At 30.5% G+C, this 230,686-nt stretch carries 222 protein-coding genes, 7 tRNA genes, 3 rRNA genes, 2 pseudogenes, 1 riboswitch and 3 other annotated features (2 of these 238 only partly in view); of the genes and pseudogenes, 78 read left to right on the top strand and 156 right to left on the bottom strand.

Going from position 1 to position 230,686, the window contains the following annotated elements; translation table 11 throughout:
* From C820_RS05340 to C820_RS05245, 20 genes are all read right to left on the bottom strand, one after another.
* A protein-coding gene (locus tag C820_RS05340; protein ID WP_083863933.1) for an Rpn family recombination-promoting nuclease/putative transposase crosses the window boundary here: on the bottom strand, positions 1 to 353 show its 5' portion. 253 nt of this gene lie to the left of the window's left edge; the window shows 353 of its 606 coding nt (coding positions 1-353); the start codon lies at positions 351 to 353; its stop codon lies off the left edge, out of view.
* Positions 354 to 365: 12 nt separating this feature from the next.
* A complete protein-coding gene (locus C820_RS05335; protein ID WP_035296776.1) occupies positions 366 to 740 on the bottom strand; it encodes a hypothetical protein in 375 nt (124 codons plus the stop codon).
* A gap of 408 nt (positions 741 to 1,148) precedes the next feature.
* The gene (locus C820_RS05330) at positions 1,149 to 1,343 is read right to left on the bottom strand and encodes a hypothetical protein (protein ID WP_004037477.1); all 195 of its coding nucleotides are present in this window, start codon (positions 1,341 to 1,343) and stop codon (positions 1,149 to 1,151) included.
* 490 nt (positions 1,344 to 1,833) lie between these two features.
* Positions 1,834 to 3,057, bottom strand: a complete 1,224-nt coding sequence (gene sstT, locus C820_RS05325) for a serine/threonine transporter SstT (RefSeq protein WP_004037479.1) — start codon at positions 3,055 to 3,057, stop codon at positions 1,834 to 1,836.
* A 596-nt stretch (positions 3,058 to 3,653) separates the two neighbouring features.
* Entirely contained in the window at positions 3,654 to 4,514 is an 861-nt protein-coding gene (locus C820_RS05320) for a stalk domain-containing protein (protein WP_162213087.1), read from the bottom strand.
* A gap of 100 nt (positions 4,515 to 4,614) precedes the next feature.
* Positions 4,615 to 5,511 (bottom strand): copper amine oxidase N-terminal domain-containing protein, encoded by an 897-nt coding sequence (locus C820_RS05315; protein ID WP_004037483.1) that lies wholly within the window; start codon positions 5,509 to 5,511, stop codon positions 4,615 to 4,617.
* 85 nt (positions 5,512 to 5,596) lie between these two features.
* Positions 5,597 to 6,121, bottom strand: a complete 525-nt coding sequence (locus C820_RS05310; RefSeq protein ID WP_004037485.1) for a dihydrofolate reductase — start codon at positions 6,119 to 6,121, stop codon at positions 5,597 to 5,599.
* A 15-nt stretch (positions 6,122 to 6,136) separates the two neighbouring features.
* Positions 6,137 to 6,967, bottom strand: a complete 831-nt coding sequence (gene thyA / locus C820_RS05305; protein ID WP_004037487.1) for a thymidylate synthase — start codon at positions 6,965 to 6,967, stop codon at positions 6,137 to 6,139.
* Between the two features lie 140 nt (positions 6,968 to 7,107).
* Positions 7,108 to 7,827: a ComF family protein gene (locus tag C820_RS05300; protein ID WP_004037489.1), complete on the bottom strand. Its 720-nt coding sequence runs from the start codon at positions 7,825 to 7,827 to the stop codon at positions 7,108 to 7,110.
* Between the two features lie 19 nt (positions 7,828 to 7,846).
* Positions 7,847 to 10,084 carry an SF1B family DNA helicase RecD2 gene (recD2, locus tag C820_RS05295; protein WP_004037491.1) on the bottom strand — a complete coding sequence of 746 codons (2,238 nt, stop codon included), beginning with the start codon at positions 10,082 to 10,084 and terminating at the stop codon, positions 7,847 to 7,849.
* Between the two features lie 103 nt (positions 10,085 to 10,187).
* Positions 10,188 to 10,583: a hypothetical protein gene (locus C820_RS05290; protein WP_004037493.1), complete on the bottom strand. Its 396-nt coding sequence runs from the start codon at positions 10,581 to 10,583 to the stop codon at positions 10,188 to 10,190.
* Positions 10,584 to 10,647: 64 nt separating this feature from the next.
* Positions 10,648 to 11,829 (bottom strand): methionine adenosyltransferase, encoded by a 1,182-nt coding sequence (gene metK / locus C820_RS05285; RefSeq protein ID WP_004037495.1) that lies wholly within the window; start codon positions 11,827 to 11,829, stop codon positions 10,648 to 10,650.
* Between the two features lie 110 nt (positions 11,830 to 11,939).
* A riboswitch (SAM riboswitch) is annotated at positions 11,940 to 12,041 on the bottom strand.
* A gap of 57 nt (positions 12,042 to 12,098) precedes the next feature.
* Positions 12,099 to 12,638: a hypothetical protein gene (locus C820_RS05280; protein ID WP_004037497.1), complete on the bottom strand. Its 540-nt coding sequence runs from the start codon at positions 12,636 to 12,638 to the stop codon at positions 12,099 to 12,101.
* Positions 12,639 to 12,719: 81 nt separating this feature from the next.
* Complete coding sequence (locus C820_RS05275) at positions 12,720 to 15,038, bottom strand: sensor domain-containing diguanylate cyclase (RefSeq protein ID WP_004037499.1); 2,319 nt, start codon at positions 15,036 to 15,038, stop codon at positions 12,720 to 12,722.
* Between the two features lie 370 nt (positions 15,039 to 15,408).
* Positions 15,409 to 16,728 carry an ABC transporter substrate-binding protein gene (locus C820_RS05270; protein WP_004037501.1) on the bottom strand — a complete coding sequence of 440 codons (1,320 nt, stop codon included), beginning with the start codon at positions 16,726 to 16,728 and terminating at the stop codon, positions 15,409 to 15,411.
* Between the two features lie 3 nt (positions 16,729 to 16,731).
* Positions 16,732 to 19,317: an ATP-binding response regulator gene (locus C820_RS05265; RefSeq protein ID WP_004037503.1), complete on the bottom strand. Its 2,586-nt coding sequence runs from the start codon at positions 19,315 to 19,317 to the stop codon at positions 16,732 to 16,734.
* 259 nt (positions 19,318 to 19,576) lie between these two features.
* A tRNA-Leu gene (locus C820_RS05260) sits at positions 19,577 to 19,661 on the bottom strand.
* 496 nt (positions 19,662 to 20,157) lie between these two features.
* The gene (locus C820_RS05255; RefSeq protein ID WP_004037504.1) at positions 20,158 to 20,748 is read right to left on the bottom strand and encodes a LysO family transporter; all 591 of its coding nucleotides are present in this window, start codon (positions 20,746 to 20,748) and stop codon (positions 20,158 to 20,160) included.
* Entirely contained in the window at positions 20,749 to 21,027 is a 279-nt protein-coding gene (locus tag C820_RS05250; RefSeq protein WP_004037506.1) for a LysO family transporter, read from the bottom strand.
* Positions 21,024 to 22,937, bottom strand: a complete 1,914-nt coding sequence (locus C820_RS05245; RefSeq protein WP_004037507.1) for an ABC-F family ATP-binding cassette domain-containing protein — start codon at positions 22,935 to 22,937, stop codon at positions 21,024 to 21,026. The genes C820_RS05250 and C820_RS05245 overlap by 4 nt, the downstream gene beginning before the upstream one ends.
* 138 nt (positions 22,938 to 23,075) lie before the next feature.
* Here C820_RS05245 and C820_RS05240 point away from each other — a divergent pair, with 138 nt between their 5' ends.
* Entirely contained in the window at positions 23,076 to 23,795 is a 720-nt protein-coding gene (locus C820_RS05240; RefSeq protein WP_004037509.1) for a redox-sensing transcriptional repressor Rex, read from the top strand.
* 101 nt (positions 23,796 to 23,896) lie between these two features.
* Here the strand turns inward: C820_RS05240 and C820_RS05235 are convergent, their stop codons facing one another.
* The 6 genes from C820_RS05235 to pdxR all read right to left on the bottom strand — a co-directional run bounded on the left by C820_RS05235 (position 23,897) and on the right by pdxR (position 31,277).
* Positions 23,897 to 24,796 (bottom strand): TraX family protein, encoded by a 900-nt coding sequence (locus C820_RS05235; protein ID WP_004037511.1) that lies wholly within the window; start codon positions 24,794 to 24,796, stop codon positions 23,897 to 23,899.
* A 34-nt stretch (positions 24,797 to 24,830) separates the two neighbouring features.
* Complete coding sequence (locus tag C820_RS05230) at positions 24,831 to 25,361, bottom strand: hypothetical protein (protein ID WP_004037513.1); 531 nt, start codon at positions 25,359 to 25,361, stop codon at positions 24,831 to 24,833.
* 88 nt (positions 25,362 to 25,449) lie between these two features.
* Positions 25,450 to 26,019 (bottom strand): hypothetical protein, encoded by a 570-nt coding sequence (locus C820_RS05225; protein ID WP_004037515.1) that lies wholly within the window; start codon positions 26,017 to 26,019, stop codon positions 25,450 to 25,452.
* A gap of 83 nt (positions 26,020 to 26,102) precedes the next feature.
* Positions 26,103 to 26,642 (bottom strand): hypothetical protein, encoded by a 540-nt coding sequence (locus tag C820_RS05220; protein WP_004037517.1) that lies wholly within the window; start codon positions 26,640 to 26,642, stop codon positions 26,103 to 26,105.
* A gap of 239 nt (positions 26,643 to 26,881) precedes the next feature.
* Positions 26,882 to 29,521 (bottom strand): alanine--tRNA ligase, encoded by a 2,640-nt coding sequence (gene alaS, locus C820_RS05215; protein WP_004037519.1) that lies wholly within the window; start codon positions 29,519 to 29,521, stop codon positions 26,882 to 26,884.
* A 48-nt stretch (positions 29,522 to 29,569) separates the two neighbouring features.
* Positions 29,570 to 29,798: a binding site (T-box leader), on the bottom strand.
* Positions 29,799 to 29,846: 48 nt separating this feature from the next.
* On the bottom strand, positions 29,847 to 31,277 hold the full coding sequence (pdxR, locus tag C820_RS05210; protein ID WP_004037522.1) for a MocR-like pyridoxine biosynthesis transcription factor PdxR: 1,431 nt from the start codon (positions 31,275 to 31,277) through the stop codon (positions 29,847 to 29,849).
* A gap of 672 nt (positions 31,278 to 31,949) precedes the next feature.
* On the opposite strand from pdxR, the gene rsxC reads away from it, so the two are divergent.
* The 18 genes from rsxC (at position 31,950) to C820_RS05120 (ending at position 49,937) form a co-directional block, all read left to right on the top strand.
* A complete protein-coding gene (gene rsxC, locus C820_RS05205) occupies positions 31,950 to 33,329 on the top strand; it encodes an electron transport complex subunit RsxC (protein WP_004037524.1) in 1,380 nt (459 codons plus the stop codon).
* A 16-nt stretch (positions 33,330 to 33,345) separates the two neighbouring features.
* Entirely contained in the window at positions 33,346 to 34,311 is a 966-nt protein-coding gene (locus tag C820_RS05200; RefSeq protein ID WP_035296788.1) for an RnfABCDGE type electron transport complex subunit D, read from the top strand.
* Complete coding sequence (locus C820_RS05195) at positions 34,308 to 34,868, top strand: RnfABCDGE type electron transport complex subunit G (protein WP_004037528.1); 561 nt, start codon at positions 34,308 to 34,310, stop codon at positions 34,866 to 34,868. The genes C820_RS05200 and C820_RS05195 overlap by 4 nt, the downstream gene beginning before the upstream one ends.
* Positions 34,868 to 35,467, top strand: coding sequence for an electron transport complex subunit RsxE (rsxE, locus tag C820_RS05190; RefSeq protein ID WP_004037530.1), 600 nt, complete (start codon positions 34,868 to 34,870; stop codon positions 35,465 to 35,467). The genes C820_RS05195 and rsxE overlap by 1 nt, the downstream gene beginning before the upstream one ends.
* A gap of 15 nt (positions 35,468 to 35,482) precedes the next feature.
* Positions 35,483 to 36,061 (top strand): electron transport complex subunit RsxA, encoded by a 579-nt coding sequence (gene rsxA, locus C820_RS05185; protein ID WP_004037532.1) that lies wholly within the window; start codon positions 35,483 to 35,485, stop codon positions 36,059 to 36,061.
* 18 nt (positions 36,062 to 36,079) lie between these two features.
* Entirely contained in the window at positions 36,080 to 36,928 is an 849-nt protein-coding gene (locus C820_RS05180) for an RnfABCDGE type electron transport complex subunit B (protein ID WP_004037534.1), read from the top strand.
* Positions 36,929 to 37,089: 161 nt separating this feature from the next.
* Complete coding sequence (locus C820_RS05175) at positions 37,090 to 39,099, top strand: methyl-accepting chemotaxis protein (RefSeq protein ID WP_004037536.1); 2,010 nt, start codon at positions 37,090 to 37,092, stop codon at positions 39,097 to 39,099.
* Between the two features lie 175 nt (positions 39,100 to 39,274).
* Entirely contained in the window at positions 39,275 to 39,895 is a 621-nt protein-coding gene (locus tag C820_RS05170) for a nucleoside triphosphate pyrophosphatase (RefSeq protein WP_004037538.1), read from the top strand.
* Between the two features lie 217 nt (positions 39,896 to 40,112).
* Positions 40,113 to 41,141 carry a rod shape-determining protein gene (locus C820_RS05165; RefSeq protein WP_004037540.1) on the top strand — a complete coding sequence of 343 codons (1,029 nt, stop codon included), beginning with the start codon at positions 40,113 to 40,115 and terminating at the stop codon, positions 41,139 to 41,141.
* A 23-nt stretch (positions 41,142 to 41,164) separates the two neighbouring features.
* Positions 41,165 to 42,019 (top strand): rod shape-determining protein MreC, encoded by an 855-nt coding sequence (mreC, locus tag C820_RS05160; RefSeq protein WP_004037542.1) that lies wholly within the window; start codon positions 41,165 to 41,167, stop codon positions 42,017 to 42,019.
* Entirely contained in the window at positions 42,016 to 42,528 is a 513-nt protein-coding gene (mreD, locus tag C820_RS05155; RefSeq protein ID WP_004037544.1) for a rod shape-determining protein MreD, read from the top strand. The genes mreC and mreD overlap by 4 nt, the downstream gene beginning before the upstream one ends.
* 28 nt (positions 42,529 to 42,556) lie before the next feature.
* Positions 42,557 to 45,406, top strand: coding sequence for a penicillin-binding transpeptidase domain-containing protein (locus tag C820_RS05150; protein ID WP_004037546.1), 2,850 nt, complete (start codon positions 42,557 to 42,559; stop codon positions 45,404 to 45,406).
* 15 nt (positions 45,407 to 45,421) lie between these two features.
* Positions 45,422 to 46,066: a septum site-determining protein MinC gene (minC, locus tag C820_RS05145; RefSeq protein ID WP_004037548.1), complete on the top strand. Its 645-nt coding sequence runs from the start codon at positions 45,422 to 45,424 to the stop codon at positions 46,064 to 46,066.
* 390 nt (positions 46,067 to 46,456) lie between these two features.
* A complete protein-coding gene (gene minD, locus C820_RS05140) occupies positions 46,457 to 47,254 on the top strand; it encodes a septum site-determining protein MinD (protein WP_004037550.1) in 798 nt (265 codons plus the stop codon).
* A 21-nt stretch (positions 47,255 to 47,275) separates the two neighbouring features.
* Positions 47,276 to 47,563: a cell division topological specificity factor MinE gene (minE, locus tag C820_RS05135; protein WP_004037552.1), complete on the top strand. Its 288-nt coding sequence runs from the start codon at positions 47,276 to 47,278 to the stop codon at positions 47,561 to 47,563.
* A 191-nt stretch (positions 47,564 to 47,754) separates the two neighbouring features.
* Positions 47,755 to 48,897: a rod shape-determining protein RodA gene (rodA, locus tag C820_RS05130; protein WP_004037555.1), complete on the top strand. Its 1,143-nt coding sequence runs from the start codon at positions 47,755 to 47,757 to the stop codon at positions 48,895 to 48,897.
* Positions 48,898 to 49,207: 310 nt separating this feature from the next.
* The gene (locus C820_RS05125; protein ID WP_004037557.1) at positions 49,208 to 49,603 is read left to right on the top strand and encodes a methylglyoxal synthase; all 396 of its coding nucleotides are present in this window, start codon (positions 49,208 to 49,210) and stop codon (positions 49,601 to 49,603) included.
* Between the two features lies 1 nt (position 49,604).
* On the top strand, positions 49,605 to 49,937 hold the full coding sequence (locus C820_RS05120; protein WP_004037559.1) for a DUF1294 domain-containing protein: 333 nt from the start codon (positions 49,605 to 49,607) through the stop codon (positions 49,935 to 49,937).
* 49 nt (positions 49,938 to 49,986) lie between these two features.
* Here C820_RS05120 and sleB read toward each other — a convergent pair whose 3' ends face one another.
* The 9 genes from sleB to C820_RS05075 all read right to left on the bottom strand — a co-directional run bounded on the left by sleB (position 49,987) and on the right by C820_RS05075 (position 62,691).
* A complete protein-coding gene (gene sleB, locus C820_RS05115) occupies positions 49,987 to 50,694 on the bottom strand; it encodes a spore cortex-lytic enzyme (protein WP_004037561.1) in 708 nt (235 codons plus the stop codon).
* 29 nt (positions 50,695 to 50,723) lie between these two features.
* Positions 50,724 to 51,404 carry a stage II sporulation protein R gene (spoIIR, locus tag C820_RS05110; protein ID WP_004037563.1) on the bottom strand — a complete coding sequence of 227 codons (681 nt, stop codon included), beginning with the start codon at positions 51,402 to 51,404 and terminating at the stop codon, positions 50,724 to 50,726.
* Positions 51,405 to 51,485: 81 nt separating this feature from the next.
* Positions 51,486 to 52,613: a Ger(x)C family spore germination protein gene (locus C820_RS05105; protein ID WP_004037565.1), complete on the bottom strand. Its 1,128-nt coding sequence runs from the start codon at positions 52,611 to 52,613 to the stop codon at positions 51,486 to 51,488.
* Positions 52,610 to 53,716, bottom strand: coding sequence for a GerAB/ArcD/ProY family transporter (locus C820_RS05100; RefSeq protein ID WP_004037567.1), 1,107 nt, complete (start codon positions 53,714 to 53,716; stop codon positions 52,610 to 52,612). The genes C820_RS05105 and C820_RS05100 overlap by 4 nt, the downstream gene beginning before the upstream one ends.
* Positions 53,716 to 55,203: a spore germination protein gene (locus tag C820_RS05095; RefSeq protein WP_004037569.1), complete on the bottom strand. Its 1,488-nt coding sequence runs from the start codon at positions 55,201 to 55,203 to the stop codon at positions 53,716 to 53,718. The genes C820_RS05100 and C820_RS05095 overlap by 1 nt, the downstream gene beginning before the upstream one ends.
* Positions 55,204 to 55,390: 187 nt before the next feature.
* On the bottom strand, positions 55,391 to 56,728 hold the full coding sequence (locus tag C820_RS05090; RefSeq protein WP_004037572.1) for an aminotransferase class III-fold pyridoxal phosphate-dependent enzyme: 1,338 nt from the start codon (positions 56,726 to 56,728) through the stop codon (positions 55,391 to 55,393).
* A gap of 206 nt (positions 56,729 to 56,934) precedes the next feature.
* Positions 56,935 to 58,065 carry a TolC family protein gene (locus tag C820_RS05085; protein ID WP_004037574.1) on the bottom strand — a complete coding sequence of 377 codons (1,131 nt, stop codon included), beginning with the start codon at positions 58,063 to 58,065 and terminating at the stop codon, positions 56,935 to 56,937.
* A gap of 13 nt (positions 58,066 to 58,078) precedes the next feature.
* A complete protein-coding gene (locus C820_RS05080) occupies positions 58,079 to 58,825 on the bottom strand; it encodes a stalk domain-containing protein (protein ID WP_004037576.1) in 747 nt (248 codons plus the stop codon).
* A gap of 401 nt (positions 58,826 to 59,226) precedes the next feature.
* Positions 59,227 to 62,691, bottom strand: coding sequence for a stalk domain-containing protein (locus tag C820_RS05075; protein ID WP_004037578.1), 3,465 nt, complete (start codon positions 62,689 to 62,691; stop codon positions 59,227 to 59,229).
* A 968-nt stretch (positions 62,692 to 63,659) separates the two neighbouring features.
* On the opposite strand from C820_RS05075, the gene C820_RS05070 reads away from it, so the two are divergent.
* Positions 63,660 to 63,773: a putative holin-like toxin gene (locus tag C820_RS05070; RefSeq protein WP_242824499.1), complete on the top strand. Its 114-nt coding sequence runs from the start codon at positions 63,660 to 63,662 to the stop codon at positions 63,771 to 63,773.
* A 640-nt stretch (positions 63,774 to 64,413) separates the two neighbouring features.
* On the opposite strand, the gene C820_RS05065 is transcribed toward C820_RS05070, so the two are convergent.
* Positions 64,414 to 64,509, bottom strand: coding sequence for a putative holin-like toxin (locus C820_RS05065; protein WP_207635784.1), 96 nt, complete (start codon positions 64,507 to 64,509; stop codon positions 64,414 to 64,416).
* 264 nt (positions 64,510 to 64,773) lie between these two features.
* Between C820_RS05065 and spoVT the strand changes: the two genes are divergently transcribed.
* The 12 genes and pseudogenes from spoVT to C820_RS05005 all read left to right on the top strand — a co-directional run bounded on the left by spoVT (position 64,774) and on the right by C820_RS05005 (position 78,085).
* The gene (gene spoVT / locus C820_RS05060; RefSeq protein ID WP_004037580.1) at positions 64,774 to 65,319 is read left to right on the top strand and encodes a stage V sporulation protein T; all 546 of its coding nucleotides are present in this window, start codon (positions 64,774 to 64,776) and stop codon (positions 65,317 to 65,319) included.
* Positions 65,320 to 65,535: 216 nt separating this feature from the next.
* Positions 65,536 to 67,026, top strand: coding sequence for a 4Fe-4S dicluster domain-containing protein (locus C820_RS05055; protein WP_004037582.1), 1,491 nt, complete (start codon positions 65,536 to 65,538; stop codon positions 67,024 to 67,026).
* Positions 67,027 to 67,194: 168 nt separating this feature from the next.
* Positions 67,195 to 68,211, top strand: coding sequence for an ABC transporter substrate-binding protein (locus C820_RS05050; protein ID WP_004037584.1), 1,017 nt, complete (start codon positions 67,195 to 67,197; stop codon positions 68,209 to 68,211).
* The gene (locus tag C820_RS05045) at positions 68,186 to 68,980 is read left to right on the top strand and encodes an ABC transporter permease (RefSeq protein ID WP_004037586.1); all 795 of its coding nucleotides are present in this window, start codon (positions 68,186 to 68,188) and stop codon (positions 68,978 to 68,980) included. Before C820_RS05050 ends, C820_RS05045 begins: the two co-directional genes overlap by 26 nt.
* Positions 68,952 to 69,575, top strand: a complete 624-nt coding sequence (locus C820_RS05040) for an ATP-binding cassette domain-containing protein (protein ID WP_004037588.1) — start codon at positions 68,952 to 68,954, stop codon at positions 69,573 to 69,575. The genes C820_RS05045 and C820_RS05040 overlap by 29 nt, the downstream gene beginning before the upstream one ends.
* A gap of 250 nt (positions 69,576 to 69,825) precedes the next feature.
* Positions 69,826 to 69,948 (top strand): annotated as a pseudogene (locus C820_RS05035) (IS607 family transposase); the annotation flags it as partial.
* Positions 69,926 to 71,101: an RNA-guided endonuclease InsQ/TnpB family protein gene (locus C820_RS05030; RefSeq protein WP_004037590.1), complete on the top strand. Its 1,176-nt coding sequence runs from the start codon at positions 69,926 to 69,928 to the stop codon at positions 71,099 to 71,101. The pseudogene C820_RS05035 and the gene C820_RS05030, both read left to right, overlap by 23 nt.
* Positions 71,102 to 71,331: 230 nt before the next feature.
* On the top strand, positions 71,332 to 71,949 hold the full coding sequence (gene pth, locus C820_RS05025; RefSeq protein ID WP_004037592.1) for an aminoacyl-tRNA hydrolase: 618 nt from the start codon (positions 71,332 to 71,334) through the stop codon (positions 71,947 to 71,949).
* Positions 71,946 to 75,452, top strand: a complete 3,507-nt coding sequence (gene mfd, locus C820_RS05020; protein WP_004037594.1) for a transcription-repair coupling factor — start codon at positions 71,946 to 71,948, stop codon at positions 75,450 to 75,452. The genes pth and mfd overlap by 4 nt, the downstream gene beginning before the upstream one ends.
* Before the next feature lie 141 nt (positions 75,453 to 75,593).
* A complete protein-coding gene (locus C820_RS05015) occupies positions 75,594 to 76,565 on the top strand; it encodes a SurA N-terminal domain-containing protein (RefSeq protein WP_004037596.1) in 972 nt (323 codons plus the stop codon).
* An 85-nt stretch (positions 76,566 to 76,650) separates the two neighbouring features.
* Positions 76,651 to 77,418, top strand: a complete 768-nt coding sequence (locus C820_RS05010) for an alpha/beta hydrolase (RefSeq protein ID WP_004037598.1) — start codon at positions 76,651 to 76,653, stop codon at positions 77,416 to 77,418.
* A gap of 136 nt (positions 77,419 to 77,554) precedes the next feature.
* Positions 77,555 to 78,085: a hypothetical protein gene (locus tag C820_RS05005; RefSeq protein ID WP_004037599.1), complete on the top strand. Its 531-nt coding sequence runs from the start codon at positions 77,555 to 77,557 to the stop codon at positions 78,083 to 78,085.
* A gap of 61 nt (positions 78,086 to 78,146) precedes the next feature.
* Here the strand turns inward: C820_RS05005 and galE are convergent, their stop codons facing one another.
* Complete coding sequence (gene galE / locus C820_RS05000) at positions 78,147 to 79,139, bottom strand: UDP-glucose 4-epimerase GalE (protein WP_004037601.1); 993 nt, start codon at positions 79,137 to 79,139, stop codon at positions 78,147 to 78,149.
* Positions 79,140 to 79,155: 16 nt separating this feature from the next.
* The gene (gene murG, locus C820_RS04995) at positions 79,156 to 80,214 is read right to left on the bottom strand and encodes an undecaprenyldiphospho-muramoylpentapeptide beta-N-acetylglucosaminyltransferase (RefSeq protein WP_004037603.1); all 1,059 of its coding nucleotides are present in this window, start codon (positions 80,212 to 80,214) and stop codon (positions 79,156 to 79,158) included.
* Between the two features lie 215 nt (positions 80,215 to 80,429).
* On the opposite strand from murG, the gene C820_RS04990 reads away from it, so the two are divergent.
* From C820_RS04990 to asnB, 10 genes are all read left to right on the top strand, one after another.
* Positions 80,430 to 80,945: a ferritin-like domain-containing protein gene (locus C820_RS04990; protein ID WP_004037605.1), complete on the top strand. Its 516-nt coding sequence runs from the start codon at positions 80,430 to 80,432 to the stop codon at positions 80,943 to 80,945.
* A gap of 61 nt (positions 80,946 to 81,006) precedes the next feature.
* Positions 81,007 to 81,420 (top strand): HIT family protein, encoded by a 414-nt coding sequence (locus tag C820_RS04985; RefSeq protein ID WP_004037607.1) that lies wholly within the window; start codon positions 81,007 to 81,009, stop codon positions 81,418 to 81,420.
* A gap of 216 nt (positions 81,421 to 81,636) precedes the next feature.
* Complete coding sequence (locus tag C820_RS04980) at positions 81,637 to 82,824, top strand: stalk domain-containing protein (protein WP_004037610.1); 1,188 nt, start codon at positions 81,637 to 81,639, stop codon at positions 82,822 to 82,824.
* A 58-nt stretch (positions 82,825 to 82,882) separates the two neighbouring features.
* Positions 82,883 to 84,064, top strand: a complete 1,182-nt coding sequence (locus C820_RS04975) for a glycine C-acetyltransferase (RefSeq protein WP_004037612.1) — start codon at positions 82,883 to 82,885, stop codon at positions 84,062 to 84,064.
* A gap of 85 nt (positions 84,065 to 84,149) precedes the next feature.
* Positions 84,150 to 84,914 (top strand): hypothetical protein, encoded by a 765-nt coding sequence (locus C820_RS04970; RefSeq protein WP_004037614.1) that lies wholly within the window; start codon positions 84,150 to 84,152, stop codon positions 84,912 to 84,914.
* 203 nt (positions 84,915 to 85,117) lie between these two features.
* Positions 85,118 to 85,501, top strand: a complete 384-nt coding sequence (locus C820_RS04965; protein WP_004037616.1) for a VOC family protein — start codon at positions 85,118 to 85,120, stop codon at positions 85,499 to 85,501.
* A gap of 18 nt (positions 85,502 to 85,519) precedes the next feature.
* Complete coding sequence (locus C820_RS04960) at positions 85,520 to 86,173, top strand: chloramphenicol acetyltransferase (RefSeq protein ID WP_004037618.1); 654 nt, start codon at positions 85,520 to 85,522, stop codon at positions 86,171 to 86,173.
* 147 nt (positions 86,174 to 86,320) lie between these two features.
* Positions 86,321 to 87,217, top strand: a complete 897-nt coding sequence (locus C820_RS04955) for a DegV family protein (RefSeq protein WP_004037620.1) — start codon at positions 86,321 to 86,323, stop codon at positions 87,215 to 87,217.
* A 13-nt stretch (positions 87,218 to 87,230) separates the two neighbouring features.
* On the top strand, positions 87,231 to 87,869 hold the full coding sequence (locus tag C820_RS04950; RefSeq protein ID WP_004037622.1) for an HAD family hydrolase: 639 nt from the start codon (positions 87,231 to 87,233) through the stop codon (positions 87,867 to 87,869).
* A 164-nt stretch (positions 87,870 to 88,033) separates the two neighbouring features.
* The gene (gene asnB / locus C820_RS04945) at positions 88,034 to 89,866 is read left to right on the top strand and encodes an asparagine synthase (glutamine-hydrolyzing) (protein WP_004037624.1); all 1,833 of its coding nucleotides are present in this window, start codon (positions 88,034 to 88,036) and stop codon (positions 89,864 to 89,866) included.
* Positions 89,867 to 89,919: 53 nt separating this feature from the next.
* On the opposite strand, the gene C820_RS04940 is transcribed toward asnB, so the two are convergent.
* The 9 genes from C820_RS04940 to malQ all read right to left on the bottom strand — a co-directional run bounded on the left by C820_RS04940 (position 89,920) and on the right by malQ (position 98,508).
* Entirely contained in the window at positions 89,920 to 90,279 is a 360-nt protein-coding gene (locus C820_RS04940; protein WP_004037626.1) for a YlbF/YmcA family competence regulator, read from the bottom strand.
* A gap of 3 nt (positions 90,280 to 90,282) precedes the next feature.
* Positions 90,283 to 91,953: a ribonuclease J gene (locus tag C820_RS04935; RefSeq protein ID WP_004037628.1), complete on the bottom strand. Its 1,671-nt coding sequence runs from the start codon at positions 91,951 to 91,953 to the stop codon at positions 90,283 to 90,285.
* Between the two features lie 806 nt (positions 91,954 to 92,759).
* Positions 92,760 to 93,062 carry a DUF1292 domain-containing protein gene (locus C820_RS04930; protein WP_004037632.1) on the bottom strand — a complete coding sequence of 101 codons (303 nt, stop codon included), beginning with the start codon at positions 93,060 to 93,062 and terminating at the stop codon, positions 92,760 to 92,762.
* A gap of 8 nt (positions 93,063 to 93,070) precedes the next feature.
* Complete coding sequence (gene ruvX / locus C820_RS04925) at positions 93,071 to 93,505, bottom strand: Holliday junction resolvase RuvX (RefSeq protein ID WP_004037634.1); 435 nt, start codon at positions 93,503 to 93,505, stop codon at positions 93,071 to 93,073.
* Positions 93,502 to 93,765, bottom strand: coding sequence for an IreB family regulatory phosphoprotein (locus tag C820_RS04920; protein ID WP_004037635.1), 264 nt, complete (start codon positions 93,763 to 93,765; stop codon positions 93,502 to 93,504). Before C820_RS04920 ends, ruvX begins: the two co-directional genes overlap by 4 nt.
* A gap of 214 nt (positions 93,766 to 93,979) precedes the next feature.
* Entirely contained in the window at positions 93,980 to 95,281 is a 1,302-nt protein-coding gene (mtaB, locus tag C820_RS04915) for a tRNA (N(6)-L-threonylcarbamoyladenosine(37)-C(2))-methylthiotransferase MtaB (protein ID WP_004037636.1), read from the bottom strand.
* A gap of 10 nt (positions 95,282 to 95,291) precedes the next feature.
* On the bottom strand, positions 95,292 to 96,080 hold the full coding sequence (locus tag C820_RS04910) for a Cof-type HAD-IIB family hydrolase (RefSeq protein WP_004037637.1): 789 nt from the start codon (positions 96,078 to 96,080) through the stop codon (positions 95,292 to 95,294).
* Between the two features lie 24 nt (positions 96,081 to 96,104).
* The gene (locus C820_RS04905) at positions 96,105 to 96,659 is read right to left on the bottom strand and encodes a hypothetical protein (RefSeq protein WP_004037638.1); all 555 of its coding nucleotides are present in this window, start codon (positions 96,657 to 96,659) and stop codon (positions 96,105 to 96,107) included.
* A 148-nt stretch (positions 96,660 to 96,807) separates the two neighbouring features.
* Positions 96,808 to 98,508 carry a 4-alpha-glucanotransferase gene (gene malQ / locus C820_RS04900; protein ID WP_004037639.1) on the bottom strand — a complete coding sequence of 567 codons (1,701 nt, stop codon included), beginning with the start codon at positions 98,506 to 98,508 and terminating at the stop codon, positions 96,808 to 96,810.
* A 225-nt stretch (positions 98,509 to 98,733) separates the two neighbouring features.
* On the opposite strand from malQ, the gene C820_RS04895 reads away from it, so the two are divergent.
* Positions 98,734 to 99,123, top strand: coding sequence for a hypothetical protein (locus C820_RS04895; RefSeq protein ID WP_004037640.1), 390 nt, complete (start codon positions 98,734 to 98,736; stop codon positions 99,121 to 99,123).
* 33 nt (positions 99,124 to 99,156) lie between these two features.
* Here the strand turns inward: C820_RS04895 and C820_RS04890 are convergent, their stop codons facing one another.
* Positions 99,157 to 99,624 (bottom strand): methylated-DNA--[protein]-cysteine S-methyltransferase, encoded by a 468-nt coding sequence (locus C820_RS04890; protein ID WP_004037641.1) that lies wholly within the window; start codon positions 99,622 to 99,624, stop codon positions 99,157 to 99,159.
* 111 nt (positions 99,625 to 99,735) lie between these two features.
* Between C820_RS04890 and C820_RS04885 the strand changes: the two genes are divergently transcribed.
* Both C820_RS04885 and C820_RS04880 read left to right on the top strand, forming a co-directional pair.
* Entirely contained in the window at positions 99,736 to 100,416 is a 681-nt protein-coding gene (locus C820_RS04885; RefSeq protein WP_004037642.1) for a DUF554 domain-containing protein, read from the top strand.
* 154 nt (positions 100,417 to 100,570) lie between these two features.
* Entirely contained in the window at positions 100,571 to 101,020 is a 450-nt protein-coding gene (locus C820_RS04880; RefSeq protein ID WP_004037643.1) for a hypothetical protein, read from the top strand.
* A 34-nt stretch (positions 101,021 to 101,054) separates the two neighbouring features.
* Here C820_RS04880 and C820_RS04875 read toward each other — a convergent pair whose 3' ends face one another.
* Positions 101,055 to 101,501: a hypothetical protein gene (locus C820_RS04875; RefSeq protein WP_004037644.1), complete on the bottom strand. Its 447-nt coding sequence runs from the start codon at positions 101,499 to 101,501 to the stop codon at positions 101,055 to 101,057.
* 202 nt (positions 101,502 to 101,703) lie between these two features.
* Here C820_RS04875 and cls point away from each other — a divergent pair, with 202 nt between their 5' ends.
* Positions 101,704 to 103,170 (top strand): cardiolipin synthase, encoded by a 1,467-nt coding sequence (gene cls / locus C820_RS04870; protein WP_004037645.1) that lies wholly within the window; start codon positions 101,704 to 101,706, stop codon positions 103,168 to 103,170.
* A 20-nt stretch (positions 103,171 to 103,190) separates the two neighbouring features.
* A complete protein-coding gene (locus tag C820_RS04865) occupies positions 103,191 to 103,961 on the top strand; it encodes an acyl-[acyl-carrier-protein] thioesterase (protein WP_004037646.1) in 771 nt (256 codons plus the stop codon).
* Positions 103,962 to 104,615: 654 nt separating this feature from the next.
* Here C820_RS04865 and C820_RS04860 read toward each other — a convergent pair.
* From C820_RS04860 to C820_RS04835, 6 genes are all read right to left on the bottom strand, one after another.
* Entirely contained in the window at positions 104,616 to 107,078 is a 2,463-nt protein-coding gene (locus C820_RS04860; RefSeq protein WP_004037649.1) for a diguanylate cyclase domain-containing protein, read from the bottom strand.
* Between the two features lie 485 nt (positions 107,079 to 107,563).
* A complete protein-coding gene (locus C820_RS04855; protein WP_004037651.1) occupies positions 107,564 to 107,758 on the bottom strand; it encodes a hypothetical protein in 195 nt (64 codons plus the stop codon).
* Between the two features lie 134 nt (positions 107,759 to 107,892).
* Positions 107,893 to 109,143 carry a DUF1015 domain-containing protein gene (locus C820_RS04850; RefSeq protein WP_004037653.1) on the bottom strand — a complete coding sequence of 417 codons (1,251 nt, stop codon included), beginning with the start codon at positions 109,141 to 109,143 and terminating at the stop codon, positions 107,893 to 107,895.
* Positions 109,144 to 109,156: 13 nt separating this feature from the next.
* Positions 109,157 to 110,326, bottom strand: coding sequence for a 3-phosphoglycerate dehydrogenase family protein (locus C820_RS04845; RefSeq protein WP_004037655.1), 1,170 nt, complete (start codon positions 110,324 to 110,326; stop codon positions 109,157 to 109,159).
* Between the two features lie 14 nt (positions 110,327 to 110,340).
* On the bottom strand, positions 110,341 to 111,423 hold the full coding sequence (serC, locus tag C820_RS04840; protein ID WP_004037658.1) for a 3-phosphoserine/phosphohydroxythreonine transaminase: 1,083 nt from the start codon (positions 111,421 to 111,423) through the stop codon (positions 110,341 to 110,343).
* 285 nt (positions 111,424 to 111,708) lie between these two features.
* Entirely contained in the window at positions 111,709 to 112,515 is an 807-nt protein-coding gene (locus C820_RS04835) for an N-acetylmuramoyl-L-alanine amidase family protein (protein WP_004037660.1), read from the bottom strand.
* A gap of 447 nt (positions 112,516 to 112,962) precedes the next feature.
* Positions 112,963 to 113,211: a binding site (T-box leader), on the top strand.
* 73 nt (positions 113,212 to 113,284) lie between these two features.
* On the opposite strand from C820_RS04835, the gene C820_RS04830 reads away from it, so the two are divergent.
* On the top strand, positions 113,285 to 114,664 hold the full coding sequence (locus tag C820_RS04830; RefSeq protein ID WP_004037662.1) for a TrpB-like pyridoxal phosphate-dependent enzyme: 1,380 nt from the start codon (positions 113,285 to 113,287) through the stop codon (positions 114,662 to 114,664).
* A gap of 42 nt (positions 114,665 to 114,706) precedes the next feature.
* Here the strand turns inward: C820_RS04830 and C820_RS04825 are convergent, their stop codons facing one another.
* Complete coding sequence (locus C820_RS04825) at positions 114,707 to 115,114, bottom strand: hypothetical protein (RefSeq protein ID WP_004037664.1); 408 nt, start codon at positions 115,112 to 115,114, stop codon at positions 114,707 to 114,709.
* A gap of 169 nt (positions 115,115 to 115,283) precedes the next feature.
* Here C820_RS04825 and rpsF point away from each other — a divergent pair, with 169 nt between their 5' ends.
* From rpsF to C820_RS04800, 5 genes are all read left to right on the top strand, one after another.
* Positions 115,284 to 115,571 carry a 30S ribosomal protein S6 gene (gene rpsF, locus C820_RS04820; protein WP_004037666.1) on the top strand — a complete coding sequence of 96 codons (288 nt, stop codon included), beginning with the start codon at positions 115,284 to 115,286 and terminating at the stop codon, positions 115,569 to 115,571.
* A 59-nt stretch (positions 115,572 to 115,630) separates the two neighbouring features.
* Positions 115,631 to 116,107 carry a single-stranded DNA-binding protein gene (locus C820_RS04815; protein WP_004037668.1) on the top strand — a complete coding sequence of 159 codons (477 nt, stop codon included), beginning with the start codon at positions 115,631 to 115,633 and terminating at the stop codon, positions 116,105 to 116,107.
* A gap of 24 nt (positions 116,108 to 116,131) precedes the next feature.
* Positions 116,132 to 116,362, top strand: a complete 231-nt coding sequence (gene rpsR / locus C820_RS04810) for a 30S ribosomal protein S18 (RefSeq protein WP_004037670.1) — start codon at positions 116,132 to 116,134, stop codon at positions 116,360 to 116,362.
* 152 nt (positions 116,363 to 116,514) lie between these two features.
* The gene (locus C820_RS04805) at positions 116,515 to 117,075 is read left to right on the top strand and encodes an ECF transporter S component (RefSeq protein WP_004037672.1); all 561 of its coding nucleotides are present in this window, start codon (positions 116,515 to 116,517) and stop codon (positions 117,073 to 117,075) included.
* A 3-nt stretch (positions 117,076 to 117,078) separates the two neighbouring features.
* The gene (locus tag C820_RS04800) at positions 117,079 to 117,639 is read left to right on the top strand and encodes a uridine kinase family protein (RefSeq protein ID WP_004037674.1); all 561 of its coding nucleotides are present in this window, start codon (positions 117,079 to 117,081) and stop codon (positions 117,637 to 117,639) included.
* 63 nt (positions 117,640 to 117,702) lie between these two features.
* Here the strand turns inward: C820_RS04800 and glmM are convergent, their stop codons facing one another.
* From glmM to cdaA, 3 genes are read right to left on the bottom strand one after another with little or no spacing between them, the layout of a single operon-like run.
* Positions 117,703 to 119,052: a phosphoglucosamine mutase gene (gene glmM, locus C820_RS04795; protein ID WP_004037676.1), complete on the bottom strand. Its 1,350-nt coding sequence runs from the start codon at positions 119,050 to 119,052 to the stop codon at positions 117,703 to 117,705.
* A gap of 21 nt (positions 119,053 to 119,073) precedes the next feature.
* On the bottom strand, positions 119,074 to 120,459 hold the full coding sequence (locus tag C820_RS04790; protein ID WP_004037678.1) for a CdaR family protein: 1,386 nt from the start codon (positions 120,457 to 120,459) through the stop codon (positions 119,074 to 119,076).
* Positions 120,456 to 121,322 (bottom strand): diadenylate cyclase CdaA, encoded by an 867-nt coding sequence (gene cdaA / locus C820_RS04785; RefSeq protein WP_004037689.1) that lies wholly within the window; start codon positions 121,320 to 121,322, stop codon positions 120,456 to 120,458. The genes C820_RS04790 and cdaA overlap by 4 nt, the downstream gene beginning before the upstream one ends.
* A gap of 211 nt (positions 121,323 to 121,533) precedes the next feature.
* On the opposite strand from cdaA, the gene C820_RS04780 reads away from it, so the two are divergent.
* The 3 genes from C820_RS04780 to rd are packed head-to-tail and all read left to right on the top strand — an operon-like array spanning position 121,534 to position 123,444.
* Complete coding sequence (locus tag C820_RS04780; RefSeq protein WP_004037691.1) at positions 121,534 to 122,355, top strand: nitroreductase family protein; 822 nt, start codon at positions 121,534 to 121,536, stop codon at positions 122,353 to 122,355.
* A 49-nt stretch (positions 122,356 to 122,404) separates the two neighbouring features.
* Positions 122,405 to 123,229 (top strand): nitroreductase family protein, encoded by an 825-nt coding sequence (locus C820_RS04775; protein WP_004037693.1) that lies wholly within the window; start codon positions 122,405 to 122,407, stop codon positions 123,227 to 123,229.
* 53 nt (positions 123,230 to 123,282) lie between these two features.
* Positions 123,283 to 123,444: a rubredoxin gene (gene rd / locus C820_RS04770; RefSeq protein WP_004037695.1), complete on the top strand. Its 162-nt coding sequence runs from the start codon at positions 123,283 to 123,285 to the stop codon at positions 123,442 to 123,444.
* A gap of 48 nt (positions 123,445 to 123,492) precedes the next feature.
* Here the strand turns inward: rd and C820_RS04765 are convergent, their stop codons facing one another.
* From C820_RS04765 to C820_RS04690, 16 genes are all read right to left on the bottom strand, one after another.
* Positions 123,493 to 127,803: a 2-hydroxyacyl-CoA dehydratase gene (locus C820_RS04765; protein ID WP_004037698.1), complete on the bottom strand. Its 4,311-nt coding sequence runs from the start codon at positions 127,801 to 127,803 to the stop codon at positions 123,493 to 123,495.
* Complete coding sequence (locus C820_RS04760) at positions 127,784 to 128,434, bottom strand: TetR/AcrR family transcriptional regulator (protein WP_004037700.1); 651 nt, start codon at positions 128,432 to 128,434, stop codon at positions 127,784 to 127,786. The genes C820_RS04765 and C820_RS04760 overlap by 20 nt, the downstream gene beginning before the upstream one ends.
* Positions 128,435 to 128,796: 362 nt before the next feature.
* Positions 128,797 to 129,342 carry a hypothetical protein gene (locus tag C820_RS04755; protein WP_004037702.1) on the bottom strand — a complete coding sequence of 182 codons (546 nt, stop codon included), beginning with the start codon at positions 129,340 to 129,342 and terminating at the stop codon, positions 128,797 to 128,799.
* Between the two features lie 17 nt (positions 129,343 to 129,359).
* On the bottom strand, positions 129,360 to 129,758 hold the full coding sequence (locus C820_RS04750; protein WP_004037704.1) for a DUF2500 domain-containing protein: 399 nt from the start codon (positions 129,756 to 129,758) through the stop codon (positions 129,360 to 129,362).
* Positions 129,759 to 129,796: 38 nt separating this feature from the next.
* Positions 129,797 to 129,869, bottom strand: a tRNA-Val gene (locus C820_RS04745).
* Between the two features lie 7 nt (positions 129,870 to 129,876).
* A tRNA-Asp gene (locus tag C820_RS04740) sits at positions 129,877 to 129,950 on the bottom strand.
* An 18-nt stretch (positions 129,951 to 129,968) separates the two neighbouring features.
* Positions 129,969 to 130,041, bottom strand: a tRNA-Trp gene (locus tag C820_RS04735).
* Between the two features lie 21 nt (positions 130,042 to 130,062).
* A tRNA-Asn gene (locus tag C820_RS04730) sits at positions 130,063 to 130,137 on the bottom strand.
* Between the two features lie 85 nt (positions 130,138 to 130,222).
* A 23S ribosomal RNA gene (locus C820_RS04725) occupies positions 130,223 to 133,122 on the bottom strand.
* 136 nt (positions 133,123 to 133,258) lie between these two features.
* Positions 133,259 to 133,331, bottom strand: a tRNA-Ala gene (locus C820_RS04720).
* A gap of 40 nt (positions 133,332 to 133,371) precedes the next feature.
* Positions 133,372 to 133,445: transfer RNA gene (locus tag C820_RS04715), tRNA-Ile, on the bottom strand.
* 5 nt (positions 133,446 to 133,450) lie between these two features.
* Positions 133,451 to 133,568, bottom strand: a 5S ribosomal RNA gene (rrf, locus tag C820_RS04710).
* Positions 133,569 to 133,649: 81 nt separating this feature from the next.
* A 16S ribosomal RNA gene (locus tag C820_RS04705) occupies positions 133,650 to 135,173 on the bottom strand.
* The 16S, 23S and 5S rRNA genes sit together here with 6 tRNA genes alongside, the layout of an rRNA operon.
* Before the next feature lie 314 nt (positions 135,174 to 135,487).
* Complete coding sequence (locus C820_RS04700; RefSeq protein ID WP_004037806.1) at positions 135,488 to 136,324, bottom strand: hypothetical protein; 837 nt, start codon at positions 136,322 to 136,324, stop codon at positions 135,488 to 135,490.
* A 182-nt stretch (positions 136,325 to 136,506) separates the two neighbouring features.
* Positions 136,507 to 139,137: a pyruvate, phosphate dikinase gene (gene ppdK / locus C820_RS04695; RefSeq protein WP_004037808.1), complete on the bottom strand. Its 2,631-nt coding sequence runs from the start codon at positions 139,135 to 139,137 to the stop codon at positions 136,507 to 136,509.
* 320 nt (positions 139,138 to 139,457) lie between these two features.
* On the bottom strand, positions 139,458 to 140,843 hold the full coding sequence (locus C820_RS04690; protein ID WP_004037810.1) for a glycine--tRNA ligase: 1,386 nt from the start codon (positions 140,841 to 140,843) through the stop codon (positions 139,458 to 139,460).
* Positions 140,844 to 140,891: 48 nt separating this feature from the next.
* Positions 140,892 to 141,071, bottom strand: a binding site (T-box leader).
* A gap of 256 nt (positions 141,072 to 141,327) precedes the next feature.
* On the opposite strand from C820_RS04690, the gene C820_RS04685 reads away from it, so the two are divergent.
* Together C820_RS04685 and C820_RS04680 are read left to right on the top strand one after the other, a co-directional pair.
* Positions 141,328 to 141,753 carry an RNHCP domain-containing protein gene (locus C820_RS04685; RefSeq protein WP_004037812.1) on the top strand — a complete coding sequence of 142 codons (426 nt, stop codon included), beginning with the start codon at positions 141,328 to 141,330 and terminating at the stop codon, positions 141,751 to 141,753.
* Positions 141,754 to 141,791: 38 nt separating this feature from the next.
* A complete protein-coding gene (locus C820_RS04680; RefSeq protein WP_004037814.1) occupies positions 141,792 to 142,043 on the top strand; it encodes a hypothetical protein in 252 nt (83 codons plus the stop codon).
* A 39-nt stretch (positions 142,044 to 142,082) separates the two neighbouring features.
* Here C820_RS04680 and recO read toward each other — a convergent pair whose 3' ends face one another.
* The 33 genes from recO to C820_RS04515 all read right to left on the bottom strand — a co-directional run bounded on the left by recO (position 142,083) and on the right by C820_RS04515 (position 165,428).
* Positions 142,083 to 142,817 (bottom strand): DNA repair protein RecO, encoded by a 735-nt coding sequence (gene recO, locus C820_RS04675; protein ID WP_004037815.1) that lies wholly within the window; start codon positions 142,815 to 142,817, stop codon positions 142,083 to 142,085.
* An 8-nt stretch (positions 142,818 to 142,825) separates the two neighbouring features.
* On the bottom strand, positions 142,826 to 142,963 hold the full coding sequence (locus tag C820_RS04670) for a hypothetical protein (RefSeq protein WP_156801458.1): 138 nt from the start codon (positions 142,961 to 142,963) through the stop codon (positions 142,826 to 142,828).
* Positions 142,964 to 143,050: 87 nt separating this feature from the next.
* Positions 143,051 to 143,959 (bottom strand): GTPase Era, encoded by a 909-nt coding sequence (gene era, locus C820_RS04665; RefSeq protein ID WP_004037818.1) that lies wholly within the window; start codon positions 143,957 to 143,959, stop codon positions 143,051 to 143,053.
* Between the two features lie 18 nt (positions 143,960 to 143,977).
* Positions 143,978 to 144,550: a uracil-DNA glycosylase gene (locus tag C820_RS04660; RefSeq protein WP_004037820.1), complete on the bottom strand. Its 573-nt coding sequence runs from the start codon at positions 144,548 to 144,550 to the stop codon at positions 143,978 to 143,980.
* A 4-nt stretch (positions 144,551 to 144,554) separates the two neighbouring features.
* On the bottom strand, positions 144,555 to 144,920 hold the full coding sequence (locus C820_RS04655) for a DUF6054 family protein (protein ID WP_004037822.1): 366 nt from the start codon (positions 144,918 to 144,920) through the stop codon (positions 144,555 to 144,557).
* A gap of 25 nt (positions 144,921 to 144,945) precedes the next feature.
* Positions 144,946 to 145,101 carry a hypothetical protein gene (locus C820_RS04650; protein WP_251855623.1) on the bottom strand — a complete coding sequence of 52 codons (156 nt, stop codon included), beginning with the start codon at positions 145,099 to 145,101 and terminating at the stop codon, positions 144,946 to 144,948.
* A gap of 65 nt (positions 145,102 to 145,166) precedes the next feature.
* Positions 145,167 to 145,529, bottom strand: a complete 363-nt coding sequence (locus C820_RS04645; protein ID WP_004037832.1) for a hypothetical protein — start codon at positions 145,527 to 145,529, stop codon at positions 145,167 to 145,169.
* A gap of 16 nt (positions 145,530 to 145,545) precedes the next feature.
* Positions 145,546 to 145,926 (bottom strand): cytidine deaminase, encoded by a 381-nt coding sequence (cdd, locus tag C820_RS04640; RefSeq protein WP_004037833.1) that lies wholly within the window; start codon positions 145,924 to 145,926, stop codon positions 145,546 to 145,548.
* A gap of 48 nt (positions 145,927 to 145,974) precedes the next feature.
* On the bottom strand, positions 145,975 to 146,454 hold the full coding sequence (gene ybeY / locus C820_RS04635; protein WP_004037834.1) for an rRNA maturation RNase YbeY: 480 nt from the start codon (positions 146,452 to 146,454) through the stop codon (positions 145,975 to 145,977).
* Positions 146,451 to 148,562 carry an HD family phosphohydrolase gene (locus C820_RS04630; protein WP_004037835.1) on the bottom strand — a complete coding sequence of 704 codons (2,112 nt, stop codon included), beginning with the start codon at positions 148,560 to 148,562 and terminating at the stop codon, positions 146,451 to 146,453. Before C820_RS04630 ends, ybeY begins: the two co-directional genes overlap by 4 nt.
* 5 nt (positions 148,563 to 148,567) lie before the next feature.
* Complete coding sequence (locus C820_RS04625; protein ID WP_004037837.1) at positions 148,568 to 149,533, bottom strand: PhoH family protein; 966 nt, start codon at positions 149,531 to 149,533, stop codon at positions 148,568 to 148,570.
* On the bottom strand, positions 149,530 to 150,747 hold the full coding sequence (gene yqfD, locus C820_RS04620; RefSeq protein ID WP_004037838.1) for a sporulation protein YqfD: 1,218 nt from the start codon (positions 150,745 to 150,747) through the stop codon (positions 149,530 to 149,532). Before yqfD ends, C820_RS04625 begins: the two co-directional genes overlap by 4 nt.
* A gap of 19 nt (positions 150,748 to 150,766) precedes the next feature.
* The gene (gene yqfC, locus C820_RS04615) at positions 150,767 to 151,039 is read right to left on the bottom strand and encodes a sporulation protein YqfC (protein WP_004037839.1); all 273 of its coding nucleotides are present in this window, start codon (positions 151,037 to 151,039) and stop codon (positions 150,767 to 150,769) included.
* A gap of 354 nt (positions 151,040 to 151,393) precedes the next feature.
* Complete coding sequence (locus C820_RS04610) at positions 151,394 to 151,714, bottom strand: hypothetical protein (RefSeq protein WP_004037840.1); 321 nt, start codon at positions 151,712 to 151,714, stop codon at positions 151,394 to 151,396.
* 59 nt (positions 151,715 to 151,773) lie between these two features.
* Positions 151,774 to 152,220, bottom strand: a complete 447-nt coding sequence (locus tag C820_RS04605; RefSeq protein ID WP_004037841.1) for a GatB/YqeY domain-containing protein — start codon at positions 152,218 to 152,220, stop codon at positions 151,774 to 151,776.
* A 25-nt stretch (positions 152,221 to 152,245) separates the two neighbouring features.
* Positions 152,246 to 152,422: a 30S ribosomal protein S21 gene (rpsU, locus tag C820_RS04600; RefSeq protein ID WP_004037848.1), complete on the bottom strand. Its 177-nt coding sequence runs from the start codon at positions 152,420 to 152,422 to the stop codon at positions 152,246 to 152,248.
* A 166-nt stretch (positions 152,423 to 152,588) separates the two neighbouring features.
* Positions 152,589 to 154,814: a 1,4-alpha-glucan branching protein GlgB gene (gene glgB, locus C820_RS04595; protein ID WP_004037857.1), complete on the bottom strand. Its 2,226-nt coding sequence runs from the start codon at positions 154,812 to 154,814 to the stop codon at positions 152,589 to 152,591.
* Positions 154,815 to 155,366: 552 nt separating this feature from the next.
* The gene (locus C820_RS04590; protein ID WP_004037858.1) at positions 155,367 to 155,789 is read right to left on the bottom strand and encodes a flavodoxin; all 423 of its coding nucleotides are present in this window, start codon (positions 155,787 to 155,789) and stop codon (positions 155,367 to 155,369) included.
* A 25-nt stretch (positions 155,790 to 155,814) separates the two neighbouring features.
* Positions 155,815 to 156,378 (bottom strand): DUF3793 family protein, encoded by a 564-nt coding sequence (locus C820_RS04585; RefSeq protein WP_004037859.1) that lies wholly within the window; start codon positions 156,376 to 156,378, stop codon positions 155,815 to 155,817.
* Between the two features lie 191 nt (positions 156,379 to 156,569).
* Positions 156,570 to 156,746: a hypothetical protein gene (locus C820_RS04580; RefSeq protein WP_004037864.1), complete on the bottom strand. Its 177-nt coding sequence runs from the start codon at positions 156,744 to 156,746 to the stop codon at positions 156,570 to 156,572.
* 4 nt (positions 156,747 to 156,750) lie between these two features.
* Positions 156,751 to 157,944, bottom strand: coding sequence for a PDDEXK family nuclease (locus C820_RS04575; RefSeq protein WP_004037866.1), 1,194 nt, complete (start codon positions 157,942 to 157,944; stop codon positions 156,751 to 156,753).
* 10 nt (positions 157,945 to 157,954) lie between these two features.
* Positions 157,955 to 158,359 carry a GerW family sporulation protein gene (locus C820_RS04570; RefSeq protein ID WP_004037868.1) on the bottom strand — a complete coding sequence of 135 codons (405 nt, stop codon included), beginning with the start codon at positions 158,357 to 158,359 and terminating at the stop codon, positions 157,955 to 157,957.
* A gap of 5 nt (positions 158,360 to 158,364) precedes the next feature.
* Complete coding sequence (locus C820_RS04565; protein ID WP_004037869.1) at positions 158,365 to 159,288, bottom strand: hypothetical protein; 924 nt, start codon at positions 159,286 to 159,288, stop codon at positions 158,365 to 158,367.
* A gap of 1 nt (position 159,289) precedes the next feature.
* Positions 159,290 to 159,979, bottom strand: coding sequence for a TIGR01906 family membrane protein (locus C820_RS04560; protein ID WP_004037871.1), 690 nt, complete (start codon positions 159,977 to 159,979; stop codon positions 159,290 to 159,292).
* Complete coding sequence (locus tag C820_RS04555) at positions 159,976 to 160,284, bottom strand: hypothetical protein (RefSeq protein ID WP_004037875.1); 309 nt, start codon at positions 160,282 to 160,284, stop codon at positions 159,976 to 159,978. Before C820_RS04555 ends, C820_RS04560 begins: the two co-directional genes overlap by 4 nt.
* A 161-nt stretch (positions 160,285 to 160,445) precedes the next feature.
* Entirely contained in the window at positions 160,446 to 161,003 is a 558-nt protein-coding gene (locus C820_RS14565) for a sulfite exporter TauE/SafE family protein (protein ID WP_004037877.1), read from the bottom strand.
* Complete coding sequence (locus C820_RS04545; RefSeq protein ID WP_242824504.1) at positions 161,000 to 161,425, bottom strand: sulfite exporter TauE/SafE family protein; 426 nt, start codon at positions 161,423 to 161,425, stop codon at positions 161,000 to 161,002. Before C820_RS04545 ends, C820_RS14565 begins: the two co-directional genes overlap by 4 nt.
* 23 nt (positions 161,426 to 161,448) lie before the next feature.
* A complete protein-coding gene (locus C820_RS04540; RefSeq protein WP_035296973.1) occupies positions 161,449 to 161,658 on the bottom strand; it encodes a hypothetical protein in 210 nt (69 codons plus the stop codon).
* A gap of 41 nt (positions 161,659 to 161,699) precedes the next feature.
* Positions 161,700 to 162,074, bottom strand: coding sequence for an MmcQ/YjbR family DNA-binding protein (locus tag C820_RS04535; protein WP_004037886.1), 375 nt, complete (start codon positions 162,072 to 162,074; stop codon positions 161,700 to 161,702).
* Positions 162,075 to 162,129: 55 nt separating this feature from the next.
* The gene (locus C820_RS04530) at positions 162,130 to 162,414 is read right to left on the bottom strand and encodes a hypothetical protein (protein ID WP_156801459.1); all 285 of its coding nucleotides are present in this window, start codon (positions 162,412 to 162,414) and stop codon (positions 162,130 to 162,132) included.
* Between the two features lie 80 nt (positions 162,415 to 162,494).
* Positions 162,495 to 163,289: an ABC transporter ATP-binding protein gene (locus C820_RS04525; RefSeq protein WP_004037891.1), complete on the bottom strand. Its 795-nt coding sequence runs from the start codon at positions 163,287 to 163,289 to the stop codon at positions 162,495 to 162,497.
* Between the two features lie 2 nt (positions 163,290 to 163,291).
* Positions 163,292 to 164,233, bottom strand: a complete 942-nt coding sequence (locus C820_RS04520) for an ABC transporter permease (RefSeq protein WP_004037893.1) — start codon at positions 164,231 to 164,233, stop codon at positions 163,292 to 163,294.
* Positions 164,234 to 164,384: 151 nt separating this feature from the next.
* Positions 164,385 to 165,428: an ABC transporter substrate-binding protein gene (locus C820_RS04515; protein WP_004037895.1), complete on the bottom strand. Its 1,044-nt coding sequence runs from the start codon at positions 165,426 to 165,428 to the stop codon at positions 164,385 to 164,387.
* Between the two features lie 481 nt (positions 165,429 to 165,909).
* Here C820_RS04515 and C820_RS04510 point away from each other — a divergent pair, with 481 nt between their 5' ends.
* Positions 165,910 to 166,428: an O-acetyl-ADP-ribose deacetylase gene (locus C820_RS04510; RefSeq protein WP_004037897.1), complete on the top strand. Its 519-nt coding sequence runs from the start codon at positions 165,910 to 165,912 to the stop codon at positions 166,426 to 166,428.
* A 79-nt stretch (positions 166,429 to 166,507) separates the two neighbouring features.
* Here C820_RS04510 and C820_RS04505 read toward each other — a convergent pair whose 3' ends face one another.
* On the bottom strand, positions 166,508 to 166,768 hold the full coding sequence (locus C820_RS04505) for a hypothetical protein (protein WP_004037900.1): 261 nt from the start codon (positions 166,766 to 166,768) through the stop codon (positions 166,508 to 166,510).
* Positions 166,769 to 166,891: 123 nt separating this feature from the next.
* Here C820_RS04505 and C820_RS04500 point away from each other — a divergent pair, with 123 nt between their 5' ends.
* Entirely contained in the window at positions 166,892 to 167,812 is a 921-nt protein-coding gene (locus C820_RS04500) for an AraC family transcriptional regulator (protein WP_004037902.1), read from the top strand.
* Between the two features lie 57 nt (positions 167,813 to 167,869).
* On the opposite strand, the gene hpf is transcribed toward C820_RS04500, so the two are convergent.
* From hpf to ychF, 3 genes are all read right to left on the bottom strand, one after another.
* Complete coding sequence (gene hpf, locus C820_RS04495) at positions 167,870 to 168,412, bottom strand: ribosome hibernation-promoting factor, HPF/YfiA family (RefSeq protein ID WP_004037903.1); 543 nt, start codon at positions 168,410 to 168,412, stop codon at positions 167,870 to 167,872.
* 123 nt (positions 168,413 to 168,535) lie between these two features.
* Positions 168,536 to 169,063: a metallophosphoesterase gene (locus tag C820_RS04490; protein WP_004037904.1), complete on the bottom strand. Its 528-nt coding sequence runs from the start codon at positions 169,061 to 169,063 to the stop codon at positions 168,536 to 168,538.
* Between the two features lie 17 nt (positions 169,064 to 169,080).
* Positions 169,081 to 170,178: a redox-regulated ATPase YchF gene (gene ychF, locus C820_RS04485; RefSeq protein WP_004037905.1), complete on the bottom strand. Its 1,098-nt coding sequence runs from the start codon at positions 170,176 to 170,178 to the stop codon at positions 169,081 to 169,083.
* A gap of 186 nt (positions 170,179 to 170,364) precedes the next feature.
* On the opposite strand from ychF, the gene C820_RS04480 reads away from it, so the two are divergent.
* Positions 170,365 to 170,754, top strand: a complete 390-nt coding sequence (locus tag C820_RS04480) for a GNAT family N-acetyltransferase (RefSeq protein WP_004037906.1) — start codon at positions 170,365 to 170,367, stop codon at positions 170,752 to 170,754.
* 28 nt (positions 170,755 to 170,782) lie between these two features.
* Here C820_RS04480 and C820_RS04475 read toward each other — a convergent pair whose 3' ends face one another.
* From C820_RS04475 to C820_RS04460, 4 genes are all read right to left on the bottom strand, one after another.
* A complete protein-coding gene (locus tag C820_RS04475) occupies positions 170,783 to 170,962 on the bottom strand; it encodes a hypothetical protein (protein ID WP_004037907.1) in 180 nt (59 codons plus the stop codon).
* A gap of 52 nt (positions 170,963 to 171,014) precedes the next feature.
* The gene (locus C820_RS04470) at positions 171,015 to 171,845 is read right to left on the bottom strand and encodes a hypothetical protein (RefSeq protein WP_004037908.1); all 831 of its coding nucleotides are present in this window, start codon (positions 171,843 to 171,845) and stop codon (positions 171,015 to 171,017) included.
* Positions 171,846 to 171,931: 86 nt separating this feature from the next.
* On the bottom strand, positions 171,932 to 172,354 hold the full coding sequence (locus C820_RS04465; protein WP_004037909.1) for a hypothetical protein: 423 nt from the start codon (positions 172,352 to 172,354) through the stop codon (positions 171,932 to 171,934).
* A 344-nt stretch (positions 172,355 to 172,698) separates the two neighbouring features.
* The gene (locus C820_RS04460; protein WP_004037910.1) at positions 172,699 to 173,100 is read right to left on the bottom strand and encodes a hypothetical protein; all 402 of its coding nucleotides are present in this window, start codon (positions 173,098 to 173,100) and stop codon (positions 172,699 to 172,701) included.
* 104 nt (positions 173,101 to 173,204) lie between these two features.
* Here C820_RS04460 and C820_RS04455 point away from each other — a divergent pair, with 104 nt between their 5' ends.
* The gene (locus C820_RS04455) at positions 173,205 to 173,753 is read left to right on the top strand and encodes a hypothetical protein (protein WP_004037911.1); all 549 of its coding nucleotides are present in this window, start codon (positions 173,205 to 173,207) and stop codon (positions 173,751 to 173,753) included.
* 69 nt (positions 173,754 to 173,822) lie between these two features.
* Here C820_RS04455 and C820_RS04450 read toward each other — a convergent pair whose 3' ends face one another.
* The 15 genes from C820_RS04450 to C820_RS04380 all read right to left on the bottom strand — a co-directional run bounded on the left by C820_RS04450 (position 173,823) and on the right by C820_RS04380 (position 191,069).
* Positions 173,823 to 174,695, bottom strand: coding sequence for a radical SAM protein (locus C820_RS04450; RefSeq protein ID WP_004037918.1), 873 nt, complete (start codon positions 174,693 to 174,695; stop codon positions 173,823 to 173,825).
* A gap of 181 nt (positions 174,696 to 174,876) precedes the next feature.
* Positions 174,877 to 177,348, bottom strand: coding sequence for an S-layer homology domain-containing protein (locus C820_RS04445; protein WP_004037919.1), 2,472 nt, complete (start codon positions 177,346 to 177,348; stop codon positions 174,877 to 174,879).
* A 260-nt stretch (positions 177,349 to 177,608) separates the two neighbouring features.
* Positions 177,609 to 178,049 (bottom strand): GyrI-like domain-containing protein, encoded by a 441-nt coding sequence (locus C820_RS04440; RefSeq protein ID WP_004037920.1) that lies wholly within the window; start codon positions 178,047 to 178,049, stop codon positions 177,609 to 177,611.
* 63 nt (positions 178,050 to 178,112) lie between these two features.
* A complete protein-coding gene (locus C820_RS04435) occupies positions 178,113 to 179,009 on the bottom strand; it encodes a helix-turn-helix transcriptional regulator (protein WP_004037921.1) in 897 nt (298 codons plus the stop codon).
* 64 nt (positions 179,010 to 179,073) lie between these two features.
* The gene (gene thiI, locus C820_RS04430; protein ID WP_004037922.1) at positions 179,074 to 180,249 is read right to left on the bottom strand and encodes a tRNA uracil 4-sulfurtransferase ThiI; all 1,176 of its coding nucleotides are present in this window, start codon (positions 180,247 to 180,249) and stop codon (positions 179,074 to 179,076) included.
* Between the two features lie 12 nt (positions 180,250 to 180,261).
* Positions 180,262 to 181,413, bottom strand: a complete 1,152-nt coding sequence (locus tag C820_RS04425; RefSeq protein WP_004037924.1) for a cysteine desulfurase family protein — start codon at positions 181,411 to 181,413, stop codon at positions 180,262 to 180,264.
* Positions 181,410 to 182,147, bottom strand: coding sequence for a 16S rRNA (uracil(1498)-N(3))-methyltransferase (locus tag C820_RS04420; RefSeq protein ID WP_004037926.1), 738 nt, complete (start codon positions 182,145 to 182,147; stop codon positions 181,410 to 181,412). The genes C820_RS04425 and C820_RS04420 overlap by 4 nt, the downstream gene beginning before the upstream one ends.
* Positions 182,148 to 182,159: 12 nt before the next feature.
* Positions 182,160 to 183,137 carry a 50S ribosomal protein L11 methyltransferase gene (gene prmA, locus C820_RS04415; protein ID WP_004037927.1) on the bottom strand — a complete coding sequence of 326 codons (978 nt, stop codon included), beginning with the start codon at positions 183,135 to 183,137 and terminating at the stop codon, positions 182,160 to 182,162.
* A gap of 77 nt (positions 183,138 to 183,214) precedes the next feature.
* On the bottom strand, positions 183,215 to 183,949 hold the full coding sequence (locus tag C820_RS04410) for a nucleotidyltransferase family protein (RefSeq protein ID WP_004037928.1): 735 nt from the start codon (positions 183,947 to 183,949) through the stop codon (positions 183,215 to 183,217).
* A 36-nt stretch (positions 183,950 to 183,985) separates the two neighbouring features.
* Entirely contained in the window at positions 183,986 to 184,957 is a 972-nt protein-coding gene (locus C820_RS04405; protein WP_004037930.1) for an RluA family pseudouridine synthase, read from the bottom strand.
* A 15-nt stretch (positions 184,958 to 184,972) separates the two neighbouring features.
* Positions 184,973 to 186,077, bottom strand: a protein-coding gene (gene prfB / locus C820_RS04400; protein WP_156801461.1) for a peptide chain release factor 2 whose coding sequence is annotated in 2 segments (ribosomal slippage) — positions 184,973 to 186,001 and positions 186,003 to 186,077 — 1,104 coding nt in all. Because the reading frame shifts where the segments join, the coding sequence is not laid out codon by codon here.
* 82 nt (positions 186,078 to 186,159) lie between these two features.
* Positions 186,160 to 188,733 (bottom strand): preprotein translocase subunit SecA, encoded by a 2,574-nt coding sequence (secA, locus tag C820_RS04395; protein WP_004037934.1) that lies wholly within the window; start codon positions 188,731 to 188,733, stop codon positions 186,160 to 186,162.
* A 173-nt stretch (positions 188,734 to 188,906) separates the two neighbouring features.
* The gene (locus C820_RS04390) at positions 188,907 to 189,872 is read right to left on the bottom strand and encodes a DUF8743 domain-containing protein (protein WP_004037935.1); all 966 of its coding nucleotides are present in this window, start codon (positions 189,870 to 189,872) and stop codon (positions 188,907 to 188,909) included.
* 95 nt (positions 189,873 to 189,967) lie between these two features.
* Positions 189,968 to 190,534, bottom strand: a complete 567-nt coding sequence (locus C820_RS04385; RefSeq protein ID WP_004037937.1) for an HD domain-containing protein — start codon at positions 190,532 to 190,534, stop codon at positions 189,968 to 189,970.
* An 85-nt stretch (positions 190,535 to 190,619) separates the two neighbouring features.
* On the bottom strand, positions 190,620 to 191,069 hold the full coding sequence (locus C820_RS04380) for an Hsp20/alpha crystallin family protein (RefSeq protein ID WP_004037940.1): 450 nt from the start codon (positions 191,067 to 191,069) through the stop codon (positions 190,620 to 190,622).
* A 451-nt stretch (positions 191,070 to 191,520) separates the two neighbouring features.
* Here C820_RS04380 and C820_RS04375 point away from each other — a divergent pair, with 451 nt between their 5' ends.
* On the top strand, positions 191,521 to 192,693 hold the full coding sequence (locus C820_RS04375) for an SAM-dependent methyltransferase (protein WP_004037942.1): 1,173 nt from the start codon (positions 191,521 to 191,523) through the stop codon (positions 192,691 to 192,693).
* A 47-nt stretch (positions 192,694 to 192,740) separates the two neighbouring features.
* Here C820_RS04375 and C820_RS04370 read toward each other — a convergent pair whose 3' ends face one another.
* The 13 genes from C820_RS04370 to C820_RS04310 form a co-directional block, all read right to left on the bottom strand.
* Positions 192,741 to 193,064: a helix-turn-helix domain-containing protein gene (locus C820_RS04370; protein WP_004037944.1), complete on the bottom strand. Its 324-nt coding sequence runs from the start codon at positions 193,062 to 193,064 to the stop codon at positions 192,741 to 192,743.
* Between the two features lie 330 nt (positions 193,065 to 193,394).
* Positions 193,395 to 193,997 (bottom strand): recombination mediator RecR, encoded by a 603-nt coding sequence (gene recR, locus C820_RS04365; protein ID WP_004037946.1) that lies wholly within the window; start codon positions 193,995 to 193,997, stop codon positions 193,395 to 193,397.
* 14 nt (positions 193,998 to 194,011) lie between these two features.
* Positions 194,012 to 194,485 (bottom strand): hypothetical protein, encoded by a 474-nt coding sequence (locus C820_RS04360; protein ID WP_004037948.1) that lies wholly within the window; start codon positions 194,483 to 194,485, stop codon positions 194,012 to 194,014.
* A gap of 3 nt (positions 194,486 to 194,488) precedes the next feature.
* Entirely contained in the window at positions 194,489 to 194,857 is a 369-nt protein-coding gene (locus C820_RS04355) for a DUF4180 domain-containing protein (RefSeq protein WP_004037950.1), read from the bottom strand.
* A 23-nt stretch (positions 194,858 to 194,880) separates the two neighbouring features.
* Entirely contained in the window at positions 194,881 to 195,360 is a 480-nt protein-coding gene (rlmH, locus tag C820_RS04350) for a 23S rRNA (pseudouridine(1915)-N(3))-methyltransferase RlmH (RefSeq protein ID WP_004037952.1), read from the bottom strand.
* 9 nt (positions 195,361 to 195,369) lie between these two features.
* Positions 195,370 to 196,164 carry an MBL fold metallo-hydrolase gene (locus C820_RS04345; protein ID WP_004037953.1) on the bottom strand — a complete coding sequence of 265 codons (795 nt, stop codon included), beginning with the start codon at positions 196,162 to 196,164 and terminating at the stop codon, positions 195,370 to 195,372.
* 46 nt (positions 196,165 to 196,210) lie between these two features.
* The gene (gene murA / locus C820_RS04340; protein ID WP_004037968.1) at positions 196,211 to 197,467 is read right to left on the bottom strand and encodes a UDP-N-acetylglucosamine 1-carboxyvinyltransferase; all 1,257 of its coding nucleotides are present in this window, start codon (positions 197,465 to 197,467) and stop codon (positions 196,211 to 196,213) included.
* A gap of 369 nt (positions 197,468 to 197,836) precedes the next feature.
* Positions 197,837 to 198,718, bottom strand: coding sequence for a two-component system regulatory protein YycI (locus C820_RS04335; protein ID WP_004037970.1), 882 nt, complete (start codon positions 198,716 to 198,718; stop codon positions 197,837 to 197,839).
* 20 nt (positions 198,719 to 198,738) lie between these two features.
* A complete protein-coding gene (locus C820_RS04330) occupies positions 198,739 to 200,112 on the bottom strand; it encodes an RNA polymerase beta'' subunit family protein (RefSeq protein WP_004037971.1) in 1,374 nt (457 codons plus the stop codon).
* A 37-nt stretch (positions 200,113 to 200,149) separates the two neighbouring features.
* Positions 200,150 to 200,623 (bottom strand): hypothetical protein, encoded by a 474-nt coding sequence (locus C820_RS04325; RefSeq protein WP_004037973.1) that lies wholly within the window; start codon positions 200,621 to 200,623, stop codon positions 200,150 to 200,152.
* Between the two features lie 139 nt (positions 200,624 to 200,762).
* Positions 200,763 to 202,544: an ATP-binding protein gene (locus tag C820_RS04320; protein WP_083863959.1), complete on the bottom strand. Its 1,782-nt coding sequence runs from the start codon at positions 202,542 to 202,544 to the stop codon at positions 200,763 to 200,765.
* Between the two features lie 17 nt (positions 202,545 to 202,561).
* Positions 202,562 to 203,257 carry a response regulator gene (locus tag C820_RS04315; protein WP_004037977.1) on the bottom strand — a complete coding sequence of 232 codons (696 nt, stop codon included), beginning with the start codon at positions 203,255 to 203,257 and terminating at the stop codon, positions 202,562 to 202,564.
* 130 nt (positions 203,258 to 203,387) lie between these two features.
* Positions 203,388 to 204,119 (bottom strand): peptidase MA family metallohydrolase, encoded by a 732-nt coding sequence (locus C820_RS04310; protein WP_004037979.1) that lies wholly within the window; start codon positions 204,117 to 204,119, stop codon positions 203,388 to 203,390.
* A gap of 113 nt (positions 204,120 to 204,232) precedes the next feature.
* On the opposite strand from C820_RS04310, the gene dnaX reads away from it, so the two are divergent.
* Together dnaX and C820_RS04300 are read left to right on the top strand one after the other, a co-directional pair.
* Entirely contained in the window at positions 204,233 to 205,834 is a 1,602-nt protein-coding gene (gene dnaX / locus C820_RS04305) for a DNA polymerase III subunit gamma/tau (protein ID WP_004037980.1), read from the top strand.
* Positions 205,835 to 205,933: 99 nt separating this feature from the next.
* Positions 205,934 to 206,278, top strand: coding sequence for a YbaB/EbfC family nucleoid-associated protein (locus C820_RS04300; protein WP_004037982.1), 345 nt, complete (start codon positions 205,934 to 205,936; stop codon positions 206,276 to 206,278).
* A gap of 238 nt (positions 206,279 to 206,516) precedes the next feature.
* Here C820_RS04300 and C820_RS04295 read toward each other — a convergent pair whose 3' ends face one another.
* Positions 206,517 to 207,293: an N-acetylmuramoyl-L-alanine amidase family protein gene (locus C820_RS04295; protein WP_004037983.1), complete on the bottom strand. Its 777-nt coding sequence runs from the start codon at positions 207,291 to 207,293 to the stop codon at positions 206,517 to 206,519.
* A gap of 159 nt (positions 207,294 to 207,452) precedes the next feature.
* Between C820_RS04295 and C820_RS04290 the strand changes: the two genes are divergently transcribed.
* Entirely contained in the window at positions 207,453 to 207,857 is a 405-nt protein-coding gene (locus C820_RS04290) for a hypothetical protein (RefSeq protein WP_004037985.1), read from the top strand.
* A gap of 54 nt (positions 207,858 to 207,911) precedes the next feature.
* Here the strand turns inward: C820_RS04290 and C820_RS04285 are convergent, their stop codons facing one another.
* Positions 207,912 to 208,457 (bottom strand): DJ-1 family glyoxalase III, encoded by a 546-nt coding sequence (locus C820_RS04285; RefSeq protein WP_004037987.1) that lies wholly within the window; start codon positions 208,455 to 208,457, stop codon positions 207,912 to 207,914.
* 132 nt (positions 208,458 to 208,589) lie between these two features.
* On the opposite strand from C820_RS04285, the gene C820_RS04280 reads away from it, so the two are divergent.
* The 7 genes from C820_RS04280 to C820_RS04250 all read left to right on the top strand — a co-directional run bounded on the left by C820_RS04280 (position 208,590) and on the right by C820_RS04250 (position 215,951).
* Positions 208,590 to 209,051, top strand: a complete 462-nt coding sequence (locus tag C820_RS04280; protein ID WP_004037989.1) for a CYTH domain-containing protein — start codon at positions 208,590 to 208,592, stop codon at positions 209,049 to 209,051.
* Between the two features lie 305 nt (positions 209,052 to 209,356).
* Positions 209,357 to 210,160: a sporulation transcription factor Spo0A gene (gene spo0A / locus C820_RS04275; RefSeq protein WP_004037991.1), complete on the top strand. Its 804-nt coding sequence runs from the start codon at positions 209,357 to 209,359 to the stop codon at positions 210,158 to 210,160.
* A 210-nt stretch (positions 210,161 to 210,370) separates the two neighbouring features.
* Positions 210,371 to 211,633, top strand: coding sequence for a branched-chain amino acid transport system II carrier protein (brnQ, locus tag C820_RS04270; RefSeq protein ID WP_004037993.1), 1,263 nt, complete (start codon positions 210,371 to 210,373; stop codon positions 211,631 to 211,633).
* Positions 211,634 to 211,660: 27 nt separating this feature from the next.
* Positions 211,661 to 212,956 carry an acetyl-CoA hydrolase/transferase family protein gene (locus tag C820_RS04265; RefSeq protein WP_004037995.1) on the top strand — a complete coding sequence of 432 codons (1,296 nt, stop codon included), beginning with the start codon at positions 211,661 to 211,663 and terminating at the stop codon, positions 212,954 to 212,956.
* A gap of 299 nt (positions 212,957 to 213,255) precedes the next feature.
* The gene (locus C820_RS04260) at positions 213,256 to 214,479 is read left to right on the top strand and encodes an FkbM family methyltransferase (protein ID WP_251855622.1); all 1,224 of its coding nucleotides are present in this window, start codon (positions 213,256 to 213,258) and stop codon (positions 214,477 to 214,479) included.
* A 95-nt stretch (positions 214,480 to 214,574) separates the two neighbouring features.
* Positions 214,575 to 215,213: a GntR family transcriptional regulator gene (locus C820_RS04255; protein ID WP_004037999.1), complete on the top strand. Its 639-nt coding sequence runs from the start codon at positions 214,575 to 214,577 to the stop codon at positions 215,211 to 215,213.
* A gap of 102 nt (positions 215,214 to 215,315) precedes the next feature.
* Positions 215,316 to 215,951: a hypothetical protein gene (locus C820_RS04250; protein ID WP_004038001.1), complete on the top strand. Its 636-nt coding sequence runs from the start codon at positions 215,316 to 215,318 to the stop codon at positions 215,949 to 215,951.
* Between the two features lie 67 nt (positions 215,952 to 216,018).
* On the opposite strand, the gene C820_RS04245 is transcribed toward C820_RS04250, so the two are convergent.
* From C820_RS04245 to C820_RS04210, 8 genes are all read right to left on the bottom strand, one after another.
* Positions 216,019 to 216,294: a Nif11-like leader peptide family natural product precursor gene (locus C820_RS04245; RefSeq protein WP_004038003.1), complete on the bottom strand. Its 276-nt coding sequence runs from the start codon at positions 216,292 to 216,294 to the stop codon at positions 216,019 to 216,021.
* Between the two features lie 26 nt (positions 216,295 to 216,320).
* Entirely contained in the window at positions 216,321 to 217,181 is an 861-nt protein-coding gene (locus C820_RS04240) for an NAD(P)-dependent oxidoreductase (protein ID WP_004038005.1), read from the bottom strand.
* Between the two features lie 65 nt (positions 217,182 to 217,246).
* Positions 217,247 to 218,860: a glycosyltransferase family 2 protein gene (locus C820_RS04235; protein WP_004038007.1), complete on the bottom strand. Its 1,614-nt coding sequence runs from the start codon at positions 218,858 to 218,860 to the stop codon at positions 217,247 to 217,249.
* A gap of 245 nt (positions 218,861 to 219,105) precedes the next feature.
* Positions 219,106 to 219,366, bottom strand: a complete 261-nt coding sequence (locus tag C820_RS04230; RefSeq protein WP_004038009.1) for a metal-sensing transcriptional repressor — start codon at positions 219,364 to 219,366, stop codon at positions 219,106 to 219,108.
* A gap of 11 nt (positions 219,367 to 219,377) precedes the next feature.
* Entirely contained in the window at positions 219,378 to 221,918 is a 2,541-nt protein-coding gene (locus C820_RS04225) for a heavy metal translocating P-type ATPase (protein WP_004038011.1), read from the bottom strand.
* 153 nt (positions 221,919 to 222,071) lie between these two features.
* Positions 222,072 to 222,710 (bottom strand): nucleoside recognition domain-containing protein, encoded by a 639-nt coding sequence (locus C820_RS04220; RefSeq protein ID WP_162213088.1) that lies wholly within the window; start codon positions 222,708 to 222,710, stop codon positions 222,072 to 222,074.
* 107 nt (positions 222,711 to 222,817) lie between these two features.
* Positions 222,818 to 223,366 carry a PsbP-related protein gene (locus C820_RS04215; RefSeq protein ID WP_004038015.1) on the bottom strand — a complete coding sequence of 183 codons (549 nt, stop codon included), beginning with the start codon at positions 223,364 to 223,366 and terminating at the stop codon, positions 222,818 to 222,820.
* A gap of 69 nt (positions 223,367 to 223,435) precedes the next feature.
* Positions 223,436 to 224,989 carry a recombinase family protein gene (locus tag C820_RS04210; protein ID WP_004038017.1) on the bottom strand — a complete coding sequence of 518 codons (1,554 nt, stop codon included), beginning with the start codon at positions 224,987 to 224,989 and terminating at the stop codon, positions 223,436 to 223,438.
* Between the two features lie 147 nt (positions 224,990 to 225,136).
* Between C820_RS04210 and C820_RS04205 the strand changes: the two genes are divergently transcribed.
* The 4 genes from C820_RS04205 to C820_RS04190 are packed head-to-tail and all read left to right on the top strand — an operon-like array spanning position 225,137 to position 228,029.
* The gene (locus C820_RS04205) at positions 225,137 to 225,955 is read left to right on the top strand and encodes an AAA family ATPase (protein ID WP_004038019.1); all 819 of its coding nucleotides are present in this window, start codon (positions 225,137 to 225,139) and stop codon (positions 225,953 to 225,955) included.
* Positions 225,956 to 225,969: 14 nt separating this feature from the next.
* Entirely contained in the window at positions 225,970 to 227,166 is a 1,197-nt protein-coding gene (locus C820_RS04200; RefSeq protein ID WP_004038021.1) for a vWA domain-containing protein, read from the top strand.
* Positions 227,167 to 227,183: 17 nt separating this feature from the next.
* Complete coding sequence (locus C820_RS04195; RefSeq protein WP_004038023.1) at positions 227,184 to 227,825, top strand: HAD family hydrolase; 642 nt, start codon at positions 227,184 to 227,186, stop codon at positions 227,823 to 227,825.
* A 36-nt stretch (positions 227,826 to 227,861) separates the two neighbouring features.
* The gene (locus C820_RS04190; protein ID WP_004038025.1) at positions 227,862 to 228,029 is read left to right on the top strand and encodes a hypothetical protein; all 168 of its coding nucleotides are present in this window, start codon (positions 227,862 to 227,864) and stop codon (positions 228,027 to 228,029) included.
* 65 nt (positions 228,030 to 228,094) lie between these two features.
* Here C820_RS04190 and feoB read toward each other — a convergent pair.
* A pseudogene (gene feoB / locus C820_RS04185) lies at positions 228,095 to 229,447 on the bottom strand (ferrous iron transport protein B); the annotation flags it as partial.
* Positions 229,431 to 229,682, bottom strand: a complete 252-nt coding sequence (locus C820_RS04180; RefSeq protein ID WP_004038028.1) for a FeoA family protein — start codon at positions 229,680 to 229,682, stop codon at positions 229,431 to 229,433. The gene C820_RS04180 and the pseudogene feoB, both read right to left, overlap by 17 nt.
* A 160-nt stretch (positions 229,683 to 229,842) precedes the next feature.
* Between C820_RS04180 and C820_RS04175 the strand changes: the two genes are divergently transcribed.
* On the top strand, positions 229,843 to 230,686 hold the 5' portion of the coding sequence (locus C820_RS04175; RefSeq protein WP_035296947.1) for a DnaD domain protein. It continues 200 nt past the right edge of the window; 844 of the gene's 1,044 nt are visible here — the first part of the coding sequence; it begins with the start codon at positions 229,843 to 229,845; the stop codon falls past the right edge of the window.

Raw genomic sequence — 230,686 nt, 5'->3', positions numbered from 1 at the left:
TCATATTCTTGTAAAAGTAATGCTCCTAATGTTGTTTGTTCATATGATGAAACAAATTTTTGATAATTTTCCTCTGTTTCAATTTCAAAAAAACATCTTAATATTTGCAATTCCTGACTATTCTGTTCTGAAATATGTTTGATATTCACTTCATGTATCGTCATTAAATCACTATAAACTTCATGTGTTGCTTCATCTATCAGTTTGATTTTTCTGTTCGTCACTGTATGCTTGAGCGGAGCTTCTGTCAATATAAAAGTAACTATAACACTTTCTAAATCTTCATATTTGCTTTTTTCTACTTTTTGAGAAGCAATCTCTCTACAAGCATAGTATATTGTCCTTTTTCGTATACGCTCTTTACTTTATACTCTTTGTAAATCCAGTGTAATAATACGATTATCAACAGACCTTGTTTGAATATCAAAGTATACAGAATTTAATGCTGCCTTATGCAAATCATTTTTATATTCTGCTACAATATCTATAAGCTCTATATGTTCTCCTAGTATTACTTCTAATACTTTTTCGCAAAGCTCTTTATTTAAAAACATCACTGTAAAAACAACATCTGCTTTTGGTAAATATTCTATATGAAAACTCATTTTTCTATAACACCTTCCTATTATGATGTTTCTATTATACCATAGTTTTTTAATCGAAAATAGTCTTTCTTTATCACTAGAAAAACTATTTTTTATCCACAATAAAAGTACTGCAATTTGTACTGCAATTATCATAAAAAGTATCTACGATATGGATTTTATGGAAATCAAAAAATATCGAAAATGCTGTATTTTAAGCATTTTATAAATTTGCAAATATAGGAGAAGAAAACTCTTAATCAGTGGGTCTAGGGTTCGAGCCCCTAAAGGTGCATTTAAAAAGCGGAGTTTTGTGACATTTGTCATGGGGTTCCGTTTTTTATGTTCAAAAAATGGTAAAATACTAAGTTTTTTATTTTATAACAAAAGAAAAAACAAAACTTAAATTTTATGTAATAAAAATTATTAATTAATTTCTATCATGACACAAGTTTTATTTTTTATACACTATATTTTTTTAACTCTTAATAAAACTAAATATTTTATTAGAATAAGGCACCAATAAAAAGCTTTCTATTATTTCTAACAGAAAGCTTTTTTTATTTATGTATATTCTTTTATTAATTTCTCTAACTGAAATTGAAAATAAGAAAGTGTATATTCTTCTACTTTTTCCCATTTTTCATAGGGAATTTTTACAATCTTATTTTGATAACTTAATATAACGCCTTCTTCTTCATCAATAGAAAGAATATTACAATTTTGTTCTAAATAAAGAGAATAGAGTGGATGTAACATAACAGGTGCCCTTTCTAATATCATATTAATAGATATACTATTTTATAATAAACTTTCAACATTTTAATACAAATAAAAATATTTTCTATTTTCATAAAAAGTTAATTTTTTAAAACTAACAAATTTATAGACAAAATAGTATTTATTGTACTAACCATTATAGCTATCATAACATATACAAAACTCAAAATCAAGAGTAATGCTTTAATATAACACATTAATAAACATAAAAACATCATATTTCACAAAATAATTATAGCTAAATATATTTGTATTGTAAATATAAAAACTTATTTTATACTGATATTAAAGTCTTTATTATTTAATGTATTATAAATATTTTATACATAACATAAAGAACTTAACATTTATTATATTCTATCACTATCCCACAATAACTCTTTTATTATATTTTTACAAAAATAATAAAAATACCCTTATCATTTTTATGATAAGGGTTCGCACAACCAATATTAATATCAAAATATAATTACCATTTAATTGGTTTTCCTTGTTTTTTCCATTGTCTAAATTCAGATGCTGCTGTAAACAATGCGTCTGTAGAGGAGTTCAAGCCTGTTTCACAAGAGTCTTGTATAACACCAATAATAAAACCAACACCTACTACTTGCATTGCTATATCTCCAGAAATACCAAATAAAGAACAAGCCAAAGGAATTAAAAGCAATGAACCGCCTGCAACACCAGATGCACCACAAGCAGAAACTGCTGCTACAACACTCAATATAATTGCTGTTGGAATATCTACTGTAATACCCAATGTATGTACTGTTGCTAATGTCATAACAGTAATAGTGATTGCTGCACCACCCATGTTAATCGTTGCTCCCAAAGGAATGGATACAGAATAATTATCTTCATCTAATCCTAATGACTCACAAAGTGCCATATTAACAGGGATATTTGCTGCGGAGCTTCTTGTGAAGAATGCAGTAATAAAACTTTCTTTTAAACATTTAAATACTAATGGATATGGATTAGTACCCATTGTTAAAAATACAATAATAGGATTTACAATAAATGCAACAACTGCCATAGAACCTACCAATACAATTAACAATTTTCCATATGTTGTAAAAGTACCAAGTCCATTTTCAGAAACAGTTGTAAATACTAAGCCAAGTATACCAAATGGTGCACAACTAATTACCCATCTAACTGCTTGTGAAACTGCTTCAGAAAAGTCCAATATGCCTTTCTTTGTTGTTTCAGAAGCTGGTTTTAATGCTAAACCAAATATAACTGCCCATGCTAATATACCAATATAATTTGCATTTACAATAGAACCAATAGGGTTTGCAACGATATTTAAAAGCAATGTTTTCAAAACTTCACCAATACCACCAGGTGCTGCATTACCTGATGCAGCTTCTGGTAATGTTAATGTTACTGGAAACAAAAAGCTTGCAATAACTGCAACAACTGCTGCTGCAAAAGTACCTACCAAATACAGTATAATAACTGTACCCATATTACTTGCTCCGCCTTCTTTATGTTGTGCTAATGCACTCATAACTAAGAAAAATACCAATACAGGAGCAACTGCTTTTAAAGCATTTACAAAAATATCTCCTAATATACCAATAACGGATAAACTAGGAACTGCCATACCTAGTATTGCACCAATTATCATACCACCAATGATACGCTTTACTAAACTAATATTATTCCATTTTACAAGTATATCTTTCATATTACCCTCCTATTTTATTATTTAAAAGGTTGTACGATGTTTTTATTATGTAACAAAACTTGCTGCTATTTTTACATTTCACTCCAAAATAATTTTTAAAGCAAAACACAGTTTTACTCTAAAATATTATAATTATAATTGCGTTAAAAAACTGCATTTTACCATATTATTTCTTTTGTTACACTATCAACATAAAAACAGAAGTTATTATATAAATTCCCCCCTCTGATACAGCAAAATATTTCATTACACAAATACAAAACAACAAATTTTAATATTATTATTAAAATTCGTTCCTTTAATTATATATGATGTTTTTCTACAAAGTCAATAGAAAAAGCAAAAATAAAAATACAATTTTTTCCCTTTTTCATATAAATGTCTATCTATAAAAAATATATTAAAAAAATTGCATAAAAAATAATAATTTTACTATTTTTATTTTGATTTTAGCGTCAAAAAAACATTTTTTCGTTATAAAACAAAACTTCTCTTGTTTAACAACAATATAATATAGAAAAAGAAGTAACTTCATATAAAATATATTTCATTACTTCTTTATTTCATTATTGATTTGTCAAATTATGTATTACTGCTTATTCAGATTTTGTTTCATCATCTTTTACTGTTTCATCTTCTGCTTTTGTTTCGTCATCTTTTACTGTTTCATCTTTTGCTTTTGTTTCATCATCTTTTGCTTTTGTTTCATCATCTTTTGCTGTTTCATCTTCTGCTTCTGTTTTATCATCTTTTACTGTTTCATCTTCTGCTTTTGTTTCGTCATCTTTTGCTGTTTCATCTTCTGCTTCTGTTTTATCATCTTTTACTGTTTCATCTTCTGCTTTTGTTTCATCTTCTGTTTTTGTTTCATTTTCTGTTTTTGTTTCATCTTCTGCTTCTGTTTTATCATCTTTTACTGTTTCATCTTCTGCTTTTGTTTCGTCATCTTTTGCTGTTTCATCTTCTGCTTTTGTTTCATCATCTTTTGCTGTATCTTTTGTTGGTGTTGTTACTTCTTCTTCTGGAGCTGGTTCTGTTACAATTTGTGTCAAAGAAACAACGTTGTTTTGTTCATTCCACTCTACATTTAAACCAAACTGTTCTCCAATGAATTTTACTGGTAAAAATGTTCTATTTCCAACAATTTTTGCTGCTACTTCTAATTCTACAGCTTGTCCATTTACCATTGCTACTTTGCTGTCAATTGTCAAAACAACTGTTTTGTCATCTTTTGTTGCTGTTACAGTTTTTGTTTGTGCATTCCATTGTACTGTTGCACCTAAATTATCCATAATTGCACGCATTGGTACTAATGTAACACCTTGTTCAGCAAATGGTTGTGCATCAAATGTAACTGCTGCCCCATTTACTGTTACAGATAAATCTGCTGCTTGTACAGAAACTGCTCCTACTACCAATGTCATACCTAATGTCATTGCTGCTAAAAATCTTTTCATTTTTATACTTCCTCCTCACACATCATTACTATTCTTTAAAATGTTCTAAAACATTATACCCTCTTTTTTTAACAAAGTCCACAAATATATTATTGATTTTTTATTTAATTGTTTGCAATGCCTTTTGAAGCTCTGCAATATGTGCATCATATAATTCTTCTTTTCCCGTAATAGCACAAACATAATAATACTGTTCTGTTTGTGCATATACAAAAAATGCCTTTGATACAACGCCATATTCCTCTACTCTAATTTCATCTGCTCCCATTACATTCATATTATTTAATGTAATATTTTTTGGTGTTACACTTCCCATAGCATATACTGCATAATAAGCACTATCTTGATTAAATTTTACAAATTCTTCTGCTGTTTGTATGCCTGACGCTGCAACATCTTGTTTTCTGAAATTAGAAATTAAAATAGTCAGTTCTCCTTCTGTACTATCTACTATAATTGTATTTTCTAATTCAGAATATTCTTCTTTCCAGTTTTCTCCCGGTAATGTAATACTATAGCTTTTATCTTTACTCGTATATTGTGTTGTAAATATTTTTTTAGGTGCTTGTGCCTTTTCTGTTAAAGCAATTGTTTTTGTTTGTTTATCCCAAACTACATTTAATCCTAATTGTTCTCCTACAAAACGTAATGGTACAAAAACACGTCCATCAACTACTTTTGCTGGCATATCTAATAATATATCTTGTTCATTTTTTTTTGCAACATTTCCTCCTGCAGGAATTTCTAAAATGTCATGCTCTCTTTTTACAGTAGCAATTTTTGCTGAAGCTGACCAAGACACTTCTGCACCTATTTTTTCTGCAATTGCTCTCATAGGTACCATTGTAATACCATTTTCCAAAAAGGGTGGTGTATCAAAAGAAATAGCATTTCCTTCATAATTTACTGTAATGCCATCTTCCGCCCATACAGATGTTATACCTATAGCCGTTGTTAATGTAAAGCATAAAGCTATTGTGGCTAAAAATTTTTTCATAATCGCAATAAACCTCCTTTTTATTAAATTACACCCCTTTTTGTTTCCCCAATGCCAAATTAGTCAAACCTCTCTTTATTTTTTACTATACAATTTTTTTCTTTACTGCATTTTGTTGATACTGTTGATTTTCATATGTTAAATAAGCATACTTTATGCCTTCTTCTTCCTGCATAGGAAGTTGTTCTATTAGCTTCCAATGATAGTCTTTATCCAAATTTTTAAAATAAGTATCTGCCACAAATGTTTGATATATTTTTGTCACATAAGCTCTTTCGCAGTAAGGCAAAAACTGCTGATAAATACTTTCACCTCCTATTATAAATACATACTTTTTTGTTTCTTTTGATATTGTCTTTAATACTTCCTGTATATTATGACACACTTTTACCCCCTCACAAGTATACTCCTGACTATGTGTCATTACAATATTTATTCTATTTGGTAATGGTTTTCCTTCTGGAAAAGACTCCAATGTTTTCCTTCCCATAATAATAATATTGTTTGTTGTCATTTTACGAAAACGTTTTAAATCCGCTGAAATTTTTGTCAAAAGCTGTCCATTGTTGCCTATGCCCCAATTTTCATCTACTGATACAATAATATCCATTTTTTCACCTCTTCATTATATTGCAACAGGTATTTTACCTAATGATACACCATATTCATAATTTTCTACTATAAAGTCATTTACTGTAAAATCATAAAAATTTTTAATTTCTGTATTTAATGTTACTTTTGGTGCTTTTTTAGTTTCTCTTTTTAAAAGTTCTTTTACCATTGCAATATGTCTATCATATATGTGCATATCTGAAATTACATGTACTAATTCTCCAGCTTCTAACCCGCTTACTTGTGCAAACATCATAAGCAATGCAGAATATTGTACTACATTCCAATTATTTGCTGTTAATGTATCTTGAGAACGCTGATTTAATATTGCATTTAGTTTTTTTCCTGTCACATTAAATGTCATACTATATGCACAAGGATACAAATTCATTTCATTCAAATCACTAAAATTATAGATATTAGTCATAATTCTTCTGCTATAAGGGTTTTGTTTTAAATCATAAAGCACTCTATCTACTTGGTCAAACATTCCTTCTTTATACTGATGTTTGATACCTAATTGATAACCATAAGCTTTGCCAATAGAACCATTTTTATCTGCCCAAGCATCCCAAATATGGCTGTTTAAATCATTTACATTATTTGATTTTTTTTGCCATATCCAAAGCACTTCATCAATGGCTGCCTTCCAATTTGTATAGCGAAGTGTCAACAAAGGAAATTCTTCTGATAAATCATAGCGATTTACTACACCAAAACGCTTCATTGTATAAGCAGGTGTTCCATCTTCCCAATGAGGTCGTACTTTCTCATTTTCAGAAGAATAACCATTTTCTAATATATCTTTACAGTTTGCTATAAATATTTCATCTGCCTTGCTCATATAGACACCCTTTCTTTTTTTAATGTACATTCATTCTACCATGACAACAATAAAAAAAAAAGAAGTGTTTTTAACACACTCCTTAAATTTTTGTGACAAGTGACATCATTTTTTGTCATACTATACATTATATGACAAAATTATGTACTTTCTGCTACAGCTAAACTAAAAAACAATACTCTCTTTGCCCCACTTTCATAAAGCACTTTAGAACATTCATTTATAGTTGTTCCTGTTGTAAATACATCATCTATTAATAATACTGTTTTTCCATTTATTTCTTCTACATTTTCTACAATAAATGCTCCTTTTATATTTTGTTTTCTTTGCTCTGCATTTAAAAGACTTTGAGGCTGTGTATTTCTTATTCTTTTTAAATTATTTACACTGCATGGTTTTTCAATTCTTTCTGAAATTGCTTTTGCCAAAAGTTCTGACTGATTAAATCCTCTTATTTTTTGCTTTTTTTCATACATAGGAACAGGAATGAGCAGTTCTGTTTGTTCTGCCAATTTTGGATAATGTGTTAACAAATAATCTCCCATCAATTTTGCTAAAGGAACAGCATCTCTTTTCCAATAGTGAAATTTAAAATGTGCAATAGCGTCTTTTACATCACTATAAGAAAATACTGCTATTCCTTTTTCAAATACAAAATTTGCTTTTTGGCATCTCTCACAATATTCTTCACTTGTATAAATACTTCTACCACATTTTTGGCACACTGCTCCTTCTTTCCATTGTACAGTATTTTGACATTCATTACACAATATCTCTTGTTTTCCTATAGGTAATAATTTACCACACAATATACAACGTGGCGGATAAAACCACTGCAATATTATATCACAAAAACGCATTTTTTGCACCCTCTATATACTACCATTTCATAAAATCATACAAACTTTCCAAGCGATAGGCTAAACTAGAATAACGGTTGATTTCTCTATTATTTGCTACCATAGCAGAAATTTTATCCTCCAATCCTACCAATACTACAAGCTGTTTTGCTCTTGTGACAGCAGTATAAAGCAGATTTCTCGTCATAAGCATAGGAGGCCCATTGTGTACTGGTATAATGACAACAGGATATTCACTTCCTTGTGATTTGTGTATTGTAATGGCATAGGCAAGTTCCAATTCCTCTAGCTGTGTAAAATCATATTCTACACGTTTATCTTCTTCAAATGTAACTTCTAATGTTTCATTCACTTCATCAATATTTGTTATAGTGCCTTCATCTCCATTAAATACACCAACACCTTCATCTATCACTTTTCCCCAGTCATTATATACTTTCCAAACAATATTATAATTATTTTTTATTTGCATTACTTTATCGCCTTCACGAAAAATTATATTTCTAAATACTTTTTCTTTTTTATTTTCATCAGGTGGATTTAATGCTTGCTGTAATATCTCATTCAAATGATACACTCCTATAGGACTTTTCCTTACTGGTGTTAACACTTGTATATCTTTCATACTGTCACAATTTAAAAAATTTGGCAATCGTTTTATAGTCAATTCTACAATCGTTTTTACAATATCTTCACTATACGCTCTCTTTACAAAAAAGAAATCTTTTTCTTTTTCATTTAATATTAATTTTTCTCCTTGATTTATTCTATGTGCATTCATAATAATAGCACTTTCTTGTGCTTGCCTAAAAATTTGATTTAATATTACAACAGGTAATTTTTGGCAAGTAATCAAATCTTTTAATACATTTCCTGCTCCTACTGAAGGCAACTGGTCCACATCTCCTACAAGAACTAGTCTTGTTCCTGCACTTACCGCTCTTAAAAAACTATACATCAATGAAATATCTATCATAGAAGACTCATCAATAATTACAACATCTGCATCAATAGGATTTTCTTCATTTTTGTCAAATGTCTGTTTTCTTTTATCTTCATTTATAAAATTAATACCTAACATTCTGTGTATTGTTTGTGCTTCCATTCCTGTGGCTTCTGTCATTCTTTTAGCTGCTCTGCCTGTTGGTGCTGCTAAAACAACTTCGTTATCTTCTTCTTTTAATATTTGTATAATGGTATTGATTGTGGTGGTTTTTCCTGTACCTGGCCCTCCTGTTATAATCAATACGCCATTTGTCATAGCATCTATTACAGCTTGTTTTTGCTGCTCTGCTAATAATATTTTTGTTTCTTCTTCTACTCTTTTTATCGCTTTTTCTACATTAATACTATTTTCAGCTTCATATTCTTGTGATAACTCTAATAATTTTTTTGCTACTGCAATTTCTGCATAATAAAAAGGTGCTAAATAAACATGACATTCCTGTTCCATTTTTTCCAGCCATATTTGATTGTCAATTTGCATTTCTTTACAATACTGTTCTATATCAATATTATAAAGCTGAAGTAATTCTTCTGTTTGCTGTTTTAACAATGTCATAGGCAAAAAAACGTGTCCATTTCCTACTGCTTTATTTAATACAAATTTAATACCTGCACATATTCTATAAGGGCTATCAAATGGAATACCCGCTGCTGATGCCATTTTATCCGCCATTTTAAAGCCAATACCAAAAATATCATCTGCAATACGATAAGGATTATTTTTTACAATATCAAATGTTCTTTCTTTATATTTTTTATATATTTTCATAGCATAGGTTGGTGTTACACCAAAACCTTGCAAAAACAGCATTACATTTCTCAATTCGTGCTGTTCTTGAAATAAAGCACCTATTTTTTGTGCTTTTTCTAATGTAATTCCTCTAATTTCTGCTAAACGTTCTGATTGTTCTTCTATAATTTGAAAACTATTTTCTCCAAATCTTTCTACAATTTTTTTTGCTGTTTTTGCTCCAATTCCTTTTATAATACCAGAAGCTAAATATCGTTCAATTCCTTCTTCTGTTGTAGGAATTTTCTTTTCATAAGACTGTACCTGAAATTGTTTTCCATATGTTGCGTGTACTGTCCAATGTCCTAATATTTCAACATCTTCTCCTTCATGAAGGTGGGGAACAATTCCAACACAAGTAGTTTCTGTTTCACTTTCTGAAACAGTAAAAACAGTATAGCCTGTTTCTATATTTTGAAATATAATATCTTCTACTGTGCCTTGTAATGTTTGTTGTTCCATAAATTCCTCCTCCTTCCAGCAAATATAATACATATGTTCTTATTGTATCACCTTTTATTACTACAAGCAATGAAACATAAAAAAAAGTAATCATAAAAAATATTTATGATACTTCAATATCAAAAAGTGCAGAAATATTATACATTTTTTCTAAATCTTTTAAGAATGTTCTTTCATTTCCAAATACATTTACTACTTCTTTTTTATGGTCTTCATTATATTCTTCTTCTATTTCATCGCATATGTTAAATAATATTTTTTGTATTTCATTTTCATAGATTGTATTACACCTAATGATGACTAAATATAAAAGACTAGCTTCATGAGCTAAAAATAATATATAATTATTTTTTGTAGCTTTTCTAATAATAAGTGTTTCATTTTTGAAATCTTTTTTAATCATATCATTCATAGGAATATGCAATAATTTTGATATTTCATTTTCTATTGTTTTCATAAATTCATCTTCAAACTGAAATTCATATTGACAAATTGCCACAATACTATCCTCCTCAACATAAATAAAGAGGGAATTTTTTTAAAATTCCCTCTCATCAGTTAAATTATTTTAAAGCATTTTGAAATACATCTATTCTGTCTGTTTTTTCCCATGGCAAATCAATATCTGTTCTGCCAAAATGGCCATAAGCTGCTGTTTGTTTGTATATTGGACGACGCAAGTCAAAACTTTCTATAATAGCTGCAGGTCTTAAATCAAAATTATCTTGAATAATTTCCGTAATTTTTTCATCAGAAATTTTTCCTGTACCATATGTATTTACTAATATAGAAACTGGTTTTGCTACACCTATAGCATATGCTAATTGTACTTCACATTTTTTTGCAATACCACTCGCTACAACATTTTTTGCGACATATCTAGCAGCATAGCAAGCAGAACGGTCTACTTTTGTAGGGTCTTTTCCAGAAAAAGCACCACCACCATGTGCTGCATAACCACCATAAGTATCTACAATAATTTTTCTTCCTGTTAATCCACTGTCACCTTGAGGGCCTCCAATAACAAAACGACCTGTAGGATTGATATAATATTTTGTTTTTTCATCTAATAATTCTGCTGGTATTACTTTTTTAATAATATGTTCTAACACATCATTATAAATTGTTTGTTGGTCTACATCTGGACTATGTTGTGTAGATATTACAACGGTATCTACTCTAACAGGTTTATCATCTTCATATTCCACTGTTACCTGTGATTTTCCATCAGGACGCAAATAAGTTAATGTATTACTTTTTCTTGCTTCTGTCAATGCTCTTGTTAATTTATGAGCAAGAGAAATAGGCATTGGCATTAACTCTTCTGTTTCATCGCAAGCAAAGCCAAACATCATACCTTGGTCACCAGCACCTGTATCAAAACGGCTATCATCTTCCCCTTTTTTTGCTTCATATGCTTTATCTACTCCTAGTGCAATATCTGGTGACTGTCCATGTATAGAAGTAACAACAGAACAAGTTTCACTGTCAAATCCAAATTTTGCCCTATTATATCCAATTTCACGTAATGTATCTCTTACAACCGCCTCAATATCTACATACGCACTTGTAGTAATTTCCCCCATAACAAATACAATACCTGTTGTTGTTGCCGTTTCACAAGCGACTCTCGCTTGTGGGTCTTTTGCTAATATGGCATCTAATACACCATCTGAAACTTGGTCACAAATTTTATCAGGATGTCCCTCTGTTACAGACTCTGATGTAAATAATCTTCTACTCATTATAATTACTCCTTCCTTAAAACCATTTATTTAAAATAAGTAATACAAAGTAAATATTTTATAAGAAAGAGATTGGCAACAAAAAAAAGCCATAAGGGCTTTTTTTAACTATCTCATCTTCCGCAATACTGCGGGGGAATTAGCACCGATACAAAAATATGCCGGTTGCTGGGTTTCACAGGGCCCTTTCCCTCAACCACTCTTGATAAGCTCTATTTACTTTATTGTTATAAGTATACCAAATTAGTATACATTTGTCAATAATAATATTATAAATCTCTTTTATTCAAACCTTTTTGCTGTACACAATGCTCAAATGCTTGCCATTCTTTACAAGGGAAATAATTCCAATTTTCTTCATATTTGTCATATAATAAGCGATTGTTTGCATATTTGTAAAATGTTTTATAAACAGATTGTATGAATACTTTTATATCAATTTCTGCTTGCAGTAATATTTCATTCACAACAATTAAATTAGAAATTTCATTAAATGTCATATTGCCACATAAAGTAATATTTATCTTTTTCTGATCCATTTCTATACAGTCATATTTTGAATAGGCAACTATCAACATTCCTTTTTCTAATGACACAATATATGTACCTGGTTCTTCATCAAAAAGTATATACATAGTATCACTTTTTTCTAATAATAACTCTGTCAGCATTACAAGTAATGCTTTTGGTGAGTCATTTCCCCACAAATCAGAGGCAGAAATTTTTACTTTTTCTTTTTCTATTTCGAAACTTATATCAAACCAACCAGCATCAATATCAGAAATAGAAAATATACATTTTTGTTTCATACTATTTCCTCCTTTACAATAAACTCCCATTATGTAAGCCGTTGCTTAAATATGGGAGTCTATCACATAGCAAATATTTATTTAATCTTTATTATAATTTTCTTCTTCCTCAAATATAGCAAAGCCATTTCTACCATTTTCTTTTACTCTATATAATGCTTCATCTGCTTTTTTGTACAATGTTGAAAAATCGCTTCCTTGTAATGGTGAAAGAGAAATTCCTATAGAAACTGTTATTCTAACCTTTTTTTCTTCTTCTCCATATGTTTGGTCAAATTCTTTTACCAATCTACTTACCGTATTTTTAATAGAAGAAAAAGAATTGATATTTTGCATTAATACAATAAATTCATCTCCTCCTAATCTTCCTATAATATCTGTTTTTCGAAAATGATGCTTCAATATATTAGCTGCATCTACAAGTACCTTATCCCCTATTTGATGTCCTAATGTATCATTTACTGTTTTAAAATTGTCTAAATCACATATCAAAAAGGCATGAACTGCCTTATCAATTACTTTTTGTGCTACTATTTCTGTAATCAATTTTTCCGATGTAGCTCTATTATAAACTTCTGTTAAAAAATCCATATCTGCTTGTTTTTTAAGTTCTATTTCTTTTCCTTTTTTGTCATTAATATCTTTTATTACCATTAAACCTTTTATATCACCACTTTCTGGTTCTTTCAAAAAGTGAATAATACATTCTACCCAAATATAACTATCTTCTTCTGTTTTTCTGCGGTATTCCAAATGTAATACTCTTTTTCCTGTAAAAAATACATAATATAAATTTTCTCTTGAAAATGTTGTTAATGTAGATAATCTATCATCTTCATAAATAATAGATTGTATTGTTTCATATAAATATTTTGAATAAGGATATCTTTTTTTAGAAGTATCATTCTCTTCCATTTTATCAAAATTTTGTTCTTCAATATAATCTTTTGTTACATTGACTTCATAAGACTTTATTGCATTAGATGAAATTACTTTACGTAATTCTATTTCTTCTGCAATTTTTATTTCGCTTTCTTTTAGTAATGTTGCATCTTCTAAAATACCTACTGTTTGTATAATACTACTTTTTTCTTTATCAAATATATTTGTAACAATAATTTTACTCCATACAAAATTTCCATTTGGTTGCCCTATTTTTATAATAGCACTTGCCGTTTGTTGTCCTTCTTCAATTTTTTCAAAAACAGTACGAACATCTTCTACAGAACTAGAAACAACCCAATTTTGTTGTATTAAGCTCTCTGGAATATTTTCTAGTTGCCTTGAAAAACCATATTTTTCATTTCCCCTATAGCGAAATGTCAATTGCTTTGTTTCAATATCATAGTCAAAAATCACTTGTGTTCCTTGTGATACTGCAATCGCAAGGCTAGTTTCGTTTTGTTTTAATATCTGGTTCATTTGCATCATTTCATCTCTACTTTTTTTAGATAAATAAAATATCCATGCAAATGTTAATATAAATATTGTTAAAACTTCTACTAAAAGTTTCCATACCATTGTATTAATTTTATGAAGTTTAGCATTCATTATTTCTGGATTCATAATAGAAATAGTATACCATTTATTTTCTTCATAAGGCATATAATGCAAATATCTCTGTTCTCCACCTAAAATATAATCTGTAATTTTATCTTCATTTTGTACCATATTACTTTTAATTTGGTCAATATCATTTTCTACTAAATTCGTTTTTAACATATCTTCCCAAAAATTTTCCTCTAAAGAAGCATTTTCTATTTTAGGATTTAACACAAAATTTCCACTTTGTTCTACAATACCAAAGTAAAATTGTTTACTTACATTCAAATTTTTCATAATTTCAGAAAAATTTTCTACATCAATCGCTCCATAAAGTACTCCTACAACAAAACCATTTTTATAAATTGGTACAGCATTGACAAATTCATATTCTGATTGTAACGGATGTTTTATTAAAGTTGATGTATTACTTATTCCCATAATAGCCTTTTTAAAGAATTTCTCTTCACTTACATCAACTGTTGTTTTTCCTTTCTCTGTTGTTTGTGCTAAGCCTGTTACATCAGCAATACCAATATAACTAAATTGAACGCTTACCATTTCTTTTTTTAATCTTTTTTCTATTTCTTCAATATCTTTTTCTTCTGTTAATGTTATAATTTCTGTTATATTCTCTGCGTGTCTTAAAGAGTTATCTAGTATTGATTTTACTTTTTTACTACTTTGTTGTGAAAATTCTTGTAATTCAATATAACTACGCTCTAATTCTTCTTGTCGCAATATGTCATGAAAATGTAAAAAAAGCCATGACGCTACTATACAAAATAATACAAATGCTATGATTAATTGTATATATAATCTTTTTTTCTCTTTTTTTAATATCCTTATTTCTTTCATATTTATATTCTTCCCCCTGCGAAAAAAATAGTGTTATTGTCATTTGCTTATACAATATTAAAAAGTTTTCTATAAAACTATTCCAAACAGCATCTGTTTTATTGTTTTATTTTTGTATATTTCATTTTTTATATGTTAATGTATTAACATTAAATGTATCATATTAAATTATGATATGCAATAGAGAATATAACTCTTTTCTATCATTTTTTTCAAATTCACAATATATTTATTTTTTTTGTAAAACTATTTATTAAAGCCATACCATTTTATGATATACTATTAACTATTTATTTTTAATGCTTTTATAACTACTATTCAAAAATAAAAAACCACATCTTTAAGACATGGTTTTTTATTTATTATTATTCTATTTTTTCAATGCTTGTTGCTGCAATTTATCAAATTCTTCCATACATTCCTCTACAGTAGCACCATTTAATAAATTTCGTACAATAATGCAAGTATTTCCCCATTGTTCTACATTCATCGCTGCATTAGAACCAAGCACATAAGTATTTTGTTCTATTTTATCATTAAGCGGTTTTAATGCAGTAACACAATCTACTTCTACATTTTTAGAAGGAGAAATGACTTTATTTGTTTCAGTATAAATTTTAAGTGCTTCATCAGATAATATAATATCCAAAACATTCATAGTATCTTCTAAATGTTCTGCATCTACATTTATACCATAACCTGTCATAGATACAACTGGCATTTGTCCTCGTTTACTTGGAAATCCTATTACTTGTAATTCAAAATCTGTATTTCCATAAGCAGTTTCTGTATTTGCTGCTCCCCAATATGCCATTACAATAGGTGTTTTTTGTGCTAAAAAATCTGCCCCTTCTCCTTCAATTGCTTCAGAAATATAAGCTTTTTTCGCATCAATATAACCATTATCAATCAATTCTTTCAAAAATTCAAAGCCTGTACGCATATAATCACTATATTTACTTTCGCCACTATTTAATGCTTGTATTTCTGCCTCTGTATTATCTCCATTATATAAATCTGCATATGCTTGAGCAAATACAAAATTCTCTAACCACCAGCGATTTGCTCCAATAGGTGTTTCAATACCATTTTGTTGAAATACTTTACAACATTCTAAAAATTCTTCTGGTGTATTTGGTAATTGTAAGCCATATTCATCAAACATATCTTTATTAACAAATAATCCATGTGCTACAACCTCTTGCGGAATTGCTACTAATTTTCCATCTACTACATTTGCTATTTTTACAACTTCTCTTAAATTTTTTGCACTGTCTAGTACAGATAAATCAACAAGTTTTCCTTCAGAACCCAATATTTGTATGGTATCTGGATTGAGTAAATACCAATCGTCCATATTGTTTCTTGCTCTATCTAATGCTACATCATCATATGTTTTTTCTTGATAATTCTCTGCGGTATAAGTTCTATATTCTACAATCAAATTTAATTTTTGTTCTGCCATTGCTACCGTCATATCAAATGCAGTTCTTGCAACATTATCAGCATCAGGATTTGTTTTTTCCATAGGTCCAAATAAATTAACAACTTTTTCATTTTCTTGTTCAAATGAAATTAAATTTTTGCTATCACTTTCATTATTTTTACAAGCATTTATTCCAAACATAATAACAACCATCATTAATATTACAATCACTTTTTTGGTATTATTTTTTAGATTTTTCTTCATATATTACTCCTTTCTTTTTACATATTGTTTTGCAATTTTCTTTAACAAATCTATTTCAATCGGTTTTGCCATGTGTACATTCATACCTGCATCTAGTGCCTCTTTTTCATCTTCTGCAAAAGCATTTGCTGTCATAGCAATAATTGGTATATTTTTTGCATCTTCTCTCTCTAATGCTCTAATTTTCATAGTTGCTTCATAACCATTCATTATAGGCATTTGAACGTCCATTAATATAGCATCAAATTCATTTTCTCTTGCATTACTAAAACGTTCTACTGCTAATTGACCATTTCTTACAATTTCACAGTTTGCTCCTTCTATTTCTAAAAGTTCTACTAATATTTCTGCATTAATTTCATTATCTTCTGCAGCAAGAAAATGTAATCCCTCTAATGTAGAAATTTTTGTAAATTCTAATACTTCTATTTCATTTTGTTTTAATTGCATTTCAAGTATCTTTTCTTTTAATGCAGATACAAAAAATGGTTTTATAAGAATGCCTATATTTTTCATAGAAAGAACTTTTTCTACTTCTTTTATGGTATTTTCATCATAATCTATTAAAAACAATATTGGTATATTATCTAGTATAACATTTCTTATCTCTTTTGTTATCTGTATAATATCTATGTCTGATATGTTCCAATCAATTAAAATAATATCATATTGTTGTTGTATATCATGACATTTTTGTATATTATAAAACATTTCTTGTTTATTGTGAGCTGTATCTACTAGTATTTCAGTATTTTCCATAAGTATTTGAATATCTTCACAATCTTGCTCACACTCTACCGTTAATATACGAGAAATTCCACTATTTTTCCAAAATTGTTTATCTGCTTGTTCTTCTGGTATACGAAATTCTAATTCTACTCTAAAAAGGCTTCCTTTATCTACTTCACTAAAAACTTCTATAGTTCCCCCCATAAGTTCTACAATACTTTTTGTAATTGCCATACCTAGTCCTGTTCCTTGAACTTTATTTGTTGTACTATTTTCTGCCCTAGTAAAAGCATCAAATATTGTTTCAAGATATTCAGCTGTCATACCATATCCATTATCTTCTACTTCAATTCTAATTCTCTCATATTGATTAGAACGCTGTTTTAATCCAATTATACGAAACCAAATATCTCCTTTTTCTTGTGTATATTTTACAGCATTAGAAAGAAGATTAATCAGTATCTGATTTATTCTTGTTTCATCTCCCATTAAATATTCATGTTTAATTGCAGTTACTTCTAAATGAAAATTTTGATTTTTTGCTTTTGCCATAGGACGAATAATAGCATCTATAGAAGACACCAAATCATTTAATGTAAATTCCTCAATATTAAGTATTACTTTTCCACTTTCAATTTTAGAAACATCTAATATATCATTTATCAAATTTAATAAATGTTGACCAGATGCCATAATCTTTTTTGTATATTCTCTTACTTTAGCAGGATTTTCTGCATCCATAGCAAGCAATGTTGTAAACCCAAGTACAGCATTCATTGGGGTACGAATATCATGAGACATATTCGAAAGAAATGTCGTTTTTGAATTACTTGCAATTTGTGCAGCTTGTAATGCTTCAGCAAGTCTTTTATTATGTATTTCTCTTTCTTCTTCTCTTTCTTTTCTAATTTTATTTTGTTGTTTTTGATTGAAATAATATAGTATACAACATAGGAAAAAAGCAATCAGCATTACTACTACTACAAAAAAAATATTTTGATTTACTGTTTTGCCTTCCTGTTGTATTGCTTCTATAGGAACATATCCTATTAAATAGATATATCCATCATTTACTGACCACATATAATTTAAAGCACTTTTTTGACGAATATTATGATAAAATAATATATTTTTTCCATTTTTAATACATTCAAAAACTTCCGCACGAAGACTTTGTTCTGTAATATCATTTGCACGGAAAAAGTCCTCTAAATTCAAATGACCTGCACTTCTTTCTCCCATACCTTTAGGTTTTAATACAAGTCTTTCACTTTCAGCGTCCATAATATAAAGCATTGCTTTTCCATTATAAAATCCATTTGGAAGTGATTTCTCAAAAGAGTCATAAACATATTCTGCATACAACGTTGCAATTACTTGATTATCTTTTATAACAGGACATTTCATAGTATATGCCCATGTTCCCATATAATTTACATAAGACTCGGAAACAGCTAAATTATCCACTGTTTTTCCAGAAGAAAAATTCAATCCTTCTTCTGAAAATAATTCCCCTGTATTAGAAATACCTTCTGTTTTTCCTGACAATATTATAGATAGTTTTACCATTGTTTGACTTTTATGATAAGAGCGAACAAATCCTTCTGGATTTTTTATATTTGCAATTTCTTGTGCAATAAGCTTTTGAAATTCTGCTTCTTTCACTAATATTGCTTCTATAGTGCCTTTCATTAAATCCAGACTTTCGCTTAGATTTTGAATTGCTGAATTAGACATTTCTGTAGATATTTTTCGTGATATAGAAAATACTACAGTCGCTAAAATACAAAAAACAAGTATAATAGAAAGAAGCAAAGCAATTCCTTTATTTGTTTTAATATTGCTTTGTTTTTTTTTCATTTATTAATCTCCATTCTATTTTAATTGATAATAATAATTTTTCTTCTATTAACAACAAATACAAAACTTTTTTCATCTACTTACTTTAATACAAAATATATTAATTTGTTTTATTGCATTATTACAATGATAAAGCCATTATACCCTTTCTATTATTTTTATGTCAATATGATTATAACGTTACTATATTTACTAATATCTCTAAGCAATATTTTTTTATTGCAAAAAAATAACCCTTGAAAACTCAAGGGCCTTACCATGCGGATAACAGGACTTGAACCTGCACCGCCAGTAATGGGACAAGAATCTGAATCTTGCGCGTCTGCCAATTCCGCCATATCCGCATATCTATATCTTAGTTAGTATACTATAAAGCTAAAATATTGTCAATATTTTTTTATAGATTTGCAGCAATTGTATTGATATTGTCAAACATGGAAAAAGCACAGAATTATCTGTGCTTCAAAACTGTAAACCGCCTATTCTGAACAAGGCAAAAATAAAGGAGTCGACTCTGTTCGTAATATAATAAACAAACAGTGCCTGTGTATCAAATTGTAATCCTCAAAAGGTAATAACAGACTTTCCCCAAAATCTGTCTATTTACAACTGATTTCTAACACTTATTATGTATGAAAAAACCATAAAATACAAGTGGGAATAGTTCCTAAAAAAATACAATAAAATCATTGTAAAGCTAAAAAAATACTAATTTTCTACTGTTGTTGTCATACAAATTATTTGTTACTTTTTTTATTTTGTTTAACTTATACAAAATTATTTTTATTCTCTTTTTATTTTATACACCATTTAATACTTTTTTTGTTTTATATACTACTGTTACAAAAAAATAGGTACTAATATAGGTACTATCATGGTTAAACAAACGCCACTCACAAATGCCATTACTGCAACAGTTGCATTTGTATTTCTTGAAATAATAGCAAGTGTAGTATCCATTGCTGTTGCTCCTCCTGGCGCAATAGCACAATAATAATTGATATGCTTTGCAATAAAAGGTACACTTACAAATGTTAACAATTCTCTCATAACATTTGCTAAAAATGAAATTGTACCTCCTGTAGCATTTCCTGCTTTTGTTAGTAATATCCCTGAAAGACTATACCAACCCATACCAGAAGAAATTGCCAGACATTCCTTCAATGATTGAGGAAAAAACAAGCTAACTACACTTCCTCCTAAAAGAGAACCTATTGCTACTCCTATTGGTATCAATAGTATTTTAAATCCCTGTTTTTTAATTTGGCTAAATACTTGTTTATTTAATCCCATATCAATTCCTACTGAAAAAAGCAAAAGTAATAACAATAAAGAGGACATTTTTTCCATAATAGCAGCATCTACAGCACTCCCTAAAAATACGCCTGCACCTATACCACAAAGCAATGTTATAAATATTACTATACTCATTTATTTTTTCTCTCCTTTAAAAAATATACGAGAAATCACATACACTACTGCAATACTACCCAAACACACTGCAACAGCAAACACAAATGCTGTTCCTCCTAACACAGGCAATTGTGTCAATATTTCTCTATCTACACCTATACTCATACCCATAACAAATATCAATAACAATAATATGACTGTTTGAAATTTGCCATTTAATAATATCATTTTTTCACTTAGTAATTTTTTATATCCTATTAAAAAACCCAATGCTAAACTTAACAATATATTTATCATTGCATTTCCTCCCATTTTTCATATAGTTGTTCTAAATGTTTTTCTAGTTTTGTCTTTTGCTCAAATAATTCTTGTGCTTTACTAAAATCAGAACTAATTTCTTCTTGAAAAAGCATCTTATCTAATTCTGCTATGTCCTTTTCTGTCTGTTCAATTTCTTTTTCTACTTTATTTACTTTTGCTTCTGCCTTTCTTTGTTCTGATTGTTGTTGTTTTTGTTTGAGCCAATCTGCTTTTCCTTCTGAAACAATATCAGTTACTATTTGTTGCTGTTTCATTTCATTTTCTTGTAACTGTATTTTTTGTTGTTGTTTTTTCTCTAAATAATATTGATAATCTCCTAAATATTCCTTAACGCCATTTGATGTCAATTCTAATATCTTTTGTGCTGTTCTATTTATAAAATATCTATCATGTGAAATATATATCACTGTTCCTTCATACTGATTGATTGCGTCCTCCAATATTTCTTTGGAATACATATCTAAATGGTTTGTAGGTTCATCTAGCAAAAGCACATTGGCATTTGAAAGCATTATTTTAGCAAGAGAAATTCTTCCTTTTTCTCCTCCACTCAATGTGGAAATTGTTTTATAAATATCATCTCCTGTAAAAACAAATGCTGCCAACACTGTCCTTATTCTTCCATTATCCATAGTAGGGTAAGTATCCGCTATTTCTTGAAATATTGTTTTTGTTTCGTCCAGTTCTTGCTGTTCTTGGTCATAATAGCCTATATGCACATTTGTACCTATTCTAATTTCTCCATCATCTTGTATTACTTTTCCTAGTAATATTTTAAAAAGTGTACTTTTTCCTACTCCATTTGCTCCTATAATTGCTACTTTTTCTCCTCTTTTAATATCAAAATTTACTTCTTCAAAAAGTGGTGTATTATCAAATGATTTTTTTAATTTTTCTACTTTTAATACATCATTTCCACTTATAATTTTAGGAGTCAAATGCAATCTCATTTTTGTGGGCAAATTTTCTGGCTTTTCCAACTTTTCCATACGTTGTAATGCTTTTTCTCTACTTTCTGCTCTTTTGATAGATTTTTCTCTATTAAATGCCCTCAATGTTTTGATAACATCTTGTTGATGTTTAATTTCTTTTTGCTGTACTTCATAAGCTTTTTGCTGTATCTGTCTATTGATATTTTTTTGTTTGCTATAAAAGCTATAATTGCCTTCATATACACTAGATTTTTTATTTTCTACTTCTACTATCTTTGTTACAATTTTATCTAAAAAATACCTATCATGTGAAATTAAAAGTATTGTTCCCTGATACCCTTTTAAAAAGTCCTCTAGCCATTGTATTGATGAAATATCTAAATGGTTTGTAGGCTCATCTAAAAGGAGTATATCTGGTTTAGATAACAAAAGTTTGCTCAAATATACTCTTGTTTTTTGTCCTCCTGAAAGCTGACAAATAGGCAAATTATAATCTTCTTCCAAAAATCCTAGTCCTTTTAACACTCCTTTGATGCGGCTTTCATAACCATAACTTTCACTATGCTCGAAATTTTGTTGTGCTTGTGCATATTTTTCAATGTGGTCTGACAACTCTTTGCCTTCTAACATAGACATTTTGTTTTCCATTTCACGAAGATTTCGTTCTTCACAACGTATTTTTTCAAACACTGTCATCATTTCTTCCAATATAGTTCTATCTGTATCAATTTGCTGATTTTGAGCCAAATAACCTATAGATGTTTCTTTTTTTAAATAGATTTCTCCTTCATCTGCATTAATCTCTCCTGTTAAAATTTTAAACAATGTTGTCTTTCCTGCACCATTTACTCCTACAATAGCTGCTTTTTCTCCTTGCTCTATATGGAATGTAATATTATCTAATATGGTATTTATACCAAACATTTTTTTAATTTCTTTACACGCTAATATCATTATAAAATCCTCCTATAAAAACACAGTTACTTTAGTATCATATCAGAAAATATTATAAAATAAAAGAGTTATCGTTGACAATAAAATAACAATAGTGCTATACTAAAATTACGTCAAAGCGGAGAGGATTTGGTTATTATGGATAGTGAAAAGAAGGTTTCTATGGCAGTTATCAATAGATTGCCTAGATATTTCCGCTATTTAGGAGATTTATTAGAAAGCGATATTACAAGAATTTCTTCTAAAGAGCTTAGTGTAAAAATGAATATCACAGCTTCCCAAATCCGTCAGGACTTAAATAACTTTGGTGGATTTGGACAACAAGGCTATGGCTACAATGTAGAATATCTCTACAATGAAATTAAAAAAATATTAGGCTTAGACCGTATCTATCATTTAATTGTTGTAGGTGGTGGCAACATAGGACAGGCTCTTGTTAATTATGCCAGCTTTGAAAAACGTGGTTTTGTCATAAAGGCAGTTTTTGATGTCAACCCTCGTTTAATTGGTATGACCATTAGAGGCGTAGAAGTTTATGACATCGACAAAATGGAGGAATTTGTAAAAAATAATGACATTGATGTAGCAATACTTACTCTACCTCGCTCACAGGCTGCAAAAGTTGCTAACGATTTAGCAAAATGGGGCATCAAAGGTATGTGGAATTTTAGTCATGTGGATTTACAAGTTCCCGATGATATTATTGTAGAAAACGTTCATCTTACTGACAGTTTGATGACATTACTGTATAAAATCAATGAAATGTATGCAGAAGAGTCAGACTTTCAGCAGATGCACCAGGGTTTGCCTATCAAACCTATAAAGTTAGAAGATATAGAAGATGATGGCGAACTTTAAAATAGTATTATAAATATAAAATAAAAGGCATGATAAACTACTTCATGCCTTTTATGCTCTTTTTTTTAATATATTAAAAAACTTTTTATTATAATTATCTTTTAAGTTATTTTAATTATTATATTCACTATACCAATCAGCAAAATATGAAAAGGATACCATATATAAAAGAAATTTTTCAAACGAGGTAATTTGCGTTCGTTATATAACAGTACAAATACTATAGACAACATAGCAAATAGTGCATTTTTTAAATTAGCACAGACAACTGCATAAAGCACAAAAGCCCATATTATAATTACTATACTACTCATTAGTTTTTTATGATAAGTAAAATACAGCAGCAAAACAAGTGCAATTCCTGCAAAATAATCTCCATAATCTGCCCTATAAAAACAAAGCAGTACAAACATCATAGAATTTATTACAGAATAAACACACTTTTTATCTATACTATTTTTTTTGATATATTCATAATGATGTAATATCAATAGTCCACATAAAAATGTATTCAGTACATTCAATTCATCATATAGTATCCATATTCCATTTATTTTTATCTCAACACTATAAAACAAAAGCAGTAAAAACAACATTATATGATATTTTTCTAAAGCAATATTGTTTTTTTTCATAAAACAATAATTTAACAATATAATTACTACAAAAAACAACAACACATACCATTTATAACTCAAACCAATATAATAAAGCTTTTCTCCTGCTTCTAAAGGTATTGTATTAGTAGTTCTAAAAGCCAAAGAATAAGGTATTTGAGAAATTGCAGCAAACAGTGCTATTTTACTAAAATACTTACATTTGTCTTTGGTATGATACCAGCCATTTACTACAGCAAAAGCAAACAAAGGAAATGCTATTCTGCCTATATTTCTCAACATTTCACCATCAAAAAACCACCAGCCTGCCATACCAAACACTTCAGCAATGTGGTCTAACAGCATTGTAAATGCTGCAACTAATTTTATTATAGTAATGTTCATATAAAACTACTCCTTCTTTATAATACCCTATTGTTTAGCCACCAAGTACAAATTCACCTGGTAGCAGAATAGTATCATCTTTTTTTTCTTCTTCTAGCATTTTTTGTAAATCTTCGTACTTTTCTAATATATCATCTGGTACATTATGTACTCCAAGTGCAATAAACCATTTGTTATATTGTTTTATTGTAAAAATGTCATATACATTATTTTCAAAATTTTTTCCATCATAACTTTCATTCATAGATATTTTAAACGCATAAATATCACTTTCTAATTTTTTCTTATACAATATATCATAATTTTCTATGATTAAATGTTTATATCCATCTTTTCTATTTTCATCAAGCTGTGGAGAATGTACTTTAAAATAAATCATATCAAATATACCATCAACATCTCTTTGTTGTTGTATATTACTTTTAAAACTGTTCAAAAATGTATTTACCCTATAAGTAGGAGAATTTTTATAATAATTAAAATAGTATGTAATACCAAAAACTATAATCACTATAAAAATAATAATATAAAATATTTTAGATTTTTTCAGATTTTCTATTTTCATAATTTGTAATCCTTTCTTTTTTATTATTTTTGCAATACTATAGTAATGATATACATTATTTTGTATGTTTAAAAAGTAATATTTTTTATCAATACAAATCAGCATGATTTCTTTTTGCATCTTCTCTAAGTGCAATTAATCTTTTATATAAAATTTCATGCTCCTGTAGTTTACTGTCTGGAAGTTCATGTACTCCCCAAGCTAATTTCCATTCTCCATTTATTCTAATCATAAAAAATTTAAGCATATTATCGTCTCTATTTATATTTGTGACACTAATTATTTTGGGTTCTGTAAATACAGTAAATTCATACAGATCATTATCTATTTTTGTTTTACTTTTTAACTTATATTTGTTCAAAGCCAAATCTTTATAATAAACTTTTATCATTTCTTCAAAATCAATAATATTAGAGCCCATAGAAAGGCTTTTTTCATAATATGTCATCTGATATATTTCTTCTCCATTTCTTTCTCCTGGTTTGCTATTTTTAATTTTACTAAAAAATATATTTGCAGCATATTCTGGGGAATTTTTATCAGCATATTCTGGGGAATTTCTATAATATCCAAAATAATAAACTAAACTGCATAATATTACTAAAGTAATAATAATAGTATAAAACATTTTAAATTTTTTCAAATTTTCTATTTTCATAATTTGTAATCCTCTCTTTTTTCATGATATAAAAAAGAACAATATTACAAAAATAGAATATTGTTCTTTTTTTAATTATTATTTTACCAGTCTACATATGCATCAAATTGAACAGAACCATACGCTGACCCTTGTCTACTAGCATTTCTTACAAAACCATATTGTCTTTGTGTATAATCTATATGCTTTTCATCAACAGCTAAGTCAGAACTACCACCATAATAAGAACTCATTGTAACATAGTTATTTTCTATAAATCCGCCACCAACTGGATAACCCACGCCTACCTTTAAGCTACAAGTATCTGTACTTTTATTTGTATCAGGTGTAACAGTAATATGAAGTGCTTTTGTTTTTATATCTTTAGGATCAAAACTATAAGCAGAACCCTTTAATACAGTAGTAACTCTCTCATTTTTAAGCAAATTTTTATACTCCATAGTAAACAAACGCTTTAAACTATCCATTCTAGGGGCAATTCCTTCACCATCATAAACAGTAAGCTTTTCATCACTCACATCAACAGCTTCTATAATTTCATCAGACAAATCCTCGTCAGGTTCTGCTGCATGAGCCATAGACATACTTCCTGTTACCATCATAGCAGATAATAACATCATCATAAGCTTTTTAAGTAATTAGATTTATAAATCTGTAGTTATTATACAACTAGTTTATTATTAAAACTATATTCATAATAAATAAAAATTCTGTTATTTTACATCGCAATTTGTTAGTCTTTGGAAGTATTTGTCACTTTATACAAATTATTATCATTGTCGTTAAAAAAATTGTAATATTCTATCGTCATTTTATTTTTACAAAAAAAGCCCTCTCTCCAGCAAGGAAAGAGGGGTTTTTATTATAATTGTTGTTGTATTACTTCTTTTGCTTTTTCTAAAGCCTGTTCCATTTTAGAAGCGTCTTTTCCTCCTGCCTGTGCCATATTAGGGCGACCACCGCCACCACCGCCACAACAAGCTGCTGCTGCTTTTATAATATTTCCTGCGTGTACTCCTTTTTTCACTACATCATCTGTTGCCATAGCTAATAAGTTGACTTTATCACCTTTGCCACTTGCCAGCACTACAACACCAGAAACTAATTTTACTTTTAACTGGTCACCTATTGTTTTGAGTGCATTGCCATCAGCATCTTGCACTTTTGCACAAACTACTGAAACACCACTAATTTCTTGTTTTTGTGACAATATTTCCTCTACAGCACTACCTGCTAATTTTGATTTTAATTTTTCTATTTCTTTTGACATTTCTTTTTGCTCAGCAACAATTTGCTCTACTCTATTGACTACATTTTCTGTATTTGTCTTTACTACTTTGCATATATTTTTGATTTGTTCTTCTTGTGATTGATAATATTTTAATGCTTCTGTGCCTGTTAATGCTTCAATTCTTCTAACACCTGCTGCAATACCATTTTCAGATATTATTTTGAAAGAACCTACTTGTGCTGTATTACTTAAATGTGCACCACCACAAAGTTCTATACTGAAATCTCCCATTGTTACTACTCTAACAACATCACCATATTTTTCACCAAACAGTGCCATTGCTCCCATTTGTCTTGCTTCTTCAATAGACTTTTCACAAGTATTTATAGGCAGACTTTCAAATATTTTTTCATTTACTATATTTTCTACTTCTTTTAATTCCTGTTCTGTCAATGCTGCAAAATGCGTAAAGTCAAAACGTAATCTCTCAGCACTAACATAAGAACCAGCTTGCTCTACATGAGTGCCCAAAACTGTTCTCAATGCTTTTTGCAAAAGATGTGTTGCACTATGGTTTCTAGAAGTTGCCATTCTCAATATCATATCAATTTCTGCACAAGCACTATCTCCTACAGAAATACTTCCCTCTTTTACTTTACCAATATGTGCAATTTTTCCTCCTACTACTTTAATACAGTCTGTAATTTCTACAACACCTGTTTCTGTTTTGATAATACCATTGTCCCCTACTTGTCCACCGCTTTCTGCATAAAATGGTGTATTATTCAAAAATACACAAACACTATCTCCTGCACTAGCATTTTCTGCTACAGCATCATTTGTTATCAATGCAATGACTTTTGCATCTGTTAACTGTTTTATATCATATCCTGCAAATTTTGTTTCCATATTGACATCTAATTGATTATAAACATTTTCATCAGCACCCATAAATGTGCTTTCTCCTCTTGCTGCTCTTGCTCTATCTTTTTGTTGTGTCATTTCTTTTTCAAAAGCACTTTCATCTAATCCGAAGCCTTCTTCTTCCAATATCTCTTTTGTTAAATCAATAGGAAAACCATAGGTGTCATAAAGGCGGAATGATTTTTCTCCAGACATTACTGTTTGTCCTTCTTTTTTCATTTCTGCAATATCTGCTTTTAATATTTCCATACCTTTATCTATTGTTTTATAAAAACTATTTTCTTCTATTGTCAATATTTTTAATATATAATCTTTTTTATCCACTAATTCAGGGTAAGCATCGCCAGAATTTGCTATGACTGTTTTACTTAATTCTGCTAAAAATTCTCCTTTAATGCCCAATAATTTTCCATGACGTGCTGCACGTCTTAACAAACGGCGTAATACATAACCCCTTCCTTCATTAGAAGGCAATACACCATCTGCTGTCATAACGGTTACAGAACGAATGTGGTCTGTAATGACTCTTATTGAAACATCTATTTTTTTATCTTTGCCATATGTTACATTGGCAATTTCACACACTTTTTTAATAATATTTTGTACGGTATCTACATCAAATATAGAGTCTACTCTTTGCATAATGGTTGCCATTCTTTCTAGCCCCATACCAGTATCTACATTTTTTTGTTCCAACAATTCATAAGTACCATCTTCTTTTTTGTCAAACTGTGTTAATACTAAATTCCAAAATTCCATATATCTATCACAGTCGCAACCTACGCCACAAGTAGGGCTATTACAGCCATATTCTTCTCCTCTATCATAATAAATTTCTGTACAAGGACCACAAGGACCTAATCCATGCTCCCAAAAATTATCTTCTTTTCCTAATCTTGTAATACGTTCTTCAGGCAATCCTACGACATTATGCCAAATATCATAAGACTCATCATCTTCTAAATATACTGTAACATGAAGTTTATCTTCTGGTATTTCAAGCACTTTTGTGACAAATTCCCATGACCAAGGTATAATTTCATTTTTAAAATAATCTCCAAATGAAAAATCTCCCAGCATTTCAAAAAATGTACCATGTCTTGCTGTTTTCCCTACATTTTCAATATCTCCTGTTCTAATACATTTTTGACAAGTGGTAACTCTTTTTCTTGGTGGTGTTTCTTGTCCTGTAAAGTACGCCTTCATAGGTGCCATACCTGAATTGATTAAAAGCAAACTATTGTCATTTTTTGGTACTACAGAAAAACTTTGTAAACGTAAATGGTCTTTGCTTTCAAAAAATGAAAGAAATTTTTCTCTGATTTCATTAACCCCTAATTTTTGCATATATATTCCTCCTTAATTCTCATAAAAAAACGCCCCTTGACCATATTGGTCAGGGACGGGAATTTCTCGTGGTACCACCCTTATTATGCAAAAGCATCTCTCTATCCCTTTAACGCAGGTGTTACGTCAGGACATACTACAATTTTCCGCCCTGCTGTTTACAACTTTTATTGCAAAAAAGACTGCTTCCACAAATCATACTTAAAACGCTTCCACCTTTTTCGTTTCTCTCTGAAAAGCTGTATTTTTGTGTACTACTTCTTTTTATACCATTTTTCTCTTTTATTTATTGTATAAAAAATTATAACGACACTCTAATATATTGTCAAGGGGCATTTTTTAATATTTTATCAATGGTATTGCCTATTTTTTTCATACCTTGCTCTAATTCTCTCTGTTTTACATTACTAAAACAAACTCTAATACTTTCCTGTTCTTTTTGTCCCATATAATACTGACTACTTGGTGCTACAACAACTTTTTCTTCTATAAGCATAGTACACAATTTTTCTGCTTCAACTTCTGGAGGCAAATTTAGCCACAAACTTATTCCTCCCTCTGGAAGTAAAAACGTTACTTTTCCTTCTAAATGTTTTTTAACTGCACTGATTGCCATACGATACTGTTCTCCTCCATATTTTCTCATAATAGAACTATGATATTGCCAGCCGTATTTTCTCAAATAATATTCTACTCCTTTTTGTAAAAATCCCGATGTAGATATATCTGTTGTATATTTTGCTGACTGAACACTTTCCAACAATTTTTTAGGCAAAAGCATAAATCCCATACGCAGTCCAGGCATTAATATTTTCGAAAAACTTTTAATATAAATTACTTTATTTTTATAATCTAATGCTTTTAAAGGTATTATTCTTTCTGTTCCATAATAAAAATCATAAAGGTTATCATCTTCTATAATATAAAAACGATATTTTTCTGCTAATTCCAATAGTTTTCTTTTTTTTTCCATACTATAAGAAATTCCTGTTGGTGTTTGAAAATATGCCATAATATATAAAAATTTAGGGTGATATACTTTTAATAAATTTTCAAGTTCTGACATATTAATACCATCCTGTTCCATAGTTACAGTAATGACATTTCCTCCTCTTGACAAAAATGCTCCACACGCTCCATAAAATGTAGGTTTTTCTGTAAATATAGTATCTCCATAATTTACAAGTGCTTTTGATATAATATCAATACCCTGCTGTGCTCCAGATATAATTTGTATATTTTCCGCTGAGGCATAGATACCATATTCCTGCAAATACTGACATAGCATTTGTCTTAAAGGCATATATCCCATACTATCCAAATATTCAAATGCTTTCCCTTTTTCTCTACTCAAAACAGTATCAAATGCTTCTTTAAATTCTTCTACAGGAAATAAATGTTGTGGCATAGAAGTATCTACAAAATTAATAGCATTTTCTATACTGCTTTGTTTTTCAAATTTTTTTGTCTGCTCTAATACAAGAGGTTTTTCTATTTGTTCTATGGGTAAAGGAGATACATATGTACCACTTCCTACTAATGAATATACTACTTTTTTCTGCTCTAAATATTTATATGCTGTTACTACTGTAACTGCATTGACATGAAGTTTTGATGCCATTCTCCTAATAGGAGGCAATTTACTATTCGCTGGAAGTATCCCTTGCTCAATCATATGACAAAGTCCTTCTGCTAATTGTTGATACAATGGTGTTTCTATTTTTTTATCTATCACGATAGAATGAAATGAGTTCATATCTATTCTCCTTTATTTCACTTTTGTTTTTATTACTTTAAATTGTTTATATAAAATAATTACTTATTTTAGTTAAATATATTTGAAAAAGTCAAAAGTTATTCTATTATAAAAAACTTACCAAAATTAGATTGCTAGTTATTATTCTACAACTAACTTTTTTATCATACTATTTTGAATATATATTATCAAATTCTTTTGTAGTATAGCAATCATATCATTAAAAAATCTACTATTACACTATTATTACTAGTAATTATGGTATACTTTTTTACATTGTTCTATTTTTTGTACAAAAATAAAAAAAAATTTTTTTATTTACAAAAAATTATCAATTTGTAATAAATTATCATTTACTTTTTGTAATAATAATAGTAAACTGTTACTAGAACATACAATTTGCATACAAAATATTTTGATAGAGTATTTTCTTCTCTTATAGCAATTATAGTTATGACAAAAAAGTATTTTCGTTGTTTGTATATTATACTACACGGAAATGCTATGTTTTTATGAAAAAAGAAATTTTTCTGAAAAAGTGGTTGAGAAGTATTTCATTTTGTATTAAAATAATTTTTGTTCATTTTATGCACTTGTATGATTTATAGTAAAATTGCATTACTCTAACAGTCAAAATTGACCAAAAAAATTTATTGAACAGAGGGGGATACTATGCAAGCTTTAACGTTCAAACGTGGAGTTCACCCACCAGATGGCAAAGCACTTTCTGCAGAACAGCCTATCAAAGTGATACTCCCAAAAGAAAATTCAGAATTGTTTTTCCCTATGTCCCAGCACATAGGTGCACCTTGTGAACCATTAGTTGCTGTAGGCGACTATGTAAAGGTAGGACAAAAAATAGCAGAATCACCTGCTTTTATGTCTTCTCCTATTTTCTCCAGTGTTTCTGGTGAAGTGGTAGATATTCGTCCTATGCTTGTTCCAGGTGGCAACATGGTAAAAGCTATTGTTGTAAAAAATGATGCCAAAATGGTAGAAGTAGAAGGACTCAATGAAGCTCATGATTATACTACTATGAGCAATGAAGAAATTCTTAACTGCATCAAAAATGCTGGTGTGGTTGGTTTAGGTGGTGCTGGTTTTCCAACACACGTAAAACTAAACCCTCCTAAAGACCAGCCTATTGACTACATACTTATCAATGCAGCAGAATGTGAACCTTATTTAACTTGTGACTACCGCATTATGCTTGAGGAGTCTGAAAAAGTAGTAAGAGGATTACAAATAATGCTGAAATTACACCCTAATGCAAAAGGTGTAATAGGCATTGAAATGAACAAACCAAAAGCAATTGAAGCAATGACAAAAGCCTGTGAAGGTATTTCAAACATTACTGTACAACCTCTTGTGACAAAATTCCCACAAGGTTCAGAAAAACACCTTATTTATTCTATTACAAAAAGAGAAGTAAAATCAGGTGCTTTACCTGCTAGTGCTGGTTGTATTGTTGACAACGTAGATACTGTTGTTGCTATTGAAAGAGCTTTATTCAGGGGCAGACCTCTTATGAGAAGAATTATGACAATAACTGGTGGTGCTGTAAAAAATCCAGGCAACTACAAAATCAGAATTGGTATGACTATGAGAGATATTGTTGAAGCAATAGGCGGTTTTAAAGAAGATAATCCACCTGCAAAACTGATTGCTGGAGGTCCTATGATGGGTCCAACTCTTTTCACACTTGACGTAGCTACAGTAAAAACATCTTCTGGTCTTTTATGCTTTACAGCAGAAGAAGCTTTTATTCCAGAAGAAAGAAACTGTATTCGTTGTGCAAAATGTGTTGACCATTGTCCAATGGGCTTAATGCCTTTTATGCTTAATCAATTTGCAATTCGTGGCGATGGAGAAAACTTTGTAAAACATCATGGCTTAGATTGTATTGAATGCGGAAGTTGTTCTTTTGAATGTCCCGCAAAACGTCAGTTAGCACAGTCTATCCGTGCAACAAAGAAAATTGAAGCTGGTAAAAAAGCCGCTGCTGCTGCAAAAGCAAGAGCAGAAGCAGAAGCTGCAAAAGCAAAAAGTTAATTATAAAGGGGGATAAATGAAAATGGATAAATTTATAGTATCAGGTACCCCTCATGTCCGTTCTAAGGACTCTATTCAGGGCATTATGCGTGATGTGTTAATCGGACTAACTCCCGCAGCATTGATGGGTATTTATGTATTTGGTATTAACGCTTTGGTAATTATGGTGCTTTCCATAGCCTCAGCAATGTTATTTGAATATTTATATCAAAAATTGATGAAAAAACCTATTACCATTACAGATTTAAGTGCAGCCGTAACAGGTTTACTTTTAGCAATGAATATGCCAGCATCTTCTCCTTATTGGATGCCTATTGTTGGTAGTGCTTTCGCTATTATTATTGCAAAACAACTTTTTGGTGGTTTAGGTCAAAACTTTATTAACCCTGCATTAGCAGCAAGAGCATTTTTATTAGCTTCTTATCCAACTGCTATGACAACATGGCCTGCTCCTGCTGGTCAGGCAGTAGATGCTGTATCTGTAGCAACTCCTCTCGCTTTATTAAAAGCTGGAGAAATTACATCAGCTACAAATGGCGATATGGTAAACGCTCTTGTTGGTACAGTTGGTGGTTGTATTGGTGAAACAAGTGCTATTGCTTTAATTATCGGTGGTGTTTATTTAATCGTAAGACATGTAATCAGCTGGAGAATTCCTGTTGTTTATATTGCAACAGTATTTATATTAACAGCATTGATTGGTAGAAACGGTGTCAGAATTCCTCAATATGAAATTCTTGTAGGTGGTTTAATGTTAGGTGCTTTCTTTATGGCAACTGACTATGCTTCTTCTCCTGTTACACCTGTTGGTCAGATTATTATGGCTTTAGGCTGTGGTTTACTTACCACTTTAATTCGTATATTTGGCGGTTATCCAGAAGGCGTTTCTTACTCTATATTAATTATGAACCTTTGTGTTCCTTTGATTGACCGCTTCACAGAACCTAAGATATTTGGTGCTTTGGAGGTGAAAAAATCATGAAAGATATTGCAAGACCAGCATTCGTATTATTGATTATTACAGCTGTTGCAGCAATGCTTTTAGGTATCGTTTCCGAAACAACAAAAGCAGCTATTGAAGAACAGTCTGCAAAAACAGAAGCAGAAGCTATGGCAGCAGTTATGCCTGATGAAGGTGTTGAATTTGAAACACTTTATGATACTGCAAATGGCGATACAATAGAAGGTACTATTAAAAAAGTTGCTATAGCAACAAAAGGCGGAGAAACAATAGGTTATGTTTTAACAACTGCTCCAAGTGGTTTTGGTGGCGAAGTATCTACTATGGTTGGTGTTGACATGAGTGGTACTGTAACTGGTTTAAGAGTATTATCTCATGCTGAAACACCTGGACTTGGTGCATTGGCTACATCACCTGATTTTTATGAACAATTCGCTGGAAAATCTGGTAACATTCAAGTAACAAAAGATGGTGGCGAAATTATTCCTATTACAAGTGCTACAATTACTTCTAGAGCTGTTTCTGATGGTGCAAACGAAGCAGTACAATGGGTAAATGCAAACGGAGGTGCTAATTAATGGGCAATCCAGTTAAAATAATTAAAAATGGTATTATAGACGAAAACCCAACATTTTCACAGGTTATTGGTATGTGTCCTACACTGGCTGTTACCAGTTCTGCTATAAACGGTATTGGTATGGGACTTTCTACAGCAGCCGTTTTAATTTGTTCTAACTTGTTTATTTCTCTTTTAAGAAAAGTTATTCCAGACAAAGTTAGAATACCTTGTTTCATTGTTGTTATTGCAACATTCGTTACTATCATACAGTTTTTATTACAGGCATATTTGCCTTCTTTGAACGCATCATTAGGTCTTTACATTCCTTTGATTGTTGTTAACTGTTTGATATTGGCAAGGGCAGAAGCATTTGCTTCTAAAAATTCCCCTATTGATGCTATATTTGATGGTATTGGTATGGGTCTTGGCTTTACAGTAGCACTTGGTTTCTTAGGTCTTGTACGTGAATTTATTGGTGCAGGTACATTATTCAATGTTACTGTATTACCAGATGCTTTCCCAAAAACATTATTATTTGTTATGGCACCTGGTGCTTTCTTTACACTTGGTTGCTTAATGGGATTGTTAAATTACTTCAAAAATAAGAAAAAAGCGTAAGGAGGGGGAAAATAAATGAATTTGATATTATTAGTATTAGCTGGTATTTTTGTAAACAACTACGTTTTATCACAGTTCTTAGGTATCTGCCCTTTCCTTGGTGTTTCCAAAAAGGTAGAAACAGCGACTGGTATGGGTGTTGCCGTAATATTCGTTATTACAATTGCCTGTGCAGCTGCTTATATGGTTTATAACTTTATATTAGTACCATTAAATATTACATATCTCTATAACATCGCTTTCATATTGGTTATTGCTGCATTAGTGCAGTTTGTAGAGATGTTTTTGAAAAAATCTTCACCTTCTTTATATCAAGCACTTGGTGTTTTCTTACCTTTGATTACAACAAACTGTGCTGTATTAGGTGTTGCTGTTGTAAATATGCAAAAAGGTTATAACTTTATTGAAGCAATATTAAATGGTATAGGTGGTGCAGCAGGTTTTGCACTTGCTATTATACTATTTGCTGGTATTCGTGAAAGAATAGAATTTAATGATACACCAAAAGCATTTGATGGTTTCCCTTTGGCACTTGTTACAGCTGGTATTATGTCAATCGCCTTTTTGGGTTTCCAGGGCTTAATCAAAATTTAAACAAGGAGTGTGCAAATAATGGATATTATGAATATTATTAACCCAATCATAAGCATTGGCGGCTTGGGTGTTGTTCTTGGTGCAGGCCTTGGTTATGCAGGCAAATTATTTGCTGTAGAAGAAGACCCAAAACTTGGAGAAGTGCTTGAAGCATTGCCTGGTGCAAACTGTGGTGGCTGTGGTTTTCCTGGCTGTGGTGGTTGTGCAGCTGCTATTGTTGCTGGTACAGCTCCAGTAAATGCTTGTCCTGTTGGTGGTGCAGCTGTTGCAGCAAAAATAGGCTCTATTATGGGTATAGAAGCTGGTTCAGCAGAGCCAACAGCAGCATTTGTAAAATGTCAAGGTACTTGCGATATAGCAAAAGAAAAATATACATATTTTGGTCTAGATGATTGTACTATGGCTATGCAATTAGCTGGTGGCGGTGCAAAAAGTTGTACTTATGGTTGTCTTGGTTTAGGAAGCTGTAAAAAAGCTTGTGCTTTTGATGCAATTGAAATTGTAAATGGCATTGCTGTAATTGATAAAGATAAATGTGTTTCTTGTGGTAAATGTGTTTCTACTTGTCCAAAACACATTATTGAATTACTTCCTGTCAAAAAGAAAGTAAAAGTACAATGTTCTTCTAAAGACATGGGTAAAAATGTAAATGCTGTATGTTCTGCAGGTTGTATTGCGTGTAAAATTTGCGAAAAAAATTGTCCTTTTGATGCAATACACGTTGTGGATAATTTAGCAGTAATTGATTATGACAAATGTAAAGCGTGTGGCATTTGTGCAAATAAATGTCCAAAAGGTGTCTTGACAGGCAAAAAGCCTGCTGCTCCAAAAGCAGACACCCCAGTAGCAGAAGCAAAAAGTGAATAAATTCTTTAAAAGGCCTGCTTTATAAAGCAGGCCTTTTTTATTTCTTTGATGTCTATTTTTATATCTTACATAGCAAACAATAAAATGTCAGTAGATAATTAAAATGGAATTGTAAAGAAGTATAAACAAATGTTTTAAAGTCAAGAAAGGAGAGTTTTCTTGTGCATCAAAATCATACTACTCAAAAATATCATTCTTTGGTTACAAGTATTGCTTATTTTATCAGTATTATAATGATTTTTTCTATTTCATTGATATTTTTATCTAATTATTTTACTACAAAACAATTAATTACAAATTCTATGCAGAAAACAATAGAATATACTTTAAACTACTATGAAAAATCTATTAATGATTGGCTTTCCCTTAGAATTGCTCAAATTGATAGTGTAGGAAATTCTATACTTTCTACTCCCTTAGAATTACGCAGCGAAGAACAACTTTTTCAGCTTGTAGAACAATCTACAAATTTTGGTGCTGATTTTGGTGTAGTATCAGATTACGTTGTTTTAACTACAGGAAAAATGATTTCTGGTGATGGTTGGATACCTGATGAAGATTTTAATGCACTAGAAAGAGATTATTATATCAATACTATCAAAAAAGATGGTCTTTATATTTCTACTCCTTATATAGATGCTACAGATGGCACTTCTATTGTTATCACTATAGCAATGCCTCTAAAAGAGAAAAATGGTGAGCTTTACGGCATTATTGCTCGTGATTTATCTATTAATGCTGTAAAAGATATTGTAAATGAATATTCTGCCTCAGATGGTTCTTATTTTTATTTATTGGACAATGAAAATAATATTTTATTTCACTATAACTCTAACTATCAAACAACAGATATGAAAACAACAAATATACAAGATTTTTCTGAATTAGACTTTCTTAATGATATTACAAATAATTCCAGCATACAATTATATAAAGATTATGATGGAAAAGAAAAATATTTTGTTGCAGTAAAAGAAGAAAATTCCAATTGGACAATTGGCTTTGTTTTTCCTAAAAATATAATATCACAGCAATTGTTACATCAAATATTTATCAATTTATTTGTATTTATTATAGCATTAGTTATTTCTATATTGTTATCTATTAAAATGCTTTTTAATAGATTACACCCACTAAAAGAAATTATAAATATTGCAAAACAAATTGAAAAAGGAAATTTACGCACTTCCATTATACCAAAATATCATGACGAAATTGGTATACTCGCACAAACTTTTTCAAATACAGCAAAATATTTAAATGACATAATAAAAGAAATTTCTTTTATATTAACACAAATTTCAAATAGTAATTTAAATATACATACCAAACAAAATTATTATGGAGAATTTTCTGAAATTGAAACGGCTTTTTATTATATTACAGAAAATATGAACAATATAATACAGCAAATTACCCATTCTTCTTTACAAGTTTCTAATGGCTCTTTTGAACTTTCTAACAATGCACAATTATTAAGTCAAGGAGCAACAGAACAGTCTGTGCAGATTGATGCTCTTGTGAGTCATATCAATCAAATTACAGAAAATATAAAACAATCTGCTCAACAATGTAAATTGGCAAGTGAATTAACACAATCTGTAAGCAAAAAATTAAATCAAGACAACACTCAAATGAAACAAATGATTTCAGCTATGTCTGATATATATACTTCTTCACAAGAAATTGAAAATATTGTTGGAACAATTGAAGATATTGCTTTTCAAACAAATATATTAGCTCTAAATGCTTCTATTGAAGCAGTAAAAGCTGGCTCTTATGGAAAAAGTTTTGCTGTAGTAGCAGAAGAAGTGCGAAATTTAGCTAAAAAAAGTGCAGAAGCTGCAAAAAATACAAGAATACTTATTGAAAACTCTATAGCTGCTGTTAATAATGGCGTTTCTACAGCAGATATTACAGCACAATCTTTAAATGAAACTTTAAAAGATACACATACTGTTGCAAATACTATTGAATTTGTTTCGAAATCTTACTCTGCACAATATACTGATATGCAGGAAGTAACAAACAACATACAGCAAATATCAAACATTATACAAACAAATTCTGAAGCTGCACAACAATGTGCTCAAACAAGCAAAGAACTTTCTCATGAAGCAGAAAATATGAAAACACTTGTCAATCAATTTCATTTAATTGATAAACAATAGTATTCAAAAACATTGTTTTATACTAACTACAATATTATAATAAAATAAATTATTTTTTATCATTATTTTTTTATTTTATACATATTTTTTAATAAAATATCTTGCATTTCAAAAAAATATGATATAATGTTATAGTATTGTTAAATTGATTTATAAATCCTAAAGAGGTGCGACCATGTTACAGAAATTAATATTAGCAACAAATCTTTTTTCTAGAGCAAATTTATTAAAACAATTAGATGTCCCTTTTGAAGAACTACATTGCAAAATTGAAGAAAAAGAAATTGAGATTGATAACGAATATTCTCCTTATGAATGGGTAAAATCTATCTCAACACAAAAAGCAATGTCTGTTTTAGACAGAGTAGAAGGAGAGGCTATTATACTTGGTATAGATACCGTTGTAACAGATTTTGGAAAAATATTACATCGTCCCAAAAATAAACAAGATGCTGTTATTATGCTCAAAAAATTACAAGGACGAAAACATACAACTTATACAGGTTTAACTGTAATATATCATCATGCTGATGGTTCTTATGAAACAGACAGTTATGTAGATGGTGTAGATGTTTATATGCACCATCTTTCTGATAAAATGATTGATGCCTATACAGAAACAGACGAACCTTATGATAGGCCTGGTGGTTATTCCATTACGGGAAAAGGTGCTCTTTTAATTGAACATATTTATGGCGATTACTATACACTTGCTGGTTTACCCCTTCGTCTTTTAAATAAATCTTTATTAAAACATAATATTGATATGATAGATTTTTGGATTAAACCACAATAAACTTTATTTTAGGCGGTTCGTATTGATTTACAGCCGTCTTTTTTTATTTCTTTGTGTACAAAAAAAATGTTATTATTGAAATACAGTCAAAAAAGCGGTATGATTACAAGTAAGCTGTTTATCATTATATATATCTATTTATAAAAAATATTTTGCTTAGTTTTAATAAAATTGAAAATACTAAATTTATATAACACAAATGAGAGGAGAAAATTTTATGTTTTCAAAAGACATGGGAATTGATTTAGGGACTGCTAACACCCTTGTATATATGCCGGGAAAAGGAATTGTTGTAAATGAGCCTTCTGTTGTTGCAATCAACTTACAAACAAAAGAAGTTCTTGCTGTTGGCAATGAAGCAAAAGACATGATAGGTAGAACACCTGGCAATATTGTAGCAATACGCCCTATGAAAGATGGTGTGATTGCAGATTTTGATACAACACAGGCTATGTTAAGATATTTTATAAACAAAGCTTGCCCTCGCTCTATGTTTGGCCCAAAACCTAGAGTAGTTGTTTGTGTACCTTCTGGTGTAACAGAAGTAGAAAAAAGAGCTGTATTAGAAGCAGCTATTTCTGCTGGCGCAAAAGACAAAGATACCTATTTAATTGAGGAGCCAATGGCTGCTTCTATTGGTGCTGGTCTACCTGTAGAAGAACCTACTGGTAGTATGATTGTAGATATTGGCGGAGGCACAAGTGAAGTTGCTGTAATATCATTAGGTGGTATTGTTACAAGCACTTCCCTTCGTATTGCAGGTGATGAATTAGACAACTATATTGTAAATTACATCAAAAAAGAATTTAATCTTGCTATTGGCGACAGAACAGCAGAAGAAATTAAAATTGGCATTGGTTGTGTATATCCTACTGATGAAGTACGTGAAATGAATGTAAGAGGGCGTGACCTTCTTTCTGGTTTACCAAAAACAGTAGTTGTAACATCTACTGAAATTATGGAAGCTTTACATGAACCTGTTTACTCTATTATTGATACTATAAAACAAACATTAGAAGCAACTCCTCCAGAGTTAGCTGCTGATGTTATGGAAAGTGGTATTACATTAACAGGAGGAGGTGCTTTATTACGTGGACTTGATTATTTAATTTCTGATGAAACAGGTATGCCTGTACACATAGGGAATGAACCTCTAAATTGTGTTGCTACAGGTACTGGTTTAGTTTTAGAACATATTGACACGTTAAAAGCAGTATTGATTTCACCAAGAAAAATAAGATTTTAATTAAAGTATAGGGAGTATGTATTGTGGAATTTTTTGAAGAACACAAAAAACAAATTATGTTAGCCACCATTGCAATACTCATTGTTGTAATATTTGTCACTTATGGCAGAAAAACAAAAGCGACTTTTGTAGAAAGTGCTCTTGGTTTTGTAATTACTCCTGTACAGGAATTAACAACAAATGTAGGAAATTGGTTTGGCAGTAAAATTGACTGGATACAAAACAAAGACAATTTAGCAGCAGAAAATGAACAGTTAAAAAGACAAATTGCTTTATTAGAAACGGAAAATAAAAGATTACGAAGATATGGCACTGAAAATCAAAGATTATCTGAATTATTAAAAATTTCTCAAAAATATGCAGATTATCAAACAACTGGCACACAAATTATTGCAAAAGACCCTGGTAACTGGTATGATGTTTTTTTGATAAATAAAGGCAAAAATGATGGTTTAGAAGCAAATATGGTTTTAACTTCTCCTAATGGTTTAGTAGGCAAAATTATAGAGAGTGGTGATACTTATTCTAAAGCTTTATCTATATTAGATAGTAGAAGCTCTGTACCTGCCATGAGCCAAAGAACAGAAGATTTAGGTGTTGTAAAAGGAGAATATTCTCTTATGAACAATGGTCTTTGCCGTATGGAATATATTGACTCTGAGGCTGAAATTATGGAAGGTGACGAAATTGTCACCTCTCACCTCAGCGATGTATACCCTCCTGGTATTACAATAGGCAAAGTAAAAGAAATTAGAACAGAAGCAAACGGTTTAACTAAATATGCCATTATTGAACCTTATGTTGATTTTAAACATCTAGATACCCTTTTAGTCATTGGTGATGTATTACAGCAAAATACACAGGAGGAAGCACAATGAGGGTTTTTATTACGGCCATATTTATTATCATAAATTTTTTAATACAGTCTACTGTATTACATTATATTGAAATACGTGGTGTGATACCAAACACCACAATTATATTAATTGTTTCTTATGCTCTTTTAAGAGGTAGTACAGAAGGTGCTATTGTTGGTTTTTTTACGGGATTATTGCAGGATATATTTTTTGGTACATCAATAGGTTGTTTTACACTTCTTAACATTGTTACAGGGTATTTATTTGGTAGAGGCAATCACGATTTTTACAGAGAAAATTATATTCTTCCTATGATGTTATGTGCTATTGCCGTTTTTTTATATGAAACTATTATATATATCATTAGTTTTCTACTTCGAGGACAATTAAACTTTTTATATATATTAAGCAACACATTATTACCAGAAACCGTTTATTCCTGTATATTTACTATTCCTTTATATCGTATTTTATTTGGTACAAATGAATGGTTAGAACTAAAAGAAAAATACAAATACAGATTATTTTAAAGGCTTCCCCTTTTACTGGAGGACGTTTATGAACAGATTTCAAGAACGAATACAAGAATTTTCAAAAAACAGAATTTTTATGTTACTTTGTAGTATTATTGTTCTTTTTACAATATTAATTTCTCGCTTGTTTTTATTACAAATAATACATGGAGAAGAATATGAACAAAAATTAACAACAAGTATACTCAGACAAGTAAATTTACCTGCTTCACGTGGTGCAATTTATGACCGTTATGGTCGTCCTTTAGCTGTCAATCATGTGGCTTATTCTATACAAATTGATGATAGCATTACATTAGATTTATCAAGCTATAAATCAAAATTAGTTATGGATTTTGTAAATTATATGAAACAAAAAAATCTGCCCTTAACAGATACATTACCTATTTCAAAATCAAAACCTTATTCTTTTCAATTTAAAACGGTAAAAGAAGAACAAGATTGGAAAGAAGATATTGGTATTCCTAAAAGCATGATGGATAGTTCTGCAGAAGAAATACTTACTTATTTTGAAAGTAAACTGAATATTCCTTCTCAATTTTCTGAGGAAGAAAAAAGAAGTATGATTTCATTTTATATTTCTGTCAATGACAGAAATCTTATGGTACTCTCTTTATTGAAAATACTAGAAGAAAATAATGAAACATTAGTAGACGATTTGCCCATTACACAACAACAACCTTATAGCTTTTTATTTGATGACAACAAAGGAAAAGAACTTTCTTGGAAAAATACAGTACAAATGACAACAACAGAAGAACAGTCTTATGATGCTACACAAACTGTTACTTATTTACAAGATTATTTTGGTATTCCTAAAGAGTTACCTATAGATATTGTAAGAAAAGCAATCGGTATTCGTTATGCTATGTATTTACAGCGTTTTTATCGTTATCAACCTGTTACTATAGCACTAGATGTTTCTACAAAAACACTTGCAAATGTAGAAGAAATGAATGACATATTTCCTTGTATTATCATAGGAACAAATTCTTTAAGAGATTATCCTATGGGAAAATATTTTGCTCACATTGTAGGGTATACCAGAAAAATGACAGATGCTAACTATAAAATTTATAAAGATGATGTAGACGAAGAAGGCAACAAAATATATACTATGAATGATATTGTAGGACAATCTGGTATTGAGTCACTTTATGAAAGAGAACTGAATGGTAAAGATGGAGAAATGATAGTAGAAGTAGACAGTATGGGGCGTCGTATGAATACTATAGAGTCTAAAAATCCAGTTTCTGGTCAAGATGTTTTTTTAACATTAGATGCTCGCCTTCAAAAATCCGCTTATGATATACTAGAAAATACATTGAGAGATGTTATAAAAACAAAACTTAATGGTGGTGGTACTACATTGCAAGAATTATTTAGTCGTATGCTTGCTGATAACACTATTTCTATTGATAAGATATGTAATTCTGTGGAAGGAGAACAATATATTTTATATCAAAAAATACTAGAGCAAGACCCTACATTTGAATTGAGAGAACTTACAGAAGAAGAAAAAAAACAAGGAAAGGCAAATCCGAGAGATTTTGCACTACAAACATTAACTTCAGCTATTGACAGAGGAGAAATTTCTCAAAAACAACTGATACTAGTATTGATTGAACAAGGAAAATTTACAGCAGACGAACAATATTTATTTAATATTCAAAATGGTATTATTTCTCCTTTGCAAGTTATCAATGATAAATTAGACTCTGGAGAACTAACACCTGGTGATACCAATTTAGACCCTTGTACTGGTTCTGTTGTAATTTCTCGTGTAGACTCTGGAGAACTTTTAGCAAGTGTCACTTATCCATCTTATGATACAAATGAGTTTTCTAACAATTTTAATAACAGCTACTATATTGATTTAATTCATAGAGCAAGCACAACACCACTTGTAAACAGACCTATGTCAGAAAGAAAAGCTCCTGGTTCTACATTCAAAATGATACCAGCTTTAGCAGGATTAGAAACAGGTGTTATTGCACCTAACACTACCATAAGAGATTTAGGTTATTTTACAAAAGCTGCAAAGCCTTATCCAAAATGTTGGATTTATGGCAGCAGTGGTGGCACACATGGTGCCATTAATGTAGCTCATGCTTTGGAAGTATCTTGTAATTATTTCTTTTATGAACTTGCCTATCGTTTAGGAAATGCTTCAGAAGGCACTACATTACAAGGTATTTCTACATTAAATGAATATATGGCAGCATTTGGATTAAATGATAAAACAGGTATAGAAATAGGAGAAAGTTCTCCTATGATGGCTACACCAGCACACAAAGAACGTTCTATACGCACTATCAATCCTAACGCCTCACAATCTCAAGTACAATGGACAGATGCCGACTCCATACGTACTTATATTGGGCAATCTGTAAACAATTATGCTCCTATTCATATGACAAAATATATTGCAACATTAGCAAACGGTGGCACAAGATACAAAATGCACTTAGTATCTAAATTAGTAAATGCTGAGGGTAATACTACACAAAAAGTAGAAGAAGTTGTAGAAAATATATTAGAATTACAACCGCAAAATTTAGATATTGTACATCAAGGTATGCTTCTTGTTACATCTGGACAAAGAGGAACATTACGTGCAATATTTAGAGATTTTCCTATACAAGTTGCAGCAAAATCTGGTACAGCTGAAGAAGATAAATCCAGAAGCTCTCACAGTTGGTTTGTTTGCTTTGCACCTTATGATGACCCACAAATTGCTATTACAGTATTACTGCCTTATGGTGAAATTTCTGGCTCGCCAGCAGCAGTTATTGCAAGAGAAATTATAAGGGATTATATGGGTTTAAATTATCAGCCTGAAAATCATTATATGGAAAATATACTCACACAATAATGGGGGGAAATCATTATGAAACAAGAAAATTTTGTTATGTTTAAAGGTACAAAAGATGGTATCAATATTTTATTGCAGCAAGATATTTCTTTTTCAGAACTAAAAGAACTTTTTGAAAAAAAAGTAATAGAGTCTGCTAAATTTTTTGAAGGCGTCAAAACTTCTATTGCTTTTCAAGGAAGAACACTTTCTCAAGAAGAAGAAACTGCTCTTTTAGATATTATTACAGAACACACTACTATGAACATCACATTTATTAGAGATGGAAAAAAAGAAGATACTACCCAAACAATACCTGAAGGTGTTACTTTACCTGATGATATGCAGCAATATTATATTACAAAATATCACAAAGGTTCTATACGCTCTGGACAATGTCTTACATTTGATGGTAGTGTTGTAGTAATAGGAGATGTAAATCCTGGTGGAGAAGTCAAAGCTTCCGGAAATATTATAATATTAGGACAGCTAAAAGGAATTGCACATGCTGGTTGCAACGGTATGACGGACGCTTTTGTTTCTGCATTATATATGATACCTGTACAGTTGCGTATTGCAGACATTATTACACGCTTTCCAGAAGAAAACAAAAAAGGGCCTAAACCGCCAGAATTTGCCTATATAGAGGAGGGGCAAATATATGTTATGCCTCTTGCTTGAAGAGCACAGCCTCACAAACAAAATCAAAAGCGTCGTCATATGCTGCTTCAAAAAGCAATTTCTCTCCAGTATTTTTCAGGCTTGCAGCATATCAAAAATGTATGGAAAAAATAATGATTTTCTGTGAGGCTTGGGGACCTCTCCATAGTAAAAATAATGTGTTTTTTGTATCTTCTGTCGTTTTTTAATACAGTAAATCATAATTTGCTAAAAAAAAAGAGTGCAAAATGGTAATACTTTTGTTAATATATAAATATACAAGCTATTTTTATATTAAATGGAAAACAGTTTGAAAAATTATTCATTTTCGGCTTACATTGTCGAAATGCTAAAAATATGATGAACCGCAGTAGCGGAAAAAGTCAATTCCAGAACTAGGGGGAACAATACATGAGTGAAGTTATCGTTATAACAAGTGGAAAAGGCGGTGTTGGTAAAACAACCACCAGTGCAAATATTGGTTGTGGTCTTGCACTCACTGGTAAAAAAGTTGCACTTGTAGATGCAGATATTGGACTAAGAAATCTAGATGTCGTTATGGGACTGGAAAATCGCATTGTTTACGATTTAGTAGATGTTGTAGAAGGTAATTGTAGACTAAAGCAAGCATTGATTAAAGATAAACGTTACAATAGTTTATTTTTATTACCTGCTGCACAAACTAGAGATAAAGATGCTGTTTCACCTGAACAAATGCAAAAACTTTGTGAAAATTTAAAAGAAGAAGAATTTGATTATATTATTATAGACTGCCCTGCTGGTATTGAACAAGGTTTTAAAAATGCCATTGCTGGTGCAGACAGAGCAATCGTAATTACAACACCAGAAGTATCTGCTGTAAGAGATGCTGACAGAATTATAGGCCTTTTGGAAGCAAGCGGTTTAAATGACCCTACACTAATTTTAAACAGGCTTCGTGTAGATATGGTAAAACGTGGTGATATGATGAGCATAGACGATGTTACAGAAATACTTGCTATTGAAATATTAGGCGTTGTACCAGATGATGAAAGTATTGTTGTGGCAACAAACAAAGGAGAACCTGCTGTTACAGATGAAGAGTCTTTTGCCGGACAAGCTTATCGCAATATTGTTAAAAGGATACAAGGAGAAGATGTCCCTATTATGCGTTTTGAAAGAGATGCAGGTCTTTTTAATAAAATTTTTAAAAAATTTCGTCGTAGTTAAAGATAAAGGAAGTGTTTTTTAATGGATTTTCTTAATTTCTTTAAAAAGAAAGATAGTACTGCATCAAAAAATGTAGCAAAAGATAGATTAAAATTAGTATTAGTACATGACCGTGTAAACTGTTCTTCTCAAATACTAGAAATGTTAAAAACAGATATTATAAAAGTAATATCTAATTATATGGAAATTGATGAAGAAGAATTAGATATTCAAATTACACAAACACAATCTGATGATAATACAGGTACTGTTCCTGTGCTTTATGCCAATATTCCTATCAAAAGTATGCGTAAAGTAAGTCAAGATTAAAATAATACATATTTTATTTTTTGCTTATTACAGACCGAATTTTTTTCGGTCTGTCATTATTTTATCTGATTTTGCAAAACATTGTTCTTTTTATGTGGTGGATACTTTATTGATGTTATTCATTATAAATCAATTTATAAAACAAATTTACAACATTATCGTATACATTTTTATATAGGAGGTTTTCTTTTATGAATGTAAAAAAGCAGCTTTCTAATTTAGACTTTTGGCTAATTGGTGCTATCTGTATACTATCTATATTTGGTATTATATGTATTGGTAGTGCTACACATATTAATTTAGGTGCAGACCCTGATAATTTTTATAAGCAGATGATTTGGTTTGTTATAGGTCTTGCTCTTATGATAATTGCTTCTCTTGTAGATTATGAAGCTTTATCTCAATTTTATATACTTTTTTATTTATTAAATATATTGTTATTAGTTGCTGTATTATTTTTAGGCTCAAATGTAAATGGTGCTACTCGCTGGATTGCCATAGGCCCTATTAATGTACAACCCTCTGAATTTGCGAAATTAATTATGATATTTTTTTTGGCTAAACTTTTAACAAAAAAGCAGGAACAAATTAATCAACTTCCTACTCTTTTATTGGTTTGTATTAGTGTTGTTATTCCTGTTGCTTTGATACAAGAACAACCTTCTCTTTCTGCTAGCCTCGTACTTCTTGCAATATTATGTATTACATTGTTTGTAGCTGGCATTGATTTTAAAATTATAAGGCTTGTGCTTTACATTGTAGTACCAGCAATTGCTTTTGTATTATGGGACGTTAGCCTTGAAAAACCATTTATTATGGACAAAATATTAAAACCTCATCAATTTACAAGAATATTAACATTTGTTGACCCTAGCCGTGATATGGACTCTTATTATCAAACAGAAAAAGCAATAAATGCTATTGGTTCTGGTCAGCTTAATGGAAAAGGACTTTATCAAGGTACTCTTAATCAATTAAGTTATTTGCCTGAACCTCATAATGATTTTATTTTTTCTGTTATTGGAGAAGAATTTGGATTTATTGGTTGTGCTATTGTATTGTTGTTGTTGCTTTTTATCATATTTCGTTGTATATTAATAGCAGTATCTATTCGTGATTTGTTTAGCCAGCTCATTGTAGTAGGCGTTGCTGGTATGATTGCTTTCCAAACATTTATTAATGTTGGTGTTGCAACAGGCATTATGCCAAATACAGGTATGTCTTTGCCATTTGTTAGCTATGGCGGTAGTTCCATGTGGACAAATATGACTGCAATTGGTTTAGTATTAAATATCGGTATGAAACGTTCCAAATCGCTTTTTGAGGGGGTTTAAAATTTACTTCCATACTCTTTTAAAATTGATTGAACTATGTGCAAATGTGATGAAAACAATACGAGCATTTTGTTCGTTTTGATAATAACTATACTTTAGATAAATGAAACACCAATTATCTAATGACAAGTTAAAAATTCTCACAAAAGAAAACGCAGGTTGCAGCGTTATATATCACAAAAGATATAAAAAATAAAGAAAGGAGAAATTACGACAAAACTTGCAGCATTATAATAAAATAGAAATAAACTTTTTAATAATATTATAAAAGTTTATCATTTATTATAATTTTTTCGTAATAGTTTGAATTATGAATATAGCTTTAATTGCACACGACAACAAAAAAAAATTGATGGAAAATCTTTGTATTGCGTACCGTCATATACTTTGTAAACATGAATTATATGCTACTGGTACAACAGGTCGTCTTGTAGAAGAAACTGCAAATCTTATTGTTCATAAATATCTAGCAGGCCCTTTAGGTGGGGAACAGCAGCTTGGTGCACAAGTTGCCAGCAATGATATTGATTTAGTAATTTTTTTAAGAGACCCTGTAACACAAAAAAATTATGAACCTGATATTAATTCTATATTGCGTCTTTGCGATATGCACAACATTCCTCTTGCAAGCAATTTAGCTACAGCAGAAATATTGCTTCTTGCTTTAGACAGGGGTGATTTAGATTGGAGAAACGTGGTGAAATGATATGTCTTTGTATATAAAAATATTATTAATCTATACACTCATTATAAATATAGCATTATTTTTTACAATGGGTTTTGACAAACATTGTGCTGTAAAAGAAAAGCGACGTATTCCTGAAGCTACTCTTTTTATACTAGCATTATTGGGTGGCAGTATAGGTGGTTTTTTATCTATGAAGTTATTTCATCATAAAACAAAAAAGTGGTATTTTTATGTAATTTTTGTGTTAGCTTTGTTTTTTCAAATTATATTATGGATATTACTTTTTTCTAAGTCAAAAACATTTTTGTTACTTCCAGAAGCGACAAGCAGCTATATCATGACATGGATATGATACAAAATAAAAGCCATTGGAAGTATTTTCCCAATGGCTTTTATGGCGACTATTTTACACCAAATACATGTCTTCCTATTGATGTTGTAATAGGTACAGACCATATCCACCTACTTGTTGCTGTGGCTGGGTTCCAATAATATAATGCACCATTTGTAGGATCCCAACCATTTAAAGCATCTTGTGCTGCACGAAATGCTGTATCATTTGGTGTTAATGTAATTTGACCATCTCTTACAGCATCAAATGCTCCTCTTTGATATACTACCTCTGCAATAGAATTAGGAAAGTCTTCACTAGATACTCTATTTAATATTACTGCACCTACTGCTACCTGTCCTTCATAAGGTTCTCCTCTTGCTTCTCCATGTATTGCTGAAGCCAACAAATATAAATCTTCGTCAATATTGCTTTGTCCTGTTTGTCCTATGCCACTGCTTCCTGTTCCAGAAGAAATTCCTAATGCTCTCAACGTTGCCTCTCCTGCAATACCATCTGCTGTCAATCCATTATCTCTTTGGAATGATACAATTGCGTTATATGTGCCTGTACCATAAATACCATCTACATTTCTTGTATAATATCCTCTATTTTTCAGTGCCTGTTGCACATCTCTTACAAGCTGTCCTCTTGTACCCCAAGAAACATAAGAAATTGTTGTAACTGTTTCATTTTTATTTTTATAATATAATGCTGCTGATGCTGTCAAAAATACACAACATAGTAAAAAAATAATTTTACACATTTTATTTTTCATAGTATCACTCCAAAACAACTTTTTCAATGTTACTTTCTTTCCTGCCACCATTCTACTATTTTAAATTTTACATTAGTACTTATTTCTTGTTCTGCATTATCTACTATGCAAAACTCTTCTTCTGTTAAACTTCCTTGTAAGCGGATTTTACTTTCTTCTGTTACTTCTGAACAAGCAACATCTACATAACACAAAGGAGGATATACCACACACCACCAATTTTTTCCTTTTGCTTCTCCTATTTCTACACGCAATGCCTCATACATTCCAGCAGGAAATGATAATTCTCCATATTTTTTTAATGGAAATACAGTATTTTCTAAACTTACCTTTACATCATAGTCATATCCTTGCCTAGTAATTTCCTGTAATGCTATATTTTTTATTCTATCCATATTATTTTTTAAATATTTCTTTGTTTCTTCTTTGTCATGATATTTTTCTAATTCTTCTCCTAATTGTTGTAATATTGCATCTCTTACAGCTAATTTTAAATTTTGGTCATTTTCTGCATCACTATTTGCTAATACATGGAAACGTATTACTTTTTGTGCTATACCACTTTGTATATGTTCTGAATATACTTTTGTAGCATAAACAGTACAACACAGCAAAAATATCAGTGTAAAAATGCAACACCACACAATATTTTTTTTCTCCATTTTTAATATATATTTCGTTCTATAATATGTATATGCCAATCCTTTCATATTTTCACCTGCTTTTTTATTTGATGAAAAAAGGATTGACCACAATATCAAATTTTATACCTCTTTATTTAAAAAAATAAATTAGTCTACAACACCTATTGTTCTAATTTTTACAGAAACATTTACATCAAATACTACATTTTGTATTATTTCATCTGCATCATTTCCATATTTTTGATAAAGTTGTATACTTTGTTTTTTTAATTCAGAAACTATATCAAATATATCTTTTTTATATTTTTTTTGTGCTAATGCTATTGTATTTTCTATTTCTGATTTTATGATGATTTCAAACATATTTTCTATTTCATTTAATGAACTGCTTTGAAATATATTTCTACTTTCCAAACTGCTTCCTTCTGCACTGCCTTCTATAAAAAGTTTTACATGACAAATAAGCTGATTATTTTCTTCTGTAAAATATAATTTACTTTTGTTTTTATAAACCCACATAGGAATGGTGTTATTTTGCCAAATTCCTTCTATTACAGCCCCTTTTCCTTCTTCTTGCAATAATAATACCCCTTGTTCTTGTTTATCTGTTAAATCGCCAATAAAAGCGTAATCACTTAGTGCAATGCCTCCTCCTATTTTAATGCCCTGTTCTGTTGCTGTAATTTTAGGTAATATACTACTACCTTGACTTTGTCTTAGTTCTCTTAAAAATGTTTCTAAATCTAATTTTTTTGTTACAGCAACATCTTGTGCTGTATTTTTATAAAAATCCCATATAAAAAGTCCTGTAGAGGCGTCTTCTTTTAATATAGCATTGACACATTCTCCTGCACTACCTTCTGTACCTAGTAATATAATTTTTCCTGAAATATCTTGATTTCTTTCTAATTCGTCTAATATAGATTGTAAATATTGTTTTTGTTGAAGTAGTTCTTTTCCTAACACCACTGTTTTTAATTGTCCTAAATAGACTTGTCTACTGCTATAAGTATCTGCTTGTCTTATAGCTGCTGCGATACTATCTCCTTTTACTGTAATGCCTTTTTCTGGTGCTTCACTATTACTACTTTCTTCTCCGCTATTCATTGCAGAAAGTTGTGCAGGTGCTAATGTTAGCAAATATTTGTTATCATCATCACTTTTATCTATACCCATTGTAATAATATAACTTCTATCTTCCATTTCTTTATTGTCCCAACAGCCAGTAAGGAAACAAACTACTAATATTACAAATACTTTTTTGATATATTTCATATTTGTTTCCCCCTTTTTATATTATCTATTATCAAAAGTAAAACAGGTAATACCAAAATATAAAATGTACCTCCATATTTTTTTAATATTTCCATATACTCGTTTGTACTTGCTACATCTTGAGGAAGAACTGTCACTAAAAATACAATTACCATAACAAAAAACATCCATTTTCTTGCAGGTATTTTTTTATTTTTATTTTGCTGCATTCTTTCAAACAGTATTGTAACAAAAAACAATGCTGCACTTACAGAGGCAAATATGGAAACTACCCAAAACCACAACATAAATATATCTTGTCTATCTAAAAAAGAACCTGGCAATTGTAACGAGTCCATCATTTGAAGCACTGGAAACAATTTATTTACTACAGAATACTGTCCAAAAACTGCAATGGTTAAAAGCGTAATAAGTGTCATAAAAAATGCAATAATGAAACCTGCTTCTAACATACCCTTTTTTGCTTTTTTAGGGCGTTGCAAATAAGGAAATACCAAAAATAAAAATTCTAATCCTTGAAAAGAAAGTATTGTATACCATGCCCCTTTTGCAATATCAGAATTACTATGGCTTAGTATAGGACGCAAATTACTATAATCTGCTGTAAAAACTGCCAAAAGCATTAATATTAAAAATGGCACAAACACAAATATAAACAATATTTCTCCTGTTCTGGCACGACATTCATACCCTATTGCAGATACATAGCCACAAATCAGAAGCATAGCAAGTGCTGTTACAAATATAGGTGTACGAAAGAGCATAGACTGTCCTATCATTTCACAAAATATACGCAATTCCAATCCTGCCCCTATCATTATTTTTATAGCTAGTCCTAATGACAAAAGCAATCCTATAGGGCGACTAAGCAATATTTGAGAAATTTCTACTACTGTTTTATTGGTATGTCTTTGTCCCAATGTCGTAAACACAAGTGTAAAAATTGCCATAATTATACTGCCTAAAAGTACTGCAATATAAGCATCATTTCCTGCTACATTTACTGTTTGTCTTGGAAGTGTTACAACACCTGTACCAAACAAATCTAATATCAATAATGCTTGTAACTGTCTTATTGAAATTTTGTCATTTTCGGAAAACATTATATTTTGCCTCCCTTTTCTCTTTGTCTATGTTTGTCATTAGAAAAAATAGGTCTTTTTTTCATAAACCATAATGGTAAACGGAATATACTATCCTCTAAATCATTATAATTGTTTACTGATGCGGAACAAAAAGGATATAAAAATGGTATATGAAAGCTCTTCAAACTTGCCATATGAATTAGCATTAATATTAGTGCTAACCAAAAACCATATAATCCTAATATTGCAGAAAACAATAATACAATATATTTCGTCAAACGTAATCCTGAAACCAAAGCAATATTGGGAATAACAAAAGTACATATTCCTGTCAATGCAGAAACAATTACAACACTTGGACTAACAATACCTGCTTCTACGGCTGCCTGTCCTATAATAATGCCTCCTACAATGCCTATTGTGGAACTGACAGGAGAAGGCAATCGAATACCTGCTTCCCTCAAAAGTTCAAAAGCTAATTCCATTATTAATATTTCTCCTACTGCCGGAAAAGGAATATTCTGTCTTGTTTCTGCTATTTTAAGTGCCAAATTAGTAGGTATCATAGATGGGTGAAATACTGTCAATGCAATATACAATCCAGGTAATGCCACCGCTAAAAATCCTGCACAATATCGTATTAATCTTATAAAACTCATAATTTCCCATCTGTCATAGTAGTCTTCTGCTGCTTGAAAAAATACATTTAATGTTGCAGGTGCTATTACAACAAATGGAGTATTATCTATTACAATTACAACACGTCCCTCTAATAATGCAGAGCTTGCTTTATCTGGGCGTTCTGTCATTTGCAATTGTGGAAAAGGCGAAAGCCATCTATTTTCTAAAAGCTGGTCAATATATCCACTGTCTAATATTACGTCAATATCAATTTGATTAATTCTATTTTCTACTTCTTGTAATATTTCTTTTCTTACTATATCCTCTATATACAATATTGCAACATCTGTTTTACTTCTTTTTCCCACTTTTGTCCTTTTTACTTTTAATTTGGTATCTCTTATTCTTCTCCTTATCAGTACAATATTGGTTGCTCCTATTTCTGTAAAAGCATCTTTAGGTCCTTGCACAACTACTTCTGTTTTTGCTTCACTTACTCCTCTAGAAGGAAATCCTTTTGTAGAAGCCTGTAATGCAATGTCATTTCCGTCCATGAGCAATATAGTATCTCCCAAAAGTACCGCATCAAATATTTCTTGAAATGTTTTAACTTCTGTCATTTCTCCTATAGCAATGACCTCTTCATTTAATCTTTTAAGCATACCCTCCTTTTTGCCGTCAATGCGACAGCGGTTCATAATATTTGTTAGTATGCTTTCCTCTATAGCACTACCATTTACAATATTGTCTGTATATACCATATATACAGCAATTTCTTTTTTCTCTCCTACAAAAAAACGCCTTTTTACAATATCACCGCAATATTGAAAAGCATTTTCTATTACAGCAATATTTTTTTCTAAATTTTTTGAAATCTGTTCCAACAGACATCACCTACTTTAATATACTTTATTATTAGCCTTTGCCAAATCATAAAAAATATGTACTTTTTTATAAAAATTGCTGTTTTAACATATTATAGTGCACTAAAAAACTAAGTCATAAAAGAGAAAAAAATAAATAAAAAACATAAAAAATCGGTAACATAAAAATGTTACCGATTTTTTATCATTACCAGCCTTGTTTAAAATTTAATACATCATCTGGAATATCACCTTGTTTATATTCCTGCATTGCTTCATCTATTATAACAAATGCTTTTTTGAATAAATTTTCATCAATATTCAAAGGTGGCTGTATTCTTAATATATTATCTGCTACAGAAATCATAAGCAAGCCTTTTTCATAAGCTCTATATAATATTTTAAATGTACCATTAGGGTCAGCCACTTTTTTTCCGTTTTGTTCTTTTACAATACCAATACCATAAGACAAGCCTAATCCATTCATTGTACTAATAATATCGCTATGTTTTTGCTTTAACATAGTAAATCCTTGTTGTAATATATTACAGTTTCTTTTTAATATATTTTGAAATTCTTCTGATTGCATATAATCAAAAGCTGCATTTCCTGCGGCACAAGCTATGGCATTTCCTCCTAATGTAAATAAATGTGCTGGTGCTTTTAAACAATCCATAATTTCCTCTTTTGCTATAAAAGCACCTAATGTCAAACTTGCTCCAATAAATTTACCCATAACAATACCATCTGGTATAATTCCATAATGTTCTATACTAAAAAATTTTCCTGTTCTATAAAATGCTTGTTGTACTTCTTCAGAAATAAATAAAATATTATATTTTTTACAAATTTCATACAATTTTTTTATAAATATAGGGTGTGCCGGCATTAACCCGCCATCTCCTTGTAGGGGTTCTATGATAACTGCTGCTACTTCTTCTGCTGGCAAATAAGTTGCAAAAGCCCTTTCCATCTCTTTTAAACATTCTCTTTCACATTCTTTATCATCTACATTTACATTAAAAAATGGAAAATGATAAATTTCTGGTAAAAAAGGCCCCATTTTAGCGTGCATACGTGGTGTACAAGTTGTCAAAGAAGAAGAACCATAGGTATTACCATAATAACCATTTAAAAATGTAATGATTTTAGTACGTCCTGTATATGCTCTTGCAAATTTTATTGCAGCATCATTTGCATCAGAACCACAATTACCAAATAATATTTTTGCCTTTACTCCTCCTGGATAAACAGAAGTAAGTTTTTCTGCATATTCAATCATAGTAGTACTATAAGTATATGCTACTGTATATTGTGTGCATTTTTTTAATTGCTGCTGTATTGCTTCTGTGACTTTTTCATTACTACTCCCCAAATTTAAAGATGATGCACTACTGAGAAAATCAATATATTCATTTCCATCTTCATCATAAATTATAGCATCTTTTGCACTTTCTACTACTAATGGAAAATAAGAAAGATGTTGTGTAGGTGCTACTACTTTTTTATCTCTTTCTACCCATTGCATACACTTCTGTGTTTTCATTTGTATTCACTCCTTATAAATAAATATACACTTACTCTTTTTTATATTCGTTTATTCTAGCACTATTTTTTTATTTTTGCAATAAAAAGCTATTTTTTGTCAAAAAAATACCATTTCTATCCATAAAATCAACTGCATTTTATATCAAAATAAAATAAAAAAGACAAGAATAAAATATTCTTGTCTGACATTTTTATCTATTTTTTTCAGCCTGCACTGCCTAATACACAAGTATTATCAAATGTAAACATTAATAAATCATGATTTAATGTGTTTTCTAGAAAACTATTTTCAACACTATCTAACGCTAGTGCTGCTTGGTCTAATGTTAATTGTGTAATATTTCCTACTTTAAAATTAACTTCTGCTTTTTCCAAATCTGATTTTGCTTTTTCTAAATCTGTTTGTAAATTTTTTCTTGCAGACTCTAATTGTTGTAATTGTATATAGGCCTGTCTAATACTTTTTTCTTTATCTTCTTTTGCATTTTTATAATCTCTTGCTGCATTTGTTGCTTCTAATTCTGTTGTTCTATATTGAGAACCTGTTGTATTAAGTGATATTGTTTTTGCAGAAAACTCTGCATTTTCTACTGCTATCTGCTGCATTTGCAAAGACTGGTCTGTAGAAAGTTTTCTATTGACATACATTTCTAAACTCATAGTCATTTCAAGAGGTGTATATTCCACTTCATTTACAATTTCATATCTGTCTTCTGGATTTGCACCAATCAAATCATTTAATGCAATATAAGCATTATCTATATTCATTTGTAATTGTTTTATTTGCTCAGCCATTTGTTGCGTTTGTCTGTTCAAATCTTCTAAATCTTTTTTACTCATTACACCAACCTGATTTTTAACATTTGCTTGAGTAAGAAGTTGTTTTTGCAAATTATAATTTTTTTGAAGTAAATCTAAATTACTCTGATTTAACAATATTGTAGTAAAAGAATTTTTAACTGCTGCCTGTATACCAATTTTAGTAACATCTTCTGTAATTTTAGAAATACGATAACTTGCATCTAATGAATAAATATTACTCAAATAAGCCAATCTTTGAGCACTTACTACAACTAATTGAGTATTATCACCAGGACGCACACCACCATCAAACAAATCTTCTTTAGTATCTAATGTTACATCAATTTGGTCAGCAATTTTTTTCAATGACGAAGCATTTTGAATTGCCATATCCACAGCTGTTTGATAATCTAATGACTGAATATCTAATGTAGTATCCTTTTTTTCTGCTGCAAACACCATACTGCTCATTAAAATGCTAACACAAAGCACAACAGAAATGATTTTTGTAACAGATAAAAAACTTTTTTTCATTTTTCATCACACCTCATTTTTTAAAATCAAATCGTATATCATCAATGACATCACCAGAGCCATCATTTACTCTTACTTGGAACTCCAGAGAACCTTTTGTATAATCATACTCTACGCCATCAAACAAAATATATCCTTCTTTTTTTTCATCTTCTCTTATATTTTCACTCCAAGCATCGTCCCATCTACCGCCAGCAAGAGATACATCAAACTCTTTATCATCTAATGTCAATTTAGCTTCATAAGGCATAATACTAATTTTATCTACATCAGTATTTTCTACTTTTAAATAGGTTCTAGTTCTTCTCATACCAGCATTTTCTTTATCATCCATCATAACCGTTTTGAGAGTAATTTCATACCCATCTTTATACACTGTTACAGGCAATTTATTATACACCACATAATCAGGGTCATCACTTCTATCCACATAAACAATTTTTTCGACTTCTTTTTCGACAACAGTTTCAATAACTTCAGGTTCAGGTGACACAACAGCAACTCTTTTCATAACAGGGTCAAAAGAAACCTGACATTCCAAAGTTTCCGCAGTAAATCGTAGTGGCACATAAATATACCCATTATAATTCAGCACAGGCTGATTAGAGGGAGAGGCAACAGTTTTGTCATCAACTTGGAACATCACATCAGCCATAATTTGAGCCTGCACTGTTTTATACACACTAGCAAATACAGTACTAGCCCCCATCACCATACTACCAGCAACAAATCCTAACACACCTATTTTCCAACTTTTCATAATAATCCTCCTTTCCTACTCATTATACGATATTTCTGCAATATAGTCTTCATAAAACACAAAAAAACACCTGTAAAATTCTGTAAAAACTATATTTTTAAATAGAGGTGGTAACTCATGCCACCACCCCAATATACTTAACAAACTGCTTTGACTTTAAAAGGCAAGATGTTTGGGGAGTGCAACTTCCCATTTTAATCCGCAAGGGGGGCTTTGCCCACCTGAGTAAAACAGCGAGTTTCAATGCTATTAAGCTTATGGAACAAGCTGTTTATACCTCTGTTACATCAAGTCGAAAACCTGTTTGCGACTTAGCGTTTCGATAAAATCGAAACGCAGAAAGGTGGTGACATAAGTCACCACCCCCACTTTATTTCAATTTACAATTTTCAAACATCAAATTAGTTTAATCTAGCTGTTTGAGTTGTAGCATCCCAAGAGATTTGGCTTTCAGATAATCCTAAAGCATATCCTAAATCTCTAAGAGGTAAGAATACACGACCATCTCTAATTTCAGGAGCTGCATTCAATGCTGTAGATACACCATTCATGTTAAGCACTTTGCTTCCAACTGTCATAGAGAATACTCTTTGACCGAAACCGATTGTACATGTCTTTGTAGCGTCATCCCATCTAACTGCTGCGATGTTGTTCAAAGATTCTGTTACGGCTCTAACTGGTAACATTGTGTAACCATCATTGTTGATGTATGCTGGAGGGCAAGCGCCGCCTTCCATTTCGCTCAATTTGATTTCTCTAGTACCTGCTGTGATTACATCAGAACCAACTGGTACTACGATACTTGTTGTAAATGTAGCATCGTCTTTGTCACGACCTGCTGTTACAACTTTTACGAAATCGTTCATTACTGTTACTTTAGCTGTTTCGAAGCTGTTAGCGTAATCATCGCCATCTTTATGGTAGTTGTTCATGAAGAATTCGTTGTCTGGTTCACCATATACTTTCAATTTGTAATCACCAGCTGCAAGACTTCTGTTCATGTACAAGCTCAATCCGGAAATTTTGATTTCTGCTGGAGTTTTGGAGCTTCTGCTATCAACTTTTACATAAAGAACGCCGTTTTTGTCATCTCCGCTGTCTTCTGTATCAACATAATCTCCGCCCAATTTAGCAAGTTTCATGTCGCCATTAACAACTTCAGCTTTTGCGCCACCTTCAAAACTCATTCTTTCGCCTTCAAGTTTGATTACGTCATCTTTAGCCCATAATCCTGCTTCTGGCTCAACGATTGTAATGTCAGCAACATCTGTGTTTCTGTAGTCAATTTTCAATTCATTTACTGTTGTTCTAACTTCGATAGGAGCTTTTACTGTAGCGATTGTAGCACTTACGCTTTGGTTAGCTACTGCTGGGCCACTCAATGTCATTACAACATCGCCTGTGAAGTCAGCTTCTGCGGATACATGTACACTGAATTCGAATTTTCTCTTTCTGTCTTTGTTGCTTCCGCTGCTTTCGAATATACCTTCTGGAAGGTCTTTGCTTGTAATTGTGATTTTTCCACCGTCAGCATCAACTGTGAAAGCATCTTTTACTTGGTTCAATGTACCTTGGAAGTTGTAAGCTTTGAAATCTTCTGTGATATCGTCAATGCTTCCGATTTTTTGTTCAGCATCGCCATTATCCATAACGAATTCTACACCTTCAGGTAATGTCAATTCCATTTTTCTATTGTCAATGAAAGAGTTAGCTACTGTTTCTTCGATAACTACTTTCAATGTTTGGTTGTCATATTTGCTGCTTGCTTTTGTACCTGCGTAAATAACTGGAAGTTCTTTATCTTCAGCTGTCATTTTTACGCCGTAATCTTCATAAGTACCAATTGTTACTGTTTGTTTGCTTGTTCCGCCACCGCTTACTGTGATTGTAGCTTCATCACCAAAGTCAGCACCGTCTTCAACGATTAACAAACCTGTAATTCTGTATTGAACAGCTTGTGTAGACTGTGTTCCACCTAATTGGATATAGATTTCATCACTGTCATCGCCTTTTGTGAATTTGTCTTCACATTTAGGGTCTGTGTATACGCTTTCTGTTAACTCTACATCTAAGTTGTTACCTGTAATTCTCTTAATAGAGAAGTTATTTCCTCTTTTCAATTTGAAGTCGCCGTTAACTCTCAATGATACAAGTCCGTCATCTTCTAATGTTCCAGGTACTAATTCTTCAATGTAGATGTTTTTCACTTCATCGCCATCATAGAAGCTTTGTGTTTTTTCGATTGTCAAGTTTGTATCTCCGTCAGCTGTTTTAGCAAATGTTTTGCCTTCGCTTGTAAACTCAGAGTTCAATGAGTCAATAGATACGCTTGCAACACCGCCTGTTGTTCTTACGAACAGAGGAATTCTCAATACATCGCCATCTTTGAATTTGTAACCATCTGTTGTTACGATAATTCTTGTGTCGGATTTTTTGTCAATAGTTACTTTTAATTCAGTACCGTTTACTGTTGTTGTGTATACACCAGCTACTGCTGTTGCACCATATTCAATTGCTTCAATTCCGCTATATTTATATACAACGTTATCAACACCATTTCCTGAAGTAACAAGTCCTGCTTTTCCATCTAATGCTATAATAGTATCTTCATAAGAAATACCACCAGCATTCAATAATGCTACACCAGCATTCCATCTAGCTTTAATTGCTGCATCAAAATCTGCTTTTGTTGTATTGCCTGCTGATACCTCATCTAATTCTTTTTGTTTTTGAGCTACAAGAGCTTCTTTTTCTTTTACAAGTTTTTCTGCATCTTCTACTGCTTTAGCTGCATCTTTTCTATTTTGTATCATAGCTGTTGCAGATGCTGTATTTCCAATAACTGGAATACCCATTTCGTCTACTTTCTTTTTAGCTGCTGCTATAGTATCATCATGTGATTTTACTACTCGTTGACCATTTTCCCAATCTTCATGTGCACTTGCTGCCTCAACACCAGCAGTTATCATATCTGTTGCTGCATCTACTGCTGCCTTAATAACTTCTTCTGTAGGATCTGTACTTTCATCTACTCCACTTACTGTTAAAGCATCTCCATTTTCACCTGCATAATAGTCTGATGTAAATACATGCTCAGTAATACTACCTTTATATTTACCACTAGCTTTAAAATCTCCACTTGTAGTTGCAACAGTTGGATCGTCTGGTTCAGTTGCACTAGCTCCACCAGTTGTATAAGCTTGATATATACTATCATTACCTGCTGCCTCTACTGCATCATTATATGCTTTTGCTGCTGCTTCCAATTCTGCATCAGTATATTTTTGCAATGCTTCATTTGCTTTTTTAGCCTCTTCTAATGTTTCTTGTGCATCAGCCAAACTCAATTGTGCACTGTTTAATGCTTCTTGTGCATCAGCTACACTTTGGTTATCAGCTGCACTAATATAATCTTGGTAAGCTTTAGCTTTCTTTGCTAAATCTTGTGCTGCTGCTAAGTAGTCTTGTTGTAATTTAGCAACATCACCACTTGGTGTAGAACCAGATGTACTACCACTTGTAGCATCTCCGCTTGCTGGTGCAAACTGTAAATATTCTTTCATTGTAGCGTCGTCTTCAACATATAATGTATCTCCGTCGTCGCCGTCCATTTCTAACCATTCAGCATTTTCAAGTGCTAATTCGAATGTTTGTTTTGTATCAATAAAGTCGTTGCTTGCTTCTAATAAAATGTATGGTACATCTCTGTAATCGCTACCTGCATCTTTTTTAGGTTTGAATTCTGTGTTTGCTGTTACTCTGATATTAGAGTGAGATGTTGTCAAATCACTGCTTGCAAATGCTGTTGCAGGTATCATGCTCAATGCCATGCTTGCTGCTAACGCAAATGATATAAACTTTTTCATTTTTTAATTTCCTCCTTTAATTTAAAAACCAATTTAGTGAGAATATTTGACGTTTATGAGAGTTCGACCTAGCCGTTACGCAGTAACGCAGAAGTAACTCGAATGTCAAATATTCGAACGGTTTTTCACGCTTGCGTGAAAAAAAATTCCTTTTTCAAATATTTGACGTTTATGAGAGTTCGACCTAGTCGTCATAAAATAACTCTCTCTGTCAAAATTCCTCTTTTAATAGTTGTCCTTTTGTGTGTAGAGTATTGCTTTTGCCCTAAGCGATTTGTTGCTTAGTATCCTTTTCAAAGGGTACCCCCTTGATACAAGTTGAATTATAACATCGCTTTTTTACTTCGTCAATAATTCTCCTTCAAGTGTAACAGTACTGTAATATTTATTCCCTCTCTCTAACGCTTTCTGGCGTTCCTCAGTTTACAGTCTGTTCTGTTTGGGCTTCTCTCCCTTTGCTGAACACATTATAACTTATCCTTTTTTTTTACGCAAGCCCTTTGCCTATCTTGTAACATAACTGTAAACTCTCTTAAATATCCCTGTAACTTTTCCCTATTTCCCTCCCCCTTTCTTCCTTATTAATGTCCCGTTTTTATGTCTTATTTTCTTTTTCTTTTTTCTGCCCTTTCCCCTTTCTAAATCGTAAAACGAATTTTTCTATAAAAGTTTTTTACATCGCCTTTTTTCAAAAATTGAGTAGCTTTGTACAAAGCCCAATGTCTTAACTTTTCCATCAAAATAGCACTTGCAGGAGTAAGTGCTACTCTGCCTATAAACTTCCTTTTGCATATCTTCCTTGTAAAAAACTCTATGTGCTTCCCCTAATAAAACATAAAAAAAGTTGAAAAAAAGAATTGAAAATGATATATTGTTAACATGGCGAAAGCCATAGAAAAGTACCCATGACAGGGTGGCCGCCTCCTTCCCTTACATTCTAATATTACATAGGAAAGGAGGTGACGCACATGACTGCTTTTGAAATCATTACGATTTTTATAGGTATATTAACTTTGTTATTTACCTTTGGCGGTTTTGTTATTGCGTTGCTTGCTTTTCTCAATAAGAGAAACAAGCATTAAAAAAGCCCATCCTGTCTCGACCACAGGATAGGCGGTGTCCCTAAGGGCACTTCACATTCTGGAGGCATCCACTTTTGGAGTGGGTGCTTTTCTTTTTTTCATTGTATCACATATATTTTCTGAATGCAATAAAAATTTTTATATAGTTTTCTACGCTCGCCCTTCGCAAGTGCTTTACAATTTACATAATTTTATGTTATACTTTTTTTATAAAAGAGGAGCAGTCACCATAAAGTGGTCGCCCTGCTTAGGATAGAAAACTACCCTAGCTTTACAGGAGCTTTTATGGGTAGTTTTTTAGTTACTTCTTTTTCATAAAAATAGCACTTACCCCTTCACAAGTGCTTTACAATTTTCATATTTTATGTTATACTTTTTTTATAAAAGAGGAGCAGTCACCACTTTGTGGTCGCTCTCAGTAGAGTAAAAAACTACCCTAGCTTTGCGAGAGCTTTTATGGGTAGTTTTTTGTTACTTCTTCTTCATCAAAAAAACACTTGCTCTCAACAACTGCTTTACAATTTACCTATTTTATGTTATACTTTTTTTATAAAAGAGGAGCAGTCACCACTTTGTGGTCGCCCTGCTTAGGATAGAAAACTACCCTAGCTTTACAGGAGCTATGATGGGTAGTTTTTTGTTACTTCTTCTTCGTCAAAAGAACGATGAGAGAAAGTAATGCTACAATAAAAGTACCAAAAGCAAGCATTAAATATATTGCTTCAAATACTGTCATTCGCATCGCCCCCTTTCCTCTTTTATGTAATAATAATACACACTAAGAGGGCGACCACCCGTCATGACTGCTATTTTTATAATAGCAATTTTTTTCCCTTTTTTCAACAAAAAATTCTTTTCTTTTTCTTATTGCTTTCTTTTTTCCAAAAAAACCTATTTTATAAATTTGTATAAATTTTGCAGTTTTACAAATACTATTGTCAAAAAATATAATACAAAAAAGCGGTGATTTTCTGCCGCTATGAAATAGGAGGAAATTATCATGAAAGCAACTGGTATAGTTAGAAGAATTGACGACTTAGGTAGAGTTGTTATTCCTAAAGAAATTAGAAGAACATTAAGAATACGAGAGGGCGACCCTTTAGAAATATTTACAGATAGAGAAGGCGAAATTATATTGAAAAAATATTCCCCTATAGGAGAATTAGGTGCTTTTGCTCGAGAATATGCTGAGTCACTCGCTCAAACTGCTGGGCATCTTACCTGCATTGTTGACAAAGACCAAATTATTGCTGTTTCTGGTGGCAGCAAAAAAGAATTTTTTGAAAAACACATCAGCGGAGAATTAGAACAATGTATTAATCAAAGAACAACTGTTATAGCTGATAGAAAAGAAAATACTTTTATTCCTATGTTAGAAGATAACGAAACTGAAAATTACAATTATCAGCTCATTACCCCTATTATTTCTGAAGGCGACGCTATGGGTGCTGTTATATTTCTTTCCCAAGATAAAAAAATGGGAGAATTAGAAGGCAAATTAGCACAATCTGCTGCCGGTTTTTTAGGCAAGCAAATGGAACAATAACATTATCTCTTTTAAGAGCCATTCGTGGCTCTTTTATTATTATAGTAAAATTATATAAAAATATTTTTTGTGCTATGTTTTCTTTGACATAACTTGACACATATCTTATAATACACCTATACAACACTTTTATTATTATTATTGTTGTTTTCTATGTATTAATTAAATCTATATCTATCTCTACACAAGTATATTTAAAAAAGGAGTGTGTCATTAATGAAGCATTTTGACAGTAACGTTGAGTATATCAAATATCTTGTAAACAAAGAAATTGCATCTCGCTTTTTTCAGGGTACTCTCACAGAAAGCGAAGACTCTTATCAAGAAATTGCAAAATCAATTATCCCTGGTCCAAAAGCACAATTTCGTTGTTGCATCTACAAAGAACGTCATATTATACAAGACCGTGTTGGTCTTGTTTTAAAACCTACCAAAGATGACAGAGTAATCAATGTTTTAGACTCAGCCTGTGACGAATGTCCTATTGACCGTTTTGTTGTTACAGAAGCTTGTCGTGGTTGCATTAGTCACAAATGTAAAGAAGTTTGTCCAAAACACGCTATCACAATTGTTAATCATCGTTCTTACATCAATCAAGAAATTTGTATTGAATGTGGCAAATGTAAAGAAGTTTGTCCTTTTAATGCTATCAGTGAAGTAAAACGTCCTTGTGTTCGTGCTTGTCCTGTAAATGCTGTTTCTATGGACGACAATCGTAAATCTAAAATTGACCATAACAAATGCGTTTCTTGTGGCTCTTGTGTTTATCAATGTCCTTTTGGTGCTATTGTTGACAAAACATACATAAAAGAAGTTCTTAGTCTTATCAAAGAGTCTTGGAACAACACAAACTACAAAGTATTTGCTGTAATAGCACCTGCTATTGCCAGCCAATTCCCAGAATATAAACTTGGTCAAGTTTTTACTGCTATTAAAAATTTAGGTTTTTACGACATTGCAGAAGCATCACTTGGTGCTGACATGGTTTCTCTTTATGAAGCAAAAGAGTTTGCAGAAACTGTAGAAGAAAAAGGTTGGAAAACTTCTTCTTGTTGTCCTGCTTTTGTTGATTTTGTAAAAAGACATTATCCACAATTAATGCCTCATGTATCTACTGCAGTTTCTCCTATGATTGCGGTTTCCAGAATGATTAAATATCAGCATCCAGATGCAAAAATTGTATTTATAGGGCCCTGTACAGCAAAAAAAGTAGAAATAAAACAACATGATATAAAAGACGCTATTGATATTGTACTAACATTTGAAGAATTACAATCTGTATTAGATGCTAAAAATATCAATATCGCAGAATTAGAAGAAATGTCACTTCAAAACACACAATACTGTACTTCTTCTTATTATGGTAGAGTATTTGGTAGAACTGGTGGTGTAACAGAAGGTGTTGTTCAAGCAAAAGAAATACAAAATATAGATGTAGAAATAAAACCTGTTCGTTGTAATGGTTTAGATGAATGTGCAAAAGCATTACGTCTTGCTGCTGTTGGCAAATTAAACGGCAACTTTATTGAAGGTATGGCCTGCAAAAATGGTTGTACTGGTGGTGCTGCTTCTATGTGTCATGCTGTAAAAGGCATCAATGATGTTACACAATACGGAAAATCTGCTACTTCTGCAAACAGTTTAGAAGCACTAAACGGTTTTGACCTTTCTCTTATCAATATGGAAAGAGATTACGATAAAGCATAATAGCATAGCAAATCTGTTCACTTCATTACTATGAAAAACAGTAATAACTTTTTATGAAGGAACTGTAACAGTTCCTTCCTTTTTTATCACATAAATTTTATCAAATGAAAGGAGAAGCTGCTTTATAAAATCATTTTATTTTTTAACATTATGAGCAGCAACACTATTATGAAAAACAAATTAAAACCTATTTTTAGTATTTTACTATTGATTACTTTACTCTTTAATATGGTAGCTTGTTCTGATAATTCTAGTACAGCAGCAGAACAGCCAGATGTCATTGAAAATGCAGACAAAACGCCTGTTTCTGTTGCTGTTTTAAAAGGGCCTACAGGAATTGGTGCTGTACAATTATTAGATGCTACTGATTTATCAAACGATTATACATTTGAAATTTCTTCTGCACCAGATGAAGTAATGGCAGAACTTATAAATGGAGGAGTAGATATTGCAGCACTACCTACAAACATCGCTGCTGCTGTTTATAACAAATCAGAACACGAAATTTCTATTGCTGCTATAAACACATTAGGTGTATTGCACATTTTAGAACGTGGTGACACAATACAATCTATTTCAGATTTAGAAGGCAAAACAATTTATGCTACAGGACAAGGCTCTACTCCAGAATATGTACTAAACTATATTTTACAAAAAAATAATATTGAAAATGTAACAGTAGAATATATGACAGAACATGCTGAACTTGCTGCTGCTTTATTAGCAGGTGATGTCAACATTGCACTTTTACCAGAACCTAATGTTACAGCTGTTTTATTAAAAGATGATACTATACGTCAAGCACTTGATTTAACACAGCAATGGGACAATACGCAAAAACTTAATTCTTTACAGACATCACAGCTTGCTATGGGTTGTATTGTAGCAAGAAAAGAATTTATTGAAAACAATAAGCAAGCATTTGAAAACTTTTTAAAAGAATATGAAAACTCTGTAAATTATGTTAATGCCAATATTGCAGAAGCTGCTACTTTAGTACAGCAATATGGTATTATGGAAAATGCTGCTGCTGCAGAAAAAGCAATACCTAACTGTAATATTGTTTTTATTTCTGGAGAAGAAATGAAAAATGCTTTACAAGGTTTTTATCAAGTTTTATTTGATGCAAATCCAAAATCTATAGGAGGCGTATTGCCTGATGAAGATTTTTATTATACAAAATAAAAAACTGATTTCTAAAACAGTCATACTATTTGTATGGCTGTTATTTTGGCAATTTTTATTTGTTATCATAAATAAAGAAATACTTATTGCTTCTCCTATTAGTGTTTTAAAAACTTTTTTTTCACTTAGTTTAGAATTTTCTTTTTGGTATACTATATTCTGTTCTATGATACGTATATTGACAGGTTATTTATTTTCTGTTTTTTTAGGCATATTATTTGCTATACTTTGTTATCGCAGTAAAATATTACATGACTTTTTCTCCCCTGCTATACATACCATGAAAGCAACTCCTGTTGCCTCTTTTAGCATATTAGTACTTTTATGGATAAAAACAGACTTTGTACCCATTGTTATATCGTTTTTGATGGTATTTCCTTTAATATGGACAAATATCAGCATTGGTATAGAACAAACACAAAAACAATATTTAGAAATGGCAAAAGTATATCGTTTTTCTTATTTTAAAACTTATCGTTATATATACATTCCTTCTATACTTCCTTATTTTATATCTGCTTGTCATGCAGGTATAGGTATGGCTTGGAAAGCAGGTATTGCAGCAGAAGTAATATGCACTCCTAATGCTTCTATAGGCAGAAAAATTTATGAAACAAAAATTTATTTAGAAACATCAGAGTTATTTGTATGGACAATTTGTGCTATACTATTTAGTATACTTTTAGAAAAATGCTTTTTATATTTACTTTATTATATTAGTAGAAAGATGGGTATTTCATATGAAAACAAAAACAATGCTACAATTTGAAAATGTAACATTTCGCTACGATACTACTATATTACAGCAATTTTGTTGTTGTTTTGACAAGCAAGGTATTTATTGCATATTAGGAAAAAGCGGCTGTGGCAAAACAACATTTTTTAAATTAATAAGCGGTTTACTTCTTCCTCAAAAAGGATTTATTTATCACAATGCTTCAAAAATTTCGTTTCTTTTTCAAGAAAACAGACTACTACCTTGGTTCACTATTTTAGACAATATGACTATTGTCAATACTGACAAAAAATACTGCATCTCTATATTAGAACAATTAGATTTATTTGGTATAGAAAATAAATTACCTTCTGAATTAAGCGGAGGTATGCTCAGGCGTGTTGCTTTAGCAAAAGCGATTGTTTATGATGGTGATATATTCCTTTTAGATGAACCTTTTACTGGTATAGATTTAGAAAGAAAACAACAAATCATACCATTTTTACAGCAAAAAATGCAAAATAAAATTTGCCTTATTATTACACACAACATAGAAGAAGCGACTGCTCTTTCTCCTCATTTATTTATACTTCAAAAACATACTTTAAAAGCAGTTACTTCAAATAATTTTGTCGAATTCATACATTGAAAATACCTTGCTTTTTATACTGCAACAGCTATAATTAAATCATATTACACACATTATATAACACTATCATTTATAATAACCCTCGTCTTTTTTAGACAGAGGGTAATTACTAATGTTATTAAATATTGTTTGTTATAGGTAAATTTATAAAATAAATTTACTTAATACATTTAATTTCGTACTACTTTTCATGCAAAAAAGAGGTATATAACTGTTAATAAAAACTTATAAAAAACTATATAAAGTGTTGAGTTTGCAGGAAGAATTAATAAAGGATTTCATTCAAATAATAACGTTTTTTAGTTGTAAATTACAATGTAAGAGAGCCAATATTAAGGAGTTGATAGAAGATGATAAAAACATTCAAAGTTAAGCTACTCCCTAATAACAAGCAACAGACTAGGCTTTTTCAATTCTGTGGCACAAAAAGATTTGCTTATAACTGGGCATTAAAAAAACAACAAGAAAACTATAAAAACGGTGGAAACTTTATCAGTGATAGCGAACTTAGGAAACAGTTTACTATATTAAAACAAGAAGAAGAATATAAATGGCTAAATACTATTAGCAATAATGTTACCAAACAAGCTATTAAAGATTGTTGTATAGCTTATAAAAATTTCTTTCATCACAGAGCTGATTTTCCTAAGTTCAAAAGCAAGAAAAAAGATACACCAAGTTTTTACGTTGATACTGATAAAATTAAGTTTACAGATACTCATGTTAAGCTAGAAAAGATTTCTTTATCAACAAAAAAGAACAAGGCTAAAATGAATTTTATCAAACTAGCTGAAAAAGATAAGATACCAACAGATTGTAAATATATCAATCCTCATGTAGTATATGACGGAGTTAATTGGTATATATGTATAGGTATTGAAACAGAAAAAGAATTAAAACCAATATCACTTAATGAAGGTGTCGGAATTGATTTAGGCATCAAATATTTAGCTATTTGTTCTGATGGGAACAAATACAAAAATGTAAATAATACTAGCAGAGTTAAAAAATTAGAAAAGAAAAAACGTAGGTTGCAACGTAGTATATCAATAAAATACGAAAGGAATAAGGAGGGAGAGAGTTACAAGAAAACAAGCAACATTATAAAAAGTGAAAGAGAATTGCGAAAGATTTGTAATAGACTATCAAACATCAGAAATGACTATTTACACAAAACAACTACTGAAATGATAAAACGAGAACCAAGCTATATCGTTTTAGAGGACTTAAATGTAAGTGGTATGATGAAAAATAAGCATTTATCAAAAGCAGTTCAAGAACAAAAATTCTATGAGTTTAGAAAACAAATTGAGTACAAAGCTAGTTGGAGCAATATAGAAGTAATATTTGCCGATAGATTTTATCCAAGTAGTAAAAGATGTTACTGCTGTGGTAATATTAAAAAAAACTTAAAGCTAAGTGATAGAGTGTATGTATGTGATAAATGTGGTATAAAGATAGATAGAGATTTTAATGCAAGTCTTAATCTAAAAAACTATTATTGTAATCTACAAAATAACACCTAAAAGTTAATGTAGATATGTACGGCGAGTTACGTCGGAATTTACGTCTGTGGAGTGTACAAGAACTTGTGAGTAGCCTAGGCAAAAGCATACACAATGAAGCAGAAATGAAACAGAAGAGTTTTATAAAATAGCAATATTTTTGTTAACTTTTTATAAGTTTTCAGTAACGGTAGCTTATGAATTTATTATACTTACTACCATTTTTAAAAAAAAACAGAGGTGATAAAAATATGATTATAATTGTAGGTCTAGGAAATCCTGGCAAAGAATATGATAAAACAAAACACAATGTAGGTTTTTGGGTGATTGACCAACTTGCAAAACAATATCATATTGATGTAACAAAATTTAAACACAAAGCTCTTATAGGTGATGGCATAATATTAGGTAAAAAAGTGCTTCTTGTAAAACCTCAAACCTATATGAATTTAAGCGGAGAAAGCATAAGAGAAATATTAAAATTTTATAAAATACCATTAGAACAATTTTATGTAATATACGATGATACCAGTTTACCTCTTAGTACTGTACGCATTAGAGAAAAAGGAAGTGCAGGCGGTCATAATGGTATCAAAAACATTATTGCTCATTTAGGTACAGAAGATTTTGTTCGTATTAAAGTAGGTATTGGCGAAAAACCAAACGGTTGGGATTTAGCAGATTATGTGCTTGCTAAATTTTCAAAAGATGAACAACCACTTATACTTAGTGGTATAGACAAAGCCTGTCATGCTATAGAAATTATTTTGACAAAAGACATAAAAGAAGCTATGAACCAAACAAATCAAAAACTAAAAAAAGAAAATAAAAAAGCAAAACCTTCTCATCAAAATGAGGTGATTTCTTGAATACTCTTTTTGAACCTTTATTAGAATTACAACAATATCAACAAATGTTACAAAATATTGCACAAAACAATACCCCTATATTAGCTTCTGGTATTATTGATATACAATTAACACATATGATAGCAGCAATTTGTCATCATAGCAATCGCCCTGCTATCATATTGACATACAGTGAATTAAAAGCACGTGAAATCTATGAAAATTTTCGTTTTTTTCACAAAGATACCTGTTTTTATCCAGCAAAGGATTTACTTTTTTATAGTGCTGATGTACGCAGTCAAGCTATCACTTGTCAACGTTTTTCCGTAATACATCGTTACATTGCAGGAGAAAAACCTATACTTGTGCTTTCTATAGAAGCACTTCTTGACAAAATGCCTCCTAAAGAAATTTTTTCTTCTTTTATACTACAATTAAAAGAAGGTGATGTAATTGATACTCAAAAATTATTACAAAAACTGATACAAATGGGATACGAACGTACAGAATTAGTAGAAGCAGCAGGACAATTTGCTGTAAGAGGAGGTATTATAGATATTTATTCCCCAACGGCAGAACAAACATTTCGTATTGAACTTTGGGATAATGAAATTGACTCTATTCGTCTTGTTAATACAAACACACAACGCTCTACTGAAAAAGTAAATCATATCTCTATTTTCCCTATGAGAGAATTAGTATATGACAGTGAAACTGCTTCTATTGCTATAGAAAAAATAGAAAAAGAATATCAATATACCATACAGCAATTTGAAAAACAAGAACTTTATGATTATGCTCAACGTTTAAAAGAAATAACACTTCCTATATTAGAAGCATTGAAATTAGGACAAAATCATAGCAACATTAACAACTATATGCCTTATTTTTATGAAAATACAGTATCTCTTTTAAGTTATATTTCAAAAGATACTCTTTTATTTTTTGACGAACCAGACAAACTACAACAGCATATCAATACCATATTAGCAGAATACAGCGAAAGCATGAAACAACGTATTGAAAAAGGATATATACTTCCTACACAGAGTAATCTTCTTTTTGACTATACTCATATTTTAAAAGAGGCTTGTTCTTTTTCTCAAATTCTTCTCACAACAATATCCCAAAAAGCCCCTTGTTTTACTGTAAAAGATACTTTTTTCTTTTCTGTAAAATCTGCTCCTGCTTTTCAAAAAAGAATTGACTTATTTTGTGATGAAATTGATATGCTTAAAAAATCAAATTATCGCATTGTGATACTAGCTGGAGGTCGTACTTATTGTGAAAGAGTTGTAAAAGAATTGGCAGAAAGAAATATTAATTCTTTTTATAGCGAAACATTTGACAAAACAATACCTAAAGGCACCGTTATGGTGGCGTCTGGTAAATTAAATCAAAGTTTTTATTATCAAGATATTGCTTTTGCTATTTTTTCCGACAAAGAATTCTATGGGGAAGCAAATCGTAAAAAAAGACGCAATAAATCCAAAAAAGGGACACCTATAGAAAGTTTTACAGATTTAAAAACAGGTGATTACGTTGTACACGATAATCATGGTATTGGTGTTTTTCAAGGTCTTGAAAAAATTACTGTAGATGGTATCAACAAAGACTATATGAAAATATCTTATGCTAATGGTGGAAATTTATTTGTTCCTGTCAATCAAATGAATTTAATACAGAAATATATTGGTAATCATGGCGTTACTCCAAAACTGAATAAATTAGGAGGACAAGAATGGAAAAAGGCAAAAACAAAAGCTCGTTCTGCTATCAAAATATTAGCACAAGATTTAGTAGCTCTTTATGCCAAAAGAGCAAATACAAAAGGTTTTTTATATTCTCCAGATACTTTATGGCAAAAAGAATTTGAAGAAGGATTTTCTTTTGAAGAAACAGAAGACCAATTATATGCTATAGAAGATATAAAAAGAGATATGCAAAGTGGCAAAGTAATGGACAGACTAATATGCGGTGATGTTGGTTATGGCAAAACAGAAGTTGCTATTAGAGCAGCTTTTAAAACAGTACAAGATAGTAAACAAGTAGCTTATTTAGTGCCAACTACTATACTTGCTCAACAACATTACAACACCTTTTTACAAAGAATGTCTGGTTATCCTATCAAAATAGGTTTGCTTTCTCGTTTTCGTACTCCAAAGCAACAAAAAGAAACATTGGAGGGTTTAAAAAACGGTATTGTAGATATTGTAATAGGTACTCATCGCATTTTATCAAAAGATGTCATTTTTAAAGATTTAGGTCTTGTGATTGTGGACGAAGAACAACGTTTTGGTGTTGGACACAAAGAAAAATTAAAATCTTTTCGTGAAAATGTAAATGTACTGACACTTACAGCAACACCTATTCCTCGTACGCTTCACATGAGCCTTTCTGGTATTCGTGACATGAGTATATTAGAAGAGCCTCCTCAAGAACGTTATCCTATACAAACTTATGTTTTAGAAAGTAATCCTGCTTTTGTAAGAGAGGCAATTCATAGGGAATTGGCAAGAGGAGGTCAAGTATATTATCTATTTAATCGTGTACAAAATATTGTAGAAGAAACACTTCATTTACAAAAATTAGTTCCTGAGGCAAAAATTAATTATGCTCATGGTCAAATGACAGAAAGAGAACTTGAAAATATTATGTCTGACTTTATAGAAGGAGAAATTGACGTTCTTGTTTGTACTACTATTATTGAAACAGGACTAGATATTTCAAATACAAATACTATCATAATACAAGATGCTGACCGCATGGGACTTTCTCAACTATATCAATTAAGAGGGCGTGTTGGTCGTTCCAATAGAATGGCATATGCTTATTTAATGTATCATAAAGACAAAGTATTACAAGAAACAGCAGAAAAAAGATTACAAACAATACGTGAATTTACAGAATTTGGTTCAGGTTTTAAAATTGCTATGAGAGATTTAGAAATCAGAGGTGCTGGTAATCTTTTAGGGGCAGAACAACATGGTCATATGGAAGCAATAGGATATGATATGTACTGTCGTCTTTTAGAAGAAGAAATACAAAATATAAAAGGAGAACCTAAACAAGAACATTTTGAAACTACTATTGATTTAAATATTAATGCTTATATCCCTGATTTTTATATCAAAAATCAAGAGCAACGTATGGAAATGTACAAAAAAATCGCTACTGTTTCCAATCAGTATGATTATTACAATATACAGGAAGAATTAGAAGACCGTTTTGGAAATTTACCCAAAAGTGTTCAAACACTTTTAGATGTTGTACTTTTAAAAGCAGATGCACATCATTTAGGTATATTATCTATTGTACAAAAAATAAACAGCATATTATTACAATTAAAATCAGAAGCAAATATAAAACCAGAAAATATTACTGCACTGATTGCAAACGGAAAAGGAAAATACTTTTTTACTGCTGGTGCTTCTCCTTATATTACTATGAAATTTACTCAAAAAGAAAAAGAAAGTGTCATATTAGACAATATTAAAATATTATTACAAGCATTGAAATGCTAGGATTTTTTATTTTTCTAGTGTATAATGAAAAATATACAGTAGAAATAGAATAAATATTAAAAATTTCTGTTTTTCAGGTATGTATAAACAATATTTGTAACTATTAAACAATATATTATATTTGATGAAGCAGGTGTATACATGAAAAAATTAAAATCAATACTCGCCATGCTTCTTTGTTTCTTACTGTTTGCAGTAACAGGCTGCTCTAAACAAATTGATAGCGAAAATATTATTGCAACAGTAGATGGCAAGGCGATTTCTAAATCAGAATATATGTTATATTTATACGAAGCAACAAAAGATTTTAATGAAATTGGTGGTAATGATATATGGGAAACCGATTTTGATGGACAATCTGCTGAAAATGTAGTAAAAGAAAGAGCATTCACTACAATGCTTCATGTAAAAGTAACAGCAGAAAAAGCAGGCAAATATAAAGTTTCTCTTTCTGAACAAGACAAATCTGCAGCAAAACAAGAAGGAGATACAGAACTTGCTTCTATGACAGAACAACAAAAAAATATTATTTCGATTTCTCAACAAGATATTTACCGCATTATGGAAGATACTTCACTTTATCGAAAAGTAGTAGAAGCTGTTACAAAAGATTATCAACTTTCTGAAGCAGATTTTAATGCTTATTTTGAACAAAATAAAGAAGCTCAAAGAACAGCTTATACACAATATACTATAAATACAATATTGCTACCAGACCAACAAACAGCTCAAGAAGTATCGCAACGTTTAAATCAAGGAGAAGATTTTCAAACAGTATCTCAAATATATGAAACAAATTCTACTCAAAAGGAAAAGGAATTTGCTGGAACTATTGAAGTATATAAAAACAAATTAGATACTATTCTTAATATGGATTTCTATTTTGAGCAGGGACAAATTACAGATCCTATTTCTACAGAAGAAGGATATTATATTATTCGTATTGAACAAAAATCTGTTCCTGATGATGCCCAATTAAAAGAAATGATAAAAGCAGAATATACAGCATCTATGAAACAGCAAGTATTTACAGACGAGCTTAATCAATGGCTTTCTGATGCTGAAGTTGAAAGAAATGATAGTGTATGGAACAGCATTGAAATGATACCATAAAAAAGAGGTGATAGCTATGAGGCTGTGCATTGTATTTACTGAAATAGTTAATCTATAGCTATTTCAGTAAAGGAGCGTATTTATAATGAGATTAAGTGGTACAATATTTTCTAATATACTTCAAAAAGACACAGGTATTACCATTATTACACCAAATGATTTATCACAACAAAAAAAATATAAAATAGCTTATGTACTTCATGGGCTTTGCGGAAATAACAAAACTTGGTTAGATTATTCTATGTTATCTGTTTATGCTATGCAAGGAAATACTATTTTTATACTGCCTGATGCAGAAAGAAGTTTTTATTGTAATATGAAATATGGTTTTGATTATTTTAATTACATCACAGAGGAATTGCCTCTAATTTGTAAAAATCTTTTTTCTATATCTTCTCTTAGAGAAGATACCATTATACTAGGTGGTTCTATGGGTGGTTATGGTGCTTTATTATGTGCCTTATCCAAACCAGAGCAATATGGCATTTGTGGAGCTTTCTCTTCCTGCTGTTTATTACTAAAACAAGGACTTTATGATATGAAACAATATAACATCAAATACCAGCAGCAATTTGGAAAGCAACTTATAAATGACTTTACTGCAATATTTGGAGAAGCACTAGAGTGGAAAGCAGAATTTGACTTAATAGAATTAGTTAAAAAAGCAAAACTTTTTCCTCAAATTTATTTAACTTGTGGCACAAACGATTTCTTTTATAAAGACCATTTACAATTTTGTGAGCAATTAAAAAGTAGAAATGTGTCATATCACTTTGAGCAATGGAATGCTCAGCATGATTTTATTTATTTTGATGAAGCTATCAAAAAGATGATTTCAAAATATTTTTTATAAAGCTATATTGCAAAAGCCTTCAATGTTATTTTGAAGGCTTTTTTTATGATATTATGATGATATACAAATTTATTTGTAAACATTTTTTATTTTAAACAAAATGATAACAAAGTTACACAAGGGAGGATATTTTTATATGAAGCAAAAAAATCTATTTATATTATTTATCATTTCTATTTTTGTATCATTATACACTACCATAAATATTTTTGCATATCCTATTGAAGTTTATAATTTATTACCACTATTGCAACAAACAATAGAACAAAATACGCATACTATGACATTACAATTTACAGAACCATCAAAACTAGGAGATAAATATTCTTGGCTTATTACATCTGAAGCAGGTCAGTTAGCCCCTAGCCTTTGCTTATTCACTTCACAGCCACCAAATTCAAAAATATATGGAGAAGATACTGAAATTATTCTTGTACAAAATGCTATAGATTTAAATAAAATTTGTGAAACATTTCATTTAAACTATCAAACTTATAATAATCCTTTAACAGTTACTGAACCTATTACAGTAAATTACTATTACCAAAGCAATGTAAAAAATGCTTATCCTGTAATACTTTTTCCTTATCATACTATATTATTAGAACAAAGTCCTATCAAAAAAGCACTAGATATGATAAAAATATATATAGAAACACAAAAATAAATACGATACATAAAATTAGCCTATCAAAATAACATTTGACAGGCTAACTTTTTTTACTTTATTATCTATCCTCAAATCCATTTGGGTGGTTTTTATGCCACTCCCATGCAGAAGCAATTATTTTTTCTAATGTATTATATTTTGGTTGCCAATTCAATTCTTTTATTATTTTTTCAGAAGATGCTATCAATACAGAAGGGTCCCCTGCTCTTCTTGGCTCTATTTTTTCTGGAATTTCTTTTCCTGTTACTTTCCTTGTCATTTCCACTACTTCTTTTACAGAAAACCCTTTTCCATTTCCTAAATTATAGGTACGGCTTTTATTTTCTTGCATTGTTTTTTCCAATGAAAGAATATGTGCATCTGCCAAATCTGTTACGTGTATATAATCTCTAATACAAGTACCATCTTCTGTTGGATAGTCATCTCCAAACACACCTATAAATTCTCTTTTTCCCAATGCTACCTGCAATATAATAGGAATTAAATGACTTTCAGGAAAATGGTCTTCTCCTATTGTTCCACTTTTATGAGCACCTGCTGCATTAAAATAACGCAATACAGAATATTTAATACCATACGCTTCATCAAACCAACGAAGTATTTTTTCTACACAAAGTTTAGACTCGCCATATGGATTTGTTGGCAATGTTCTATCACTTTCTAATATAGGAATATTTTCAGGTTCTCCATAAGTTGCCGCTGTAGAAGAAAATACAATATATTTTACATTGTGTTCTCTCATTTTCTTTAATAAACTAAGTGTACCTCCAATATTATTTTCAAAATATTTTGCTGGCTCTGTTACACTCTCTCCTACAAGAGAATAAGCAGCAAAGTCAATTACAGCATCTATACTATGTTGTGTAAATACGCCTTCCAAAAAATCACTATCTGAAATATTTCCTATGCAAAGTGCTGCTCTTTCATCTACTGCTTTTTTATGTCCTGTTTCTAAACTATCTACTACTACAACTTCATAATTTTTATCCAGTAATTCCTTTACTGTATGACTACCAATATAACCTGCACCACCACAAACTAAAATTTTCATGTTACATTCCTCCTCTTTATTGTTTTGTAATTAATTTTATTACTTCATTTACTCCATCTGAAAGATGGCTATTTTCCATATTTTTAATAAATTTTTGTCTGTTTTCATATAACGAACGTACTGCTTTTTCCAGAGAAATATATGTCATATCTTCTTCTTGTAGTACCATAGAAAACCCTTGTTTTTCAAAAGATTGTGCATTTAATATTTGGTCACCTCTACTTGCTTTTGCAGAAAGTGGTATTAAAAGATTTGGCTTTTTTAATGCCAAAAATTCTGATATAGAATTGCTACCTGCCCTAGAAATAATAACATCTGCTGCTGCAATTACATGAGGCAATTCTTCAGACAAATATTCAAATTGTTTATAACCTTTTTTATTTTCTAATTTTTTATCAATATTTCCTTTTCCACAAATATGCACTAATTGAAAGTCTTTTAAAAGTGTTGGTAATGCTCCTCTCAACTGTACATTGATTTTTACAGAACCAAGACTTCCTCCCATCATCATAATAACAGGTTTTTGCTCTGTAAAGCCACACAATTCTAACCCTTTTTGTTTTTCTCCTTCAAAAAGTTCTTTTCGTATAGGTGTTCCTGTATTTACACCTTTTTGCTTTGGAATATACTGTAATGTTTCTGGAAATGTAGTACAAACCTTTTTTGCAAAAGGCATTGCAATACGATTTGCTAATCCTGGTGTCATATCTGACTCATGTACTATAACAGGTACTTTATTAAATTTTGCTCCTAATACTACTGGTACAGCAACAAAACCTCCCTTAGAAAAAATAATATCTGGTTTTATTTTTTTTATTAATGTTGTTGCTTCTTTAATACCAGAAATTACACGAAATATATCTGTAATATTTTTAAAAGACAAATATCTTCTTAATTTTCCTGTTGGTATACCATAATAAGTAATATTTACTTTTTCAATCAGTTTTTTTTCCATTCCTTGCTCAGAACCAATATATATTATTTCATATCCTTGTGCTTTTAGTGCAGGAATTAACGCCAAATTTGGTGTTACATGACCTGCTGTTCCCCCACCTGTCAATACTATTTTTTTCACCTATAGCTCACTCCTATTACACTATTGTTATATGATACTATATTATTTTTACACATATTCTTTTTTTATTATATCAAAAAAAATATAGAATATCCATACAAATTTGATATTTATTACATAAAAAATTCCATACAAAAATCACTTTTTTTTATCATTTTTTATTTTTTGCTGCATATCATAGCATTAAAAACATATTGTAAAGGAGTAGTCTATCTATGTATCCATATCGTTCTAACACAAATATTTATCAAAAAAATACTTCTATCAATACAAGAGAAGCATCTCTTTCTGTTACAAAGCAGGATTTAAAACAAGATAAACGTCTTTTAGAATTATTAGAAATTGCACAGCAAGAAACAATAGAGTCATTATCTGCTTTTGAAGCACTTATTAAAAATGAAGCATTGCAACCAGATATTGAAACATTACGCAATGCTTATTTAGATGAAATAAAACACCTAAAACTGTTACAAGAAATTTTATATAACATTACTGGAAAGCCTTCTTCTATGCAACAACCAACACAATCTACTGCTACTGAAACAACTCATCAAAATGTTTCTTCAGAAATTGAAAAAACATTACATCAAGAAATGGAACAAACAGATTTTTTTAGAGAATTACTTATTGCCATACCTGAAACAGATTTAAGAGATATTCTTTTTGAAATTATAACAGACAAACAAGACCATTGTATCCGTCTATGTTTTCTTTTTTCAAAATATAAATAGTAAAAATTACTTTTCCATGTTATACTTAAAATAAAAAGTATTTGGAAAAGGAGCGTTTCTTATGAGTGATTGTATATTTTGTAATATTGTATCTGGAGCTTTTGGCTCTGCCACACTGTACGAAAATGATGAATTTAAAGTAATACTTGACCGCTTTCCTGCAAATGAGGGACATGTGTTAATTCTTTTAAAGCAACACATTGCTACTATTTTTGAATTAGACCCAGAAGTAGGAGGACGTTTATTTTCATTAGCTATTAAAATCGCTCAAGTGATGAAAAAAACATTAAATTTAGAATATATGAATGTCATGCAAAATAATGGTTCTATCGCTGGTCAAACAGTACATCATTTCCATATGCACTTAATTCCTCGTTATGAAAACGATGGTATTCAAATTGCTTATAAACCTCTTGATTTAACAGACGAACAAATTGAAGCTATGCGTCAAAAAATTTCTTCTGGTATACAATAATAAAAAGCTCCTCTTTATTTTTAAGAGGAGCTTTTTATTATACTTGAATGTTTTTTACAAAAAATGTAATATAAACTTTATACAATAATACTAAAAAATTAAAGCATTTTTTCTTAAAATAGTGTAAAATAGAATTCAGAAAGAAATGTTATTTTAAAATTTTTGAAAAAATAACACATTCTTTTTTCATTATATTATCACAAAGGAGTTTTTATTATGAAGAAAAAATTATTAACTTGTATATTATGTACATTTGTTTTTACTTGTTCCCCTTTTATTACATATCATAACAGCACTGGAAAAGTTTTTGCAGTAAATTCTGCATTTTCTTCTATTCTTTTAGAAACAACTTCTATAAAAGAAGTAACAGGTCCTACTAATCTTGCTGTTTTTCGTATTAAAGACAAAAGTGGTGCAGCAATACCAAAGGATACTATTTATTCTTTAAAATTGGACAATGGCTTTATATTCCAAAATAAACCAGAAATATTATCTTCTGGTAAATACAGAGATAAAGTCTTTTTTGAAATTGATTATCAAAATCCTTCTATTGCTTACATTACAATACAGAAAAAAACAGATGCTAGTGATGGTGTAATAGAATTTCAAAATTTAGATATTACTCCTACAAGAAATTCAGAAATCAACAAAGATATTACATTATATTTAAGTGGAAATAACACATACGATACCATCAAAGTAGGTACATATAAAGAAGCTCCTGCTACTCAAAGAACACCTATTACTATTAAAACATTAGAAAACAGTAAAAAGCCTTACGCAACAGGCACATCTGCTGCTAACAGAAAATTACAAATACTCATTGATGGCGAAGAATATGGTACTGTTACAGCAGGAGAAGATGGTTTATGGAATTACACATTCCCTTATAAATATTCTCCTTTAGAGACAGGAACACACACTTTTACTATAGGTTATTATCAAGGAACAACTACATTAATTGGTTCTGTTTCAAAAGAATTTGAAATTGCACCAGAAGTAGCTAAAACAACAAAAACAGTTATTTTTACTGTGGGAGAAAAAACATATACTTATGATGGAAGAACAGGGTATTTAGAAGCTGCTCCCTTTATAGACAACAATGGTAATGTACTATTACCTTTGAGAGCAGTTGCAGGTACACTAAATATTGATGCACAAAATATTATATGGAATACAGAGTCACAAACAATTACTATAAAACAATCAGCAAAAACTATTTGTTACACTATAGGTTCTAATATTATGACAATTAATGGTGTTGCTTCTGAAATGAATACTGCACCTATTGTACAAAATGGTGTCACATTTTTACCTTTGCGTTCTTTATTAAATTCTCTTGGTATTACAGATAATAATATACAATGGGATAACAATACACAAATTATTTCTTATGAAGTATAATAAAATGTCAAAATAATATAGTAAACTGTTTATTTTTAATGAAGGAGGTTTTTTTAAAATGAAAAAAGCACTACAATATTTTAAAGATGATTTAAACACTATTCAAAACGCAGGTACTGCAAAAGAGGAACGTATTATTACAACACCTCAAAAATCACGCATTGATACTACAACAAAAAAACAAGTTGTAAATATGTGTGCAAACAATTATTTAGGTCTTTCTGATAACAGTGCATTAATTGATGCTGCAAAAGAAAGCTACAATAAATGGGGATTTGGTTTAAGTTCTGTTCGATTTATATGTGGTACACAACAAATTCATAAAATATTAGAAAATCGTATCAGCAATTTTTTAGGTATGGAGGATACCATATTATACTCTTCTTGTTTTGATGCAAACGGAGGTTTATTTGAAGCATTGCTCAATGAACAAGATGTTATTATTTCTGATGAACTAAACCATGCAAGTATTATTGATGGTGTTCGTCTTTGTAAAGCAAAAAAAATGCGTTACAAAAATAACGATATGGAAGATTTAAAAAATTGTTTAGAGCAATCAAAAAATGCTCGTATTCGTTTAATCGCTACAGATGGTGTTTTTTCTATGGACGGTTTTATTGCAAACTTAAAAGGTATTTGCGACTTAGCTGAACAATATGATGCTTTGGTTATGGTAGATGACAGTCATGCAGTTGGTTTTATGGGAGAGCATGGCAAAGGAACACCAGAATATTGTGACGTTATGGGCAGAGTAGATATTTTAACAGGTACTTTTGGTAAAGCATTAGGTGGTGCTTCAGGTGGTTACACTAGTGCCAAAAAAGAAATTGTTGACTTGCTTCGTCAGCGTTCTCGTCCTTATCTTTTTTCAAACACAGTAGCTCCTGCTATTTGTGCTGCTACTATCAAAACAATTGATTTATTAGAACAGTCTACTGCATTACGTGATAAAGTACATGAAAATACCACTTATTTTCGTCAAAAAATGAGTAGCTTAGGATTTGATATTCCTGAAGGTTCTCACCCTATTGTACCTGTTATGCTTTATGATGCAAAAATAGCAAAAGAATTTGCAACACGTATGTTAGAATTAGGCGTTTATGTTATTGGTTTTTCTTATCCTGTTGTACCAATGGGAAAGGCAAGAGTACGTACACAAATTTCCGCTGGACATACCAAACAAGATTTAGATTTTGCAGTAGAATGTTTTGCAAAAGTAAAAAAAGAAATGGGATTGTAATGTTTTTTCTCTATAATAATATCATACAAAAGAATGTAAAATTATAGTATAATTACTTTTTTACATTGGTACAAGGGGGACTGTTATGAGTAGGCCTCTAAAATGGCTATTAGCAGTTATAGGTATTTTTTTATCATCCTTTTCACTTTACACCATTTATATAAGTGGAAAACCTGCATTTGACTCCTATAATATAGTTGGTTGGGTAGGTTTTGCTATAGGATTTTTTATTTTAATGTTACTTTTATATTACTTAAATGTTAAAGTGGGTATTACTTATACATTAATATTGCTTTTACTTCTATTTCTTATGATAGGCCTAGAAAAATTAAAACATAATAATGAAAAAACAGCAAAAGAAATTTCTGGTGAAATGCAACAATTAGATGAAAATGGCAACATTATAATTACTCACCCTTATGATAATTTGATTAGTTTAGAATGGGGTACTCACAACAATGTAGATTTAGATTTAATGCTAATTGACAAAACAAACAATATTTTTGTCAATTTTGGTACTCCAAAATATGCTACAGATGAAAATAATAGTATTTGGTTAGATTATGACTATCAAAGACAAAAATCTGTCGCTATGAAAGAAATTATTTCTATACTTGGTATGAAAGACAAAATGTTTTCTATTATAGTAATGAATTATAACGGTGAAAAATTAAATCAAGATGCTGTTGTTACTATTATATTGTCGGACAGAAATACTACAACATATACATTACCTGCAAAGCAATTTAATGATGCTACAAATTCTATTCATGTTTGTGATATTGCTATGCAAACAAATACTATAACAAAAGTTATGAAAGATTTTCATAATAATATAACACAACGTTAATCAATTATATACCATCAATAAATCCTCTACCTAAAAAGGTGGAGGATACTTATTAATATTTTAACTGATTTATGTAAAATGGAGATAACTATGTGGAAATATGATAATGATAAAATAATAGACATTCTAATATCTAAAACAACAAAGTTTACTAATTATTTACAGTTCAAAAAATAAAATTAAGAATAAAGGGGGAATTTTATATGAAAATTGACCATATTGCAATTTATACCAAAAAGTTAGACAGACTAAAATCATTTTATGAATATTATTTTGGTGGTATTTCAAACACAAAATATACAAATAAAACAACTGGTTTAGAAACCTATTTTATTTCATTTCAAGACGGCACTCGTTTAGAAATTATGACACGTCCAGTATTAGACAATAACAGTAATGAATTGTTTCACACAGGTTATATTCATGTTGCTTTTTCTGTTGGTTCTATTGAAAATGTAAATATGCTAACGCAAAAACTAGAAGAAGATGGCTACCCTATTATCAGTTATCCTCGCACAACAGGCGATGGCTATTATGAAAGCTGTGTACTCGACCCTGATGGTAATCAAATAGAAATTACAGCATAAATAAAAAGAGGTGATTTTATGACATTTACTACTATTGATATGCAACACTGGGAAAGAAAAGAACATTATCAATATTATATTAATTTAGTAAAAGCAAAATATACCATTACAAAAGAAATAGATGTTACAAAACTTGTTTCTGAAATAAAACAAAAACAATTCAAATTTTATCCTTCTTTTTTATATGCCATTATACACAATATCAATCAAAATAAAGAATTTCGTATGGGTTATAACGAGCAAGGACAATTAGGTTATTGGGATATTTGTCACCCATCTTACACCATTTTTCACAATGACGACAAAACATTTTCTGATATTTGGTCAGAATACAATACTTCTTTTACAACTTTTTACAACAATGTAATACAAGATATGCAACAATATAAACACAAAAAAGGTATTAAAACAAAGCCTAGAACTGGGCAAAATTACTGCCCTATTTCTTGTGTGCCTTGGTTATCTTTTACAAATATCAGTTATGACACATTCACAGAAAATAAAATGCTTTTACCAATTATTTGTTTTGGAAAATATCACAGCCATCACAACAAAATTACTTTACCTTTTTCTATATTTGTAAATCATGCTGTTGCAGATGGCTATCATACCTGTAAACTAATACAAGACATACAACACTTTGTAAATGATTTAGATTGGCTTTCTCATTAAAAATATACTCTATTTTTATATTATATAGTTTTTTATACTACTTCTTGTAATATTTATAATTGAAAATAGCTATTATATTTGTTATGATAAAGCAAATACTAACATTATTCATATTTATATCAATAGAATTTTAAGGAGGAGTTTTTAATGTCTTTATTTCAAATTTTTAGTGATGGTGCTGCGGATATACCAAACCACATTGCAAAGCAATATGATATTTGTGTCATTCCTTTTTATATTTCATTAGACCAAAAAATTTATCAAAAGGAATTGGTAGAACTCTCCCTTAGTATATTCTATCAAAAAATGATAGAACAAAATGTATTTCCCAAAACATCTTTACCCCCTATACAGGACTATATAGAGGCCTTTACTCCCGCATTAGAGTCTGGTAAAGACATTATTTGTTTTACTATTACAGATACTTTAAGTGGTTCTTTTCAATCTGCTATGACAGCAAAACAAATGTTAGAAGAAAGCTACCCTCAAAGAAAAATATATATTGAAAATTCTTGGGCTGCTACAGGTTCTCAATATCTTATTGTCAGAGAAGCAGCACGTATGCAGCAAGCTGGATATGATATTGATGCAGTACATGATTATATACAAAAAGCAAAAGCAGACAGTCGTATTTTCTTTTTAGTAGGAACATTAACACATTTAGAAAAAGGTGGAAGAATTGGAAAAGTTGCTGCTCTTTCTGGTAGTATATTAAATATAAAACCTCTTATTGTATTGGCTAATGGCGAAATCAATAAAGCAGGTATTGCTCGCAGTCGTAAAAAAGCAATGATAAAACTATCAGAATTAACAAAAGAATATATACAAAAAAACCATTTTTCTGTTTCAGATTTTACTTTTACAATAGGTACTACAAACACACCAGAAGAAGCAATTTCTTTTTCAGAAATATTAAAATCAGATTTACCTGACATGGAATTTATAGAGCCTTTTCAAATCGGTGCAACTATTGCTACACACACTGGTCCTATGACAATAGGTATTTGTATGAACAAAAAATTTGAAGCTTATTTATCACAATAAGGAGGGAAAGCTTATGCAAAAATATATAATATTTGATTTAGATGGTACATTGATTAATTCTATGCCTCTTTGGAAAAATATTGGTAAAGATTATTTAAATAGATATGGCTTTTTACCCCCTGCCGATTTAGATGACAGAGTAAAAAAGCAAACTTTATTTGAAACAGCTGGCTATTTTAAAGAATTATTTGATATTCCTAAAACAATTAATGAAATGGTATCAGAAATTATTGCTATGGTGGCACAACAATATGCTAACACTGTACCACTAAAACCTTTTGCAAAGCAATATTTACAAAAGCAAAAACAATGTGGTACAAAAATGTGTGTGTTAACAGCATCTGAACCAGATTATATTTTAGCAGCAATGAAACGACTTGATATATTACAATATTTTGATTTTATTGCTACTTGTACAGAAATGGGTTTAACAAAAAAAACAGCTAAGCCATTTGAACAAGCAATGAAACGTTTAGGAGGAAACAAACAAAATACTATAGTATTTGAAGATGCCCTCTATGCTATACGTTCTGCTAAAGAAGGTGGTTTTTATGTCATTGCTGTTGCAGAAGATACTCGTCCTAATGATACAGAAGAAATACAAAATTTGGCTGACAAATACATATGCTCTTATAAAGATTTATTATTGTAAATCAACAGTATTTTATATATAAATAAGCAGTTACTTTTATCTATATTGTAACTGCTTATTTATTATAGTATTTCCTTTTTCATTTTTCTTAATTTTATTGCTTTTACTGCATAACTATGATAAAGTTTTACATTATGAAGTATAACAAATAGGAGGAAATAAATATGTGTGGTATTTGTGGTTTTACAGGTACATTAGCAAATGCAGATGACGTTTTAGATAATATGATGAACAAAATAATACATCGTGGGCCTGACAGTGGAGGAAAACATATTGATAATAAAGTAGCATTAGGATTTCGCCGTTTAAGCATTATAGATTTAGATAACGGTTCTCAACCTATGTACAACGAAACAGATGATATTATTGTAACATTTAATGGTGAAATTTATAATTATCAATCATTGAGAGAAGATTTAATTGCAAAAGGTCATATATTTAAAAATGACTCTGATACAGAAGTATTAGTTCATGCCTATGAGCAATACGGGGAAGATATGCTCAATAAATTAAGAGGTATGTTTGCTTTTGTTATATGGGACAGCAAAAAAGAATTATTGTTTGGTGCAAGAGATTTTTTTGGTATCAAGCCTTTTTATTATACTATTATTGATGGTAATATTATATACGGTTCTGAAATCAAAAGTATATTAGAATATCCTCTTTTTAAAAAAGAAGTGAACACAGAAGCATTAGAAAATTATTTAACATTTCAGTATTCTGTATTACCAGAAACGTTTTTTAAAGGCGTTTATAAATTAATGCCTTCTCATTGTTTTACATTTCAAAATGGTACTATGAACATTAAAAGATATTGGGAACCAACATTTGAAGCAGACAACAGCAAAACATTAGAACAATTTGTAAATGAAATTGATACTGTTATGCAGGACTCTATCAAAAAACACAAAATTAGTGATGTAGAAGTAGGTTCTTTTCTTTCCAGTGGTGTAGACTCCAGTTACGTCGCTGCCTCTTTTCATGGTGACAAAACATTTACTGTAGGATTTGATTATGCAAAATATAATGAAATTGACTATGCAAAATCTTTATCCAAAAAAATTAACATTGATAATTACAGTAAATTGATTACAACAGAAGAATATTGGAATACTATTCCAAAAGTACAATACCATATGGACGAGCCTCTAGCTGACCCTTCTGCTATTGCATTATATTTTGTAAGCCAAACCGCTTCAAAATATGTCAAAGTTGCTCTTTCTGGAGAAGGTGCTGATGAATTTTTTGGTGGGTACAATATTTATAGAGAACCTCACGATTTACTTCCTATTACACGCCTTCCAAAACCTGTCAGAAAATTATTGGGAGCTATAGCAAAATCAATCCCTTTTAAAATAAAAGGAAAAAATTATATTATTAGAGGTAGCAAAGACTTACAGCAGCGTTTTATAGGAAATGCTTTTATGTTTAACGAACAAGAAAGAGAAAAATTATTAAAACATTCTACAGGACATTATCATCATACAGAAATTACAAAACCTCTTTATGATAAAGTAAAGCACTTAGACGATGTTACTAAAATGCAATATATTGACATCAATCTCTGGTTAATAGGTGACATTTTATTAAAAGCGGATAAAATGAGCTGTGCTCACTCTCTTGAAGTCAGAGTTCCATTTTTAGACAAAGAAGTATTCAAAGTAGCAAGAACATTGCCTACAAAATTTAAAGTAAACAAAGAAAATACAAAATATGCTATGCGTTGTGCCTCTCACCGTTATTTACCTAATATGGTAGCAGAAAAGAAAAAATTAGGTTTCCCTGTACCTATTCGTGTTTGGCTAAAAGAAGACAAGTATTACAATATTGTGAAAGAAGCTTTTACAAGCAAAACAGCACAGACTTATTTTAAAACAAATGAAATTGTAAAATTCTTAGAAGAACATAAAGCAGGCAAAGCAGACAACAGCCGTAAAATATGGACAATCTATATGTTTTTAGTATGGCACAAACAATTTTTTGAAACAGCGGCTTAATTGTATATCAAAAAGCAGTATAGATATAAATATCTATACTGCTTTTTATTTTTTTAATCTTTAATATCTTCTACATAACCAAAGTCAATTGGTGCTTGTGCAGCAACAATTTCTAAAACTTCTGCTATAAATGACATCAATTTCTTTTCACTTTCCCAAAATCCCATACCATCAGGGTCTAAAGCAACTTCACTATATGCTTTACTTAAATCTTCTTCTTCTTTTAAAGCTACAAATTCACCTTGTCTTCTTCTAAGTCCTTGACTAAGCTGTAGCCTCTTTAATTCATCAATTTGTTGTTTTAATGCTGGTTTATTTTCTACTCTTTTTTTATAATATAAATAGGATTGGTATAAATCAGATTGATATACTTTCTCCCCCAAATTCATTGCCATTTCTTTTATACTATCCAATTCCTATACCTCCATAATAATAGGCAAAATCATAGGACTGCGTTTTGTTCTCTGCCATAAATAATTTTTTAGTGTATCTTTAATCAGTCCTTTTATATAGCTCCAACCAGTAATATGTTCTTTTTCACATCTCATCAGTGCTTCCATAACAACAGCTTTTGCTTCTTCCATTAAATCCTCTGCTTCTCTTACATAAACAAAACCTCTTGAAATAATATCTGGTCCTGCTACTACCATGCCACTTTCTTTTTCCATTGTTACTACTACCACCATAAGACCATCTTGTGACAAATGTTTTCTATCTCTTAATACAATATTTCCTACATCCCCTACTCCAAGACCATCTACCATAACTTGTCCTACTGGTATTACACCATTGATTTTCGCATCATTTTTAGAAATTTCAAGTATATCCCCTGTTTTCATCAAAAATATATTTTTTTTGTCCATACCCATTGATATTGCTAAATCTCTATGACTTGTTAAGTGCATAAATTCTCCATGTACTGGCATGAAATATTGTGGTTTTGTTAATGTTAGCATAAGTTTTAATTCTTCTTGTCGAGCATGTCCTGAAACATGAATATCTGCCATACCTTCATATACCACATTAGCACTTTTCTTCAAAAGTTCATTGATAACACGAGAAATATTTTTTTCATTTCCAGGTATAGAAGAGGCACTAATAATAATTTTATCACCAGGTTTTACAGAAACTTGTCTATGCTCTGATGATGCAATTCTAGACAATGCAGACATTGTTTCCCCTTGACTCCCTGTTGTAATAATTACAAGCTGTTCATCTTTAAAATTACGGATTTCTGAAATATCTATTAAAATACCTGCAGGTATATTCAAATATCCTAGTTCAGAAGATGTTTTTACTGCATTTATCATACTTCTTCCTATAATTGTTACTTTTCTTCCAAATGTTTTTGCAGAATTGATAATTTGTTGTATTCTATGAATATTAGAAGAAAATGTTGCTACCATAATACGGTTTTTAGGTGTTTCTTCAAATATTCTATCAAATACTGCACCTACTGATTTTTCAGACATTGTAAATCCTTTTCTTTCTGCATTGGTGCTATCACTCATAAGCAGAAGTACCCCCTGCTTTCCCAATTCCGCAAATCTATGAATATCCATAATATCCCCATCAATAGGTGTATAATCAACTTTAAAATCTCCTGTGTGTATTACAACACCTAATGGAGTTGTAATTGCTAATGCAACTGCATCTGCTATAGAATGATTTGTGTGTATAAACTCTACTTTCATCTGTCCTAGTTTTACCGTTTCTCCTGGTACTACTGTATGACAAGTTACTTGATTTATCAATTCATGTTCTTTAAGCTTATTTTCTAAAAGTCCTAGCGTCAATAACGTACCAAATACAGGAACATTCAAATCTTTTAGCACATATGGTAAGGCACCAATATGGTCTTCATGACCATGTGTTAATACAATTCCCCTTACTTTTTCTACATTTTTAATTAAATAAGAAATGTCTGGTATTACTAGGTCTATTCCCAACATATCATCTTCTGGAAAAGCTAATCCACAATCAATTACAATAATATCATTATTATATTCCAGTATGGTCATATTTTTTCCGATTTCTTCTAATCCGCCTAATGCCATTACTTTTAACTTCTGTTTTTTTGTTGCCAAAAAACACACCTCCTTTTTTATTTTTACTTTCTGATTTCAAAAGGAGCTGATATAAAAATTTTTTGTCTACAAAATCAAAGAACTTCTTTTCAAAAAAGTTTGTTAGAAAGCAGAATATTCACAAAAATAAATTACATTTTTTATCTTTTGCCTTTTTAGGCAATAAATAATTACTACAATAACAAAGAATAAATTACTGCTTTCACAAAAAACAAGTTAAATATTTATTTTTATATTAGTTTGCCCTATTTTCGACATACCACTAAAATTTTTTCTCTTTTCTCTCAAAGAAAACGCCGCCAAAAAACAATATTGACTTTTTATCAAATTGTTTTTCTCTTTCATTTTATCAGACATTTAAAACACCTTATTCTTTTAATATAGGTATTTATCAATATCATTCAGCAAATATATAAAATATTACTAAATAACAGCTTGTCTGCAATAGAAGCAAATTTTTTATTATTATGATTTACTTCTATATCTGACTCCTTTTTACATCCGCTCACTTTTACCGTTATTTTGTTATAAAAATAGTATGCCATACAAATGCTTTTTCTAAACTCATCAAACAAAAAAACTTTTTTAGATTTTTTAGAAAATGCAACAGAAAAAGAGCAGTTTTTTATTTTTATAAAAATGACATACTGCTTTTTATATTATGTCTTACAAAAACAATATTGCTCTACTGAAGCAAAAAATGTAAAATAAACTTTTATATTTACATTAATCAAATTTTTGTACTGCATATTTATTATATTCATAATAATAAAAAACAAATTTCTTTGTTTTATTAAGAACGTTTTTTAATCTATTTTAACATCATATTCCCCTTCATTTTTGGCAAATAAAGCAGAAACTCTTTCAAATTCTGCATCTTCTTCTACCAATTCATAGGTAACATCATCTGCATTAATAGCAATCTCTTTTAATATAATAGCATCTGCTTCTTCTTCGTCCATTAGACTACTCTCCATTACCAAAAGATACCTGTTTCTTCCACTTGTTACATTATCTATTATAACAAATTCTATTTCTGTTCCATTTTCATCTTCCATAGAAACAACTTCAAATTCATTTTCCAAATCTTCCTCAAACTGATTTGACATAATACACCTCAACACTTTTCATTTTGCTTTTTATCTAAATAGCCCTGCAATATATGCACCGCTGCCATTTTATCAATTATACTTTTTCTTTTTTTTCGGCTCATATCTGCCTCCAAAAGACTTCTTTCTGCTGCTATGGTACTCATTCTTTCATCCCAAAGCACAACTATAACATCAGGAAACGCTTTTTGTAACTGTTTTTGAAATACTTTCGTTTTTTGACAACGTTCTCCTTCTGTATTATCCATATTTTTAGGATAGCCCAACACAATCGTATCTACTTCATATTCTTTTATCCACTGTGCAATGCGTAAAATGCTTTTTTTATATTCTGTGCTATTTTCTCTTTTAATGACTTCTAATCCTTGAGCAGTCCAGCCAAATCCATCACTCACTGCTACCCCAATCGTTTTTTCTCCATAGTCTAATCCAATTACTCTCATAAGCCATTCTTCTCTAAATAATTATTTATAACTTCTTCTAATAACTCATCTCTTTCTAACTTTCGAATTAAAGAACGAGCATTTTTATGACTTGTAATATAAGTAGGGTCACCAGAAAGAATATACCCCACAATTTGGTTTACTGGATTATAGCCTTTTTCTTTTAATGCTTCACTTACTTTTAATAATATATTTCTTGCTTCATTTTGTTCTTCTTTTTCTACACTATCAAAAAATTGTGTTTCATTCAAATTTTCCACGTTTTCTCACACTCCTATCATTTACTAAACATCAGTATACTATCTATAAAAAAGCGATTACTAATATTATTCACTAGAAAATACAAGTCTTTACTAAATCATAAGATATTACTAATATCATTTCATTTATCAATTTCACTCCGCACTACAAGCTCTCTTGTTTCATAATAATATAAATTTACAAATTATGCAAATAAAATTTCTATAATAAAACTTACAGTTTTGTTACAATGCCTTTTGCTATTTCTCCTTTTTTATCTTTTATAGTTGTTTTTATAATTTTGTTTGTTATATTTTGGTCACATATGGTATGTACCTTAATATAATTTGTAGTATGTCCTTCATATATATTTTGTGCTATTTGTTTTTCATATAATACATTCCTATTTTTTCCTACAAACTGACACAAAAATGCTTCTGCCATTTCTTCACTTAATGTAATTAGCTTTTGGCTTCTTTCAGTTTTTATACTATTTGAAACTTGATTTGACATAACTGCTGCTGGTGTTCCTTTTTTAGGAGAATAAGGAAAAACATGAATTTTAGAAAAACCTATTTCTTTTGCAAATTCATAACTTTCTAAAAAATCTTGTTCTGTTTCTTCAGGAAAACCTACAATAATATCTGTTGTAATAGCCACAGAAGGCATATAATCTCTTAATAATTCTACTGCTTGACGATATTTTTGTGTAGTATATTTTCTGTTCATTGTTTGTAATGTTTTATTACAGCCACTTTGTAGTGATAAATGAAAGTGGTCACAAACTTTATTCAGTTTTGATAATCTCTCTACAAATTCATTTGTTACAATATTAGGTTCAATAGAACTCAATCGTATTCTTTTAATACCTTCTACAGCATGCACTTTTTCAATCATTTCAATCAATGTAATGCCTTTTAAATCTTTTCCATAAGATGCTACATGTATTCCTGTTAATACTACTTCTTGAAATCCATTTTCCTCTAATCGTTTTACCTCCAGCATTACATCTTCTGGTTTTCTACTTCTAATAGGCCCTCTTGCATAAGGTATAATACAATAAGAACAAAATTGGCTACAACCATCTTGTATTTTTAAATAGGCTCTTGTTCTATTTTCTAATTTTTGTATGGATAACGGTTCAAATTCCCTTTCTTTCATAATTTCACTAACACAATTTTGAGGCTGTTTTTCTTTTTTATAATTTTCTACTAATTCTACAATTTGAATTCTATTTTTTGTACCTACTACAATATTAACACCCTCTATTTCCATAATTTCCTCTGGAGCAGTTTGTGCATAACAGCCTGCCACAACTACAATACTATCTGGATTTTGTCTTTTTACTTTACGAATAAGTTGTCTTGATTTTTTATCTCCAAAATTAGTAACTGTACACGTATTAATAATATATACATCTGCTGGCTGTTCTATGTTTACTATATGATATCCTTTTTGCTGAAATAACTCTGCTATAGCTTCACTCTCATATTGATTTACTTTACAGCCCAATGCGTGGCTTGCTACTGTTTTCATTTTCTCCACCTCAAATATTGACAAATTTTTTAATTTGTGCTACAACTGCTCCTTTATTATTATCTCCTGCTACATAGTTAGCATATTTCTTAACACCTTCTTCTGAATGTTGCATAGCAAAACTATATTTCGCACATTGCAGCATTTCTACATCATTATAGTTATCTCCAAAAGTCATTGTTTCATTTGATGTAATATTCCACATTTTTTGCAATATTTCAATGGCATTTCCTTTTGACACACCTTTATTTACAATATCTACACAATCAAATCCAGAAACTGCAATTTCTACTTTTCCCTTCAATATTTTCTCTAATATAGGAAAACTATATCCACTTGCCCCTTGTGGGTCCACTAAAGAAATTTTAATAATTTCTTCTTTAATTTCATCAAAATTATTTATTAATTTTATGTTATAATGAAACTTAGGAGAGGCTAATATTTCATAACATTGCATATCTGGTGTATAGCAGCAATGTCTTCCACAATATAATATTCCTACATTATCTAATTTCCTGATTTCTGTTGTTATAAAGTCAATCAATTCTCTTGTCATTACACTAGCATATATCTCTTCTCCATTATGCACTATATATGCTCCATTTTCTGCTAATATTGTAACGTCATTTAAATATCCTTCAAATAATTTTTCTAAACTAGGACGTTGTCTACCACTCGCTGCTACAAAATGTATATTTTCTTTTTTCATTTTAGGCAGCAATTGATATATTTCTTTATCAATTTCTTTATCATCTTTTAAAAGTGTACCATCCATATCTGTTGCAATTAATTTAATCATATTGAAAATTTCTTCTCCTTTTTATTATATTTTTAAAAACAAAGGCAACAATTTTATAGCGATTTTTACATCTTTTCCTGAAATCCACACCACATATTGTCTTAATTTATCCCATTTTCTTTTTCTTGTTAATGGTAAACTACAAATTTCTTCTATTTCTCCTAGTTTTTGCATTATCTCCTCTTTTTCTATAGAAGAAATTTCCTCCATCATTCCTATACTCAAACGAACTGTTGTAAAATCCATTTCTGTTATAACTACATCTTTTTCCTTCTCTTGTCTTAAATACAAATCAAATAATCCATCATTTGTATAATTATTTTGTTGAAATAATTTCATTCTTTCTATTAGCAATGAAATATTTTTACGACAAATTTCTACCTGCTTTTCCACTGTTTGATAAGCACTTAAAACTTCAATTCCCTCTGCAAAGCCATTAATTTTATCAATATAATGGTTAATTAACATCAAAAAAAGGGCCTCCATTGCTTCTTTATCATTATAAAATTGTGTCCAAACAGTTTCATATTGTGTAAAATCATCTTCTATCATTTGTTGCACTTCTTTTTCCTCTGTCATAAAAACGCTCCCTTTCAATATTACCTATCATATCAAATGCTTTTTATGATGTCAATTTTAACTAAATAGTATATATTTTAACATACTATAATACTTAAATAGAAAAGCTCTGGTTTTTCCAGAGCCTTTTATTATTACTTAATTTATATTATCTTCTTCTTTTTGGTCTTTTTATACTTTTTTCTTTTTTGTCTGAAGAAACTGTTTTTTGCTCTACCTCTTCAGAAACAATTTTTTGTTCTATTGTTTCTTCTATTTCAGGTATTCTATTAAACAATTCAGCAAGATAATACAATCCATTTGCATCATCATCATTCAATTGTGATAACTCAAAACGGAATTGCCAATTACCGCTTGATGTACTTGGTATATTCATACGATGACTACCATCTAAGCGTAACACATCTTGTATTGGAAATATTGCAAACTCTGCTGAAGAGCTCATAGCAAGGCGTATCATATCCCATGCAATATTATCTCCACTAATATTCATATAACGACGTACATGGTCTTTTTCATGTTCTGTACCATTTGTATACCAACCTATTGTAGTATCATTATCATGAGTACCTGTATATACTACTGTATTTGGCTCATAATTATGAGGTAAATACTCATTTTTACCATCGTCGTTAAAAGCAAAATGAAGTATTCTCATACCAGGAAATCCCAATTTTTTTCTTAGTTCTCTTACATCATCTGTAATGATACCTAAATCTTCTGCAATAATAGGCAAATTTCCTAATTCTTTTTCAACAGCTTTAAATAATTTTTCTGCTGGACCCTTTCTCCATTCTCCTTTTGTAGCATCTTTATCTCCAAAAGGTACTGCCCAATAACTTTCAAATCCTCTAAAATGGTCAATACGAAGAATATCCACCATATCTAATGTACAACGTATTCTATTAATCCACCATTTATAACTTGTTTTTTCGTGTTCTTCCCAACAATAAAGAGGATTTCCCCAAAGCTGTCCTGTTGCACTAAAATAGTCTGGTGGCACACCTGCTACTACTGTTGGAAAACCTTTTTCATCTATATAATAATTTTTAGGGTTTGCCCATGTGTCTGCACTGTCATAAGCTACAAATATAGGCACATCTCCTATAATTTTTATATTTTTTTCATTTGCATATTGTTTTAATGCTTTCCATTGACTGAAAAATTCAAATTGTAAAAATTTATATCTATCTATTGCCGTTGTTAATTTTCTTTTCCATTTTTCTAATGCACCATATTCTCTATTTACTAATTCCTCAGGCCATGTACTCCAAACTGCACCAAAATAATAATCTTTTTGTAAATTTTTTGATAATTTTTTCGCAGTCTTTTCCTCAAAAGCAAAAAATTCATTTGAAAAACCTGCTTCTTGTCTTTCTGCAATAAAATAATCTTTTAAAGAAGCAAATAAGGCATAATCATCTAGCCAAAAACTATTTTTTTCACAAAACTTTTGAAATTCAACTTGGTCAGCTGTAAATGCTTTTTTTTGAAAACGACGATGAGCTTTTTCAAATAAACCTCTTTTAAAAGGAATAGCATTACCATAATCTGCTTTTTTACAAGAAAAAATTGGTGCTAATTCCACATCCGTTTCTTCTAAATACCCTTTTTTACATAATACTTCAGGACTAATAAATAATGTGTTTCCAGCAAATGTAGAAAAGCTTTGATAAGGAGAATCACCAAAACTTGTTGGACCTAATGGTAATATTTGCCAAAGATGTTGCCCTGATTTTTCTAAAAAATCTACAAATTTATAAGCATTTGGTCCGAAATCTCCTATACCAAATTTACTAGGCAAACTGGAAGGATGAAGTAAAATACCACTGCTTCGTTGAAAATTCATAATACCACCCTTTTTCTTTTGGATTTGTTTGACAATTTATATTTCTATTATAACGAAAAATTCAACATTTTACTACCCCTTTATTTGACAAAATCAAAATCATTTGGTTCTTTTTTGTCATAATGGCAAATTTATTGTTGTATGAAAAAACTTTTCATGCAAAAAATAAATTTGTACTCAAATTCATTCATTCTTTATAATTATTATATTGAGGAGGATTTTTATATGAAAAGACTTTCTATAGTCACCATTAGTACAATATCTATATTGATGTTTGGTATTACTGCCTGTGGTGAAAAAGTTTCTAATAACTTAGGCGGCGCCACAAGAGGAAATGGTGCATACGATTACAATTATGATTTTAGTGGCACAGATAGCAATAGAAATAATATGCTTAATCGTTTTGGCTTTACTAATTCAGGAGGTGCTGGTTATTGGGATTATTATGGCATTACAAACGGAAGTGCCAATGATAGTATGAGAAATGATTTAACAAATAATTATAACACTTCTACCACCACCAATCGTACCATACCATACAATACCGCTAATACTATGGTAGGCACAACAAACACTGCTAACACCATGTTAGATAGTGCTACAGTAACAAATTAAACTGAAAGCATTATAAAATAGCCTAAAACTATTTTATAATGCTTTTTCCAATTTTAAAAGAAATTCCTTTTTTTCTAATCCACCATTATACCCTGTTAGTTTTCCATTTGCTCCTATTACTCTATGACAAGGTACCACAATCGCAATAGGATTATTGTGGTTTGCACCGCCTACTGCTCTTACTGCTTTATCACAACCTATTTCTTTTGCAATTTGTCCATAACTTTTTGTTTCCCCATAAGGAATAGTTTGCAATGCTTGCCATACCTTTTTTTGAAATATTGTTCCCTCTAGCAACAGAGGCAATGAAAAGCTTTTTCTTGTTCCTTCAAAATATTCTAAAATTTGTATTTCTGTCAATTCTAATAGTGGTGTTTTTTGTATCATAATTTTTAAAAAATCCTTTTTTATTCCATAATAAATATGACTTATTTTATGTGACATTTCAACCAATGTTATTATACCTAATGGTGTTTTTATTTCATAGCGATATTTCATCATTACATTCTTCTTTCTTTTTCTATATCACATCAAAAAATTATTAATAGCATAACACCATTAGTATATGATAAAATAATTGAAAAAACAATACTACTTAAGGAGGAAATTAAAATGATTGGAACAATCACAAATTGTTGTACCATATTAGCTGGTAGCGTTATTGGTGCTACATTACACAAAGGAATTAAAGAACAATATCAACAAACTATGATGAATGGACTAGGTTTAGCTGCATTAGCATTAGGAATTAACAATTTCGCAAAAGCTATGCCAAACAGTCAATATCCTGTTCTATTTATATTTAGTATGGCATTTGGTGGATTAATTGGTTCTATAATTGATTTAGACGGAAAATTTCAAAGTTTAGCAAAAAAAGTATCCAAAGGAAATTTAGCACAAGGCTTAACTACAGCAGTACTTTTATTTTGTATAGGTACTATGTCCATACTAGGCCCTATTGAAAGTGCTTTAAACGGAAACAACACACTTTTATTTACAAATGCTATGTTAGATGGTGTTACTTCTATGATATTAGCTTCCAATTTCGGCATTGGTATTGCTCTTTCTGCTGTAATACTTTTTTTATGGCAAGGCAGCATTTATTTTTTAGCACAATTTATAGGGGGATTTATGACAGAAAATTTAATGACAGAAATTTCTATTATAGGAGGTATTTTAATTATGAGTTCAGCTCTTGGCATATTAAAAATAAAAGAAATTAAAACATTAAATTTACTTCCTTCGCTTATTGTACCAGCACTTTATATAGCAATTACTTCTTTATTGTCTTAATTTGTTAAATATTCCTTATTTTATTAATGTGTATTTTTTTATGCAATGTTGTTTCTCTATTGCAGTATTTCATTCTTTCTTGTATAATTTATATAGAAAAGCAATATCACAACAAGTCACTATTTATTGTCAAAGTAGTAAGGAGAGAAGCACTATGACAGCAAAAACGCATGGTTATATTACAAAAGAAATCGAATTAGAGCAAATTTATCAATTTATACTAAAATGGTTTGACCCCGCTGCTAAAGTTAATCGTTATGAAAACAAAAATGGCGAAAACAACGAAATGGCTGTTTATTTTACATATAAAGGGGAAGAACGTCGTTTATTTGCTATTGTTTATAAAAGTACAAAATTTTCTAAAACTGGACAAAAAGAAAGACAGATATTTTTAGATTTAGGCTATTGGGGCTCTAGTGTAGAAATTATGAAGTCTATTATTTCTAATTTTTCTGGTTATTTAGATGAAAATGACTGTGATGATGAAGACCCTTATTTTATTGCAGAACACCCAGAAGGTATCATGCCAAATATCATTAAAATCACACGTTCAGAATTGAATAAAAGAATGGGTGGCACTGTAGTAATTATTGATGAAGAATAATAATAAAAAACCTTAGCATAAGCTAAGGTTTTTTTTATTTCTTTTCTTGCATTTCTTTCATTTTTAAACTCATTTTTTCTCCAAATGTTTTCTTTTTCTTATTTGCTAAATTTGTTCCTTTTACCTTTACAATGTATATTCCTGCTAATTCTACTTTTATATTTTTCTTTACAGGTAGAATTTCAAAAACAGATTTATCACACATTAAATTAACAATTTGTGGTCCTACTTTTGCTTTGACTAAAGGCATTTTCCTCATTCTTGCCATTTTAGGCATTTGCTCATACACAGCCTTTGTCATATTTGTAGGAGATGGTTTTTCTATTTTTTTGTCTATTACAAAAATTTGTGTTAAAACTTTATTCTGCTCAATAAAGTCTTGTGCCTGTATCATTTTTCCCATATTTTTACGATTGAAATAATACAATATTCCAAGTGCAATAATAACAATAATCAGTACTATAATTAATATATCTAGCACAATCTTTCCTCCTCATTTATATTATTTTTGAACATAATAGCAGTTGTATCTATTTTAGCATTATTTTTTGTTTTAGGAAATAGAAAAATAAATTTTTTATGCTAATTTTAAAAATGTTATCAAAATAAAGAGGAAAAAACTCAAAAAATACGTTATAATAATAAAATATAATTAATCAATTAATTTTATTAGAGGTGACAAAATGGCATTTATAGATTTTTTACCATTTTTATCAACAGGTATTTTTATACTAAATGTTGTTTTTGCAGGTCTTGTTGTATTTTTTGAAAGACGAAAACCTGCCAGCAGTTGGGCATGGCTTCTTGTACTGTTTTTTATTCCTTTTTTTGGATTTATTATATATATGGTATTTGGAAGAAACAGCAAAAGAGAAAAAATGTTTATACAAAAAGAAAAATATGACACAGAAGTATATTACCGTTATTTATTATTTAATGATACTTCATTAGATGCTTTTCGTTCTCAAAAAAAATTGATAGAAGACAAAGACAATTTTATTGTATGTCAAAATTTAGATGATTTAATTTATCTTCATCTTAATACAGGAAATTGGGTAACAACAAACAATACATTAAAACATTTTATAGATGGTAACAGCAAATTTAATGCCCTTATAGAAGATATTCGTCAAGCTAAAAAATTCATACACATGGAATACTATATTATAAGAGGAGATGATTTAGGCAAAAAAATAGTACATGAACTTGCATTAAAAGCAAAAGAAGGAGTAGAAATTCGTTTACTTTATGATGGTATGGGATGTACTAGTCTTCCCCGCAATTTTTTTCAAGAGTTAGAACAAAACGGTGGATATGCTGTTGCTTTTTTACCTCGTTTTATTATTCGCTTAAATTATCGTGACCATAGAAAACTTTGTATTATAGATGGTGAAATTGGTTATATAGGTGGTTTCAACATTGGTAATGAATATTTAGGTACAGTAAAACGATATGGTGCTTGGAGAGATACTCATTTAAGAATACAAGGCGATGCTATAGACCAGTTACAAATGAGATTTATTATGGACTGGAATTTTACTACTACACATGCTCCTATATCATTAAAAAAGTCTTATTTTCCTGATAGAAAACAAATAGATGGTATTAAAATGCAAATTATATCCAGTGGTCCTGATACTGTTTGGAAAAATATATGGAATGGTTATTTTAAAATGATGAATGAAGCAGAAAAACACATCTATATTGAAACACCTTATTTTGTTCCAGATGACGGCATTCTAGAAGCACTTCGTGTTGCAGCTCTTTCTGGTATTGATGTCCGCATTATTATTCCAGGAAATCCTGACCACTTTTTTGTTTATTGGGCAAGTATGTCTTATTTAGGTGAACTTTTAGAAGCAGGTGTTCGTTGCTATCAATACGAAAAAGGATTTATTCACACAAAAGCAGTATTTATTGATGGTGAAATTTGTTCTATTGGTACTGCAAATATGGATATACGCAGTTTTGATTTGAATTTTGAAATCAACGCTTTTTTATATGATAAAGAAACTACTACATTACTAGAACAAGATTTTTTAAATGATTTAGAAAATTGTGTAGAAATTACAAAAGAATGGTATGTCAAACGAAAATGGTGGTTCCGTGTAAAAGAATCTGTTTCTCGTTTGATTTCCCCTATGTTATAATACTTTTAAGGAGTAAAATTATGGATAAAAAATATACAGAACAACAACAAATAGGCTATTTTGAAGTAGATAGTAATTTATTTCTTACACCCTCTGCACTTGTATTTCACTTACAAGATACTGCAATACGTCATTCTGACAGTTTAGGTTATACATTAGATTATATGACAGAACATCATAGAGGCTGGGCTGTAGTAAATTGGCATATTATTATAGACCATATGCCAAAATGTGGTGAAACCATAAAAATAGTAACATGGAGCAGTAAATGTCGTCGTATGCAAGCAGAACGTTGTTATTTACTTTATGACCAATGTGGCAATATTGCTGCTCACATTGCTTCTCGTTGGATATTTATGGACTTAGAAGAAAGAAAACCAACCACTATTAGCAATGAAATGGAGCAAAAATATGGAAATACTGAAATTACTGCAATAGCAAATGAAAAATATAAATTGCCAAAATTACAAAAAGACGATACCATTATGGAAAGAACTTTTGTTGTTACAAGACGAGATACAGACAATAATGGACATACTAATAATGTTAAATACATCGAATGGGCTATTGATGATATACCTGATGATATTTATAACACTATGACTATTTCAGATATTCGTGTTGTTTATCGTAAAGAATGCTATAAGGGAGATACTATACTATCAAAATGTTGTGTTCATACATTGGAAAATGGCATCAAAGAGGTTATCTCTTTTTTTGAAGACGGAGCTGGTGAGGGTATTTTATTTGCAGAAGTGGTAACACAGTGGAAAAATAATGCTGCTTTGTAATTGTCAATAAAATCTGTGATGGTAAATATAATATCCATATACATCTTCCTACTATAATATTTTTTGTTAAAAAAGAAATTGCTGTGCAACAATCACATAATACAAAAAGAATAAGGCCTATTTTATATAAATTACTACATTTTTGAGCATATGATGAAATAATATGCAATAGAAATACCATACTATAGCAAATAACTATACTATACAATGGTAAAAAACTTAACAAAATTCCAAAAGGCAGCAACATTATCATACATTCTTGCTGTCTTTTTTCGTATTCTAAAAATGGCTGCATTTGACATAAATACAATATATGCACTATTGTAAAAAATGCTACACCCAAGCAATACCATGATGTAAATAATAATAAAAAATCACAAAATATAGTATAACTCAATATCATCTTTTTAAAACGATTTGCAGTAAAAAACAATAATATCATTGCTAAAAATTTAAAATTGCTACTTGTTATTCCTTTAAAAGTATATATTTTAAAATCTATTATTATAAACAGTATCATACAAACTACAATACAAAAAAATAAGCATTTCTTTCTCAAAATTATCACCTCATATAAAACAATACCCTAAAAAATACTGTTTCATACTATATAACTTTTATGAAAAAATACTTATTTTTTAATTTTAGCTTGTACTATATATTATTTTTATCACAATCACAATATAATGTATATCTATCTCTGCCTTCATTTTTAGAAACGTATAATGCAGTATCTGCCTTCTCTAAAAGCATTTGATAATCTGAAGCATCTTTTGGATACAACGCTGCTCCTACACTTCCTGTAATATTCCAAGAAGTTTCTCCTCTTTGATATTTTTCACGAAATACTTCTAATAATTGCTCCAATTTCTTTCTTAGTTCCTTTTCAGAAGAAACATCTTTTAAAAATACAATAAATTCATCTCCGCCATATCTTGCTATAATATCTTCAGACTCTCTAAAAAAATAACGAAGTCTTTTAGCAACTGTCAATAATACATCATCTCCTACTGCATGACCTAATGTATCATTTACTTTTTTAAAATAATCCACGTCCATAAATATTAATGCACCTTTATTTTTTTGTTCCATTAGTGCTAATACTTTTTCTCTAAATATAGCTCTATTATATAAACCTGTGAGAGGGTCTCTTCTTGCTTTTTCTCTCCATGTTGTGGCCTCACTTTGCATCTGACGTAAAGCATTGATATTGACTAATGTTCCTACTATTTTTAAACATTTTTTCTTTTCTTCGTCCCACAAAGGATTACAATGTATTTCAAACCACTCATAAGAGCCATTTATTGTTAAAAGGCGAATTTGTGCTTTTATACTAATATTATCTAATATACATTGTTTATAAATATTATTTAATATATTTCTATCTCCTTGAAATACAATATTTGATTTTTGTATCCACTGTTTAAAATTTTCATAGTACATTTTCATACCAATTTGACTTTTAATTGCTTCTGAAAACATTATTTTTTCATTTTCAACATAATATTGAAAAGAAATACTTTTATAATATTGTTCATCTGCTGTTTCATCAATAAATTCAAAACTATCTTTATTATTGTTATACACCAATATTCTATGATTTGAGCCAGCAATATTTTTATGATATTTTTCTTTTACTTCTTCTAATTGTAAGCGTATTTCTATATAATTTGTAATATCTATCATAACAAATAAATAAATTGGTTTTCCATCTTCTTCTACACTAAATTCATTTCCTTCTAAGTGTATCCACATAATTTCTTCTCGTGCATCAAGCATTCTTAATTCCATTTTAAATTGATTATGCTGTTGTATCATTTTGTCAAATTCTTTTTGTGCTATTTTTCTATCTATACTATAAATACTAGAAAAAAATCCTGCTCCTGTTCCTTTTCCAAACATTTTTAAAAAATATTCATTTGCTTCCAATATGGTTAATCTATCATCTAAACGTATTTTTGCTACGCCTCCTGGTAAACTATTAAATGTATTTTTTTGTTCTATCTCTAAACGTTTTTTTTCAGAAGTATCTAATAATATACCATAGTACACAGGATAACCTGATTGTTCTCCTATAAACATTCCTTGAAGCTGAAACCAATGTAGCATACCATTTTTCATTTTTTTAGGTGCTTCCCATAAAAGAGGCTCTCTTTTCTTTCCATTTTCTATAGCTGGTTGAATATATTTTCTTCTTTCCTTTTCTTCTAGCCAAGGTAATACTTTTCCCTTTAATCCATAATATTCCTTTTCATTCATACCAAGCAATTCAAAATATTGTTCGCTACCTTCCAATAAATAAATATCTTCTTCTGTTACTAAATATTTTCCACTAGTTCCTCTCATACTAGAATGTGTAAATTCTAGCTGCAATTGTTGCTCTTTTTCTTTATCTTTACTTTCTGTAATATCTCTAATCAATATAATACCTAATATCTCTTTACTATATGTACTCTCTACTAAAAAACACCCACAAGAAAACCACTTTTGTTCTTGTTCAAAATATAGTTCCAACAATACTTTTTGACTACCTTGCTGAAAAGAATTTAAAAGTGCTTCTATAGAAAAAGAAGTATTCCAATCTTCTTTTTGTGTATCATTTAATTTCTTTCCTATCATATCAAATAAATCAGATACTTTTCCTTTTTCAGGCAAATAAAACATATCACTATTATGAAAAACAGCATATTTATTTTTATTTAGATTACTTACTACTGTCATTTCATATATTTGAGATAATGCAGGTGTTAACCATCTTCTTGCAATTTCAGACTCTTCTTCTTCTTTTATAGCAATATGAGGTGTAAATGTTACAACAAAAGCTTTTGTAGTTCCCTTCCATAATATACTTGCAGCACAAATGTCAATAATACTATTTGTAACTTCATCATATTCTACTGTTCTATTATATTTTTTATTACCCATATCTTTCGCCGGACAACATTCACATTGCTTTTTCCAAATACCATGACAAATCATATTTTTTACTAATTCTGAATTCATTTGTGTTGCTTTTTCATTAGCATATAATATTTTATGGTCTTGTTGTCTTACCACTACAATACCTGTGTCCCCCAAAATATCTAATAATTCTTCTATATCCATAATTGTCCTCATAAGGTCATAAGGCCTCCTTCCTTCTATAAAAAATCACTTCTCTATTATTTCATTGCATTTTATTTAGGAAGTTCCAAACTTTTTTAGTAACAGAAACGTCCCTTTCATTCCCCTTTAGAAAAGATACAAGGACACTACAAAATAATCTTTTTATAACCTCTAGTTATTAAAATAACTGCATTTCTATCAGTTACATCAACAAAGTTTCAAAATCATATTTGTTTCTAATTATCTGATAGGATTATAACATATTTTTTATAATATTTTTATAAAATATTTTATTATTATTTATTTTTTATTTATTGTAACATAAACAAATTATATTTCTCTTTTATTTCATTGTTTATATTATGTTGATATAATTTTTATTCTTTTTTTGCTATTATAGCATAGTTAAAAGACTTCATACAATGTTAATATTACATTTTATTATAGAAAAACAGACAAATATTATATTACTACAATATCTGTCTGTCTTCTTTTTTTTACAACTCTAATAAATCATCAACTGCATCTTCCACAATATTTTCTGCTTTTCTTGCCATACGTTTGCTCTTTTGCATTATTTTATTGCCTTTTTTCTTTATAGATTGATAATTTTTTTGGTCTTGAAGCAAACAACCAATTCCTAATGCTGTCATCAATCCTCCTGTTACAATACCCATTGTAAAGCTTTTCATTGGATACCACTCCTTTACAATAGCATAATTTTTTGTCGCACTGCTTTTTATAAAACGACAAAATATTCACTACTGTAATACATAGTATAACAAAAATTATTTTTTTAATACTAGAAATAATAACCAAATAAACATTATTTTTCTAAATCATGTATAAAAAGACCGCTTCTTAATTTGGGCTCAAACCATGTAGATTTTGGTGGCATTGTTCTATTTTCATCTGCTACATTCATCAATTCCTGCATAGATGTTGGATACATAGAAAACGCTATTTTCATATCTTTACTGTCTACTTTTTGCTGTAATGCCTCTAATCCTCTTATTCCCCCTATAAAATCAATTCTTTTATCTGTTCTAGGGTCACCTATAGCAAGTATAGGTTCTAATATTTCATTTTGTAATATAGAAACATCTAATGCTGCAACAATATCTTTTCGTATGATTTCTTTTTTTGCTGTAATCAAATACCACTTGTGATTGAGATACATACCAAATTGATGACATTTTTCTGGTTTACAACAATCTTTTCCGTCATACACTTCTATTTCAAATTTTTCACTTACTTTTTCTAAAAATTGTTGTTCTGTCAAACCATTCAGGTCTTTTACTACTCTATTATAATCCATAATATACAACTCATCATCAGAAAATAATACAGAAAGATAATAGTTAAATTCTTCTTCTCCTGTATAATCAGTTTTATTTTCTCTTCTTTTTAACCCTACTTTTACTGCTGAAGCATTTCTATGATGTCCATCTGCAATATAAAGATTTGGTATTTTTTCAAACAATTCTATTAATTTTAAAATATCTCTTTCATCAGAAATTAACCAAACTTTATGACCAATACCATCTTCTGAAATAAAATTATATACTGCTTTTTCTTTCTTCATAACAGAACACAATATCGCTTTTACAGCATCATTTTTATGATATGCTAAAAAAATAGGACCTGTATTTGCATTTAATGTATCTACATGACATATTCTATCTGCTTCTTTATCTGCTCTAGTAAGTTCATGTTTTTTAATAGTATTATTTAAATACTCATCAATAGAAGTACACACAACAAGTCCTGTTTGACTTTTTCCATTCATTGTCAAACAATAAATATAAAATAAAGGTTTTTCATCTTGCAGCATAATACCTTCTTTTATCATATTATCCATATTTTGTTTTGCTTTTTGATAAACTCTTTTATCATATATATCAATAGAACTATCTAAATCGACTTCTGCTTTGTCTACATGAATAAAAGAATATGGATTTCCTTTTACCATTTGTCTTGCTTCTTCACTATTCATAACATCATAAGGCAGTGCTGCTACTTTTTCTGCTTTTTCAGGCACTGGACGAATTGCTCGAAAAGGTCTTATGATTGCCAAAAAAATCCCTCCTTTAATACAATACCCTTACTTTGATTACACTTTCAATTTTATATAAGTCTTCTATCAATTCCTTTTCTTTTCCATTTAAACTATCACATACAATAATATTATATGCTAAATTTCCCTTGCTTTTATTTATCATATTATCAATATTCACACTATATTTTGTAAATACTGCACCTAATTGACCAATCATATTAACTATATTTCTATGTGAAATAGTAATTCTTGGTTTTCCAGAATAATCAATATAGCAATTAGGGAAATTTACAGAATATTTAATATTACCATATTTTAAATATTCTCTAATTGCTACTGCTGCCATCATAGCACAATTTTCTTCTGACTCTGGTGTAGATGCTCCTAAATGTGGTGTTACCATTACTTTATCAATACCTAATACTTCTTTACTTGGAAAATCTACAATATATTTTGATATAATGCCCTCTTTAATAGCACACTTTAATGCTTCAATATCCACTAATTCCCCTCTTGCAAAATTCATAAGGCGTGCTCCCCTTTTTGTTGCTGCAAAAAGGTCTTTATTAAAAGTGTGCTTTGTTTTATCATTTAAAGGAATATGTAATGTAATATAATCACTTTGGCTTACTACTTCCTCTAATGTAGAAGCGTGTTTTACACTAGAAGATAAATGCCATGCAGATTCAATAGATAAATAAGGGTCATAACCTATCACTTCCATACCCAAATCTAAAGCTGCATTTGCTACAAGAACTCCTATAGCACCTAAACCAATAACGCCTAATCTTTTGCCTGATATTTCTGGGCCTATAAACTGTTTTTTACCTGCTTCTGCATCTTTCTCCACATTGTCACTATCGATTAATGTTTGTGTCCAGCTTACTCCTTCTAATACTTTTCTAGAAGAAATCAAAAGTCCTGTCAATACCAATTCTTTTACAGCATTTGCATTTGCACCAGGTGTATAAAATACAGGAATACCTCTTTGTGTACATTTCTCAATAGGAATATTATTTGTTCCTGCACCCGCTCTCGCTACCGCTAATAAATTTTTGTGTAAATCCATATTATGCATATCAAAACTTCTTACTATAATGCCATCTGGATTTTCTTCTGTATCAGAAATATTAAATTCTGACATAGGCAACTTTTTTAATCCAATATGAGAAATTTGATTTAATGTTCTAATATTATACATGATTTTATTTCTCCTTATTTATTTTCTTTTTCAAACTGTTCCATAAAAGCTACAAGTGACTTTACTCCTTCTATAGGCATAGCATTATAAATACTTGCTCTCATACCTCCCACTGTTCTATGTCCCTTCAAATTTACAAATCCTTTACTTTGTGCTTCTAAAATAAATTTTTTATTTAATTCTTCTGTTGGTAATACAAAGGGTACATTCATCAAAGAACGGTCTTTTTTTACAACAGTTCCTTTAAACAGTTCAGAAGCATCTAAAAAGTTATAAAGTATAGAAGCTTTTTGTTCATTTATTTTTTGTAACTGTTTTACTCCTCCCTGCTGTTTTACCCAGTCAAATACAAGTCCTATAAAATAGATGCCATAGGTAGGAGGCGTATTATACAAAGAATTATTTTTTACATGAACGTCATAACATAGCATTGTTGGTGTAAATTCCATAGCATTTCCTAATAAATCTTCTCTTACAATTACTACTGTTACACCTGCTGGCCCTAAATTTTTTTGTGCGCCAGCATAAAGTAATCCAAATTTTGTAATATCAATTTCTTCTGACAATATACTAGAAGACATATCTCCTACTAAAGGAACATTTCCTGTATCAGGCAATACAGTATATCTTGTACCATAAATTGTATTATTTAATGTAATGTAAAAATAATCTGCATCTGCATCAAATTTATTTTTATCTAAATCTGGTATTCTATCAAATGTAGTATTTTCAGAAGATGCCACAATATTTACTTTACCATATTTTTTAGCCTCTTCTGCTGCTTTTGTCGCCCATTGTCCTGTTTTTACATAATCTGCTTTATGATTTCTATTCATCAAGTTCATAGGTATCATTGCAAATTGTGTAGAGCCTCCTCCTTGTAAAAACAACACTTTATAATTGTTTGGTATTTTCATTAATTCCCTCAATGTATCTTCTGCATGATACAATATTTGTTCAAAGTCTTTGGAACGATGGCTCATTTCCATAACAGACATACCACTATTACCATAGCAAACAAATTCTTTTTGTGCCTTTTCTAATACTTCCAAAGGAAGCACAGATGGCCCTGCAGAAAAATTATAAACTCTATTCATTTTGTAAGCCTCCCTATGATTTCAAAATGATATATAACATAAATCAAAAAAATGCCTCCTTTTACAAAAAGAAGGCACTATATTTTTATACCTTTTTAATAAAGTCAAAAAGAATTGCTCTCTTCTTTATTAAAAAATTATAACATATGAAATCAACACGTCAACCATTCTGCTGTTCTTTCTACAAAACAGAAGTATTTTTCGTGATTTTGCAATGTTTTTTATAAAATATATTCATTTTATTGTTATTTTTTACAATACATATGTCTTTAATACACGGACACATTATGTATTATCTGATTTCGGTTCTATATTTAAATATTTACAAATTGCTTTATAATATGCTTTTGCTGAAATTTCACAACCTTTTTCGCTTCCAAATGCTTGTGTGTCTTCTTGATTTGTTATAAAACACTGTTCTACTAATACAGCAGCACAATTTACATTTTCTACCATACCAAAAGATTGCTGAGCATATATCATAGTATCAGATGCTTCTTTTATTGCTTTTTGTGTATTTCCATTTTGGTCTGTTACATAATAAGCATATCTAACGCCATTTTCTCCTCTCAAATGATTGCCTGCTTCTGCTATTTGCTCTACAATACATATAGCAAAATAATAACTAATTTCATGGTTATCTCTACCTGGCGGAGAAGGATAGCACTCAAATCCTCTTGCTGTTGCTGTAGGGTCAGAATTGCCATGTATAGAAAGTATTAAATCAGGTTTTTGTTTTAACAATATTTCCTTTCTTTTTGTAATTGGCATATCTTCTCCATTTTTACGAGAACGCACCACTTCAAAACGTCCATCTTTTTTCAATAATTCCTCTAATAAATCTGATGTTCTTTCTGTCAATTCTACTTCTTCTATGTATCCTATTGCACCTACATCTGCTCCTCCATGCCCTGCATCTAATCCTATTGTATATGGTTTTGGTTCTTTTTTTCTATAAAATAAAAAACAAACGATTATTATCATTAAAATAATTAAAGCTAACAATACTATTGTTTTTATTATTTTTCTTCTTCTTTTCCTCTTCATTCTCCTCTTTTTTCTAAATTCTGCTCTGCTTTCTATTTCTTCCACACATACACGCCTCCTGCTTTTTTATCATACTATAAAACAGAAAAAAGAAAAAGCACTGTTTCATTTCGATTTTATTAAATATTTCTTAACATATTTATTACTTATTCTATTTTTCAAACATTATTCACTTTCTATATACATTTATCTTGATTGTATTATCAATATAGTAGTAATAGTATTTTTTTAAATTGTACTAATTGTTTTTATTTGGTACATCTGTTTTCTTTACTATATTTACTATAGATGTAAATTAGTAAACTGTACAAAAGCTATAATTGTCACTAGCAATGCCACAATATATTTTTCCATATACAACACAATTCTTTTTTATATTATAAAACGAATTATTTCTTCAAAATGTTGCCATATTTAAAATATATTTCAAAAAAATTTTTTTTAATATTGACAAATACAAAAAAATGATTAAAATAAATACCAACAGCATAAATTAAAACGTTGACCAAGAGTAAGTACACAATAATAATTGTTTTCAGAAAGTTGGTGGTTGATGAAAACCAACACAGTTTTATTGTTGGAATGGGCTTGTGAGCAGAAGCTGAAATTCTTTTTAGAATAGTATGCAACTCGGGTTCTCCCGTTATAGAGAACGCTGTATTTTTTGTACGGTATGAGTGGGTTATTTTTGATAACCAATTAAGGTGGCACCACGTAATAAATAGATATTACGCCCTTTGTATATTATAAAAATATACAAAGGGCTTTTTTATTTTTATATACAACATTTTATATTAGAATAGGAGAGATTAATATGTCAAAAAATATTCCTAACAGAATTTTATTAACAGAAAACGAACTTCCAAAGCAGTGGTATAATGTTCGTGCAGATATGCCTGAACAGCATGACTCTTTTATCAATCCTGCAACAATGAAGCCTGCTACAAAAGAAGACTTTTACCCTATTTTTGCAGAAGAACTTTGTAAGCAAGAATTTTCAACAGAACGTTATATTGATATTCCTGAAGAAGTACAGGCATATTACAAAATGTATAGACCTTCTCCACTTCACAGAGCCTATACGTTAGAAAAAGCATTGGATACCCCTGCAAAAATTTATTACAAATATGAAGGAAGTAATACCTCTGGCAGTCACAAATTAAATTCTGCTATTGCACAAGTTTACTACAACAAACAACAAGGAATTTCTCATATTACTACCGAAACAGGTGCAGGACAATGGGGTACTGCTCTTGCTATGGCTTGCTCTTTTTACAATATTCCTCTTGATGTTTACATGGTGAAAATTAGTGCAGAACAAAAACCATACAGAAAAGCAGTAATAGAAACATATGGTGGTAATGTTGTCCCTAGCCCAAGCAATACCACAAATGCAGGCAGAGCAATATTAGCACAAGACCCTCATTGTACAGGTTCACTTGGTACAGCTATCAGCGAAGCAGTAGAAAAAGCAGTTTCTACACCAAATACAAGGTATGCACTTGGTTCTGTATTAAATCAAGTATTATTACATCAGTCTATTATTGGTGCAGAAGCAAAATTACAAATGGAAAAAGTGGACGAATATCCTGATATTATTATAGGCTGTGCTGGTGGTGGCTCTAATTTAGGTGGTTTAATTTCTGATTTTATGAAAGACAAATTAACAGGAAAAGCTAATCCATATTTTATCGCAGTAGAACCAGCAGCTTGTCCTTCTCTTTCTCGTGGTAAATATGCCTATGATTTTTGTGATACAGGTCATGTAACACCTCTTGCAAAAATGTACACATTAGGAAGTGGTTTTATACCTTCTTCTATACACGCAGGTGGCTTACGTTATCATGGTATGTCACCTATTATATCCAAATTATATCATGACGGTTATATTGATGAGGCAAGAGCATTATTCCAAAACCACATTTTTGATGCTGCAACATTATTTGCAAAAACAGAGTCTATACTTCCAGCACCAGAGTCTGCTCATGCTATTGCTGCTGCTATTGATGAAGCAAAAAAATGTAAAGAAACTGGAGAAGCAAAAACAATATTGTTTGGATTAACAGGAAATGGTGCTTATGATTTAGCAGCATATATGAACTATAAATCTGGAAATATGCAGGACTATGCACCAACAGATGAAGAATTAGAAAAAGGTTTTGCTACATTGCCAAAAATTCCAGATATACAATAATAAAAATAGTCAAAGCCACGTCATAATGACGTGGTTTTAATTTTAATCCCAATTATAAAAATCAATTTGTTTTTTCACTTCTATAGGAGTTGTATCAGAATTTTTTAAATCCATAGCTATCATTTTATAAATATCATGTTTGGTATCATTTACGTTATTATAACATCTATGTAACATCCATATATTATGCGATGTTGGTGTTTTTATAACAGATTGCATTAATAGCTCTTCATATCCCTTGTTGTAAAATTTCTCAACAAAATGTACCAAATATCCTGGTGTACCAAAATCAACTGTGGGATAATTTCCTATTAATTCTAATATAGGTTTTATTAGTTCCTCTGCATTAGAAATAGTATTCATCGCTTCCATTACTTTATCATCAACAACATATTCTTCATAAGGCTTTATATTTGTTTGCAGCACTTCCATAATTTGATGTATTGTCATTTTTATTTTACTCCTTTTTATATTGTTATTCTATTTCATAATAATAACATAAAATATTAAAAAACACTTGTATTTTCTGCATTATTATGATATGATACATTACTGTAAGTTAAAAATCCTTATTCTTTCTGAATACAGAAAGGGTCATAGTCCAGAAGGAGGTGTAATCATGAATAAATACGAATTAGCATTAGTATTAAGTCCAACACTTGATGAAGAAGCAAAAGCAGCTGAAGTTGCTAAAGTACAGGCTTTATTAGAAAGATTTGGTGCTAAAATCGAAAAAGTTGACGAATGGGGCAAAAGAAAACTTGCTTATGAAATCAAAAAAGTAAACGAAGGTTTCTTCAGTTTTACAACTTTTGAAGCTCCAGCAACTGCTCCAGCAGAAATCGAAAGCCGTATACGTATTATGGAAAACGTTCTTCGTTATCTTATCGTTCGCAAAGAAGCATAATATATTTTTAAAAGTTAAAAAGTCACTTGTTTATTGATTTTCAGTAACGGAGGCGTTTTATGAACAAAGTAATTTTAATGGGCAGATTGACACAAAGTCCAGAAGTAAGGTATACACAAGCTGCTGAACCTCTGGCTGTTGCTCGATATACATTAGCAGTAAATAAAAGATTTAAACGTCAAGGTGAAGCTGATGCAGACTTTATCAACTGTGTTTCTTTTGGAAAAGCAGCAGAGTTTGCAGAAAAGTATTTCAAAAAAGGTCAAATGGTCAGTGTTATTGGCAGACTTCAAGTGCGTTCTTGGGACGACCAAAATGGTCAAAAACGTTGGACTACTGAGGTTGTAATAGAGGAGCAATATTTTGCAGAAAGCAAAACTTCATTTGAAAGTCGTGCAGCTGCAAATACAAATATGGGTACAGCAGCACCATCTCCTGCTCCTGCAAAACCAGCATATCAGCCAACATCAAACGTAGAAGATGGTTTTTATCCTATTGATGAAAGTATTGAAGACGATGACGATTTACCTTTTTAATTTCAACAAAAGGAGGATACACATATGATACAGAAAAAACGTGGACGTAGAAAAAAACGTGTTTGTGCGTCTTGTGCAGATAAAGTAACAACTATTGATTACAAAGATATTAACAAATTAAGAAGATATGTTTCTGAAAGAGGAAAAATTCTTCCTAGAAGAATTACAGGTAATTGTGCAAAACATCAAAGAGCTTTAACAACAGCAATTAAAAGAGCTAGACACGTTGCATTGATGCCTTATACTCAAGATTAATCAAAAAGCATTTAACTATTTTTTAGTTAAATGCTTTTTTCATATACCTTAAAAGCATAACCTATTATAAAAAATAGTAATTTGACTTTTCTATAAAAATAAAATAAAATAAAGTAAAACAATATTTACTTTTTAGAAAGGAGAATAATTTTATGAAAAATACAACAAATAATATGATATTGTCCGCTATGTTTATAGCCATTGGATTAGTATTACCCTTTTTTACAGGGCAAGTTCCTCAAATAGGAAATATGCTTCTTCCTATGCACATTCCTGTGCTATTATGTGGGCTAATTTGTGGTTGGAAATATGGCATTTTAGTAGGATTTATACTTCCTTTATTAAGACATACTATTTTTGGTATGCCTATATTATTTCCTACAGGTGTCGCTATGGCTTTTGAATTAGCTACATATGGTTTTGTAATTGGCTTTTTATATTCTCATTCTCGTTGGCAATGTATTATTTCTCTTTATCGTTGTATGATAGTTTCTTTGATTGCTGGGCGTATTGTATGGGGTATTGTTATGATGTTTCTTGTCAATGTATCATCAAATCCTTTTACATGGCAGATGTTTTTATCGGCAGCAGTATTAAACGCTATTCCAGGCATTATATTACAGTTTATACTTATTCCTAGTGTTATGCTTGCGTTACATAAAACAGGGCTTGTCCCATTTCGTTCCAATACAAACTATCAAATAGAGGGCTAATATATGTATCAAACAATACTACAAAAAATAAATGCCGTTTCTGATGCAAATACTCCTTTGCTTATTGCAATTGATGGCAGATGTGCCTCAGGAAAAACTACACTTTCATCTTATTTACAAAAAGAATTAAATTGTAATGTTATTCATATGGATTACTTCTTTTTATGTCCAGAGCAAATAACAGAGCAAAGACTTTTACAACCTGGAGGAAATGTAGATTACGAACGATTTTATAAAGAAGTACTTACTCCTCTCAAAAATGGTAAAGAATTTTATTATCATCGCTATGATTGTCATAAAGAAGTGATGTCAGAAACTATTTTTGTTCCATTATGTCCTATTACAGTTATAGAGGGTTGTTATAGCTGTCACCCTACATTACAAAAACAATATGACATCAAAATATTTTTGAGTGTAGAACCAAAAGAACAAATAAACAGAATAAAAAAAAGAAATGGAGAAATAGCAGTAAATACTTTTCGTCAAAAATGGATACCTTTAGAAGAATATTATTTTTCTACTTACAATGTAAAAGAGAATTGCGATTTATACTTTCAAACATAACAGAAAAAGCGTGTCAAAAATTGACACGCTTTTATTAACACTATTTTTATTTAATACTAAAATTTATTGTAACTTTTCTGTAATCAATTCTGCTAATTTTTCAGCCTCTTTTTGCATCACTTCTAAATCTTTTCCTTCTATCATTACCCTAACAAGAGGCTCTGTACCAGAAGTACGAATTAACACTCTACCTTCCCCATTAAATTTTGTATTCAAATTTTCAATGGCTTCTCTAATTTCTTCTACTTCCATATAATCATTTTTTCTATTATTATTTACTTTTGCATTTACCAAAACCTGAGGCATTGTTTCCATCATTGCTGCCAATTCAGAGGCTTTTTTACCTGTCTTTTTCATAACAGTTAAAAATTGTATTGCTGTTAATATGCCATCTCCCGTTGTATTATAATCTAAAAATATGATATGGCCTGATTGTTCTCCTCCCAAATTATAATTTTTTTCAATCATTCTTTCTAATACATATCTATCTCCTACACCTGTTTGTTCAATTTGAATACCTTGTTGTTTTGCTAACATTGATAGCCCCATATTAGACATAATTGTTGCAACAATAGTATTATTTTTTAATGTTTTTTGTTGTTTCATTGCCATACCACAAATTGCAAGTATTTTATCTCCATCAATAAGCTGACCATTTTCGTCTACTGCAAGGCATCTATCTGCATCACCATCAAAAGCAAATCCTACATCAGCATTATTTTCTTTTACAAAAGCACACAAATCTTGTATATGAGTAGAACCACAATTTTCATTGATATTAATACCATTTGGTTCATTATGTATAATACAAAGGCGAGCTTTTAAATTTAACAAAGAAATCGGTGCTGCTTTATAAGAAGAACCATTTGCACAGTCAATCGCAACTTTAATTCCTTCAAAAGTACTGTCTGTAGATTGTTGCAAAAAAGAAATATAATCATCTAAAGCATCTTCCGCAATAGACTTTATACCAATATTCTTTCCTGTTGGTTGAGGCAAGCTCTCCATATTATGAAACATAATATCTTCAATTTCTTCTTCTAATTCGTCACGCAACTTATATCCTAAATGATTAAAAAATTTAATTCCATTATATTCTACAGGATTATGAGAAGCAGAAATCATTACTCCTGCATCTAATTTATATTTTCGTACCAAATAAGCAACTGCTGGTGTAGGAACAATACCTACTTGTATTGCTTCTGCTCCTACAGAACAAATACCTGCTACAAGTGCTGACTCCAACATATCTCCTGAAATTCTAGTATCCAATCCTACTAATATTCTTGGTGTATGTTTTTTTTCTTTTGTTAAAACATATGCTCCTGCTCTGCCTAAATTATACGCTTGTGTACCAGTCAGTTCTGTATTGGCAATACCTCTGACGCCATCTGTACCAAACAAAATTCCCATTATTAAACTCCTCCTAAAATGCTATTGTTCTGATATTGATGTTTGTTCTGTTTCTATATCTGTATTTATATCTGTATCTGTGTCTATATTTGTTTCATTTTCATTTTGTTCTGGTTGTTGCGATATATCTGGTTGCTGCTGTTGTTGTTTTTGTTGTATTGTTATCACAATAGAAGGAACTTCACCTACTAATGAAATATTTTCAGGCAATGTTATTTCTAATGCAACATCATGTTCTCCTTCTGTTAAATTTTCTACATTTGCTGTCACCGCAATACTACCTGTTGTAATGGCTGCTAATTCTCTAGCAGAACCTGTCAATTGTAATGAAACACTCTTTTCAGAAAGGGTATAATCATAGTTCTCTTCTTCTACTCCTTGCAATGTTATTTCTGCACTTTGTACTGTAATTTGTTGTTCTTCCTGTTGTTGTATCACTACAGAAACTTCTGCTTCTAAAGGAGTATCATTACTCAACATAATGCCATCTGGCAATATTTCATTTAATAAAAATGACTCTACTACCGTTTGGTTTGCACCTGTTACATCTACTGCTGGCAATGTAATAGATTGCAAACTATTTAATATTGCTTCACTTCCAGCAACATTGATTGCTTGTGGTGACCATCGTATTTCTGCAATTTCATATCCTTCTTCTGGAACACCTTTTGTACTTGCTGTTAAGTTTACCATTTTATTTTTTTGTATTCCTATAGAAATATGTACTTTAGATACATCTATAGTAATACCTTCTACTTGTTTACCATTTTCATCATAAGCAACAGGCTGTGCTGTTACAACAATATCCTCTGATGCTTGTTGTAAGTCCACATTTACCTCTACTGTTTTCACACGACTTACTACAGAAGCTGCTCCAGAAATCTGTACAGAAGAAGGAGAAATTTGTGGCTGTAATGTAGTATATCCATTTCCTGCTTCTCCATTGATATGAACAGTAATCGGTATTCTTTTCGCCGCAAGTTTTTCTATCATTATCTCTGCCTTTTCCGGAGATTGACTTACAATTTCAAATCCTGTTCCTGCACTATCAGGCAATAAAAAAGAAACGTCTAATGATGTTGTATCACCAGATTTTATATTTTCTAATTTACTAAAATCTACCACAGCTTTAATACTATTTTTATATTGCGTTAATCTATCTAACGCAGTTCTTTGTGCTTTCACTTTTGCAGATACTTTCATGTTTTCCAGTTGTCCTTTATTTAATATGGTCAATCCTTGCTGTGTTAAAGCATCTATATTTTCTATTGTAACTGTTTGTGTATATATCCTTGTTGTAACAGGATGTTCTATATTGATTACCATAAACCACAATGCTATCGCAATTGCTAAAGAAAGTAATTTCCAACCAATATCTTTCATTATTTTCTCTTGTAATTTTTTCATTTTGTTTGCCTTCCTTTCCATAATACCAATTTTCTTTTGGTAGATTTCGTTGAACCAGAAAGCATTTTTCTCAAAGAGTCCACTGTTACATCTCTATAAAGTGTACCTCCTTGTGCCATAGAAATAGCACCTGTTTCCTCAGAAACAACAATTACATAGGCATCAGAAACTTCACTTGCTCCTATTGCTGCCCTATGCCTTGTGCCTAATTCCATACTAATATCATTACTTTCTGTTAAAGGCAAAAAACAAGTTGCTGCAGCTACTCTATTACTTCGTATAATTACAGCACCATCATGAAGTGGTGTATTATGTTCAAATATATTAATTAAAAGCTGACTAGATACAATAGCATCAATAGGAATACCCGTTCTCTCTAAATCTCCTAGAGGTACATCTTGCTCTAACAATATTAATGCACCTGTTTTTACTGCTGCCATTTTATCTGCTGCTTTTAATATTTCTTCAATTGTACGGTTTGCTATTTTTTGGTTACTTCCTTCTGTATCTACTTTTGCCAAATTGCTGAAAAACAAAAATGCTTTTCCTTTTCCTAATTCTTCCAATGCTTTTCTCAACTCTGGCTGAAACACCACAATAACTGCAATAATACCTACAGAAATTGTATTTGTCAATATCCACATAATTGTATTTAAGTGCAAAACCGCTGCTACCGCTGCAAAAACAAATATTACTAATATTCCTTTAAACAACGCCCATGCCCTAGTTTCTTTAATCCAAAATACAATTTTATAAATTACATATGCAACAATTAAAATATCCAGTAAATCAAAAATGCCTACTGTTGGACGCATAAAATCTGTTATGCCTAAATCACCAAAAAAACTTTTTATCCATTCCATAAACCCTTTCCACCCTATTCGACTATTTTTAAATACTATCTTTTTATGCTTTATCAGTATATGAAACAGCACATATCAACATTCCTTTCTAATTATATCACAAAAAAATGTTCCATGGTTATAATCATTTACATTTTTGTATAAAAATGAAATTTTAGAACAAAATAGTATTACAATAAAAAACATCAAATATTTTTAAAGGAGTATATCTATGGATTACCAAAATCTTATATTAAACACAAAATCTGTTAGAGAATATAAAAAAGACACCATTGATATTCAAAAGTTAAAAATAATAAAAGAATACGCTGAAAATTGTATCAAAATTGATGATAATATTAAAATTGATGTACGTATACTATCTAACACTGAAAGCTATATTTCTTTATATGGTATTGCTGGTTATAAAGGCAATATGATAGATGCACCACATTATATTATAATACTTTCAGAGAAAAAACCATATTATATTGAAAATGCTGGCTATATTGGTCAAAATATGATTTTAAAAGCGACAGAACTAGGCATTGCTTCCTGCTGGATTACATTTTCTGATAGTCAAGTGGTCAAAGACTGTTTAAATATACTTTCTGATAAAGAAGTAGTTGCTCTTATTGCTTTAGGTTATGATGCAAATGCTCCTCAAAAAGGAACAATTACTTCTTTTCATACAGACTGTAAAATTGATTTAGATGAAATGGTATACATTGACAAATGGGGAAATGGTGCAGATGCTTCTATATTAGAACAAAGGGGACTTCTAGAAGCATTTGCTTTTTCAAAATTTGCTCCCTCTGCTCTTAATGGACAACCTTGGCGTTTTCTTCTAACAGGAGGAAAAGCCATACTTGCCATTAAAAAAGATAAAAATACAAATGTCTATGAACAAAAAATTGATACTGGTATTATTATGTTTGTATTTCAAGCGATTGTTAGTAGCACATTGTTTGATTTACAATGGAAATTAGAACAGCCTGTAGATTTTATAAAAATTCCAAAAGAGTTTGAAATTGTTGGTTATTGTATGGTATAATAAAGTCATATCAAATATAAACAAATATGAGAAAGGCGGAAACATAATTATGGGAATAAATTACCAAAATCTTATACTAAATACAAAGTCTGTTAGAGAATACAAAAAAGATACCATCGATAACCAAAAATTAAAAACAATAAAAGACTATGCTCAAAATTGTATTAAAATTGATGATAGCATTGAAACAGATGTGCGTATACTCAGCAACGAAGCATATCTTAGTTTACATGGTGTTGCTGGTTACAAAGGTAACATGATAGATGCACCTCATTATATTATAGTACTTTCAGAGAAAAAACCATACTATATTGAAAATGCTGGCTATATTGGTCAAAATTTAATATTAAAAGCAACAGAATTAGGCATCGCCTCCTGCTGGATTACATTTTCTGACAGTCAAGCAATTAAAGATAGTTTAAATATCGTTTCTGACAAAGAAGTTGTTGCTCTTATTGCTTTAGGTTATGACGCAAATGCTTCACAAAAAGGAAGTGCTACTTCTTCCCATATAGATTATAAAATTGGTTTAGATGAAATGGTATACATTGACAAATGGGGAAATGGTGCAGATGCTTCTGTATTAGAAGAAAGAGGACTTTTGGAGGCATTTGCTTTTTCAAAACTTGCTCCTTCTACTTTAAATGGACAACCTTGGCGTTTTCTTTTAACAGGCGGAAAAGCTATACTTGCTATCAGAAAAGATAGTAATACAAATACTTATGAACAAAAAATTGACACTGGTATTATTATGTTTGTATTCCAAGCCATTGTTAGTAGCACATTGTTTAATTTGCAATGGAAATTAGAAAAACCTACAGACTCTATAGAAATTCCAGAAGAATTTGAAATTGTTAGTTATTGTATGGTATAATTATAAAATTATATCAAATACAACATAAATATAAGAAAGGCGGAAACATAATTATGAAAAAATATGAATGTGAAGTATGTGGATACATCTATGACCCAGCAGTAGGAGACCCAGAACATAATATTGCACCTGGCACACCTTTTAGCCAGCTTCCTGATGATTGGGAATGTCCTTTATGTAATGTTGGTAAAGACCAATTCAAAGAAATACAATAATAGTAAAACCTTCTATGTTATTTTTATCATAGAAGGTTTTATTATTTTTTATCCTCTTATATTAATATCAAAAGAAGCTTTTTTAAGAGAATGTATTCTTCTTCTTTTTTCTTTTTGTTCTGCTTCCACTTGATACATATTTTTATTTGCACTTGCTAGCATCAATTTAATTCTATTTAATTGGTTCACTTCACTTGCTCCTGGGTCATAGTCAATTGCTACAATATTAGAAAGAGGATATTTTCTTCTTAATTCTTTTATAACACCTTTTCCTACTACATGATTTGGCAAACAACCAAAAGGCTGTGTACAAACAATATTGTTTACTCCTGAGCGTATTAGTTCTAACATTTCTGCTGTTAAAAACCAACCTTCTCCTGTTTGATTGCAAAGTGATACAATAGGTTCTGCATATTTTCCTAAAACTCTTATATTATCTGGAGCATGAAATCTTTTACTTTCTGTCAGCGCTTTTATCATAGGCCTTTGATAAAATTCTATAATTTCTATGCCAATATCACTCAACAATTTGCCTTTTAGAGAACTTCCTAAATATTTTCTTTTTTGTGAAGCATTATAACAACTATACAATCCAAATCCTAATAAATCAGGTACAACTGCCTCTGCACCTTCCGCTTCTAAAAGTGAAACAATATCATTATTTGCCGTTGGGTGAAATTTCACAAGTATTTCTCCTACTACACCAACTTTAGGTTTTACTTCATCTGTAATTTCTAAAACATCAAAATCATGTATAATATTTTCTATATTCTTACAATATGTACTCCATTTTCCTTTTACAATATCTTTTTTTACTTTCTCATTCCAATGCTTATACAATGTATTTGCTGAATTTTTAAATTTTTCATAAGGACGTACTTTGTAAAGTACTCTCATAAATAAATCGCCATATACAAATCCTTGTAACATTTTATGAAGTAATTTAGGTGATAGCTTAAATCCAGGATTTTTTTCTAATCCTCCTGTACTAATAGAAATGACAGGAACATGGGACATACCTGCATTTTCCAGTGCTTTTCTAATAAAATTGATATAATTTGTAGCACGACAGCCTCCTCCTGTTTGTGAAATTAAAACAGCTGTTTTATTCACATCATAATTTCCTGACTTTAAGCCATTTATAAGCTGTCCTACTACAATCAAAGCAGGATAACACGCATCATTATTTACATATTTTAATCCTGTATCAATAGCATTTCTATCCATAGCAGGCATAACATCTAAATTGTAGCCACTGCTTTTAAATACTTCTTTTAATATATCAAAATGAATTGGTGACATTTGAGGGCAAAGTATTGTATAGTCTTTTTTCATTTCTTTTGTAAATACAATTCTTTTTAAAGAGGCATCTCCTTGATATATCTGTACATTTTTTTCTGCCCTATCTTCTATTGCTGCAATCAAAGAACGAATTCTAATTCTTGCTGCTCCCAAATTATTTACTTCATCAATTTTAAGAGAAGTATATATTTTTCCTGCTTTTGTCAATATGTTTTTTACTTCATCTGTTGTTACAGCATCTAAGCCACAGCCAAAAGAATTTAATTGTACATACTCCAAATTTTGCTGTGTCTTTACAAAAGCAGCTGCTTCGTACAATCTGGAATGATATGTCCATTGGTCACGTACTACCATAGGACGCTCTACTTTTCCTAAATGTGCTACACTATCTTCTGTAAATACTGCAATATTATAGCTTGCTATTAATTCTGGTATGCCATGATTGATTTCAGGGTCTACATGATAAGGCCTTCCACCTAATACAATACCTGTCATATTATGCTGTTTTATATATTGTAATGTTTCTATTCCTTTTTTGTGAATGTCTTCTCTAAATTGTCCCCATTCTTGCCAAGCAGCATTTACAGCAGACATTACTTCTTTTGCAGATATTTCAAGAGGTTTACACTCCTGTATAAGTCTTTTTATTAATACTGTTTTATCTTCCATAGATAAAAATGGATTTAAAAATTTAATATTTTGCTCTCTTAAATCTTCTACATTATTTTTAATATTTTCTGAATAAGATGTAACAATAGGACAATTGTAATTGTTGTCAGCTTCTGCTATATCTCTTCTTTCATATACTATGCTTGGATAAAATATAAAACGTATACCAGAGTTAATCAAACTCATAATATGTCCATGTACTAATTTCGCAGGATAACAAGCAGACTCACTTGGTATAGACTCAATACCTTTTTCATATATTGCTTTACTAGAATAAGGAGAAAGTTCTACTCTATATCCTAAATTTGTAAAAAATGTAAACCAGAATGGATAATCCTCCCACATATTTAATACACGAGGAATACCTACTACACCACGATATGCTTTTTCCAACTCTAAAGGAATATACTGCTCAAACAATCTTTTTCTTTTATATTCATATAAATTTATAGCACTATTTTGTCCTTTTTCCTTTCCTAATCCTCTTTCACAACGATTTCCTGTAATAAATTTTCTTCCATTTGAAAAATTATTGATAGTCAAAAGGCAATGATTAGTGCAACCTTGACATCTTGTTAATGTAGATTTCATTTCTAATTCATTCATTTTTTGTTTTGAAATTAATGTTGTTTGATAGCCTTCTTTATATTTTTCACGTGCAATCAGTCCTGCACCAAATGCTCCCATAATTCCTGCAATATCAGGTCTTACTGCTTCCCTACCACTTATAATTTCAAAACTTTTTAATACAGCATCATTGTAAAATGTGCCACCTTGTACTACTATGCTTTTACCCATTGCTTTAGGGTCTGCAATTTTAATAACTTTTAATAAAGCATTTTTGATAACAGAATAAGCTAATCCAGCAGAAATATCTGCTACCTCTGCTCCTTCTTTTTGTGCCTGCTTCACACGAGAATTCATAAATACAGTACATCTTGAACCTAAATCAATAGGATTTTTTGCAAAAAGTGCTACTTTTGCAAATTCTGATACACTATAATTTAATGATTTAGCAAATGTTTCTATAAAAGAACCACAGCCTGAAGAACAAGCCTCATTTAACTGCACACTATCAATCACATCATTTTTAATTCGAATACATTTCATATCCTGTCCGCCTATGTCTAATATAAAATCGACATCAGGTTTAAAAAAGCTAGCTGCTTTATAATGTGCTACTGTTTCAATATATCCTAAGTCAATCATAAGTGCTTCTTTAACTAGGCCTTCCCCATAGCCTGTTACACAAGAATTTCTAATATTGACACTTTCTGGCATACTGTCATATAATTCGTTTAAGCTCTTTATAATCACTTTAAGAGGATTTCCTTCATTACTTCCATAATAAGAATATAATAATTCTCCTTTTTCAGATACAAGTGCAACTTTTGTTGTAGTAGAACCAGCATCTATACCTAAAAAAGCATCTCCTTTATAAGTGGACAACTCAACTCTTTCCACCTTTTCTTTTTCATGTCTTTTTTGAAATGCTTCATATGCTTGTTTATTTTCAAAAAGTGGTTCTAGCCTATTTACTTCTACTGCTAACTCTTCTCCATGATAAATATTTTCTAATAAGAAATCAAAATTTATTTGTTTTGCATTTTCTTCATTTGATATTGCTGTACCATAAGCTGCAAACAAATGAGAGTTTACTGGTAATATTGCTGTTTCTTCTGTCAATTTTAATGTTTCTATAAATCTCTGACGCAATTCAGACAAAAAGTGTAGAGGACCACCCAAAAATGTAACATATCCTCTAATAGGTTTACCACAAGCAAGGCCACTAATTGTTTGATTTACGACTGCTTGAAATATAGATACTGCCAAATCTTCTTTTGCTGCACCTTCATTAATTAATGGTTGTATATCTGTTTTTGCAAACACACCACATCGAGAAGCAATAGGATAGATTACTTTATAATTTTTTGCCAATTCATTTAAACCACTTGCATCTGTTTGCAAAAGGCTAGCCATTTGGTCTATAAAAGAACCTGTTCCTCCAGCACAAACACCATTCATTCTTTGTTCAATGCCATTTGAAAAATAAATGATTTTTGCATCTTCTCCACCTAATTCTATAGCAACATCTGTTTTTGGTGCTATTATTTCAATAGCTTTTGCTGTTGCTACTACCTCTTGTATAAAATCAATATTTAGTGACTTTGCTATAGAAACTCCTCCGCTTCCTGTCAGCATAGCATAAAAAGGAATATCTCCTAAATTTAATTTTGCTTCTTCTAACAATTCTGCTACTGTCTTTTTTATCTCTGAAAAATGTCTTCTATATTGACTAAATATTATATTATTTTTACTATCAATTACAACTACTTTTACTGTTGTTGAACCAATATCTATACCCATTTTACAACACTGCTTCTGCATAGAAATATCCTCCTTTATCACTATTTTCTGTTTGGGATATAGCCTCTATTTCTGACCATATTACCCTAAATGTATTTTCCCACTTTTCTTCTGTATCAATATTATTGTCTAATATATGTAAAGCAACCATACCATATTTTAATGCAATCATAGTTGTTGCATAAACATCAGTATCAATTTCTGCTGCAATAATACCATCTTTTTTTCCTTTCTCTAAAAGTCCTTTTAGTAAAAAATGCTGTTTCTGATTACACTCGCAACTTTTTTTTGACAAATACAAATATTTTTTCATTCCTTCATATATTAAAAACTGTATTTCTCTAAAACTGACATTCTCTTCTATTCCAAATATTAGTTTTGGCATAAATGTATACCAATCATATATATTTTGTGCTATATTAAATTCTTTATTTTCTAGTATCATTTTTTCTAATGTCTGAGTTGAACTTTCTAAATAAGGATATAAATATGTCACTATCACATTATATATCAAGTCATCTTTATTTTTAAAATAATGGTAAAAACAGCCTTTTGTTATATTTGCTTTTCTTATAATTTCATTTGTAGAAACACCTGCAAATCCATTTTTTAAAAATACCTGAAATGCTATTTTAATTATATTTTTTTTCATTATAACAGAGTTCTCTCCTCTCCTTTTCAGACATATCATAACAAACCGAGCAGTCGGTTTTCAGATACCATTATAATAAAAAATTTATAAAATACAATAGAATTTGCTGTGAAGAAATTGTTAAAACTTTTTACTATACCTATTTATTATCCATTTTATGAAAATAAAATACTTTTTTATGTTTACTTTACACACTTATTCACAATGATTTTACTAAAACATATTTCATTCTAACATAAAATCAAACAATACTAATACAATATTGTTAATTCACTTTCTACTATTTGCATTAAATAAAAAAAATCATATACTTTATTAACAAAGATATGACTTATTACAATATTATTTCTTGCTATTTATTTTTAATCCCAAACTCCACAGGAAACAATCAACATCAAATTCTTTTTTATTGCCATATAAATAAAATCATCTGAATAACTTCCACCGATTTCAATTGCTTTTGCATTTTCAAATTTATCAATATATTTTTTTTGTTTTAAAGCTGAAATTTTATTTCGAGAGGAAAAATACTCTATTTCTTTTACAATATATTTCCAATCTCGTTTTATAAATCGTAGCTCTTTCACAACTGCATAAGGTAAATAAAGTGCTTGTCCTTTTGTCAAAATTTCTTTTCTTTCTAATTGTGGTATATTCCAAAAATTTTTATCCCATTCTTCAAAAAATGCTATACTAGAAAAAATCGCTCTAACATATGCAGATACAATATTATTTTTTAAATACCCCTTTGGAAATTCAAAAGTATCTATAAAAATCCCTAAAGGATAAGTTCTAAACCAATTTTCATGTTCTTCTTTTATATCTATCCATTCTAGCCGCTCTGCAAAGTGACAAAATTCATTATAATTTGATACTACTCTTTTTAACAAATTTAAACTTTGTTTCATTATTTTTAAATTCCTTTTTATTTATTTCGTTCAAAAGACAAATATCTTGTTCCTTGGAAGCACAAATTACCTATATCTCCTTCTTTTAATAAACCATATTCTGTCCCATTTACATGAAATTCCATTCTATCACCACTAGCAAATTCAAATGTAACATAATATAATGTGTTTGACGTAGTATGATAACCATGCCCTCCTGTTACATCTCCTGCATTTACATGATTATGGCGTGCTACATTTATTCTTTTTGATACTACTTCTGCAGAAACATCAATCTGTGGAGAATGGTTATTTTTATTCCATGTGCCAACACTTTTTATTATCATTACTACAAAAGAAACAATTATCATAATAAATACAATAGTAAACATAATAGAAAATATACCAAAGCCTATAGAAAACATACCAAGCCACATTTCTATGCCTCCTATAAATTTATTTTTCAATAAAAAAATGGGAGTTACAGGGCTCGAACCTGTGACCCTCTGCTTGTAAGGCAGATGCTCTCCCAGCTGAGCTAAACTCCCATAATAACGACTCAGAAGGGGCTCGAACCCTCGACCTCCGGCGTGACAGGCCGGCGCTCTAACCAACTGAGCTACTGAGCCATATGAAATTAAAATTAACAGGGGCAGAAGGACTCGAACCCTCGACATTTGGTTTTGGAGACCAACGTTCTACCAACTGAACTATACCCCTTTGCTACGGTAGTGATAAAATTGGCTCCCCGAGTAGGATTCGAACCTACGACCCTCCGGTTAACAGCCGGATGCTCTACCGCTGAGCTATCGAGGATTAACTTAAAATTGAGTATGTCCCCATTTAGCAAAATACACCCTCAAAGCTGAATACAAGCTATCATCAAAAATCTTTTTTTTACTAGGTCAAGCCCTCGGTCTATTAGTATTGGTCAGCTCAATACATTGCTGCACTTACACCTCCAACCTATCTACCTTGTTGTCTTCAAGGGACCTTACTCACTTGCGTTTTGGGATATCTTATCTTGAGGGTGGCTTCACGCTTAGATGCCTTCAGCGTTTATCCAGTCCATACTTAGCTACCCAGCTATGCATTTGGTATGCAACTGGTACACCATTGGTATGTCCATTCCGGTCCTCTCGTACTAAGAACAGCTCCTCTCAAATATCCTTCGCCCACAACGGATAGGGACCGAACTGTCTCACGACGTTCTGAACCCAGCTCGCGTACCGCTTTAATGGGCGAACAGCCCAACCCTTGGGACCTACTTCAGCCCCAGGATGCGATGAGCCGACATCGAGGTGCCAAACCTCCCCGTCGATGTGAACTCTTGGGGGAGATAAGCCTGTTATCCCCAGGGTAGCTTTTATCCGTTGAGCGATGGCATTCCCACTTATTACCACCGGATCACTAAGTCCTACTTTCGTACCTGCTCGAACCGTCGCTCTCGCAGTTAAGCCACCTTTTGCCTTTACACTCTTTGAATGGTTTCCAATCATTCTGAGGTGACCTTCGAGCGCCTCCGTTACTCTTTTGGAGGCGACCGCCCCAGTCAAACTGCCCGCCTGACATTGTCCTTCATCTGGTTCACAGATGCAAGTTAGAAATCCAATGATATAAGAGAGGTATCCCACCAGCGGCTCCACGAATACTAGCGTACTCGCTTCCTAGCCTCCCTCCTATCCTGTACATATATCATCGAATCCCAGTATCAGGCTGCAGTAAAGCTCCATGGGGTCTTTCCGTCCTGTTGCGGGTAACCAGTATCTTCACTGGTTCTTCAATTTCACCGGGCGTGTTGTTGAGACAGTGCTCAAATCGTTACACCTTTCGTGCGGGTCAGAACTTACCTGACAAGGAATTTCGCTACCTTAGGACCGTTATAGTTACGGCCGCCGTTTACTGGGGCTTGAATTCAAAGCTTCAGCTTACGCCTTACCTCTCCTTTTAACCTTCCAGCACCGGGCAGGTGTCAGCCCCTATACTTCACCTCTCGGTTTCGCAGAGACCTGTGTTTTTGCTAAACAGTCGCTTGAGCCTCTTTTCTGCGGCCAGCTCTCACTGGCTCCCCTTCTCCCTAAGTTACGGGGTCTTTTTGCCGAGTTCCTTAACAACACTTCTCCCGTCAGCCTGTGGATTTTCTCCTCATCTACCTGTGTCGGTTTACGGTACGGGTACAAATAATGCTATAGCGGCTTTTCTTGACAGTGTGGATTTAGTAACTTCCTTACTCTTTTTCAGTCCTCATCACATTTCAGCTCAGTCTGACGGTTTTTCCTATCTGACATACCTTTATGCTTGACCGGGTTTTTCCTTTCCCCGGTTTACCTATCCTCCTGCGTCCCCACAGTTCTGATTATTTGTAGTACTGGAATTTCTACCAGTTATCCATCGACTACGACCTTCGTCCTCGCCTTAGGCCCCGACTTACCCTGGGAAGTTTAGCTTTACCCAGGAACCCTTAGATATTCGGCCTAGAAGTTTCTTTCTTCTATCTCGCTACTCATTCCGGCATTCTCTCTACTGCTTCGTCCATCATTGCTCTCGCTTTGACTTCTTCCTTTTGCACTATGCTCCTCTACCACTCCCTACATCCGTAGGAAATCCGTAGCTTCGGTGGTATGTTTTAGCCCCGTTTATTTTCGGCGCAGGTTCTCTCGACTAGTGAGCTGTTACGCACTCTTTTAATGTATGGCTGCTTCTAAGCCAACATCCTAGTTGTCTTTGAAATCCCACATCCTTTCCCACTTAACATACACTTCGGGACCTTAGCTGTCGGTCTGGGCTCTTTCCCTTTTGACCACGAGACTTATCTCACGTAGTCTGACTCCTGAGGATATCTTGACGGCATTCTTAGTTTGATATGAGTTGGTATCCTTTTTGGGACCCGCGTCAGTTCAGTGCTTTACCTCCGTTAGACTTCTCTCAAGGCTAGCCCTAAAGCTATTTCGAGGAGAACCAGCTATCTCCGAGTTCGATTGGAATTTCTCCGCTATCCACACCTCATCACCACCTTTTTCAACAGATGTGTGTTCGGTCCTCCAAAACCTTTTACGGTTCCTTCAACCTGGACATGGATAGGTCACCCGGTTTCGGGTCTACTATCACTAACTATATCGCCCTCTTCAGACTTGGTTTCCCTTCGGCTTCCTGCCTTATTAACAGTTAACCTCGCTAGTAATTGTAACTCGCCGGACCGTTCTACAAAAAGTACGCCATCAGTTTCCCTCTGGCTGTTTGTAAGCACGGGGTTTCAGGTTCTCTTTCACTCCCCTCCCGGGGTCCTTTTCACCTTTCCTTCACAGTACTGCTTCTCTATCGGTCACTGGGGAGTATTTAGGCTTGGGGGGTGGTCCCCCCGGCTTCCTACAGGGTTTCTCGTGTCCCGTAGTACTCTGGATACTGTCGGCTGAATTTCAATTTCGTTTACCGGACTTTCACCTTCTTTGGTGTGCTTTCCCAAAACACTTCAACTATCTCCATTCAATACCTTACACAGTCCTCAACCCCAGAAAACTTTGTCTCCTGGTTTGGCCTCTTTCCCTTTCGCTCGCCGCTACTTAGGAAATCGATTTTTCTTTCTCCTCCTACTGCTACTTAGATGTTTCAGTTCACAGCGTTCCCTTCTGTATGCTATGGATTTACATACAGATACCTAAGGTTTTCTTAGGCAGGTTCCCCCATTCGGATATCTCCGGCTCATTGGCTATGTGCGCCTCCCCGAAGCTTTTCGCAGCTTATCACGTCCTTCATCGGCTCCCAGTGCCAAGGCATTCACCTCGTGCTCTTTCTTGCTTGACCTTAAATGTAGTAGCGTTACTACTTTTTTACTTTATTTATAGAAGTTTGTTTCAAAAATTTATTATTGCTCGATTTTTGACTCTTTTTTCTTGTATTCAGTTTTCAAGGTGCATACAGACTTCTTTTCGTCTGTTACTGGAGATTGCGAGATTCGAACTCGCGACCCCCTGCTTGCAAGGCAGGTGCTCTCCCAACTGAGCTAAACCCCCATTTATTTCTATATTGTTTTTTTATTTTTACATTAAAAAATGGGCTCAAGTGGACTCGAACCACCGACCTCGCGCTTATCAGGCGCGCGCTCTAACCGGCTGAGCTATGAGCCCATAAATTCTGGCAATCATCTACTTTCCCAGGCGGTCCCCCACCAAGTATCATCAACCGTTTACGTCTTAACCGTCGTGTTCGGAATGGGTACGGGTGTTTCCCATAAACGCATCATCACCAGAAATTTCCATTTTTTTATTTAGAACTTTTATCAGTCCTTCAAAACTGAACAGTTAATCTATTTCACAACTTTGTCTCCTTAGAAAGGAGGTGATCCAGCCGCACCTTCCGATACGGCTACCTTGTTACGACTTCACCCCAGTCACTGGCTTCACCTTCGGCGACTCCTCCCTCGCGGTTAGGTCATCGACTTCGGGCGCTTCCAACTCCCATGGTGTGACGGGCGGTGTGTACAAGGCCCGGGAACGTATTCACCGCAACATTCTGATTTGCGATTACTAGCGATTCCAGCTTCATGTACTCGAGTTGCAGACTACAATCCGAACTGGGACTAGGTTTTTGTGCTTTGCTTAACGTCACCGTCTCGCTTCACTTTGTTTCTAGCCATTGTAGCACGTGTGTTGCCCAAGACATAAGGGGCATGATGATTTGACGTCATCCCCACCTTCCTCCGTGTTATCCACGGCAGTCTCTCCAGAGTGCCCAGCTCTACCTGCTGGCTACTGAAGATAAGGGTTGCGCTCGTTGCGGGACTTAACCCAACATCTCACGACACGAGCTGACGACAACCATGCACCACCTGTCTCCCTTGTTCCGAAGAAAAAATGTATCTCTACATTCGTCAAGAGGATGTCAAGCCTTGGTAAGGTTCTTCGCGTTGCTTCGAATTAAACCACATGCTCCACCGCTTGTGCGGGCCCCCGTCAATTCCTTTGAGTTTCAACCTTGCGGTCGTACTCCCCAGGTGGAGTGCTTATTGCGTTTGCTCCGGCACCGGGAATTCCTCCCCGACACCTAGCACTCATCGTTTACAGCGTGGACTACCAGGGTATCTAATCCTGTTCGCTCCCCACGCTTTCGAGCCTCAGCGTCAGTTTCAGTCCAGAAAGCCGCCTTCGCCACTGGTGTTCTTCCTAATATCTACGCATTTCACCGCTACACTAGGAATTCCGCTTTCCTCTCCTGTACTCTAGCTAGATAGTTCGTTATGCTATCCTTAAGTTAAGCTTAAGGCTTTCACATATCGCTTACCTTGCCGCCTACTCTCCCTTTACACCCAGTAATTCCGGATAACGCTTGCCCCCTACGTATTACCGCGGCTGCTGGCACGTAGTTAGCCGGGGCTTCTTATTTAGGTACCGTCATTTCTTTCTTCCCTATTGATAGAAGTTTACAATCCGAAAACCGTCTTCCTTCACGCGGCGTTGCTGCATCAGGCTTTCGCCCATTGTGCAATATTCCCCACTGCTGCCTCCCGTAGGAGTTTGGGCCGTGTCTCAGTCCCAATGTGGCCGGTCACCCTCTCAGGTCGGCTACTGATCGTTGCCTTGGTGGGCTATTATCTCACCAACTAGCTAATCAGATGCGGGCCCATCTTTTACCGAATAAATCCTTTCTTTCTTAGAAGATGCCTCCTAAGAACCGTATGCGGTATTAGTCACCGTTTCCAGTGATTATTCCACAGTAAAAGGCAGGTTGCCCACACGTTACTCACCCGTCCGCCGCTAAAATAATTAAAAGCAAGCTCCTAATTATTTTCGCTCGACTTGCATGTGTTAAGCACGCCGCCAGCGTTCATCCTGAGCCAGGATCAAACTCTTATATTAAAATCCTTTTACTCAGATTACTCTGACTTTTTACATTAGATTTTTTTAACTAAAAATCTACAAAAACTTTGAATAGACTTGGGTTGTGTTTATTTCTTAACTGTTCAGTTTTCAAGGACCAATTTTTCGACTTCTTTCGAAATCAACATCAGATATTATATCAGCAAGTTTTTACATTGTCAAGTGTTTTTTTAATTTTTTTAAAATTTATTTTTTGTTTATCTTTGTTGTTCTTGCTGGCTACATTTAGATATTATACACTTTTTTTATAGCTTGTCAACACCTTTTTTCACTTTTTTTACATTATTTAAAAATTATTGCATTTTAAATGCTTCTTTTATCTTATTTATCAAATAATCCTCCTTTTTATCACATTCTACATCTGAAGTATATACACCATTTCTATAAACTAAAAACATAATATTTTCCTCTTTTAACCCTGAAATTTCTATTACCTTTTTCTTCAATTCGGTATTCCATTCTTCAGCTACTACAAAAATACTATATTCATTTCCTAGTACATCTACTCTTGACACATTTAATTCCTTACGTTTAGCATAAATTTTGTCTATCGCTTCTCTCAATTCTTGTTTTGTATAATTTGCAGTTTCAAATATAATATGTTCTATTTTAATATCCAAAAGTTCTGATATTTTTTTCTTTGCTGTTTCATTCCATTCTTTAGCTACTATTACAATACAATTTTGACGAGCATCAATTTTACAATCAATCAGTATTGGCTTTTCATCAAATTCAATTTCTATATCAACTATACGTCTATTTTCATCTTTCCCAAAGTGCATTACAGAATTCTGTGCCTTTTCTAATTGTTCGTAACTATAAACTGCCCCACCTTCAAATACTATTTCAGCATTCAATTCACTTACAGCAGACATTTTTGTATTATATTCTTGCAATGACAACAGCCATTCCTTTCCTTCTGGTGTCACATCTACAATTTTTTTATGACAAATGTATTTTTCATCATAATACTCTCCCCCATAATATTGAATAGGAATTTCTGGTAAAAATGCTCCCAAAGCCACTTTTGACTCACCTCTTTGACTATCATTAGCATAAACAAATACAAAACTAAATTTACACAAACATAGCACTATTGATAAAGCAATCGTATAAAATACTTTTTTCATAAAAATCCCCTTTCATAATTATTTTACATTATTTAAAAAATATAACAAAACATTTCTACTACTTTAATAATATACCATTTTATTACTATTTTGTCTATCAAATAATAAAACCTCCTATAATTTTCATTACAGGAGGTTTTTATTCTACACTTTTACAACATACTATATTAAATCAAAATTAATTACTTTCTTGGGAAGCTAATTTCTGCTTGTGCTGCTGCCAATCTTGCAATAGGTACACGGAATGGTGAGCAGGAAACATAATCTAATCCAATCATATGGCAGAACTCAACAGAAGATGGGTCGCCACCATGTTCACCACAAATACCTAAATGAATGTCAGGGCGTACTGGTTTTGCTTTGTCTACTGCCATTTGCATTAACAAGCCAACACCTGTTCTGTCCAATCTTGCAGTTGGGTCACATTCATAAATGTTTTTATCAATGTAATCTGCCAAAATTTTACCAGCATCGTCACGAGATAAACCATATGTCATCTGTGTCAAGTCATTTGTACCAAATGAGAAGAATTCTGCTTCTGTTGCAATTTGGTCAGCTGTTAAAGCAGCACGAGGAATTTCAATCATTGTACCAACAAGGTATTTGAGAGTTTTTCCTTTTTCTTCCATAACTTTGTTTGCTGTTTTTACAACAACTTCTTTTACATATTTTAATTCTTTAATTTCACCAATCAAAGGTATCATAATTTCAGGTACAATTTCAATACCTTTTTCTGTAGAAACTTCAATAGCAGCTTCAATAATTGCTCTTGTTTGCATTTCTGCTATTTCAGGGTAACTTACTGCAAGACGACAGCCACGATGTCCCATCATAGGGTTCAATTCATGAAGACCTCTTGCTTTAATTTTCAATTCTTCTACTGTTTTACCTGTTTCTTTTGCCAATATTTCAAATTCTTCATCTGTGTTTGGCATAAATTCATGCAAAGGTGGGTCAAGAAGACGAATTGTAACCGGTCTTTCTCCCATAGCTTCATAAATGCCTTTAAAGTCATCTTTCTGGAATGGTTCAATACCAGAAAGTGCTTTTACTCTTTCTTCTACACTATCAGAAAGTATCATTTTTCTGAATTTCATAATTCTTTCGCCTTCAAAGAACATATGCTCTGTTCTTGTCAAACCAATACCTTCTGCACCAAAATCAATAGCAACCTGTGCATCTTTTGGTGTATCTGCATTTGTTCTTACTTTCAAGCTTCTCTTTTCATCTGCCCATTTCATAAATGTAGCAAAGTCGCCAGAAATTTCAGGGTCTACTGTTGCAATATCTTCATTATAAATATTACCTGTAGAACCATCTAATGAAATATAGTCGCCTTCTTTAATTGTTGCTCCGCCTAATGTAAATGTTTTTTCTTCTTCATTCATACGGATTTCTTCACAACCAGATACACAGCAAGTACCCATACCACGTGCTACAACAGCTGCATGAGATGTCATACCACCACGTACTGTTAATATACCTTGTGCTGCAACCATACCTTCAATATCTTCTGGAGATGTTTCTAAACGTACTAATATTACTCTTTCACCTGTTTCAGCATGTGTTTTTGCATCTTCTGCTGTAAAATATACTTTACCAGCTGCTGCACCAGGAGATGCTGGCAAACCTTTACCAATTGCTTTCGCTGCTTTTAATGCTTTTTGGTCAAAAGCAGGGTGCAAAATTTGGTCAAGTTGTTTTGGCTCAACTTTCATTAATGCTTCGTCTGTTGTAATAAGACCTTCATTTACTAAATCAACAGCGATTTTTAATGCTGCATTTGCAGTTCTTTTACCATTTCTTGTTTGCAAGAAATACAATTTTCCTTCTTCAACTGTAAATTCCATATCTTGCATATCTTTATAATGGTTTTCCAATTTATTTGCAAGTTCCATAAATTGACTGTATACATCAGGCATATCTTGTGCCAACTGTGCAATTGGTTTTGGTGTACGAACACCAGCAACAACGTCTTCGCCTTGTGCATTTACAAGGTATTCACCAAGCATTGCTTTTTCACCAGTTGCAGCATTTCTTGTAAATGCAACACCTGTTCCAGATGTATCTCCTTTATTACCAAATACCATCATCTGCACATTTACTGCAGTACCCCAGCTATATGGAATATCATTCATTCTTCTATATACAAATGCTCTAGGGTTGTCCCATGAACGGAATACAGCTTTTGCAGCTTCCAACATTTGTTCTTTAGGGTCTTGTGGGAAATCTTTTCCTTGGTCTTCTTTATAAAGTTGTTTGAATTTTTCTGCAACTTCTTTTAAATCTTCTGCTGACAAGTCAGTGTCATATTTTGCACCAACTTTTTCTTTATACTCATCTAACAATCTCTCAAATTTAGATTTAGATACGCCTATAACAACATCTGCAAACATCATAATAAATCTTCTGTAAGAGTCATATGCAAATCTTTCATTGTTTGTTTTCTTTGCAAGTGCTTTTACAGAAACGTCATTCAAACCTAAGTTCAAAACAGTGTCCATCATACCAGGCATAGAAGCTCTAGCACCAGAACGTACAGATACTAACAATGGGTCTTCAGGGTCGCCTAATTTCTTTCCTGCAATTTCTTCCAATTTTTTCAGAGCTTCTTCAATTTGCTCTATCATTTCAGGTGTAAATTTCTTTCCACCTTCATTATATTCTGTACAAGCTTCTGTTGTAATTGTAAAACCTTGTGGAACTGGCAATCCTAAATTTGTCATTTCTGCTAAGTTTGCACCTTTACCGCCTAACAGATTTCTCATGGAAGCGTTTCCTTCGCTAAACATATACACATATTTCTTGCCCATGTTAAAAATACCTCCTAACAATAATTCAATCATTCATCAATAAGTGAGCCAAAATATTGATTTTTAATAAAGTTTTTTTTTACTCTATCTTTATTAATATACCACTTTTTAGTAAAAAGTACAACAAGTTATTTCAAATTTTACATACTATATTTCAAAAATAAATTTAAAATTTTATTGTTTTATTATAGATACATTACATCGTTGTTATTTGCTTTTATTAATATTTACAATGAAAAGTCATTCAAAATTTTTATCATTCACAAAGTAGCTTAAATTTTTGCTTTCTATTTTATAAAGTTATGTCAAAATTTTTTTATTTAAAATTCCATTTTTTGTTTTAAATATGCTACCAACTGGTCAATCGCTACTCTTTCTTGTTTCATAGTATCTCTATCTCTTATTGTTACTGCTTTATCTTCCAAAGAGTCAAAATCAAATGTAATACAGAAAGGTGTTCCGATTTCATCTTGTCTTCTATATCTTTTACCTATACTTCCTGCATCATCATATTCACAATGAAATTCTTTTATGAGCATTTGATATACTTCTTCTGCTTTATCAGACAGCTTTTTAGAAAGAGGCAACACTGCTGCTTTAATTGGTGCGATTGCTGGGTGAAAATGAAGCACTGTTCTAGTATCTCCATCTTCCAGTGTTTCTTCATCATACGCATTACACAAAAATGCTAATGTCATTCTATCTGCACCTAATGATGGCTCAATACAATATGGTATATATTTTTTATCTTCTTCTTGGTCAAAATAAGTCATATCTTGTCCAGATACATTTTGATGACAAGTTAAGTCGAAATCAGTTCTATCTGCAATCCCCCAAAGTTCTCCCCAACCAAATGGGAACAAAAATTCAATATCTGTTGTTGCATTACTATAGTGAGAAAGTTCTTCTTTTTCATGGTCTCTCAAACGAATATTTTCTTCTTTTATATTTAAGTGCAACAACCAATCTTTACAATATTTTCTCCAATATTCAAACCATTCTAAATCTGTACCAGGTTTACAGAAAAACTCTAATTCCATTTGTTCAAATTCTCTTGTTCTAAATGTAAAATTACCAGGTGTAATTTCATTTCTAAATGATTTACCCACTTGTCCAATACCAAATGGTATTTTTTTTCTTGTTGTTCTTTGCACATTTTTAAAATTAACAAATATTCCTTGTGCTGTTTCTGGCCTTAAATATACTGTATTTTTTGCATCTTCTGTAACACCTTGAAATGTTTTAAACATTAAATTAAACTGTCTAATATCTGTAAAATTATGTGCTCCACAGCTTGGACAAGCAATTTTTTCTTCTTCTATGAACTTTTTCATTTGTTCATTGCTCCAAGCATCAATACTTACTTCTTCCATACCTTTTTCTTTTCTATATTCTTCTATTATTTTATCTGCTCTAAATCTTTCTTTACATTCTTTACAATCCATAAGAGGGTCACTAAATCCTCCTACGTGTCCAGAAGCTACCCATGTTTGTGGGTTCATCAATATTGCACAGTCTACTCCCACATTATAAGGGCTCTCTTGTATAAACTTATGCCACCATGCTTTTTTTACATTATTTTTTAATTCCACACCTATAGGGCCATAATCCCATGTATTTGCCAAACCTCCATAAATTTCAGAACCTGGATATACAAATCCCCTATTTTTTGCCAATGCTACGATTTTTTCCATTGTAATTTCCATTTTTAAAACTCCTTTCTAAATAAAAAAACTTCCGCCCCTTACAATACTGTAAGGGACGAAAGTATTCCTTCCGCGGTTCCACCCTTTTTGGCTAAATAAAATTCAGCCCTCTTTTATCACTTTCTGCTCCAAAGTGCCATTCTCTATGCTCTATTACACTGCTTTCACCACTTCACAATGCTCTCTGAAAAATATTACATAGATACTCCTCTTTTTCAACACAGTTTTTATTTTTATATACTCTATCACGCTCTTTTATTAAAGTCAACCTCTTTTTTAACATTTCACTAGAAAAATATATTGTATTATGCTATAATCAACATACAGAAATTATATTCTGTAAATTTATGGTGTTTTATAGAAAGAGAGGATTTATATGAAAAGTAAGAAGGACTGTGCTATTGTAGTAAATTGGGAGGTTTGCTAAAAACAGCCCAACCTCCCAAAAGGATTTTATACTATAACTTTTTGGAGGAAATTTATTATGAATAGAGAAAATAAAAGAATACGTTATCAAAAAGGATATTACAAAAATCATGCTTGTAGTGACAGTTTTACTTGTAAAGTATGTGGTCGCCTTGTTGTTTCAGCAGGTGCTGGAAGTAATCATCGCAATCACTGTCCAAATTGCCTTTGCAGTATTCATGTTGATGAGCAACCTGGTGACCGTGAAGCAGATTGTGGCGGCATTATGGAGCCCATTGGCGTATGGGTACGCAAAAACGGAGAATGGGCAATTATTCATAGATGTCGTCGCTGTGGTAAAATTAACTCTAACAGAACAGCCGCCGATGATAATCCTATGAAATTAATGTCTATCGCTATGAAGCCATTAGCACAACCACCATTTCCATTAGAACGAATTACAGAATTAACTGCTCTTATGGGTGGAGAAGGTTCACTGGAGTAACTACTATATGGTATTTGCTAAAAGGAGATGAAAATAATATGAACTATAAAAAAAGCTATTATTTGTCACAATATGGAATATTTATTAGTTTACTTATTCTTATTATTGCATCTCAAACAAATGAAAACAGCATACTCAGAGGGACATTAATAGCAATAGGCATTATCAGTGTTATTATAAATGTTTTACAAGAAATCGCATTTTGTCGTTGCCCTTATTGTTTAGAAAGTCTGTCTACTAGAACAAAATTACCTACATATTGTCCAAAATGTGGCAAAAAATTAGAATAATCAAAATAACAAAAGCCCTCATTTTTTGGGGGCTTTTTATCAAAACTGTATTTTTTTGTTAAAATCTCTTGTCTGCAACTGCATATTGATATGTATTGCAATATATTCTTCTAATATTTTGTACAATTCTTTCATTACTTGTTTTGAAACAGAAAACTGAAAAGCATTTTTTATATCATTTGAGAATACAAAATTCATAGCACAAATCGCTGCTGGTGACAGCAATCTGCCGCCTCTTTTATGCTCATTGCACACCATTGCCCCTGAAATAGCATCAAAATATTGTTTCGCTTCTTTTCCACAAACACAACATTGTTGTGTCAAATTTGGCATAACACCTGCAATTTGCAAAAATTTCATTTCAAACACACGACTTGCTAATTCTGGAATACATTTTCCTTTACACAATATTTGTAGTGTTTTCAAAAGCAACTGTAATATATTATCTTGTTCCATACCCATAAAAGCAGTTTTTTCCACTAAATCTATCATATACATTGCCTGTGACAATCTATCTATATCTAAACGCAAATCAAAAAAACTTTCTATTATATCAATCTGGTCTACATAATAATATTTTTTGCTCTCATATACTTGAAAATCTCCATAGCAAAATAATTGTGTTCCAGCAAGCAATTTACTTTTTTGTTTTCTAGCTCCTTTTGCTGTTATCCATATTTTTCCCTTTTCTTTTGCCAATACAATAATCTGTTTGCTTGTTTCTCCCTTTGGCATTTCTTTTAAAACAATACCCCTAATTACTTCTGTTGCCAATACAACACCTACATTTCTATTTCTTTTTTCTGCTGCTCCTTATTGAAACAGACAGTATTTTTTTTCTTTTCTGATTGTTTATAGTATAAATAGTCTAACACATTTCCGCTGCTTGCAAATTTTTCCCAATGCAATAGTTGTTTCATATTTGCACACGCCTCTTTTCCATACAGCATTATTTATAGCATTAGCTTTTTCTTTTTTTATGCTATATATACTGGCAAAAAACGACATTATATATTTCTACTATCATATCCAAAATTTTTTAATAAAAAGTCACTATCTCTCCAATCTTTTTTTACTTTTACCCATAGCTGTAAATAAATAGGAGAGCCTAACAACCTTTCCACATCTGTTCTAGCACGTGAACCGATTTTTTTCAACATATTACCCTGTTTTCCTATTACAATACCTTTATGTGACTCTTTCTCACAATATATTGTTGCCTCTACATCTACTAAATTTTTATCTGTTCTCTTTTTCATAGACATAATTTCTACTGCAATACCATGCGGAATTTCATCTTGAAGTAAATGTAATGCCTTTTCCCTTATTATCTCAGACACAATTTGTCTTTCTGGTTGGTCTGTTACCATATCTTCTGGAAAATACTGAGGGCCTTCTGGCAAATATTTTTGTATCACATTTAAAAGTTCTTCTGTATTTTGTCCTTTTATTGCTGAAATAGGTACCACTTCTGCAAAACGATATTCTTTTCTATAATTGTCTATTACTTGAAGTAATTTTTGTTTTTCTATAGTATCAATTTTATTGATGACCAATATTACAGGTGTTTTTACATTTTTCAGATACTCCAATACATATTTATCTTTTTCTAATACTTTTTCTGTAGGTTCAATCAGCATCAACACAACATCTATTTCATTTAATGCATTCTCTGCTGATTTTACCATATACTCCCCTAATTTATGTTTTGGTTTATGTATACCTGGTGTATCAATAAAAACACACTGAAAATTTTCTTTTGTTAATATACTTGTAATTTTATTTCTCGTTGTTTGAGGCTTATTTGAAATAATTGCTATTTTTTCCCCTATTAAATGGTTCATTAATGTTGATTTTCCTACATTTGGCCTACCTACCAATGAAACAAAACCTGATTGAAATTTTTTTTGCAACATAATTCCTCCTTAAATACATTATACTTCGTTTTGTTCTAATTCTATTAGTTTCTGTTTAATACTTTTAAAATCTTCCCATGCAGGACGTTTTTTACTTTCATCTCTCAGTAGTGCAGATGGATGAAATGTTGAAGTAATCCAATATCCTTTTCTTTCTATCCATTGTCCTCTTTGTTTTGTAATACGAAATGTAGGAGAAATAATTGCTGTTCCTGCAATTCTACCCAAACACACTATAATTTTAGGTTTTACAAGCACTAACTGATAACGTAAATAATTTAAACAGGCTTCTTGTTCTTCTTCTTGAGGATCTCGATTATTGGGCGGTCTACATTTTACAATATTTGCAATATATACATCATCTATTGTCAAATCAATCGCTTTTAGCATTTTATCCAACAATTGTCCTGCTGGCCCTACAAATGGTACTCCTGTCAAATCCTCTTGTTGTCCTGGCCCTTCTCCTATAAACATAATATCTGCATTTTTATTTCCTTTTCCAATAACAACATGATTTCTTGTTTCCCATAACTTACATTTTTTACAGTTATAACAAGCCCCTTCTAATATTTCCCAAGTTTTTTCTGCCATTTTTTCACCTTATTTCTTTTACTTCATATACTTTAAAAAGAGATTTTAATTTTTCTTCTAAAGAATTTCTTGCACCATAATCATAATTAAATATCATACCTTGGCTACTTCCACCTACTGCAATATGTACTTTTGTATTTTTTCCTATATTATCTAATACTACAGTTGCTGTCATTTGGTTATTATTTCGCCATGTATAATATTCTATTACAACAACAATCGCTTTTTTATTTTCTCCAAAATCAATAACATAATTATCTATAATATTTTTGCCCATTCTTCTAATAAAGTTTTCTTTTTGCTCTACCCACTGTTGCAAAACAATTATGCTTTGTTCTAATGAAAGTGTAATATAAATATCATCATACATATTAATTTTCCTTTTTAAATTACTTTCAATCATATCTTTTACATAAGAATTTAAAATCTTCAGCTATATTTAATTTTCCTATGACATTTTGTTTCATATACTTTTCTATAATATCAACTGCAAATTGGTGTATTTGTTTAATTATCATTACCTTTTCAATACAATATGTAAATTCATTCAAATTTGATACTACATAGGAACAGTATAACATACTAACATTTTTAACTTTCTCCTAATATACATTTTTTATTCCTTTTCTATTTTCACTACATAATGTAGTAATGCGTCTATAGCTTCCTCTAAATATTTTTCTGTATTTCGAATACTTCCACCTTTTTTACTTGCGGAAAGATACACTCTTGCTCCTTCTTCTGCTTTTTTCACCACAATCAAAAGTGTTACATCATTTTTAGAAAGCACTGCTGTAATAACTTCTTGTTCATTTTCAAGAGAAATACCACACACATCTGTTGTTGCTCCATCACATTGTCCCCACAAACAAAGCTTTTCTGCCACTTCCTGTATAGAAAGAGAAACGATAACCTCCGCTTTTTTATTATCACCCTCTATTAAGCGATTTATCCAATTTCCTTTTAATACTTTTTTCATATTTTTGCACCTTCTTTCACAATGTAAAACCAACTGGTAATAATTCCTTTACAGTATATGTTTTTATTTCCCCTATCTCATTTTTTAATATTACGATACCTTCTGGCATAAATTCTAAAAGTACTTGTCTACAAATGCCACAAGGCGGTGTTAATTTTTTGCTATCTGAAACAATCGCTATTTTTTCAAATACTGTTATCCCTTCTGATACTGCCTTAAACACAGCAGTTCTTTCTGCACAACAAGTTGCTCCATAACTTGCATTTTCTATATTACAACCTAAAAAAACAGTACCATTTTTATCTAATAATGCTGCACCTACTTTAAAATGAGAATATGGTACATAAGCATTTTTCATTGCTTTTTTGGCTTGTTCTATCAATTGTTTATCTGTCACTTTATTTTTCCCCTCTTATCACATATAATATCTAAACAAATAAAATACTTATATTATAAAGCCTGCCTGTTGTAATATTTCTTTTTGTTTTACTATCATTTCTTTTTCTTCTTCTACTTCCATATGGTCATACCCCATTAAATGTAGCATACTATGTACTGTCAAAAAAGCAATTTCTCTTTCCAAAGAATGCCCATATTCTTCTGACTGTTCTTTTGCTTTATCAATAGAAATCACAATATCTCCTAATATTATCTCATCATTTTCATTATAATCAGGAACTTCTTCTATATCAAACGTACACATAGGAAATGAAAGTACATCTGTTGCTTTGTCTATGTTTCTAAATTCTTTATTTAATTTTTGTATTTCTTCATTTGTCACAATAGAAACACTAATTTCACATTCAAATTCATTTTTTTTTTCAAATTCTTCATAATCTAGGCTTGTCCTTACTGCCTTTTTTACAATTTCTTCCCACTTTTCTCCCCATTCAAATGTTGTTCTATTATCTATATACAATGTCATGCTTTATTTTCCTCCTGTTCTCCTTTTTTTTGTTTCTTTGCTGCGTCCATTTCTTCTTTTTTAGGATAAGCTACTCTATTATGATACATTCCTTTAAATACCTCTAAAAATGATTTTCTTATTGTTTCTAAATCAGAAATTGCCAAACCACTTTTGTCCAGTTGTCCATCATCTAATTTATCTTTTATTAGTGTTTTAATAAATTCTTCTACATCATCTAATGACTTTCCCTGTCCTACCATACTTCTAACTGCTGCTTCTACTGTATCAGCCATCATTACAATTGCTGCTTCTCTACTTTGGGGTATTGAACTATTATAGCGATAATCTTGTTCTTTTACATTATCAGCTCCATACTGTTTTAACGCTTTATAATAGAAAAATTTTACAAGTGAATTGCCATGATGTTCTTGTATAATATTAATAATTGCTTTTGGGAGTCCTTTTTCTTTTGCCATTTTTACGCCTTCTGTAGTATGAGCAGTAATAATTTGAGTACTACTGTATGGCTCCATTTGGTCATGGGGATTTTCTCCTGCTTGATTTTCACTAAAATACAAAGGAGATTTTAATTTTCCAATATCATGATAATATGCCCCCACTCTTGCCAGTGCTGCATTTGCATCAATTTCATATGCTGCTGTTTCTGCCAAATTTGCTACAATCAAGCTATGATGATATGTTCCAGGTGCTTCAATCATAAGCCTTCTCAATAACTCATTATTTGGATTTGTTAATTCTAAAAGTCTTAAAGGTGTATTTGCTTCAAATATTGCTTCCCAAAATGGTAAACTACCTATAGACAATATTACAGCAATTAATCCTGCTGCTGCTCCATAAAAACTAGAATACAAAAGCCCTTCAGAATATCCCTTTTCAAAAAATAGTCCTACTGCCATCATAGAAATAAAATTAATTATCGCTACACAAACAGCAACAGGAAAAACATATTTTCTTTTTTCTGCATATCTCATAATTAATGCTGCAAATTCTCCTGTTAATAAAAAATATAACAAAAATTCTACATCACCATTAAACACAAAACAACCTATAATGCTAACAAAACAATTTAAAAGCAATGCTACTCTTCTGCTAATCAGCAGTGATACCAACATAGGAAATACACTTAATGGAATTAATGTAAAATAGGGTACTTCACTCATTACTCTTAACAATAAAACTACTATGATATATATTGTAAAAAGTATTACCATTTCATTTTTTTTCAAGCTATGCCATTTTTTATTACTGGAATAAAAAAATAAAAACACACTTGCAAATATTAACAACACTACAATAATACTACTAAACACAGGTAATATTGTTTCTGTTACATTTTCCGTATTAATCAAATTCATAGACTCTAATTTATGATAAATTTCAGCTGTAACAATTTCTCCTTCATCTACAATTTTTTGATTTTTTTTAATAATAATATCCTCTACTTCATCTTCTTTTTTTTGTTTTGCTAATTGCATAGCATCAGTATCTAACACTAAATTTGCTTTTAAAGCACTATTTAATACAGCCATGCCCATTTCCTGCAATTCTGAATTCCATTGTGTTTGCTGTAAACTTGTACTAATCTGTTCTCTACTTTTTTCTACTGCTTCTGCTGTTACGCCCTGTTCATAAATACTATTAATAATATCTATACAGCTTTTCTGAAACTCTAGTCTATCTTGCTGATTTAGCACTTGATAAGCACTATATTGTCTTACAGATAACACTACTGGCAATTTTAATGAAGTATTTTTAATAGCATTTGAAAGGCTTTCTCCTTGTTTTAGTGTTCCTTGCATTTCATCTAATCTTTTAAAAAACCCCTCTACTTCTGATATAGATTGTTGTTCTATTTCTAAATCATGTTTATACAAAGGGCCAACTGTTGCAGCAGCCTCTGCCTTTTTCTTTTCCGTTGCAACAGTATCCACTTCATCTTTTAATGCTACATATCTTTGCGTTGCTACAGAACCTATTTGTACATTTTCCATCGTTTGTATATAAGAGCCTGTTGCAATACAAATTACAGTAATCAAAAATCCAATACACAATAACACAATAGAAAAATATTTCCATTCTAAAAATTTCTTTTTCTCATTTTCCATGACTTTCACTTCCGTTTTCTATTTTCAAATTTTTCATAGGCTTGTATAATCTTCTGCACAAGAGGGTGCCTTACAACATCTTTATTTGTTAATGTGATAATACCAATATCCTCTATACCTGATAATATTTTTATAGCCTCCAACAATCCCGAACGCTTTCCTTCTGCTAAGTCAATTTGTGTCAAATCTCCTGTAATAACCGCTTTAGAGCCATACCCTATCCTCGTCAAAAACATCTTCATTTGTTCTGGTGTAGTATTTTGTGCCTCATCTAATACAATAAAAGCATTATCCAATGTACGGCCTCTCATATACGCAAGAGGTGCTACTTCTATTAATCCCTTTTCCATATTTTTCATAAAAGTATCTGCTCCCATAATTTCATGAAGTGCATCATACAAAGGTCTTAAATAAGGGTCTACCTTTTGTTGTAAATCTCCTGGTAAAAATCCTAGTTTCTCTCCTGCTTCAATTGCTGGTCTTGTCAATATAATTCTATTTACTTCTTCATTTTTAAATGCTGTAATTGCCATTGCCATAGCTAAATATGTTTTACCTGTTCCTGCTGGTCCAACACCAAATATTATTGTATTCTTTTTTATTAAATCTATATATTTTTGTTGTCCTAATGTCTTTGGTTTTACTGGTCTTCCATTTACTGTCATACAGATAAAATCATCATATATTTTTTCTATTTCTGTTAAATCATTTTGTTCCACTGTTTGCAACAAATATGTTACATTTTGTTCTGTTATTTCTTCTCCCTTTTTTGCCAATACTTCTAAAGAATGTAATACATTTTCTGCATTTGTTACTCCTTTTTGTGTTCCTATAATTTTTATATCATCTCCCCTATTTACAATTTGTACATGACATATTTGTTCTATTTTTTTTATATTACTGTCAAATTGTCCAAATATTATACCAATATATTGATTGTCTATTTGCATCTTTTTTTCTATTTGACTCATAATTCCTCCTCATTTTTTTGTAATATCATTTGTTCTCTTTTTTGTTCTTCCCCAATTTCTTCTATTGCTATTATAGTTGCTGTTGCCACAACACTATTGTCTTGTCTTTGATATACAATATCAATATTTTCTATTTCTCCCTCTACAACTTCTATTGCTTTTTGTTTTAATATTTGTTCTATTTCTTTTTTAGCTTGTTCTTCTGTCCTCTCTTTCTGTATAGTTTCATATTTTTTATAAGTTTGTTCTACCCATGCAACAGGTAATTTAAAATCTCCTATAGCAAATTGTTTCCCTCCTGTTTTTTGTTTATCATATGTACTATCTTCCATATTGGGCTGTATAATATTTATAACAATATCTCCTATTTGTATACTCTTATCTTTTTTTTCTTCTCCAGTATACTTTTTTTCTTCATAATGTAAATCTATTTTCTCTTCTAAAGTATACCACACTTTTCCCAATATCGCTCCTCTTGCATGAATATATTCTCTGCCAACTTCTGCTTCTTCTCCTGCTGCAATAATAACTTCACCACTTATAAGTAATTCTCCCTTTTTTACAACGTCGCCTGATTGCACAATGGGCGTTCCTGCTTCTACAGTAATACTTTGTATTATACTATCTTTTTTTGCTATTAAATCACTTGGTGTTACTTTATCTACAATCTCTGGTTGTGGTATTGTCTCTACAATTTTTATCAATGCGTCTGTTCCCTTTACAGATACACTAACCCATGAAATATCTGGAAATATTTCTAACAATCTTTCTGTAATATTATCTGTATTTACATTCCATTTTAATTTTCCCGGAGCCATACCCATTTTCTCACAAGCTGCAAACAATTCTTCTTTTTGAATACGCTCATTTCCTTCTACTTCTACTGTCCATACAAAAGAGGACAACAAATATAATGCTGCTACAAAAAAAAGAATGCCTAAAGACAATATTTTCCTCTTTTTATACTTCTTTAACAAAGCAGGTAAACCACACCTACAAACAATATCATATTGGCACCCTGTCTTTTCTGCACATTCTTCTAAAAGAATATATCCTTTTGTTGAAACATTCATTTGCATATAGCTTCCTTTTGGTTGAATATTCCACAAATAAATTCCTCTAAAAGTTGCCATATTTACAAATCGTTCTACAGAAAATCCTGATACTGTTATCATAACATATCCATGCAAATAATACCATAATGCTAAAAACATTACTTCACCACCTTTTACATTATGTCAAAAATAATACTCCTTTTATTGTTCCTGTCACAACAATACATTCTGATGTCAGTTGTTTCAACAATAATCCTTTTCCTTCTATTCTAAGTACCCCTATAGCAGTATTTACTCTCATTACCTCATCACCATACTCTACAATTCCTTTATAATTTTCAATAATCAATTCCTCTTTTCCTGTTAATGAAATCAGAGGAAGATTTAACATTACCTCTTTTGGTAGCTCTAAGGCATTTACTACATTCCTTCTTAATCCTCCACCAAGCAATACTATCCCTCCGAAAATACCATTTTTATATATTTATGCAATATTAGTCTTTTTATAGCAAAAATTTTTTATAATAAAAAAAGACAAGCAAAATAATTTAGCGTGTCAAAAAAACTTGAAATTTTGTTTCCTTAAAATTATTGATTTTATAAACAAAAATGTTAGTTTTTAATAAAAAATTTTTTGTTCAACTTTTTTTAAAAAGTTGACAGAATACAGAATGTTTACTGAACATTCGTTTTACACCAACCAAAGCAAATCGTAGATTTGACAGCTTCCTCAAAAAAGATTTTATTGACAGTCTGAATAACTATCCTATATTTTAAAATAATAAACTTTTTTATAATACAATTTCTATTCATCTAAAAGTACATCTTCTGATAAAACTTTTGACAATCTTTTCATAATTTTTATACTTTGTTCTGGAATTTTTCCCTTACTATAACTAGTTATAATAGAAATATAATTTGTTTTCTTATAATCATAGTCTTTATCATTCCATCTATCCCAATCTTTTACTTTCATCAAACTTAACAAGCAAAAAAAATCAATTCCCTCATAATTGCCTTCATATGTTTTTAAAAACATATTTGTTTCCTCAATACATTTTTCTATTATCTCTGTTTCCCAATTTAAACAAATATCTTTTGTATGAATACAATAATATAAATACATTACTTCCTCCCAATCTCAATAGCAAAAGCCAGTGTTATCATAACACTGGCTTTTCATTATCATTTCATTAAAATATTTTTTACAATATTACTTACAACTTTACCATCTGCAACGCCTTTTATTTTTGGTGTAATTGCTTTCATTACTTTTCCCAAGTCTTTAAAAGATGTTGCACCAAGTTCAGCTATTGTTTCTTCTACTACCTTTTGAATTGCACTCTCACTTAACTGCTCTGGAAGGTAATTCAACAATATCTCAATTTCTTTGTTCAGTTTATCCACTAAATCTTGACGACCACTTTTAATAAAGTCAGGCAATGAGTCCTTACGACTTTTTAGTTGTTTTGCAATTACCTCAATTACGCCTTTATCGTCTAATTCTACTTTATTATCTTTTTCAATTTGCAGAATTCCTGAACGAATTAACTGTACTGTATCTTTTCGTATTGTATCTTTTTCTTTCATAGCACTTTTCAAGTCTTCAAAAAGCTGCTCTTTTAATGCCATACAATCATTCCTTTGCAATCAAACATTATTTGAATTTACGTTTTCTAGCCGCTTCAGATTTCTTTTTACGTTTAACGCTTGGCTTGTCATAATGTTCTCTTTTACGTACTTCTCCCATAATACCGTCTTTTGCACAACTTCTTTTAAAACGGCGAAGAGCACTATCTAAGGATTCATTTTCTTTTACCTTTACCTCTGACATGAATTTCCCTCCCTCCCAGGTGTGAGATTCCTTTTGTTACACGCTATTTAAAAAAATATGTCTTTTTTTAATATAGCACATTATTGAATTATACACAAAAAAACAATTCACGTCAATAAAAAACCGTCTTTTTGCATATAAAAACTTTACAAAAATTTTTTAAACATCAATGTGCATCATTTTGTTCTGTTCTTCTCAATATTGTTATTCCAAGAGGTGGTACTTTTAACTCAACACTACTTTGTCTACCATTCCAATCTATTCTATCACTTACAAGAGGCTTTCTATTGATGACACCACTACCACCATATTTTTCATCATCACTATTAAATATTTCTTCATAAGTACCTGCTACTGGAACACCTAATCTAAATCCAAAATGCGTTTCTGGTGTAAAGTTACATACAATTATCAATTCTTTTGTATGGTCTTGGCCTCTTCTAATAAATGCTATAATACTTCTATCTCTATCATTACATTCTATCCATTCAAAACCAGTTGAGTCAAAGTCTTTTTCCCACAATGCGGGTTCTTGTAAATACAAATGGTTCAAATCATTCATATACTGATGCAACTTTTGATGTGTTTCATATTCTAACAAGTGCCAATCAAGGCTTCTTGCTTCACTCCATTCTGCAAACTGACCAAATTCACTACCCATAAACAACAACTTTTTACCAGGGTGTCCATACATAAAGCCATATGTTACACGAAGATTTGCAAATTTTTGCCACAAATCTCCAGGCATTTTTTCCATCATAGAACATTTTCCATGTACTACTTCATCGTGAGATAATACTAATATAAAGTTTTCTGTATAAGCATATACCATACTAAACGTTAAATTATCATGATGATATTTTCTATAAATAGGGTCTTTTTTTACATAAGATAAATAGTCATTCATCCAGCCCATATTCCATTTCAAACTAAATCCAAGACCACCATAGTTTGTACTTCTTGTTACACCTGCCCAAGCTGTAGACTCTTCTGCAATCATCATTATACCAGGATATCTACCTATAATGACAGAATTCATATGTCTCAAAAATTCCTCTGCTTCCAGGTTTTCTCTACCACCATGTTCATTTGGTACCCATTGTCCATCATTTTTACCATAGTCTAAATACAGCATAGATGCTACTGCATCTACTCTCAAACCATCTAAATGAAATTCTTCTATCCAATAAATTGCATTTGCAATTAAAAAGTTTCTAACTTCATTTCTACCATAATTAAATATTAATGTACCCCAATCAGGGTGCTCTCCTTGTTTAGGGTCTTGGTGTTCATACAATGCTGTACCATCAAAACGTGCTAAGCCAAAAGCATCTTTAGGAAAATGAGCTGGTACCCAATCTAATATAACACCTATACCATTTCTATGACAAGCATCTATAAATGCTTTAAATTCATCTGGTGTACCAAAACGACTTGTTGGTGCATAATATCCTGTTACTTGATATCCCCAACTACCATCGAAAGGGTGTTCCTCAACAGGTAACAATTCAATATGTGTATAACCCATTTTTTTAACATAGGCTACTAACTTCTCAGCACCTTCCAGATATGTCATAGAACGATTTCCTTCTTCTGGTATTCTCATCCAACTTCCAAAATGCACTTCATAAATATTAACTGGGCCTTGATAAATATGTTCACTGCTTCTATCATCTGTCCATGCTTTATCTCCCCAAACATAACGACTATTATCATATATTACAGAGGCTGTATCTGGCCTTAATTGTGCAAAAGAAGCATATGGGTCTGCTTTGTCACATACATTATTATATTTATCTTTAATTTGATATTTATATTGGTCATATTCCTTTAATCCAGGTACAAATAATTCCCAAATTCCAGACTCTCCTAATACTCTCATTTGGTTTCTTCTGCCATCCCAGCTATTAAAATTACCAATAACACTAACTGCTTTCGCATTTGGTGCCCAAACGCCAAACGCAACTCCTTCCACACCATCTACTGTTGTAATATGTGCTCCTAATTTTTCAAATATTTTATAATGATTACCTGCACCAAAAAGATATCTGTCATACTCTGATATTGTAGGTACAAAAGAATATGCATCATATGTTGTCCATTGATTTCCTTCGTAATCTGTAAGAGACAACTGATATCTAAACCATTCTTGTCTATCTTCTATGATGACTTCAAAAAAACCATCTTCATGTATCTTCATCATAGGATATGTTTTGTCTTGGTCAGCATCATCTACTACTACAATTTCTTTTGCTTGTGGTACAAAAGCTCTTACTGCTACAAATTTTTCTCCCTCATGCTCTACCTCATGCATACCTAAAACGTGGTGGGGTTCACCGTGTTCTACATTCACGATTTGAAATAATTCATTTAAATTAGTTGTTGTAATCATACTTCTTGCTGCTTACGCAGCCTCACCCCTTTCTAAATTGTTAATTACAAAACACTCCCTCCATTTTTATTATATATGGTATCACAAAGTTTTACCTTATTATAAAATTTGGAGCCTGTTTTTGTTACTTTTATTATACCTTATATTATCCTTTTTTACTAGCACATACTTTATTTCTCTCTTGTATTTTTATTTATTTATTTTATACAATATATTATTTTCATTTTTGTACATTTTTAGCTCTTATAGAAAATATTGCACTATTTTCTATATTATTTTTAGTATATTTGCTCAAAATAATATTCTATTTTTACTTTAAAATTACTTTCTATGATATAATTTGTATTTATTTTTGTACAAAAATTTATTCTACACAATTTATTAGACATTTATATATACTTACTAACATTATTCAACGGAAAGTATTATTTTAAAACTTTGTTATATACTATTTATCAGTAATTCAACATCATACAAATCAACATATAGCAAAACCTCTTTATATAATATTTTTTATATAAAGAGGTTTTGCATTTTTCTTATTAAATTATTTTAGCATTCAGCAAATTTTTTCCCAAAATCAACACACTGTTGTTTCGTTTCTCCTACAGGCATACCATTTACAATAAGTCCTTCCTCAAATAGTGCTGCACCAGGTATCCTTTCCTCCCAATCTCTCATCCATTTTCCATCTCCCCAACCATAAGAACCAAATAACGCCACTTTCTTATTTGATAATTTATTTTCTACACTACAAAAAAATGGCTCAAATTCTGCTTCCTCTAATACTTCATCTCCCATAGCAGCACAACCAAATGCTATTTTTTTATAACTATCCAATGTATCTACTACAAAATCACTTACCGAAAAAATATCTACTTCTGTTCCTGCATTTTTAATACCTTCTGCTATCGCATTTGCCATTGCTTCCGTATTTCCTGTACCACTCCAATAAATTACTGCAATTTTTTCCATTTTTCTATCCTCCTAATATTATTTATTAACAATACGCTCCTACCAATTCTATGAGAGGCGTACCCTTTGTTACCTTATACCAAATTACTTTTTTACATTTTTTATATACATTAAACATTTTCTTTGCTGTTTCTTCATCACTATACACTTTCCAATAGCCACAAAATTTAAAATCTAATCCTTTTTTTGAAATAAACTCCTTTACATCTGTAATAGGATAGCCCAAAAATAAGCCAATTTCATGAGGAAATTCTTCACAAATATTTGTACGATATTTTAAATACTTTAAAAGTTCCTCTACATCACTTGTTTGAGGATATCCCCTTTGCATCAAAAAATTTTGTATTTCTTTCTGTTTCATACAATTTTTCATCGGCCTTTTTCTATATGCTATAATATATATCCTATTTTTACATTCATATAGTATTTTAAACTGTATTCCAGAAGCATTACCACAAGCATTATATTTTTTTAATTCCGCTAACACTTCTTTTTTATTTTCTTTAGAACAGGAAAATAAATTTGCTTGCTTTACTCCAAATATTGTTGGAGCACACTGGTCTAAAATCATTTGCTCAAATTCGCTCATAGCAATATCTCCTTTTTTATGTATATTATTAGTATTAGCTATTTATTATTATTTAAAGATATTTTAAATTAGTTATAGCTAACTATAGTTCCAATTTATCATATTCTACTTATTTTGTCAAGTATTTTTTAAATTTTTATATAAAAAAAGTAACTCCATATGCTAACCATATTTCATTACTTTTTATACATTTAAAAATATTTTTCACTTATCCATTTTATACACTCTATTAACAAAAACGCACACAAATATACAACACAATAAAATAGTATTCTTGTAATGTGTATTGTACCATCTTTTAGTTCTAAAAGCACAGCTATCAACAATCCTGTATACAGAGCAGTTAAAAACCTCTTTTTCGTTGTCATTTTTCTACACCTTTTTCCACTTCAAACTATTTAAGTCATGTTCTTTTACTATTTTTACAAGCCTTTGTCCAAAATCTGCACTTAGTATATCTTTAGCATCTAATATTTCAATACCAAATTCTTTTGCTCTTAAATATGTAGCTGTTTTTTCTTGTTTATCTCTTCCAAAGGCTACCAATATTCCCTTTGAAAACCAACCGCCTATCCTTTTTTTCTCAATCATCAATTCATTTACTGCTGCTGTATCTGCACTCCTTAATTTACAAGAAATAAACACTGGCATAGACTGGTCTGAAAGTACTACATCAATTTCATTTCCTGCCATTCTAGAAGCATCATAGGCATTCCAATCAATCAACGCTCCTAGCCATACATCGTCAAATGCACAAGATCGCTTTGCATGAATATATACAAAAAGTTCCAACCAAATACCATAATTAATAACATATTGTTTATCCATTACAGAATTAAAATAAAAACTGACATTCTCTTTTGTTATTTTTAAATCTTTTATAAAGCCAAATTTTTGAAAAGCATATAATATTTTTTTATCAGGTGTTACTTTTTTACCATTTTTTTGTGTTGCTTCTATTTTACTTTTGACATACATTTCATGGCTAGAAAATCTTGACGCTACAATTTGTATAAAATTACTTGTCGTTTTCCAATGATTAATATCATGAAACAATACATCACACATATTTAATATATCATTATATCGTTTTTCCAAAGGCTCTTTATGAGAGTATCCCATAAGACAAGCTCCCCTTGCATCCATAAAATGTTTTAATTTTATTTTTGGTACATTTACCACAGGTTTATTTTCTGCTAAGTCTAATATAATACCTTTTACCAAATCTGTATAATAAAGGGGAACCCCTTTTCCTGCCCCTGCTTTAAAGCCAGCAATAAGCATAAGCTCACTGCCTCCTGTAAATTCCATAGCACATTCTTCATTTTCTTCTAATACTGTTTTTGTTTTACTATAAATCTCTACCATATCCAAAATATCAAGAGAAATATGTTCCATCACAATATTAGGTATAGTATGTTTAAAACATTTTTTTAGACTATGAAACCATGTCATATCTTGTATACTATCATCATAAAAAAATATTATTTTTTCTGGTTTTAATGCCAAAGGGGCAGAAATATTTTTTAAAACATCTTTATCATAATACTTTACCAATGTTTTCATATAACACTTCCTATTCTTCTGTTACGATTTCCTCCTCAAATTTTACTTCTTCTTTTGGTTGTTTATTTTCATTTCTTTTTCCAAATATAGCACCAAAATTTAATTTAGATGCTATACCTGGTGCCATATCAATCAATTTATTTACGGCATCTTGATTTTTAATATTAATCATTTGCACATTTCCATTTTGTATTACTAATACAGCACTTGGTGTAATTTTTGCTCCCATACCTCCTGCAGAATCCTCTTTTGGTCCTTCTTTTGTTCCCATTCCTACACCAACAGACACCTCTATCAAAGGCAGCAATGTCAAATCTCCCATTGTAATAGCATCTCCTACAATCGTTTTTGTAGAAACAATATCTTCTACTTTATCAAACAACATATTCAAAGAAGTATCAAATCCCTTACCCATTTTTTTCACCTATATCCTTTCCATATTACCATAATTGTTTTATAAACTGGTTTTACAAATAGTAAACGCAATACTGCATACAGTAAATATCCTAATACTATTTTTCCTTTTATATCTAAAAAAACATCTTTTACTATTTTTTGTGTAAAATCTCCTGTAATTTGTACTCCCTTTCCAAACTTCATTTTTGCTACTCCAGCTATACCCAATAAATAACCTGTCAATGCTGGGTCACCTGTTCCTACTGTTGCCTTTAAGCAGCAATGTTTGGGTAAAACGCCTTTTAACATTCTTTTCAAAAATATCTTTACTGCTTGTAACAGTTCTTTTTTATTTTCCATATGAATAAAATAATTTTTATCTATTTTATTCTTTTTATTTTCTTTTTCTTTATATTTTGTTTTATTGTTTTTATTTCGTTTTTTTTGTTTTATTTCTTTTTTACTATCAGATACTTTTTTCCTACTATGTTTTTGTTTTGTTTGCTCTTTTTTTATTTCTTCTTTTTGATTTTGTTGCTGTTGTTTCGCATCTGTTTCTAATTTCACATTTTTATATACTTCGTTTTCATTTTGTTGCTGTTGTTCTTCTTGCTTACTTCTTGCAGAAATCACAACATCTTCTTGTGTATACTCTATTGTTTTTTTATTCTTTTTTTGTCTTTTATCAGCACCATAAACACAATGCCCAAATAAACGCAAAGAAAACTGCAACTCGTTTTTATCATATACTCCATAAGCGTGTATTGCTCCTAATATCCATTTTATATCAAATCGTCCATTAATATATTGTTCATAACTTCCTATTGCTTGATAACAAATAGGAGAAAACAATATCAATGCCATCACTATTAATACTAGCAATACAACAAATAAAATAATACAAATAACTATTTTTAATATGTTCCATAGTATAACAAGTATTCCCATATTATACTCCTGTCTTTTTTATTCCAATTTTTAATAAAACACTACAACTAATACAAACAAATAAAATAATACAAAAAAAAATGACTACAATACGTACAGATGTATCTACAAAAAAAGGTTCTGGTACTATGTTAATCAATCTATCTGTTTTAGGGTTTAATATCCAAAGATTATTAGAAAAAAATATTTTATGAAATATTACAAAATATTTTGTAAAATTGGTTGCTATAATTATCGCCAATGCTGTCGTAAAAACCATAAAAGAAATCAAACCATTCCTTAAATATTTTAATAAAAATTCTAATTTATTTTGAAATAGTAAAAAAGCTGCTGTAATTACACAAACAATTATGCCTATTCTTCTTAGCCATTGTCCTGCACTAAATAAAGTTCTAACATCTTCCATATGTGCAATTTCTTTTTCATTAAAAAATTCTTTTTCTTTTCCATCAATTACTGCTTTTACATTCAGATTGTCCCTTTTTCCTTTTAAATAAGACATCATTTCTTCTGTTACAAAAAGCAACTCTTTTTCTTCCATATTTACATTTTTTATAACATCATATTTACGATATTCTTTTTGAAAATATCCCATATCTCCATATACTGCTATATCTACAGAAGAAATCAATATTACTGCAAGCAATGACATTACACAAAAAAAGCCTGCCAAAATATGTATTACTTTCATAAAATCCATTCCTCCGCTTTTTGCAGATTACTACCTTTTTTCGCTGCCTGTTGTATAATATAACAAAACAAATCTATTGCCTCTGCTTTGCCATATGCTACACCAATTACTATAAAATCTTTATTTTTGTATCGCTTTTTACAAATTTCTTTACTAGACATAATTTCTATATGATTTCCTTTTTTATTATAAAATAGACAAATACAATATAAATGAAAAACAGTAATATCTCGACTAAGACTATAAACAATAGTATCTAAATCCTGAACACTGCCGCCTACAAACAAATGCTCAATATATTTCATTGTTGTACTCCTTTCTTTTACTATATTATAACAGATAATACAAAAATGGAAATGATTTTTTTTGTTACTACATAGAAATACAAAACTACTAACATAAAAGAGTGTAGCGTGTCGATAATTCGACACGCTTAAATATTCAAAAAACAACATTTTAAAATACTTTATCCTAATGCCTTCTCTAATTCTTCTAACTCTCCTACAGGATACATTCCTAATAATTCTTTATATTGTTGTGTACTCAATCCTTCTGTTGTAACATAAAGTCTTATTTTTCCCTCTAAATCTGCCTTTTGAAATTCTGCTTTTATATTTGCAAATTGTATTTCATTCATATACTGTTTACTCCCTTCTTTTATTTCATTTTTATGTTCTGCCTTATGAAATACCTCTGACAATCCCATAAGCAGCAAAAATGCTCCAAAAAATTTCCTTAACAATGTTGCGTCCATTCTTACCGCTAAAAAAGCCCCTATTGCTGCTCCTATTAGTCCTGTCAAAACAATAGATTTTACTGCCTTTACTTCAATATTTTTATTTTTTATATGTGTAATCAATGCAATAATTGCTGTTGGAACAAAATAAATTAAATTAATTCCTTGTGCCTGTTGTTGGTTCATATCCTGCAAAAAAAGTAATGCTGGTATTAATATTGTGCCTCCACCAATGCCCATACCACTAATTATACCTGACAATATGCCTACTAATACAACTCCTATCATATTATCATTTTCACAGCTGCAACTATCATAAATAAACCAAATATTCTATGCAGCCATACTCCTGACACTTTATTGAGTAATTTTGCTCCTATAAATCCTCCTACAACACCGCCCAATGATGCCCACAATGCAACACTCCACAACACATCTGTCTTCCATACATAAAATGCTATAGAAAGCAATGACAAAGGCAATATAATTGCAATCGCAGTAGCGTGTGCTTTATGTTCTTCTACATTCAAAAATCGTTCCATACATGGTACAACAATCGTTCCTCCCCCTGAACCAAATAAGCCATTGGCAAAACCTGTTACAATGCCAATTAATATTGCTTTACTTTTTTTGATACCCATTACAAAAACTCCTTTTGATTTAATGCTAATAGTATTACCTACAATTTCTTTATTTATCCAAATTTTCATTACTAAAATTAATATTCTATAAATTATAAATAAATTGGCTTATATGACAATACCTTATCCGCAATTTCTTCTGCTGACATATCGCTATAATATATATAATCTGAAACATATGGGTCAACTACCCCTTTTTCTAATAATTCCAGTAATCTATCACTTTGTTTTACTTTTCCTAGATTATTCAAAATTTTAATCCTTTCAACCATATCAATAATTTCTAATTTTGATAATAACATCACAATTTATATTTATCCTTTCTTTAATTGCAAATTATTTTTCATTTCACTTTTTTTATTTTTGGAGCTGTTAAGCAAAAACTCATATCTATCAGTATTTTCAACTTTTCATCACTTACACTATCATCTAATGCCACAGAAATCCAATTTGCTTTATTCATATGATATGCTGCATAAATTCCTTTTTCTGCTCTAAAAGAATTTATCATAGCAGTTTCACATTTTACATTCATAATATCTATTGTACCACATTCCATTATTCCTAATTTTTCTTTTAAAATAGTCATAATCAATGCAAACCATTTTTTATTGCTATTATGGCGAAACACAATATTATCTGGATATTTTGTCCATGGAAATTCTGCATCTACACTATAATTTTCTGTAATATATTTTATCAATTCTTGTTTATTCATTAAAGTTTTCTCCTTTATATTTTTTTAATTTATTAAACCTAAATTTCCAATTTTTTTATTTTGATATTATATGCACCTCATATCCAATACTTAAAAAATTAAACTCTTTACTATCATATAAAACTAAACCAATATTTAAAAAACCAGATATTGACCAAAATAAATCAATATTTTTTACTTTAAAAATAAAATTTCTGCTTTTTGTTTTTACCATTATATAGCCATTTATAATATTTAACCAACTTAAATCATCTATTATATTTAAACTTGTTCCTCCTACTACTCTTTTACATTTTATATTTAAAAATAATATAAAATTTATTGTTATTAAAAATATCATTGCAATCTTTATTCTTTTTTCTATTTTTATCCTTAACAAAAAAAGGACTTTTTTATAAGTCCTTTTCATTTTATTATTTATTATCCTAATAGCATTTTATCATTTGTCATACCTGTACCACTTGCTTTTTCAAACATTTTTAGCAAATCAGCCACTTTCAAATTTTTCTTTTCTTCTGTTTGCAAATTAATAAGTACTCTACCTTTGTGAAGCATCATCAATCGATTTCCTAATCTAATAGCATCTTGCATGTTATGTGTTATCATTAGTGCTGTTAATTTATCTTCTGTAATAATTTGATTTGTCAATTCCAACACTTTTTTAGCTGTTTTAGGGTCTAATGCTGCTGTATGCTCATCTAGCAAAAGCAATTCTGGTTTTGTCATAGTTGCCATAAGCAACGTAAGTGCTTGTCTTTGTCCTCCAGATAGTAAACCTGTTTTTGCTGTCATACGATTTTCTAATCCCAAATCTAATATTTCAAGTCTTTCTCTAAACAAACTTCTTTCTGCTTTTGTAATGCCCTTTCTTAAGCCTCTACTTTTTCCTCTACGCAATGCCATAGCCATATTTTCTTCTATTGTCATATCGGAAGCTGTTCCCATTCTCGTATCTTGAAAAACACGTCCAATATGAATAGCTCTTTTATATTCAGGCAATTTTGTAACATCATTACCATTAATAACAATACTACCTGTATCTACTTTAAATATACCTGCAATAGCATTTAACATAGTAGATTTTCCTGCACCATTTCCTCCTATTACTGTCATAAAATCAGAAGGTTCTAAATGAAATGTAATTTCTTTAATCGCTCGCTTTTCATTTACTGTACCAGGAGAAAATGTTTTTTTGATACCATTTACTTTTAACATTATTATCCCTCCTTTACTTCTGTTTTATGATTTCGTCTATTTGTAAAATCTCTATACCATTCTTTTACTGCAGGCAATGACAAACAAATTACTAATACAATAGATGAGAACAATTTTAAATCTGTTGGCTGCAATTTATTTGCCAATACAAAAGCAATAATAATACGATATAATATAGAACCTACTACTACAGAAGTTAAACACCATGCCATACCTCTTCTGCCTAGTAAAACCTCTCCTATAATTACAGAAGCCAATCCAATAACAATCGTACCAACTCCCATACCTACATCAGCATAACCATTATATTGTGCAATTAATCCTCCTGACAAAGATATTAAACCATTACTAATCATCAATCCTAATATAATCATAATATCTGTATTTACACCTAATGCACTTATCATACGTGGATTATCACCTGTTGCTCTCAGTGCAAATCCAAATTCTGTTGAAAACATTAGCCATAATAAAAATATTACCACTACTACAGATACAATACCTACTAACATAACTGCATTTGCTGTAGAAAATGTATTTGTTTCTGTACTAAAAAATTCAACAACTGATGTTATTATTGTTGTTTGTTTTAGCAAAGGCAAATTTGCTTTTCCTCCCATTACTCTCAAGTTAATAGAATATAAACCTGTCATAACTAATATACCTGCAAGAAGTCCAGGTATTTTTAATTTTGTATGTAATATTCCTGTTATAAGTCCTGCAATCAATCCTACAATAAAAGAAAACATTGTTGCAGTAAAAGGATTTCCTCCATTTACAATACATTGTGCTGCTATAGCTGCTCCTAATGGAAAACTTCCTTCTGTTGTTAAATCTGCAAAGTCTAATACACGATATGTAATATATACTCCAATCGCTAATATAGACCACAATAATCCTTGCGAAACAGCACTTAAAAAAGATGCCATTGAAATTAAAGTCATACTTTCACCCATTCCATACTATATTTATAAATTATAGAAAGAGAGTGCTTCTCAGCACTCTCTTATACTGTCAATCAAACTATCTCTGAGTAACTTTCTCAAAAGAAAAATATTTCATTTATAATTTTGAAAAGGTTCTTAAATTATCAATTTATTCTGTAACATCTCCATCTTTAATAACAATTGCTGCACTATCAACAATTTCTTGTGGTATTGTTACGCCAATTTTTTCTGCTGTATCTAAATTGATACATACTTCTGTAGAGTCTGGAAATTCAACAGGCATTTTTGAAACATCTTCCCCTTCTAATACACGAACTGCCATTTTACCTGTCTGCTGTCCAAGTTTATAGTAGTCAATCCCTACTGTTGCTAATCCGCCACCTTTTACCATACCATTTTCACCACATATTACAGGTATTTTTTCTACATCTGTAATAGAAGCTACTAAAGGCATTGCAGAAGCGAATGTGTTATCTGTCGGAATATATAAAGCATCTACATCTCCTACAATAGATTGTACTACCTGCTGAATATCATTTACATTTGTTACTGTACCTTCTTGATAAGTAAGGCCTAATTCTTCACAGGCTTCTATTGCTGACCTTGCTTGTATCTCAGAATTCGCTTCACTAGAGTTATACATAATACCTACTTTCTTTATATCAGGCAATATTTGTTTTAAAAGTGCAAGTTGTTCTTTTACAGGTGTTTTATCACTTGTACCAGAAAGATTTACATTAGGTTCTTCATTAGAAGCAACAAGTCCTGCTTCAGGATAATCTGTAATTGCTGTTGCTAAAATAGGAATTTCCTGTGTTTCTGCTGCAACAGACTGTGCTGCTGGTGTCGCAATAGCAAGTATCAAGTCCTCTTTATCATTTACAAATTTTTGGCTCATTGTTTTCAAATTGGATTGGTCGCCTTGTGCATTTTGTACATCAATCACAATCTTTTCACCATCTACATAACCGCTTTCTGCCAAAGCATCTATAAAACCATTTCTTGCATTATCCAAAGCGTCATGTTCCATTAACTGTAATATACCAATTTTAATTTGTTCTCCTTCTGTTGATTGCTGTTGTTGTTCATCTTGTGGTTCTGTTGGTTGACTGTTGCTGCAAGCTGTTGCTGTTAAAATCATAGCGGTTGCTACAGTAAAAGAACAAATTGTTCTAAAAATTCCCTTCTTCATGATTTTCCTCCCTCAAACACTTTTTAATTATTTCTGTATTTAATGATGTTATCATTTTATTACTCCTTTATTTTAAAGTCAAACTTTAATTTAACAATTTAAAGCGTAACGCTTTAAAGTAAGTTTATATTTTGAACAAAAACATAACATTGTATTGTATATTTTACATAAAAAATTATGCTTATAATCATGCACGTTTTAAAATTATATTCAGTTTTACTATAATTTTATATTTCTATTACTTGTATTATTGTACAAATTAGGAAAGAATTATATATTTTTGCTATTGATATTTATTCTATAACATTTAAAACAAATACAATACATTAAATACATTTACTCTTTTCATTATTTTATACATTATAACACAAAAAGTATTGTAATATATGTTCACTTTTATTGGAAAAAATTGTTTTTCTAAAAATTTACTTTACGAAAAACAGAAAAAGGGATAAAATAAAAAATAAAGGAGGGATATGTCATGGCAGAACGTTTTTTTGTCATAAAAGGGGATATTGTACGAGTAAAAACACAAGCAATTGTAAATGCAGCGAATACATCTCTTTTAGGTGGTGGTGGTGTAGATGGTGCTATTCATAGAGCAGCTGGTAAGGAGTTACTTTTGGAATGTGAAACATTAGGTGGTTGTCCTACAGGTGAGGCAAAAATTACTTCTGGTTATAAATTACGTGCAGAATATGTAATACATACACCTGGCCCTATTTGGCGTGGTGGCAACAAAGGAGAAGCTGAACTTTTAGCAAATTGTTACCGCAATAGCTTAAAATTGGCTCAAGAATATGATATTACTTCAATTTCTTTTCCATCTATCAGCACTGGCGTTTATCGTTATCCTGTGGAACAAGCAGCTGAAATTGCTGTAAAAGAAATTATGACATTTTTAGAAAATAACAATGACATTGAAAAAGTACAAATGGTTTGTTTCGACGAAATTACATTTCGTACTTATGAAAAGGCACTTAAAAGTTATAAAAAATAACAATACAGTAAGGCTGTCAAATAACTTGATAGCCTTACTTTTGTTACGCCTCCTATAGCAACATTATAGTAATTTTACTTTAAGAGTAACGCCCCTGTTTATTCATTGACAACAAAAATGTCACAATTTTATCTAAATCTTTATTTCCTTCTACATTTAAACAAATCTGTTCCAATCCTTTTTCTCCCGCTACAGAAATCAGCACTTCTTGCAATGTTGTATTATTTCTTAAATCTTGGCTATATTGTCCCTTTTTTGTTTGTATTGTTACTGGATTTTCAAAGTCATTAATACTATCAAAAAATAATTCTAAATCTTGAATATTATATATTGTTACCATAATTTTTCTCCCCTTATTATTGTATTACTTTTCTTTTTCTGTTATTATTATACTGCCAATAATTGATATATTCTTTTATAATACTGTCAAAAAATAATATAATACTGCCAAAGGAGTTTTTTTATGAAAGCGATAGACCATTGTAATGTCATTACAGACCAAAACCAAAAACAGATTTATTCTCATATAGAACCTCTTTTTCCTTGCACTGTTTATACTACTGATTTTCAATATTATATACGTCCTGAAATCCCTTGGCACTGGCATAAAGATTTAGAACTTATACTTGTAACAGAGGGAAATCTTTTTGTAGACTTAGGCGAAACTACACTTACATTACAAAAAGGGCAGCTTCTTTTTATAAATACCAATGTACTACATTTTATGAAAAAGGCTTCCGAACAAAATTGTACTGCAATCACTATTGTATTTGATGCAGAATTAGTAAGTGGAAACAATAAAAGTATATATATGGAGCGTTATATTTCTCCTTTGCTTTGTTGTCACAATTTACATTACATTGTATTTTGTGCCGAAACAGATTGGCAGAAAAACTGTATTGAACATTTTAAAAAGGCTTGTTCGCTTTTTACAGAAGAACCTTCTGCCTTTTTATTTACTATAAGAGAACAACTTTCTTATATTTGCTATGAAATTATTCAAAACTGTCAATCTGCCTTTTATACTCCAAGTTCTTATAATACTATAGAATATCAACGTACAAAGCAATTATTAGAATACATTCATACACAATACAATCAACCTATTTCACTTGAAGCACTTTCTTCTTCTGTAAATATTAGTCAAAGAGAATGTTTCCGCTGTTTTGAAAAAATATTACATACAACACCTATGACATACATTACTAAATATCGCATTTCTATTGCTTCATCTCTTTTACAAAATACAACACTTTCTATTACAGAAATTGCTCTTTCTACAGGATTTAATAGTTCCAGTTATTTTAGCAAAGTATTTCGTGAATATATGGGTGTCACTCCCTTACAATATCGTAAAAGTCTATCTTTAAAAAATGCTGTTTAAAAATAATTCATACAAAAAGAGAGTGGAATATTCCACTCTCTTTATATATTTTTTGTATTATTCAGGGTCTATCAAGCCATAAGAACCATTTTTTCTTTTATATACTACATTGATATTTTCTGTTTCTGCATCTCTAAATACAAAGAAACTATGGCCGATTAATTCCATCTCCATAACAGCCTCTTCTGCGTCCATAGGTTTTACTTCAAAATGTTTAATTCTTTCAATTTTATACAATGGTTCTTCATCTAAATCTTCCTCTGCAATATGAAGTGACTCATATTCTACACGATAGGCTTCTGCACTTTGACGAACTTTTGTTCTTAAACGTTTTTTATAACGAACTACTTGATTTTCCAAAATGTCAATAGCTTCATCTACTGCTGCCATCATATCAGCATCTCTTACTTCTGCACGGATCATTCTTTTGTGATAAGGGATTGTTACTTCAATATTAGTGCCCAATTTCTCACTACTTAATGTCACTGTGGCTACGGTTTCTTCTGGGAAAAATTTATCAATTCTTGATAATTTTGCACTTACCTTTTCTTTTGTCTTTTCCCCTACTTCTATATTTTTTCCTATAAAATTATAACGCATAAAAACAACTCCCTTCTATATGACCCGAAAAGTATCGGTTATTTTTCATTATTCCTTTTATGTTATATATTCTATATAAAAATCAAAAATCCTTCTTTTTTTTATTTCTTTTTTGTTATTTCATCAAATCATACTAAAAAAAGAAATAATATATTCTACACTTACAGGTGTCATATAATTTGCATCAACACCTACATCATACCTACGGATTTTATTTTCTAAATTTTTATAATTATAATATTCATTATTATGCTGATGTCCATGAAGTGAAATGCTTTCTCTAAACATACCATTCCATTCCAATATTGGATAATGAAATAGCACTAACTTTACATTAGAATAAACAATTTCTGTATAATATTGTATAGAAGCAAATAATGATTTATCAAATTCAGAACTATCTACAAAGTCATCATGATTGCCTCGTATCAAATGTTTTTTGCCTTTCAGCTGACACAATATATCTGTAGCTAATTTTGCACCCTTCATTGTAAAATCACCCAATATATATACTTCATCATAATGTTTTATTTTTTCATTCCATTTTTTTACTAAATCATTATTCATTTCTTCTACAGTATAATAATTTCTATTTGCATACCGAATAATATTTTCATGGTAAAAATGCAAATCTGATGTAAAATACAACAACGATATTTCCCTCCATATTACACATTAAAACGGAACAATATCACATCTCCATCTTTTACAACATATTCTTTTCCTTCTGAACGTACTAGTCCCTGTTCCTTTGCTCCATTATAAGAGCCAATATTTATCAAATCATCATAGCTTACAACCTCTGCCCTTATAAATCCCCTCTCAAAATCACTGTGTATTTTTCCTGCTGCACCTGGTGCTTTTGTACCTTTTTTAATTGTCCATGCACGACTCTCTGTTACCCCTGCTGTCAAATAACTTATCAATCCCAACAATTTATAACTCGCTGAAATTAGTCTATCTAAGCCACTTGTTTCTACTCCCATATCTGCTAAAAATTCTTTTTTGTCTGTTTCATCTAAATCGGAAATTTCCTCCTCAATTTTAGCACAAAGTACAAATACCTCTGAATTTTCACTATCTGCAAATATACGTACTCTATTTACATATTGATTTCCTGCCCCATTATCTGCTAAATCTTCTTCAGACACATTTGCTGCATATAATACAGGCTTTTGTGTTAAAAGTGTCAAACTTTCTACAAATGCTATGTCCTCTGGTGTTTCAAATTCTACTGCTCTGGCACATTTCCCTTCCTCTAATGCCGTTTTCAATATTTGTAATATTTCTAATTCTTTTTGCAATGATTTATCTGATTTTGCTGCTTTTACTGTTTTCGAAATGCGTCTTTCTAATATTTCTAAATCAGAAAATATTAATTCTAAATTAATTGTTTCAATATCTCTAATAGGGTCTACACTACCGTCTACGTGTACTACATTACTATCTTCAAAGCAACGTACTACATGAACAATTGCATCTACTTCTCTGATATGAGATAAAAATTTATTGCCTAATCCTTCCCCTTTACTTGCTCCCTTTACAAGCCCTGCAATATCTACAAATTCTATTACTGCTGGTGTTGTTTTTTCAGAATGATACATTTCTGTTAATTTTGTTAATCTTTCATCTGGTACTGCAACAATGCCCACATTAGGGTCAATGGTACAAAAAGGATAATTTGCTGCCTCTGCTTTTCCTAATGTCATAGAATTAAAAAGTGTACTCTTTCCAACATTTGGAAGACCTACAATACCTAATTTCATATTTTTCTTCCTCTCTTAATTTGTCATTTTTCTGCTGCATATTATCGTTATTATATCTCAAAGGCAAATACTATGCAACAATATACTTTATAAGTTATTTTTAAACTGCTGATACCATATTGAAAAAGTTAAACTCTTATGATAAAATTTTTATTAATAATCTGAATTTTATAGGAGATAAAAATAATGGAATATAAAATTAATGACAAAGAACTGAATGCTTCAATATTTATTTCATTTGTTAATCATATATGGGCTGGAAATTACGATATAGATAAAACACAATCTGCATTATCTAAAACATTAAATATAACTGCTTATGATAATAAAACACTTGTAGCTTGTTTACGAATTCTTTCAGATGGTTATTTTTTTGGGACTATTACAGAATTACTTGTTCTTCCAAAATATCAAAATCAGGGAATTGGTACTAAACTTCTTCAACTTGCTAAATATAATACTCCAACTATGCTCTATTTTGGTGCAAAACCTGAGGTAGAAGAATTTTATGAAAAAAATGGTTGTCAAAAAAGTTTACAATCCTATGCAATAACAATACAAAAAGTGTATTCCTAAACTATAGGAATACACTTTATTATAAATATTACTTTTTCAGATATGCTCTAATTTCTGCTTCTGTATTTAAACTTGCAATTCTATCAAGCACTCCCTGTCTTTGTTCCAAAGGCAAAGTATAAAAAGCATTCATATCTTTGCTATTATCTATAATTTGTTTTTTCATTTGTGCAGGTAATGTGTCAAAGTTTTTTAAACATTTTAACATAATATCACCTCAATTATAGCATTTACTCTTTTTATAAAAAAATACGCTTTTTTCATTTCCAAAAATACAATACTTCAAACACTTGAGGGAAAAAGAACAAAAGTACTCCAAATATTAATACCAAAAAAAATACTAAAATTCCAATTTTTGCATTTTTTCTATCTCGTCGTAATGTTTTTCTCATATTGTTAGGACAAGGATTTTCTGAAACATACAATCCTCCCAACAATCCTTTTTGTATTTTTAAACGCAATGCCTTTTCTTTTTGAAGCATATAATATGTACCCTTTGTCATACGAAAATGATAATTAATTCCATTATTTACACCATCTAAAAAATAACCTTTATCAATTCCTGTATCTCCTCCTCTATTATTTGCCACAAAAAAGTTGCAAGCAATTAATATCAATTCTCTTTTTCTTCTCCATAATCTATCTACACTGTTATAAAACATTTCTCCATAATAATAAGAAATCCATACAATAGGCAATGTTGTAATAGTAATACGAAAAGAATTTCTTTTTTCTATATTCCAACCTTGAAAATCATATAAATACCCTTTTATCTGCAATTCTATAATACAATAAAACAAAAATAAAAAACACAACAACCACAATATCCCTAAAAATATCCAATGATATTTTCTTCCTTTTTGGTTCCACAACAATATATCTTTTAAACTATTTCTACAAACTACAAACATAAACACACATAATATTACAATCAATCCATTAATTTGCATACCTGTTTTATATCCAATAGCCATAATCAGTACAGGTATACAAAGTACACCTAACCAAATCCAACTTCTTCTGCCTGTTACTATAGCTGTAAAAAAACACCAATAAAAAACGATGAGGGCAAATAATCCCAGCCACGCCATGTCACCGACTCCTTTTATATCTATGTAATTACATTATCAACATTATTTTAAATATACTATATCACGAATTATTTATTAAGAAAACATTACTCTTTTTCTAAATCAAAAAATAATGCTGTTATAATATTTATAAACATATCTTTTTCTTTTATTTCATATGATTTCCCTTTCCACCACACTGTAGTATAATTTGCTTCAATCATTACATCTTTACCATTTTTTAAATGGTAAATCACAGAAATAACAGGTTGCCCCTCTTTTTTCCCTAAAATTTTATAATTTAAAATATTACTAGATTTTACTAATAATTCTATTTCTTCCTTTTTTATAATTTCTTTTTGTTGTACATTATTATATTTTATTGTAATACTTTCTACTTCTTCTATATTAGGAATACCCACAACAGGAATACCATGAAAAGCAATCCATATAACTACATTTAATACGCAGCTAATGATTACAACAAATATAATATTTTTTATAAAATTTTTACAATATTTTCGCTCCATATCATTCTCCCTATTTATTATAACTAAAATTTATAAAAGTGTGGAGTATTTCCTCCACACTTTTTTATTACAACTTTTTAAATATTTATTATCTATTCTTCTAATGATTATAACAGTTTTCAAACACCACTAAAAACTACAAAAACAAATTATATTAGCTACACTATACTACCAATACTTTTTATATAGCTTCCATAGCAATTTTATTCCCAATTTACACCATAATCATCCCAGTCTAATATGATTGTGCCGTCATCTGGTTTAGGATCTTCCAGTATAATTCCTTTTTCTTCTACTTCCTTTTTATATTCTTCTGGTATATTATATACTCCAATTATAATACGCTATTGATTATTTATTAATGCAATATATGTATAACCATCTTTTTCATAATCTTTTAAGCTATCTGAATCTAAATGAGTAAAAATTCTATATAATCTGTCTGTTAATTTTTCTGCTTTGCTCAAAGTATAATTTTTTATTTTTAAACTACTTAAAACAGCCCTAGGAACAAATTCTTTCTCTGTTCCTGTAAATTTACTATAATATACGCCTAGTAGTTTATCTATATCTCTTTTCTCTAGATCTTCTGATGTGTTTAAAATTTCATTAAAAAATTCCTGTGTATAATTTGTTATCATTCTTTTTTCATTCCTATCATTTTGTGTATAAAATAAATAAAAAATACACAAAACAGCAATGTATATGACTATAATTTTTGACAATATTGCTTTTTTTGTTTTCATTCGTCAAAATTCCTTTCTTTTCTTGTTTTTTTTGTGATGTATTATACTATATAAATAATAATATTTCAATAGATTTTTATCACAAGAGAAAGAAGGTATTTTTAATGAAAAGAAAACTTTTTTTACTGCTTACTGCAAGCATATTATCAATGAGTTGTATAGGTTCTGCTTTTGCATCTTCTAATGAATTTGAACCATATTATGATGAAGAAGGTACTCTTATTACACCAGCAGGCGGTTATAATGGTGTACTTCTTGAAGATAAGGAAGAAACAAGTCCTCGTATGACTTCTAATCTTTTATTTGAAATGTCTTACTCTTTAAGTCCTAAAGGTTGGATTGATACATCTCAATCATCAAAGCCAAAATATTTAATGTCTAATGATATTTCAAATGGTGTATTAGAAATCTATTCCTCACCAGACTCTAGTAATAAAAAAGGAAATTTAACAATTGGCCTTTGTTATGTTGATGCAAATGGACTTATGTCAATGCCATATAATCTTAGAGGTACTTTTTCTGCAACACAAGATGAAACACAACATATCTACAATCCAAAATTAAAAGTAAAGACAAAATATTATGGAGAAGTTGTTAACGACTCTGGTTCTAATCGTGCTTCTGGCACAGTAGAATTTATTGATTTAGACTAAAATAATTTACATAAAACTATTGAATTTATTATTTATTAAAGTGTGGGGCATTTACCCCACACTTTTTTATTACAATGCTCTAAATGTTTCCGGTCTATAACTACTTTGCTCTTTAGAACGTTTTATTTGCTCTAATATAATGTGCTTTTCTGCATTTAATGTACCTGCCAAAGGAATATAATTAGAAGCGTGATTTGCTCTAAATACTGTACCCTCTGCATCTACATTTTCAATAAATAGTTGTGTTTCATCAAGCACTTCTTCAGGGCTTAACAAATCCAACTCTCCTGCTCTATACTGTTCATACATTGGTGTTCCTGGTTCTAATAGCAGTGTCAAAAATCCTACAAATTCTGGTTTAATTGCACTAATTACTTTAGCACTATTCAATGCGTGTTCTCTCATTAATTTCTTACCACCTAAACCAGATATAATTGTCATAGAAAGCACCATACCAGCAGCACGGACTTTTTGTCCTGCTTCTATCATTTCTGCTGCTGTTACACCTTTCTTTACTTCTTTTAATACTTGGTCATCTCCTGACTCTAATCCCATATAAACCATATCTAATCCAGCCTCTTTTAACTGCTTTAATTCTTCTGGTGTTTTGTGTATAATATCTTTTGGTGCACCATAAACAGAAATTCTTTCTACTTCTGGAAAATATTCTTTGCACTTATTCAATATATAAAGTAAATCTTCTGTTTTTACAATAAGTGCATCTCCATCTGCCAAAAATATTCTTCTAACTTTTATTCTTTGATAATATTTTCTTGCCATTTCTAAATCTTCTACTACTTCTTGCAAATCTCTTACACGAAATGTTTTATCTTTATACATTGCACAAAATGTGCAGGTATTTCTAGCACACCCTATTGTTAACTGTATAATTAAGCTACTTGCTTCACTTGGTGGACGATACACTGTACCTTCATATCTCATATATTTTTTCAATCCTTTCTTTTTAGTTCCCATTATTTTATTATACCGTTACCATAGCTATTTTATCAATATAAATTTCAAATTCTATCAAAACAATTTTTATAAAAAACCGCAAACTGCAAATTTTTATATTAAAATTTACAATTTACGGTTTGTATACTGCCTTTTATATTACTATAGTTTAATCATTTTTTGCTGTAATTTTAATGACTTTTCCTCTATCATCTTCATCATCACTACATTCTAATGTTACAGTAATATTTTCTGTTCTTAATGCTGCTGTCATATCTCTAAATGAAGTATAATCTCCTGTTACATCTATAGATGTCCTTAATACTTCAATATCCTCTATTGTTGTATCATCTGTTGTTTTTACTTCCATTGCCTTACCATCAACAGACAATAATTCTCCTTTTACTTCATAATAATATGCGTCTATTTGTGTTACTTCTCCACTTTCAATAGTTAATACTGCTTTTAATGTAATATCTCTATCATTTACTAGGTCTTCTAATGTTTCTAATTTCTTTACTTTACTATCATTTAGATACATTTTAATATCATCTACGTTATCCATATCATAACTACTTTTATCTTTTAATGTTACAGAATTTTTACTTAATTTTGTAATTGTACCTGTCACTTCTCTACCATAAGAATCCCTTTCAGGAGAAGCCTCAATTTTAATTACCTCATCATCATCATCTAAATATAATGTCACAAAGAAATCATCATCATCATCACAAGCTTCATCATAGGCTTTTTTTACTTTAGTATAGGTACTAATTTCAAACTCTGATTTATTATTTTCAATATAATAGTCTGCATTTCTAGCTATATCATAATTCTTTGCCTTTTCGTTATCTTCTTCTACTCTAATTTCATCTTCACTCATACGTAAGACTTTTCCGTCTATAGTTTCATATTTTTCTTTACCTTCTAAATTCTTACTACTTAAAGAAGCATACAATTCTTTTACATCACCATCATCATCTAAATACACCTTAATGTAAAAATCAGCAGGGTCAGTTTTATCATCTTCTTTATTAAATGCTTTTTCCACATCTCTAAAACTACAACTATCTCCATCTAAATAATATTTTATTTTTGAGGCAAAATCAAATTCTTCTCTTTTACCATCACTTCTTTTTCGTATTTTTACACTATCCTCATCAATAGAAGAAATTGTACCTGTAATAGTTGATTTTGTGTCTGCTTCTCCGAATTCATCTTCTGACACCATTACCTTTTTTACTCTATCTTTACTATCTAAATAATATTTTGCATACAATGTTTCATCATTTAATTTTTTTCTTACTCTACTAACAGTACTTTCTTTTCCTTCTAAATAAATATCAGGATTACTTACCCATTCAAAGTCTTTTGTTTTACTATTTTTACTTTCTTTTACACTCAATTCATCTTCAGAAATACTTACTAATATACCAGTAACTCCTGTTTCCTTTCCTTTTGTAACATCTACTGCTATAATATTTCCGCTACCATCTAATGTTAATATTGCGTCTAAAACATATTCATCAAATTCATCAAGCAAATCTTTTTGTGAAATATCCTTTTTATCTAATGTAATGTCAAAGTCTTTTGCAAAATAATAGCTTTCTGTACTTTTATCACTCTTTACTAATGTAATTTTACTTGATGTAACATCATCTATACTTCCTTTTACTTCTAATGTAGAAGGTACAACATCATTTACCAAGCGTATTACTTTTGCTTTAGAACTTTCATACTCTATTGAAACACCATCTCCAATTTCTAACATAGACAAATTAATTGTTTTTGTAGTATCTCCTTGATATATAGTTGTTGTATTATCTACTATAAATCCTTGTTTGTCCCCTTTTGCTGTTGTAATGGCAATCAATTTATTATTTCCATTTTGTTCTAAAGAAGTAATTGTTCCAGAAATAATATTATTTGTATCAGGTTGCGTAATTGGTGTATTGCTATTTAATACATCATATGTTTTTGATACTAATACAGCTGTTTCTGCCCTATTAATTGCTGCTTTTGGCGTAAAGTTAGAGTCTGTATCTCCAACCATAATATTTAGTCTTGCCAACAAATCTACATAAGGTACAGAAGTGCTTGCAATACTACCTTTATCATTAAATGTTAATGTAGCATTTGCATTTACAGTATACAGATGACTCAAAAACTTTCCAAATATTACTGCTACGCTTTCTCTACTTGCATAATTATTTGTTACAACACCATTCTTTTTTGTAACAAAGCGAGAAGTATCTGTTAAAGAAATAATATTATTTTCTAAAGCATAAGAAACACTTTCATATGCCCATGCTGGTATATTATATCCCTGCATTACTTGTGTCCATCTTGAAACTGTATCAGAGTTTATATGCTTTAATTTTCCTGTTTTCTTCAACAAAGCATATGCTAATTGTGTTGTTTCACAGTAAGTAACGTGGTCTTTTGCACGAAACATACTTTTGCCTGTCTTCGCATCAATATCCCCTACCATCAATCCTAAATCAGATACCGTATTAATATATGTTACAGCACCAGGCCATGGCACATTGTTAATGTCAGAAAAACTTGCTCCATAACTTGTAATATAAAAATTTGTAGATAACACACAAGCTACCAATAAAACTGCTATTTTCTGTTTCATTGGATTGCCCCTCCTTTTATGATATTCTGTTTCTCTATTTTCTAAATTGTTAATTCATAGCAACAGTTTACCATATAAAACAGTATAATAGTAGCCTTTTTATGTTACATTTTTCTTTCAAATTTTTATAATTTTATAGTATAAAATAACAAAAAATATAGTGAAGTAGTACATATTTTTTATATACTTGTTGCTTTTCGTTATAAATATAACAGTAGTATACTTTTATACCCCAAAAATATACTACTGAAAATTTTATATTATTTTATTGCTACATAAATATGTATTTCCATATTTTGCATATCTTCACCTTCTTGATATTCTTCAAAATCGCCTGTAAATGTTCTTTCTAAATTCATTTTCCAAATATTTCCCCATGCTTTCTGCACTGTTTTTACAACATCTCCATGTAACACAAATTTGGCATATTTTCCTGCTGGTATTATTTTTTCTGTCATATCTTTTGGTATTGGAGCATTTTTATTTACTTCACACCCTATTGTAGTATCATATTCCATACCTATATAATCTGTATACAATCCTATATATTTTTTGTTTTTTCTTCCTTGTATATCATTTACTTGTGTCAATTTTTTCCACAATCCACCTATGACATTACCTATATCTTCTTTGTCATTTCCTGTTCTTTGACAAAAACCTACTACCCTTTTTTCTTCCAACATTACTACTTCATATTCCATATTTACTGCCTCCTTCATATTTTGATAGAAACAGTATAATACAATAAATATGACATCTATCTGTCATATATTATATTTTTTTATCATATTTTTTATTTTTTGTTCTATTTTCTTTTTTACAAAATATGGCTCTTTTACTATTGCATATTCTCCCCAAGAAATAATATAATCATACACCCAACTATTTTCTATACAGTTCATTTTTACACAAAAATTTCCATTTTCTTTTTTTTCTACTTGTTCTATTTCAAATTCATCATAAACTCTATAAGCGACAATACTATCTATTTCTAATATAATTGTAATATCTTGAAATGTTTTCTCATTAATTTTTTGCTCTTTATTCTGCCATATTGTATCAAACACTTCTTCTGTTACAATAACATCCCTCATACGACTTATTTTAAACAATCTTAAATCTTTTTTCTTTCTACAATACGATTTTATATACCAATTTCTACTTTTAAACCACAACTGATAAGGTTCTACTTTTCTATCTGTTTTTTCTCCATTACTGTTATAATATGTAAATGATATTACTTTTTTATTTATAATTGCTTGCTTTATTATATCAAATACAGTTTCCCTCTGTTCTCCCCACTGCGAAAAATCAACTTGTATCCAGTTTTCATTTGATTTTTGAAAAAAATTACTATATTTTTCTAATGTTTGTTTTACATTCTCTTTTCCTCCTTTTGGTAAACTTTGTAATGCCATTAATATCTGATTTTGTTCCTGTTCCGTCATAGTGGATTTATTCAATACAAAATTTTCTAATAATGTAATACCTCCTCCTCTTCCTTTTGTAGCATATATAGGTACTCCACATTGACTTAATATATCTATATCTCTATATATTGTCCTTTGTGACACTTCAAATCGTTCAGAAAGCATTTTAGCTGTTACAGTCTTTTTTTCTAAAAGTACATATACTATTTGAAATAATCTATCTATTTTCAATTATTTTCCTCTTTTCTTAAAGCAGAAAAGTCCTTTTACAAATTAATAAAAGGACTTCTTTCCATTATTTTATAATAATTTCTTCTGCTTCTACTGCTTTTTTTATTAAATTATCTAAATCTTCTAATTTCTTTTCTATTGCTTCTATAATATTTGTTTTTGGTCTTGTTTCTGGGTGCTTTGCTACGAATATTGTACAACAATCTTCATATGGTCTAATAGATATGTCAAAAGTTCCTATTTTTTTTGCTAAGTCTACAATCTCTTGTTTATCCATACCAGCCAAAGGACGAAGTACAGGCATAGTACAAACAGAATTAATCGCATGAATACCTTGCAATGTCTGACTTGCTACCTGCCCTACACTATCTCCCGTTATCAGTGCCAAAGCATTACTTTTATGGGCAATTTCTTCTGCAATTTTCATCATTGTTCGTTTCAAAAATATTGTCAATTTATCATGAGGTACGTGTTCTAATAAATATAACTGCACTTCTGTAAAAGGTATCACATGAAGTTTTATTTCTCCTGTAAAACAAGCTATTCTTTCTGCTAAATCTTCTACCTTTTGTTTTGCCCATTCACTTGTATAAGGGGGACTATGAAAATAAACGCATTCTATAGCGATACCCCTTTTTGCCATAAGCCATGCAGCAACAGGGCTATCAATGCCACCAGACATCAATGCAACTCCTTTTCCTGATGAACCTACAGGCAATCCTCCATATGTTTTAATTACCTTTGAAAAAACATAAGCATCATTTCTCAATTCTACTCTTAATACTACATTAGGTTTATGAACATCTACTGTCAAATTTTCCATTCTTTCCAGTATATATCCCCCAATGTCTGCTGCAACTTCTTTTGATGTTAATGGGTATCTTTTATCTGCTCTTTTTACTTCTACTTTAAATGTCATATTTTGTTCGCTAAAAAATGTCTGCATATGTTTTAATGCAACTTCTCTCAAATTTTCCATAGATTGGTCTGTTGTTTTTACACCAGGACAAACTCCTACCAAGCCAAATATAGGTATAATTTTAGGTATGACTCTATCATAGTCTAATTCTTCGCCTCTATCTTCTACAATTAACCTACCTTGTTCTTTTACAATATAAAAATTTCCTTCTCTCTCCAAATTATTCCTCATTGTTTTTACTAATTGAGAAATAAATATGTGGCGGTTATTTCCTCTCATGGCAATCTCACCAAATTTTACTATCAAAACTTTTTCTTCCATACAAATTCCCTTCTATCGGTTATATTTCCTCAAAAACGGTACTATCTCTTTTAATTGCTCCAAACAGCATTTCGCTTCCTCTACTGTATTATATTGGCAAAAACTAAATCGTATCGCCCCCTCTATTTCTTCAAAAGGCAATCCCATAGCTGTCAATACAGCACTTCCTACTTTCTTTTTACTATCACAAGCAGAACCAGCAGAAACAAAAATATCTTTACTTTCCAGTGCATGAAGCAATACTTCACTTCTTAATCCTTTAAAAGTGACATTTAACACATAAGGACTACTTTTTTCTAATGTGTCACCATTTATTTGTACATCTGAAATTTCATTTAATATTCCTTCTGCTAATGTCTTTTTTATTTCAAAAACAGTTTGCTGATTTTCTCTCATATTTTGAAAACAAATATCTGCCGCTACACCAAGTCCTGCTACACCAGCACCATTTTCTGTACCAGAACGCTGTCCTTGCTGTTGTCCTCCTCCTAATATATAAGGTTTCACTTTTAACCCTTGCCTTTTATAAAGCATACCAACACCTTTTGGCCCATTAATTTTATGAGCACTCATAGTCAGCAAATCTATACTCATTTTTTCTACATCAATAGCATATTTTCCAAACGCTTGTACCGCATCTACATGAAATAATGTATTTTCATTTTTTTGTTTTATTATTTTTCCAATTTCTGCTACGTCTTGTATCACACCTGTTTCATTATTTATCAATATAATACTTACAAGTATAGTATCTTTTCTAATAGCATTTTGAAGCTCTTGCAAATCAATTTTTCCTCTTTTATCTACAGAAAGCCAAGTAATTTCATAGCCTTTTTGTTCCAATGCTTCCATAGTTTTTTTTACAGCAGGATGTTCTATTTTTGTTGTAATTAAATGTTTTCCCTGTCTTTGATATCCTTCTGCTGTGCCAAAAATTGCCCAATTATCTCCTTCTGTTCCTCCAGAAGTATAATAAATTTCATTTGTTTTACAATGAATTCCATTGCTTAAAATTTCAGTAGCTTTTCTAATTTCTTTTTCTGCTTGTAATCCTAATTTATTTACTGATGCTGGATTTCCAAAATTATAACAAAGCATTTCTGTCATTTTTTTTGCTACTTCTTCAGAGGCTTTTGTAGTTGCTGCATTATCAAAATAAATCATATACTATCCCCCTGTTCTATTTCATATATCAATATTGCTGTTGTTATCATACCTGCTGTTTCTGTTCTCAATATTCTTTTGCCTAATGTAATAGGTTGTACATTTTGTTCAATTGCTTTTTCAATTTCTTGCTCAGAAAAACCACCCTCTGCTCCTATAAAAATACCTATACTCTTTCCTTCAAATTTTTTGATAAACTCTTTTAAATTTCTTTTTTGTTCTTTTTCATAAGGTATAATCGATTTATCTAATTTTTTACTATACTGTAATGCTTGTTCAAATGAAAGTACATTTCCAATTTGAGGAATTTTACCTCTGCCACTTTGTTTTGCTGCTGCTTCTGCAATTTTTTGCCATCGCTCTATTTTTTTATATTCTTTTTTATTTAATTTTACAATAGAGCGTTCTGTTTCTACAGGTACAATAGTATCAACACCTAGCTCTATACACTTTTGTATAATCAATTCCATTTTGTCTGCTTTAGGCAATCCCTGAAATAATATAATTTTTACGGGAGGCTCTGCTTGGCAAAGTTGTTTTTCTATAATATCAGCAATAATTCTATTTTCTTCAAAATGATTTATATTGCAAATATAATCTATGCCTTCTCCATCACAAACAATTAATTCTTCTCCTTCTTTTTTTCTTAAAACTGTTTTGATATGTTTAGCATCTTCTCCTAATATTTCAATCTGTTGTTTTATTTGTTGTTTTGTTACAAAAAATTTAGGCATTTTTTTGTCCCCTTATCCATCATAACGACATACCATTGCAACCCAATCCTTTTTATATTTTATATCTAATATTGTGAAATGATTTTGTTCTAATGCTATTTTTACATCTTGTTCTCTCTGCTTTATAATACCACTACATATAAAAATACCTTGCTTTTTAATATATTCTGGTACTTGTTTCGAAAGTGCTATAATCACATCTGCTACAATATTTGCTTCTACTACATCATATTTTTTACCACTATATGTTTTATGCAATGTTTCATCATTTAGTATATTTCCTGCTACAACATGATATTTCTTTTTCTCAATATCATTCCTTTGTGCATTTTTATAAGCTACATCAACTGCATTTACATCTATATCAATAGCATCTGCATTCTCTGCACCTAAAAGCAATGAAGCAATAGAAAGTATACCACTTCCACAACCTATATCAAATACGCTATCTCCTTTTTTTACAAATTGTTCTATTAATTCAATACATAATTGTGTTGTTTCATGTGTACCTGTACCAAAAATATGTGCTGGGTCAATTTTTAATACAATTTTTTCTGTTGCTTCTTCTAACTCTTCCCAAGAAGGTTTTATAATAATTTTATCTCCTATTGCAAAAGGTTTAAAATATTTTTTCCAATTATTTGCCCAATCTTCTTCTTTTATATTTTTTACAGTCACCTTTAGCGTTCCTAAATCGAACTCTTTTTCTTGTTCTTTCAAATAAAACAAAGCACTTTTTATATTTGACAACTGTTCTCTACCATGTACATTATCTCTTATAAAAAATGTAATTCCTGTAGCTTGTTTTTGTTTTTGTTCTACTAATTCATCTTCTATATAATCCCACTCTCTATTAGTATTTTGCAAAAATTCCTCAAAATCAGAGCCATCTTCTATCATAAGTCCTGTCAATCCATGCTGATATAGCAAGCCACTTACCAATTCTAAACCAATTTGGCTCGTTTCTACAAAAATCTCTATCCACTCCAAAAAAAAATCTCCTTTCTTATCTCTTAAAAAAGGCTGCCGAAAACGACAGCCAAAATGTATTATACTTTTTGTAACAATTACTTTTGAAATAACTGTTGTACTTCTTCATAACTTTGTCGTGTTCCTATATCATAACATTCTCCCTTAAAAGTATAGGCATACACTTCTTTTTGTTTATATAACCATGCTGGAAAATTACCTGGTGCATCTGGATTATTATTCTCTGATAAATATTTTTGAAAAAGAGGTACTGTGTCTTTTTTATAAAAATAAGTAGCAAATACTACTGTATTTGATTTTGGTTGTTCAGGTTTTTCTTCAATTTCTAATACCTTACCTTTTTCGTCAAGTAATGCAATACCAAAATTTTTTAATGTATTTTTATCCTGCCATATTTTTACACAAACGCAATCCCTTTGTTTTTGTTTGTAAAAATCATAATAATCCCTCAACGAATAAGTAAAGAAATTATCGCCTGCAACAACAATTAATTCATCATCTATGTTCATTTTTTCAATTACAAATGCAATGTCCCCAATAGCACCCTTACGATTTTGTTCTTCTGTTGAACCATCATCTAAAACAATAATTTTAGCTCTACTTACTGTTTCATTTTGCCAATCTGCAAAAGAATTGATAAATTTATGATTTGTTACTACATAAATTTCATCTATTACATCTATGGTATTAATCTGTTCCACAATATAATTAATAAGTGGTTTTTGATTGATTGTCAACAATGCTTTTGGTTTATTTTTTGTCAGAGGGTATAATCTGGTTGCATAACCAGCTGCCAATATAATTGCTTTCATAAATTGCCTCCTCTTTTTATATTACTAACAATCAGCTTATTTTTTAAAATAAAAATCGTAAATCTCTTGTAATTTGTCAGGCAATGGTGCTATCCATTCTTTTGATTTCAAATATGCTAAATCACCTTCACATTGCTGCCACACTACTTTATAAGCGTGCAAAAATTGATTTGTTAAAGCAAATTTCTTTTTAAAATATATATTCCATTGTTCTTCACCATATTTTCTATCTCCTGCTATACAATGTCCCACTTTTTGCATCTGTGCTCTAATTTGATGAGAACGTCCTGTTACTAAATCAATTTGTAAAAGTGTCATATTTTCTGCATAAGCAATGGGTTTATATTTTGTTATAATTTTTTTTGTTCCTTCCTTTTGATTATCATACAATATCACTTGATTTTTTTCACTATCTTTTTTTAAATAGCTCACAAATTCTCCTTGTTGTATGATATTTCCCTTTACTAATGTCACATAATATTTATTTATTTTTCTTTTTGCAATAGCATCATTGACTGCTTGTACTGTTTTCAAATTTTTTCCAGCAATGACAATACCACTTGTATTTCTATCCAAACGATTACAAATCGCTGGTGTAAATGTACTATCTTTTTTAGGAGTATATTCCCCTTTCTCATAAAGATAATACAATATCTGGTCAATCAATGTATTTTTGTCACTGCTTTTTTGTGGGTGTACAATCATTCCTGCTGGTTTAGATACTACCAGTAGGTTATTATCTTCATACACAATTTTAAAATGTCTTTCTGTTTTATAAATGGCTTTTTCTTCCATAAAACTTTTTATCGTTTCTTCTGAAAGATAGAGCTGCAAACAATCTCCTTTTTGAAGTATTTCGTTTCCTTCTCCCTTTTTGCCATTATACTTGATACGTTTTTTTCTTAACATTTTATAAATAAAGCTTTTTGATGCCTTATTCAAATATTTTAGTAAAAATTTATCCAATCTTTGGCTTTGTTCTTGTTCTGTAATTTTAATTTCTTTCAAAGAACAGCCCCCTTGTTAACTGTGTATCCATGCCAAATATGCACTAATAAAATTATCAATATTACCATCCATAACAGCTTGTACATTTCCTGTTTCTTCTGACGTTCTATGGTCTTTTACCATAGTATAAGGCATAAATACATAAGAACGAATTTGACTTCCCCAGCCAATTTCTTTCACATCGCCACGAATTTCTGCTAATTTTTTCATCTGTTCTTCAATCTTTAAAGAAAGCAGCTTACTTTTTAACATCTTCATTGCTCTATCTTTATTACTAAATTGGCTTCTTTCATCTTGACATTGTACTACAATACCTGTTGGATTATGTGTAATACGAATGGCAGAAGATGTTTTATTGACATGCTGTCCACCTGCACCACTTGCACGATACGTATCTATACGAATATCATCTGTATTGATTTGTATATCTGTATCATTTTCAATTTCTGGCATAACATCACAAGAAGCAAAAGAAGTATGTCTTCTCCCTGAACTATCAAAAGGAGATACCCTAACAAGTCTATGAATTCCCTTTTCTGATTTTAAATAACCATAGGCATTTTCACCATTAACTTGTATTGTAACAGATTTTAAACCTGCTTCATCACCATCTAACATATCTAATATTTCAACTTGAAAATCATTTCTGTCTGCCCATTTTGTATACATACGGAAAAGCATATTTGTCCAGTCACAAGCTTCTGTACCACCAGCACCAGAATGTAATGTTACAATAGCATTATTTTTATCATATTCTCCATCTAAAAGAGTAGAAATTTTTAAGTTATCATACTCTGCTAAAAAGCTATCTGCCAATTCTTGTACTTCACTAATAATACTTGCATCTTCTTCTTCAGTACCCATTTCTATCAATGTTAAAATATCTTCATATTGTGTCACAAGTGCTTCATATCTGCCTATTTTATTTTTTAATCCTTTTAGCTGTCTTAATACTTTTTGACTTTTTTCCATATCAGCCCAAAAATCGGGGTCAGCAGATATTTCTTCTAATTCTGTTATTTTCTCTTTCGCACCAGCGACGTCAAAGTGAAGCCCCCATTTCCTCTAATTTTTCGTCATACGCAGACAGCGACAAACGAATTTGTTCTAATTCAAACATAAAAAATCATCTCCTTAAAATCATTTTAATATTTTTATTATTTATATTATTGAGGACAATTTCTTTCCTCTGATACACAAATTTATTCCTCTTTACCACAACAGTTTTTATATTTTTTACCACTACCACAAGGACAAGTATCATTTCTACCTATTTTTGCTTCTTTTCTTTCTTTTGGTTTTTTCTGTATAGTGTCATCTTTATTTGTAAACATAGGCTGTATCATTTGTACTCTTGTTGTTTCTGTTTCCAATTTTACTCTATACAACATACGCAATGTATCTTCTTGAATATTATTGCTTAATTCTTCAAACATATCATAGCCTGCAAATTTATACTCAATAAGAGGGTCTCTTTGTGCATAAGCGTGCAAACCAATACCTTGACGCATTTGGTCCATATCGTCAATATGATCCATCCACTTTTGGTCAATTACTCTCAAAAGTATTACCCTCTCTAGCTCTCTCATTCTTTCAGCATCGCCAATTTCTTGTTCTTTCATTTCATATATTTTTTCTGCTAATTTTTTAAGTGTATCCTTTAAATTATCTCTTGTTAAATTTTCTTTTGTATCTTCTTTTACTTTAATAGAACCTATAGGAATAATAGAACCTAAACTTTCACTCAATCCCGCCATATCCCATTCTTCTGAAAATTCACTTTCCGCAGTATACGCATCTACATATCTATCTACTACATCACCTATCATAGATACAATACTTTCTCTTAAATTTTCTCCTACTAAAACTCTATGTCTTTCACCATATATAATTTCTCTTTGCTCATTCATTACTTGGTCATATTCTAACAAATGTTTACGAATAGCAAAGTTATTACCTTCTACTTTTTTCTGTGCATTTTCTATAGCTCTCGTTAGCATACCTGCTTCTATAGGCTCATCTTCCTGCAATCCCATAGCATCTACTAATTTCATTGTTTTTTCAGAGCCAAACAGACGCATTAACTCATCTTCCATAGAAATATAAAATTTAGACTCTCCAGGGTCGCCCTGACGTCCAGAACGTCCACGAAGCTGGTTATCAATACGTCTAGACTCATGTCTTTCTGTACCAATAATTTTTAATCCGCCTATTTCCGCAACGCCTTCTTCTAATTTAATGTCTGTACCACGTCCTGCCATATTTGTCGCAATGGTAACAGCATCTAATTCTCCTGCGTGAGAAACAATTTCTGCCTCTTGTTCATGGTATTTTGCATTTAATACTTGATGTTTAATACCCTCTTTTTTCAACATTCTGCTTAATTGTTCTGACTTATCTATTGTAATAGTACCAACTAATACAGGCTGATGTTTTTCATGACAAGCTATAATATCTTTTACAACTGCTCTAAATTTTGCTGCTTCTGTACGATAAACAACATCATGATGGTCTTTTCTAATAACAGGGCGATTTGTAGGAATTTCTACAACGTCCATACCATAAATATTTCTAAATTCTGTTTCTTCTGTTTTTGCTGTACCAGTCATACCACATTTCTTTTTATATTTATTAAAGAAGTTTTGGAATGTAACAGTTGCCAATGTTTTACTTTCTTTTTTCACTTTTACATTTTCTTTTGCTTCAATCGCTTGATGTAAACCATCAGAATATCTTCTTCCTGGCATAATACGCCCTGTAAATTCATCTACAATCATAACCTCATCATTTTGTACTACATAATTTTGGTCAAGGTGCATATTGTAGTTTGCTTTTAAGGCATTATTAATATGATGTTGTATTTCCAAGTTTTCTGCATCGGAAAGATTATCTACATGAAAAAATTTTTCTGCCTTTTTAACACCTTCTTGTGTTAATGTAACACTTTTTGCTTTTTCATCTAATATATAATCTCCTTCTTCTTGTATTTCTTCTTTTGTCAAAGGATTTAATGCTTCTTCTTCATTTAATATTTTACCTTTTTTCAATGTCTTTACAAAAGTATCTGCTATTTTATACAGTTCTGTAGACTTTGCTCCAGAGCCAGATATAATCAAAGGTGTTCTTGCTTCGTCAATTAAAACAGAGTCCACTTCGTCAATGATAGCAAAGTTCAATTCCCTTTGTACCATACTTTCCTCTCTTACCACCATATTATCACGTAAGTAGTCAAATCCCAATTCATTATTGGTTGCATAGGTAATATCACAAGCATAGGCTTCTCTACGCTCATCATTTTCCATATTATTTAATATAACACCTACTGTCATATCCAATTTCTCAAACAAAGGTGTTACCCATTCAGAGTCACGTTTTGCTAAATAGTCATTTACTGTTACTACATGTACACCTTTTCCTTCCAAAGCATTCAAATAAGAAGACAATGTTGCAACCAACGTTTTACCTTCTCCTGTTCTCATTTCTGCAATACGTCCTTGGTGCATTACAATACCACCTAAAAGCTGCACTCTAAAATGACGCATACCCAATGCCCTGCTTGCTGCTTCTCTTACTGCTGCATACGCCTCTGGCAAAATTTGGTCAAGAGTTTCTCCTTTTGAAAGACGTTGTTTAAATTCTGTTGTTTTATGTTTTAATTCTTCTTCAGATAATTTTTCAAATTCTGGTGATAAAGCTTCAATTTTATCTACAATAGGCGTAATACGCTTAATTTCTTTTTCACTATAATTACCAAATATTTTTTCTAAAAGACCCATTACGGTTCACCTCATTATTTTTTAGTTTTACATTTTTATAGTTTATCAAAAAGCCCCTCTCTATGCAACACCTATTTCAAAAGCAAAAATATTTTTGATTAGAAATATAGTTTCAAATTTTATTAATTTATTATATCAGTATATCTAATATCACTTATAAAGTATACCCTCTATTACCATAGATTAGATACAGTATCTGTATTTAACATTTTTTGTAAATTTGTATATCTACAAGAACGTACTGCCATTCTATTTCCTCCTAGTGGAATTTTTTCAATTTTATTGGGTTTACCTTTAAAATATAAAATATACTTTCCAGTATCTTTATATTTTTCTATTCTATCCACACAAGCATAATATGTAATGGCAGAAATAGGTGCAACTTGATATACAGCTATATATTTTATTCTATTTCTCATTGGTGCTGATATTCTAACAGCATACCAGCAACTTTCTCCTATAAAAACTTCATTAAATCCCTCTTCCATAGCAGGAACAATAATAGTATCTAACTCATCTACATCTTTTATTTCTTCACTATCAATATCGATTTCTTGTTCATCATAAAATGGTGTAAATCTATGAACAACTTCTTTATCCCCTTTATAAGATTTAAATTCCAAAACAGTAATTTCATCACTTAATTTAGATTGTACCTTCTCTAGCTGTTTTGTATATTCATCAATAATAATAATAATTGATATTGGCATTTCATAAATTACATGATACAAAAGTTCTGTTTCATCATTAAATTTTGTTTTTTCATTTTGAATATATTCTCTTAGAAGTTTTTGCTTATGACTGTCTTTTATAATTTCTTCCATAAGTATATTTTTTAATCTATATTTATTGTCATCAAATGTCATAGAAAATTTGAGCAATTGTTCTGCAATATGCCCATATAAATCATGACTTTCCATTTCTACTTCAATAAAATATAATTTCGGTTCTGTATGAAATGTTAAATCTAAACCATATCCGTCTGGAATGGTATTTCCTATTTTCTTTTTTATATCAAAATAAATAAAATTTTTTCCAAATATAGCTTCTTTATTTTTTATAATTTCTTGTTCAAATTCTTTCTCTATATTATATTTATATGGTTTTAAAATTTCCTGACTTGTAATAATTTTATACATTAACTATTTCTCCTTTATTTAGAGTATACTTAAAAATAACAATAAATACTATAATTATATTATAAATACAATATCATTCGAAATTTTTATTATATTTAATGTTTTTCTCGTTTTATTTTTTCAATAGTATCTTGCTTTGCTGTATAACGCAATTTACTTAATCTTTCATGAACTTGTGCTTCTTCCCAACCATACTGCTGCTGTAATTCATACTCTAAAGGTAGCCATGAAGAAATAGGTGCTTCATTATGTTGTAGTACTGCCTCTAATCTATCCAATGCTTTATAAATTTTTGCTTCCATTGTTTGTCTTTGTTCCATCTCTTCAAAAAGTGTCATGATATCTTGTCTTTGAGGTTCTGGCAATTTTTCCATCAATTTTATAATGGCTTTTTCTTCTTGTTTTGAATGTTGCTCTGTTTTCAAAAAAGAAGGAATATCTCCTGTTACTGCTTCTCCTAAGTCATGTATAATACACATTTTTATAATTTTCTGAAAATCAACGTTCTCTATTTCTCTCTCCAATAAAAGTGCCATTAGTGACAATCTCCAGCTATGTTCTGCAACACTTTCTTTTCTGTTAGTAGACGTCCAAGAATGTCTAGTATTACATTTCATTTTTTCTGCTATAGTCAAAAAATCAATTAATTCTCTATCTGTCATATTATTTCCTTTCTTCTTTTATATTATCACACAGAACTATTATAACACAAAAAGGAATACGATAGTATCGTATTCCCTAATTTTGTTATCCTTCAATAGCAATATATTTTTTTGGTTCTACTTTTCTTTGTTCTTTTTTTGGTATTGTCAAACGTAATATACCATTTTCAAATTTTGCTTTAATATCTTGCTGCTCTACTGCATCTCCTACATAAAAACTTCTCGTACATTGTCCTGTATAACGTTCTCTACGAATATATACTCCATTTTCATTTTTTTCTTCTTTTTGCTCTCCTTTCGTTGCACTAATTGTCAAATAACCATTTTCCAAATTTGCACTAATTTCTTCTTTTTGAAATCCTGGTAAATCAATATCTATTTCATAATTATTATTTTTTTCTTTTATGTCAGTTTTCATTATGCTCTTTTCATACGAACCAAAAAAAGGACTTTTTCCTCCAAAAAATTCTTTCTCCCATGGTGAATTTATAAACTCATCAAATAAATTTCCTCCAAAAATACTAGGTAACATCATAAGTCATTCCTCCAATGAAATAAATTATTTTAATTTTAATTTTAATTATATTGATGGACTACTTAAAATGGACTTTTTTGTTCATTTCTTTTGTTCTGAAAATAGTATATACCGTTTTGTTAGCACTGTCAATAGGTGAGTGCTAAAAGAATTGTAAATTTTTTGTGAACTTTTTTAACTGTATTGTACATTTTAAAACTTATTTCTATATATTATATGCTTTTTTCCTTTTATTTGTGATATAAAAATTTTTTAATATTGTAATAGTTATACTACATAACATAAAAATAAATATGAATATTTTTAACAAAATATGTCATATATTCCTACCAGTTTTATATGATATTACTGCAAATTCTTTATTTAAAAAGAGGTATATTTTACTAGGGTTTGGTTTTTAAAATATTGTCTATACTTTTCCATAATACTATTTTAGAAAGAAGGTCTTATAATGCAAACACATTTAGAGGAAAATATTATGATAAAATTTTTACAAAAATTTAATCAAAACCCTTTTATTATCAAATATCAAAACAACATATATCAAGTGGGTGAAGGAAAACCTATTTTTATTGTACATTTCAAAAAAGAAATTAACATAAAAGAATTGACAAAAAGTACTTCTCTTGCTCTAGGGGAAGCATATATGCGTGGTGATTTAGAAATTGAAGGAGATTTATACAATGCTTTAGATCATTTTTTATGTCAAATGGATAAATTTTCTACAGACCAATCTGCTTTAAAAAAACTAATATTTCCTTCCAACTCTAAAAGAACTCAAAAAAAAGAAGTTTCTTCTCATTATGACATAGGAAACGACTTCTATCAGCTTTGGTTAGACAAAACAATGAGCTATTCTTGTGGATATTTTAAAAACGAAACAGACTCTCTTTATCAAGCACAGGTAAATAAAGTGGATTATATACTTCAAAAACTTTATTTAAAAGAAAACATGACATTACTTGATATTGGCTGCGGTTGGGGATTTCTTTTAATAGAAGCAGCCAAAAAATATCATATCAAAGGTACTGGTATCACACTCAGCACAGAACAATACAAAAAATGTCAACAGCGTATTGCACAAGAAGGATTACAAAATGATATTACAGTAGAATTATTAGATTACAGAGATTTAAAACATTTAAATAAAAAATTTGATAGAGTTGTTAGTGTAGGTATGTTAGAACATGTAGGGCGAGAACAATATCAAAAATTTCTTTCTAGTGTAAATGATATATTAAATACACATGGTCTATTTTTATTACACTATATTAGTGCTAAAAAAGAACATTCTGGAGACCCTTGGATTAAAAAATATATTTTTCCTGGAGGTGTGATACCTTCTTTAAGAGAAATTATAAATCAATCTGCTGAATTTAATTTTGATGTACTAGACATTGAAAATTTACGACTTCATTACAGTAAAACATTGCTTTGTTGGGACGAAAATTTCAGACAGAATTTACCTACTATTCGTACTATGTTTGATGAAGAATTTATTAGAATGTGGGATTTATATCTTTGTGGTTGTGCTGCTGCCTTTCATAATGGTGTAATAGACTTGCATCAAATATTATTTACAAAAGGTATTAACAATAATTTACCTATCACAAGATGGTATTGATACAAAAAAGTGTTTCAAAAGTTATTTTCCTTTTGAAACACTCTTTTTTATTTTCTTGCTAGTTTTTCTATACCATGGAATATTTGCATTACTCCCTTTTTCTGTTCTGTAGAGCAATTTTGATAAAACAATATCATATCATATGGAAATTCTTCTTTTTTTCCTTCTCCTTTTAAAAGATAATCTATACTTATATGAAGTATATTACTGATTTTAATAATATTTTCTACTGAAAGTCCTGTAATCCCCCTTTCTACTTCACTATAATGTTTTATAGAAATATTTAACTGGTCAGAAAGTTGTTCCTGTGTCATACGCATTTCTTTTCTTCTTTCTTTTAATCGCACACCCATCTCTTTTTTATAATTCATGGATTTTCACCGCCCTTTTTACCTTTTCAGTAAAGTATAGCCCAAGCCAAAAAGTAAAATAACAATGTAATAGGTTATATAAATAACAACCTAATAAGTTGTATTTTTTGTAATATTTCGTTATAATGGTTTTACGACAAAATTCTACATTTTTTTGAAAAGGCTGGTGATGTATACATGAAGCAATCAAACTGGTACTTTTTTACAGCAATATTTGTATTTCTTTGGCAATTTCTATTTATTCCTTTACTTAAATCAATATTATTTTAATATAAAAAAGGATTGAAATTTATACTATTCAATCCTTTATTTGCTTTATATACTTTTCTTTTACATTTCTCTTCTGCCTTCTAATGCTCTTGATAATGTAATTTCATCTACATATTCCAAGTCACTACCTACAGGTACTCCATTTGCAATTCTAGTTACTTTTATTTGAAGTGGCTTCAAAAGTCTACTAATATACATTGCTGTTGCTTCTCCCTCTACATTAGGGTTCGTTGCAAGTATCACTTCCTCCACATTGTCCTCTTTTTGCAGTCTATCTAATAATTCTTTTATTTTAATTTCTTTAGGTCCTACTCCTAACATAGGAGATATTGCTCCATGTAAAATATGATATACCCCATAATATTGTTTTGTCTTTTCATATGCCGCCATATCTCTAGGGTCTTCTACTATCATAATTGTTTTATGATCTCTTTTTAAATTACTACAAACAGGACAAGGGTCATTATCTGTTAAATTACAACAAACAGAACAATATTTTACATTTTCTCTTGCCTCTACAATAGCAGATGCTAATGCTAAACTTTTTTCTTTTGGCATATTAATAATATAAAATGCTAATCTTTGAGCAGATTTCCTTCCTATTCCTGGCAGTCCAGAAAATTCTTCAATTAGCTTTGTAATAGGATTTCCATAATAATTCATTTTATAGCTCCTTTTTATTGATATCCATTATGTAAAACACTCACATTTAAAAAATAAACTCCTGCACAATATGTTTCATCATAACATAATTGTAAAGAATATTCTGTATTTTGTAAATATTGATTGCAAATGGCAATTTGTTTTTCTATGGTATTTTTTGTTCCTAAATCCACATATAAATTTTGAATATATGGTAAAACATTGCAAAACAAATTTCTTGGTAATTTTTGTTTCAAAAACAGTGTTACTTTTTCACTAACATCTTCATCATACCCTTCAATTAAAAGACTTTCTCCTTGTACAACAGAGTAATATAGCCAAAATACCTCTTCCTCTATATCATAATAATATTTTAAAAAGTCTTCAAAATCTTCTTGATTATCAATAAGAAGCATTTTTTGCATTGTTTCTGTTTGTATATGATAAAGTTGTATATAGTCTTTTAGTTTAAAAAGTTTATGAATATATCGTCTTTCACTATAACACATAATTTATTTTCCTAACATATCACACAATTTTTCAATTGCTTGTTGTTGTGTTTCAACAAAAAAGAAAGCTTTTCCTTTATTACTTTCATATATAAAGTCTTTTAATGCTTTACTTGTATACATTGAAAAGTCTCCAACTATTGCTAATTTTATATGATAATTTATTAATTTCTGAAATACTTCTCCTGCAAGTCCTGTACTTAATTGAAAAAAGTCTTCCGAAATACACTTTTTATCTATTACTATATTACTACAATTTGTTTGATATTTTATATCCATTATAGCATCTATAGCAGACGTTGCTTGTTTTATATTTATTTCGTTTTCTTCTATTATCACAATTTCAATGTTATTTTTTACTATTTTTTCCATATTTATCACCTTTTAAAAAATTTTTATTTATGATAGGGTTCTTTTTTAATAATACGCATTGCCCTATAAATTTGTTCTAATAATATTACTCTCATCATTTGATGTGGAAATGTCATAGCAGAAAAACTAAGTGCTCTATCTGCTTTTTTCATAACTTCCTGTGATAGCCCTAAAGAACCTCCAATAATAAATACTATATGATTTATACCCTCTACAGTATCCTTTTGTATTTGTGCTGCTAATTGTTCAGAAGAAAACATTTTTCCTTCTATCGCAAGTGCAACCACAACACCATCTCCTTTTATTGCTTTTAATATTCTTTGTCCTTCTTTCTGACAAACTTGCTGTTGCTCTGCTTTGCTCATTGTTTCTGGTGCTTTTTCATCTGGCAATTCTATAATATTTAATTTACAATATTTTGTCAGACGTTTGCTATATTCTTCTACAGCTTCTTTCCAATATCTTTCTTTTAATTTTCCTATACAGATTATTGTAATTTTCATAATTATTCCCTATAATTCTACCACTTTACTACTTTGGTACCTTAATGCCATATCTAATTGAAAATGTTTTCCTATTTTAATGTTATTTTTTTCTAATATATTTTTTACTGTTTGATATGCCAGACGTGGATAATTATTCTGTTCGCTCATATGACCCAATAAAACATATCTTAACTTTTCAGACATTATGTCACATAACAAATGTCCTGCAGTATTATTAGAAATATGCCCTTTTTTTCCTAATATCCTTTGTTTTAAATAATAAGGATAACAACTATTTTTTACCATTTCTTCATCATGATTTGCTTCTAAAAGAAGTAATTCACTATCAAATAATTTTTCTTTTATATCATCTGTTATATGACCTAAATCTGTAGCAATTGTTATTTTATGGTTTTCTGTTTCTATACTATATCCTACTGCTTCTTTTGCATCATGAGGAATAATAAAAGGATATATACACATATCATTAACAACACATTTTTCTTGTGCATATACAAAACGCTTATTTTTTTCTGCAATTTTTCCAATCTGATTTTCCATAGCTTCCCACGTTCCACAAGTAGCATAAATTGGTATATCAAATTTTCTAGAAATAACGCCTACTCCCTTAATATGGTCTATATGCTCATGAGTAACAAAAATAGCATTTATAGCATTTCCTGCTACTTCTAAAGAAGACAATGCTTGTATAATATGTTTTCCACTTACTCCTACATCTATTAATATTTTTGTGTGTTGTGTACCTACAAACGCACTATTTCCACTACTTCCACTGGCAATAGAACAAAATTTTACAGCCATAAGTTTATCCTCCTAATGTGATGTAATGTTATAGTACATCTGATTTTTATACTTGTACTCTTTTAATTTCAGCTCCTAATGCAGAAAGCTTATATTCTATATCTTCATAACCTCTATCAATATATTTTGTATTATCAATCTGTGTTTCTCCTTTTGCTGCAAGTCCTGCTAATATCATTGCTGCACCTGCTCTCAAATCTGTAGCAGAAACTTGAGAACCTGTCAAATAAGGTACTCCCTCTATTACTGCAATTCTACCATCTACTGTAATATTTGCTCCCATACGACGCAATTCATCTATATATTGAAAACGATTTTCCCAAACATTTTCTGTAATAATATTTGTTCCTTGACAAACACTTAACAATGCTGCCATTTGTGGTTGTAAATCTGTAGGAAATCCTGGATAACTCATTGTTTTTACATTCACATTTCTCAAAGGTTTATCTGATATTACACGAATAGCATCATCAAATTCTTCTACTCTTACATTCATTTCTACCAGTTTTGCAGAAAGAGAGTCCATATGTTTTGGAATAATATTTCTTACAAGTACATCTCCTCCAGTAATTGCTGATGCAATCATATAAGTTCCTGCTTCAATTTGGTCTGGTATAATGGTATACTGTGCTCCATGTAATTTTTTAACACCTGTAATACGTATTACGTCTGTACCAGCACCTTTAATATTTGCTCCCATAAAATTTAAAAAGTTTGCTGTATCTACAATATGAGGTTCTTTTGCTGCATTTTCAATAACTGTTTTTCCTTCTGCCATAGTAGCAGCAAGCATAATATTAATTGTTGCACCTACACTTACTTGGTCCATATAAATAGAAGTTCCAACTAATCTATCAGCATAAGCTTTTACAATGCCATTTTCTACAATAACCTCTGCTCCTAATGCTCTAAATCCTTTTAAATGCAAATCAATAGGTCTTGTACCAAAATTACACCCTCCAGGCATAGCAACTTCTGCTTTTTTAAATCGTGCCAAAAGTGCCCCTAAAAGATAATAAGATGCACGAATTTTTTGTACTTCTTCATAAGTAGCACAAATATTATTGATATTTCTTCCATCAATTTGTAATGTATGTTTATTTAAAAAAGAACTTTTTGCTCCTATTTTATTTATTGTATTGCATAAACTGCTTACATCTTCTATACAAGGCAGATTTTCAATAACACTCACATCATCTGCCATTATCGCTGCTGGAATAATCGCAACTGCTGCATTTTTTGCACCACTAATGCAAACTTCTCCTTTTAACTGCTTTTGCCCCATTACAATTAATTTATTCATAAAAACTTCAATTCCTCCCAAAGAAACTCTTGTTTTTTTATATCAAAAGTATCACAAACAATATGTTGTAGTATTTTTTTATTTTTATATCTATGTTATTTATTAAGTCAATTCATAAAGTAATCGAAATATCATCTCAGCAATGTATTATAACACAAATACTATATTATTCATATCTTTACTAAAAAATTTCTTATTTTTATTATAGCAATTATACCACTAAATACTAAAATCTCAAACATTTTTTATATTTCAGTATCTATAAAAATACAATTTTTACTTTTTTTATAAAAATAGGACAGCTACTTTATAAAAGTACTGTCCAGATTATTATATTTTCTCTTTAATTAGTGTTCTTATATTTTTTTATTATTCCTTTATTTCTCTTATTATTTCATTTGTATACGCATTTATAACATATGGTTGTTGTTTTCCTAAAACATAAATTCTATAGCAAGGTACTAATTTTGCTGCATTTTCTATTTTTAAATCTTCCATTTCTTGAAAATCATATCCTAATTCCATTTTTTGTATAGTAACAGTTTCATAAGTATTTGTTTCCTGTCTTTCTTTTTCTATTTCAATCAAAAAAGTAAGTAATGCCTCATCAGAAAAACAAATATCTTTTTTATCTCCTGTAAAACCTTCTGTATTAAAATAATTTAATTTTACACGAGAAATTCCTTTCTCTTCCACATATACCTCAAAGCAATTTACAAAAACATATATCCCTTTATATTTTTGAAAAAAAGTGACTTTATAGCCTTTTTCTATTTCCTGAACATTCCCTATTTCAAAATGATTTCCATTTTTTTTTCCTAAGGCTTCTACAAATTCTTTTGCTTCCTTTCTTGCTTCATTTAATGTAATCTTTTTACTTTCTCTTGTACCATTTTTGAATACTAATTCTCCTTTGTTCCCTTCCATAGTAAGCACTTTGCTTTCACTCGTTATAATTGTTTTATTAAACTCTACTGTAATCGTTGCCTCTTCTTGTCCAAAAAATTGCTGTTTCATATCATCTCTACTATACATAGGTGCATTTAATGACAATTTTCTCATAGGAGGAAATTTTGTCAAAATGTCTGTATACAATATAATGCGGTTTTGAGAAAGAACTTCATAAATGGCTCTTTCTTGACTAGAAGTTAATACATTTTGCTGATATTGCTGATAATTAAAATATCCCAATACTACATTCATTATAAAAAGTAGTACTAAAAGAAAATTTTTTACAGCTTTCCATTCCAAAGTTCTTCCTCCCTTCTTTTTTATTTTACTGTCTTTCCTATATACAATTCATGATACAATTCTGTTATCCATTTCATTGTTACTGTAAAATTTGGTTCTACAAAATAAGCTAAATACATATCTTCTACTTCTTTTACTTCTAATTCTTCATGATTGATTTGATATTGTTCAATCGCTTGGTCTAATGCTCCTAAAAACTCTACTGATATTTCTTTATCTTTTATATCTACTACTTTAAAATTATGAGCATATCTTTTATACTTTCTTACGGAATTTCCCCTTATGCAAAATTCTATAGCATGAGGCATATCAAATTCCTTTTGTACTGCTTCAGAGAATAATATAGGATAGTTATCTACAGTATAATCAAAATAATATACTATTTCATTCCCATTTATCTCAATACCAGATAAATAAGTTTCTGTTTCTAATGAAGTGTCATTATTCATAAAGTTTTTACAAATTTGATATCCTGTAACAATATCTGTTTTTATTTCTGTGTCATACGTTCCATAACTATAATATTCTAATATTCCCTTAGGATAATATCTTACTACAACAGTTTCATCACTAAACACAAATGTACCTGTTTCATCTACTCTATTCCAATCTGCTTCTAAGTTTTTAAAAAAACTATCTACTGAATTTTCCAAAAAATATCTATTAATACTACCATCTTTCATAAAAGGATTGACTTCCATAATACTTCTATAAGGGAGGCTATTTTCTTTCCACTGTGGCACAAAAACACTATCTTGAAACAAATTAAAACCACTTTGTTTTGTAGAAACATATGTTAAATCATTTTGTTTTGCTTCCAACATAGTATACAATTTTGTACTAATATGAGATTTATTTATTGACACATTCCAACATTCTTCTAAATTTGTATTAATAAAATAAACATTTGTTATTCCATTACTTGTTTTATTTGGTACGAATACAACACAATCAAAACTTTCTATTGTAGGTGTCAAAAATTTTTTATTATAGTTTTCAAAATATTCCGATACTGGAATAAAAAAATGATATTTCAGTAATAAACATTTTTTGTCCAATATATCGTCCCATGGTATTTTTTGTAGTATTGTACCTGTTTCTGCTTGCATTAAAACTTCTTGAAGCAAGTCGTTTCCTTCTGACAGTACTGCTTCTTTTTCTATATCATTCGCATATGCCACTGTATATTTTTTATTTCCACTGCCTATCACAAATTTACTAGGCAAAAGTAATATATTTTCTTCTGCCGTAAACTCCTTTTGACCTCCTAAGCCAAAAACAGTATAAAAAAAGTTATGGCTTGCAGTATCCTCAAGCCATAACAATCCCGTTTGATAAACAGCAGCTATAACCAAAATAATAATGACAAAATTTTTCATTTTGTTGATATTCATTGATTTTTCACCGCTTCTATATTTCATTTTTGCCCATTTACATTGTTAGCGATAGGTTTCTTGTGCTGCCGGGAATCGAAACTGTATTCTCCAATTCATTTTTAATAGTAATATTACGCCTTTTCACAATGGTTTCTCCACTTACTGTTTCACAACCTTCTTTCGATGCTGTAATAGATACAACATTTTCTCCAAGACTTAATTCCACAGTCTGGCTAAATATACCAGAAGCACCAACTTCAATTTCAAAGTTTGCACTTTCCATTAGTTCTCCATTGGCGTCTTTTGTACTAACGTTGATTTCTATGGCAGTTCCTTGATTTGCCACACCCGCAATGATTTTTGTATCATCAAAGGTAGATTGTGTTTCTTTAGACATATCAATGCCACTTGTTACGGAAAGGCCAAGTTCCTGCTCCGCCGTTTCAGCATCAAGAGGCCCTGCGTAAACAAGCACTGGTGCAAAGCAGAAAAGCATTACAACAATAAACGCGATAGAAAATTTTTTCATTTCTAATTGGCCTCCTTAACTAAAATTTTTTGTACCATGTACTCTACACGCACCTATTATAACCCAATTATGTTACAATTATGTTACAACGCCCTTACGTTTGAATTACATTAATTTGGCAGCATTACAGCACTTCTTTTTATAATATTTCTCCCTCCCAAGGCTCTTGCTGTGCCTTAGGAAACCACATTGTCATTGTAGTACCTTTTCCATATTCACTTTCTGCTGTCAATCGTCCTCTATGACTTTCCATAATTTCTTTTGCTATAGCTAGTCCTAAACCAGTACCTCCCATTGCTCTACTTCGTGCTTTATCTACTCTATAAAAACGTTCAAATATTCTTGGTAAGTCTTCTCTTTGTATTCCCATACCTGTATCTCTTACCATAATTTTATAATAATACGCATCTTCTCCTGTAAAAATACGTATTTCTGCTTTTGGTAAACTATATTTTATAGCATTTGTTACAATATTATTGATTACTTGACTAATTCTATCTCTATCACCATATAATATTACATCTTTTTTTGCAGGTACATAATATAAATTTTGCTCTTTAGCTTCTGCATGAATTTTATTTTGTCTTACTGTTTCCTCTAAAAAGGCATTCAATGGAATTTCTGTTACATCTAACTGTACCTGTTTACTATCAAAACGGGAAAGCTGCAACAAATCCCTTACTAAAAATGCCATTCTATCTGCTTCACTATTTACTATTTCTAAAAATTCTTTTGCAATCTCTGTATCTTCTAATGCACCCTCTAAAAGTGTTTCTGTATAACTTTTTACAGTAGTCAAAGGTGTCCTTAATTCATGTGATACATTTGCAACAAATTCTTTTCTCATATCATCTAATTTCTTTTGCTCTGTAATATCCTGCAATACCACTACTACACCTGCTATTTTTTCCGTTTCACTAGAATAAGGAGAAAAACTTGCATTAATAAAGCGATGTCCTACAGGAAAATTAACTTTCTGAGAAACTTCTGGACCCATATCTAAATAAACACCTGAATTAATATCAAATTTTTTTATAAATTGAGAAAATGTTAAATGTAACTCATCTACCTCTAACATATCCATACTAGCACTATTAACGTGAATAAGTTCTCCATCTTTATCAAAAGAAAGTACTCCATCTGTCATATTATGTAGTATAATCTCCAATTTATTTTTCTCTTTTGACATATCTGCAATATTTTTTTCTAGTTTTGTTGCCATATTATTAAAACTTGCTGTAAGTTGTCCTATTTCGTCATCACTTCGTACTTTTATTTTTTGATTTAAACTTCCCTCAGCAAGATTTTTTGCCCCTCGTGTTAATTCCAATATAGGTCGTGTCAATGTCTGCGAAAATACAAAACCCATAATTGCTGCTAGTAATAATGCTAACATTACTGCAATAATAATTGTCTTTGTAGTCTGTCGCAAACTATTTTTCATATCTGTTGCGTCTAATCTTGTAAATATAATATAATCAATATTTCCCTCTGCATCTTTTATAGGTGTTGCATAACTTATCCATTCTTTTGCCAACCAAAAAGAGTCCATATTTTTTTTACCAGTAGAAAAAGAAGAAACTCCTGACATTGCTGCTATAATAACAGAACTTTTATAATCTTCATAAGGCGGTTGTAAATCTGTAGTAGAAGCAATTGTCTTTCCTTTCGCATTCAATATATTTCCTTGTATACCTATAGAATTAGATACTGTTCTTAAAAGCTCTGTTTGGAAATATTCTTCTTCTCCTCCTGTAATTACTTGGTCATTTATCTTTTTGGCATATGTTTCCAATTCCTGCCTTGATTTACTGATTTCTATATTTCTTATACTTAGCAATATATATGTGCCACTTACTATCATTACCAAAAGCACCAAGCCTAAATACATAGCAATCAGCTTCCATTTTAAACTTTTCATATAATATCATCTGTCCCTTAACAATCAAAATAATAGCCTACGCCTCTTTTGGTCAATACCGTTGCTGGTTTTCCAGGGTCATCTTCTATTTTTTCTCTTAAACGTCTTACTGTAACATCTACTGTACGTACATCTCCAAAATATTCATATCCCCATACTTTTTCTAACAACGCCTCTCTTGAAAAAACTTGTCCTTTTTGTTGTGCTAAAAATTTAAGCAATTCAAACTCTCTATAAGTTAAATCAATTACTTTTCCATCTTTTTGTACTTCATATCTATCTAAATTGATGTTAATTCTACCATACTGTTGCTGATTTCCTACTACTACAGAAGACTGTTTTTCTAATGCCTCTAATCGTCTTAGATTTGCCTTTACTCTTGCTACCAATTCTCTTATACCAAATGGTTTTGTAACATAATCATCTGCACCTAATTCTAATCCTAACACTTTATCTACTTCTTCTGCTCTTGCTGTTAGCATAATAATAGGCGTTTGTAACTTTTCTCTAATTTTTTTACAAGTTTCATAACCGTCCATTTTAGGCATCATAATATCCAACAATATAATATCTGGTTGATGTTCAAACGTTTTTCTAAGGCCTTCTTCTCCATCTGCTGCCTTTATAATTTGAAAACCTTCTTTTTTTAAATTAAATGCTATAATGTCTACAATATTTTTTTCATCATCTACTATTAATACTTTTTTTTGCAAAATAGCACCTCCTCTATATAAATATCTTTTTTAAAGCAAAAAAATGTTTTCTATAATCCATTGTCACATTTTTATTTTATCTATTATACTAAAAATAAATAGAAATGTAAAATAAAAACACTTTTCACAATTAGTAATGTTTTTCTCCTTTTTGTTTTAAAGCTTCCTGCAATACATCTTCTCCATAACATTCTACAAATTTTTTTACCCATTCATAGCTTTTCCAATAAGCTAATGAACTATCTAATTGATTAAAATTTTCTTTTAGTTGTTTTTTGGTAATATTAATTCGTTTTTCATTTTCTTTTATATCCCACAAAAAATTGGTATATTTTTGTTCATAGTACAATGCAATTCCTTCTGACAAAAATTGTTCACATTTTCCCTTCGTTTTATCATCTACTACAAAATGTATCATTTCATGCACAACAGGGCCTTTTTCTAAAAACTCTTCTTTTATTTGCCAATCTTCTTTTTTTTCTTCCCACAAATTAGGAGAAAGTATTGCTATTACGCCATTATAATACACTCCCATAGGAATTTCTTCTTCATATAACAATGATGAAGAGAATGTTTCTTTTGTTTCAAAAAGTACAAAATCTATTTTTTGTGTTTTATTCCATTTAAAATCTTTTACAATCATCATATAATAAGTGTCTGCTTGTCTTTGTATTAATTTTGCATATTCTTTCTCTTTTTGATAATATACATTACTATGTACTCCTTCTATTATATTCCAATGATTTATATCATCATAAGCCAACAATTTTTGTAGTGTAGTTTGCTTTTCATTTTTTGTAATACCATAAAATAAAATTAAAAACAGCAATAATAAACAACTATACTTTTCTATTGTTTTCATAAAAAACACCTGCCTTTGTCATTATTTTATGGCTTTTTATGATATAAAATACCACACTCTTTCTTTTTTAGCTTTACTATGATAAAATAACAAAATCGAAAGGAGGTTTTTTTATGTCTTATACAGCACTTTACAGAAAATTTCGTCCTGATACTTTTGCAAGTGTAATAGGGCAAGACCATATTGTTAAAACAATTAAAAATCAAATATTAACAAATCGTGTTTCTCATGCTTATCTTTTTTGTGGTACAAGAGGCACAGGAAAAACATCTACTGCAAAAATATTTGCAAGAGCTATCAACTGTCTTTCTCCCAAAAATGGAAATCCTTGTAATCATTGCGAACTTTGTACTGCTGCATTAGAAAACAGAAGTATGAATGTTATTGAAATTGATGCCGCCTCTAACAATGGTGTGGACAACATTAGAGAAATTAGAGAAGAAGTAAAATACCCTCCTACACAAGGATATTACAAAGTTTATATTATTGACGAAGTGCATATGCTTTCTTCAGGTGCCTTTAATGCTCTATTAAAAACATTAGAAGAACCTCCTGCTCATATTGTATTTATATTAGCTACAACAGACCCTCAAAAAGTTCCTGCTACAATATTATCTCGTTGTCAGCGTTTTGATTTTCATCGTATTACAACAGAAGAAATTACACAAACGCTTTTGAATTATATGAAAACAGAAAATATTGCTGTTGAAAAACAAGCTTTACATTACATTGCTCGTTTAGGTGATGGCTCTATGAGAGATGCTTTAAGCATATTAGACCAATGTATTGCTTTTTACAGTGATGAAACACTTACACTAGACAAAGTGCTTGATGTTGTTGGTGCTGTTGACAATAGCATTTTATTTTCTATAACAGATGCTATAGTACAAAAAAATGCTGTAGTAATAATGGACTTTATACAGCAAATTATGATACAAGGTCGTTCTATTTCTCAATTTGTAACAGAATTGATTGTTCATTTGAGAAATATTCTTATCTGTAACACAATAGAAAATGCCTCTACATTATTAGATATTTCTTCTGAAGAATATACGCAGCTACAATTACAATCTAAAAAATTGTCAAAAGAAGAATGTATGTATTTTATCAAAACATTTTCTGCATTACAAAATGATTTAAAATATGCTTCTAACGAAAGAATATTATTGGAGGTTACTTTACTCAAAATTTGTAGTGTTACAGAAGAAAAAGATATTGATGCCATTTCTGCAAAATTAGTAGCACTAGAAAGACAAATAAAAAACGGAATTTCTTTTATTCCTTGTTCAAGTGCTCAAACAGAGAATAAAGCAGCTTCCTCTACTGCTATTTTTAAAAAGCCTCCTGCTCTCTCTGAAGACAGAAAAACAATAAAACAACAATGGCAGGCTATTTTTCAAGAAGTAGAAAGCCCTTCTTTAAAGGGAATTATTTCTCATATTTCACCAGAATTTAAAGAAGAAACAGACCAAAATTTATATCTTGTTTGCGCTTATACTGCTCTACAAGATATTGTTAAAAAAAATATCGCCTTACTACAGCAAAAAATAGAACAATACATCAACAAAAGTATTTCTATTTCTGTCATTACAAAAGAGGAATATGATAATTGGTATCATTCTATTTATGGCACAGCAGAACAAAAAAATGAAGAAGATGCAGAATTTCAAAGCTTAGTAGGAACTTATTTCCCAGAAGCAGAATTCCAAGAATAAAAGCAGTTGTATAATTGTTTTCTTTCTTGTAAAATAGAATAATCAAACAATAAATTAAGCAGCATTTTATATCAAAAAATGATTAGGAGGAAATAAAATATGGCAAAAGGATTTAATGGCATGGGTGGCATGAACATGAACAATATCATGAAACAAGCACAAAAAATGCAGAAGCAAATGCTAGAAACACAAGAAGCATTAAATCAAAAAACTTTAGAAATGACAAGTGGCGGGGGTGCTGTAAAAATTGTTATTTCTGGTAAAAAAGAAATACAATCTATTAAAATTGACCCTGAAGTAGTTGACCCAGATGATGTAGAAATGTTAGAAGATTTAATACTATCTGCTGTTAATGAAGCAATTCGTCAAGCAGATGAAATGTATACCAATGAAATGGGTAAAATCACAGGAGGTCTTGGTGGTTTAGGTGGTGGTATGTTTTAAATTGATATAAAAAAAGAAGGAGTGTTTATAAATTAGACACTCCTTTATCATATTTTTAATAGAATTTTAATCTAATTTCAATAAAATTGTTATATTTTAATGCTATTATATCTATAAAATATGATTTTATAAATGAAGGGAGGTTATACTATGATTACAATACCACAAGAAGTTATAGATGAATGTTTACTTCTCATAGGCTGAGGCAAAGGTAAAAAAAACCTTTGCTTCTATTTTTTTATTCTATTTTTTCAAAAACTTTTGCCCTATACAATATTATCAATAAACGTACCATATCTATAGTTAAATCTAAATCACCTTTTTCATTTCCTCTTAAAACTTCTTTATCTATTAACATTTGTACTACTTCCCTACCATAAGGTAATTCATTCACTTTTTGATATCGTTTTGGACAACAATTTATATTCTCTTCTACTTTCTCACTTTGATAAGGCACATTATAATATTTGCAAATGCCTTTACAAATGCCTTCTGCACATTTTTTTCTATAACTTTCTGAGCGTAATAGTTCTGCTTCTTCTAAATTTGTTAAAAACCCACATTCTACTAATACCGCTATCATATTTGTATAACGTAGTACATATAAGTCACTGCTTTTTTTAATTCCTCTATTTTTTCTTTTAGTAACAGTAATCAGTTCTTTTTGAATATCTTCTGCAAATCGTATTGTTTTATTATCACTTTTATTGTAAATCCAGCTTTCAACACCATTTGCATCATTCCATTTATTATCATAAGCATTTGCGTGTATACATACAAAAGCATCTGCTTTTGCTTTATTTGCCCTTTTTACTCTTGTTTGTAAAGGAGTATCTGTTATTTCTGGTGCCGTTAAAAGCGTTTTAAAGCCATTTCTTTCTAATGCTTTTACTAAAAATTCTGCTGTTACTCTATTAAATTCATTTTCTTTCATAATTGTTCCATCTGCAAAAACAGGCGTTCTTTTTCCTGCTGTATCCATGCCATGTCCTGCATCAACTGCTATCAATTTCATACCTTTTCCCCCTTTTTATAGTACAACCTTCCTTTCCATTATGATATGCTTGTTTCTTTTTTTTGTGAGTTCTTTGTGATATTTCTTCCAATCATTTCATAATGAAAAGCATACTTTATCATAGTATACTAATGGTATCATTGCAGAGGGGGATACATTATGAAAACATTCAAAGAAGAATATGAAACACAAATTGAACCATATCTAAAACAAATTGACATTTTTTTAAAAACTAAAAAACCACCTTACTCTATTTCAAAAACTTCTGAACTGCTTCACATAACCCAATCCGAAATTAAACATATTATGGCAAAAGAAAATGTAACTATTATTGACCAAAAAACTTTTTTTACTATTATGAAAAATGGTTCTAGCACACTATGTCATGTCTTTGCTAGAGAATTATATTGTGGTATACCAAAATACTATACAGCAGAAAACATTTCTTATATCTATAATTTAGATATTTCTACTGTATTACAAGCATCACAACAAATGGGACTAAATAAATTTAGTCCTGGTATTATCAAAACGCTATTTCACTTTATACCTATTCAAAAATAAAATATTACATAAAAAACCTCAGAATAAAATACTCTGAGGTTTTTTTTATTATATTTAATATACAAGTGCTTCTTTTACTTCTTTTGCTTTTTTTTCATCTGCAAATACTTCTATCAGTTTTAATCCAAATGCCATAGCTGTTCCTGGTGCTCTTGATGTCATTATATTTCCATCATAACAAACTATATCTGTACTACATTTTGCCCCTTTTAAGTTTTCTTCCATTCCTGGATAAATTGTTGCTTTTTTATCTTTTAAAAATCCTAATTTTCCAAATATCATAGGTGCAGCACAAATTGCCCCAATAAATTTATTTTGTTTATAAAATTGTTCTAATACTTTTGTTAACCCAGCATGATTTTGCAAATTGACTGTTCCTGGCATACCTCCAGGCAATACAAGTCCCACTGCTTCCATACATATTTTTTCATCAAAAAGCATATCTGCTACAAATGGCACTCCATGTGCTCCCATTACTTCTCTTTTTGATGTTATCGAAATTGTTTTACAATTTATATCTGCTCTACGCAGCAAATCCACTATTGTAACTGCTTCTATCTCTTCAAAACCTTCTGCTAAAAAAACTAAAACGTTTTTCATGTTACAATCGCCTCTCCTTCTATGCCATATCAATACAACATTTTTTTTGATTATATCACATAAACATAATACTTTGCAACTGTATAAAGCAATGCTATAATAGTATTAAAAACAATATAGGAGGCATTATTTATGGAAATAGAAAGAAAGTTTTTAACAGAAAAAGTTCCTTTTTCTTTAGAGCAATATCATTGTGCCATGATTTCGCAATACTATATTTCTTTTTCTCCCACTATAAGAATTCGTCAAAGTAATAACGACTATTTTTTAACAGTGAAAGGCAAAGGCCATTTATCTCATGAAGAATTTGAGCTTTCTATCACACAGCAACAATATCAATCATTGCAAAAAAAGTGTGACACTCCCCCTATTATCAAAAAACGTTATTTTGTTCCTTTACAAAATAATTTGACTGCTGAAATTGATTTCTATGAAGGTAATTTAAATGGTCTTATTACAACAGAAGTAGAATTTCCTTCTGAACAAGCTGCAAATGCTTTTATTCCACCAATATGGTTTGGAAAAGATGTTACATTTGATTTTCGTTATAAAAATACAAATCTTTGTATACATGGTATTCCTCAATCAGAATAAAACAAATTATAGCACTTTTTTAACAAATGATGCTATTATTCCATTTTTTATTTATAAAAAAATTTCCCTAAAATAATTATAAAATTTACATATTATACTATATTGTACTATAATATTACATAAAAAAATTCAATTATTTTGTTCTGTTTTAGCGAAATGTAAATTGATGTAAAAAAATGTCTAGCGGAAAACATTGCAATTACAAATATTATGCACTATACTCAAAAGACAGGTAAATATTTCCACTTTTATAGAGTATTTTAAAAATATTTACGACCAAACTTAAATTATTGGAGGGATTAACATTGAGCCAAACAAAAATAAAAGTCCTACTTGCAGATGACAACAAAGAATTTTGCGATGTAGTAGTGAGTTATCTAAATAAACAAGAGGACATTACAGTTGTAGCAATTGCTTATGATGGAGTAGATGCCTGTAACAAAATACAAGAATATCGTCCTGACATCGCTATTATAGACGGTATAATGCCTCGTTTAGACGGACTTGGTGTACTAGAACGCTTACAAAAGAATAAAGATGGCTTTCATCCTGTTTGTATCATACTTTCCGCCATTACACAGGAAAAAGTTATACAAAAAGCAATGGATTTAGGTGCAGCTTATTATATTGTAAAGCCTTTTGACATGGAGTCACTTGCTAGTCGTATTCATCAGCTTATTTATGAAAAATCTGTAGCAAAATCTACTATTCCACAAGGATTTACAATACAAGCAAATACTTCTCCTTCTCCTGCTTATGATTTAGAAACAAAAGTGACAAACATACTTCATGAAATTGGTGTACCTGCTAATATTAGAGGTTATCATTACATGAGAGAAGCAATTATTATGTCTGTTAATGATATGGACGTATTAAATTACATTACAAAAGAACTTTATCCATCTATTGCTAAAAAATGCAACACTACTCCTTCTAGAGTAGAAAGAGCAATACGTCATGCAATAGAAGTTGCTTGGAACAGAGGCAAAATAGATGCAATTAATGCCTTATTTGGCTACACTGTTAATAATCACAAAGGAAAACCAACAAATTCCGAATTTATCGCTCTTATAGCTGATAAACTTCGTTTAGAGCAAAAGGCAAGTTAAATGACAAACAAAATCCCCCATATCCCTTATGAAATAAAAATCTTTTTTATTCATAAGGGCTTTTTATTTTTACTTCTTTACAACAATAGACTAAATAATGTATCATATAAAATAAGCACAAAGGGGTCATATTATAAAAATCAAATATGACAGCCCTTTTCTATTGTTTTTTTTAAATAACTGTAAATTACACATTTAAGGAGGTTCTTTATGCAAAATCAAACAAAAAATATGCTTATGATTGGTTTTATGATGTTTTCTACTTTTTTTGGAGCAGGAAACTTGATATTTCCCCCCTATCTAGGTATGTTATCTGGTTCTCAATGGTATGTTGGTTTTTTTGGTTTTTTAATTGGTGATGTTACATTAGCAATATTAGCTATTATTGCTACTTGTAAATTTGAAGACGCCAATAGAGGAGTATTAACAAGAGGAGGATATCATTTTGCTGCTATTATCAGCAGTATTATGATACTTTGTGTAGGGCCATTTGTATGTATTCCTCGAACCGCTTCTACTGTATACGAAATTTCTATACAGCCAAATTTTCCACAAGTCCCTACTCTATTATTTTCTGTTTTATTTTTTATTGTTGTATTTATACTAGCAGTACGTCCTAGTAAAGTAGTTGATTATGTAGGTAAAATTTTGACTCCTGCTCTTTTATTTGTACTAGCCTGTATGATTATAAAAGGTTTCATTTCTCCTATTGGAGATTTTGCTGCTACACCTAAAATTGAAACTGTATTTGCAGAAGGACTTATGCAAGGTTATCAAACCTTAGATGCTATGGGTGGCACTGTTGTTGCAATACTTGTTATGGCTACTATTGTAGAAAAAGGATATGGTGAAAAAAATGCTCGTGTAAAAATTGCAACACAATCAGGTATTGTTGCAGGCTTTGCTTTACTAATTGTATACGGAGGGCTTTGCTTTTTAGGTGGTACTGTATCACAGCAATACGATGCCTCTATTGCACAAACAACACTACTTGTTAGTATTACAAAATCATTATTTGGTCAAGTAGGACAAATTGTATTAGCTATTATTGTAATATTAGCTTGTTTAACTACTGCTATTGGTTTAACTTCTTCTACAGCACAGTATTTTTCTTCTATGACAAATAATAAATTAAAATACAGTTGGATTGTTGCTGCAGTTTGTATATTTAGCACAGTAGTTTCTAAATTTGGTGTAACAACAATTGTAAATTTCTCAGTACCTATACTCAATTTACTTTATCCTACTGTTGTTACCATGATTGTACTTTCTACATTTACAGATTATATTAAAAACGATAACATATTCAAATGTGCAGCATATATGGCAGTAATTATGGGATTTTTAGATATGCTTAAGGTTTCTTTTATGTCCTATCTTCCTTTTGCAAAATTTGGCTTTGCTTGGGTAGTACCTGTAATTATTGCTGGTGTGATAGGATTATTGATACCAAACAAAAAATATTCTATTTAAGACCTATTTATAATGGAGGTAATTCTCATGGATTTAAAACAACAATATGCTCAAAAATTAATCAGTTTAGATAGTGTATTAGAAAAAGTAAAAAGTGACGATATTATACTTCCAGCATTAGCAGGTTGTGAGCCTTCTGGGTTTTTAGAAAGATTACATGAAATAGATGATAGAGTAAATAATGTGCGTGTATTCAATGCTTTAGAATTTAGTACATTTCCTTTTCAAGACCCTAAAAGGAATATTAAAAATATACGTTCTATGTGTTATTTTTTTGGTGGAAGCAGTCGTAATATGCACCCACTTAAAAGAACTTCACTTTTACCCTGTCATCTTCGTAATTTTTCAAAATGGGTATTAGAAGATAAAAAGCCAAATATATTTATTGCTAGTGTAACACCTATGGACAGATTTGGCTATTTTTCTATGTCACTTTCTCTTGTATATGAAAGGCCTTTTTTGGAAGCAGCAGATATTGTCATATTAGAAGTAAATGACAAAATGCCTCGTGTATTAGGAGATACCATAGTACACATTTCTCAAGTAGACTACATATATGAATATAGTCATGATATTGTTTCTGTTTCTGCTCCACCAATAGGAGAAAAAGAAAAAAAAATCGGTACTTATATTGCTGACTTTATACAAGACGGCGATACTTTTCAGCTTGGTATAGGTGGTATTCCAAATGCTGTTGCTCAAAGTTTAAAAAATAAAAAACATTTAGGTATTCATAGTGAAATGCTTACAGAAGGCATGACAGAACTTATGAAAGCAGGTGTTGTAACAAATTTAAAAAAGAAAATACACAAAGGCAAAACTGTTGCAGCGTTTGCCTTTGGAAGTCAAAATTTTTATGATTTTTTAAATGATAATCCTGCCATTGCCATATTAGATGGCGATTATGTCAATAATCCTTATGTTATCGCTCAAAATGATAATATGATTTCTATTAATACGACACTACAAATAGATTTGACAGGACAATGCTGTTCGGAAAGTATAGGCAGCAGACAATATAGTGGTATAGGAGGACAAACAGATACTGTATTAGGTGCTCTTATGAGCAAATGTGGTCGCTCTATTATTGCACTTCCTTCTACTACAAAAGATGAAAAAATATCGAAAATTACTCCTTTTTTAACAACAGGTGCTGCTGTAACACTTTCTCGAAATGATGTAGACTATGTTGTAACAGAATATGGCGTAGCAAAAATGAGAGGACAAACTATAGCAGAAAGAGCAGAAAACCTCATTGCTATAGCTCACCCAAAATTTAGAAAAGAATTAACACAACAAGCAGAACAATTACAAATTTGGTAATATAATCATTTTCTCCTTTCTATTATATATAGTTAGGAGCTTTTTTTAATTTATAATAAGTGTCCAAAAGTATTGATTTGAAAATAACTTTTTATAACATCTTTTCTCACTTTTTTCAAAAAACGAACAAAATTTGAATATACTGAGTAAATCATAGAAAACTTTTCACAATTGAAAACACTAAAAAATCTTTTTATTGATATGTGTGTTTGGACACTCTATATATTTAAAATCTATTTACAAATATCGGCAAAAATGTTATATTTATTTCGTATTATGATTTTAAGGAGGTTTTTTATTTGACAAAAATAGAATTAGAAAAATTACAAAAACTGATACAAAAGCTAGAAAAACAGGCTGTTTTTGACTCTATTAGCGAACATATGTTCTCGGGGGGGGGCACGTTCAGTGAAGATATTGACAGCATTTACAGTACAATAGAACAATTAAACACATTATTTTTAAATTATGGCGGCATTTCTTTCACACTTCCTCAAAAAAATGAAAATTTACTTTATTCCCTTCATCAGTGGATTGCATTGGCAAAATATCGTTTGCAGCAGTTAGAAACTACCTCTGAAGAAATACTGATACACAATGCAATTGACAAAAAATTTCAAGATATTATTAAACAAATACAAAAACTAGAGCAAATTGGTTTGTTACGTCATATGCGTGCTTGTTTTCATCGTCTTCACCCTAAAAACCAGCAAGCACTCATTGACTATATGATATGCTTTCCTTATTGGGGAACATTAAATCCAGAAAAAAATGACTATACTTTATTTGAAAATAGAGCAAAAGCTCTCTGGGAACATAAACAAGATTTTATATGGCTTTATCAAAATTTATGTGATTATCGTTCTAAAAAAGTATTACTAGCAATTATGTCAAATTGGATAGAATTAGACTTCAAATTATTAGCAGAAACAAAAGAAATTAATTTTGGAGATTATTTTGATTTAGATATTTTTCATTGCAATGATAACGAAGTATTTGTTGATTTAGGTGCTTATATAGGCGATAGTGCATTACAATTTATAGATATCTACAAAAAATATAAAAGAATATATTGTTATGAAATTACACCTAAAATTTACGCTAAATTAGAACAAAATATAAAGGGACTACCTAATATCGAACTTCGTCAAAAAGGTGCTGGAGAAAAACAAGAGAAACTATATATTCAATTTAATGAAAGTGATTTTTCTGCTAATACACTTTGTTCTCAAAGCCAAAACGAACAAAACACAGTTACTGTTGTACCAATAGACGAAGACATTACAGAAGCAATTTCTTTTATTAAAATGGATATTGAAGGTGCAGAACAATCCGCTTTAAAGGGCTGTACAAAACAAATTCGTAAAAGTCACCCTAAACTTGCTATTTGTACCTATCATAACAATGAAGACATTTGGAAAATTGCTCGCATGGTATATGAAATTGACCCTAGCTATCGCTTTTATATGCGTCACAATGGAGGTAATTTAGTTCCAACAGAATACGTATTATTTTGTGTATAATGTAAAAATATACCATTTTTTGAATAACTTCTTTGACAGTTACTCAAAAATAGTATATAATCCTATCAATACTACAAATGAGGAGAGAGTATTGCATGGGTACAGTGAACAGAATTACTATAAAAGAACAAGTTTACAATGTGATAAAACAAAAAATACTCCATCAGCAATATCAATTAGGAGAAAAAATTAATATTGATGCTCTAGCATCAGAATTACAAGTCAGCAATTCTCCTATAAGAGAAGCTTTAATGCTATTGGAAAAAGATGGTTTAATTATAACAATACCTAATAATGGTGCAAAAGTTATTTCTTTTACAGAAGAAAGTTTTGTTGAAATTGCTCAGACTATTTGTGCTATGTTATGTGGTGCTTATTTATTATGTATACAGCTCAATAAAACAGAGGAAATTGTACAACATATGCAACGTCACATTACATTACAACATAATGCTTTAGAAACTCACGATTTTCATGAATTAGTACAGCAGTCTATACTTTTTGATAAAAGTATTATATCAGTTTGTCAAAATAAATATTTCCTTTCTATTTATGAAAGAATTGAAGATGTATTTTATTTAATGATATTACACAATAATCAACACGGTTTGAGAGATTGTCAAAAAAGCATAGAAGAACATCAAATGATACTTTCTAATATCAAACAAAATAATGTAAATGAAGTATTACGTTGGCTAGCTATTCACTATGATAAGCATTTTATTAAAAAATAATTGTAAAGAGATAGTTTTTTCATATTATAAGCTATCTCTTTTTTTATTGATTTTGCTATAATAATGTTATATCATATTAATCAAAAGCGGGGGGAATTATTCATGAAAAAATATATTGCTTTGTTTATACTATCACTTTTTTGTTTCACTTCTTGTACAACACTTTCTTCTCAAAATATACAAAATAACACAGAACAAAATTCAGAAAGCGATACAAATACAGATAGTAACACAAATGAACAGAAAGAAGAAGATACAGAACAGACTACCGTTACAGATGAAAACGGAACTACTTATACAAAATCATTTGGTAGTTACACTGTTCCAACAGGCTGGGTAGAAAATTCTACTTATTCTACAAAAGACAAATTTTTTTATTTAGTAGATGGAACAGAAAACGAAGCATTTCCAAATAATATTTCTGTAAATGTAGGTACAAATTTATATAGTGCAGAAAATCATATTTCATTTAGGCAAGCAATTGTTAATCAGCTTGTAAGCCAACTCCCAAAAGATACTACACTAAATGGTAGTGGCAGTCATACTGCAAACGACTATGTAGTATATACATTTACATTTTCAGTTACAGAAAATGACATGACATTAAATGCTACACAATATTACATAGTTGGTGACCACAAATTTGTTATGGTTTATGAAAGCGTATATGATGGCAATACAGAAGAAGTTGATGCTGTTGCAAAAAATATTGTGGATACTTTTAAATGGTCAGAATAAAAAAATAATATAAAAAAGAAGTAAGTTCAACAAACATAACTACTTCTTTTTTTATATTATACATTTATTATATTCTCTCTAAACAAGCAAAAAACATTTCATAACTATCGTCCCAGCCTTCTCTAGGATATGTAGCTCCACCGTTGCAGCTTTTTAAAAGATTAGAACAATATTCTTCTCCTTCCGCAAATAATTCTCCTACTGTAATAGAAAATCCTTGCTGTGTTGCTAATTCACAAAAGGCAAGTGCAGGGTCTTTTTCTTTTTTTGTATTTAAAAGCATATTTTTTAGTGTTTGGTCTTGTTTTGCTTTTTCTAGTAATGCAAACAATTTTTCATTCATATGCTATTCCTCTTTTCTATTATACATTATTCATAATATTTTATTAATGCTTGTGTACCGAAATCTCCTTTTCCTTCTTTTAGCATAGTATGATACATATTTTCTACCGTTCTAAGAACATTTAATGTAACTTCTCTGTCATCTATTTCTTCTAATGCAATATTCAAGTCTTTTACATAATGTTTTATAAAAAATCCTGGTGCAAAATCTTCTTTTAATATACGTGGAGCCATATTATCCATTTGCCAGCTTCCTGCTGCCCCTTTACTAATGCTATTTAACATGGTGTTTAAGTTTAATCCTACTGCTTCACCATATATCAGTGCCTCGCAAACACCAGAAATCGCTCCAGCTAATGCAATTTGATTTGCCATTTTGGTATGTTGTCCACTACCTGCTTTTCCTTGATACACTACATTTTTGCCCAATGCTTCAAATATAAATTTACATTGTTCAAATGCCTTTTCATCACCGCCTACCATAATAGATAACGTGCCTTGTGCCGCACCAATATCACTACCAGAAACGGGAGCATCTAATGTTGAAATTTCTCTTTTTGCCCCTTCTTGATATATTTTTTGTGATAGTTTAGGACTCGTTGTAGTCATGTCAATAACATAAGTGCCTTTTGAAGCATTTTCCAATATTCCATTTTTTCCAAAATAAACTTCTTCTACATCTTTAGGATAACCTACCATTGTAATCACAGCATATTTTTGTTTTACACACTCTGCTATACTATCACACCATAATGCTCCTTCTTCTATTACATCAAGTGCTTTTTGTTTTGTTCTTGTATAAATAGAAACTGTAAATCCTTTTTTTATCAGATTTCTTACCATAGACTTTCCCATAACACCAATGCCTATAAAACCAATTTCTTTCATATTTATATTCTCTCCTTTTTATTTTTTTATAGTATATCATAAAAAGAAGGTACAACATAGCAATATTATTTACTTAGTATTTTTATAAATTCTTTTACTTCTTCATCTTCTGGTACAATTTTTTCTAATTTTTTTGACAAGTCCAATGCTTTATCTTTCATTGTTACTTCTGCCATTAATTTTTTAATAGTCGTTTTGGTATCTTCCACCATCTTTTTTAGACTTTCCTTTTTTTCTTCTTCTTTTTTCTTTATCATATTCCATAAATCTGCTTTACCTTCTTCTGAAGAAATAATCTGTTCTAGTAATACATCTCTTTGTTCTTTAGGCAAATTTGCAATATAAGAATGTACCATATTATAAGTATCTTCTACTATTTTCTTTTGACCTGGTAATTCTCTTTTTTTCATAGCATCTAGTAATATAGTATAATATTCTCCTAATTTCATATCACATTCTTTTTCATTGCATAATCTTACAATTAGCCAATAAAAATTATAAAATCCTTTTCCCATTGTTTCACTTAAATTTATAGTTTTTATTATTTCTTTTGCTTGTTGATATTGTTTTAATTCCATACAGCATCTTGTTTTTAAAAATTTTATAAACTCTTTTTGTGTTTCATTTGCAAAACCAAGAGAACCTGTTCTTAACAACTGTAAATCTAATTCTCCATTTTGATATTTTTCCATTAATTGCAGATATTTTTCCATCATTTTTAATGCAGGACGATACTGTTTTTGTCTAAATAAAGCATTAGATTGTATAAAGCGAATATCTATTTCAAATGTCTGATACATTCCACTTTTACCTTCTCCTGTAAACAATTTTACATAATCCTGACATATTTTTAATGCTTTTTGTTTATCATCAATTTTGTCATAATAACGAGCTACTTTTACAAAAGCATTTGGTACAAATATATTATTCAAATTCTTGTACATCAATTTTTCTGTCAACAATATCAAATTTTTATAAACTTCTTTATTAATTACATCTTCTTCTACCAAAATATGAACAATCGCCCTTAAGTCATGAAGATTTTCTTTGATTTGTTTTTCCAATAATGAAGCATTTCTTATTTTTTTCTGTTTTCGTTTTTTCTCATCTTCAAAAGCATATCCATCATGATACAATGTTGTAGTATCTAATGTATACACTGGATTGCTATAAGGCATATACTCATGTATAATACCAACATATCTTGGTTTTAAATCTCTGCGAAATATTCTATAAGCCAAAAAGTAAGAAGTATCTCCTTTATAGTCTTTCAAACTTTCTACTTCATTGCAAACTTCTGCATTAAAACAATTTTTCATTTTACAAAAAGCACCTGTATAGCGATATTTTTCTTCACTATTAAAAAAATTTACTAAATGAGATACATCTTCCACTAATTCCTCATCAGCGTCCATTACCATAATCCATTCGCCTTTTGCTTGTTCTATTCCATAGTTTCTAGCAGCAGAAAAGTCATTACACCACTCAAAATGTAGCACTTTGTCTGCATATTTTTCTGCAATCTCTACAGATTTGTCTGTAGAACCTGTATCTGTTACAATTACTTCACAATTTAGCTGTTCTTTTAAAGGTATTAAAGATTTCAAGCATCTTTCTAAACATCTTTGTTCATTTTTGACAATCATACAAATAGACAACATTATATTATTTTGTTCCATAATTAGCCTCCCAGTGTTATTACTACTACTTTCACTTTTAATATATCCATAACAAATATATTTATTTGTGTTATCATTTCTCTTTTTTTAGTAATACAATGAGAGTATGTAGGGGTTAGCAAAGCTAACCCCTCTCTTTTTTTAAAAAAAGAGAACTGTATACATTTTACATCATTTTTTCATCATACGCAAATTTTTATACAAAAAATGCTGTTAGTTAAACCAACAGCACTTTTATATTTTATTTACTTTATTTTATCTATCATATCTATCAATTCATCTATTTTTTTATCTTCTTGTCCTGTTTCTAGTGCATCTTTTACACAGCATTTCATATGTGCTCTCAATATTTCTTTGTTCGCTTTTCTTAATATAGCATCTGTTGCCATAATTTGATTAGAAATATCAACACAATAGCGGTCTTGTTCTACCATTTTTAATATACCATCTATTTGTCCCCTTGCTGTTTTGAGCAAACGTACAATTTGTTTTTGGTCTGCTTTCATATATCTTCCCCTTACTGTACATCTACAACAGTATATCCTGCGTCTGTTACTGCTTTTACAAGCAATTCTTCTGCTATTTCTTCTACTGCTGTAACAGTTGCTGTTTTATCATCAAGACTTACTTCTGCTTTTACACCTTCTAGTGCATTCAATGCTTGTTCTACTCTACCTGTACAATGACCACACATCATACCTTCAATTGTTAATACTTTTTTCATTTTTATTTCCTCCTTATATTCCTTTTGTTGTTCTTCTACTATAGTATTATTATTTTCTATTGTTTTTCCCTTTTTAAAATCAGGTTGAAACAATTTTAAACGTAAAGCATTTGTTACAACAAATACAGAACTACAACTCATTGCTGCTGCTGCAAACATAGGATTTAATTTCCAGCCTAATGTTGTAAAAAACAGCCCTGCTGCTAATGGTATTCCTATGACATTATAGAAAAATGCCCAAAACAAATTTTGTTTAATATTTCTTATAACGGCACGACTAAGCTGTATTGCTGCAACACCATCTAGCAAATCACTTTTCATAAGTACAATATCTGCAGACTCTATTGCAACATCTGTACCTGCTCCAATAGCAACACCAACATCTGCTCTTGCTAATGCAGGAGCATCATTTATGCCATCTCCTATCATAGCTACTTTTTTACCTTGTTGTTGTATTTGTCTGACTTCTTTTTCTTTGTCCTGAGGTAGCACCTCTGCTACTACTCTTGTTAAATTCATTTGTTTTCCTATTGCTTCTGCTGTACGTTTATTATCTCCTGTCAGCATTACCACGTCAATACCCATTTTTCTAAATTCTGCTATAGCTTGTTTACTTGTTGGTTTTACAACATCTGCTACTGCAATTACACCAAGTAGTTTATTTTCTTCTGCAAAATATAAAGGTGTTTTTCCTTCTTCTGCTAATTTTTCTCCTTTTTCAAAAAGAAAATTTTCTGAAATATCTTGTTCTTTCATCATTTTTAAATTGCCTGCAATAATTTCTTTTCCTGAAACAGTTGCTTTAACACCTTGTCCTGCTATTGCTGTAAAATTTTCACCATTTGGTACAGTAATATTTTTTTGTTTTACATAATTTACAATAGCCTCTGAAAGAGGGTGTTCTGAAAGCTGCTCTACTGCAAGAGCATTTCTCAATAATTTATTTTCAAAAACACCTTCTGCTAAAAGCACATCTGTTACTTTAGGCTTCCCTTCTGTTACAGTACCTGTTTTGTCTAATATAATAGTATCTACTTCGTGAGCAATTTCTAAACTTTCTGCTGATTTTATTAATATGCCATTCTCTGCCCCTTTTCCTGTTCCTACCATAATCGCCGTTGGTGTAGCAAGTCCCAACGCACAAGGACAGGAAATTACAAGTACAGCGATGCCTATAGAAAGTGCAAAACTAAAGGAATATCCTAATAACAGCCATATTGCTGTTACTGCTAATGCTATTGTAATGACTACTGGTACAAATATGCCGCTTACTTTATCAGCTAATTTTGCAATAGGTGCTTTTGATGCACTTGCTTCTTCTACTAGTTGTATAATTTGAGAAAGTGTTGTATCATTTCCTACTTTTTCTGCTCTAAATTGAAAATATCCTGTTTTATTGACTGTAGCACCAATTACCATATCACCAGCTTTTTTTTCAACAGGTATACTTTCTCCGGTTAGTGCTGACTCATCTACTGCTGAAAATCCTTCTATAATTTCGCCATCTACAGGTATACTTTGTCCTGGACGTACTACAATAATATCTCCTTTTTGTACTTCTTCTATTGCAATTTCGATTTCTTTACCATTTTTGAGTATTGTTGCTTTTTTAGGTGCTAAATCTAGTAATTTCGTAATAGCTTCTGATGTTTTGCCTTTGGAACGCGTTTCCATATATTTCCCTACTGTAATTAATGTCAATATCATACCTGAAGACTCAAAATAAAATTCCATACCATAGCTATGAGCTGCTACCATATCTCCGTGACCCATATAATATCCCATAGCATATATCGCAATAACACTATAACAAAACGCTGCTGTAGAACCCAATGCAATAAGTGTATCCATATTAGGAGAACGGTTCCACAATGCCTTGAAACCAACAGAAAAATATTTTCTATTCAAATATAATATAGGTAATGTTAAAAATAACTGTGTCAATGCGAATGACATGATATTTTCATGTCCAAGCAATATACTAGGTAATGGCATACCCATCATATGCCCCATAGAAATATAAAACAGTGGTATTAAAAATACAAATGACCAAATCAGTCTTTTTTTCATAGTATCCATTTCAGACTGTGCAATATTTTCAGAAGTATGATTTGTTTTTTCACTACCATGTACTTTTGCTCCATATCCTCCTTGTTCTACTGCTTTTATGATTTCCTCATCTGTTAGTTTTGTTTCTTCATATTCTACTGTCATAGAATTTTGCAACAGATTAACATTAACAGAAAAAATACCTGCTAATTTGTTAACACTTTTTTCTACATGAGCACTACACGCACTACAAGTCATACCTGTTACATCAAATTTTTGTTTCACATATTTCACCTCTTTCTAATACCCCTCATGGGTGTAGTATTATTTTAATACTATACTTTTCATTTGTCAATATAGTATTTTATTTTTCATTTTATTTTATACAAAAAGAGAGCTTAGTAAAACAAATACTAAACTCTCTTCACATTATCATAATTATAAAAATAATTTCGATGTTATATTTATCAAAACACATATTATAATACCTACCAAAGTAGGTAGTAAAAAAGAAACTGATGTCCATTTTATACTTTTTGTTTCTTTGGCAATTGTCCAAAGCGTTGTAGCACAGGGAAAATGATTGAGTGAAAATAGTATAGCACAAAGTGCTGTAATGATTGTCCAGCCATTATTTCTTAATATTTCTCCCAATTCTGTTATACCAGAACTTTCTACTAACATACCACTTTGACTATAATACATTAACAATATTGGTATTACAATTTCATTTGCAGGTATTCCCAATAAAAACGCCGCTAATATTGCACCACTTAAACCCATTATACTACCTAAAGGTTCTAACATATTTGAAAACATACTCAATAATGTACTATCTGCCACTGTAATATTTTGTAATAACCATATTAATGCTCCCGCTGGTATAGAAACAGATATTGCCCTTCCTAAAACAAATATTGTTCTGTCTAATATACTTCTAACAATTACTTTTGCAAACTGAGGTTTTCTATAAGGAGGCAATTCTAATGTAAAAGAAGATGCTTCTCCTTTTAATATTGTTTTACCTAACATACTAGATACCAATAACGTAATTGTAACAGAAAGCAATAATGCCAATACTACAAATACTCCTGCTATAAGAGGATTTCCTCCTGAAAAAAATATACTGGCAAGCATAATAATAGTTGGAAAACCACAACCATACTCAGAGAAAGTTTATAGTATCATTTTTCATTTAATTTAGACAATACTTCTTTTAAATGATTAATATTTTTATGATAAACTTTTTGTTCTCCTGTAATAGCACAAGTATAATAAGCATTATCATTTTCAGCTATAACACAAAATGCTTTTGCAGTAGTATCATCATTAGATTTTGACATTACTTCTTGTGCTATTACATTTTTCATATTTTCCATAGTATAGTCTATTTCTTTTACTTCTCCTTGTGTATACAATGTTGATACAATAGAATTTATTTTATAAAACTGCTGAAATTTTTCCAAAGAATTTAATCCCATTGTATCTTCTGCAACTTCTCTATCATATCGTTGTATAGAAACAATAATATCCCTTTGTTCATTAGAATATAATACAAGTGTATCATTATTATTTACTCCTGTATCTTGTATCCAAGTAGAAGGCAATGTAATACTAAAATTTCCATTATTGTCCATATATTCTATTTCTTCTCCTGCACTATGACACGCTACTAAAATAATTACAACACAAGCTATCATCATAAACAATATTCTTTTTTTGATATAATTCATATTTTATTATCCTTTCAAAATTTTTTTCTGCTTTATTATAACATTTTCATATATAAAAAACTTCAAAAATTATAAAAAATTTTCAGTTAATACAATCTTTATTTCTTTGCCATTCCAAATTACTTTTTTTATTAAATATCGTATAGCTTCTTGTTTTTGAGTAATATTCATTTTTTGCCAAAGCATACGAAATGTACTATAATAATATTGTTGCATATTATGCTGTTGCTTTTCATACAACATTTTTTGTCTTTGCAGTATTTTTTGTTGTTTTGACAATTCTTCTATTTTGATATTAATTTCTTGTATTACTGTATCACTAATATATTTATTTCCTAATAAATCAATATAATTTTGTTTTTGTTTTTGAAAATACAATATTTCTTTTTCATAATATTTTTTATAGCAATATTCGCTTTTCCATTTTTTCCATATCTCATAAAAATGCTCATTTTTTTCTATGTATTCTAAAAGTGTTTTTTCTATGCTATCATCTGTTTGCTTTCCTAACAAATTTTGCATATTACAGCCTTTTTCTTGTAACTTTCCTCTACAAATATAATCAAATGTCAATTTTTTTTGATGGTTTCTTCTTTTTTTGGGTTGCATTTTTTGTCCACAATTTTCGCAATACAATACAGCGGAAAGAAGTGCATATTGATTTTCTGTTTTATATTCTGTATTTTGATTGCTATTTCTATATAATATTTGTTGTATATTTACCCACTTTTCTCCTGAAATAATGCCTTTTTGTTTTCCTAGTGCCACTATCCAATATTTTATATTTTGTCTTGGTGCAGATTTTTCTGTATAGTTTCTTTTGTTATACACCATCAAACCATAATCATTACAACATTGTTCTTCTGTAAATGTTACCTCTGCTCCTTCTTTTAAAAAATAATCTCTTACCTTATTATCAGCTTGGCAATATACAGGATTTTTTAATATTTCTTTTAATGCTGTCAATGAAAATTCATTTCCCTTACGTGTACAAATATTTTGTTTTTTCAGTTGTCTTTTTACTTGTGAAAGTGTGCCATATTCTATAAAAAGAGAATATATATTTTTTACAATATTTATTTCATCTGGATTTTGTACTAAATAACAGTAAGAATGTTTATTTTGTACTACTCTTTCTGATACAAAACCTAGAGGAAATGTTCCTCCTAGCCAATACCCTTTTTTAGCCAAATAATATAAATTGTCTTTTACTCTTTCTGCTATTGTTTCCCTTTCTAACTGTGCAAATACAGAAGCCATATACATCATAGCTCTACCAGTAGGTGTTGCAGTATCAAATTGTTCTTGTACAGATATAAAAGCAGTATTCCATAGCGAAAGCTGCTGTATTAACATTGCAAAATCTCCCACATTTCTACTTATTCTATCCAAACGATAACATACTATATAATCTAATTTTTTTTGTTGTGCTAAAAGCATCATATTTTGAAATTGAGGACGTTGTTTATTTTTCGCTGAAAATCCTTCTTCTGCAAAAATATTTATGTTATGTCCTTCTCCAAAATAGTTTATTACATATTTTTTGCAGCAATCTATTTGATATTGTATAGAAGCTCCCTTTTCTGTTTGTTTCGATTTTCTACTATAAATAGCAAATTCCATATTTTTCTCCTCTATTATTCTTTATTTTTTTTCAGTATATGCCCCAAAAATAAGAAATTTGTACAGAATTTAGTTGACAAAATAAAGTACTTGCTAATACAATGATAACAATTAACATCATCATATATTTAGGAAGGGAGAACAATTATGTATTCTGAAAATACATTTCAAGGAAGTCAAAATTATGTTGCTTCTCAGGAATTAATGGGAGCAGTTAACATTGCTATGGCATTACAAAAACCATTACTTATTAAAGGAGAACCAGGTACAGGTAAAACTATGCTTGCTGAAGCAATCTCTCAAGCATTAAATAAAAAATTAGTGATATGGAATATTAAATCCACTACAAAAGCACAAGATGGATTATATGTGTATGACGTAGTACAAAGATTATATGATAGTCAATTTGGCAATCAAGGTGTTGACGACATTGCTAAATATGTAAAATTAGGAAAATTAGGAGAGGCATTTTCTTCTGATGAACAAGTGATATTACTTATTGACGAAATTGATAAAGCTGACCTTGAGTTTCCCAATGATTTACTTTGGGAATTAGACAAAATGGAATTTTATATTCCAGAAACAAAACAGACTATTAAAGCGAAACATCGTCCTATTGTTATTATTACTTCTAATGCAGAAAAAGAATTACCAGATGCTTTTTTGAGAAGATGTATATTCCATTATATTGCATTTCCTTCTCAAGAACTTATGGAGGAAATTGTAAATGTACATTTTCCAAATTTAGATACCGAAATGCTCAAACAAGTTATAGAAGCATTTTATTGGATTAGAGGACTTTCTTCTATACAGAAAAAGCCAAGCACATCAGAAGTATTGGATTGGATACAAGCATTACAGTTAGGTGGTATCTCTGAGCAAAAAATTAAAAGTGAAATTCCTTTTGCTGGTGTACTACTCAAAAAAAATGAAGATTTAGATACACTCGAAAAATATAAACGATAAAGTAGGTGTAAAATATGTTCAGTTCTTTTTTCTACCTTTTAAGAAAGCGTGGACTTTCTGTTTCTTTTAATGAATGGATGACATTATTAGAAGCATTAAAAAAAGGGCTTCATCATTCCAGCTTTACAGGATTTTATTATTTATGCCGTGCTATACTTGTCAAAAGTGAAACTGATTTTGACCGTTTCGACGGTGCATTTTTAGAATATTTTAAAGATATGGAATTTACAGAAGAACTCCCAAAAGAATTATTGGAGTGGTTGGAAAATCCCAAAGACAAACCAAAAGACAAATTTGATATGGACAGAGCAAGAGAAAATGCATATTTGTCTTCAGAAGAAATACAAAAAATGCTTTTAGAACGTCTACAAGAGCAAAAAGAAGAACATAACGGCGGCAGTTATTGGGTTGGTACAGGAGGCGTATCAGTATTTGGCAACAGTGGATACAGTCCTAAAGGCATACGTGTGGGAGGTGTTTCCCGTTATAAAACAGCTTTTCAAGTAGCAGGTGAACGTAATTTTAGAGATTTTCGTAATGACAATACATTAGATACCAGACAATTTCAAATAGCTTTTCGCCAACTTCGCCAGTTTTCTAGCCGTATTGACGCACCTAAAACAGAATTTGATATTGACAATACTATACAGGAAACTTGCAATAATGCAGGAAAATTAAAAGTAGTTTATCAAAAGCCTAGAAGAAATACTGTAAAAGTGTTATTACTCATGGACTCAGGAGGTTCTGTAGAATATTATAGTCGTCTTTGTAGTGCCTTATTTCAATCAGTAAGTAAATCGAGTCATTTTAAAGATTTAAAAGTATATTATTTTCACAACAGCATTTATTCTAAAGTTTATACAGAACCTAGTTTACGTGTTAAACTTGCTGTAGATACCAACTGGATACTACAAAATATCAGTAGCGAATACAAAGTGATTATTGTAGGAGATGCCATGATGGAACCTTCTGAACTACTTTCAGGTAGTTATTATAGTTATGGTGTACGTGACAATGTACCAGGTATAGAATGGTTTCAACGCTTTAAACAAAAATATCCTCATATTATATGGCTTAATCCTGCAAAACGTCCTCAATGGAGCAGTTATTGGTCACATACTTATGATGTACTTGCTGATTTATTTGCTATGTATCCCCTTTCTGTAGATGGTTTGCAGGAAGGATTAAAAAAATTACTTGTTTCACGATAATGAAGGAGGTTACATTTATGAACGCAATTATATTTGATGTAGATGGTACACTTTGGGACTCTTGTCAAGCAGTTGCAAATGCTTGGAATACTGTTTTTGACAGATATAAAGAATTAAATGGCAAAAAAGTGACTATGGAAGAAGCAAAAGGCTTTATGGGAAAAACTTCAGAAGAAATATTTAATACACTTTTACCTGATGTAGAAGAACAAAAAAGAATTGCTATTACAGAAGAATGTGGAAAGCAAGAAGAAGTTGAAATTGCTAAAAATGGCGGAAAACTTTTTGACAATTTAGAAAAAACATTACAGATATTATCACAAAAATATGATTTGTACATTGTAAGTAATTGTCAAGCTGGTTATATAGAAGCATTTTTTGACTATCACAAATTAGGACACTATTTTAAAGACTATGAAAACTCTGGCAGAACAGGAAAACCTAAAGGAGAAAACATTAAACTGATTATGCAAAGAAATAACTTAAAAAAAGCATTTTATATTGGTGATACACAAGGAGATTATAATGCAACAAAAATTGCAAATATTCCTTTTTTATATGCAAAATATGGCTTTGGTACAGTAGATACAGAAGTACCATTCATTGACAGCATAGAACAACTTCCACAAAAAGCAGAAATTCTATTTCAAACAATGTAAACATAATATAATAAAAAATAGAAATAGGTGTTTTATATGTCTGCTAAAAATCAAGCACAAAATATTCAAATTGTTCCTCTTGCTCCAAAAGAGCAGGAGGATTTTTTTAACCGTTGTGACAAGCTATATTTTTCACTTCTTCAAAAATATACCTCTCCCCCTTTAGAGCAAATTTCATTTCCTACACAAAATAAGCTTAACTAATTAAAAAATGGAATAGAATATTCAAATATAGTATTTTATTGTTTCCCTAGCAATGGTGGTGCTAATCTGCCATTGCAGGGCACAAAATTATTTGTTAATATAGCAATTAATCTTTCTCTTGGAGAATCTATAATGCGACAAGCTGTAACACCAGCAGAATTACACCCAAATCCCATACACATCGTTAATGCTTGTTTACCATGTGCATTTGCTTTTTGAAATAACCCGTCCATATGAAAAGCAATTCGTGGTAAAAGTCCAAAATCTTCTAATATTGTAAACAATGGAAAAAATATTGCCATAGGTGGCAACATTACAGCAACTACCCAGCTTACTGTTAAAAAAATACCATCTTTTACAATGCCATAAAACCAGTCAGGCACAGCACACCAATTTAAAAATGTTCCTAATTTTTCTCCTACATTCCAAAACAATTCCATTAACAAATTAGAAGGAATATTCGCACCTGCTATTGTAATCCAAAATATAAATGCCAGTAATGCTATCATAACTGGTATACCTGTTTTTTTAGAAAGAAAAATATTATCTAATAAACGCTCTCTTTTTTTTGCTTTTTCTGTTTTTTCTGTTACAACATTTTTAGCTATATCATAGCTTCTTTTTAAAAAAGTAATGCTTCTTTGTTCTTTCCATTTTTCTCTTGTATATCCTATTTGTTGCAAATATTGCTCTGCAAATTCCTCTCTTGCTAGCAATTCTTCCATTTGTATGGTATCTAATTTGTCAACAAGCATATTCAAAAACCATTTATCTCCTTCTAACACTTCCATTGCAAAATATTTCGGTGAAATGCCTTTTGGCACAATATGACCTGCTTGTTTTAAAAAATCATCACATAGTATTTCTATTTCTTTAGGAAATGTTGTTTTATGAGGAGAAATTATAATTTCTTTATTTACAACAGATAGCACTATTCTTTTCAATTCTGTAATACCCTTTCCAGAGCGTGCACTTGTACAAACAACAGGAATACCTAACTCTTCTGACAATTTTTTACTATCTATATCAATACCTTTTTTTTGTGCCTCGTCTATTAAATTAATACAAAGTATTACATTTTCTGTTAATTCTAATATGTGCAATACTAATGTTAAATTCCTCTCTAATGATGTCGCATCTATCACAACAATCATAACATCTGTTTGTACAGAACAAATAAATTCTTTTGCACAGCATTCTTCCGCACTATCACAAAAAAGGGAATAGATACCTGGTAAATCATATATTTCAAAATGTATTCCTTCTAAAAAAAAACTGCCTTTTGCATTTGTTACTGTTTTGCCAGACCAATTTCCTGTATGCTGTTTTAAACCAGTTAAACAGTTGAATACTGTACTTTTGCCTGTGTTAGGATTACCTGCCAAACCTATTATGATTTGTTTATCCTTTTTGACCATATTCCCTCAACTCCCTTACCCATATATTTTCTGCATCTTTTTTTCTAAGTGCGATTAATGTTTGTTTGACTTCATAAACTTTCGTACCTCCTCCCCAACACTCATATAAAGGGGTCACAATACTTCCTGCATAAAATCCCATATCATAAAGTCGCAGTTTTTGTTTTTCCTCTGCTTTTATTTCTATAATATAACAAGGCATTTCATTGGCACTATTTTGTAATGTCTGCTTCATAATTTCCCTCTTTCCACTTACTGCTGTTTTCAGTATACGATAAACATTTATGATATGTGCCTGCCCTCTTTTGAAAACATTTTCAAACTCTTTTATTTTTAAAAAAAATATGATATACTACCATATTGATAATTGCGATTAGAAAATGGGGTATAAAACAATGGCTTTTTCAGTAGAACTTCCGAAATCTCAAACAACACAAATTTCAAATATTTTTATAGAAGAATATATGCCAAAGGCTCAGCCTTCTTTTGTTACGGTATATTTATATGCCTACTGTCATATTTCAAGTGGAGATACTTCTTTAACAAATCAATCCATTGCAGAAGCTCTTGATATACTAGAAAGTGATGTTATAAAAAGCTGGAGATATTGGCAAGAACAGGGTATTGTAAAATTACTGAAAGATAATACTGCTCATTTTTTGCCAGTAAAATCGAAAAAAGAGCAAAAGACAATCACGCAAAAAAATACTTACACTACATCACCTCAATATACACAAAAAGAAATGATAGCAATAGTTAAAAATAGTTCTACTGCCCAAAGACTTTTTTCTTTAGCAGAAAACTATTTAGCTAGAACATTATCTTACAAAGATATGAATATTATAATCAGTTTTCACGAATGGCTAAAGCTTTCATTAGAAGTTATAGAACTACTTTTTACATATTGTACAAAAAACAATCATTATGACTTACGTTATATTGAACAAGTAGCAGTAGGTTGGTCAAATGAAGGCATTACAACACCAGATAAAGCAATAGAATATATTCATTTACATGAAAATGGCTATAAACAAATTTTGAAAACTCTAGGAATTACTGGTCGTATGATTACACCAGCAGAAGAAAAATATATTAAAAAATGGACATCAGAATATCATTTTCATATAGAAATGATATTAACAGCTTGCGAAAAAACAATATTACAAACAGGTGGAAATGGTAATATGTTTAAATATGCTGATACTATATTAAAAGATTGGCATGATAAAAATATAAAAA

Source organism: Clostridium sp. MD294 (genome assembly GCF_000364165.2).
In the GTDB taxonomy this organism is placed as follows: domain Bacteria; phylum Bacillota; class Clostridia; order Lachnospirales; family Anaerotignaceae; genus Coprocola.
The sequence above is the reverse complement of the archived record's forward strand: the minus strand, read 5'-3'. Positions and strand labels throughout refer to the sequence as shown.

Excerpts from the sequence above, each read along its gene's own strand:
- C820_RS05335 (WP_035296776.1), bottom strand. The coding sequence starts at position 740 with ATGATAATTGCAGTACAAATTGCAGTACTTTTATTGTGGATAAAAAAT.
- C820_RS05330 (WP_004037477.1), bottom strand. The coding sequence starts at position 1,343 with ATGTTACATCCACTCTATTCTCTTTATTTAGAACAAAATTGTAATATT.
- sstT (WP_004037479.1), bottom strand. The coding sequence starts at position 3,057 with ATGAAAGATATACTTGTAAAATGGAATAATATTAGTTTAGTAAAGCGT.
- C820_RS05320 (WP_162213087.1), bottom strand. The coding sequence starts at position 4,514 with ATGAAAAGATTTTTAGCAGCAATGACATTAGGTATGACATTGGTAGTA.
- C820_RS05315 (WP_004037483.1), bottom strand. The coding sequence starts at position 5,511 with ATGAAAAAATTTTTAGCCACAATAGCTTTATGCTTTACATTAACAACG.
- C820_RS05310 (WP_004037485.1), bottom strand. The coding sequence starts at position 6,121 with ATGGATATTATTGTATCAGTAGATGAAAATTGGGGCATAGGCAACAAT.
- thyA (WP_004037487.1), bottom strand. The coding sequence starts at position 6,967 with ATGAGCAAGGCAGATGAAATATTTATAGCAAACTGTAAAGATATATTA.
- C820_RS05300 (WP_004037489.1), bottom strand. The coding sequence starts at position 7,827 with ATGCGTTTTTGTGATATAATATTGCAGTGGTTTTATCCGCCACGTTGT.
- recD2 (WP_004037491.1), bottom strand. The coding sequence starts at position 10,084 with ATGGAACAACAAACATTACAAGGCACAGTAGAAGATATTATATTTCAA.
- metK (WP_004037495.1), bottom strand. The coding sequence starts at position 11,829 with ATGAGTAGAAGATTATTTACATCAGAGTCTGTAACAGAGGGACATCCT.
- C820_RS05280 (WP_004037497.1), bottom strand. The coding sequence starts at position 12,638 with ATGAAACAAAAATGTATATTTTCTATTTCTGATATTGATGCTGGTTGG.
- C820_RS05275 (WP_004037499.1), bottom strand. The coding sequence starts at position 15,038 with ATGAAAGAAATAAGGATATTAAAAAAAGAGAAAAAAAGATTATATATA.
- C820_RS05270 (WP_004037501.1), bottom strand. The coding sequence starts at position 16,728 with ATGAAGAAAAATCTAAAAAATAATACCAAAAAAGTGATTGTAATATTA.
- C820_RS05265 (WP_004037503.1), bottom strand. The coding sequence starts at position 19,317 with ATGAAAAAAAAACAAAGCAATATTAAAACAAATAAAGGAATTGCTTTG.
- C820_RS05255 (WP_004037504.1), bottom strand. The coding sequence starts at position 20,748 with ATGAGTATAGTAATATTTATAACATTGCTTTGTGGTATAGGTGCAGGC.
- C820_RS05250 (WP_004037506.1), bottom strand. The coding sequence starts at position 21,027 with ATGATAAATATATTGTTAAGTTTAGCATTGGGTTTTTTAATAGGATAT.
- C820_RS05245 (WP_004037507.1), bottom strand. The coding sequence starts at position 22,937 with ATGATATTAGCGTGTAAAGAAATTAAAAAAATGTTTGGTATAAATACC.
- C820_RS05240 (WP_004037509.1), top strand. The coding sequence starts at position 23,076 with ATGGATAGTGAAAAGAAGGTTTCTATGGCAGTTATCAATAGATTGCCT.
- C820_RS05235 (WP_004037511.1), bottom strand. The coding sequence starts at position 24,796 with ATGAACATTACTATAATAAAATTAGTTGCAGCATTTACAATGCTGTTA.
- C820_RS05230 (WP_004037513.1), bottom strand. The coding sequence starts at position 25,361 with ATGAAAATAGAAAATCTGAAAAAATCTAAAATATTTTATATTATTATT.
- C820_RS05225 (WP_004037515.1), bottom strand. The coding sequence starts at position 26,019 with ATGAAAATAGAAAATTTGAAAAAATTTAAAATGTTTTATACTATTATT.
- C820_RS05220 (WP_004037517.1), bottom strand. The coding sequence starts at position 26,642 with ATGATGATGTTATTATCTGCTATGATGGTAACAGGAAGTATGTCTATG.
- alaS (WP_004037519.1), bottom strand. The coding sequence starts at position 29,521 with ATGCAAAAATTAGGGGTTAATGAAATCAGAGAAAAATTTCTTTCATTT.
- pdxR (WP_004037522.1), bottom strand. The coding sequence starts at position 31,277 with ATGAACTCATTTCATTCTATCGTGATAGATAAAAAAATAGAAACACCA.
- rsxC (WP_004037524.1), top strand. The coding sequence starts at position 31,950 with ATGCAAGCTTTAACGTTCAAACGTGGAGTTCACCCACCAGATGGCAAA.
- C820_RS05200 (WP_035296788.1), top strand. The coding sequence starts at position 33,346 with ATGAAAATGGATAAATTTATAGTATCAGGTACCCCTCATGTCCGTTCT.
- C820_RS05195 (WP_004037528.1), top strand. The coding sequence starts at position 34,308 with ATGAAAGATATTGCAAGACCAGCATTCGTATTATTGATTATTACAGCT.
- rsxE (WP_004037530.1), top strand. The coding sequence starts at position 34,868 with ATGGGCAATCCAGTTAAAATAATTAAAAATGGTATTATAGACGAAAAC.
- rsxA (WP_004037532.1), top strand. The coding sequence starts at position 35,483 with ATGAATTTGATATTATTAGTATTAGCTGGTATTTTTGTAAACAACTAC.
- C820_RS05180 (WP_004037534.1), top strand. The coding sequence starts at position 36,080 with ATGGATATTATGAATATTATTAACCCAATCATAAGCATTGGCGGCTTG.
- C820_RS05170 (WP_004037538.1), top strand. The coding sequence starts at position 39,275 with ATGTTACAGAAATTAATATTAGCAACAAATCTTTTTTCTAGAGCAAAT.
- C820_RS05165 (WP_004037540.1), top strand. The coding sequence starts at position 40,113 with ATGTTTTCAAAAGACATGGGAATTGATTTAGGGACTGCTAACACCCTT.
- mreD (WP_004037544.1), top strand. The coding sequence starts at position 42,016 with ATGAGGGTTTTTATTACGGCCATATTTATTATCATAAATTTTTTAATA.
- C820_RS05150 (WP_004037546.1), top strand. The coding sequence starts at position 42,557 with ATGAACAGATTTCAAGAACGAATACAAGAATTTTCAAAAAACAGAATT.
- minC (WP_004037548.1), top strand. The coding sequence starts at position 45,422 with ATGAAACAAGAAAATTTTGTTATGTTTAAAGGTACAAAAGATGGTATC.
- minD (WP_004037550.1), top strand. The coding sequence starts at position 46,457 with ATGAGTGAAGTTATCGTTATAACAAGTGGAAAAGGCGGTGTTGGTAAA.
- minE (WP_004037552.1), top strand. The coding sequence starts at position 47,276 with ATGGATTTTCTTAATTTCTTTAAAAAGAAAGATAGTACTGCATCAAAA.
- rodA (WP_004037555.1), top strand. The coding sequence starts at position 47,755 with ATGAATGTAAAAAAGCAGCTTTCTAATTTAGACTTTTGGCTAATTGGT.
- C820_RS05125 (WP_004037557.1), top strand. The coding sequence starts at position 49,208 with ATGAATATAGCTTTAATTGCACACGACAACAAAAAAAAATTGATGGAA.
- C820_RS05120 (WP_004037559.1), top strand. The coding sequence starts at position 49,605 with ATGTCTTTGTATATAAAAATATTATTAATCTATACACTCATTATAAAT.
- sleB (WP_004037561.1), bottom strand. The coding sequence starts at position 50,694 with ATGAAAAATAAAATGTGTAAAATTATTTTTTTACTATGTTGTGTATTT.
- spoIIR (WP_004037563.1), bottom strand. The coding sequence starts at position 51,404 with ATGAAAGGATTGGCATATACATATTATAGAACGAAATATATATTAAAA.
- C820_RS05105 (WP_004037565.1), bottom strand. The coding sequence starts at position 52,613 with ATGAAATATATCAAAAAAGTATTTGTAATATTAGTAGTTTGTTTCCTT.
- C820_RS05100 (WP_004037567.1), bottom strand. The coding sequence starts at position 53,716 with ATGTTTTCCGAAAATGACAAAATTTCAATAAGACAGTTACAAGCATTA.
- C820_RS05090 (WP_004037572.1), bottom strand. The coding sequence starts at position 56,728 with ATGAAAACACAGAAGTGTATGCAATGGGTAGAAAGAGATAAAAAAGTA.
- C820_RS05085 (WP_004037574.1), bottom strand. The coding sequence starts at position 58,065 with ATGAAAAAAAGTTTTTTATCTGTTACAAAAATCATTTCTGTTGTGCTT.
- C820_RS05080 (WP_004037576.1), bottom strand. The coding sequence starts at position 58,825 with ATGAAAAGTTGGAAAATAGGTGTGTTAGGATTTGTTGCTGGTAGTATG.
- C820_RS05075 (WP_004037578.1), bottom strand. The coding sequence starts at position 62,691 with ATGAAAAAGTTTATATCATTTGCGTTAGCAGCAAGCATGGCATTGAGC.
- C820_RS05070 (WP_242824499.1), top strand. The coding sequence starts at position 63,660 with ATGACTGCTTTTGAAATCATTACGATTTTTATAGGTATATTAACTTTG.
- C820_RS05065 (WP_207635784.1), bottom strand. The coding sequence starts at position 64,509 with ATGACAGTATTTGAAGCAATATATTTAATGCTTGCTTTTGGTACTTTT.
- spoVT (WP_004037580.1), top strand. The coding sequence starts at position 64,774 with ATGAAAGCAACTGGTATAGTTAGAAGAATTGACGACTTAGGTAGAGTT.
- C820_RS05055 (WP_004037582.1), top strand. The coding sequence starts at position 65,536 with ATGAAGCATTTTGACAGTAACGTTGAGTATATCAAATATCTTGTAAAC.
- C820_RS05050 (WP_004037584.1), top strand. The coding sequence starts at position 67,195 with ATGAAAAACAAATTAAAACCTATTTTTAGTATTTTACTATTGATTACT.
- C820_RS05045 (WP_004037586.1), top strand. The coding sequence starts at position 68,186 with ATGAAGATTTTTATTATACAAAATAAAAAACTGATTTCTAAAACAGTC.
- C820_RS05040 (WP_004037588.1), top strand. The coding sequence starts at position 68,952 with ATGAAAACAAAAACAATGCTACAATTTGAAAATGTAACATTTCGCTAC.
- C820_RS05030 (WP_004037590.1), top strand. The coding sequence starts at position 69,926 with ATGATAAAAACATTCAAAGTTAAGCTACTCCCTAATAACAAGCAACAG.
- pth (WP_004037592.1), top strand. The coding sequence starts at position 71,332 with ATGATTATAATTGTAGGTCTAGGAAATCCTGGCAAAGAATATGATAAA.
- C820_RS05015 (WP_004037596.1), top strand. The coding sequence starts at position 75,594 with ATGAAAAAATTAAAATCAATACTCGCCATGCTTCTTTGTTTCTTACTG.
- C820_RS05010 (WP_004037598.1), top strand. The coding sequence starts at position 76,651 with ATGAGATTAAGTGGTACAATATTTTCTAATATACTTCAAAAAGACACA.
- C820_RS05005 (WP_004037599.1), top strand. The coding sequence starts at position 77,555 with ATGAAGCAAAAAAATCTATTTATATTATTTATCATTTCTATTTTTGTA.
- galE (WP_004037601.1), bottom strand. The coding sequence starts at position 79,139 with ATGAAAATTTTAGTTTGTGGTGGTGCAGGTTATATTGGTAGTCATACA.
- C820_RS04990 (WP_004037605.1), top strand. The coding sequence starts at position 80,430 with ATGTATCCATATCGTTCTAACACAAATATTTATCAAAAAAATACTTCT.
- C820_RS04985 (WP_004037607.1), top strand. The coding sequence starts at position 81,007 with ATGAGTGATTGTATATTTTGTAATATTGTATCTGGAGCTTTTGGCTCT.
- C820_RS04980 (WP_004037610.1), top strand. The coding sequence starts at position 81,637 with ATGAAGAAAAAATTATTAACTTGTATATTATGTACATTTGTTTTTACT.
- C820_RS04975 (WP_004037612.1), top strand. The coding sequence starts at position 82,883 with ATGAAAAAAGCACTACAATATTTTAAAGATGATTTAAACACTATTCAA.
- C820_RS04970 (WP_004037614.1), top strand. The coding sequence starts at position 84,150 with ATGAGTAGGCCTCTAAAATGGCTATTAGCAGTTATAGGTATTTTTTTA.
- C820_RS04965 (WP_004037616.1), top strand. The coding sequence starts at position 85,118 with ATGAAAATTGACCATATTGCAATTTATACCAAAAAGTTAGACAGACTA.
- C820_RS04960 (WP_004037618.1), top strand. The coding sequence starts at position 85,520 with ATGACATTTACTACTATTGATATGCAACACTGGGAAAGAAAAGAACAT.
- C820_RS04955 (WP_004037620.1), top strand. The coding sequence starts at position 86,321 with ATGTCTTTATTTCAAATTTTTAGTGATGGTGCTGCGGATATACCAAAC.
- C820_RS04950 (WP_004037622.1), top strand. The coding sequence starts at position 87,231 with ATGCAAAAATATATAATATTTGATTTAGATGGTACATTGATTAATTCT.
- asnB (WP_004037624.1), top strand. The coding sequence starts at position 88,034 with ATGTGTGGTATTTGTGGTTTTACAGGTACATTAGCAAATGCAGATGAC.
- C820_RS04930 (WP_004037632.1), bottom strand. The coding sequence starts at position 93,062 with ATGTCAAATCAGTTTGAGGAAGATTTGGAAAATGAATTTGAAGTTGTT.
- ruvX (WP_004037634.1), bottom strand. The coding sequence starts at position 93,505 with ATGAGAGTAATTGGATTAGACTATGGAGAAAAAACGATTGGGGTAGCA.
- mtaB (WP_004037636.1), bottom strand. The coding sequence starts at position 95,281 with ATGAAAACAGTAGCAAGCCACGCATTGGGCTGTAAAGTAAATCAATAT.
- C820_RS04910 (WP_004037637.1), bottom strand. The coding sequence starts at position 96,080 with ATGATTAAATTAATTGCAACAGATATGGATGGTACACTTTTAAAAGAT.
- C820_RS04905 (WP_004037638.1), bottom strand. The coding sequence starts at position 96,659 with ATGACAGAGGAAAAAGAAGTGCAACAAATGATAGAAGATGATTTTACA.
- malQ (WP_004037639.1), bottom strand. The coding sequence starts at position 98,508 with ATGAATTTTCAACGAAGCAGTGGTATTTTACTTCATCCTTCCAGTTTG.
- C820_RS04895 (WP_004037640.1), top strand. The coding sequence starts at position 98,734 with ATGAAAAGACTTTCTATAGTCACCATTAGTACAATATCTATATTGATG.
- C820_RS04890 (WP_004037641.1), bottom strand. The coding sequence starts at position 99,624 with ATGATGAAATATCGCTATGAAATAAAAACACCATTAGGTATAATAACA.
- C820_RS04885 (WP_004037642.1), top strand. The coding sequence starts at position 99,736 with ATGATTGGAACAATCACAAATTGTTGTACCATATTAGCTGGTAGCGTT.
- C820_RS04880 (WP_004037643.1), top strand. The coding sequence starts at position 100,571 with ATGACAGCAAAAACGCATGGTTATATTACAAAAGAAATCGAATTAGAG.
- cls (WP_004037645.1), top strand. The coding sequence starts at position 101,704 with ATGGCATTTATAGATTTTTTACCATTTTTATCAACAGGTATTTTTATA.
- C820_RS04865 (WP_004037646.1), top strand. The coding sequence starts at position 103,191 with ATGGATAAAAAATATACAGAACAACAACAAATAGGCTATTTTGAAGTA.
- C820_RS04860 (WP_004037649.1), bottom strand. The coding sequence starts at position 107,078 with ATGAGGACAATTATGGATATAGAAGAATTATTAGATATTTTGGGGGAC.
- C820_RS04855 (WP_004037651.1), bottom strand. The coding sequence starts at position 107,758 with ATGAAAAGCTTTACAATGGGTATTGTAACAGGAGGATTGATGACAGCA.
- C820_RS04845 (WP_004037655.1), bottom strand. The coding sequence starts at position 110,326 with ATGTATAATATTAGAACATTAAATCAAATTTCTCATATTGGATTAAAA.
- serC (WP_004037658.1), bottom strand. The coding sequence starts at position 111,423 with ATGAATAGAGTTTATAATTTTTCTGCAGGGCCATCTGTGCTTCCTTTG.
- C820_RS04830 (WP_004037662.1), top strand. The coding sequence starts at position 113,285 with ATGTCAAAAAATATTCCTAACAGAATTTTATTAACAGAAAACGAACTT.
- C820_RS04825 (WP_004037664.1), bottom strand. The coding sequence starts at position 115,114 with ATGACAATACATCAAATTATGGAAGTGCTGCAAACAAATATAAAGCCT.
- rpsF (WP_004037666.1), top strand. The coding sequence starts at position 115,284 with ATGAATAAATACGAATTAGCATTAGTATTAAGTCCAACACTTGATGAA.
- C820_RS04815 (WP_004037668.1), top strand. The coding sequence starts at position 115,631 with ATGAACAAAGTAATTTTAATGGGCAGATTGACACAAAGTCCAGAAGTA.
- rpsR (WP_004037670.1), top strand. The coding sequence starts at position 116,132 with ATGATACAGAAAAAACGTGGACGTAGAAAAAAACGTGTTTGTGCGTCT.
- C820_RS04805 (WP_004037672.1), top strand. The coding sequence starts at position 116,515 with ATGAAAAATACAACAAATAATATGATATTGTCCGCTATGTTTATAGCC.
- C820_RS04800 (WP_004037674.1), top strand. The coding sequence starts at position 117,079 with ATGTATCAAACAATACTACAAAAAATAAATGCCGTTTCTGATGCAAAT.
- glmM (WP_004037676.1), bottom strand. The coding sequence starts at position 119,052 with ATGGGAATTTTGTTTGGTACAGATGGCGTCAGAGGTATTGCCAATACA.
- C820_RS04790 (WP_004037678.1), bottom strand. The coding sequence starts at position 120,459 with ATGAAAAAATTACAAGAGAAAATAATGAAAGATATTGGTTGGAAATTA.
- cdaA (WP_004037689.1), bottom strand. The coding sequence starts at position 121,322 with ATGGAATGGATAAAAAGTTTTTTTGGTGATTTAGGCATAACAGATTTT.
- C820_RS04780 (WP_004037691.1), top strand. The coding sequence starts at position 121,534 with ATGGATTACCAAAATCTTATATTAAACACAAAATCTGTTAGAGAATAT.
- C820_RS04775 (WP_004037693.1), top strand. The coding sequence starts at position 122,405 with ATGGGAATAAATTACCAAAATCTTATACTAAATACAAAGTCTGTTAGA.
- rd (WP_004037695.1), top strand. The coding sequence starts at position 123,283 with ATGAAAAAATATGAATGTGAAGTATGTGGATACATCTATGACCCAGCA.
- C820_RS04765 (WP_004037698.1), bottom strand. The coding sequence starts at position 127,803 with ATGCAGAAGCAGTGTTGTAAAATGGGTATAGATATTGGTTCAACAACA.
- C820_RS04760 (WP_004037700.1), bottom strand. The coding sequence starts at position 128,434 with ATGAAAAAAAATATAATTAAAATAGCATTTCAGGTATTTTTAAAAAAT.
- C820_RS04755 (WP_004037702.1), bottom strand. The coding sequence starts at position 129,342 with ATGAAACAAAGTTTAAATTTGTTAAAAAGAGTAGTATCAAATTATAAT.
- C820_RS04750 (WP_004037704.1), bottom strand. The coding sequence starts at position 129,758 with ATGTGGCTTGGTATGTTTTCTATAGGCTTTGGTATATTTTCTATTATG.
- C820_RS04700 (WP_004037806.1), bottom strand. The coding sequence starts at position 136,324 with ATGAAAAAAGTATTTTATACGATTGCTTTATCAATAGTGCTATGTTTG.
- ppdK (WP_004037808.1), bottom strand. The coding sequence starts at position 139,137 with ATGGGCAAGAAATATGTGTATATGTTTAGCGAAGGAAACGCTTCCATG.
- C820_RS04690 (WP_004037810.1), bottom strand. The coding sequence starts at position 140,843 with ATGGAAATTACAATGGAAAAAATCGTAGCATTGGCAAAAAATAGGGGA.
- C820_RS04685 (WP_004037812.1), top strand. The coding sequence starts at position 141,328 with ATGAATAGAGAAAATAAAAGAATACGTTATCAAAAAGGATATTACAAA.
- C820_RS04680 (WP_004037814.1), top strand. The coding sequence starts at position 141,792 with ATGAACTATAAAAAAAGCTATTATTTGTCACAATATGGAATATTTATT.
- C820_RS04670 (WP_156801458.1), bottom strand. The coding sequence starts at position 142,963 with ATGAAACAACTATTGCATTGGGAAAAATTTGCAAGCAGCGGAAATGTG.
- era (WP_004037818.1), bottom strand. The coding sequence starts at position 143,959 with ATGTTGCAAAAAAAATTTCAATCAGGTTTTGTTTCATTGGTAGGTAGG.
- C820_RS04660 (WP_004037820.1), bottom strand. The coding sequence starts at position 144,550 with ATGGCAGAAAAAACTTGGGAAATATTAGAAGGGGCTTGTTATAACTGT.
- C820_RS04655 (WP_004037822.1), bottom strand. The coding sequence starts at position 144,920 with ATGTATGATGATATTTATATTACACTTTCATTAGAACAAAGCATAATT.
- C820_RS04645 (WP_004037832.1), bottom strand. The coding sequence starts at position 145,529 with ATGAAAAAAGTATTAAAAGGAAATTGGATAAATCGCTTAATAGAGGGT.
- ybeY (WP_004037834.1), bottom strand. The coding sequence starts at position 146,454 with ATGACATTGTATATAGATAATAGAACAACATTTGAATGGGGAGAAAAG.
- C820_RS04630 (WP_004037835.1), bottom strand. The coding sequence starts at position 148,562 with ATGGAAAATGAGAAAAAGAAATTTTTAGAATGGAAATATTTTTCTATT.
- C820_RS04625 (WP_004037837.1), bottom strand. The coding sequence starts at position 149,533 with ATGAGTCAAATAGAAAAAAAGATGCAAATAGACAATCAATATATTGGT.
- yqfD (WP_004037838.1), bottom strand. The coding sequence starts at position 150,747 with ATGTTTTTAGCATTATGGTATTATTTGCATGGATATGTTATGATAACA.
- C820_RS04610 (WP_004037840.1), bottom strand. The coding sequence starts at position 151,714 with ATGTATTTATATTATTGTATTCATACAAAAGATATTTGTTTAAATTGG.
- C820_RS04605 (WP_004037841.1), bottom strand. The coding sequence starts at position 152,220 with ATGGCATTAAAAGAGCAGCTTTTTGAAGACTTGAAAAGTGCTATGAAA.
- rpsU (WP_004037848.1), bottom strand. The coding sequence starts at position 152,422 with ATGTCAGAGGTAAAGGTAAAAGAAAATGAATCCTTAGATAGTGCTCTT.
- glgB (WP_004037857.1), bottom strand. The coding sequence starts at position 154,814 with ATGATTACAACAACTAATTTAAATGAATTATTTCAAATCGTGAATGTA.
- C820_RS04590 (WP_004037858.1), bottom strand. The coding sequence starts at position 155,789 with ATGGAAAAAATTGCAGTAATTTATTGGAGTGGTACAGGAAATACGGAA.
- C820_RS04585 (WP_004037859.1), bottom strand. The coding sequence starts at position 156,378 with ATGAGCGAATTTGAGCAAATGATTTTAGACCAGTGTGCTCCAACAATA.
- C820_RS04580 (WP_004037864.1), bottom strand. The coding sequence starts at position 156,746 with ATGACAACGAAAAAGAGGTTTTTAACTGCTCTGTATACAGGATTGTTG.
- C820_RS04575 (WP_004037866.1), bottom strand. The coding sequence starts at position 157,944 with ATGAAAACATTGGTAAAGTATTATGATAAAGATGTTTTAAAAAATATT.
- C820_RS04570 (WP_004037868.1), bottom strand. The coding sequence starts at position 158,359 with ATGGGTAAGGGATTTGATACTTCTTTGAATATGTTGTTTGATAAAGTA.
- C820_RS04565 (WP_004037869.1), bottom strand. The coding sequence starts at position 159,288 with ATGGGAATACTTGTTATACTATGGAACATATTAAAAATAGTTATTTGT.
- C820_RS04560 (WP_004037871.1), bottom strand. The coding sequence starts at position 159,979 with ATGAAAGTAATACATATTTTGGCAGGCTTTTTTTGTGTAATGTCATTG.
- C820_RS04555 (WP_004037875.1), bottom strand. The coding sequence starts at position 160,284 with ATGAAATATATTGAGCATTTGTTTGTAGGCGGCAGTGTTCAGGATTTA.
- C820_RS14565 (WP_004037877.1), bottom strand. The coding sequence starts at position 161,003 with ATGATAGGAGTTGTATTAGTAGGCATATTGTCAGGTATAATTAGTGGT.
- C820_RS04545 (WP_242824504.1), bottom strand. The coding sequence starts at position 161,425 with ATGAAAATTTGGATAAATAAAGAAATTGTAGGTAATACTATTAGCATT.
- C820_RS04540 (WP_035296973.1), bottom strand. The coding sequence starts at position 161,658 with ATGTTATTATCAAAATTAGAAATTATTGATATGGTTGAAAGGATTAAA.
- C820_RS04535 (WP_004037886.1), bottom strand. The coding sequence starts at position 162,074 with ATGAATAAACAAGAATTGATAAAATATATTACAGAAAATTATAGTGTA.
- C820_RS04530 (WP_156801459.1), bottom strand. The coding sequence starts at position 162,414 with ATGATATTTTTAATAACAATAAATTTTATATTATTTTTAAATATAAAA.
- C820_RS04525 (WP_004037891.1), bottom strand. The coding sequence starts at position 163,289 with ATGTTAAAAGTAAATGGTATCAAAAAAACATTTTCTCCTGGTACAGTA.
- C820_RS04520 (WP_004037893.1), bottom strand. The coding sequence starts at position 164,233 with ATGACTTTAATTTCAATGGCATCTTTTTTAAGTGCTGTTTCGCAAGGA.
- C820_RS04515 (WP_004037895.1), bottom strand. The coding sequence starts at position 165,428 with ATGAAGAAGGGAATTTTTAGAACAATTTGTTCTTTTACTGTAGCAACC.
- C820_RS04510 (WP_004037897.1), top strand. The coding sequence starts at position 165,910 with ATGGCAGAACGTTTTTTTGTCATAAAAGGGGATATTGTACGAGTAAAA.
- C820_RS04505 (WP_004037900.1), bottom strand. The coding sequence starts at position 166,768 with ATGGTAACAATATATAATATTCAAGATTTAGAATTATTTTTTGATAGT.
- C820_RS04500 (WP_004037902.1), top strand. The coding sequence starts at position 166,892 with ATGAAAGCGATAGACCATTGTAATGTCATTACAGACCAAAACCAAAAA.
- hpf (WP_004037903.1), bottom strand. The coding sequence starts at position 168,412 with ATGCGTTATAATTTTATAGGAAAAAATATAGAAGTAGGGGAAAAGACA.
- ychF (WP_004037905.1), bottom strand. The coding sequence starts at position 170,178 with ATGAAATTAGGTATTGTAGGTCTTCCAAATGTTGGAAAGAGTACACTT.
- C820_RS04480 (WP_004037906.1), top strand. The coding sequence starts at position 170,365 with ATGGAATATAAAATTAATGACAAAGAACTGAATGCTTCAATATTTATT.
- C820_RS04475 (WP_004037907.1), bottom strand. The coding sequence starts at position 170,962 with ATGTTAAAATGTTTAAAAAACTTTGACACATTACCTGCACAAATGAAA.
- C820_RS04470 (WP_004037908.1), bottom strand. The coding sequence starts at position 171,845 with ATGGCGTGGCTGGGATTATTTGCCCTCATCGTTTTTTATTGGTGTTTT.
- C820_RS04465 (WP_004037909.1), bottom strand. The coding sequence starts at position 172,354 with ATGGAGCGAAAATATTGTAAAAATTTTATAAAAAATATTATATTTGTT.
- C820_RS04460 (WP_004037910.1), bottom strand. The coding sequence starts at position 173,100 with ATGAAAACAAAAAAAGCAATATTGTCAAAAATTATAGTCATATACATT.
- C820_RS04455 (WP_004037911.1), top strand. The coding sequence starts at position 173,205 with ATGAAAAGAAAACTTTTTTTACTGCTTACTGCAAGCATATTATCAATG.
- C820_RS04450 (WP_004037918.1), bottom strand. The coding sequence starts at position 174,695 with ATGAGATATGAAGGTACAGTGTATCGTCCACCAAGTGAAGCAAGTAGC.
- C820_RS04445 (WP_004037919.1), bottom strand. The coding sequence starts at position 177,348 with ATGAAACAGAAAATAGCAGTTTTATTGGTAGCTTGTGTGTTATCTACA.
- C820_RS04440 (WP_004037920.1), bottom strand. The coding sequence starts at position 178,049 with ATGGAATATGAAGTAGTAATGTTGGAAGAAAAAAGGGTAGTAGGTTTT.
- thiI (WP_004037922.1), bottom strand. The coding sequence starts at position 180,249 with ATGGAAGAAAAAGTTTTGATAGTAAAATTTGGTGAGATTGCCATGAGA.
- C820_RS04425 (WP_004037924.1), bottom strand. The coding sequence starts at position 181,413 with ATGATTTATTTTGATAATGCAGCAACTACAAAAGCCTCTGAAGAAGTA.
- C820_RS04420 (WP_004037926.1), bottom strand. The coding sequence starts at position 182,147 with ATGCCTAAATTTTTTGTAACAAAACAACAAATAAAACAACAGATTGAA.
- C820_RS04410 (WP_004037928.1), bottom strand. The coding sequence starts at position 183,949 with ATGAAAGCAATTATATTGGCAGCTGGTTATGCAACCAGATTATACCCT.
- secA (WP_004037934.1), bottom strand. The coding sequence starts at position 188,733 with ATGGGTCTTTTAGAAAAAATATTTGGTAATTATAGTGAAAAAGAAATT.
- C820_RS04390 (WP_004037935.1), bottom strand. The coding sequence starts at position 189,872 with ATGTATAAAATTATTACAAGTCAGGAAATTTTAAAACCATATAAATAT.
- C820_RS04385 (WP_004037937.1), bottom strand. The coding sequence starts at position 190,534 with ATGACAGATAGAGAATTAATTGATTTTTTGACTATAGCAGAAAAAATG.
- C820_RS04380 (WP_004037940.1), bottom strand. The coding sequence starts at position 191,069 with ATGATGTTACCTAGTATTTTTGGAGGAAATTTATTTGATGAGTTTATA.
- C820_RS04375 (WP_004037942.1), top strand. The coding sequence starts at position 191,521 with ATGCAAACACATTTAGAGGAAAATATTATGATAAAATTTTTACAAAAA.
- C820_RS04370 (WP_004037944.1), bottom strand. The coding sequence starts at position 193,064 with ATGAATTATAAAAAAGAGATGGGTGTGCGATTAAAAGAAAGAAGAAAA.
- recR (WP_004037946.1), bottom strand. The coding sequence starts at position 193,997 with ATGAATTATTATGGAAATCCTATTACAAAGCTAATTGAAGAATTTTCT.
- C820_RS04360 (WP_004037948.1), bottom strand. The coding sequence starts at position 194,485 with ATGTGTTATAGTGAAAGACGATATATTCATAAACTTTTTAAACTAAAA.
- C820_RS04355 (WP_004037950.1), bottom strand. The coding sequence starts at position 194,857 with ATGGAAAAAATAGTAAAAAATAACATTGAAATTGTGATAATAGAAGAA.
- rlmH (WP_004037952.1), bottom strand. The coding sequence starts at position 195,360 with ATGAAAATTACAATAATCTGTATAGGAAAATTAAAAGAAAGATATTGG.
- C820_RS04345 (WP_004037953.1), bottom strand. The coding sequence starts at position 196,164 with ATGGCTGTAAAATTTTGTTCTATTGCCAGTGGAAGTAGTGGAAATAGT.
- murA (WP_004037968.1), bottom strand. The coding sequence starts at position 197,467 with ATGAATAAATTAATTGTAATGGGGCAAAAGCAGTTAAAAGGAGAAGTT.
- C820_RS04330 (WP_004037971.1), bottom strand. The coding sequence starts at position 200,112 with ATGAATATCAACAAAATGAAAAATTTTGTCATTATTATTTTGGTTATA.
- C820_RS04325 (WP_004037973.1), bottom strand. The coding sequence starts at position 200,623 with ATGAAAAAATTTTCTATCGCGTTTATTGTTGTAATGCTTTTCTGCTTT.
- C820_RS04320 (WP_083863959.1), bottom strand. The coding sequence starts at position 202,544 with ATGAAAAGTTTAAAATGGAAGCTGATTGCTATGTATTTAGGCTTGGTG.
- C820_RS04310 (WP_004037979.1), bottom strand. The coding sequence starts at position 204,119 with ATGAAAACAATAGAAAAGTATAGTTGTTTATTATTGCTGTTTTTAATT.
- dnaX (WP_004037980.1), top strand. The coding sequence starts at position 204,233 with ATGTCTTATACAGCACTTTACAGAAAATTTCGTCCTGATACTTTTGCA.
- C820_RS04300 (WP_004037982.1), top strand. The coding sequence starts at position 205,934 with ATGGCAAAAGGATTTAATGGCATGGGTGGCATGAACATGAACAATATC.
- C820_RS04295 (WP_004037983.1), bottom strand. The coding sequence starts at position 207,293 with ATGAAATTGATAGCAGTTGATGCAGGACATGGCATGGATACAGCAGGA.
- C820_RS04290 (WP_004037985.1), top strand. The coding sequence starts at position 207,453 with ATGAAAACATTCAAAGAAGAATATGAAACACAAATTGAACCATATCTA.
- C820_RS04285 (WP_004037987.1), bottom strand. The coding sequence starts at position 208,457 with ATGAAAAACGTTTTAGTTTTTTTAGCAGAAGGTTTTGAAGAGATAGAA.
- C820_RS04280 (WP_004037989.1), top strand. The coding sequence starts at position 208,590 with ATGGAAATAGAAAGAAAGTTTTTAACAGAAAAAGTTCCTTTTTCTTTA.
- brnQ (WP_004037993.1), top strand. The coding sequence starts at position 210,371 with ATGCAAAATCAAACAAAAAATATGCTTATGATTGGTTTTATGATGTTT.
- C820_RS04265 (WP_004037995.1), top strand. The coding sequence starts at position 211,661 with ATGGATTTAAAACAACAATATGCTCAAAAATTAATCAGTTTAGATAGT.
- C820_RS04255 (WP_004037999.1), top strand. The coding sequence starts at position 214,575 with ATGGGTACAGTGAACAGAATTACTATAAAAGAACAAGTTTACAATGTG.
- C820_RS04250 (WP_004038001.1), top strand. The coding sequence starts at position 215,316 with ATGAAAAAATATATTGCTTTGTTTATACTATCACTTTTTTGTTTCACT.
- C820_RS04245 (WP_004038003.1), bottom strand. The coding sequence starts at position 216,294 with ATGAATGAAAAATTGTTTGCATTACTAGAAAAAGCAAAACAAGACCAA.
- C820_RS04240 (WP_004038005.1), bottom strand. The coding sequence starts at position 217,181 with ATGAAAGAAATTGGTTTTATAGGCATTGGTGTTATGGGAAAGTCTATG.
- C820_RS04235 (WP_004038007.1), bottom strand. The coding sequence starts at position 218,860 with ATGGAACAAAATAATATAATGTTGTCTATTTGTATGATTGTCAAAAAT.
- C820_RS04230 (WP_004038009.1), bottom strand. The coding sequence starts at position 219,366 with ATGAAAGCAGACCAAAAACAAATTGTACGTTTGCTCAAAACAGCAAGG.
- C820_RS04215 (WP_004038015.1), bottom strand. The coding sequence starts at position 223,366 with ATGAATTATATCAAAAAAAGAATATTGTTTATGATGATAGCTTGTGTT.
- C820_RS04210 (WP_004038017.1), bottom strand. The coding sequence starts at position 224,989 with ATGGAATTTGCTATTTATAGTAGAAAATCGAAACAAACAGAAAAGGGA.
- C820_RS04205 (WP_004038019.1), top strand. The coding sequence starts at position 225,137 with ATGTATTCTGAAAATACATTTCAAGGAAGTCAAAATTATGTTGCTTCT.
- C820_RS04200 (WP_004038021.1), top strand. The coding sequence starts at position 225,970 with ATGTTCAGTTCTTTTTTCTACCTTTTAAGAAAGCGTGGACTTTCTGTT.
- C820_RS04195 (WP_004038023.1), top strand. The coding sequence starts at position 227,184 with ATGAACGCAATTATATTTGATGTAGATGGTACACTTTGGGACTCTTGT.
- C820_RS04190 (WP_004038025.1), top strand. The coding sequence starts at position 227,862 with ATGTCTGCTAAAAATCAAGCACAAAATATTCAAATTGTTCCTCTTGCT.
- C820_RS04180 (WP_004038028.1), bottom strand. The coding sequence starts at position 229,682 with ATGAAGCAGACATTACAAAATAGTGCCAATGAAATGCCTTGTTATATT.